At 61.4% G+C, this 230,686-nt stretch carries 188 protein-coding genes, 2 tRNA genes, 22 pseudogenes and 1 other annotated feature (1 of these 213 cut by a window edge); of the genes and pseudogenes, 124 read left to right on the plus strand and 88 right to left on the minus strand.

The genetic code is table 11. The annotated features are described in order from the left end of the window. A partial coding sequence (gene rdgC, locus E1956_RS42560) for a recombination-associated protein RdgC (RefSeq protein ID WP_232072563.1) occupies positions 1 to 471 on the plus strand: 471 nt, incomplete at its 5' end. A 373-nt stretch (positions 472 to 844) separates the two neighbouring features. On the opposite strand, the gene E1956_RS42565 is transcribed toward rdgC, so the two are convergent. From E1956_RS42565 to E1956_RS42600, 7 genes are all read right to left on the minus strand, one after another. Continuing rightward, positions 845 to 1,489 carry a hypothetical protein gene (locus tag E1956_RS42565; protein WP_134759786.1) on the minus strand — a complete coding sequence of 215 codons (645 nt, stop codon included), beginning with the start codon at positions 1,487 to 1,489 and terminating at the stop codon, positions 845 to 847. Positions 1,490 to 1,938: 449 nt separating this feature from the next. Continuing rightward, positions 1,939 to 2,151 (minus strand): 30S ribosomal protein S21, encoded by a 213-nt coding sequence (rpsU, locus tag E1956_RS42570; RefSeq protein WP_134760814.1) that lies wholly within the window; start codon positions 2,149 to 2,151, stop codon positions 1,939 to 1,941. Between the two features lie 464 nt (positions 2,152 to 2,615). Continuing rightward, entirely contained in the window at positions 2,616 to 2,840 is a 225-nt protein-coding gene (locus E1956_RS42575) for a hypothetical protein (protein WP_134759788.1), read from the minus strand. Between the two features lie 278 nt (positions 2,841 to 3,118). Next, positions 3,119 to 3,322 (minus strand): cold-shock protein, encoded by a 204-nt coding sequence (locus E1956_RS42580; RefSeq protein ID WP_017773014.1) that lies wholly within the window; start codon positions 3,320 to 3,322, stop codon positions 3,119 to 3,121. A 995-nt stretch (positions 3,323 to 4,317) separates the two neighbouring features. Continuing rightward, positions 4,318 to 4,893, minus strand: coding sequence for a class I SAM-dependent methyltransferase (locus E1956_RS42585; protein WP_134759790.1), 576 nt, complete (start codon positions 4,891 to 4,893; stop codon positions 4,318 to 4,320). Next, on the minus strand, positions 4,890 to 5,069 hold the full coding sequence (locus tag E1956_RS42590) for a hypothetical protein (RefSeq protein ID WP_134759793.1): 180 nt from the start codon (positions 5,067 to 5,069) through the stop codon (positions 4,890 to 4,892). The genes E1956_RS42585 and E1956_RS42590 overlap by 4 nt, the downstream gene beginning before the upstream one ends. Positions 5,070 to 6,078: 1,009 nt before the next feature. After that, positions 6,079 to 6,155 (minus strand) — tRNA-Met (locus E1956_RS42600). 602 nt (positions 6,156 to 6,757) lie between these two features. Continuing rightward, positions 6,758 to 7,468, plus strand: a sequence feature (16S ribosomal RNA rRNA prediction is too short). Here E1956_RS42600 and rpoD (E1956_RS42610) point away from each other — a divergent pair. Further along, the gene (rpoD, locus tag E1956_RS42610) at positions 7,462 to 8,562 is read left to right on the plus strand and encodes an RNA polymerase sigma factor RpoD (RefSeq protein WP_197733033.1); all 1,101 of its coding nucleotides are present in this window, start codon (positions 7,462 to 7,464) and stop codon (positions 8,560 to 8,562) included. Its footprint overlaps the feature before it by 7 nt. 312 nt (positions 8,563 to 8,874) lie before the next feature. Here the strand turns inward: rpoD (E1956_RS42610) and E1956_RS42615 are convergent, their stop codons facing one another. The 4 genes from E1956_RS42615 to E1956_RS42630 all read right to left on the minus strand — a co-directional run bounded on the left by E1956_RS42615 (position 8,875) and on the right by E1956_RS42630 (position 10,676). Continuing rightward, positions 8,875 to 9,177 carry a hypothetical protein gene (locus E1956_RS42615; protein WP_134759797.1) on the minus strand — a complete coding sequence of 101 codons (303 nt, stop codon included), beginning with the start codon at positions 9,175 to 9,177 and terminating at the stop codon, positions 8,875 to 8,877. Between the two features lie 108 nt (positions 9,178 to 9,285). Then, positions 9,286 to 9,720, minus strand: a complete 435-nt coding sequence (locus E1956_RS42620) for a hypothetical protein (protein WP_134759799.1) — start codon at positions 9,718 to 9,720, stop codon at positions 9,286 to 9,288. 125 nt (positions 9,721 to 9,845) lie between these two features. Then, positions 9,846 to 10,235, minus strand: a complete 390-nt coding sequence (locus E1956_RS42625) for a response regulator transcription factor (protein WP_232072565.1) — start codon at positions 10,233 to 10,235, stop codon at positions 9,846 to 9,848. Positions 10,236 to 10,466: 231 nt separating this feature from the next. Then, positions 10,467 to 10,676: a hypothetical protein gene (locus E1956_RS42630; RefSeq protein WP_134759801.1), complete on the minus strand. Its 210-nt coding sequence runs from the start codon at positions 10,674 to 10,676 to the stop codon at positions 10,467 to 10,469. A 481-nt stretch (positions 10,677 to 11,157) separates the two neighbouring features. Here E1956_RS42630 and E1956_RS42635 point away from each other — a divergent pair. Further along, a pseudogene (locus tag E1956_RS42635) lies at positions 11,158 to 11,466 on the plus strand (helix-turn-helix domain-containing protein); the annotation flags it as partial. Positions 11,467 to 11,584: 118 nt separating this feature from the next. Here the strand turns inward: E1956_RS42635 and E1956_RS42640 are convergent. From E1956_RS42640 to E1956_RS42665, 6 genes and pseudogenes are all read right to left on the minus strand, one after another. Next, a complete protein-coding gene (locus E1956_RS42640) occupies positions 11,585 to 12,709 on the minus strand; it encodes a branched-chain amino acid ABC transporter substrate-binding protein (RefSeq protein ID WP_134759803.1) in 1,125 nt (374 codons plus the stop codon). Between the two features lie 127 nt (positions 12,710 to 12,836). Then, the gene (locus E1956_RS42645; protein WP_134759804.1) at positions 12,837 to 13,187 is read right to left on the minus strand and encodes a cupin domain-containing protein; all 351 of its coding nucleotides are present in this window, start codon (positions 13,185 to 13,187) and stop codon (positions 12,837 to 12,839) included. Positions 13,188 to 13,201: 14 nt separating this feature from the next. Next, positions 13,202 to 14,584, minus strand: a complete 1,383-nt coding sequence (locus E1956_RS42650; RefSeq protein WP_134759806.1) for an NAD(P)/FAD-dependent oxidoreductase — start codon at positions 14,582 to 14,584, stop codon at positions 13,202 to 13,204. 109 nt (positions 14,585 to 14,693) lie between these two features. Further along, on the minus strand, positions 14,694 to 16,100 hold the full coding sequence (locus E1956_RS42655) for an amino acid permease (RefSeq protein WP_134759808.1): 1,407 nt from the start codon (positions 16,098 to 16,100) through the stop codon (positions 14,694 to 14,696). A gap of 116 nt (positions 16,101 to 16,216) precedes the next feature. Beyond that, complete coding sequence (locus tag E1956_RS42660) at positions 16,217 to 17,686, minus strand: PucR family transcriptional regulator (protein WP_134759810.1); 1,470 nt, start codon at positions 17,684 to 17,686, stop codon at positions 16,217 to 16,219. Positions 17,687 to 18,048: 362 nt separating this feature from the next. Beyond that, a pseudogene (locus tag E1956_RS42665) lies at positions 18,049 to 19,209 on the minus strand (IS3 family transposase). A 343-nt stretch (positions 19,210 to 19,552) separates the two neighbouring features. Here E1956_RS42665 and E1956_RS42680 point away from each other — a divergent pair. After that, positions 19,553 to 20,719, plus strand: a pseudogene (locus E1956_RS42680) (IS3 family transposase). A 1,378-nt stretch (positions 20,720 to 22,097) separates the two neighbouring features. Here E1956_RS42680 and E1956_RS42685 read toward each other — a convergent pair. Together E1956_RS42685 and E1956_RS42690 are read right to left on the minus strand one after the other, a co-directional pair. Continuing rightward, on the minus strand, positions 22,098 to 22,976 hold the full coding sequence (locus tag E1956_RS42685) for a hypothetical protein (RefSeq protein WP_134759812.1): 879 nt from the start codon (positions 22,974 to 22,976) through the stop codon (positions 22,098 to 22,100). Positions 22,977 to 23,481: 505 nt separating this feature from the next. Further along, a complete protein-coding gene (locus E1956_RS42690; RefSeq protein WP_134759814.1) occupies positions 23,482 to 25,224 on the minus strand; it encodes a site-specific integrase in 1,743 nt (580 codons plus the stop codon). Positions 25,225 to 25,495: 271 nt separating this feature from the next. Here E1956_RS42690 and E1956_RS42695 point away from each other — a divergent pair. The 8 genes and pseudogenes from E1956_RS42695 to E1956_RS42735 form a co-directional block, all read left to right on the plus strand. Then, positions 25,496 to 26,351: pseudogene (locus E1956_RS42695) on the plus strand (IS3 family transposase); the annotation flags it as partial. Positions 26,352 to 26,758: 407 nt separating this feature from the next. Continuing rightward, a complete protein-coding gene (locus tag E1956_RS42700) occupies positions 26,759 to 28,285 on the plus strand; it encodes a flavin-containing monooxygenase (protein WP_134759816.1) in 1,527 nt (508 codons plus the stop codon). A 2-nt stretch (positions 28,286 to 28,287) separates the two neighbouring features. Beyond that, positions 28,288 to 29,244: an alpha/beta fold hydrolase gene (locus E1956_RS42705; protein ID WP_232072567.1), complete on the plus strand. Its 957-nt coding sequence runs from the start codon at positions 28,288 to 28,290 to the stop codon at positions 29,242 to 29,244. Positions 29,245 to 29,361: 117 nt separating this feature from the next. Further along, positions 29,362 to 30,783 carry a coniferyl aldehyde dehydrogenase gene (locus E1956_RS42710; RefSeq protein WP_134760820.1) on the plus strand — a complete coding sequence of 474 codons (1,422 nt, stop codon included), beginning with the start codon at positions 29,362 to 29,364 and terminating at the stop codon, positions 30,781 to 30,783. Positions 30,784 to 30,812: 29 nt separating this feature from the next. Continuing rightward, positions 30,813 to 32,495 (plus strand): GMC family oxidoreductase, encoded by a 1,683-nt coding sequence (locus tag E1956_RS42715; RefSeq protein ID WP_134759818.1) that lies wholly within the window; start codon positions 30,813 to 30,815, stop codon positions 32,493 to 32,495. Positions 32,496 to 32,671: 176 nt separating this feature from the next. Beyond that, positions 32,672 to 34,354: a long-chain fatty acid--CoA ligase gene (locus E1956_RS42720; protein WP_134760822.1), complete on the plus strand. Its 1,683-nt coding sequence runs from the start codon at positions 32,672 to 32,674 to the stop codon at positions 34,352 to 34,354. 61 nt (positions 34,355 to 34,415) lie between these two features. Continuing rightward, positions 34,416 to 35,129: an NAD(P)H-dependent oxidoreductase gene (locus E1956_RS42725; RefSeq protein WP_134759820.1), complete on the plus strand. Its 714-nt coding sequence runs from the start codon at positions 34,416 to 34,418 to the stop codon at positions 35,127 to 35,129. A gap of 736 nt (positions 35,130 to 35,865) precedes the next feature. Then, positions 35,866 to 37,356, plus strand: a complete 1,491-nt coding sequence (locus tag E1956_RS42735) for an NAD(P)/FAD-dependent oxidoreductase (RefSeq protein ID WP_134759822.1) — start codon at positions 35,866 to 35,868, stop codon at positions 37,354 to 37,356. A gap of 416 nt (positions 37,357 to 37,772) precedes the next feature. Here E1956_RS42735 and E1956_RS46525 read toward each other — a convergent pair. Continuing rightward, a tRNA-Val gene (locus tag E1956_RS46525) sits at positions 37,773 to 37,848 on the minus strand. A gap of 99 nt (positions 37,849 to 37,947) precedes the next feature. On the opposite strand from E1956_RS46525, the gene E1956_RS42745 reads away from it, so the two are divergent. From E1956_RS42745 to E1956_RS42860, 24 genes and pseudogenes are all read left to right on the plus strand, one after another. After that, entirely contained in the window at positions 37,948 to 38,781 is an 834-nt protein-coding gene (locus E1956_RS42745; RefSeq protein WP_134759824.1) for a phytanoyl-CoA dioxygenase family protein, read from the plus strand. Positions 38,782 to 38,798: 17 nt separating this feature from the next. Further along, entirely contained in the window at positions 38,799 to 39,212 is a 414-nt protein-coding gene (locus E1956_RS42750; protein WP_134759826.1) for a RidA family protein, read from the plus strand. Positions 39,213 to 39,288: 76 nt separating this feature from the next. Further along, entirely contained in the window at positions 39,289 to 40,653 is a 1,365-nt protein-coding gene (locus tag E1956_RS42755) for a DUF1329 domain-containing protein (RefSeq protein ID WP_134759828.1), read from the plus strand. 77 nt (positions 40,654 to 40,730) lie between these two features. Continuing rightward, entirely contained in the window at positions 40,731 to 42,560 is a 1,830-nt protein-coding gene (locus E1956_RS42760; protein ID WP_134759830.1) for a DUF1302 domain-containing protein, read from the plus strand. A gap of 33 nt (positions 42,561 to 42,593) precedes the next feature. Next, a complete protein-coding gene (locus E1956_RS42765) occupies positions 42,594 to 44,954 on the plus strand; it encodes an efflux RND transporter permease subunit (RefSeq protein WP_134759832.1) in 2,361 nt (786 codons plus the stop codon). Positions 44,955 to 44,971: 17 nt separating this feature from the next. Beyond that, entirely contained in the window at positions 44,972 to 45,937 is a 966-nt protein-coding gene (locus E1956_RS42770) for a WD40/YVTN/BNR-like repeat-containing protein (protein WP_134759834.1), read from the plus strand. An 85-nt stretch (positions 45,938 to 46,022) separates the two neighbouring features. Then, positions 46,023 to 47,501, plus strand: coding sequence for a flavin monoamine oxidase family protein (locus E1956_RS42775; RefSeq protein ID WP_134759836.1), 1,479 nt, complete (start codon positions 46,023 to 46,025; stop codon positions 47,499 to 47,501). After that, complete coding sequence (locus tag E1956_RS42780) at positions 47,502 to 48,179, plus strand: c-type cytochrome (protein ID WP_134759838.1); 678 nt, start codon at positions 47,502 to 47,504, stop codon at positions 48,177 to 48,179. A 261-nt stretch (positions 48,180 to 48,440) separates the two neighbouring features. Further along, positions 48,441 to 48,788: an FAD-dependent oxidoreductase gene (locus E1956_RS47860; protein WP_418789389.1), complete on the plus strand. Its 348-nt coding sequence runs from the start codon at positions 48,441 to 48,443 to the stop codon at positions 48,786 to 48,788. A 147-nt stretch (positions 48,789 to 48,935) separates the two neighbouring features. After that, positions 48,936 to 49,145 (plus strand): hypothetical protein, encoded by a 210-nt coding sequence (locus E1956_RS42790; protein WP_134759842.1) that lies wholly within the window; start codon positions 48,936 to 48,938, stop codon positions 49,143 to 49,145. 259 nt (positions 49,146 to 49,404) lie between these two features. After that, positions 49,405 to 50,109: a TetR/AcrR family transcriptional regulator gene (locus E1956_RS42795; protein WP_134759844.1), complete on the plus strand. Its 705-nt coding sequence runs from the start codon at positions 49,405 to 49,407 to the stop codon at positions 50,107 to 50,109. A gap of 312 nt (positions 50,110 to 50,421) precedes the next feature. Continuing rightward, on the plus strand, positions 50,422 to 50,850 hold the full coding sequence (locus E1956_RS42800; RefSeq protein WP_134759846.1) for a DUF4148 domain-containing protein: 429 nt from the start codon (positions 50,422 to 50,424) through the stop codon (positions 50,848 to 50,850). A 54-nt stretch (positions 50,851 to 50,904) separates the two neighbouring features. Then, positions 50,905 to 51,038: pseudogene (locus tag E1956_RS42805) on the plus strand (electron transfer flavoprotein subunit alpha/FixB family protein); the annotation flags it as partial. Between the two features lie 396 nt (positions 51,039 to 51,434). After that, a complete protein-coding gene (locus tag E1956_RS42810) occupies positions 51,435 to 52,919 on the plus strand; it encodes a flavin monoamine oxidase family protein (protein WP_134759848.1) in 1,485 nt (494 codons plus the stop codon). Positions 52,920 to 52,929: 10 nt separating this feature from the next. Continuing rightward, positions 52,930 to 53,586: a c-type cytochrome gene (locus E1956_RS42815; RefSeq protein ID WP_134759850.1), complete on the plus strand. Its 657-nt coding sequence runs from the start codon at positions 52,930 to 52,932 to the stop codon at positions 53,584 to 53,586. Between the two features lie 34 nt (positions 53,587 to 53,620). Beyond that, a complete protein-coding gene (locus E1956_RS42820) occupies positions 53,621 to 54,298 on the plus strand; it encodes a hypothetical protein (RefSeq protein ID WP_134759852.1) in 678 nt (225 codons plus the stop codon). Between the two features lie 81 nt (positions 54,299 to 54,379). Beyond that, on the plus strand, positions 54,380 to 55,111 hold the full coding sequence (locus E1956_RS42825; protein WP_134759854.1) for a hypothetical protein: 732 nt from the start codon (positions 54,380 to 54,382) through the stop codon (positions 55,109 to 55,111). 89 nt (positions 55,112 to 55,200) lie between these two features. Further along, positions 55,201 to 56,799, plus strand: a complete 1,599-nt coding sequence (locus E1956_RS42830) for a Re/Si-specific NAD(P)(+) transhydrogenase subunit alpha (RefSeq protein ID WP_134759857.1) — start codon at positions 55,201 to 55,203, stop codon at positions 56,797 to 56,799. A 9-nt stretch (positions 56,800 to 56,808) separates the two neighbouring features. Continuing rightward, positions 56,809 to 58,221, plus strand: a complete 1,413-nt coding sequence (gene pntB / locus E1956_RS42835; RefSeq protein ID WP_134759858.1) for a Re/Si-specific NAD(P)(+) transhydrogenase subunit beta — start codon at positions 56,809 to 56,811, stop codon at positions 58,219 to 58,221. Positions 58,222 to 58,324: 103 nt separating this feature from the next. Further along, complete coding sequence (locus E1956_RS42840; RefSeq protein ID WP_134759860.1) at positions 58,325 to 58,636, plus strand: high-potential iron-sulfur protein; 312 nt, start codon at positions 58,325 to 58,327, stop codon at positions 58,634 to 58,636. A gap of 110 nt (positions 58,637 to 58,746) precedes the next feature. Continuing rightward, on the plus strand, positions 58,747 to 60,315 hold the full coding sequence (locus tag E1956_RS42845) for a methyl-accepting chemotaxis protein (RefSeq protein ID WP_256377834.1): 1,569 nt from the start codon (positions 58,747 to 58,749) through the stop codon (positions 60,313 to 60,315). Positions 60,316 to 60,375: 60 nt separating this feature from the next. Then, positions 60,376 to 61,761 carry a cytochrome c family protein gene (locus E1956_RS42850; protein ID WP_134759864.1) on the plus strand — a complete coding sequence of 462 codons (1,386 nt, stop codon included), beginning with the start codon at positions 60,376 to 60,378 and terminating at the stop codon, positions 61,759 to 61,761. 19 nt (positions 61,762 to 61,780) lie between these two features. Further along, a complete protein-coding gene (locus E1956_RS42855) occupies positions 61,781 to 63,001 on the plus strand; it encodes a hypothetical protein (protein ID WP_134759866.1) in 1,221 nt (406 codons plus the stop codon). Beyond that, positions 62,998 to 63,372: a c-type cytochrome gene (locus tag E1956_RS42860; RefSeq protein WP_232072570.1), complete on the plus strand. Its 375-nt coding sequence runs from the start codon at positions 62,998 to 63,000 to the stop codon at positions 63,370 to 63,372. The genes E1956_RS42855 and E1956_RS42860 overlap by 4 nt, the downstream gene beginning before the upstream one ends. Before the next feature lie 76 nt (positions 63,373 to 63,448). On the opposite strand, the gene E1956_RS42865 is transcribed toward E1956_RS42860, so the two are convergent. From E1956_RS42865 to E1956_RS42875, 3 genes and pseudogenes are all read right to left on the minus strand, one after another. Further along, on the minus strand, positions 63,449 to 63,655 hold the full coding sequence (locus E1956_RS42865) for a hypothetical protein (RefSeq protein WP_134759868.1): 207 nt from the start codon (positions 63,653 to 63,655) through the stop codon (positions 63,449 to 63,451). A gap of 599 nt (positions 63,656 to 64,254) precedes the next feature. Then, the gene (locus E1956_RS42870; RefSeq protein WP_134759870.1) at positions 64,255 to 64,527 is read right to left on the minus strand and encodes a hypothetical protein; all 273 of its coding nucleotides are present in this window, start codon (positions 64,525 to 64,527) and stop codon (positions 64,255 to 64,257) included. Positions 64,528 to 64,729: 202 nt separating this feature from the next. Next, positions 64,730 to 65,682 (minus strand): annotated as a pseudogene (locus E1956_RS42875) (AMP-binding protein); the annotation flags it as partial. 190 nt (positions 65,683 to 65,872) lie between these two features. Here E1956_RS42875 and E1956_RS42880 point away from each other — a divergent pair. The 4 genes from E1956_RS42880 (at position 65,873) to E1956_RS42895 (ending at position 72,156) form a co-directional block, all read left to right on the plus strand. Then, positions 65,873 to 67,123: a PucR family transcriptional regulator gene (locus E1956_RS42880; RefSeq protein WP_134759872.1), complete on the plus strand. Its 1,251-nt coding sequence runs from the start codon at positions 65,873 to 65,875 to the stop codon at positions 67,121 to 67,123. 378 nt (positions 67,124 to 67,501) lie between these two features. After that, the gene (locus E1956_RS42885; RefSeq protein WP_134759874.1) at positions 67,502 to 68,716 is read left to right on the plus strand and encodes an acyl-CoA dehydrogenase family protein; all 1,215 of its coding nucleotides are present in this window, start codon (positions 67,502 to 67,504) and stop codon (positions 68,714 to 68,716) included. A gap of 151 nt (positions 68,717 to 68,867) precedes the next feature. Further along, positions 68,868 to 70,964 carry a 3-hydroxyacyl-CoA dehydrogenase NAD-binding domain-containing protein gene (locus E1956_RS42890; RefSeq protein WP_134760826.1) on the plus strand — a complete coding sequence of 699 codons (2,097 nt, stop codon included), beginning with the start codon at positions 68,868 to 68,870 and terminating at the stop codon, positions 70,962 to 70,964. Positions 70,965 to 70,977: 13 nt separating this feature from the next. After that, positions 70,978 to 72,156 (plus strand): acetyl-CoA C-acyltransferase, encoded by a 1,179-nt coding sequence (locus E1956_RS42895; protein WP_134759876.1) that lies wholly within the window; start codon positions 70,978 to 70,980, stop codon positions 72,154 to 72,156. Between the two features lie 239 nt (positions 72,157 to 72,395). On the opposite strand, the gene E1956_RS42900 is transcribed toward E1956_RS42895, so the two are convergent. Beyond that, a complete protein-coding gene (locus tag E1956_RS42900) occupies positions 72,396 to 73,736 on the minus strand; it encodes a protoporphyrinogen/coproporphyrinogen oxidase (protein WP_134759878.1) in 1,341 nt (446 codons plus the stop codon). A 724-nt stretch (positions 73,737 to 74,460) separates the two neighbouring features. Next, positions 74,461 to 75,453, minus strand: coding sequence for a helix-turn-helix domain-containing protein (locus tag E1956_RS42905; RefSeq protein ID WP_232072572.1), 993 nt, complete (start codon positions 75,451 to 75,453; stop codon positions 74,461 to 74,463). 307 nt (positions 75,454 to 75,760) lie between these two features. On the opposite strand from E1956_RS42905, the gene E1956_RS42910 reads away from it, so the two are divergent. The 18 genes from E1956_RS42910 (at position 75,761) to E1956_RS42995 (ending at position 98,797) form a co-directional block, all read left to right on the plus strand. Next, on the plus strand, positions 75,761 to 77,728 hold the full coding sequence (locus E1956_RS42910) for a GMC family oxidoreductase (protein ID WP_134759882.1): 1,968 nt from the start codon (positions 75,761 to 75,763) through the stop codon (positions 77,726 to 77,728). A gap of 20 nt (positions 77,729 to 77,748) precedes the next feature. Beyond that, complete coding sequence (locus tag E1956_RS42915) at positions 77,749 to 79,197, plus strand: aldehyde dehydrogenase family protein (protein WP_134759884.1); 1,449 nt, start codon at positions 77,749 to 77,751, stop codon at positions 79,195 to 79,197. Between the two features lie 87 nt (positions 79,198 to 79,284). Continuing rightward, entirely contained in the window at positions 79,285 to 79,776 is a 492-nt protein-coding gene (locus E1956_RS42920; protein WP_134759886.1) for a 2,4'-dihydroxyacetophenone dioxygenase family protein, read from the plus strand. A gap of 553 nt (positions 79,777 to 80,329) precedes the next feature. Beyond that, positions 80,330 to 81,550 carry an MFS transporter gene (locus tag E1956_RS42925; protein WP_134759888.1) on the plus strand — a complete coding sequence of 407 codons (1,221 nt, stop codon included), beginning with the start codon at positions 80,330 to 80,332 and terminating at the stop codon, positions 81,548 to 81,550. Positions 81,551 to 81,800: 250 nt separating this feature from the next. Further along, positions 81,801 to 82,643 carry a phytanoyl-CoA dioxygenase family protein gene (locus E1956_RS42930; protein WP_134759890.1) on the plus strand — a complete coding sequence of 281 codons (843 nt, stop codon included), beginning with the start codon at positions 81,801 to 81,803 and terminating at the stop codon, positions 82,641 to 82,643. 17 nt (positions 82,644 to 82,660) lie between these two features. After that, a complete protein-coding gene (locus E1956_RS42935; protein ID WP_134760828.1) occupies positions 82,661 to 83,074 on the plus strand; it encodes a RidA family protein in 414 nt (137 codons plus the stop codon). Positions 83,075 to 83,192: 118 nt separating this feature from the next. Continuing rightward, the gene (locus E1956_RS42940) at positions 83,193 to 84,500 is read left to right on the plus strand and encodes a DUF1329 domain-containing protein (protein ID WP_418789390.1); all 1,308 of its coding nucleotides are present in this window, start codon (positions 83,193 to 83,195) and stop codon (positions 84,498 to 84,500) included. A 181-nt stretch (positions 84,501 to 84,681) separates the two neighbouring features. Next, the gene (locus E1956_RS42945; RefSeq protein WP_134759894.1) at positions 84,682 to 87,042 is read left to right on the plus strand and encodes an efflux RND transporter permease subunit; all 2,361 of its coding nucleotides are present in this window, start codon (positions 84,682 to 84,684) and stop codon (positions 87,040 to 87,042) included. A gap of 13 nt (positions 87,043 to 87,055) precedes the next feature. Next, positions 87,056 to 88,030, plus strand: coding sequence for a WD40/YVTN/BNR-like repeat-containing protein (locus tag E1956_RS42950; RefSeq protein ID WP_134759895.1), 975 nt, complete (start codon positions 87,056 to 87,058; stop codon positions 88,028 to 88,030). A gap of 39 nt (positions 88,031 to 88,069) precedes the next feature. After that, a complete protein-coding gene (locus E1956_RS42955; protein ID WP_134759897.1) occupies positions 88,070 to 89,440 on the plus strand; it encodes an NAD(P)/FAD-dependent oxidoreductase in 1,371 nt (456 codons plus the stop codon). A gap of 285 nt (positions 89,441 to 89,725) precedes the next feature. Then, positions 89,726 to 91,576, plus strand: coding sequence for an acyl-CoA dehydrogenase (locus E1956_RS42960; RefSeq protein WP_134759899.1), 1,851 nt, complete (start codon positions 89,726 to 89,728; stop codon positions 91,574 to 91,576). A 134-nt stretch (positions 91,577 to 91,710) separates the two neighbouring features. Further along, positions 91,711 to 93,345: an AMP-binding protein gene (locus E1956_RS42965; RefSeq protein WP_134759901.1), complete on the plus strand. Its 1,635-nt coding sequence runs from the start codon at positions 91,711 to 91,713 to the stop codon at positions 93,343 to 93,345. Positions 93,346 to 93,397: 52 nt separating this feature from the next. After that, positions 93,398 to 94,165 (plus strand): class II aldolase/adducin family protein, encoded by a 768-nt coding sequence (locus E1956_RS42970; RefSeq protein ID WP_134759903.1) that lies wholly within the window; start codon positions 93,398 to 93,400, stop codon positions 94,163 to 94,165. Positions 94,166 to 94,295: 130 nt separating this feature from the next. Next, positions 94,296 to 95,603, plus strand: coding sequence for a histidinol dehydrogenase (hisD, locus tag E1956_RS42975; RefSeq protein ID WP_134759905.1), 1,308 nt, complete (start codon positions 94,296 to 94,298; stop codon positions 95,601 to 95,603). 15 nt (positions 95,604 to 95,618) lie between these two features. Continuing rightward, positions 95,619 to 96,056 carry an acyl-CoA thioesterase gene (locus E1956_RS42980; RefSeq protein ID WP_134759907.1) on the plus strand — a complete coding sequence of 146 codons (438 nt, stop codon included), beginning with the start codon at positions 95,619 to 95,621 and terminating at the stop codon, positions 96,054 to 96,056. Positions 96,057 to 96,081: 25 nt separating this feature from the next. Next, positions 96,082 to 96,843 (plus strand): SDR family NAD(P)-dependent oxidoreductase, encoded by a 762-nt coding sequence (locus E1956_RS42985; RefSeq protein WP_134759909.1) that lies wholly within the window; start codon positions 96,082 to 96,084, stop codon positions 96,841 to 96,843. Between the two features lie 20 nt (positions 96,844 to 96,863). Continuing rightward, entirely contained in the window at positions 96,864 to 97,820 is a 957-nt protein-coding gene (locus tag E1956_RS42990) for a 3-hydroxyacyl-CoA dehydrogenase (RefSeq protein WP_134759911.1), read from the plus strand. 68 nt (positions 97,821 to 97,888) lie between these two features. Beyond that, positions 97,889 to 98,797, plus strand: coding sequence for a LysR family transcriptional regulator (locus E1956_RS42995; RefSeq protein WP_134759913.1), 909 nt, complete (start codon positions 97,889 to 97,891; stop codon positions 98,795 to 98,797). 114 nt (positions 98,798 to 98,911) lie between these two features. On the opposite strand, the gene E1956_RS43000 is transcribed toward E1956_RS42995, so the two are convergent. Both E1956_RS43000 and E1956_RS43005 read right to left on the minus strand, forming a co-directional pair. Beyond that, positions 98,912 to 99,631 carry a TetR/AcrR family transcriptional regulator gene (locus E1956_RS43000; RefSeq protein ID WP_134759915.1) on the minus strand — a complete coding sequence of 240 codons (720 nt, stop codon included), beginning with the start codon at positions 99,629 to 99,631 and terminating at the stop codon, positions 98,912 to 98,914. Positions 99,632 to 99,805: 174 nt separating this feature from the next. Continuing rightward, positions 99,806 to 100,642 carry a phytanoyl-CoA dioxygenase family protein gene (locus E1956_RS43005; protein WP_134759917.1) on the minus strand — a complete coding sequence of 279 codons (837 nt, stop codon included), beginning with the start codon at positions 100,640 to 100,642 and terminating at the stop codon, positions 99,806 to 99,808. Between the two features lie 715 nt (positions 100,643 to 101,357). Here E1956_RS43005 and E1956_RS43010 point away from each other — a divergent pair. The 7 genes from E1956_RS43010 to E1956_RS43040 all read left to right on the plus strand — a co-directional run bounded on the left by E1956_RS43010 (position 101,358) and on the right by E1956_RS43040 (position 110,448). Then, the gene (locus E1956_RS43010) at positions 101,358 to 101,771 is read left to right on the plus strand and encodes a RidA family protein (protein ID WP_134760830.1); all 414 of its coding nucleotides are present in this window, start codon (positions 101,358 to 101,360) and stop codon (positions 101,769 to 101,771) included. 155 nt (positions 101,772 to 101,926) lie between these two features. Then, the gene (locus tag E1956_RS43015; RefSeq protein WP_134759919.1) at positions 101,927 to 103,756 is read left to right on the plus strand and encodes a DUF1302 domain-containing protein; all 1,830 of its coding nucleotides are present in this window, start codon (positions 101,927 to 101,929) and stop codon (positions 103,754 to 103,756) included. A gap of 63 nt (positions 103,757 to 103,819) precedes the next feature. Further along, on the plus strand, positions 103,820 to 106,180 hold the full coding sequence (locus E1956_RS43020) for an efflux RND transporter permease subunit (RefSeq protein WP_134759921.1): 2,361 nt from the start codon (positions 103,820 to 103,822) through the stop codon (positions 106,178 to 106,180). Positions 106,181 to 106,207: 27 nt separating this feature from the next. Next, a complete protein-coding gene (locus E1956_RS43025; RefSeq protein WP_134759923.1) occupies positions 106,208 to 107,173 on the plus strand; it encodes a WD40/YVTN/BNR-like repeat-containing protein in 966 nt (321 codons plus the stop codon). A gap of 60 nt (positions 107,174 to 107,233) precedes the next feature. Then, positions 107,234 to 108,649 carry an NAD(P)/FAD-dependent oxidoreductase gene (locus E1956_RS43030; protein ID WP_197733034.1) on the plus strand — a complete coding sequence of 472 codons (1,416 nt, stop codon included), beginning with the start codon at positions 107,234 to 107,236 and terminating at the stop codon, positions 108,647 to 108,649. Positions 108,650 to 108,671: 22 nt separating this feature from the next. Further along, positions 108,672 to 109,436, plus strand: coding sequence for an SDR family oxidoreductase (locus E1956_RS43035; protein WP_134759927.1), 765 nt, complete (start codon positions 108,672 to 108,674; stop codon positions 109,434 to 109,436). Between the two features lie 82 nt (positions 109,437 to 109,518). Then, entirely contained in the window at positions 109,519 to 110,448 is a 930-nt protein-coding gene (locus E1956_RS43040) for an MBL fold metallo-hydrolase (RefSeq protein WP_134759929.1), read from the plus strand. Between the two features lie 69 nt (positions 110,449 to 110,517). Here the strand turns inward: E1956_RS43040 and E1956_RS43045 are convergent, their stop codons facing one another. Continuing rightward, complete coding sequence (locus tag E1956_RS43045) at positions 110,518 to 112,320, minus strand: acyl-CoA dehydrogenase (RefSeq protein WP_134759931.1); 1,803 nt, start codon at positions 112,318 to 112,320, stop codon at positions 110,518 to 110,520. 356 nt (positions 112,321 to 112,676) lie between these two features. Between E1956_RS43045 and E1956_RS43050 the strand changes: the two genes are divergently transcribed. The 7 genes from E1956_RS43050 to E1956_RS43080 all read left to right on the plus strand — a co-directional run bounded on the left by E1956_RS43050 (position 112,677) and on the right by E1956_RS43080 (position 119,868). Then, positions 112,677 to 112,898 (plus strand): Clp protease/crotonase-like domain-containing protein, encoded by a 222-nt coding sequence (locus E1956_RS43050; RefSeq protein WP_232072574.1) that lies wholly within the window; start codon positions 112,677 to 112,679, stop codon positions 112,896 to 112,898. 10 nt (positions 112,899 to 112,908) lie between these two features. After that, positions 112,909 to 114,087 carry an acetyl-CoA C-acyltransferase gene (locus tag E1956_RS43055; RefSeq protein WP_134759933.1) on the plus strand — a complete coding sequence of 393 codons (1,179 nt, stop codon included), beginning with the start codon at positions 112,909 to 112,911 and terminating at the stop codon, positions 114,085 to 114,087. 15 nt (positions 114,088 to 114,102) lie between these two features. Beyond that, positions 114,103 to 114,876: an SDR family oxidoreductase gene (locus E1956_RS43060; RefSeq protein WP_134759935.1), complete on the plus strand. Its 774-nt coding sequence runs from the start codon at positions 114,103 to 114,105 to the stop codon at positions 114,874 to 114,876. Further along, a complete protein-coding gene (locus tag E1956_RS43065) occupies positions 114,873 to 115,961 on the plus strand; it encodes a phosphotransferase (RefSeq protein WP_134759937.1) in 1,089 nt (362 codons plus the stop codon). Before E1956_RS43060 ends, E1956_RS43065 begins: the two co-directional genes overlap by 4 nt. Positions 115,962 to 116,149: 188 nt before the next feature. Then, complete coding sequence (locus tag E1956_RS43070; RefSeq protein WP_134759939.1) at positions 116,150 to 117,211, plus strand: 2-dehydropantoate 2-reductase; 1,062 nt, start codon at positions 116,150 to 116,152, stop codon at positions 117,209 to 117,211. A gap of 126 nt (positions 117,212 to 117,337) precedes the next feature. Beyond that, positions 117,338 to 117,919, plus strand: a complete 582-nt coding sequence (locus E1956_RS43075) for an HD domain-containing protein (RefSeq protein WP_134759941.1) — start codon at positions 117,338 to 117,340, stop codon at positions 117,917 to 117,919. 509 nt (positions 117,920 to 118,428) lie between these two features. Then, positions 118,429 to 119,868, plus strand: a complete 1,440-nt coding sequence (locus E1956_RS43080; protein WP_134759943.1) for an MFS transporter — start codon at positions 118,429 to 118,431, stop codon at positions 119,866 to 119,868. 20 nt (positions 119,869 to 119,888) lie between these two features. Here E1956_RS43080 and E1956_RS43085 read toward each other — a convergent pair whose 3' ends face one another. From E1956_RS43085 to E1956_RS43095, 3 genes are read right to left on the minus strand one after another with little or no spacing between them, the layout of a single operon-like run. Then, a complete protein-coding gene (locus E1956_RS43085) occupies positions 119,889 to 121,382 on the minus strand; it encodes an efflux transporter outer membrane subunit (protein WP_232072576.1) in 1,494 nt (497 codons plus the stop codon). Further along, complete coding sequence (locus tag E1956_RS43090) at positions 121,379 to 124,480, minus strand: efflux RND transporter permease subunit (RefSeq protein ID WP_134759945.1); 3,102 nt, start codon at positions 124,478 to 124,480, stop codon at positions 121,379 to 121,381. Before E1956_RS43090 ends, E1956_RS43085 begins: the two co-directional genes overlap by 4 nt. Before the next feature lie 8 nt (positions 124,481 to 124,488). Next, positions 124,489 to 125,631, minus strand: a complete 1,143-nt coding sequence (locus E1956_RS43095) for an efflux RND transporter periplasmic adaptor subunit (RefSeq protein WP_232072579.1) — start codon at positions 125,629 to 125,631, stop codon at positions 124,489 to 124,491. A 349-nt stretch (positions 125,632 to 125,980) separates the two neighbouring features. Between E1956_RS43095 and E1956_RS43100 the strand changes: the two genes are divergently transcribed. The 5 genes from E1956_RS43100 to E1956_RS43120 all read left to right on the plus strand — a co-directional run bounded on the left by E1956_RS43100 (position 125,981) and on the right by E1956_RS43120 (position 132,662). After that, entirely contained in the window at positions 125,981 to 126,709 is a 729-nt protein-coding gene (locus tag E1956_RS43100) for a response regulator (protein WP_134759949.1), read from the plus strand. 11 nt (positions 126,710 to 126,720) lie between these two features. Beyond that, positions 126,721 to 127,800 (plus strand): ATP-binding protein, encoded by a 1,080-nt coding sequence (locus tag E1956_RS43105; protein WP_134760836.1) that lies wholly within the window; start codon positions 126,721 to 126,723, stop codon positions 127,798 to 127,800. Between the two features lie 251 nt (positions 127,801 to 128,051). Further along, on the plus strand, positions 128,052 to 128,927 hold the full coding sequence (locus E1956_RS43110) for a DUF535 family protein (RefSeq protein WP_167760325.1): 876 nt from the start codon (positions 128,052 to 128,054) through the stop codon (positions 128,925 to 128,927). Positions 128,928 to 129,958: 1,031 nt separating this feature from the next. Next, the gene (locus E1956_RS43115) at positions 129,959 to 131,383 is read left to right on the plus strand and encodes an ISNCY family transposase (protein ID WP_134759953.1); all 1,425 of its coding nucleotides are present in this window, start codon (positions 129,959 to 129,961) and stop codon (positions 131,381 to 131,383) included. 481 nt (positions 131,384 to 131,864) lie between these two features. Next, complete coding sequence (locus E1956_RS43120; RefSeq protein ID WP_232072581.1) at positions 131,865 to 132,662, plus strand: TatD family hydrolase; 798 nt, start codon at positions 131,865 to 131,867, stop codon at positions 132,660 to 132,662. Between the two features lie 26 nt (positions 132,663 to 132,688). Here E1956_RS43120 and E1956_RS47200 read toward each other — a convergent pair whose 3' ends face one another. Then, the gene (locus E1956_RS47200; protein WP_232072583.1) at positions 132,689 to 133,684 is read right to left on the minus strand and encodes an ATP-binding protein; all 996 of its coding nucleotides are present in this window, start codon (positions 133,682 to 133,684) and stop codon (positions 132,689 to 132,691) included. Positions 133,685 to 133,696: 12 nt separating this feature from the next. Beyond that, on the minus strand, positions 133,697 to 134,203 hold the full coding sequence (locus E1956_RS43130; RefSeq protein ID WP_028223745.1) for a membrane protein: 507 nt from the start codon (positions 134,201 to 134,203) through the stop codon (positions 133,697 to 133,699). A gap of 226 nt (positions 134,204 to 134,429) precedes the next feature. On the opposite strand from E1956_RS43130, the gene E1956_RS43135 reads away from it, so the two are divergent. Further along, a complete protein-coding gene (locus E1956_RS43135) occupies positions 134,430 to 134,879 on the plus strand; it encodes a hypothetical protein (RefSeq protein WP_134759957.1) in 450 nt (149 codons plus the stop codon). 506 nt (positions 134,880 to 135,385) lie between these two features. Here the strand turns inward: E1956_RS43135 and E1956_RS43140 are convergent. Beyond that, positions 135,386 to 136,393, minus strand: coding sequence for a glycosyltransferase family 2 protein (locus E1956_RS43140; protein ID WP_134759959.1), 1,008 nt, complete (start codon positions 136,391 to 136,393; stop codon positions 135,386 to 135,388). Positions 136,394 to 136,796: 403 nt separating this feature from the next. Further along, positions 136,797 to 137,126, minus strand: coding sequence for a DUF3564 family protein (locus E1956_RS43145; RefSeq protein WP_134760840.1), 330 nt, complete (start codon positions 137,124 to 137,126; stop codon positions 136,797 to 136,799). A 73-nt stretch (positions 137,127 to 137,199) separates the two neighbouring features. Here E1956_RS43145 and E1956_RS43150 point away from each other — a divergent pair, with 73 nt between their 5' ends. Together E1956_RS43150 and E1956_RS43155 are read left to right on the plus strand one after the other, a co-directional pair. Next, a complete protein-coding gene (locus tag E1956_RS43150) occupies positions 137,200 to 137,454 on the plus strand; it encodes a type II toxin-antitoxin system HicA family toxin (protein ID WP_134759961.1) in 255 nt (84 codons plus the stop codon). Next, positions 137,451 to 137,810 (plus strand): type II toxin-antitoxin system HicB family antitoxin, encoded by a 360-nt coding sequence (locus tag E1956_RS43155; RefSeq protein ID WP_134759963.1) that lies wholly within the window; start codon positions 137,451 to 137,453, stop codon positions 137,808 to 137,810. Before E1956_RS43150 ends, E1956_RS43155 begins: the two co-directional genes overlap by 4 nt. Positions 137,811 to 137,949: 139 nt before the next feature. Here E1956_RS43155 and E1956_RS43160 read toward each other — a convergent pair. Continuing rightward, positions 137,950 to 139,164: pseudogene (locus E1956_RS43160) on the minus strand (DEAD/DEAH box helicase); the annotation flags it as partial. A gap of 131 nt (positions 139,165 to 139,295) precedes the next feature. On the opposite strand from E1956_RS43160, the gene E1956_RS43165 reads away from it, so the two are divergent. Continuing rightward, positions 139,296 to 142,292, plus strand: a complete 2,997-nt coding sequence (locus tag E1956_RS43165) for a Tn3 family transposase (RefSeq protein ID WP_134759965.1) — start codon at positions 139,296 to 139,298, stop codon at positions 142,290 to 142,292. Between the two features lie 6 nt (positions 142,293 to 142,298). Beyond that, entirely contained in the window at positions 142,299 to 142,670 is a 372-nt protein-coding gene (tnpC, locus tag E1956_RS43170; protein ID WP_134759967.1) for a Tn3 family transposase post-transcriptional regulator TnpC, read from the plus strand. Positions 142,671 to 142,736: 66 nt separating this feature from the next. Here the strand turns inward: tnpC (E1956_RS43170) and E1956_RS43175 are convergent, their stop codons facing one another. Beyond that, entirely contained in the window at positions 142,737 to 143,837 is a 1,101-nt protein-coding gene (locus E1956_RS43175; RefSeq protein ID WP_335930056.1) for a site-specific integrase, read from the minus strand. On the opposite strand from E1956_RS43175, the gene E1956_RS43180 reads away from it, so the two are divergent. Then, positions 143,824 to 146,262 (plus strand): TOTE conflict system archaeo-eukaryotic primase domain-containing protein, encoded by a 2,439-nt coding sequence (locus E1956_RS43180; protein ID WP_134759969.1) that lies wholly within the window; start codon positions 143,824 to 143,826, stop codon positions 146,260 to 146,262. The genes E1956_RS43175 and E1956_RS43180 overlap by 14 nt on opposite strands. Before the next feature lie 57 nt (positions 146,263 to 146,319). Here the strand turns inward: E1956_RS43180 and vapC are convergent, their stop codons facing one another. Both vapC and E1956_RS43190 read right to left on the minus strand, forming a co-directional pair. Further along, entirely contained in the window at positions 146,320 to 146,724 is a 405-nt protein-coding gene (vapC, locus tag E1956_RS43185; RefSeq protein WP_134759971.1) for a type II toxin-antitoxin system VapC family toxin, read from the minus strand. Then, a complete protein-coding gene (locus E1956_RS43190) occupies positions 146,721 to 146,915 on the minus strand; it encodes a type II toxin-antitoxin system VapB family antitoxin (protein WP_028215418.1) in 195 nt (64 codons plus the stop codon). The genes vapC and E1956_RS43190 overlap by 4 nt, the downstream gene beginning before the upstream one ends. A gap of 288 nt (positions 146,916 to 147,203) precedes the next feature. Here E1956_RS43190 and E1956_RS43195 point away from each other — a divergent pair, with 288 nt between their 5' ends. The 3 genes from E1956_RS43195 (at position 147,204) to E1956_RS43205 (ending at position 149,966) form a co-directional block, all read left to right on the plus strand. Continuing rightward, positions 147,204 to 148,196: a DNA-binding protein gene (locus tag E1956_RS43195; RefSeq protein ID WP_134759973.1), complete on the plus strand. Its 993-nt coding sequence runs from the start codon at positions 147,204 to 147,206 to the stop codon at positions 148,194 to 148,196. Between the two features lie 173 nt (positions 148,197 to 148,369). Then, positions 148,370 to 149,575 carry a hypothetical protein gene (locus E1956_RS43200; RefSeq protein ID WP_134759975.1) on the plus strand — a complete coding sequence of 402 codons (1,206 nt, stop codon included), beginning with the start codon at positions 148,370 to 148,372 and terminating at the stop codon, positions 149,573 to 149,575. A 109-nt stretch (positions 149,576 to 149,684) separates the two neighbouring features. Then, a complete protein-coding gene (locus E1956_RS43205) occupies positions 149,685 to 149,966 on the plus strand; it encodes a hypothetical protein (protein ID WP_232072586.1) in 282 nt (93 codons plus the stop codon). Positions 149,967 to 150,159: 193 nt separating this feature from the next. On the opposite strand, the gene E1956_RS43210 is transcribed toward E1956_RS43205, so the two are convergent. Continuing rightward, on the minus strand, positions 150,160 to 150,396 hold the full coding sequence (locus tag E1956_RS43210; protein WP_134759977.1) for a hypothetical protein: 237 nt from the start codon (positions 150,394 to 150,396) through the stop codon (positions 150,160 to 150,162). Between the two features lie 498 nt (positions 150,397 to 150,894). Between E1956_RS43210 and E1956_RS43215 the strand changes: the two are divergent. From E1956_RS43215 to E1956_RS43225, 3 genes and pseudogenes are all read left to right on the plus strand, one after another. After that, positions 150,895 to 151,209, plus strand: a pseudogene (locus tag E1956_RS43215) (cation diffusion facilitator family transporter); the annotation flags it as partial. A 223-nt stretch (positions 151,210 to 151,432) separates the two neighbouring features. Continuing rightward, positions 151,433 to 151,993 carry a phasin family protein gene (locus E1956_RS43220; protein ID WP_134759979.1) on the plus strand — a complete coding sequence of 187 codons (561 nt, stop codon included), beginning with the start codon at positions 151,433 to 151,435 and terminating at the stop codon, positions 151,991 to 151,993. Between the two features lie 141 nt (positions 151,994 to 152,134). Beyond that, on the plus strand, positions 152,135 to 152,350 hold the full coding sequence (locus E1956_RS43225; RefSeq protein WP_134759981.1) for a hypothetical protein: 216 nt from the start codon (positions 152,135 to 152,137) through the stop codon (positions 152,348 to 152,350). Between the two features lie 408 nt (positions 152,351 to 152,758). On the opposite strand, the gene E1956_RS43230 is transcribed toward E1956_RS43225, so the two are convergent. Next, positions 152,759 to 152,941, minus strand: coding sequence for a hypothetical protein (locus tag E1956_RS43230; RefSeq protein ID WP_134759983.1), 183 nt, complete (start codon positions 152,939 to 152,941; stop codon positions 152,759 to 152,761). Positions 152,942 to 153,114: 173 nt separating this feature from the next. Then, positions 153,115 to 157,572 carry a chemotaxis protein CheB gene (locus tag E1956_RS43235; RefSeq protein WP_167760326.1) on the minus strand — a complete coding sequence of 1,486 codons (4,458 nt, stop codon included), beginning with the start codon at positions 157,570 to 157,572 and terminating at the stop codon, positions 153,115 to 153,117. 1,166 nt (positions 157,573 to 158,738) lie between these two features. On the opposite strand from E1956_RS43235, the gene E1956_RS43240 reads away from it, so the two are divergent. From E1956_RS43240 to E1956_RS46530, 3 genes are all read left to right on the plus strand, one after another. After that, the gene (locus E1956_RS43240) at positions 158,739 to 158,936 is read left to right on the plus strand and encodes a hypothetical protein (protein WP_134759987.1); all 198 of its coding nucleotides are present in this window, start codon (positions 158,739 to 158,741) and stop codon (positions 158,934 to 158,936) included. A 205-nt stretch (positions 158,937 to 159,141) separates the two neighbouring features. Next, positions 159,142 to 159,399 carry a hypothetical protein gene (locus E1956_RS43245; RefSeq protein WP_134759989.1) on the plus strand — a complete coding sequence of 86 codons (258 nt, stop codon included), beginning with the start codon at positions 159,142 to 159,144 and terminating at the stop codon, positions 159,397 to 159,399. A 152-nt stretch (positions 159,400 to 159,551) separates the two neighbouring features. Then, positions 159,552 to 159,698: a hypothetical protein gene (locus E1956_RS46530; protein ID WP_167760327.1), complete on the plus strand. Its 147-nt coding sequence runs from the start codon at positions 159,552 to 159,554 to the stop codon at positions 159,696 to 159,698. A gap of 107 nt (positions 159,699 to 159,805) precedes the next feature. Here the strand turns inward: E1956_RS46530 and E1956_RS47205 are convergent. Then, positions 159,806 to 160,036 (minus strand): annotated as a pseudogene (locus E1956_RS47205) (MFS transporter); the annotation flags it as partial. Positions 160,037 to 160,887: 851 nt separating this feature from the next. Between E1956_RS47205 and E1956_RS47210 the strand changes: the two are divergent. The 3 genes from E1956_RS47210 to E1956_RS47865 all read left to right on the plus strand — a co-directional run bounded on the left by E1956_RS47210 (position 160,888) and on the right by E1956_RS47865 (position 163,033). Then, positions 160,888 to 161,184 carry a hypothetical protein gene (locus tag E1956_RS47210; protein ID WP_134760841.1) on the plus strand — a complete coding sequence of 99 codons (297 nt, stop codon included), beginning with the start codon at positions 160,888 to 160,890 and terminating at the stop codon, positions 161,182 to 161,184. 678 nt (positions 161,185 to 161,862) lie between these two features. Continuing rightward, positions 161,863 to 162,336: a DUF892 family protein gene (locus E1956_RS43260; RefSeq protein ID WP_167760328.1), complete on the plus strand. Its 474-nt coding sequence runs from the start codon at positions 161,863 to 161,865 to the stop codon at positions 162,334 to 162,336. A 589-nt stretch (positions 162,337 to 162,925) separates the two neighbouring features. After that, entirely contained in the window at positions 162,926 to 163,033 is a 108-nt protein-coding gene (locus tag E1956_RS47865) for a hypothetical protein (RefSeq protein WP_418789391.1), read from the plus strand. 7 nt (positions 163,034 to 163,040) lie between these two features. On the opposite strand, the pseudogene E1956_RS47215 reads toward E1956_RS47865, so the two are convergent. Then, a pseudogene (locus tag E1956_RS47215) lies at positions 163,041 to 163,465 on the minus strand (hypothetical protein); the annotation flags it as partial. A 271-nt stretch (positions 163,466 to 163,736) separates the two neighbouring features. On the opposite strand from E1956_RS47215, the gene E1956_RS43280 reads away from it, so the two are divergent. After that, positions 163,737 to 164,039 (plus strand): ElaB/YgaM/YqjD family protein, encoded by a 303-nt coding sequence (locus tag E1956_RS43280; RefSeq protein ID WP_134760843.1) that lies wholly within the window; start codon positions 163,737 to 163,739, stop codon positions 164,037 to 164,039. A gap of 271 nt (positions 164,040 to 164,310) precedes the next feature. Continuing rightward, positions 164,311 to 165,711 carry an alpha,alpha-trehalose-phosphate synthase (UDP-forming) gene (gene otsA, locus E1956_RS43285; RefSeq protein WP_134759997.1) on the plus strand — a complete coding sequence of 467 codons (1,401 nt, stop codon included), beginning with the start codon at positions 164,311 to 164,313 and terminating at the stop codon, positions 165,709 to 165,711. Positions 165,712 to 166,111: 400 nt separating this feature from the next. On the opposite strand, the gene E1956_RS43290 is transcribed toward otsA, so the two are convergent. The 12 genes and pseudogenes from E1956_RS43290 to E1956_RS43345 form a co-directional block, all read right to left on the minus strand. Beyond that, entirely contained in the window at positions 166,112 to 167,794 is a 1,683-nt protein-coding gene (locus E1956_RS43290) for a methyl-accepting chemotaxis protein (protein WP_134760846.1), read from the minus strand. Continuing rightward, positions 167,692 to 169,273 (minus strand): annotated as a pseudogene (tnpC, locus tag E1956_RS43295) (IS66 family transposase). Before tnpC (E1956_RS43295) ends, E1956_RS43290 begins: the two are co-directional and overlap by 103 nt. Positions 169,274 to 169,303: 30 nt before the next feature. Then, positions 169,304 to 169,593 (minus strand): annotated as a pseudogene (gene tnpB, locus E1956_RS47975) (IS66 family insertion sequence element accessory protein TnpB). Positions 169,594 to 169,634: 41 nt separating this feature from the next. Beyond that, a complete protein-coding gene (locus E1956_RS43305) occupies positions 169,635 to 170,132 on the minus strand; it encodes a transposase (RefSeq protein ID WP_134760004.1) in 498 nt (165 codons plus the stop codon). Between the two features lie 46 nt (positions 170,133 to 170,178). Next, positions 170,179 to 170,427: an MCP four helix bundle domain-containing protein gene (locus tag E1956_RS43310; RefSeq protein ID WP_134760006.1), complete on the minus strand. Its 249-nt coding sequence runs from the start codon at positions 170,425 to 170,427 to the stop codon at positions 170,179 to 170,181. Positions 170,428 to 170,794: 367 nt separating this feature from the next. After that, the gene (locus tag E1956_RS43315) at positions 170,795 to 171,019 is read right to left on the minus strand and encodes a DDE-type integrase/transposase/recombinase (protein WP_134760008.1); all 225 of its coding nucleotides are present in this window, start codon (positions 171,017 to 171,019) and stop codon (positions 170,795 to 170,797) included. 66 nt (positions 171,020 to 171,085) lie between these two features. Then, positions 171,086 to 172,024 carry a DNA-binding transcriptional regulator DsdC gene (dsdC, locus tag E1956_RS43320; RefSeq protein ID WP_134760010.1) on the minus strand — a complete coding sequence of 313 codons (939 nt, stop codon included), beginning with the start codon at positions 172,022 to 172,024 and terminating at the stop codon, positions 171,086 to 171,088. A 105-nt stretch (positions 172,025 to 172,129) separates the two neighbouring features. Beyond that, positions 172,130 to 173,482 carry a D-serine ammonia-lyase gene (dsdA, locus tag E1956_RS43325; protein WP_134760012.1) on the minus strand — a complete coding sequence of 451 codons (1,353 nt, stop codon included), beginning with the start codon at positions 173,480 to 173,482 and terminating at the stop codon, positions 172,130 to 172,132. A gap of 34 nt (positions 173,483 to 173,516) precedes the next feature. Then, positions 173,517 to 174,863: a GntT/GntP/DsdX family permease gene (locus E1956_RS43330; RefSeq protein WP_134760014.1), complete on the minus strand. Its 1,347-nt coding sequence runs from the start codon at positions 174,861 to 174,863 to the stop codon at positions 173,517 to 173,519. A 215-nt stretch (positions 174,864 to 175,078) separates the two neighbouring features. Then, a complete protein-coding gene (locus E1956_RS43335; protein ID WP_134760848.1) occupies positions 175,079 to 175,858 on the minus strand; it encodes an SDR family oxidoreductase in 780 nt (259 codons plus the stop codon). Between the two features lie 154 nt (positions 175,859 to 176,012). Beyond that, positions 176,013 to 177,338, minus strand: a complete 1,326-nt coding sequence (locus tag E1956_RS43340; protein WP_232072588.1) for an MFS transporter — start codon at positions 177,336 to 177,338, stop codon at positions 176,013 to 176,015. A gap of 10 nt (positions 177,339 to 177,348) precedes the next feature. After that, a complete protein-coding gene (locus tag E1956_RS43345; protein WP_134760017.1) occupies positions 177,349 to 178,386 on the minus strand; it encodes a universal stress protein in 1,038 nt (345 codons plus the stop codon). A gap of 258 nt (positions 178,387 to 178,644) precedes the next feature. Here E1956_RS43345 and E1956_RS43350 point away from each other — a divergent pair. From E1956_RS43350 to E1956_RS43360, 3 genes and pseudogenes are all read left to right on the plus strand, one after another. Beyond that, a pseudogene (locus E1956_RS43350) lies at positions 178,645 to 181,344 on the plus strand (helix-turn-helix transcriptional regulator). Positions 181,345 to 181,531: 187 nt separating this feature from the next. After that, positions 181,532 to 183,217 (plus strand): fatty acid--CoA ligase, encoded by a 1,686-nt coding sequence (locus E1956_RS43355; protein WP_134760019.1) that lies wholly within the window; start codon positions 181,532 to 181,534, stop codon positions 183,215 to 183,217. Further along, positions 183,214 to 183,972, plus strand: coding sequence for an SDR family NAD(P)-dependent oxidoreductase (locus tag E1956_RS43360; RefSeq protein WP_134760021.1), 759 nt, complete (start codon positions 183,214 to 183,216; stop codon positions 183,970 to 183,972). Before E1956_RS43355 ends, E1956_RS43360 begins: the two co-directional genes overlap by 4 nt. Positions 183,973 to 184,107: 135 nt before the next feature. Here the strand turns inward: E1956_RS43360 and E1956_RS43365 are convergent, their stop codons facing one another. From E1956_RS43365 to E1956_RS43395, 7 genes are all read right to left on the minus strand, one after another. Then, positions 184,108 to 184,719, minus strand: a complete 612-nt coding sequence (locus E1956_RS43365) for a GNAT family N-acetyltransferase (RefSeq protein ID WP_134760023.1) — start codon at positions 184,717 to 184,719, stop codon at positions 184,108 to 184,110. Beyond that, the gene (locus E1956_RS43370; protein WP_134760025.1) at positions 184,716 to 185,807 is read right to left on the minus strand and encodes a PHA/PHB synthase family protein; all 1,092 of its coding nucleotides are present in this window, start codon (positions 185,805 to 185,807) and stop codon (positions 184,716 to 184,718) included. The genes E1956_RS43365 and E1956_RS43370 overlap by 4 nt, the downstream gene beginning before the upstream one ends. 3 nt (positions 185,808 to 185,810) lie before the next feature. Then, on the minus strand, positions 185,811 to 186,218 hold the full coding sequence (locus E1956_RS43375; protein ID WP_134760027.1) for a hypothetical protein: 408 nt from the start codon (positions 186,216 to 186,218) through the stop codon (positions 185,811 to 185,813). Between the two features lie 75 nt (positions 186,219 to 186,293). Beyond that, positions 186,294 to 187,628, minus strand: a complete 1,335-nt coding sequence (locus E1956_RS43380; RefSeq protein WP_134760029.1) for an alpha/beta hydrolase — start codon at positions 187,626 to 187,628, stop codon at positions 186,294 to 186,296. Positions 187,629 to 187,736: 108 nt separating this feature from the next. Further along, complete coding sequence (locus tag E1956_RS43385) at positions 187,737 to 189,050, minus strand: MFS transporter (protein WP_134760031.1); 1,314 nt, start codon at positions 189,048 to 189,050, stop codon at positions 187,737 to 187,739. A gap of 30 nt (positions 189,051 to 189,080) precedes the next feature. Beyond that, entirely contained in the window at positions 189,081 to 190,250 is a 1,170-nt protein-coding gene (locus E1956_RS43390; RefSeq protein ID WP_134760033.1) for a porin, read from the minus strand. A gap of 94 nt (positions 190,251 to 190,344) precedes the next feature. Further along, the gene (locus tag E1956_RS43395; RefSeq protein WP_134760035.1) at positions 190,345 to 191,403 is read right to left on the minus strand and encodes a beta-keto acid cleavage family enzyme; all 1,059 of its coding nucleotides are present in this window, start codon (positions 191,401 to 191,403) and stop codon (positions 190,345 to 190,347) included. 174 nt (positions 191,404 to 191,577) lie between these two features. On the opposite strand from E1956_RS43395, the gene E1956_RS43400 reads away from it, so the two are divergent. Together E1956_RS43400 and E1956_RS43405 are read left to right on the plus strand one after the other, a co-directional pair. Continuing rightward, a complete protein-coding gene (locus tag E1956_RS43400; protein ID WP_232072590.1) occupies positions 191,578 to 192,570 on the plus strand; it encodes an AraC family transcriptional regulator in 993 nt (330 codons plus the stop codon). 238 nt (positions 192,571 to 192,808) lie between these two features. Next, the gene (locus E1956_RS43405) at positions 192,809 to 193,096 is read left to right on the plus strand and encodes a hypothetical protein (protein WP_134760039.1); all 288 of its coding nucleotides are present in this window, start codon (positions 192,809 to 192,811) and stop codon (positions 193,094 to 193,096) included. A gap of 210 nt (positions 193,097 to 193,306) precedes the next feature. Here E1956_RS43405 and E1956_RS43410 read toward each other — a convergent pair whose 3' ends face one another. From E1956_RS43410 to E1956_RS43430, 5 genes and pseudogenes are all read right to left on the minus strand, one after another. Further along, a complete protein-coding gene (locus E1956_RS43410; RefSeq protein ID WP_134760041.1) occupies positions 193,307 to 193,576 on the minus strand; it encodes a hypothetical protein in 270 nt (89 codons plus the stop codon). A 1,119-nt stretch (positions 193,577 to 194,695) separates the two neighbouring features. Further along, positions 194,696 to 194,911 carry a hypothetical protein gene (locus E1956_RS43415; protein WP_134760043.1) on the minus strand — a complete coding sequence of 72 codons (216 nt, stop codon included), beginning with the start codon at positions 194,909 to 194,911 and terminating at the stop codon, positions 194,696 to 194,698. A 57-nt stretch (positions 194,912 to 194,968) separates the two neighbouring features. After that, entirely contained in the window at positions 194,969 to 195,217 is a 249-nt protein-coding gene (locus tag E1956_RS43420) for a hypothetical protein (protein WP_134760045.1), read from the minus strand. A gap of 76 nt (positions 195,218 to 195,293) precedes the next feature. Continuing rightward, positions 195,294 to 195,593: a hypothetical protein gene (locus E1956_RS43425; protein WP_134760047.1), complete on the minus strand. Its 300-nt coding sequence runs from the start codon at positions 195,591 to 195,593 to the stop codon at positions 195,294 to 195,296. Between the two features lie 316 nt (positions 195,594 to 195,909). Further along, a pseudogene (locus E1956_RS43430) lies at positions 195,910 to 196,166 on the minus strand (translation initiation factor IF-1). 745 nt (positions 196,167 to 196,911) lie between these two features. On the opposite strand from E1956_RS43430, the gene E1956_RS43435 reads away from it, so the two are divergent. From E1956_RS43435 to E1956_RS47885, 3 genes and pseudogenes are all read left to right on the plus strand, one after another. After that, a complete protein-coding gene (locus tag E1956_RS43435) occupies positions 196,912 to 197,469 on the plus strand; it encodes a hypothetical protein (protein ID WP_134760049.1) in 558 nt (185 codons plus the stop codon). A gap of 728 nt (positions 197,470 to 198,197) precedes the next feature. Beyond that, positions 198,198 to 198,668, plus strand: coding sequence for a hypothetical protein (locus E1956_RS43445; RefSeq protein WP_134760053.1), 471 nt, complete (start codon positions 198,198 to 198,200; stop codon positions 198,666 to 198,668). A gap of 673 nt (positions 198,669 to 199,341) precedes the next feature. Continuing rightward, positions 199,342 to 199,527, plus strand: a pseudogene (locus tag E1956_RS47885) (cold shock domain-containing protein); the annotation flags it as partial. Positions 199,528 to 199,658: 131 nt separating this feature from the next. Here the strand turns inward: E1956_RS47885 and rpoD (E1956_RS43455) are convergent. Both rpoD (E1956_RS43455) and E1956_RS43460 read right to left on the minus strand, forming a co-directional pair. Further along, a complete protein-coding gene (gene rpoD / locus E1956_RS43455; RefSeq protein ID WP_134760055.1) occupies positions 199,659 to 201,689 on the minus strand; it encodes an RNA polymerase sigma factor RpoD in 2,031 nt (676 codons plus the stop codon). Positions 201,690 to 201,974: 285 nt separating this feature from the next. Then, entirely contained in the window at positions 201,975 to 202,781 is an 807-nt protein-coding gene (locus E1956_RS43460; protein ID WP_134750941.1) for an IS5 family transposase, read from the minus strand. 130 nt (positions 202,782 to 202,911) lie between these two features. Between E1956_RS43460 and E1956_RS43465 the strand changes: the two genes are divergently transcribed. The 5 genes and pseudogenes from E1956_RS43465 to rpsU (E1956_RS43485) all read left to right on the plus strand — a co-directional run bounded on the left by E1956_RS43465 (position 202,912) and on the right by rpsU (E1956_RS43485) (position 205,162). Continuing rightward, complete coding sequence (locus E1956_RS43465) at positions 202,912 to 203,217, plus strand: hypothetical protein (protein WP_134760057.1); 306 nt, start codon at positions 202,912 to 202,914, stop codon at positions 203,215 to 203,217. 162 nt (positions 203,218 to 203,379) lie between these two features. Then, positions 203,380 to 203,583 (plus strand): cold-shock protein, encoded by a 204-nt coding sequence (locus E1956_RS43470; protein WP_134760059.1) that lies wholly within the window; start codon positions 203,380 to 203,382, stop codon positions 203,581 to 203,583. Between the two features lie 261 nt (positions 203,584 to 203,844). Further along, positions 203,845 to 204,069, plus strand: a complete 225-nt coding sequence (locus tag E1956_RS43475) for a hypothetical protein (protein ID WP_134760852.1) — start codon at positions 203,845 to 203,847, stop codon at positions 204,067 to 204,069. 520 nt (positions 204,070 to 204,589) lie between these two features. Continuing rightward, positions 204,590 to 204,796: pseudogene (infA, locus tag E1956_RS43480) on the plus strand (translation initiation factor IF-1). A 153-nt stretch (positions 204,797 to 204,949) separates the two neighbouring features. Beyond that, a complete protein-coding gene (gene rpsU / locus E1956_RS43485) occupies positions 204,950 to 205,162 on the plus strand; it encodes a 30S ribosomal protein S21 (RefSeq protein WP_134760061.1) in 213 nt (70 codons plus the stop codon). 360 nt (positions 205,163 to 205,522) lie between these two features. On the opposite strand, the gene E1956_RS43490 is transcribed toward rpsU (E1956_RS43485), so the two are convergent. Then, on the minus strand, positions 205,523 to 205,936 hold the full coding sequence (locus E1956_RS43490; RefSeq protein WP_232072593.1) for a response regulator: 414 nt from the start codon (positions 205,934 to 205,936) through the stop codon (positions 205,523 to 205,525). A 412-nt stretch (positions 205,937 to 206,348) separates the two neighbouring features. On the opposite strand from E1956_RS43490, the gene E1956_RS43495 reads away from it, so the two are divergent. Continuing rightward, positions 206,349 to 207,995: a hybrid sensor histidine kinase/response regulator gene (locus E1956_RS43495; protein WP_232072595.1), complete on the plus strand. Its 1,647-nt coding sequence runs from the start codon at positions 206,349 to 206,351 to the stop codon at positions 207,993 to 207,995. 587 nt (positions 207,996 to 208,582) lie between these two features. Here the strand turns inward: E1956_RS43495 and E1956_RS43500 are convergent. Then, on the minus strand, positions 208,583 to 208,786 hold the full coding sequence (locus E1956_RS43500; RefSeq protein ID WP_059564277.1) for a cold-shock protein: 204 nt from the start codon (positions 208,784 to 208,786) through the stop codon (positions 208,583 to 208,585). 696 nt (positions 208,787 to 209,482) lie between these two features. On the opposite strand from E1956_RS43500, the gene E1956_RS43505 reads away from it, so the two are divergent. Both E1956_RS43505 and E1956_RS46535 read left to right on the plus strand, forming a co-directional pair. Next, positions 209,483 to 209,722: a hypothetical protein gene (locus E1956_RS43505; protein ID WP_134760065.1), complete on the plus strand. Its 240-nt coding sequence runs from the start codon at positions 209,483 to 209,485 to the stop codon at positions 209,720 to 209,722. A 306-nt stretch (positions 209,723 to 210,028) separates the two neighbouring features. Then, complete coding sequence (locus E1956_RS46535) at positions 210,029 to 210,220, plus strand: hypothetical protein (RefSeq protein ID WP_167760329.1); 192 nt, start codon at positions 210,029 to 210,031, stop codon at positions 210,218 to 210,220. 228 nt (positions 210,221 to 210,448) lie between these two features. On the opposite strand, the gene E1956_RS43515 is transcribed toward E1956_RS46535, so the two are convergent. The 4 genes from E1956_RS43515 to E1956_RS43530 form a co-directional block, all read right to left on the minus strand. Beyond that, positions 210,449 to 210,646, minus strand: a complete 198-nt coding sequence (locus E1956_RS43515) for a hypothetical protein (RefSeq protein WP_134760067.1) — start codon at positions 210,644 to 210,646, stop codon at positions 210,449 to 210,451. Positions 210,647 to 211,071: 425 nt separating this feature from the next. Then, the gene (locus tag E1956_RS43520) at positions 211,072 to 211,497 is read right to left on the minus strand and encodes a GIY-YIG nuclease family protein (protein ID WP_167760330.1); all 426 of its coding nucleotides are present in this window, start codon (positions 211,495 to 211,497) and stop codon (positions 211,072 to 211,074) included. Between the two features lie 16 nt (positions 211,498 to 211,513). Further along, a complete protein-coding gene (locus tag E1956_RS43525) occupies positions 211,514 to 211,780 on the minus strand; it encodes a Txe/YoeB family addiction module toxin (protein ID WP_134760071.1) in 267 nt (88 codons plus the stop codon). Then, positions 211,777 to 212,037 (minus strand): type II toxin-antitoxin system Phd/YefM family antitoxin, encoded by a 261-nt coding sequence (locus tag E1956_RS43530; RefSeq protein WP_134760073.1) that lies wholly within the window; start codon positions 212,035 to 212,037, stop codon positions 211,777 to 211,779. The genes E1956_RS43525 and E1956_RS43530 overlap by 4 nt, the downstream gene beginning before the upstream one ends. Positions 212,038 to 212,888: 851 nt before the next feature. Here E1956_RS43530 and E1956_RS43535 point away from each other — a divergent pair. From E1956_RS43535 to E1956_RS43545, 3 pseudogenes are all read left to right on the plus strand, one after another. Further along, positions 212,889 to 213,836 (plus strand): annotated as a pseudogene (locus E1956_RS43535) (sensor histidine kinase); the annotation flags it as partial. Beyond that, positions 213,833 to 214,861, plus strand: a pseudogene (locus E1956_RS43540) (MFS transporter); the annotation flags it as partial. The pseudogenes E1956_RS43535 and E1956_RS43540, both read left to right, overlap by 4 nt. Further along, positions 214,858 to 215,543 (plus strand): annotated as a pseudogene (locus E1956_RS43545) (SLC13 family permease); the annotation flags it as partial. The pseudogenes E1956_RS43540 and E1956_RS43545, both read left to right, overlap by 4 nt. 664 nt (positions 215,544 to 216,207) lie before the next feature. Here E1956_RS43545 and E1956_RS43550 read toward each other — a convergent pair. The 4 genes from E1956_RS43550 to E1956_RS43560 form a co-directional block, all read right to left on the minus strand. Beyond that, a complete protein-coding gene (locus E1956_RS43550; RefSeq protein ID WP_134760078.1) occupies positions 216,208 to 216,924 on the minus strand; it encodes a hypothetical protein in 717 nt (238 codons plus the stop codon). Between the two features lie 618 nt (positions 216,925 to 217,542). Next, the gene (locus E1956_RS43555) at positions 217,543 to 218,994 is read right to left on the minus strand and encodes an IS1182 family transposase (RefSeq protein WP_134760080.1); all 1,452 of its coding nucleotides are present in this window, start codon (positions 218,992 to 218,994) and stop codon (positions 217,543 to 217,545) included. A 215-nt stretch (positions 218,995 to 219,209) separates the two neighbouring features. After that, positions 219,210 to 219,386 carry a hypothetical protein gene (locus tag E1956_RS46540; RefSeq protein ID WP_167760331.1) on the minus strand — a complete coding sequence of 59 codons (177 nt, stop codon included), beginning with the start codon at positions 219,384 to 219,386 and terminating at the stop codon, positions 219,210 to 219,212. A 63-nt stretch (positions 219,387 to 219,449) separates the two neighbouring features. Continuing rightward, positions 219,450 to 220,031 carry a hypothetical protein gene (locus tag E1956_RS43560; RefSeq protein WP_134760082.1) on the minus strand — a complete coding sequence of 194 codons (582 nt, stop codon included), beginning with the start codon at positions 220,029 to 220,031 and terminating at the stop codon, positions 219,450 to 219,452. Positions 220,032 to 220,363: 332 nt separating this feature from the next. On the opposite strand from E1956_RS43560, the pseudogene E1956_RS43565 reads away from it, so the two are divergent. Beyond that, positions 220,364 to 220,668 (plus strand): annotated as a pseudogene (locus E1956_RS43565) (IS5/IS1182 family transposase); the annotation flags it as partial. A gap of 44 nt (positions 220,669 to 220,712) precedes the next feature. Here the strand turns inward: E1956_RS43565 and E1956_RS43570 are convergent. Continuing rightward, a complete protein-coding gene (locus E1956_RS43570) occupies positions 220,713 to 221,636 on the minus strand; it encodes a LysR family transcriptional regulator (protein ID WP_167760332.1) in 924 nt (307 codons plus the stop codon). 117 nt (positions 221,637 to 221,753) lie between these two features. Between E1956_RS43570 and E1956_RS46545 the strand changes: the two genes are divergently transcribed. The 3 genes from E1956_RS46545 (at position 221,754) to E1956_RS43580 (ending at position 223,858) form a co-directional block, all read left to right on the plus strand. Further along, positions 221,754 to 221,993: a dienelactone hydrolase family protein gene (locus E1956_RS46545; protein WP_167760333.1), complete on the plus strand. Its 240-nt coding sequence runs from the start codon at positions 221,754 to 221,756 to the stop codon at positions 221,991 to 221,993. 11 nt (positions 221,994 to 222,004) lie between these two features. Further along, complete coding sequence (locus E1956_RS43575; RefSeq protein WP_167760334.1) at positions 222,005 to 223,108, plus strand: dienelactone hydrolase family protein; 1,104 nt, start codon at positions 222,005 to 222,007, stop codon at positions 223,106 to 223,108. A gap of 156 nt (positions 223,109 to 223,264) precedes the next feature. After that, positions 223,265 to 223,858 (plus strand): LysE family translocator, encoded by a 594-nt coding sequence (locus E1956_RS43580; protein WP_134760088.1) that lies wholly within the window; start codon positions 223,265 to 223,267, stop codon positions 223,856 to 223,858. On the opposite strand, the gene E1956_RS47635 is transcribed toward E1956_RS43580, so the two are convergent. Further along, positions 223,789 to 224,160 (minus strand): hypothetical protein, encoded by a 372-nt coding sequence (locus E1956_RS47635; protein ID WP_167760335.1) that lies wholly within the window; start codon positions 224,158 to 224,160, stop codon positions 223,789 to 223,791. The two genes, E1956_RS43580 and E1956_RS47635, sit on opposite strands and share 70 nt — an antisense overlap. On the opposite strand from E1956_RS47635, the pseudogene E1956_RS47890 reads away from it, so the two are divergent. Both E1956_RS47890 and E1956_RS46555 read left to right on the plus strand, forming a co-directional pair. Further along, positions 224,116 to 224,205: pseudogene (locus E1956_RS47890) on the plus strand (cupin domain-containing protein); the annotation flags it as partial. The gene E1956_RS47635 and the pseudogene E1956_RS47890 overlap by 45 nt on opposite strands. A gap of 150 nt (positions 224,206 to 224,355) precedes the next feature. Then, positions 224,356 to 224,604 carry a hypothetical protein gene (locus E1956_RS46555; protein ID WP_167760336.1) on the plus strand — a complete coding sequence of 83 codons (249 nt, stop codon included), beginning with the start codon at positions 224,356 to 224,358 and terminating at the stop codon, positions 224,602 to 224,604. A gap of 91 nt (positions 224,605 to 224,695) precedes the next feature. Here the strand turns inward: E1956_RS46555 and E1956_RS43590 are convergent, their stop codons facing one another. Beyond that, a complete protein-coding gene (locus E1956_RS43590) occupies positions 224,696 to 225,025 on the minus strand; it encodes a hypothetical protein (protein ID WP_134760090.1) in 330 nt (109 codons plus the stop codon). Positions 225,026 to 225,213: 188 nt separating this feature from the next. On the opposite strand from E1956_RS43590, the gene E1956_RS43595 reads away from it, so the two are divergent. Together E1956_RS43595 and E1956_RS43600 are read left to right on the plus strand one after the other, a co-directional pair. Continuing rightward, entirely contained in the window at positions 225,214 to 226,326 is a 1,113-nt protein-coding gene (locus E1956_RS43595; protein ID WP_134760092.1) for a BMP family ABC transporter substrate-binding protein, read from the plus strand. Positions 226,327 to 226,468: 142 nt separating this feature from the next. Continuing rightward, positions 226,469 to 226,705: a hypothetical protein gene (locus tag E1956_RS43600; protein ID WP_335930061.1), complete on the plus strand. Its 237-nt coding sequence runs from the start codon at positions 226,469 to 226,471 to the stop codon at positions 226,703 to 226,705. A 62-nt stretch (positions 226,706 to 226,767) separates the two neighbouring features. Here the strand turns inward: E1956_RS43600 and E1956_RS43605 are convergent, their stop codons facing one another. The 5 genes and pseudogenes from E1956_RS43605 to biuH all read right to left on the minus strand — a co-directional run. Next, the gene (locus E1956_RS43605; protein ID WP_232072616.1) at positions 226,768 to 227,496 is read right to left on the minus strand and encodes a GntR family transcriptional regulator; all 729 of its coding nucleotides are present in this window, start codon (positions 227,494 to 227,496) and stop codon (positions 226,768 to 226,770) included. A gap of 75 nt (positions 227,497 to 227,571) precedes the next feature. Next, positions 227,572 to 227,970, minus strand: coding sequence for an oxalurate catabolism protein HpxZ (hpxZ, locus tag E1956_RS43610; RefSeq protein ID WP_197733037.1), 399 nt, complete (start codon positions 227,968 to 227,970; stop codon positions 227,572 to 227,574). A gap of 5 nt (positions 227,971 to 227,975) precedes the next feature. Continuing rightward, positions 227,976 to 228,638: a cysteine hydrolase family protein gene (locus E1956_RS43615; RefSeq protein ID WP_134760098.1), complete on the minus strand. Its 663-nt coding sequence runs from the start codon at positions 228,636 to 228,638 to the stop codon at positions 227,976 to 227,978. Positions 228,639 to 228,689: 51 nt separating this feature from the next. Further along, the gene (locus E1956_RS43620) at positions 228,690 to 230,285 is read right to left on the minus strand and encodes an ABC transporter ATP-binding protein (RefSeq protein ID WP_232072597.1); all 1,596 of its coding nucleotides are present in this window, start codon (positions 230,283 to 230,285) and stop codon (positions 228,690 to 228,692) included. A 2-nt stretch (positions 230,286 to 230,287) separates the two neighbouring features. Further along, positions 230,288 to 230,686, minus strand: a pseudogene (gene biuH, locus E1956_RS43625) (biuret amidohydrolase) (it continues 294 nt past the right edge of the window).

Raw genomic sequence — 230,686 nt, forward strand, 5'->3', positions numbered from 1 at the left:
GTGAAATCGATCGATCAGTTGCCGCTCGCCGGCGTTCGCGTGGCGCTTTCGCCGGTCGCCGCGATGACGGATTGGCTGATGTCCGGCGAGGCGCCGGGGGGATTCACCGTGGACCAGGACGCCGAGTTGCGCTCGAGTGGCGAAGGCGGCGCCACGGTGCGATACGTCGGCCACGCGCTCGAAGCGAACGACATGCGCCGGCACATCGAAGCCGGCAAACAATGCATGCGCCTCGCGATGACCTGGGACGACCGGATCTCCTTCGTACTGACGCCGTCGCTGACAATCAAGCGTGTCACACCGCTCGACGTGATCAAGGAGGCGGCGGATCCCACTGCGCAAAACGACGACGAACGCTTCGAGTCAGATGTCACGCTGATGACGGGTGAATTGGGGCGGATGTTGACCAATCTTGTCGATATTTTGGGCGGCGATCAACACGACGCGACGCATCAGGCGGCAGCAGCCTGAACTCAGTCGGCTGTCGAGGATCATCGCCCCGCGCCGGTGCGGGCGCTACGTCAGCTTCCAAATTGGAACGGCCATTCCAGCGGCCGTCTCGGCAGAAAATCCTCGGCCATTGCGGTTGTTCAGATATAGGCTACGGCGACGCCGCTACGATTGTTTTCCCGACATTCGCAACCCGGTGTCCGCGTATGTCACGTCAATCTCGGTTTGTCGAACGGAATCGGACAAGCGAAAGCACTCGCGCGATTGAGAGCATTAGCGCGCTCGCTTCGGCAGTAACCGAACCCGGAAGTCCAGTCAAACTGGTGAGCCCTGCTTTTGGGTCCGTCAAGCGGGGTTAAGTAGACGCGAAAGCAGAGCAGCCAAAAAAACCAGTTCATTTCTGGATGTTGCCCTCGCAATCCTCCCAGTACCGAAGCGGGTCGCGGTGTTCCGGATAGCGTAGGCTGAGCCACTTTGACAGCCTCGTCCAATCTGGATGATTGACACCTGTTTGAGCGGACCAGATCGACGACCTCTCAAGAATCTGACCGTTGCCGCGATCGCGGACCAGCAAGCTGCCCAGTCCGTTTGAACTGTTCGCCTGCGACTCAACCAGATACCTTGGCAGAATCCTGAGCTCAGCATCCTCGGCCCACCCGTATAAGGCGCGGACAACGCCGGAGGGATCCCGCAACTCGATGGGTCCGCTTTTCGGGCGAACGGCCGTCCATCCTTCAGGGAACTCGGTGACAACCTCGTTTTTACCTTCCCTCACCCATTTCACGTGCCACGCCTGCTCTATCGCCTCGCGCATGCGAGCCACCGACTCGTAACAAGCAGGCAATTCGATCGCCATCGGAAGAGTAATGAGGTTGTCTTTCCAGAGTTTGGTTTCGTCGTCGACGCGCTTGACCACGTCGAACACCCCTGCCTCAAATGGGTTCACGGGCCGGCTCGATACGCTCACTTTCCCTGCGGGCAATCCCTCGAAAAGGCGCTCAGCATCATGCCGGGTAAGTTTCGTCCTTCCTTTTTTCATTTTGTCTCTCTGCAGCAAGGTTGTCGCTAACGCCAGGGCCCTAACGACCGGAATCAGGCGCAACGTCCTTTCAGGCGCTTGAATGTGCTCGAGATTGTATTCTGCGCCATTCGCATGTTATTCGCTTGCGAGGCGACGTTGGCCGGCCGGTGCCGCCATCCCTGCCGCAGGCTCGCGGATTGATCGATCCAAACCATTGCCGACGATCTGTACGGCAACGTCGACTGCCCGCTAGTGGCCGACCTTTGCCCAATTCAGTTGGCGGCAGTCGATCCATAAGCGACCATTGCGCTGCCACTGAACTCGCGGCTCTCGCTCCGACAACAGCCGCTCATCCCTCATCGCCGTTACGCTTCTGCTACCTGATTGACTGCTTGCCAAAGGTCTACGCGAGAAACCCGGCTGGGCACTAGACGGCCGCTTCAGCATGGCCGCCCGGCAGCTCCCGGTCAGTACCGCTTTTTCGGCGGCAACGATCGTTTGATCTGCTTGCGCAGGCGTGCCACTGCGGCAGCCTTTTTGCGTTTGCGTTCTGCGGTAGGTTTTTCATAGGCTGTCCGGGTACGAAGCTCCGGAATCAAGCCGGTGCGCTCGATCGCGCGGCGGAACCGGCGTAATGCAACTTCCACGGGCTCGTCGGGTTTCAGAATTACGGTAGTCAAATTTTTCCTTTGTTGAGATCCGGCAGTGTGAATGGTGATGTGGATGCCATTATCGGCGTGGTCGATGCACGGACCATTTACAGGGGAAGTCATGGACGCCGCCCTGTCCGGGCGGCGAATACGCGAGGGGATTGGCCGGACGCGGCGACTGGCAATACCGGTCCGAGGCGAGACGGGGCGTGCGGTCCAGCGAGCACTGTCATCGCTGGCCTATCAATGAAACGGAGATTCGCGACTAACCAACACGCGTCTTTTCGGTGCTGTGCGAAGCGGACTAGTCCTGCATTCTAACCGAAGGCCGCCATCTGCCCCGCCACTATAGGCGGGGCCAGAAGGAAGGGGTGTTGTCAGCCATGCGTGCCTACGAAGCGCAGTTCGGGATCCCGCGTGATGTTTGGGCGCGCTTTGTTGCACCCGCCCTGGTGCCTCAGATGCGTTGGGTGTTTCGAACCGTGGCGTCGTCTTTAACCGCGCGTGTCGACCCAGTTGCGTGCCCAGTGGGTCGAGTGCTGCAACGCCTGCTCTTCACTCTTGAAGTAATCGAGCGAATAGAACCAGTAGCAGCCTTCGGCTCGCGCGCTATCGATGCGTTCGAGCAGCAGGTTGGATGAAAAGCTACCGTCGGGCAAACGATGCGTCGAGGGTTGGACGGCATAGCCGTTATATTGTTGAATTTGTTTGTTCTGCATTTTAATTTTAATGATATTTGAGTGCACACGTGTCGTGTGAATAGTGCACGGGCGCGCCAATTCAAAGCCATTCGAGCCGAATTCTGAAGCAGTCGAAAAGCGAAAAATGGTGTTGAAGCATGAAGGGAGAATGACGCGCAACGAGGCGTATGGCGCTTGGCAAGCTGCTCAATAAACAGATGCCAACCAGGAGCGATCGCGCCAACTGAGGGAGACAAAGCTCCGCGAGGGTGTCGCTGCAACCCGGCATCCGTCGCGGGAGGCCGGGCCCTTCAACTTTACATCGGCTTGATGTTAGCCGCTTGCAGCCCCTTCGGGCCTTGCTTCGTTTCGAAGCTCACCTTCTGATTTTCAGCCAGCGTCTTAAAGCCGTCGCCCCTGATTTCGGAGAAATGAGCGAACAGGTCGTCGCCGCCCTTGTCCGGGGTGATGAAGCCAAAGCCTTTGCTGTCGTTGAACCACTTGACGGTGCCGGTATCCATGAAGAATCCTTGAAGAAAAATACGAAGACTTGCTCTATTAAAGAGTGTGGGAAGCTTCAAGGAGGGAGAGGACAACGAATACCGCAGAGGAGCGAGCAATTGATGAACAGCAATGAACTTCTTGAACTTCGAACGGCACAGTACCCGCGGGGTGGACCAGCGTCAATACTTATCTTGTAACTGTTTCACCAGGCGGCATATTCTGCAGGCGAAGCGATGCGGCCGTGCCCCCTTGCCTGGCATGACGCGCAGGTTAGAGCGGTGGCAGCCAGGCACAAGCCTGGGGCGGCACCGCACCTTGTGCGACGGGATCGAACAGACGGAGCTGCGCACCGCCCCCCTAAATTTGTATCCGATCAGAGAATTGACTGGCCGTTTCCAAGGGCGCAGCCGACGCCGGATTGACTGGGCTGCGTTCCAGTTGAAGGGTGCCTCCTGGCCGAACCCGGGAATAGGAGGTCGATCATGCGAGTTTCGGAGGCGCCGCGACCTTGAACTTCGGTAGTCGACCCGCAACGGACCTTCAGATTCATGACATCGAGTGGCCGAAGCTGAAACTTGTGCGGGCTTTTGCCGTATCCACTGGCTCGGCGTAGCATCTCATTAGTCAAATCGATCCCTCCTCGCTCATGCGGACGCTTATTGTGGATGACGACCCCCCGATCATCGTTGCATCGAGGCATATATTGCGCGTGAAAGATTTCAGGGTCGCGACCGCTGGAGACGCTGAAGCGGGTCTGGCTACCGCGAACGATCTACTCCCGGCCCTGTGTCTGCACACTGGATCACTGCGCATTACAGCTCTGGTTCGGCTTCTCGACGCTCATGGCGTCGAGTATCGATCGGATTCTTGCCCCGATCAGTGTCTTGGCGTCGCCGGTAATATCGTCAATAAGCGTCTTCACGGTGGGAACATCATGAGTCAAGCCGGCAACCATGCCGCATGAATGCAAGCCGAACCGCCCATGCCGGCGAATAACCCACTTTATACTTGGTTACGGGCGTCTGCTGGCAATCACGATCCGCGCGGGCGGGAGGTTGGCCCAGACGAGGGATGTCCCCGAGGTAACGAGACCTGTGTGTCCGATCGCATTGGGACCTGGCGGACGGAGGTCGTAAGTGAACTGAATCATGACGCCTTGTATGCCTAGCAACTGGTGCCATTGATCGACGATGGCAATCACGTCTCGCTGTGGCAGCGAGCGCAACGGCAGGCACGAAACGATGGCGTCGACTCGGGCATCGGACGGCAACAGCCTCGCGAGCCGTGCCGCGTCGCCATGGACGATAGCGACACCCGGAAAACGCATCTGCAAATGTCGCACGAAAGCCGGTGAGCGCTCGATCACCACGAGGCGCTCCCGTGCAACGCCTTGATCGAGCAGGGCCTGCGTCACCGCGCCCGTTCCACCGGCGAGCTCGATCACCAATCCTTCGCCCGCCGGCACTGCGGTCGCCACTCGGCGCGCGAGGTGCGGTGAACTGGGGCAGAGTGCCCCGACTGTAGCGGGGCGGCCGAACCACTCCCGGAGAAATAGCGCAGGGGTGCGCCAGGTGCTTGGCCGGATCACGGAATGACCTTGATCAGTTTCACGTTCAAGTTCGACGATTCGAGCAGTTCCTTGTCGTACTCGCCAGTCAATGGGTTGAATATCTCGGGTTGTGCGGCCGTAATCGCACCGGAGCCCGTGGATTCAGCGAGCGCCGAATGAGCGGAAGCTGCGAGCGCGATGTTCGTCTCTTTCATGGAAATCTCCATTGATGAACAGGTCGTGCCGGGACTGCGTCTAGGGAAATGATTTAGGCATTGAAAGCTGAAGGGTGGGTGAAGGCTCTCGTGGGCCGGACATACAATTGCTCTGGGCTGGCCGGTCCAGCAATCTTCATTCCCGGTTCGTCGGGGAGCCGGCGAAGCACTGTGAACTGTGGCTCAAGAGCCGAGATAGATACTGCAGAAGCTGACAGGTCCGACGCAGTTCGACGCATCGGGGGCAGACATCTCCTGTTTGATGTCGCCGGCAACGCTTGATGTCTGCCGTAGACGAGCGCGTGCAAAATGTATGGTCCACCCCATTTTTGCAACCTTGATCTTCGATGGCGTTGGTTTGCCTAAATCTATTCGGCGTCTTTATGAGGGACTGCTTCCGGCGCCACGATGAAATTCGCGCCTGACGATCCTTAACAGTTGGTCGGCTCCGGAAAGCCTCTTTTGCACGCAGGTTCTTCGTCAGGCCGGTGTGCCGTTCACATCATCACACTTCAACGGTCGCAAAACCAGTGGGTGTACTTCGATAAAGCGTTGTTCAGGATCGAGGGCTATATTGTTCGTGAATCGGAATTGACATCCATACACCCTTGGTCCTCTCCATCCCGTACGTAGAGATCGGCTTGAAATGCTGCGTTCGGAAAACGATTGTAGCCGTGACAACGAAGGCTAGTAGCGCACTACGGAAAACAGAGAAAAAACCGGGGGCATTTAATTGGCACAACGGATTTCTATGGCGCAGCACGCAGACAAGAGTGAGGCTGAGGTGAGGGTCAGTGGATTTCCTCAGACTCGCTCCGCGGTTTCTTTCTGGCTGCGGAAAAGCTCCGGTGGCCAAGCGTCGGCGCTTGGTGGCTACTCCGCTTCCGCCTTGTTGCCGAGATATGCAGTGAGCAGCGGACCGACCTTTGTAGGCCAGCTCAGCCAGCGGTCACGCACCGCCGCTCCAAAGCAAAAAACCCGCTTGCTTTCGCTGAGCGGGTTTCGATATTGGTTGCGGGGGTAGGATTTGAACCTACGACCTTCGGGTTATGAGCCCGACGAGCTGCCAGACTGCTCCACCCCGCGGCGCGAATTGTACTTGCACGTCTGCATCACGTCAAACGAAGCCATCGGTCGATAACGCGCGACGCCTGATCGTTTGTCGCACACGTCAACGGGCGCCATGTCGTCGATGCTTCCGCCGCAAGAAAAAAGGCTCGGACCTTTCCGCGTTGGAGAGCTGCCCTTCAACGAGGCTGCAGCGCAGCAGGGCGCATGATGGCGGGCTGCACTTGTCCTGAATCAGCGTGGTGGTCTGTGCGGCTTTAGTCACTGGTCACCCGAACAGGAGCGTGCAGTAGCGCGGAAATAATTATTCTAAATACTCTTGACGGGAGGTTCGCGGGCTTGCATAATTCGCCTCCCTTCTGATGAGGGGCGCGAAAAAACAGCGAAATTAAGCGATGTTTTTAAGCGATCGATCTTTAAAAATTTACAGCCGATGAGTGTGGGCGCTTGATGAGTTTCAGCGGCCTGACTGGTTCTTCTGAGCCGGACAGGAGTAGCGAAAGTATCAAGAGTCTCACACTAAAGTAAGTCAGGTTTTTGAATTTATTCAAATTCCTGTCAGCTTTGAGTGAGCGACCGGTTCTTAACCGAACCGAAAACAGTAACAGGTTTAAACTGAAGAGTTTGATCCTGGCTCAGATTGAACGCTGGCGGCATGCCTTACACATGCAAGTCGAACGGCAGCACGGGTGCTTGCACCTGGTGGCGAGTGGCGAACGGGTGAGTAATACATCGGAACGTGTCCTGTAGTGGGGGATAGCCCGGCGAAAGCCGGATTAATACCGCATACGATCTACGGATGAAAGCGGGGGATCGAAAGACCTCGCGCTATAGGGGCGGCCGATGGCGGATTAGCTAGTTGGTGGGGTAAAGGCCTACCAAGGCGACGATCCGTAGCTGGTCTGAGAGGACGACCAGCCACACTGGGACTGAGACACGGCCCAGACTCCTACGGGAGGCAGCAGTGGGGAATTTTGGACAATGGGGGAAACCCTGATCCAGCAATGCCGCGTGTGTGAAGAAGGCCTTCGGGTTGTAAAGCACTTTTGTCCGGAAAGAAATCCTCTTCGTTAATACCGAGGGGGGATGACGGTACCGGAAGAATAAGCACCGGCTAACTACGTGCCAGCAGCCGCGGTAATACGTAGGGTGCGAGCGTTAATCGGAATTACTGGGCGTAAAGCGTGCGCAGGCGGTGATGTAAGCCCGTCTGGAGCAACTGACGACCGACAGTCTTGCGGTATTCGCGCGTGTGCGTGCGCTGTTCGAGCAGTTGACGGATATGCGTGCTACAGGCAAGGCACGTTCTGCGGCCGTTGCGCGAGTGCGCCCGGAGATCCGGCGTGAACTGGCGCGGATCCGGTTTACGGCCAGAACCATTGATCGCCTGTGTGTCAGTGTGCACGAACAGATCACGGAGGTTCGTTCGATCGAGCGCAGCATCCTGGAGATCGCCGTCGACCGTTGCGCCATGCCACGCGAGTCGTTTATCGAGTCGTTCCCGGGCCAGGAGACTGACCTTGAATGGACCCGCCGCGTGGTGGCGACTTCGCCGCAGATTGGCGCGGCGCTCGAGCGACACCTGCCGGCTATTCAGGCCGGACAGCAGAAACTCGCCAACATTGAGGCCCGGGTCTCGCTGCCGCTGCAGCAACTCAAGGAGATTAACCGCAAGATGAGTGCTGCGGAGTCGAGAATGCGGCAGGCCAAGCGGGAGCTGATCGAAGCGAATCTTCGTCTTGTTATCTCAATTGCCAAGAAATACGTGAACCGCGGCATGCCGTTCCTGGATCTGATCCAGGAAGGCAATATCGGCCTGATGAAGGCGGTGGACAAGTTCGAATACCGGCGCGGCTGGAAGTTTTCGACGTACGCCACCTGGTGGGTCCGGCAGGCTGTCACGCGTGCGCTTGCCGATCAGGCCCGAACCATTCGTGTGCCGGTGCACATGATCGAGGCGATCAATAAGCTGAACCGCGTTTCGCGTGAAATCCTGCAACAGACGGGACAGGAGGCGCACCCCGCCGTCCTCGCCGAGCGTATGGAGATATCAGAGGAAAAAGTGCGCAGTATGCTCAGAATTGCGAAGCAACCGGTGTCGCTCGAGACTCCTGTGGGCGACGATGCCGACGCGACGCTCGGCGACATGATTGAAGATGTCTCTGCGAGTTCACCGGCTGAGGCAGCCATTCACACGAACATGCGTGCCGCGATCGATGAGGCGCTCAACGGATTGTCGCCACGGGAGGCCAAGGTCCTGCGGTTGCGGTTCGGGCTCGATACGACCTCCGAGCACACGCTTGGAGAGGTCGGCGAGCAGTTTGGCGTGACTCGTGAGCGAATCCGTCAGATCGAGATCAAAGCGATGCGCACGCTGAAGGAGCCCATTCGCGCTGACAGGTTGAGGCCGTTTGTCGAGCGCTGAGCAAAAGCGTGGCACGCCCCTGTCGACGCCCGACTCCCGACCTTCCGGGCGGGTTATCCAAAGGACAGATGCCAGTCTGGCCTCAGCTGTAACGATCCCGACCACCACAAGGCCAAGAGGCCCCTCGCCAGGGAGGCTGGCGCCCGGATAGCCAGCGCACCGGAGAGACTCACTGCGCCCCGTTGACTGTTGTGGCGGCAAGTGAGTCCGCGAGTCCTGTTGCCAACGAGTCGGCGGCCCTTGGATAGACGCCCGGGCACATCGACAGCGGCCTCAGGATTGATCTTGGATTCCGCAAACAGGGGTGGGGCATTACGCTGGAGCGAAAACAACAGCGCCTCGATCTTCGAAATGGGTCACGCTGCGCACGAAACGATATACCTGCCCGGCGATTTCCATCTGGTTCCGCCCGGTTCGGGTAAGTTGAAGGATTTCTTCAGCGACCAATGCGGTGATTGTTCCTTGAAAAATCAGCGAGCTTTGGGACTTGGCCGCGTTACCGATATACATGGCGCACGAGCCATTGCATTCCTGCATCATGATCACACTCTCTCCCGCGTTCAGGGAGAGCTCAAGATATTCGGCCAGACTTAGCAGTGACTCATGCATCGCCATGGTGACACGCGGAGAAAGGGGGGGCGGGACCAGAGGGCAGACGGCGAATGTTCGGGAGTACCGCCAGAGCCTCAATCGTCTGACATCATGTGCTGTTCCGGGTTTGCCTCATAGCGAGGCGAGCAGGTCGAGTTGGCGCTGTGTTTCGTTTCCGGTAGTCAGCGAATACATGCACGGTCGTTTTCGTTCTTCGATCGAGAATTCATGCGTTCGCGCGAACACCGCCCATTCCTGGCTTGCACCCTCAAGTGGCTGTGGCATGCCGCGCCTGCGGGCAAATGACAGGAGCAGGCTGCTTGCGTCCCGACGAATCACATCGCGATCGCTGTCGAGCACGTAACATTCATGTCCGGCCCGCAATACGAGGAAACAGGGAGTCGGTCGCAGCACTTCCGCCGTGACCGGTATCGAGCCTGCAGGTGGCGTCACGGATACCTCTTTCAGAGTGCTGTCCCCGGCGGTAATCCCGGCGGACTGTCTGTCGTTCGCAGGGAGGGTTGCCGGTGTTTGGCTCGACACAAGCCGCAAAGTTTTTCCAGCCATGGCTCGGTCCAGTCAGTAGCATACCCGATCGCGTCTCCGCAAAGACCGAAAGCCGCAAGGTCGCCAATGAGGTGGATGAATTCGATGCCGTCCTGCGGAGTGCTGTTGTTGACAGACGAATCACTTCATTGCGAGTGCGGCTGGCGCGATGTGATTGACCGATGGGTCTCCAGCAGGTCACGAATCACGTCAACGAGACGCGCAATCGGCGTGGGCTTCCTTAAGAAGACGTCCCACAACCGTTCCCCCGGAGGAGGTGGCTGCGCAGCCGAGAGCATGACGACAGGAATGGCGGCTGTTGCCGAGGCGGCCTTCAACCACCGGCATAGCGCGACGCCATCCACCCCTGGCATCATCCAGTCGGTCACGATGAGGTCGGGGCGGTCGGCTGCCGTGACGGACTCGGCGGCTATCCCGTTGAGCACAGTCAGCACACGATAGCCTTCCGCTTCCAGAAGTATCTGAAGCGGGCGCAGGGTTTTCGCGTCATCGTCAACGAGCAGAATCGTAGCCACGGCGACCTCAGGTGGTGCCGGAGGTAACTAACTTTCTGGAGCAATGGACGTTCCCGCGTGACGCGGGCAATCGCGGCCAACCGCATGGGTTGGAGACTAGCCGCTGGTAACATTGCTGACCCGCGGCGTTCAAATTTCGGGTTGGCCGGAGCGGAAACGGCGCTGGGTGGCGATACGGCTCAATTCCTGAGAAACCTGCTTGCGACCGGGGCATCCCTTATCAAACCGTGACTAGCGACGTCCGCTGCGGCCCCAGACATAGCGCACCCATCGCTGCCACCGGCTTTGCGGCGGAGCGGGTGAGTTGTGCACAGTCTGCGCTTCGCGGTCGCGCTCGACGCTCTTCTGCACCTGTTCGTGGATCTGCCGCAGCGTCATACCGCCGGGGCCTATCAGTTTGTCGGGATCGGACCCCGGATCGCGATCGGGGTTGTTTGTCATGGGAGTCGCTCGCTCCTGATGAGGCGACTTGATCATGATACAGATGCCCAGTCGCAGCAAGCATGTGGAAGCAGGTCGCTGACCGGAGCGTAGTCCGCAGTGGTGTCGGCGAGCCATGAGCACCTCGATTTGCTGCTCGCCATTCATGATCGCCTGCTCTGAAGGGGCTCATGACATGATGCACCAGACGGGGCACTTCGCGCGATCGGCATAGTTCCGTCTTCGTGCTGCGAACACGGCGCGCAGGCCCGTTTTGCGTGGTGGCCGGCTGCTGATCCGCCGGAGACAGTCGAGCCGTAATGTCAAAATGCGAACGGCGAACATTCTGGTGGGCGAGCGGGATGTGAATCACGTTGGCGGGTGCAGTCAGTTGCGCAGGGGAGCGTCGCTCCGGCACAAAATTGAATGAGTCTTATCGACGGCGGATTCAACCGGTCGATGCAACACACTACAACCTGCGTGAGCAGCGGAGGTGTTGCGAATGAAACAGCGACCGAGGATCTATTACTCCGAGAGCCAGCGAAGACTGATGTGGGAGCGCTGGCGCAAAGGCGAAACGATCCATCAGATTGCAAAACTGTTTGATCGGGGCCACTCTTCGATACAGCGGATACTTTCGGAGACCGGCGGCATCCAGCCACCGCAGAGGCACCGTGCGCGACAAGCATTGACGCTCGCGGAGCGCGAGGAAATTTCCCGTTCTTTGGTCTCCGGATTATCGATCCGGGCGATAGCGGCAAGGCTGGGGCGGGCTCCTTCCACAGTAAGCCGCGAGTTACTGAGCAACGGAGTTCACCAATTGTTCTTGCACATCGCTTGCACAAAGCGCCCTTCGTCGGTCAGGAGTATCGACCGGGTACGCTTGACCAGGTACCCGGCCATATCAAAGAAGTCCGTGAAGTCTTCGCTTAATTGACGTAAGGAACGGGCAAGCCGTTTCGAATGACATACACGGTTGTCGGCGCGCCTTTTAGATTCCCTTCGGCATCAAAGGAGTACGTGCCGGCTATCCCCTTGTAGTGTTCGTTCGCCAGCTGTGCGATCAGTTTGCTTTTGTCACTCGTCGTCGCTGCCTTCGTCATGACGTCGGCCAACATTTTGACGCCGTCGTAGTAGTTGACCGCATAGACTTGCATGTCCGTATGGTAGGTGTCCTTGTACTTCTTGATGAATTGCCTGCCTTCCTCAGTCTGGTCTAGGGCGGTCCCGCCTTGGGAACAGTAAACAATCGAGGCCGCGTCACCTGCCACTTTCCCCATGTCGGCTGTACAGATGGCGTCTCCTCCAAGTAACTTCGCTTTCAGACCGCGCTGCCGCATCTGTTTAACCATCGGCGCAGCTTGAGAGGCGTAGCCGCCGAAGAAAATCACATCGGGGTTCTTCGCTTTGAGCGCCGTGAGGATGCCAAGGAAATCGGTTGCCTGGCCGTTGGTGAATTGCTTGTCGACGATTTTCAGGCCGTTTGCCTTGGCCGATTCCTCAAACTGTTCCGCGATACCCTGCCCATATGCAGAACGGTCGTCGATGATGGCAACCGTTTTGGCTTTCAACGCCCTGGCTGCAAAGTCCCCCATCGTCCCACCGAGTTGGGCGTCACTGGCGCCAATCCGGAAGATGTTCTTGAAGCCTTGCTGGGTAATCGCCGGGTTTGAGGCGACAGGCAGGAGAGGAATCCCAGCATTGTTGTAGACGCGTGACGCAGGAATCGCCACGCCCGAGTTGTATGGCCCCAGGACGGCGACGACGTTGCGGTCGACGAGGTTCTGCGCAACCTGAACGCCGGTTTTGGGGTCCGCCTGGTCGTCTTCCGACTCCAGCTTGAAAGTCACCTTCTTGCCGGCTATCAGCACCCCTTGTTTATTCAGTTCGTCGACAGCCATCTGCGCGCCATATTCATTGTCCTTGCCGTTTGCCGCTTGAGGTCCCGTTAGCGGGGCCGAATGTCCGATCACGACAACTTCCTGTGCCATTGCCGGCAGCGTTAGCGTCACCGCTGTGCAGGCTGTCGCGCCAAGAATAATGAATTTATGCATGCTTCGTCTCCAAACAATGGGTCGGTTTTATCAATACCCTGCCGTCTGTGCTTCTCAACTAAGTGAAACGTCACCTGGCCGTCGGCATCGCGAACTCGCCGCTTTTTTCGATGCTCGCGGCTCAGGTTCAATAAATCGCGTAGATCTTGCGAACGGGCTCCAGCACATCCCAGCGCCCTGTCCAACCGGGCGGCAAGATCACGAGGTCTCCACCGACGATCTCGGTCACTTCACCCGTCGAGTCATCGGTGAGCCTGGCACGGCCGGAAATGATGTACGTAAATTCGGTATCGGGGCGGTTGATCACTGGCCAGCCGCCTGGCTGACATTCCCATATCCCCAGATTGCCAACCGCCTCGGGCGCGACCGTCTTGACAGCAATTTGGGGATCGCCGCTATCGGCCCCGGAGCGCTGACCGGCTGAGGCGAGTCGGGCCGAAGCAATATCAGCGGCTTTGACAATGGTGAACTTCGTCATGTACCACTCCTTTTTCAATGGGCACCCGTCAACTTTTCGAGGACTCGTGCCGTACGCGATGGCTGGTTGGTTAAACGTTCTTCAAAATCGCTGAAGCCCGCCGCTGTGAGACCGCCGTTGACGCCAATCCAGCGAAAAGGCTCCGGCTCCCACACCGGTGAGCGATGGTTGACCACAGGCAACTGGTTGATCTCGTCATCGCGATCGAGTATCAGGTTGCGCAAGATTCGGCCGGCCAGGTTACTCGTTGCGACGCCATCGCCGACGTAATTTCCCGCCCAGGCCATGCGTGCGTCTTTGTCCATGCTCACAGTCGGGCACCAGTCCCGCGACACGCCGAGCGCGCCGCCCCAGCGATGCGTGATGCGGGCATCGGCCAGGTCGGGGAAGAACTCGAGCATCGCGGCGTGGATGTTGGCGTGCACTTTGTCGACCAGGTCATCCTCCTGCGAAATTCGTGAGCCGAAGCGGTACGGAGCGCCGCGACCCCCAAACACCAGTCGGCCTTCAGCTGTCACCTGTCCGTACACCCTCAGGTGGCGCATGTCATTGAACGCCAGGCGATGATCGAGCCTCAGCCGCTGGCGAAGCGCCTGGGGCAGGGGCTCTGTCGCCAGTACCAGGGAATACAGCGGAATGACAGAGCGGGCGTTCTCAGGCAGCTGGCAGGAAAACGCCTCCGTTGCGCGTACAACCGTTCTCGCCTTGACGCCACCGTGCGCGGTCGTCACCTGCCCAGGCGCGATATGGAGGGCGGCCGTCTTTTCGAAAATGCGCGCGCCCATTCCCTCCACGACGGCTGCCAGTCCACGCACCAGCTTGCCGGGATGGATCAGCGCGCAGTGCCCGGTATAAAGGCCGCCCAGCACACGCTCAGCGCCGATCCGCGTCGAAGCTTCCTTCGCATCGAGAGCGCGCCATTGATCCGGCAATCCAAAGCGAACCGACGCATCGACCGAGGCCTGAATCCGCTCGAACTGCGGCTGACTGCGTGCAAGGGAAAGAAAGCCTTGTTTTGCATAGTCGGCATCGATGCCTTCAAGATCGAGCACGCGCCCAATTTCGTTCACGGTCTCGTTCATCGCGATCTGCAAATGCAATGCCGCGGCGTGCGAATACATTTGCGCCACGCGTTCGAGCGAGATCGGAAATATCGCCGACGCCCACCCTCCGTTGCGGCCCGAAGCGCCGAAGCCGACTGCTTCCCGCTCCAGCAGGACGATCTTTAGCGATGGCTGTGCCTTCAGCAAATAGTACGCAGTCCATAGCGCTGTATAACCTGCGCCGACGATCACGACATCGGCGTGCTCTTCGCGGTCCAGCATGGCCCGCGCGCGCGAGGGTTCATGCCACAGCGGGCGGTTTGGAAGTTGCGTAAGTTCTTGTGCGGATGGCATCCGTCTCTCCTACCAATCCAGGTTCTTGTTCATGCAATTCGGGGGGCATTTCCCGCTGCGACGATTACCTTGCAGGCGCGAGGCGCAAGTTGATTCGTCGATTTCGACGTCAGGTGCGATTTGCCGCCGACGGTGTCGTTGTCTGCGTCTGCTTTCGCTTGCCCTTGCTCTTTACGCAGAATACCGGGTAGGAGACCAGGATGACGATCAATGCGATGATGCTTTGCAGAAGGCTGATCTGGGTCTTCGGATCCAGCGCCATGCTGACCAGTACGGCGACGATGGTGACAGTCACGAGGAGCGGCAGCCACGGATGGCCCCACATGCGCAGCTTCAGCACGCCGCGGCGTTCCCATTCGCCTCTGAGCTTGAGTTGTGACAGGCTGATCATCAGATAGACGAACAGAAACACCGCACCCGACGAGTTAATCAGGAACAGGAAGACCGTGTCGGGCCAGAGCGCCGCGATCACCACGCAGCCATATCCGACGAGTGTCGAAGCGATCACTCCCCGTGCAGGTACACCACGTCCATTGACACGTCCCACCCACTTCGGTGCTTCGTTGTTCGAACTGAGGACCAGCAGCAGACGCGACGATGTATAAAGTCCAGCATTGAGCACAGATAGCACGGCCACGAGGATGACGGCTGTCAATACGGTTGCGGCGCCCGGGATGCCGATCTTCTCGAGTGTCGCCACGAACGGGGATTTGCCTGGCACGATGTCGGTCCACGGCTGGGCAACGACAATGAAGAACGCTGAAAGAACGAAAAAGATCAGGATGCGGGCCATCACCGTGTTGACCGCACGGCGAACGTTGCGCTCGGGATGCTCGGATTCGGCAGCCGCAATGGTCGCGACTTCCACCCCTGTCATGGAGAAGATCACGACCACGACGCCCGTGAACAGTTTCCCCACTCCTTTGGGAAAGAAGCCACCGTGTGCGGTCAGATTGGAGAACGTGGCTGTCGATCCTGGCCAGACATGGAAGACGTAGGCGCCCGCGATGATCAGGAAAGCGGCAATGGCGACGATCTTGACGCCAGCGAACCAGTATTCCGCTTCGCCGAACGATTTGACGGACAACAGATTGAGCGCCGTCATCATCACCATCAGCGCTAGCGAGATGATCCAGACGGGCAGGGTGGGCAACCATGCATGGATGGTTTGCCCGCCTACGACGGCCTCGAACCCCACCACGATCACCCAGAAGTACCAGTACAGCCATCCCATCGCATAGCCGGCGACGTCGCCGTAGGCGAGCCGCGCGTAGTCGACAAAGGAACCCTTCATGGGGTGAGCCGCCGCCATTTCGCCCAACATGCGCATGATCAGGGCGACGATCAACCCGGTGATGGCGTAGGTGATGAACGCGCCGGGTCCGGTCGATGCAATAACTGCGCTAGAGCCTACGAACAAGCCTGCTCCGATCACACCTCCGAGCGCCAGCATACTGATGTGCCGGGTTTTCAGAGCGTGTTTCAGCCGCGGATCGAGCTCCGTCTGGATGGGCATCGGGTGTCTCCTGGAAAGGAAATTTGTCTGTTGTGACCTCCATTAAAGGCAAAACGCGCGGGCCGGGCTATGCGCAAAATGTCGTCTCGAGGGACGGCGCTTGTACAAATGTATGACTATCCATCTGATGATTTCAAAGGGGCATCAGGCAACAGATTGGCAGCCTTTCCAGCCTGAATGGCCAGCCACAACCGCGTGATTCCGTCGGTTGTGGTCGGTTTGACGCCGGTCAGCTGCTCGATTTGTTTCAGGCGGTAGACCAGGGTCTGGCGGTGGATCGTCAGGTCGAAGGCGGTGGATTTCCAGTTGCCGTCGTTCTCGAGAAACGTCATGAGCGTCGAGAGCAGGGCGGTATCGTGGACGCGGTCGTACTCGATCACGGGACCGAGATAGCGGCCAACCAATGCGCTCGCCTCGGCAAGCGACCTCGGTGTCGTGAGGTAGCCGGTTTTGACTTCTCCGTAGCGCACGAGATCCTTGCCGACTTCGTGTGCCTGTGCCAGCGCCAGGCGCGCCTGGCGCACGCTCTCGCGAAAGCCGGCTGCCTCCGTGACGGGCCCGCTGATTCCGGCCACGGTGCCTTCGCCCAAGCCGAACCGCAGGCATTGCAGCGTGTCGACGTGATCCTGAGCCAGCGCGAGCAGCACGTCATCTTCGAGCAGCAAGGGGGTGCGGGCGTGCAAAGGTGGCGCATGGTGGATCTCGGCTGCGCTCCATGGCCCTTGCTTTGCGGGAGAGATTGCGAGCACGACGAGTGTGCCCGTCAACCCGCGGCGCTCCAGCATGGGGCGAAAGGAAAACTCGGCCTCGCCCTTCAACAGGCTGCGCAAGAGTGCCGCGCCTTCTTCTCGCAGGTTGTCGCGGTCGATCATCATCCGCTCCAGCTCGATCTCGAGCAGGCCGAGAAGAGAGCGCACCAGCAGCGGATCCTGCAGCGCTTGCGCGTCTCGACGGCGAATGATCAGGTCGGCTTTCGCCCGGCCACCGATAGCGACGCGTTCTACAAAGACCGGCTTCGTCTCGACAGAAGTGGGCAGGGGATTCGAGGCAACGATGATCGAGCCGCTGCGGGCATCCTCGATTGCCAGCCCGAGTCGCAACCGATCGGATAGAACAGTCAGTCGTCCGGCCATGTCCGGCACTTCGCGCAGTGCGGTCGCATAGGTCTCGAACAGTTGTTCGCTGGCTCTGAAGCGGTCGCGCTGGGCTTGTAGCACACTCTCGATCACATGCTTCGACAACTGCACGAATTCAAGCTCGAAGCTCCCTTCCAGTACCGGAAACATAAGACGATCTGCCGCATCGAGCATCTCGCGTGACAGTTCCGGCGCATCGGCCTGGCGTGCGACGACTAATGCACTCGCATTGCTACGCGCCAACTTCTCCAGCCACGCAATCTGGTCCGAAGCGTTGCGCGGTACGCCTACACCCGTCGTCATGACCAGATTGCCGGCGGCAATCCATCTCCAGGGATCGGGAAGGTCAACGGCATGGGCCCAAGTGATTGTCCGCGTCAGTCCGGACAAGCCAGCAAGAGCCGTTAGTTTCAGGGATTGGGTATCGAGCAACTCCTGCACGGTAATCATCACTTGCACTTGATAGGTAGATAGAGGAGATGTTCTGAACGCCTTCAAGAATCCCGTCGACCGTCGTCGGCATCCGTTGTGTCAGGCCGTCACTTTGAAGCGTACCAAGCCAGAACCGGTTATGTTGGCATGACATGGCGGCTATGAGCCCATGGTCATCATCAAGCGACGTTGCGGTCTCCTTGCGAGCCGACTGGTCGGAATCGTCGGCGCTGCAGGCTAGACCACAACTACGCCGACCGACAACACTGTTCAACTACGGGCTGCCACGGGTCTACCGTGAAATCATGGCTTGTTAAGAATGTTTGTGGGGGAAGGTCTGACGTTGCCCGCGAATTTCGGATCCCTTAACTGGGTGCAGATTATGCCACCCGTTGATTCTGGGCGGCGTGCCAGTCCTGCTCGAATTGCATCGGGCTGACGTAGTCCAACGTCGAGTGCAAGCGCGAATGATTGTAGAAGCTCAACCAGTCAATTACCTCGTCCATCGCTTCGCGACGCGTTGCAAAGCGCTGACCGAGGATGCGTGCACGCTTGAGCGATCCCCACAGGCTCTCGGTCGGCGCGTTGTCCCAGCAGTTTCCTCGACGGCTCATCGAGCTGCGCATACCGTAGCCTTTGAGCAGGTCACGGAACTCCCGGCTGCAATACTGGCTACTGTCACTGTGAACGATCAGGCCCGCTTGCGGCGGCGGCGAAACCACGCCATACGCAGCGCTTCAGACACCAGTTCCGTGCGCATGTGCGGCTGCATCGACCAGCCTACTACCTGACGGCTGAACAGGTCGAGGATGACTGTCAGGTACAGCCAGCCCTCCTCAGTCAGAGGTAGGTGATGTCCGTACTCGGGCCTGATCAGGGCGGCCGGGCGAGTCGCGTTGCAGCAGGTTCGGCGCGACCGGCAGGCTGTGGTTGCTGTCAGTGGTGGCCTTAAAGCGGCGTTTGGTCTTCGCCCTGATGCCGTGCAGCTTCATGAGCTGCTGGACACGATCCTTGCTAACACGAATGCCACGGGCAAGCAGCTTCTTCCACACACGAGGCCAGCCGTACTCGCCTTTGGATTGCGCGTGCACGGCCTGATGTGGACCAGCGGGAGTCGTGGCTGATGCGCCGGCGCGGGCGCTCCGTATCGATATCCGGGCCTTGCGCGCGTGGTAACCACTGGGGCTGACGCCCAGCGCCTGACAGAGCAACGAAACCGGCCATTGTCGGCTGTGACGCTCAATCGGGCGTACTTCATGCCGACCCTTCGCGAAGTACGCCGCTGCTTTTTCCAATATGTCGCGCTCCATCTTCACGCGCGCCAACTCCGCGCGCAGCCGCGCAATCTCCATTTGCTCAGCAGAAACCTGTTTGCCCGCGCCGTTCAGCTTGCCAGCAGTATCGGCCTTGACCCAGTTGTGCAGCGTCTTAGGGCTGATACCCAATATCTTTGCCACCGCCGCCATGCTCTGGCCGCCCCGGACCATGCGCACGGCTTCTATCATGAATTCCTGCGTGTACCGTGCTCTCGGATTACCCATCTTTCCTTCCTCCTTGCGTGAGTCTTACACACTCAGCAAGGGATCCATTTTTTGCGGGCAAGCTCATGCAGATGCGCGGCCGTTGTCTGCTCAATTTGGTTATGCTCATCCTGGTGGGCCTCTTCGGCATGTCATGCGGGACGTCCCCGACGTCTCAATACATCGAGTCCCCCACTTCAGCGAAGCTCGTCGGGTCTCCCGTACAGCCTACTGTGCGGGATCGCGAGCAGGCGGTGCGTCGTCAACTGGGTAATACGACGGACGGCGAAGCGCGCTATGAGCTTGCCCGCAAAAAATGGATCCCTTGCTGAGTGTGTAAGACTCACGCAAGGAGGAAGGAAAGATGGGTAATCCGAGAGCACGGTACACGCAGGAATTCATGATAGAAGCCGTGCGCATGGTCCGGGGCGGCCAGAGCATGGCGGCGGTGGCAAAGATATTGGGTATCAGCCCTAAGACGCTGCACAACTGGGTCAAGGCCGATACTGCTGGCAAGCTGAACGGCGCGGGCAAACAGGTTTCTGCTGAGCAAATGGAGATTGCGCGGCTGCGCGCGGAGTTGGCGCGCGTGAAGATGGAGCGCGACATATTGGAAAAAGCAGCGGCGTACTTCGCGAAGGGTCGGCATGAAGTACGCCCGATTGAGCGTCACAGCCGACAATGGCCGGTTTCGTTGCTCTGTCAGGCGCTGGGCGTCAGCCCCAGTGGTTACCACGCGCGCAAGGCCCGGATATCGATACGGAGCGCCCGCGCCGGCGCATCAGCCACGACTCCCTGCTGGTCCACATCAAGGCCGTGCACGCGCAATCCAAAGGCGAGTACGGCTGGCCTCGTGTGTGAAGAAGCTGCTTGCCCGTGGCATTCGTGTTAGCAAGGATCGTGTCCAGCAGCTCATGAAGCTGCACGGCATCAGGGCGAAGACCAAACGCCGCTTTAAGGCCACCACTGACAGCAACCACAGCCTGCCGGTCGCGCCGAACCTGCTGCAACGCGACTTCGCCCGGCCGCCCTGATCAGGCCCGAGTACGGACATCACCTACCTCTGACTGAGGAGGGCTGGCTGTACCTGACAGTCATCCTCGACCTGTTCAGCCGTCAGGTAGTAGGCTGGTCGATGCAGCCGCACATGCGCACGGAACTGGTGTCTGAAGCGCTGCGTATGGCGTGGTTTCGCCGCCGGCCGCAAGCGGGCCTGATCGTTCACAGTGACAGGGGTAGCCAGTATTGCAGCCGGGAGTTCCAGGACCTGCTCAAAGGCTACGGTATGCGCAGCTCGATGAGCCGTCGAGGAAACTGCTGGGACAACGCGCCGACCGAGAGCCTGTGGGGATCGCTCAAGCGTGCACGCATCCTCGGTCAGCGCTTTGCAACGCGTCGCGAAGCGATGGACGAGGTAATTGACTGGTTGAGCTTCTACAATCATTCGCGCTTGCACTCGACGTTGGACTACGTCAGCCCGATGCAATTCGAGCAGGACTGGCACGCCGCCCAGAATCAACGGGTGGCATAATCTGCACCCAGTTAAGGGATCCGAAATTCGCGGGCAACGTCAGCATGATGCCTGGTTCCCTGCATTGGATTAGCTTTCGCGACAGGAGACGATCGTCGCCATTTTTCTTCGATTCCAGTTATTGAAGCAGGGGCGTGGCTGGAGTTCAAGGCGCGATGCGCGGCCCGTATGCGGTAACGCACGCAGCTCAACCTGTTAATTCGGCTCTACCTAGTCCCTCCAACACACCACCAAACCGATCGGAAACAGTGGCAATACCGGTCAAACAATGGAAGCGGCACCGTATCGCCATGACGCCTTCGCACCGAATCAACGGCGCAGCCTACTTCCACAGTCCATCCGACAAGTTTCGGAAGTGGAGCAGCCATTCGAATGACGGATTTGTGGGGGGAGCTAGCGGCTGCAATTGGCCGGTAGCGCCAGTTCGTAGTCGTTTGGGATAGCCCCGATCGACGATTCATCCTTTCGATTTGCTTTCGTTGCGCGATTCATCGATCGGTTATACCGCGTAACAGCTGTAATCGAATCCGAAACATTCTTCTCCACGACTCCCGCTAGACTGCCCAAGCCGTTCCGATCTTTTTCCTTGCAGCGCCTGGTGTTTTCTCCATCTGATCCGCGTGTCCCATTCCGCTCAGTTTTTCAGCCTTCGTGCTCAGCGATAAGTCAGCTCCGCGCCGCAGACGGATGCGAACCACACGTACCTATTAGACGAGACGCGAAATGAAAGCATGTCCGACAGAGCGAAGTGCCCGTCCGCTTATGCACGTTATTGCCTTATGTGCAGCCATGCTGTTTTTCGGAACGACGGCTTTCGCGCAGGCGAGTGCACCCGTTACTAGCAGCGTGTTCGTCCACCATTCGTTCGATACGGGCAATAGCGCGATCAACGAAAACTTTCAGTTCATCGCGCATCCACCAATGCGTCCGGTGGCCGCGAGCGCGCCGACTGCGGCACGCAGTCCGCATAGAGGCCGTCGAGGGCAAACGGGGACAACGGGCAGCGGAGCGAACGATACTGCAACGGCGGTTCCGCTTCCGCAGATGCCGGCAGACGGAACAACCAACGCCTCAATGTCGCAATAGCGACCTGTCGTCAGATCAAGCCACGCACTGGGCTTCGCGATCGGTAGGGGTTCGTCCGCTCAGCAGTCGCTCAACCTGAAGCATCAAAAGGCAGTTGGGTCCAAGTACGCCCTACTTCTTTGGAGAGCTGGCACTTGGTCACAGAGTCGAATGTTTTTAACGCTCCCGCTGCCCGGTGACACTTTTATTGTCGTAACGGCGACGGATTCAATGCGGTCTACGGCGGCCGCATAAAAATTCGGACACAGTCTCCCAATTACGAGTACGGGGAGAACATGTCTACTGTTCCCCATTAGCGCGCACGTTTCGCTGAGGATTCAGCCGTATTCGATGCAGGGGCTTCGAGAATTTTAAGTTGCGGATTAAGTTCCTTATGGATATCTGCTTCATACCTATCCAAACTTTCGACCATGACGGTGGGGTAGCACATCGTCCCAATAAGCTTCACTTCACGGTCGGAAACTTGACCGCTGGCCTGGAAGTCGAATTGCGGATCGGGCCGCATGACGTTAGAAATTTCCATAAAGCATTGCAACAACAGGAACATACGAGACTCCACGGATACGCCGTCAATCGTGGCGTCAGGAGTCCGGGCGTACTCTCTTTTGCAAGCCAGTAAGATTTCCGTAGGATCGCTACCTTGTTTACGGATGTTGTTAATCAGGCATTCATCCACAAAGTCTGTGTCTGCGTTGAGATCTCCCATCAAGAGACTGACGGATTCGTTGCCGGAGATCTGTCGGTAACGGCTGCCAATCTTGGGGCCGTCCGCAGCGATGTGCTCTTTCCATTTTTGCACCGCTTCATCATATTGCTTGCGCGCAGCCGCAATTGCGTCCGATGGAGCCTGAGTTTCTTCTAGTTTAATCAAGCGGCTGGCGCGAAATTGGAACTCACTGAACGCTTCTGACAAGTCGTCAAAGGACGCGCGTATCTCGTCCATGCTCTTAACCGTCGCGTCGTTTTGCCGCTGGCGTTCACTCTGTTGATAGGCTAGGTAGTTACCAATTAAACCGGTCAATACGAAGCCTAGAATGACCAAGGTCGCCGGATGCAAGAAAAGGCGATTCAACCGTGCTCCCAGTCCCCGAAGGCCGATGAACCGATAATCAACAACGAACCCGATACGGGTCAGCTTTCGCCATCGTAATGAGAGAATTCGGCCATTCATATGCGCTCCGCACCTTGCGGTCTTGAAACGATATTAGCGAATATAGAGTATGCCGCGGCGGACTTGCAATTTTCGTGCATCCGTCAATGCCGACGTCTGATTGACCCGCACGCCGGGGTCGCACGGAACCGTCGCTTCCGACCAGGTCCGCTCCGATAGCAAGAATTTGACATCCAGCACGGCGGATCACAGTAAGTTCGGCATGTGGTTCAAATCGACATCGGCGTCAACAGGCAGGAAGATTAACGCGCGTAGTGACGCGACGCTTCCCGCCAGGTGGTCAGCAGTCCTCGATATTCGAACACGCGCTCACCACGGGAAAGCGGACGAAGGGCGAACACGCCCTTGCCGTGGATCGGGGAGCGCCGGACGGAAACGCGTTTCATGCTGGGCAAATGGAAGGAGGGAGGCCTGGAGTCTAGCCGCGGAAAAGGCCACCCACACGTAGCGGGCGATACCTTGGCGCATCCTGCTCATGGGCGCCCGAATATGAGCGACCTCATGTTCATTTTGCTTTGCTGAAAGCCTCCGCAATCTGCCGCGCGCGCTTGACCTCGTCGCTGTGCAGGTAGATCGAGGTCGTCGACACCGACGCGTGCCGCAGGTTGTCGCGCACGGTGGTGAGCTCCGCGCCGCGTCCCAGTGCGTGCGTCGCGTGCGTGTGGCGCATCCAGTGCGGGCTTGCACGGCGCAGTTTTTCGGCGAGCGGTGCGTGGTCGGCCTCGATCGCGCCGGCGGCCAGCACAAAGAACCGCCGCATCACCATCCACAGGCGCACGCTGCTGATCGCCGCGTCGCTGCCCGCAGGGGTGCCCACGTCAAGGCTGCCGATCATGGGCGTGGCCGGATTCCAGCGCACGGGCAGCACGGGCAGGCCGCGTGCGGCGAGGTAGTGCGCAAGCGCGTCCCACGCGAGCGGCGGCAGTGCGACGCGCGCCAGCTTCTTTCCCTTGCCCGTCACGCGCAGCCAGTGGTCGCCACGCGGATCGGTTTCGACGTGTCCCAGCGTCGCGCCGATGAGCTCGCTCGCGCGCAGGCCGGTTGCGTAGCCGAAATCCAGCAGGAAGCGCAGCCGCTGCGCCGCGGGCGCCGACCAGCGCGGTGACCCCTTCGACGACCATTCGAGCCCGTCGGCGATCGTGCGCACCAGCGCCCATTCGCCCTCGCTGAACGCGTGCGAGGTATCGAGCACCCGGGTGCCGGTCGCGTCGCGCACCTTCACGCCCGCGAACGGATTCGCGAGTACGTAGCGCTGCTCGATGAGCCAGCGGAACAGGGCGCCGAGGATCGACAGCGCATGCGCGACCGAGCGCGCCGAGAGACTGCCGTTGAACGGCCGCCAGTCCGGCGAGGTGCGCGCCCGCACGGGGCCGACCCAGCGCCCACGCGGCGAAGGGTGGCGCAGGAAGGTGCGGTAGGCGATGGCGTCTTCGGTCGTGAGCGACGACAGTGCGCGGCCCCGTTCGACGATGGCCCACAGGATCAGCCGCTCCGCTTCCTTGCGGTACGTGCGCTGCGTGGCGGGCGATTCGTGCAGCGCGAGCCAGGTCTGCACGGCCTCGTAGTCGTTGGACGCGTCGAGCGTGCAGGTGGCGGGCGGCGCGCGGAAGGTCCCATCGGAGCCATCCACCTCGTGCGGCACCCGGATCGCTTCCCACGGCACGCACATCATGTCCATCGGGCCGCGCCGGTCCGCGACCACCAGCGCGCGGGCTTTCTCCGTGAGCACGGGCCACGCTGCGAAGAACGCCTCGATCGCGCGGGCGCTCGCGATGCCCAGTCCCGGCACGGCCTTCCACCACTGGCGGCGGCGGGGGATGCGCACGGTCAGATCCGCGAGCGTCGTGATGCCGTGCACGTGCAGCACCCGCACCGCGCGCGGCGCGAACCACTGCGCGATGGCATCGGCGATCTGGGGCTCCGGCGGGCGCGCCGTGCGCAGGGCGTCAATGGCCTGGGCGACGGCCTTCGCGTGCCGTTCGCGTTCGTCCGCGGGATGGTCTAACAGGGCCACCCAGTCGTCGCGGTGCGCCGCGCGCGCGAGGGCCTGCAGCCGGCGCCGGAGGGTACCCAGCACGCCGCGCGCGGATTTGCCGTCACCCAGGCGCGCGGGCAGGTAGCGCGCCACGGCCTGGCGCACGGACAGGCCGGAATGCCAGGCGCGCAGCATGGCGAGTTCATCGGCGTCGGGAAAGCCGGCGGGTTCGGGGGAAGGCGGGGCGGGCAGCCGGTCAGGACGATTTGTCATACACAGAGTTTACTGCATGAATCGGTGCATTGTGATAAGAATACTTATCTTAATAGTTGCATTTTGCGTCACATTTTCGGCGTGGTTCGTCGTGTGACCCGGTAGGGCTACACGACCGCTTTAATGCGACCCTGTTGAACAGCGCGGACTGCGGCGTTGACGCGAGTCGCTGGAAGGCCTTTGCGGTGCGAACCGTTTTACGCCAAAGTGAGGAGGTGACGGGGCACGGGCGGCAGCTTTTACAGTATCCCCGCTCAGCCTCGCACATCATTTCGAACTCGTGGCGCTGTGCGAGGTCCTTTGCGTGAGCGTCAACGGCTATCGTGCGTGGAAGCGCGGCGGTACACCCGAGCGTCAGCGGCTGACCGATGCGCAGTTGCTCACGTTGATTCGGACGAGTCACGCCGAGGTCAAAGGCGCCTACGGCTCGCCGTGCATGACCGAAGAGGTTCGCTCTCGCGGCTTCCCAGCGAACAAGGCGCGGGTAGAGCGGTTGATGAGCGCCAACGGCATTCGAAAGCCGCCACAAGCGCCGTTACTGCGTGACAACCGATTCCCGGCACAAGCTGCCGGTCGCGCCGAACCTGTTGAACCGCAACTTCACGCCGGACGAGCCCAATCAGGTGTTCACCTCGGACATTACGTACATCTGGACCGACGAAGGTTGGCTGTACCTGGCCGTCACGCTGGACCTGTTCAACCGGGAGGTCGTGGGCTGGTCCGTCAAGCCGCGCATGACGACGGAACTCGCGACCGACGCGCTGACGATGGCATGGTTCCGCCGCTGGCCCGCGCCCGGCGCGCTGCATCATTCGGATAGAGGCAGTCAATACGCCAGCCACGACTTCCAGCGCCGACTAAACTCGTACGGCATGCGATGCTCGATGAGCCGCAAAGGCAGTTGCTGGGATAACGCGCCGACGGAAAGCTTCTTCGACAGCCGGAAGAACGAGTGGGTGCATGGCACTAGGTATCGCACGCATCGCGAAGCCGTCGCGGACTTGTTCGAGTACGTCGAAGTGTTTTATAACCGCAGTCGTCGTCATCAATCGCTTGGCTTCAAGTCGCCAGCACAGTTCATGCAAAACTGGCTTGCGGCCCAGCGGACAAAGAATATGGCTGCATAACCCGGAGCCTCTGGAAGGCAAAAAACCGGGGGAACCTCAGCTGGGCGATCCCTTCGTGCTCCTCAGAATCCAGGGTGGCGACCTGCTCGCTGATCCCGCCGCGTGCCTGACGATTACGCGAACCATGAAAAGCGCCGTCGTTTTCCAGCATCGGTGCTGACACGCCGACAAGCATTTTCACAGCTCGCTTTGTCGTGCGAACGAACTCTGCAAAGTCCTTCTCCGGGTAACGGCCAGGTTTGCCGCCCGGATGGGATGGATTTCTGAGCCATGGTGAGACTTTCCGCAGACAAGAATAGCGGTGCATTTTGCACCACTATTACATAACTATGGAGCTTATTGCACCTTGTTTGGCAAGGTTTCGTCAATGAAAATATTTCCAACTTGACGCAACCTGGAGACACGCTGTGACCGTACATCACCTTCCGCCCCCAGAGCATGTGGATGTCCTGATCGCTGGCGCCGGCCTGTCCGGCATCGGGGTTGCTCGTTACCTGGAGACGGAGCGCCCAGGCACGTCCTATGTGATTCTTGAAGCGCGCGCGGTCACCGGCGGCACGTGGGACTTGTTCCGCTATCCTGGCATCCGTTCCGACTCGGACATGCACACCTACGGCTATGAGTTCAAGCCGTGGCCTCACAAGAAGTCGATTGCGGGTGCGGCAGATATCCTTTCCTACCTGCGGGAGACCGCTGCCGAATATGGGATCGATCGCCATATCCGCGTGAACCACAAGGTGATTCAGGCATCGTGGTCCAGCACGCAAGCGCTGTGGACGGTTGAAGTCGAGCGCCTGGATACGGGCGAACGCAGAACGATGCTGGCCAGATGGTTCTTCAGCGCCGCCGGCTACTATCACCACGATCAGGGCTACACCCCGAAGCTGGAAGGGATCGAACGCTTCCAGGGTCAAACGATCCATCCGCAGCATTGGCCTGAAGATCTCGACTACACCGGCAAGCGCGTCGTGGTGATCGGCAGTGGCGCCACCGCCGTCACGCTGTTGCCGTCCATGGCTGACAAGGCCCGGCACGTGACGATGCTCCAGCGCACGCCGACCTATGTCGTGAGCCTGCCCTCGGAAGACATCATTGCCAACACGCTGCGCAAGGTGATGCCGCACGCGTGGGCCTACGCCCTCGTTCGTCGCAAGAACATCGCCATTGCACGCGGCATATGGCATCTGTGCCGTACACGGCCGAAAACCGCACGCCGTCTCATCCGCTTCCTCAACAAGCGTCAACTGCCCAAGGACTATCCGATCGACGTCCACTTCAATCCGCCCTACGACCCGTGGGATCAACGCCTGTGCGCGGTGCCCGACGGCGATCTCTTCAAGTCCATCCGCGATGGCCGCGCCTCGGTGGTCACCGACCGCATCAAGACATTTACGGAAACGGGGATCCTGCTGGAATCCGGGCAAGAACTACCGGCCGACATTGTGGTGACGGCCACCGGGCTCAATGTCAGGCTGTTCGGTGGCATCAAGCTGACGGTCGACGGCGAGCCTGTCGACTTGCACCGCACCGTGACCTTCAAGGGCATGATGCTTAGCGGCGTTCCGAACTTCGCCTTCTCCGTTGGTTACACGAACTCGTCGTGGACGCTCAAAGTGGGGTTGCTGGCGCAGCATTTCTGCCGCGTGCTCGACTACATGGATCGCACGGGTTTCGCGATCTGTTCGCCGCAATTTCCCGACGCTGACATGCCCAAGCGTCCGTTGCTCGACTTCGGCGCCGGCTACGTGAAGCGTGCCATCAACAACCTGCCTTGCCAGGGCCCGGATACGCCCTGGGTCATGTCGCAGGACTACAACCTCGACGTCGCGAACCTGCGGGACGGTTCGGTCGAAGACCCGTTCCTGCGCTTCCAGCACGCACAGCAAGCGACTGGCGTTGATCGCCCCCAGGCCCGTCGCGCCGGTGGAGCCTGACCATGTCGATCCACGCAATGAATGAAGTTCGCGACGCGTTCTGCGATGTTCGCACCGGCGTGCGCATGTGCTATCGCACATATGGCCCCGACAGCGGAGAGCCCTTGCTGCTGATTGCGGGCCTGAGCCTGCAGTTGACTTCCTGGCCAGCGAGTCTGACCGACGGGCTGGTTCAACGCGGCTTTCGCGTCATCGTCTTCGACAACCGCGACGTGGGCCGTTCTTCCCGCATCTCGCAGCCGCCGCCGGGGATGATCCGGCAAATGCTGCGAAGGCCCATCCCATCCGCCTATGACCTGGAAGACATGGCTGCTGACACAATCGGCTTGCTCGATTATCTGCATGTGGCGCGCGCGCACATCGTGGGCATGTCCATGGGCGGCATGATCGGCCAGATTATGGCGGCCACGCATCCGCAGCGGACGGTGTCGCTGACGTCGATTTTTTCCACCACCGGTGCCCGAAAAGTCGGCCAGCCGGCTTTGTCCAGCCTGTCGATGCTGACCAGGCCGCCCGCGCATACGCGCGACGAAGCCGTGCAACGATACAGCGAAATCATGGCCCACATCGGTACGCAGACGTACCCCGTGAACGACGCGGCACGGCGCGCCTACGCCGCCGATGCCTGGGACAGAGGCCAGCAGGCGCGCGATCACGAAGGCATGGCGCGCCAGATCGGCGCGATCATCAAGTCTGGAGACAGGACAGCGGCAATCCGACGGATCCAGGTGCCGACGCTTGTCGTGCACGGCGATCGGGATCTGATGGTGGCGCCAAGTGGCGGCGTCGCGACCGCTGCCGCCATTGCCGGCGCAGAAATGGTCACCATCCGCGGCATGGGCCACGACATCCCCGATGGTGTCGTGCCGCTATTGACCGACCTGATTGACGGACATGCGAGACGCAGCGTGGCACGTTCCCCTGCGGAGCTGGCGAGCGTCGGCAGACACTCCGCCTGAGCGTATTTCGGCACGCGGTGGCCTGAGTTGGTCACCGCGTCGGTCCACAACTCACGGGCAAGCAAAACAAAAACAGCCGTTCCGCGATCTCTCAATCGAGAACGCATAGGAGACACCATGCAGCAAGGCTCCCCGACCGAGCTCGTCGCCAGCTTCGAACGCCAGCGCCATGCGTTTGCGCTGGACCCATACCCATCGCTGGCGACCCGACTGTCCCGCCTCGAGCGATTGGCGGCCTGGATCGACACACATGAGATGGACATCGTGCGCGCCATCGACGCCGATTTCCAGGGGCGCTCGGCGCACGAAACCCGGCTTGCCGAGGTGTTCATCGTGCGGGCGGGCATCCGCCATGCGCGGCGCCACCTGAAACAATGGATGCGCACGCAACGCGTGCCGACCGCGTTGCATTTTCGCCCTGGCTATAACCGGCTGATGCCGCAGCCGCTGGGCGTAGTGGGGATCATTGCGCCGTGGAACTATCCGCTGCAGCTCTCGCTTGGCCCCGCACTGGCATCTCTTGCGGCGGGCAACCGGGTATTGATCAAGCCGTCGGAACTCACGCCCCGGCTGTCGGCGTTGCTCGGCTCGATGGCGCGCGAGATGTTCAACCCGGACGAACTCGATGTCGCCATCGGCGATGTCGAACTCGGCAAGGCCTTTGCCAGGCTGCCGTTCGACCATCTGTTCTTCACCGGTTCGACGCAGGTCGGGCGCGATGTGGCGCAAGCGGCCGCGGCCAACCTGACGCCGGTGACGCTGGAACTCGGCGGCAAGTCGCCGGCCATTCTCGACGTGTCGTGCAATGTCGCGCTCGCGGCTCAACGCATCGCATTCGGCAAGCTGCTGAACGCTGGGCAGACCTGCGTCGCGCCGGACTACCTGCTCGTGCCGGCCGGCACCGCCGAGAACACCGCCGCGCATCTGGTGCAGGCCATCGCCAAGCTCTATCCGACACTCGTCTCCAACTCCGACTACACCGCCGTCATCAGCGAACGCCATCGCGCGCGCCTGGCGGAGATGGTCGACGAAGCGCGCGCTGCGGGCGCACGCGTGATCGAGGTCAACCCCGCCGGCGAGCCATTTAATGCGGCGTCACGCAAGTTCCCGCCAACGCTCGTGATGGGCGCGCCGGCCGACACGCGTCTGATGCGTGAAGAGATCTTTGGCCCCGTGTTGCCCATCGTCGAATACGCGAACGTCGACGAGGCTCTGGCGTACGTCCAGAGCAATCCGCGCCCGCTCGCGCTGTACTGGTTTGGCGACGATGCCTCGCGCTGCCATCGCACGCTGCGCGAAACCGTGTCGGGCGGCGTCACGATCAATGACTGCCTGTGGCATCTGACGCAAGAGAACCAGCCATTCGGCGGTGTGGGGCCCAGCGGCATGGGCGCCTACCACGGCAAGTGGGGCTTCGACACCTTCAGCAAGCTCAAGCCGATCTTCCATCAGACCCGCTGGAACGGCACCACGCTGTTCCATCCACCCTACGGTCATACCTTCAACTGGCTACTGCGCGTGCTGTCGCGCATTGCCTGACCCCGTATTTGCTTGTTGTGAGAAACATCATGAATCAACAGTTCGATTACATCATCGTCGGCGGCGGTTCGGGCGGCTGCGTGGTCGCGGGGCGTCTGTCCGAAGATCCGAACATCGAGGTCTGTGTACTCGAGGCGGGCGGCGATGGCAACAGCACGGTCGTGAAGGTGCCGGCAGGCGCGGTCGCCATGATGCCGACACGTCTGAACAACTGGGCATTCGATACCGTGCCCCAGGCTGGGCTTGGCGGGCGTATCGGCTACCAGCCGCGCGGCAAGACCCTGGGCGGTTCGTCCGCCATCAACGCGATGGTCTACATCCGCGGCCACCGCAGCGATTACGACCATTGGGCATCGCTCGGCAATAACGGTTGGTCGTACGACGATGTGCTGCCTTACTTCCGCCTGAGCGAACACAACGAGCGCTTCGACGACGCCTGGCACGGCCGCAGCGGCCCGCTCTGGGTCAGCGATCTGCGCACCGACAATCCGTTCCAGGCGCGCTATCTGGAAGCTGCCCGCCAGGCAGGCCTGCCGCTCACGGACGATTTCAACGGTGCTCAGCAGGAAGGCATTGGCATCTACCAGGTCACGCAAAAGCAGGGCGAACGATGGAGCGCAGCGCGTGCGTATTTGCACCCCCACATCGGTCAACGCGACAACCTCACCGTGGCAACACACACGCAAGTCCGGCGCATCCTCTTTGAAGGCAAGCGCGCCGTCGGCGTCGAGGTGCTGCAGCACGGCACGGTACGTACAATGCGTGCGCGGCGCGAAGTGGTGCTGGCCGCCGGTGCACTGCAGACGCCCCAGTTGCTGATGTTGTCGGGAATCGGGCCGATGCAGGAGCTTGCACGCGCCGGCATCCAAACCGTGCAGCATCTGCCGGGCGTGGGCCGCAATCTGCAGGACCATCCCGACTTCGTTTTCGGCTACAGCACTCGCAGTTTCGACACGATGGGCGTCTCGCTGGGCGGCAGTATGCGCATGCTGGGCGAGATCCTGCGCTTTCGCCGCGAGCGGCGCGGCATGTTGACGTCGAACTTTGCGGAAGGCGGAGGCTTCCTGAAGACGCAACCCGGGCTGGACGCACCCGACATCCAGCTGCATTTCGTGGTGGCGCTGGTCGACAACCACGCGCGTCGCATGCGCCTTGGCCACGGATTCTCGTGCCACGTGTGTCTGCTGCGCCCGCGCAGCCGCGGCTCGGTCACGCTGCGCAGCAACGATCCGCTCGCGGCTCCGCTGATCGACCCGGCCTTCTTCGATGACCCTCGCGATATCGAGGACATGGTGGCCGGCTTCAAGATCACGCGGGGGCTCATGCAGATGCCCGCACTCGCCAGGTGGGCCAGGCGCGATCTCTTCACCTCGCACGTGAAGACCGATGACGATATCCGCGCCGCGCTGCGGCAACGCACCGATACCGTCTACCACCCGGTCGGCACCTGCCGCATGGGGCAGGACGAAATGGCGGTCGTCGACCCGCAACTGCGCGTGCGTGGCATGGACGGGCTTCGCATCGTGGATGCATCGGTCATGCCGACGCTGATTGGCGGCAACACCAACGCGCCCACCATCATGATCGGGGAGAAGGCGGTCGATCTGATCCGCGGCATCAGCCGTATCACGTCCGGCGTGCGCGCGCAAGCCGAAGCCACCGCCGCACAAGCAACGCTCCATCACAAGAAAACCAGCCATGTAGGCATCTGACTCGCCCGCATGGGGAACAGCGCCCATGCATTCGTGCAACGTTGCCCGGTTCACGGCCTGGTGCTCCATCGTTGGAGGTCTGGTGGCGTACGCCACCATCCCTATTTCGAGCCGGACGCGACCGCGACGACACGGCTGGGTGCTTTTCATCACCACGTGAAGTTTGGAGTCGAAACATGCCCCCGGAAGCCTCACCCCATTGGCCGGCGCACCTCCCCCGTCATCTGGTTTTGCCCGCGACCCATCTGTACTACACCGCAGAGGTATCGGCGGCCCGCTTTCCAGACAAGCCGTTCATCGTCTTCTATGACACGCCCATCACGTTTGCCGAATTCAAGGAGGAAACCGAACGGATCGCCGGCTATCTGCAGCAATGCTGTGGCGTGCAAGCTGGAGACCGCGTGCTGCTGTACATGCAGAACAGTCCGCAATGGATGCTCGCCTACTACGGCATCCTGCGCGCCAACGCGGTCGTCGTGCCCATCAACCCGATGAACATGACCGACGAGCTCCGTCACTACATCGAGGACAGCGGTGCACGCACCGCTTTCGTCGCGCAGGATCTGTATGAGCGCGTCGTACCGCTCGTCGGAGACGCGCAAGCGCAGCTTGCGCAAGTCATCGTCGCGACGTACGGCGATTACCTGAAACAGCCCTCCAGCATCACGCCGCCGGAATTCGTCAGTGCGCCACGCCACATCGTCGGAGGTGACAGCGCTGGCGTCATGCCCTGGCGCGACGTGCTGGATGCGCGTCTTGCGCCAGGTCCCTTGACTGTGGGGCCGGACGATCTCTGCGTGATGCCGTACACGTCGGGCACGACCGGCAAGCCGAAGGGCTGCATGCACACGCATCGCAGCGTGATGTGCACCGCGCTTGGATTGGTCAACTGGTTGCGCGGCACGCAGAACTCGATTCTGCTGTCGGCACTGCCACTGTTTCACGTGACGGGCATGCAAAGCGGACTGAATGCACCGCTCTTCAGCGGTGCAACCGTCGTGGTGCTGCCGCGCTGGGACCGCGATGCGGCCGCCCGCGCGATCGTGCACCACGGTGTGACCGATTGGTGGTCCATTTCGACAATGGCCGTCGATTTCCTGTCGAACCCGAAGCTCGATGACTATGACCTCTCGAGCCTGCGTGTGATGGCCGGTGGCGGTGCGGCGATGCCGGACGCCGTCGCAAGGAAACTGCATGACAAGACCGGCATCCATTACATCGAAGGCTATGGACTGTCCGAGACCATCGCTCCGACGCACATCAACCCGCCGCAGCGGCCAAAGCCGAATTGCCTCGGCATTCCCATATTTGACGTCGACGCGCGGATCGTCGACCCGGAGACGCTCCGCGAGCTGCCGCAGGGGCAGACCGGTGAAATCGTGACCCACGGCCCGCAGCTGATGCAAGGGTACTGGCGCAATCCCGATGCGACGCGTGATGCATTCATCGAGATCGACGGCAAGCGCTTTCTGCGTACCGGCGATCTTGCGAGAAAGGACGAGGACGGCTATTTCTTCATGGCCGACCGCCTGAAGCGGATGATCAACGCGTCTGGCTACAAGGTATGGCCGGCTGAAGTCGAGACCATGATGTATGACCACCCCGCGATTCAGGAAGTCTGCGTGATTGCAGCACGCGACGCGCATCGCGGTGAAACGGTGAAGGCGTTCGTCGTACGCAATGCACGGCACGCGCAAGCCGTGACCGAGAACGACATCATCACGTGGGCACGGGAGAACATGGCAGCGTACAAGGCACCCCGCATCGTGGAATTCGTTGAGTCACTGCCGAAGTCGAGCACCGGCAAGATTATGTGGCGTCTGCTTCAGGATCAAGAGGCCGCAAAGGCAGCGCAATGAGCCCACAGCGCAATCAGAACCCGCGCTTCAGGAGAGCTTTTACTTATGGAGTCAGTTTGAAATGAACATCCTCATTGTTCACGCCCATCCGGAGTTGAAGTCGTTTACCTCTGCACTCAAGAGTGAAGCAGTGGAGGTGCTGCGTGGCTTGGGTCATCAGGTGGAGATCTCCGATCTCTACGCGAGCGATTTCGTGGCAACGGCCAGCGCGTCCGATTTCGCCGATCGGACCAATCCCGAGTACCTCGTGTATGCGCTCGAGCAGCGCAATGCGGTAGCCAGGCATACCTTGTCTGCTGATATCGAACGGGAGATCGAAAGGGTCAAGCAGTGTGATCTTCTGATCCTGACTTTTCCGCTGTTCTGGTTTTCCATGCCTGCCATCCTGAAGGGCTGGATCGACCGGGTCTTCGTGTCGGGTGTCTTCTATGGCGGACGTCGGATCTACGATCAAGGCGGCATGGTCGGCAAGAAGGCGCTGGTATGCACGACGCTGGGAGGCCGCGAGCACATGGTCACCGAGGGCGGCATACACGGCGACTTGAAAGGCATGTTGCGCCCGCTACTGCAAGGCACCCTGGGGTACGCGGGGTTTGAAGTCCTCGAACCGTTCTTTGCCTATCACGTTCCCTATGTCGAGCAGAGCGCACGCCAGAAAATGCTCGAGGATTGGAAGGCGCTGCTGCTGAATATCGATTCGCGGGCGACGCTCGCCATGCCATCGCTGGCGGACTACGACGAGACGCTTGCGCCGCGAGCGAAGCTCGTCGGATAAAGGTCAGTCGCCTTCGATCGAGTATAGGACTTCGAGCGCCGCCGCCAGATGCAAGCGCTGCTGCGAGAGTCGCCTCGGCAACCGGGTCCTGGCACGTTTCAGCTTGCGCAGCGGCGTGTTGCGGTGGATACGGGTGTGCTCTACCCACCAGCACACGCATGCCGTCGGCGCCCAGCCATTCGATGCCCGAGCCGGGTGCTGCCCGGCCGCGTCTGCGCGCAGCAGGTGCCGCCGTCGGCATACTCAGCGGGGATCACCAGCCTGGAGCGTGCGCTGACGATTGCGCGGCGCATGGCGCAGGTCATGAAGCAGAATCTGTGCGTCTCGGCGGCCTGCAATCTGCTCGCCACTCCGTTCGCGGTATCGAGTTGGGTGTCGCCAACGCTCGCGGCCGCGCTTATGGTTACGAGCTCCCTGGATTCCTCTCTTTTGTGATGCCAGCAGCGTGCGACATTGTGGGACGTATGCGTAGCGTTAGGCGTTTTCCCGAACCATTGCCTTCTTGATTTCGGGTTTTCTGAACGCTACTATCAAATTGGAATGCTGTAGTTTGCCGACGAACATTGGGCCGTAGTGTTCGAGTGAACTTGCCAAGCGGTTGACGGAGCAGAGCGATCAGGGAAGCTGATCGCTCTTGCTTTGGTTTTTATGTTTTGTAATATTGACTAATATTGTCAATATTTTCTAAATGGATTTGCCGTGAGTGTGCAGGGACGTTTTCCATATCGAGACTGAGATGAATAAAGAACCAGATTCACCCGAGACGCAAGCGGATCGGAGCGGTGTCACTCGACGCGGCTTTCTGAAGGGTGCGCTGGCGACGGCTGTCATCGCGCCTGCCATCGCCGCGGAACTCAGTACCGACACGGCTCCGATCGAGAACGCCAAGCTGGTTGCCGATCTCGAGAAATATCGTACGCTGGGCACCTGGGTGGAAAAGCCAGCCGATATCCAGCCGGAATTGGAGGGCGATCAAACGGCTGACGTGGTCATCGTCGGTGCTGGCTATGTCGGTTTGCACGCAGCCTTGGGGCTGGCCGCAGCCGGGAAAAAGGTCATCGTCCTTGAGCGGGAGTTCGCGGGTTTCGGTGCGAGTGGCCGTAACGCCGGCTATCTCGGTGGGCCCATGGCGCTCGAATACGATCTGTTCGTGAAGCGGGTGGGTAATGAACAGGCCGCCAGGATCCTCGGTTTTTATGCAGCAGGGGTCGACTTCGTCGAGAAAAAACTGCAAGAGCATGCCATCGAGTGTGACTACAACGCGACCGGCGTGATACGCGCGGGGGTCGATCCGTCTCAAGAGAAGAGAATCCGCGATGACATGGCAACCGCGGCTGGACTTGGCTTTTCATTTCAGTTTCTGGATCAGGCGGCGATGCGCGCGCGTGGAATTCCTCCCGCATTTCTGTTCGGCAGCTATGCAGAGCGTGGTGGCACGCTGCATCCTGGCAAGTACGTGATGGGGTTGCGGCGCGCGGCGCTCCAGGCCGGCGTCAAGCTGTACGAGAATACGGCCCTGCTGGCCTTTGCCGAGGGCGCTACGGTCAAGGTACAAACCGGTAAGGGATCCGCGAGCGCACCATTTCTGATTTTTGCCACCAATGCCTACACGCCCCAGATCGGCTTGCTTGCGGATAAAGTGGCTCCGCTGCGCGTTTCCGCCATCGAAACAGAACCTCTGTCGGCAGAGCAGCGTGCATCCTTGGGCTGGCCGAAGCGCGAAGGCATCATCACTGCGCACTGGACGATGGAGAGCCACCGTCTGACGGTAAACAACACACTGATCGTCACCACCAAGCGGTTGAACTACGTCTACGGTTCGAAAACGCCCAACGTACCCGATAGCGAGGCTTATCAAGCGCTGAGAGTGGCTTTGCACGAACGCTTCCCGACCCTGCCGGAGCTCGAGATTCGGGCCTGCTGGAGCGGCTATGTCAGCCTGGCTGGCGACGCATTGCCAGTGGTGGGGGCAATGGGCGCACAACAGAATATTTTCTACTCCGCTGGGTGTTCAGGGCATGGCGTCGGCACCCAATCACTGATGGGGCATTTGCTTGCGGAACGAATCTTGGGTACTGAAGATCCGTTGCTGTCGGCATTGAATCACGAGACGCCATGGCTTCCCCCAGAGCCGTTCCGCTGGTGTGGGATCAAGGGGGCAATGGGCATCACGAACACACTCGATGATCAAGTAGACCGGCGTGTCCGGGAAAGACGTACGTCGTGACGAGAGATACTCGTGTATTCATGCGCGCTTCCAGCTGATTAAATTAGCACTATTTAGTATTTGTCTTGCGAAATCAATTATTTGAAGCGATAGATAGATAAAAAGAGACCTCACACCGCAAGGTCAACCGACCGATCTGGCTGTGCGATTCGAACGCCTGCGCAGTGCTTTCGCACGCGAACCCTTGCCGGCACTTGTCGTGCGCTTGTCCCGTCTCGATCGGCTGGAGGCATGGATCGATGCTCATGAATCGGAGATCGCAGCAGCGATCAATGCCGAATTTCAGGGCCGCTCGACGCACGAAACACGCCTCACCGAAATATTCGAAGGCTCCAATGCACTGTGCAAAGAAACGTTCCGAAGCCGTGGACTCAACGTGGAAAGCCTTGTCCGTCCAGACGCTCCGGGACATAGGGTGGACGGTACCGGGATCGAACCAGCGACACCTGCCGTGTGAAGGCAGGGAATCCCCTCTCTTTTTATTTTTTCTAAGTTTTGTATCATGACCTACGTTTGGTAGTATTTTCTAGACAAGGCGCCGCGGGAAGCGTTTGCAACGACGTCGCCGATCAGCGATTCAGGAGTTCAGTCATGGATGCAGCCACGCGCAAGGCATTCGCAGAGGACGGTGCCGTTCTGGTCAAAGGCCTGCTCAGCGAGCAACAGTTGGCTCGGTGCCGGCAGGTTTTCGACTGGGGCATAGAGAACCCCGGCCCCATGGCCGGCAGCCTGTTCGAAGGCACGGTGCACAAGACGCACAACGACAACGCCAATCCGTTTGCGAAGGGCCGTCTGGACGAACTGGCCGGCGAACTGCCATTCGGCCGACTGTTCGCGGACCTGTGGGGCTCGGATCACGTCTGGTATTTCGCCGAGGAACTGTTCCTCAAGAGTGGCGGCACAAGCGGTCGCTCGCCGTGGCATCAGGACACGTCCTACCTGCCATGGGAAGGCATGCACTTCGGCAATGCCTGGATCAGTTTCGAGGCCGTACCCAGACAAAATGCGCTCGAGGTCGTGCGGGGATCGCATCGAGGCCCGCGTCACGACGGCACGACCTTTCAAAATGCTGAAGATCCGACTGATCCTCTGCATGGCGGCGATGTCTGGCCACGCTTGCCAGATATCGAAGCTGAGCGCCGAGTCAATCCGGCTGCCTACGACATTATTTCGTGGGCGACGGAGCCCGGCGACGTCCTGCTGCTGCATCCGGGCGTGTTACACGGCGGCGGCGCGGTGGACACCGCGTTTCCGGATCGCCACACGCTCGTGCTGCGCTTCTTCGGCGACGACGCGGTTTTCAGCCCGCTGCCGCAACCGAGCGTCTCGGGCTTCACGCCGGCGGGCGTTCTGTTCACGGAGGAACTGGCGTCGCTGAAGAAGGGCGAGGCCTTTCGCGCACCGTGCTTCCGTCAACTCGTCTGAGCAAAGGAACCCTGATCATGACAACGGCCAACAAGCGCCAATCGATCGTCCCGCCGCCGTTTCAGGCGTTCTACGATGCTTACCATTTTTCGCCTGCAACTCGCGTGGGCGACACGATCTGGGTCTCCGGCCAGGTCGGCATCGGCCCGGATATGAAAGCCGGCGAGGGCATCGAGGCGCAGGCCCGCATCGCCTTCGAGTCCCTCAAGGCCGTGCTCAAGGCAGCGGGCGCGAGCCTTTCTGATGTGGTGGAGCTGACGACTTTCCACACGGACCTGCGCGGTGAGATCGAGGCCTTTTCGGCGGTCAAGGATGCGTACTTCCCGGCGCGCTATCCGTCGTGGACGGCGGTTGGCGTAACACAACTGGCGCTGCCCGAGTTGTGCATCGAGATTCGGGCGGTGGCCGTGGCAGGGTGCGGGGAGGGTTGATCAGTTCGCACCCGACGCGTCAGGACAGAATTTAACAATACGTACTACGAATCAGAGTGGAGTCGGAAGGAGAGTCATGATGAGAAAGCACACCATCGGAGCCGTGTCGGCCATTGCGGCTGCCTTATTGCTTGTGGCCGGCGCGGCCGTTGCCGAGGACCTCACGCCGTCAGGCGCCGAGCGCGCGGCCAGCAAGGACGGGCTTGTGCCGGCGTTTGCTGGCAGGGAAGCCACGCCCGCAGGCTGGGCATGGGGCAAGGTCCGCGGCGACTTCTGGAAGCACAAGGGCGAGAAACCGCTGTACACGATCGATGCGTCCAACGTCGACAAATACGCCGACAAGCTGTCGCCGGGGCAGATCCAGCTCGTCAAGCAGTTGAAGGGCTACCGCATGGACGTCTATCCGTCCCACCGCGAGTGCCAGTTGCCGGAATTCGCTGAGCAGAATTCGACTGCGAATCTCACGACGGCGAAACTCGCTCCGGATGGCGAGACGATCCAGGCGGCGACGCTCCCGGGCGTGGCCTTCCCGCAGCCGAAGAGCGGCGCCGAAGCGATCCTCAACTACGAGACGCGCTATCGCGGCGAGGGTATCGAGTGGGCGCCGGTTGTCACGGCCATCTCTCCGCGCCCGGGCAGTACGGACTGGATCGACGGCGTCGGCCCGCAGGTGTTCTATTTCCCGGCAGGCAAGGAAGGCAAGACCACGCCGCAGGACGTCGACCAGTTCAACCTGGGCGCCTATTTCTCGGTCGACTCGCCCGCGGCGCTGGCTGGGCAGGCCTTCGTGCAGCGTCAGTATTTCGATAAAGACTCCGAAACGTACTACTATTTTCCGGGCCAACGGCGCGTAAGGCGCATGCCGGCCTATACGCACGATGCACCGCTGATCGGCTTCGAGAATCAGTATCTGATCGACGAAGCCAACATGTTCAATGGCCCCATCGATCGCTTCAACTGGAAGCTGGTGGGCAAGAAGGAAATGATCGTCCCCTACGACGATTTCGGCATGTACGCCTTCAAGGACAAGCTGCACGACGTCGCCACGCTCAATGGCATCGCGTCCGACCATCGTCGATATGAGGTGCACCGCGTCTGGGTCGTCGAGGCGACGCTCAAGCCCACGGCACGCCACGTTGCTTCGAAGAAGGTTTTCTACCTGGACGAGGACAGCTGGCTGGCGCTCATCGGCGAGGACTATGACGCGCAGGGCAAGCTCTGGAAGGTGCGCGAGAGCTATCCGATCCCGGTGTGGGAGCTGGGTGGCACCTGCGATAACGAGCCGATGGCGCAGTACGACCTCAACAACGGACGCTACGTGTTCGATGCTTCGTCGATTGGCCAGGGCAAGGATATTCGCTGGTACGAGCAGCTCAACGATCCCCGCTTCAAGACCGATTTCTTCACGGCCGAATCCTTGAGATCGGTGAGCGAGCGTTGAGGATTGGCGCAGGACCAGGGGGACCGACGCGTACCGGTGGTGTGCGTCGGCATCGAGGGAGACGGCAGGGGAGACTCATGAAAACGAAGAGCATCGGAAGATATGTTGCGGCGTCGCTGGCCATGTTCGGCACGGCTGCAACCAGTGCGTACGGCTACGAATTCACGACGGGTCTGGGCGACCTCACGGGTTCGTGGGTGACCAACCTCACGGCGGGTGCGGGTATCCGCACCCAAAACCCGAGCTGCTCGCTCACGGGCGACCCGAACGCATTCGGTTGCGGCGCTGCGGCCAATGTCAACCAGTGGGGCGTGGGCGACGACGGCGACCTGAATTACCGCAAGGGCCAGCCCTTCAGCACCTACATCAGCGCGACCAGCGAGCTGCTATTGAAGATGCCGAGCGAGGGCCTGAAGTTCATGATCCGCGGCACGGGCATGTATGACTTCCTCGCCGGCGATACGAACCGCACGCCGCTCTCGAGCACCGCCGCGGCGCAGGTCGTCTACAACGCGCAGTTGCTCGACCTGTGGGGCGAAAAGGACTTCACGATCAACGGGCAGAACGCGCACGTGCGGCTCGGCAACCAGGTGATCAACTGGGGCGAGAGCATGTTCGCGCAGGGCGGCATCAACGCCACCAATTCGCTCGACGTGCAGAAGCTGCTGATTCCCGGCTCGCAACTGAAGCAGGCGCTGCTGCCCGCGCCGATGATCAGCTTCGCCGCAGATCTATCTCATGGTTTCAGCACCGAGGATTATTATCAGTTTCAGTGGAACGGAAACCGCTATCCACCGGTCGGCTCGTTCTGGTCCGTGTCCAACAGCCTCGGCCGAGGCACGGACCCGTATACGGTGAACACAACGAATCTCAACGTGGCCGGTCCCAGTGCCGGCACCATCGCCGGGGCCAGCAGCGGCAACCAGAACGTGCTTAACGGCATCAACACCGGCCTCGTCAACGGTGCGTTTGCCGGGCCGCCCTTTAACGATATCGGCCTGCCCGTCAACTGGCAGGCGCCGTCGAAGTACCATCCGCAGTTCGGCATGAAGTTCAACTATTCGCCGCGCAGCTTCGACGCGAACTTCGCGGTCTATTACGAGAACTACACCGACAAGTCGCCGGTGCTCTCGTCGCTGGCCAACGGCACGCTGGACTGGTCGTATCTGCAGAACCGTCAGCTCTTCGGCGCCAGCGCGAACTTCGGCATCGGCAACTGGGCGATCGGCACTGAGCTCTCGTACCGACCGCATGATGCGGTGGCGCTCTCGAGCTGCTATGGTGCGGGCGGCCCGCTCGACCTGAACACTAATGGCGTGCAGGGGGTCAACTGCCAGCAGTGGGCCGACGAGAAGAAGTTCCAGTACGACATCAACGGTCTGCTTGCGCTCACGCGCAGCGAGTACCCGTTCCTCAAGCTGCTCGGCGCGGACGAAGCGACGCTGACCTGGGAGCTCACGTGGATCTACTACCCGGGCCTGAACACGAGCGGCATCACGCGTACGGTCGACGGCCAGACGGTCACACAAGTGCCCCAGGCAGGCTATCTGCCGTGGCTGAACAACAACTCGGGCCTGGGCTACCCGATCGGCATGGCGCAGGGCACCCCGAGTTCGGTGGGCGCGACCATCGACTTTAACTGGACCTATGATGGCTCGCTGATCCACGGCTGGCAGGTGACACCCGGCTTGACGTTCGCCGACGGACTCTACGGCTATACGCCGACGCTGACTGCGAACTACCTGCAGGGCGCGAAGTCGCTGAATCTCTATGTGCTGTTCAACCAGAACCCGACGGTCTGGCAGGCGGGCATCAACTACACGCTGTTCTGGGGCGGGCACAACACCGTGGGCAATCCGTACGCAGACCGTAATTTCGTCGGGATGTTCGTCACCCGCAACTTCTGACGATGCCATCGAATCACCTGAAGGGATAATGCCGTGTTAAATCGCCTGGTCAAAACGCTGGAACGATTCTTCTTCGGCCACCGTGCAGCGGTGCTCGTGAGCATCGGGCTGTTCACCGCACTCATGGCCTTTTTTGCCGTGCAACTGCGCATGGACGCGGGCTTCGAGAAGCAGATGCCGATCGGCCACGAATACATCCGGACCTTCCAGAAGTACCGTTCCGACCTGCTCGGCGCGAACCGGATCACCGTGGTGGTGCGCGCCCGCAAGGGACCGATCTGGACGAAGGAGGGGCTCACGCGGCTGTACAAGGTGACCCAGGCGGTCACGTATTTGCCGAACGTGGACCGCATCGGTGTGCAGTCGCTGTGGACGCCGAACGCCTACGTCAACGAGATCACCGATGAGGGCTTTCGCGCCGAGCCGATCATCTCCGGCACGATCACGCCCGACCAGCTCACGCCCGATGTTGTCGCGAAGATCCGCCGCGCGACCACGCTGGGCGGCTATATCGGCACGCTCGTTTCGCATAACGAAGACAGCGCCATGATTACGGCCGAGCTCAACGAGCGCGACCGTAACGGCAAGGTGCTCGATTACGTGGCGTTCAACCATCTGCTCGAAGCGCAGATCCGCAAGCCGTTCGAGGATGCGGGCTACGAAATCCAGATCATCGGCTTTGCCAAGCAGATTGGCGATATCGCCGATGGCGCGACCGCCGTGCTCGGCTTCTGCGGCATTGCACTGCTGCTCACGGCGCTCGCGGTCTACTGGTACTGCCATTCGGTGCGCTTCACGGTGCTGCTGATTTCGTGCTCGCTCACGTCGCTCGTCTGGCAGTTCGGCACGCTGAAGCTGCTGGGCTTCGGTCTGGACCCGCTCGCGGTGCTGGTGCCATTCCTCGTGTTCGCGATTGGTGTCTCGCACGGCGTGCAGCAGGTCAACTTCATCGTGCGCGAGATCGCGCACGGAAACAGTTCGTTCGATGCGGCGCGCCATAGCTTCAGCGGCCTGCTGATTCCGGGTGTGCTGGCGCTCGTAACGGCATTCGTATCGTTCATCACGCTGCTGCTGATTCCGATTCCGATGGTGCGGGAGCTGGCCATTACGGCATCGCTCGGGGTGGCCTACAAGATCGTGACGAACCTTGTGCTGCTGCCGGTTGCGGCTTCGTGCTTCAACTTCACGAAAAGCTATGCGGATAACGCGCTCAAGCGCAGCGAGCGGCGCTCGGCATGGCTGCGCGGCCTCGCGCGCATAGCGCAGCCGAAGTATGCAGGTGTCACCGTCGCGCTCACGCTGGTGGTGTTTGCACTGGCCGCGTGGCAAAGCCGGGACCGCGTGATCGGCACACTGCAGCCCGGTGCGCCGGAGCTGCGTGCGGACGCGCGTTTCAACCGTGATGCCACGTCAATCGCTTCGAGCTACGACATCGGCCTCGACTGGCTCACGGTCGCGATCGAGTCCACGGGAAAGGCGTGTGACAACCCGGCAGTCGGCCTCTATGAAGACGATCTCACGAGCGCGATGCGCACGGAGCCGGGTGTGGTGTCGGTCCAGTCGTACTCGGCGATGCTGCGCCGCTACAACCAGGGCTACAACGAGGACTATCCGAAGATGAATGTCGTGCCGATCGACCCCGAGAACTACGGTGCGGTGTCGGTGGACGTGGGCCGCGTGAAGGGCTTCATGAAGGCGGATTGCAGCATGACGGCCGTGCATCTGTTCCTGACCGACCACAAGGCCACGACGATCAACCGGATTCTGGACGACGTGAAGACATATCGCGCAACGCATCCGTTCCCGGGCATTACGGTGCGGCTCGCGGCGGGTAATGCGGGCGTGCTGGCTGCGACCAACGAGGAAGTGGCCGCAAGCGAACTGCCGATGATGCTCTATGTCTACGCGGCGATCCTGGTCCTCGTGTTCCTCGCCTACCGCGACTGGCGCGCGATGCTCGCGTGCTGCCTGCCGCTCTCGGTGGCGACCTTCATCGGCTACTGGTTCATGAAGGAGCTGCAGATCGGGCTCACGGTGGCCACGCTGCCCGTCATGGTGCTGGCCGTGGGCATCGGCGTGGATTACGCGTTCTACATCTACAACCGGTTGCAGGTGCATCTCGCGGGCGGCCAGAACATCGTGAAGGCGGTGCAGCACGCGATGCTCGAAGTGGGCGTGGCGACGATCTTTACGGCCATCACGCTGGCGATCGGCGTGGCGACGTGGAGCTTCTCGGCGCTGAAGTTCCAGGCGGATATGGGCAAGCTGCTGGCGTTCATGTTCCTCGTGAACCTGCTGATGGCGATGACGGCGCTGCCTGCACTGGCCTCGGTGCTCGAGCGCTGGTTTCCGCGACGCAAGCCGGCGCGTGCGCCCGGACTCTTCAGTCATTGAACATGGGAGACGCAGTCATGATCAAGATGTTTGTTGCCTGTGCCGCGCTGTGCGCGAGCGCGGCAGTCTGGGCTCTGCCGCCGGGCACCGTGGCGGACTGGGCGGCAAAGCCCGCCCATGCGTGGGCGGAACCGGCCCACATGATGTTGCTGGACGCCACGCGTGCGGGCAAGCGCATCGTCGCGGTGGGCGAGCACGGAATCGTCATCATTTCGGATGACGAAGGAAAGACCTGGCGCCAGGCGCGCGAGGTGCCGGTTTCGGCAACGCTTTCGGCTGTGACCTTTACCGACGCACAGCACGGCTGGGCGGTCGGTCAGTGGGGTGTGATTCTCGCGACGGGAGACGGCGGTGAGAGCTGGCAGAAGCAGCGCATGGACATTTCCGTGGACCAGCCATTGTTCTCGGTGCTCTTCACGAGCGAGAAAGACGGCATCGCGGTGGGTCTGTGGTCGCTGATGCTCGCGACGCACGACGGCGGCAGGACGTGGACGAAGGTGACGGTGCCCAAGCCGCCAAGCGGCACGAGGGCGGACCGCAACCTGTACCACATTTTTGCGGATCAAAAGGGTGCACTCTACATCGACTCGGAACAGGGCCTGGTGCTCAAATCCACGGACGGTGGCGCGAACTGGAGCTATCTGTCGACGGGCGGCAAGGGCACCTTGTGGACAGGCGTGGCGCTGCGCGACGGTCGGATCGTGGTGGGCGGGCTGCTGGGCAGCCTGTACCAGAGCAGCGACGGCGGGGCGACGTGGACACAACTCAACGCCGGCACCAGGAGTTCGATCACTGATCTCGTTGCAACCGGAAACGGCCTTTTTGGCGTCGGCCTCGATGGCCTCATATTGAAGCAGGGCGCGGGCGCCAAATGGTTCGAAGTCCAGCAGCGCGAGGATCGCGCGACGCTCACGGCCGCATTGATCGATGGCGCTGGAAAGCCGGTGTTGTTTTCGCAGGACGGAGTGCTGACGGACCGTTGAGAAACACCGGACGCTACCTTATTAGAAAGTTCTCCTTAGCAGGGGAGAAAGGGGAGAAGTAATGAAACTGAATTGGGCATCAAAGATGGATCGGAAACGCAAGCCGGATACACAGACCCGGCGCCAGCTGCTACGTTTTACGGCGATGGGCGCGGCGTCACTGGCAGCCGGCGGCATCTCGCTGGCACAGGCTGCCGTAACGAAGTCCATGAATGGCGACATTCTGGACGTCGCGATCATCGGTGCCGGTCTCGCTGGATTGACTGCGGGCCGCGACCTGAAGCTCGCCGGCTGCGACTCGTTCGTCGTGCTGGAGGCGCGCGATCGCGTCGGCGGACGCACCTATAACCACGATCTGGGGCATGGCGTGGTGGCCGAGGCGGGCGGCCAGTGGATCGGCCCGGGCCAGACGGCGATCGCCGATCTGGCCCGGGAACTCGGGATCGACACCTTCCCGACGTATTACGCCGGCAAGACCGTGGTGCTGGCGGGCGATGCCCGGGTGGCCCAGGATTTCCACGGCGGCGTAGGCGAGGACCAGACGATCGGCAACAAGCTGGGTGAGCTGTCGCGCGGCGTGCCGTCCGGTGCTCCGTGGAAGGCGCAGCATGGGGCGGAACTCGACAAGCTGTCGTATGGCGACTGGCTTCAAAAACAGGGCGTGAAATACGAGGACGGCTATTTTCTCGCGCTCGCGGCGAAACTCTCGCTCGGCGGCGCGCCGGCACAGTTAGGACTTCTGCACTATCTATCGGTCATCAATAGCGCGGGCTGCAGCTATACCCAGCTCGAATCGATCAAAGGAGGCGCACAGGAAACGCGCTTTGTCGGCGGCTCGCAGGTTCTCAGCTTCAAGATGGCGAACGAACTGGGCGACAAAGTCAGGCTGTCGTGCCCGGTGCGCAGGATCGTCGGCTGGGATCGCGAGGTGGTCGAGTTGCACACCGACCAGGGGATCATCCGCGCGCGCTACGTGATCGCCGCGTTGAACCCGGCGCTGTGCAACCAGATCGTCTTCGATCCGCCGCTTCCCGACGGCCGTTCGCAACTCCAGCAGCGCTGGCCCACGAATGCGCCCATGCGCAAGACCGTGCACGTCTACGAGAAGCCGTTCTGGCGCAACAACGGCTATAGCGGCCAGATCATGCAGGTGGGCGGCCCGGTTTTCCTGGCTTACGACAACTCGCCCCCTGACGCTTCGCTCGGCGTGATCAGCGCCTTCGTGGCGCCGGGGGCGCTGCCCGACAATCCCGGGACCGCGGAGCAGACGCTTTCCGCCGTCTATGCTCGCGCCTGGGGAGACAAGGCGCTGCATCCGCTGCAATTCCACGACTACGACTGGGGGAGGGTCGATCCGTGGACGCTGCAGTGCATCCATCCGATCCCGCCGGGTTTCTGGACCACATGGGGCAAGTTTCTCCATCCGGAGGTGGGCCGCCTGATCTGGTCGGGAACCGAAACCGCCGACATCTGGGCGGGCTCGATGGACGGTGCTGTGCGCTCGGGGCATCGGGCGGCTTTGCAGACACTGGGGAATCTGGCGAATCGCAGCGAGGTGGCGTAAATGAAGCGCGCATTGATGATCGGTGCGGTCGTGGCAATCGCCGCCATCGCGGGGGCGGGGGGGCTGTACGGACGCGATCTGCTGGACGGCATGCGGTTCGAAAAGGCCATGAGCCAGATCGGCGCGGCGAATGCGGCCGACGCCGGCCCTTGGCCACAGCCGCCGGAGACCTGCTTCTTTTGCCACGGCGCACACGGCCAGTCCCTCAATTCGTGGTATCCGGCGCTTTCGGGCCAGCCGAAGGCCTACGTAATCGCCCAGTTACATGCATTCGCCGGCGGCCAGCGACCCAACCCCTACATGGGTGCGATTGCGCGGGAACTGACAGACGAGCAGATCAAGTCGCTGGCTGCTTATTTCGCGCGGCAGACGCCGGCCCAAAGCGAAGCGGTGCGCGCCGAGGCGGCACTCGAAAAGCGCGGCATGGCACTCGTGGCGGCTAAAAGCTGCCAGGCCTGCCACGGGGCGTCGTTTATGGGCCGGGAGCAGGTGCCGCGTTTGTCGGGCCAGGGTGCAGCCTATCTCGCGAAGCAGCTTGCAGCCTTCAAGACCGGTGAGCGTCATGACCCGAGTGGCGCAATGAACGCGATGGCGGCCTCCCTGTCGGGCGCAGACATCCAGGCGGTGGCCAGTTATCTAGCGAGTCTGACGCCGGGTGGCAGCGGCGCAGGCACGTAATCGCGGCCATGCCGTAACGGGCAAAAGCAGTGGAGAGGCAGGGAAATACCCTGTCTTTTTTCAGCTTCACAAAATGTCCAATAATGACCACGTTTGGTATTGTGTTCTGCAAGCAAAGCGGCCATCGTCCGCTACTACGAGGACGCCGTCACCTTCGTGAAGAGAAGGCTCAACGAGTGTGAGATCGACTACGACTAGAACCACACCGGGATGAGTCGCGCGGGTATCGATCCGGCTCAGGAAGATAAAGCTCGCGAGGGCATGCGGACGGGCGCCAAGCTTGGCTTTCAATCCGTGTTTCTCGATAGGGCAAGATGCGCGCGCGGCATTCCGCCAGCACTTCTGTTTGGCAACTATGTGCCGCGCGGCGGCGCGCTCCACCCCGGCAAGTACGTGAGGTGGCTCAGGCGCGTGGCTCTGCGGCCAGGTGTGACGATCTACGAGAATACGTCGCTGCTGTCTTACACGGAGGGGCCACTTATCAAGGGGCAAACCCCGCGGCAGTGCGAGCGCCCCGACTCTGATGCTGGCCACCAACGCCTATATCTGTCAACTCGGCCTGCTTGCGGACGAGGTCGTGCCGTCGCGTATCTCGGCGATCGAGACTGAGCCGCTTTCCGATGCTTAGCGCAAGACGTTGGGGTGGCCGCGACGCGAAGGCCTCGTGACGGCACACTGGACCTGGAAGGTCATCGGCCCGTCAACAACGGGCACATCGAAACATCCTCTACATCACAGGGTGGCTCCGGGTATGGCGTGGCCGCCCAGTTCATGGCAGGGAACCTGATTACCGGGTGGATCCGCGGCGTCGAAAATCCGCTCCTTTCGGCGCCGGACCACAAGACGCCGGCGACGCTGCCCGAGCCGGTGCGATGGTACGGCATCAATGGTGCGCTGGGCCTGGCGAACGTACTCCACGACCGCGCGAACGACAAGGCGCGGGCAGCGCAAGCGCTACGGGCGTAACGCGCGCCAAATTACAGGAGGCATGCGGCGAACATGCCGCGTCCAGGCCCGATTGAGGCATTGGACGATCGGCTCGATGATTGCTTACTGCGAATGGGGGTGACAATGGGCGGCGACGAGCGCAGCGCCCCCCGCGCCATGCGGATGGTGTTTCAGCCCGGTGTAAGATATAGTCACGTTTACCTAGGAAGCGGTTCGTGTGGCCGCGTTGCCTCTCCTCTCCTCGGCGAGGCGTCTACCTCACTCAAGGCGGAAAGCGATGACAGAGCGAAAAGAGTCAAGCACCCGTAAGCGGCGCACGTCGAGCGCCACACCCTCCGCGGGAGCCGCATCCTCGACGGGAGCCGCACCCGACAGCCTGCGGGCTCAGGGCGTACGTACGCGTAATGCCATTATTCGTGTGGCAAGGAAGCTCTTGCTCGAGAACGGTCCCATGGACTTCTCGCTGCGTGCCGTCGCCCTGAAAGCGGGCATCAGTGTCAGCAACCTCCAGTACTACTTCCCCACGCGGCCTGCCGTCCTGCGGGCGGTCATGGCGCCCGTGATCGACGCTTATCTCGATGCGCTAAAACAGGCACTCCAGAGCGATGTCTCGCCGCGCGCGACGATCGAAGCCATGCTCGATATGGGGTTACAGGACGCGAAGGACTCGAAGAACATCCCGCTGTGGTGGCACTTCTTTTCGCTTGCGTCTACCGACCCCGAGTGCGCGCAGATGCGGGACGATTGGTACGACACCTTGACGAGCGAATTTGCCAAGGTCATTCGCGCCGCGAATCCGGAGCGTGGGGCGGCCGAGAGTGCACATATTGCCGTGCTGCTCATTTCGATGGCGGACGGCATGACACTTCATCTGGCCACCACGCGCAGCAAGCGCGCGTACATGCGAGGGTTCGAGGCGATGTACCTCGAGACCGCGCGTAGTCTGGTGTGGGGGAAAACGGTGGACGCCGAGACGGCCTAGCGCCGTCAGCGTCGTGCCCGCGAGGAAAAAGGACAGGGGAATACCCTGTCTTTTTTTTTCACCTCATGTTTTGTACTATTGCCTATGTTTTGTATGTCGATCTAAAAAATGGGCAGCTGGATTGCGGGGCAGCCCGCTCGACAAGGTTGATCAGAACGGGTGGACGAAGGAATAACCAGGCGGCCGGTGCCGATGGATTGGCCTCGCGTTGGCGCTCCATGGAACCCATATCGGGTTATCAGATAGCGGCTGGTGTTTGAGGTAACTGTCGTAGATTCAGATTCGAATTCACTTATTTATAAGGAGTACGACATGAATTCCGCTGCGATATTGAACCGTGCGGCGCTCGCGGTTGTGCTGACTTCCATCGCCGTTTCGGCTCATGCGAGTGGCGGCGGTGTTTGTCCCCCCGAGCAGTCGACTCCGCATTCCATGTCCGTCTCGAATGGAGCACCGGACGAGTCGAGTGCGCAGAGCGATGCGGCTTGTCCAGCCGTGCGGCCGGTCGCGGACGTCAGTCCGGCACTGGGGAAGACCCGGGCACAAGTCCGGGCCGAACTGCTGCAGGCCGGCGAGGAGGGGATGCTTCCGCCGCGCTGGGTGGATTATCCGCCCAGTGCCGCGACGAGGGCGCGCAACCGCGAAAACTTCCTGCGCGTGGAACAGGTATGGAAGGCAGAAGGGATCATTCCGGCGACGCGCTTGAGCAGCACGAATGGATTGAACGCGGAGGAGCAGTGAACTAGTTGCTGTCAGTGAAGCGCGTCGTGGATGCCGATCGCGCGCGATCCAGCACTGGCGGGCATGAAGGACGCAAAGTCATCGTGGCGATCAACAAGGACGAAGAAGCGCCGATGTTCCGCATGGCCTGCTACGGCCTCCCGGGCGATCTGTTCACGGTCTTGCCGGAGCTGGCTTCGTCAATTTGAGCGCGCAGTCTGGACTTGTGCCTGTGATATCCGGGCGGATGCCGGTCTGACACTGCTCACTTTCCCGGATCGTCAAGATCACTGGCGCGACGCTTTTGTGACCAGCGAGGCGTCCGAAATTAGAAGGTCGCGAGACGTATTTGAGATACAGGGGAATACCCTGTATTTTTTTCTTTTTCCATTTGTAGGTATCATTGCAAATCTTTTGTAACATATACAATAACAGAACCGATGGTGCAGCGGATCCCAGGTTCTGGACGAGCAGCGCGAAGGTATCGAAAAGGAATCCGAATAATTCGGGCGATTTGGTGTATCGATCAGTTATGAAATTTGTCGCCTGAGCAGTTTTGGTGACCCGCGCAGGGTAGGACCCGTTATCACGTAGACAGAGGCACTATGGCAAAAAAATCTTCTCCAGATGGCGCTGCTAACCTGCAGCGCAGGCAATGGCTCAAATATGCCGGTGCCTCGGCTGCCGTGGGCACGCTTGCTCTGGGCGCCCAACATTCGTATGCCGCAGTCGCGAGGAGCGCCCCGGGCGCGGACGATGTTCTCGACGTCGCCATCATAGGAGCGGGGCTGGCCGGACTGACCGCTGCGCGGGATCTGCGTCAGGCGGGTTGCGAGTCCTTTCTGGTGCTCGAAGCCCGGGATCGCGTGGGCGGGCGAACGTTCAACTACAACATTCCCGGCGGGTACGTTTCGGAAGTCGGCGGGCAATGGATCGGACCGGGCCAGACCGCCGTCGCCGATCTCGCGCGCGAGCTGGGCGTTGGGACCTTTCCGACCTACTACGACGGCGATACGGTCATTCTGGGCGGCGAGGGGCGCGTGACAGTCGATCTGAAGGGCACCTTCGGTACCGACGAGGCGATCGGCGCAAAGCTCAGCAGGCTGTCGCGCGACGTGCCTTGTGGCGCGCCGTGGACGTCCTCGAACGCCGGTGAACTGGACAAGCTCTCGGTTGGCGACTGGCTGGCGAAGCAGGATATCAAGCCTGAAGACCGGATGGGATGGAATGGCAGCATCACCCTTTCGGGCGGTGCGGCGCCAGCGAAGATGGGGTTGCTGCACTACCTTTCGATGATCAATTCGGCGGATTGCGATTTCTCCCAGCTCGACAGCATCAAGCACAGCGCCCAGGAAACCCGCTTCATCGGCGGCTCGCAGATCCTCAGCATCAAGATGGCCCAGCAACTGGGCAACAAGGTGCGCCTGTCTTCTCCGGTCCGCCGGATTTCCGGATGGGACGGCGACGTCGTCACCCTGCATACCGACCATGGCGAAGTGCGCGCGCGGACCGTCATCATGGCTATTCATCCGGCCTTGTGTCATCAGGTGGAGTTCGATCCGCCCTTGCCGGAAAAGCGTGCGGCCCTGCAGCGCGCCTGGCCGGCGCATTCCCCGGCACGAAAGACGGCCGTGGTCTATCGCCGCCCATTCTGGCGCGACAAGGGCATGAACGGCAGCATCTTCCAGGTCAATGGCCCCATCATCTGGGCCTACGACAACTCTCCGCCCGCCGGGGAGATCGGGGTCATTAACGCGTTCATCCAGAATGCGTTGATGCCGTCGGAGCGCGATGCAGCACTGGCCATGCATAAGCAGTTCTACGCGCAGGCATGGGGCGATGAAGCGCTGTCTCCCATCGCGTACCACGATCAGGACTGGGGCCGGGTCGATCCGTGGACCATTACCTGCGTTTCCGCCATTCCGCCGGGCTTCTGGAGCACCCACGGCGAGGCGTTGCGCCCGTCGTGCGGCAAGCTGATCTGGTCGGGCACGGAGACGGCGAATATCTGGGCCGGCTACATGGATGGCGCTGTTCGCTCCGGCCATCATGGCGCGCTTCAGGCGCTGAATTCGCTGCGTCGAGCATAAGAGGGAAAAGATGAAAAAAATTCCATTGATTGGCATTCCTCTTGTTATTGTTCTGCTGCTGGCCATCTTCGGTTCCGATCTGCTCGGTCTTTATCGGCTTCAGAGCTATCTCACGACGTTCGCCGAGGCTTACCAGGCTGACGGTGGCCCTTGGCCGCATGTGACCGACGTCTGCATGGGCTGCCACGGAGTCAAAGGCAATTCGCTCCATCAGGGGTATCCGAGCCTCGCGGGGCAGCCCGCGCCATATTTGGAAACGCAGCTACGCAATTTCGCGAGCGAAGCCCGGCGCAATCCGAACATGGGACCTCTCGCCCAGACGATGAGCGATTCGCAGATTAAATCGCTGGCCGAATATTTCGCTGGCGCAGTCCCTGTCGCGAATCGCTATTTCACGCCGGATGCGCAACTGCGCGAGAAAGGGCAGCGCCTCGTGGCCGCGGGCAACTGTGCCGCATGTCACGGTGCCAAATTGATGGGCCACGACCAGTTTCCGCGTCTCGCGGGTCAGGGGTACGACTATTTGCTCGCGCAGTTCGACGAGTTCGTTTCCGGCACCCGCAGCGAGCCTACAGGCGTCATGAAAAACCTTGCGACAGGTTTTTCGCCCGAAGACCGCAAGGCCATTGCCACTTATCTGGCAAGCCTTGACCCCAAGAGAAATTAACCAGTCAGTTGCAACCGGAGTCGGGAGTTTAGTCATGGACCTCAGATCTTTAGTTCTTATGCTCTCTGCCGCTTTGTTGGCCTTGAGTTGCTATTTCTACGGATGGAAGATGGTCAGGAAACGCAATTATCTTCTGGGCGGGGAGATGTGGATCGTTGGCATCTCCGCGACGAACGCCATCGGATTCTTTGCCACCGGGAATGCGATTTCCTATGAAGTAGCGCATTTCTTCGATGCGTTTTCCCGAGGGTTCGGTATGCCTGTCATTGCCGTTGCGGGTCTGATGGCAATCACGCACGGCTACAAGCCGTCGATTCTCCTGGATGTCGTGGCGTTCGTCGCCACGTTTGCGGGTGCATTCGTACTCGTGGGAGCGGGCTTTATCGCTGGGGTTTTGCCGTACTTCTATCTGGTGATGGCAATCTGGCTGTCGATCTATCTTGCTTACTTCACCAAGCGGTTGCTGAACATCGGGGCGACGCTCGAGGCGCTGGGCATGGTTGTGGCGTTGGTCACTACGTTCGCAATTGCCGCCATTTACGATTTCTACAAGATCCCTGGCGAGGAAACCAACGTCGTGTTCAATTTCTACACGCTTGCGCTGTCTACGTGGGCCTATCTGATGCCGGCGCTTTATTACGGCTATTGCGCGCTGGAGCGTGCACAAAGCGGAGTCCGGGTGCCGAACGGTACGGCTCCTTCCCGCGGTTGAGCGAACGACGTCGCTGGCGCCGCGTTTCCTGACGACCAGACTAACGCGGCCCGGCCGGAACACGTCTTCCTGGAGATCTTGATGAATCAGACCTCGCGCAAGGTAATGCGCTTCACGGCTTGGAGCGCCATCATTGGCGGCCTTCTCGCCTATGCGAATGTCGGGCTATCGGTGGCGGTAACAGGCCCGGATGCGGATATGGTGCTGCACGGCGCATCGATGCTGGCATTGCCACCGGAAACACGCGACTTGTTTCGCTGGTGCATGGTTGCCGACACGCTCGGGTTCTATTTGCCCTTCCTCGTCATCGGCGGGTACTTTGTGCACGAATTTCGTGACGAGTTGGGTGCGCTCGGCAACATGATTGTGATGGTCGTTGTGTTGTACGTGGTAGTGGGCGTGACCGGCGCTGTCTTGGAGTTCGCAATCCTTCACCCGCTGGCCCATCTTTACGCCGGCGGCGACGATGCCACGAGAAACGCCGCGGCGGCGGTATGGACGGCGATCGCCAATGGGACGCAAAACGGCCTCTGGTGGATCGAGGGTCCCCTTGTGCTGTTCTGGGCGCCGATTGCCGCTAACGTGCTCAAGAAGGCGGGATGGAAGGGGGGAATTTTGTTGAAGATCGTTGGGTGGGGTTTCGGGATCTTCTTCCTGTTCGGCTTTTTCCCGGATCTCAGCGCATTGTCGAATGCGAGCGAGATGGTCGTCGTGCTGGTTCTGCCGTTATGGATGTTATTGTTCGGCTGGCAGTTGCTGCGCCGCGCGCGAACGTTGCCGGCACGTTTGCAAGGCGCTGGCGCAACCACTTAAGGCAACGCTCGCTAGTCCGACTTCACCGTTTCCGCCAGGCCTGCACTCCTCGCGATGACCGATACCCATGTGAACAATCAACTTTCCCTATGACATTACTGATTGGCATTCCTCTGGAAGTGGCCACCGCGGAACGGCGCGTAGCGACCGTGCCCGAGGTGGTCGAGAAACTGATCAAGCTGGGTTTCGCGGTTGCTGTGCAAAGCGGTGCCGGCGCCGCCGCGAACTTTGACGATGACGCCTACCGTGCGGCCGGTGCCGAGGTTGTGGGATCGGCGGCCGAACTTTGGGCCCGCAGTGACATCGTTTTCAAGGTGCGCGCCCCGAGCAGCGACGAAGTGGCGCTGATGCGCGAGGGCGCCATGCTCATGGGTTTTGTCTGGCCCGCGCAGAATCCCGAGTTGATGCAGCAGTTGGCCGCCAAACGGACCACTGTGCTGGCCATCGATTCGCTGCCGCGCACGCTCTCGCGCGCGCAGAAGATGGACGCGCTCACGTCGATGGCCGGCATTAGCGGCTATCGCGCGGTGATCGAGGCCGCACATGCGTTTGGCCGATTTCTGAACGGGCAGATGACTGCCGCCGGCAAGGTTCCACCGGCCAAAGTCTTCATCGCTGGAGCCGGCGTGGCGGGGCTGGCTGCCATCGGCACCGCGGCCAATCTGGGCGCGATCGTGCGCGCCAACGACACGCGCGCCGAGGTGGCCGACCAGGTCAAGTCGCTGGGTGGCGAATTCGTCAAGGTGGACTACGACGAGGAAGGCTCGGGCGGCGGCGGCTACGCCAAAGTCATGAGCGAGGGCTTCCAGCAAGCGCAGCGCGCGATGTACGCGCAGCAGGCCGGAGACGCGGACATCATCATCACGACCGCGCTGATTCCCGGCAAGCCGGCTCCGAAGCTCATCACGGCCGAGATGGTGCAGTCGATGAAGCCGGGCAGCGTGATCGTGGACATGGCGGCCGAGCAAGGCGGCAACTGCGAGCTCACGGTGCCCGGCGAGGCCGTGGTGCGCCACGGTGTGACCATCATCGGCTACACGGATCTCGCGTCGCGCCTGTCGCGGCAGTCGTCCACGCTCTATGCGAACAACCTGCTGCGCGTGGTCGAGGAGCTGTGCAAGACGAAGGACGGCACGATCAACGTCGACTTCGACGACGATGCCATCCGCGGCCTCACGGTCATCAAGGAAGGCAACATCACCTGGCCGCCCCCGCCGATCAGGCAGTCGGCCGTTGCACCCAGGCCCCAACCGGCTGCTGCCGCGGCGGCAGCCGCGCCAAAGAAGGGCCACGGCCAGGGCGAGCCGATGTCGGCGAAGTCGCTGGCCATCGTGTTCGGCCTCGGCGCGCTGGCCTTCCTGATGGTGGGACTGTATGCGCCCACCACGTTCCTCTCGCACTTCACGGTGTTTGTGCTGGCCTGCTTTGTCGGCTACATGGTGATCTGGAACGTCACACCGTCGCTGCACACGCCGCTGATGAGCGTGACCAACGCGATCTCGTCGATTATCGCCATCGGTGCGCTGGTGCAGGTCGCGCCGCCGCTGGGCGGTCTGGCCGGAGGCAGCAGTGAACGGCCATCAAGCCTGATCCTGGGCCTCGCCGTGGCCGCGCTGACGCTCACGGCCGTCAACATGTTCGGCGGCTTCGCGGTCACGCGGCGCATGCTGGCGATGTTCCGTAAATGAGAAAGAAGCATGACTTCAAACCTGACTACCGTCTCCTACATCGGTGCGGCGATACTCTTCATCCTCAGCCTTGGCGGCCTCGCTAATCCCGAGACTGCGCGTCGCGGCAATCTGCTCGGCATGATCGGCATGACCGTGGCCGTGCTGGCCACCGTGCTCGGGCCGCGCGTGTCGGCGGCGGGCATACCGTACGTCGTCGGCGCGCTGGTCGTGGGAGGTGCCCTGGGAATCGTTGCTGCGAAGAAGGTGCAGATGACGCAGATGCCCGAGCTGGTGGCGCTGATGCACAGCCTGGTCGGCCTGGCGGCGTGCCTGGTGGGCTTCGCCAGCTACGTCGACACGTCCGTGCAGTTCAGCGGCGCGGAGAAGGCTATCCACGAAGTCGAGATTTACGTAGGCATCCTGATCGGTGCGGTGACGTTCGCGGGCTCGGTCATCGCATTTGGCAAGCTCTCGGGCAAGATCGGCGGCAAGCCGCTACTGTTGCCGGCGCGGCACTGGCTCAACCTGGCCGCGCTGCTGGTGGTGATCGTGTCCGACCGCGCGTTTCTTCACGCAGGCAGCATTCAGGACGGCATGACACCGCTTGTGCTGATGACAGCGATTGCACTGCTGTTCGGCGTGCATATGGTGATGGCCATCGGCGGCGCCGACATGCCCGTGGTGGTGTCGATGCTCAACAGCTACTCGGGCTGGGCGGCGGCGGCCACGGGCTTCATGCTCGGCAACGACCTGTTGATCGTGGTCGGCGCGCTGGTAGGCTCATCGGGCGCGATTCTCTCGTACATCATGTGCCGCGCGATGAACCGCAACTTCATCAGCGTGATCGCCGGCGGCTTTGGCACCGCCAGCGGCGCGCCTGCGGCAGCGGGCGGCGGTGCACAGCCCGCCGGCGAAGTGGTGGCGGTGAGTTCCGCCGAAACCGCCGAACTGCTGCGCGATGCGAAGAGCGTGATCATCGTGCCCGGCTACGGCATGGCCGTGGCGCAGGCCCAGCACACGGTATACGAACTCACCAAGGTGCTGCGCGAGAAGGGCGTCGATGTGCGTTTCGCGATCCACCCGGTGGCCGGTCGCATGCCGGGCCATATGAACGTGTTGCTGGCCGAAGCGAAGGTGCCGTACAACATCGTGATGGAGATGGACGAGATCAACGCGGATTTTCCCGAAGCGGACGTTTCGATGGTCATTGGCGCGAACGACATCGTGAACCCGGCGGCGCAGGAGGATCCGGCCAGTCCGATCGCCGGGATGCCGGTGCTCGAGGTCTGGAAGGCGAAGACCTCGATCGTGATGAAACGCAGCATGGCCTCCGGCTATGCCGGCGTGGACAACCCGCTCTTCTACAAGGACAACAACCGCATGTTGTTCGGCGATGCGAAGGCGATGTTGAGCGAGATTTTCGGCGCGCTGACAGCCTGAACACGGTGACGCGCACGCCATCCACGGTTAATTCGTGAGCCATTCATTTTTTGATATCACAGTGCCTTACCGGCACGCCCATTCCACAATAAGGAGTCCTTGCATGAGAAAGTCCCGCCGCACTTTTATGATCACGACCGCCGGTGTGGCTTCGAGTCTGGCGCTTACGCGTCTTGCGTTCGCCGATTCCCCAAAGGTATCCGACACCGAGCCGACGGCGCAGGCCCTCGGCTACAAATCCGACGCAACCAGGGTCGACAAGGCGAGGTACGCGAAGTATGCCGCAGGCCAGGTTTGCGGCAACTGCACGTTCTATCAGGGCAAGCCGAGCGACGCGTTCGCGCCGTGCCCGATGTTCGGGGGCAAGCAGGTTGCAGGTAAGGGCTGGTGCAGCGCGTATAGCAGGAAAGGCTGACGCATTGGTGCGTGTTGGCGATCTCTGAAGCATGAGTTGGCGACCGGTGGTAGCAAGCGGCCAGCGAAGAAACATTATATTTTGTAATGGAAAATAAAAAGACTGGCCGCATGAGCGCTTTTGTGGGGACGATCCGGTTCAAGGTCATGCTTACGCTTGGCGTCTGCGTGGCGCTGATGGTGGCGATCGGCATGATGGGCCTGCGCGGTCTGGCGAGGCTCAGTGCCGACATGGGCAGCATGTACTCGGCGAGTACCGTGCCGATCGAGGATCTCGCCGCGATGCAGGCGGCGGCGCTGAAGATCCGTCTGCAGATGCGCTACATCCAGGCACTGCATGAACAGGACAAGGCCGAGGAACTTGTGACCGATATCGGCAAGGAGCAAAAGAAGCTCGATGCGGCCTGGCACGACTATTATCCTGCGAAGATCGCGACGGCAGATGAGCGCCGACTGGCCGACCGGGTAGCGAAGGTATTGGCCACCTTCCGGACGCAATCGGACGATATCGCTGCGGTGCTTCGTTCCGGCAATCTGGACATGGCGGGCTACTCGATCGACGAGCTGACGGAAACCGGCGATGCGTTGTCCGACGCAATCGGCCGCGACGTCGCACTGAGCGCCATGCAGGCGTGGCAATTGGCGGAGCGCGGCGACGCGACGTTCGATGCGTTGCGATGGACCGTGCTAGGGGCAATCGGCCTTGGCATCCTCCTGGCCGCGGCTGCTTCGGCATGGTTGCTTTGGGCGATTTCGACGCCGCTGAAGGCGGCGCTCGGTGTTGCCCGGCAAATCGCCGAAGGCCGGCTGGGCAACGCCGAGGGCATGAGCCTGCATGGCGAGTTTGCTCAGTTGCTCGATGCGCTGCAAACGATGGACCGGCACCTCGCCGGGACAGTGCACACGATCAAGGGATCGAGCGATGCGATCCAGTGCGCGTCGATCCAGATAGCCGAAGGCAGCGCGGATTTGTCCTCCGGTGCAAGGCGACAAGCCGAGTCGCTCGAAGAAACTGCGGCGAGCCTGAGCGAGCTGATCATGTCGGTTCAACGCAATGCGGATCATGTCAGTCAGGCCGCGGAGTTTGCCAATGCGACGTCACTCGCGGCCGATACGAGCGTGGCTGCCGTCGAGCAGATGCGCGGCACGATGGGCGTGATTTCCGCCAGTTCGGCGAAGATCGTGGAAATCACGGCGTTGATCGAAGGGATCGCGTTTCAGACCAATATCCTCGCGTTGAATGCCGCTGTCGAGGCGGCGCGTGCCGGCGAGCACGGCCGCGGGTTTGCCGTCGTCGCCGGGGAGGTGCGCAGCCTCGCGCAGCGGGCGGCCAGCGCAGCGAAGGAAATCAAGGTGCTGGTGCGCAACTCGGTGGAGTCCATCTCGGGTGGCGCCGCACATGCGGACCAGGTGGCTCATGCCATGGGGGACGTGCGGCGTGCGATCCAGCGCGTGGTCGAAATCAACGACAGCATCTTCGAAGCTTCGCAAGCGCAGCGCAGCGGAATCGGGCAGGTCAACGAGGCGGTGAACCGCATGGATCTGGTGATCCGTAACAATGCCGCCGTCGTCGAGCAGGCAGCGCAAGCAGCGTTCTCGCTGGGGGAGCAGGTCGCCGCCCAGCGGCACGCGATTGCGGTTTTCGAGGTCCATTCGCCGGCAAGCGCGAGAACGAACTGAGCGGCGACGGTCACCGTCGGTCCGCTGGAACACAAAAATATTCGGGGAGAACACTTAGACATGCTCGGCATGTATCCGACGTTTTACGTCCCGGGCATCGGCACGGCCTGGGTGATGGGCATCATTGGCGTGATTCACGTTGTGGCATCACACACATCGGTTGGCGCGTCGTTCCTGTTTGCACTGCTCGAGACGCGGGCTTATCGCGAGAACAAGCCGGAGCTGATGGCATTCATCAAGCGCTACGGCGCGTTCCTGCTGGTGTTTTCGTACATCATCGGTTCCATCACGGGACCCGGCATCTGGTACGCCATCACCGTGGCCAGTCCACGCGGCGTGAGCGGCCTGATCCATAACTTCGTCTGGGTCTGGGCCAGCGAGTGGGTGTACTTCACGGTCGAAGTCATTGGCGTCTACGCGCTCGTCTACCTCATCGGCAAGGTGGACCGTCGCACGCACCTCATGCTCACATGGTCGTTCGCGCTCGCTTCGTGGGCCACGATGCTGCTGATCGTTGGCGTCCTGTCGTTCATGATGTGGCCGGGCCACGACGCCTGGTATCGGACGGGCTCGGCCAGCGATGCGTTCTTCAACGTCAACTTCTTCGCCCAGCTCGGTACGCGAACGGGCGGGATGCTGGTCATGGCGGCGCTCGTCGGTCTGATGGTGGCGAGCCGGGTGAAGGATCCGCTGCAGCGTCGCGGCGTGGTGGGCCTGATCGCACCGGTCGGGCTGGCAGGCGGCGCATTGGCCGTGGTGATGTTTCTCTATTATCTGCAGACGCTTCCGCCCAATGCACTCGTCATGCTCGACGCGCATCTGTTGCCCGTCTATGGCAAGAGCATGGTGGCGGTGTTCGCCGTGGCCACGCTTTGGCTGGTCTTTGCCTGGGTCTGCCCGCAGCGGCTGTACACGTCGCTGGCCGTCGCGCTGTTCGTGTTCATCGCCGTGGCGGGGGTGTGGCCCGAGGAGCGCATGCGCGAATCGATGCGCAAGCCCTATGTGGCGGGGCAGTACATCTACGGGAACCAGATCATCGCGCGCGACGTGCCCGGCAAGGGCGTGACCGGCGAGGTCGACAGGATCGCGGCCCACGGCCTGCTCGCGCTGCATCCTTTCATTCCGGACCGGCTGAGGAAACCCACCGACGCAAACCGGCTGGAAGTGGGGCGGCTGCTCACCAGGATCGCCTGCGCGAACTGCCATTCGCTCGAGCCGGGGGGCCCGCTGCGCAGCCTGCCCGACAAGCTGCACGAAGCCACCGACGAAGACCTGATCGCGGCGTTCCTGCGCGGTCCGCTGCGCCATGGAACGCAGCCATACATGCCTCGCATCGACCTTCCCGAAGACGAGATTGAGGCAATTGCCCATTACCTCGCGGTGGTCGACAGCGGGCAGAACGTGGAGCGGCTGATCGCCGCCCAACAGCATGGAGAGGGCCAATAGCCTTCCTGGGGATCAAGAGATGGACATTGGTGCAGTGATGAACACGATGCGCGATCCCGCGGGAATTCCCGCGCAGCCCGTGATTTTTCAGGTTTTGATGGTGTTGACGTGGGTGTTGCACATCGCCTTCGTGCATCTGGCGCTCGGCTCGGCGGGGCTGGCCATTTACGCGTTCCACAGGCGCGCGGCAGGAGGGGACTGGGCGCGGCTTTCGATGGCCATGACGAAGGTCGCGAAGGTCTGCGTTTCGCTGCTGATCGTGCTGGGCGTCGCGCCGCTCTTGTTTACGCAGGTGATCTACGACCCGCAGTGGTACACGTCGAACGTGTTGTCGGGGCGCTGGGCGATTGCGTTCATTTTCACGCTGATCGTCGGCTACTGCTGCTGGTTTGCGTTCTACCACGCGAATCGCGAGCAGACGAAACGGCAGGTGGGATGCTACGCCTGGGTCGCGCTGCTGCTCTTCTGCCTCGACGGACTGATCATGCACGCGCTGTCGTATCAGGCCTTGCTGCCCGCGAAGTGGATGAGCTGGTACGCGCCCGGTGGCGTGGTGGATACGCGTGGCGCCGCCCTGCACGCCATCCAGTGGCCGCGGTACGTATTCATCATGGGCCTGTCCGTGCCTGCGGTGGGGGTGTATCTGATTGCCTACGCGCATTACTTCGCGCCCCGCACGGATCGCGAAGCGGGCTACCTGGCCTTCGCGCGCAACCTCGGCAAGCGGATCGCCAGATGGGGATTTGCGCTCTCGATGCTGCCGATGCTGGCGTGGCAGCTCGACCTGCCGGCGGGCACGGGGCTCGTGGCGCAGCCGGTGGGATGGCTCATCCTGGCTGGCCTTGCTTTAATGGCGATATGGTCTGGCTTACTGAGCGACAGGACAAACGGTTATATGCCGGCCGCTGGGGGCCTGCTGCTGCTGTCGCTGCTCGCGCTGTGGCGGGAAATCGTCCGTATTCGTTACCTGCGGCCCTTCGGCTATGACATCCGCAGCTATCACGTCAATCCCGACTGGCCGTCCACCGTGCTGTTCTTTTTGACGCTCGCGGGCATTGGCGGCCTCGTCGGCGGGTTCTACCTGACGCTGCTTTACCAGGCCGGGCGGAACGAGCGTTGCTATGACGCGGACCGGTACGTTGCGCGTCTTGCCACGGGTGCGGTTTCGGTGCTGGGTGTCTGGATCGCGGCTTTTTTTGCGTACGGATTCGTTATCTCGGTACGCGACAGTTTCAATTGAGGCGGGAAATGAGCGTTAAAGCGAGCATCAAAGCGGGCAAAAAAATGACCATGATCAGTCGAGTTGGCCTTTTCGTGATCCTGAACTTGCATGCCGTGGCGCACGCCCAGTCGTCGGGGCCGGCGCCCGACGCGGGTGCGGGAAAGCGGCGTGCCGCCGTGTGTTTCGCTTGTCACAATGCAAATGGCGTGGCCGTTATTCCGGGCGTGCCGAACCTTGCCGGGCAGCGCAGCGAGTATCTGGAGAGCGCGCTCAGGGCCTACCGTGATGGCCAGGGGCGGCAGAACGTGATCATGAATTCGATGGCCAAACCTTTGAGCGACAGCGATATCGTGAACATCGCTGCGTATTTCAGCGTTCAGCAGCGCTGACTGCCGATCTCAAATCGCTACGCGCCGCGGTGCGCAATGGCTCCGTTTTCATTGATCACAGCTTCGCGTTGTGTAATCAGCCGATGCTCCTGATCCGGCCAGACATGATCGGCGGGCCGGGGCAGCGATCGAGGGCGCGATTCGTCAAGATGGTGCCGATGATATTGCACAGCTTGCCCCTGCCGAGATGATTGCCGCCACCGATCGCGACGTAGGAATGGATCGGATTGAGCGCATCTTGAACGAGTTTGTCCTGATCGCCACCGCGGTGCAGACCGGCCAATGTACGGCGCTGGGGGGCTCTCGCGCTTCGGTTCAGCTGCACGCGTACAACCGGTATACGATGGCGGTGTCCACATTGAGCGGCAATTCCGCACGTTTTGACTGATCGACTACGTAACCAATGCGGCATTGCGCGCCGAATTGCAGCAAGTAGCGGCGCGCCGTTGGGAATCACCGTGCTTCAAGCTAGCCGTCGCTGCTTCACACTCAGGTCGGCGGCGCTCGGCAACAAATGATGCGCAAAGCGTTCGATCGGGAAATCGAACGTTCCGCGCAGGTTGATACTTTCGAGATGCGTCGGCGCCGATGCGCCGCAAAAACGTCGGCGGATCGGATCAAAAAGGGAAGGGGCCGGACAGGGAGGCAGAAAGTGCCTGTTTTGGTGAGTTATTTTAACGGGGCCGCCTCTATAACCCGCATCTAGCCAAGACCAGCCTGCTGTCGAAAAATGCATTGAAGTCAAGCGTAGGCCTTTAACAGGCCGCGGAAATAGCTCTCGCGGTCGTTATCGGAGCGGGAGCGGTAAACGTTTAAGCAAGGAAACGGACAACACTGAGACCAAAACGATGCGCGGAGCGGACGGCTACATCGAGGCGATGTTCACCGCGGACGGCGGGCCGCCTCTGCCATCGGCTTCCAATGGAGGAAGCCGAACAGCAGAGTCAGTAGTACGCTATCGAATAGAGGCCCCTTGTGCAGGGCCACCTTCTTGAAGCATACGGCCACCTCGAGCAGATGCACGAACAGCAGCACCGCCGCTACGATGCGCACCCAGTGGATGACTTCCGGCGACATGGGCGGTGCTGTCAGGTAACTACCGGCTGCGATACCGTACAGCACGAGCAGCAGCAACTTGTTGAGAAGGTAGAGCATAATGGGTCTCCACGAATGGGGATGTTGAATGCAGTTGTTGGCTCAGAGCGCTGCCGACGCGGCACCGCAGTCGCCTGCATGGTTGTCACATTGCCGCGCATGCTTCAGACGTATGGTGTGGCGCCTGAAATGAAGGGGGACCCGGCGGGCCTCTGATACAGCCATCGCCCCGACTCTCGCTCGCCAGGTGTGGAACGACGCATCACTGAGTCAGTGCGTCAGCCTTCACGTCCTCCTTGTCCTGAAGATGACGCCACATGATCTTGCCGGTCCCCGATTTTGGCAGTGACTTAACGAATTCAACGATGCGCGGCGCCTTATGCGACGCCATGTTCTCGCGAGCCCACGTGATTATCTCTTCCTCGGTCACGGTGTTCACATGATTCGCATTACGAAGGATGATCGCTTTCACGGTTTCACCGCGATGTGGGTCACGTGCGGCGATCACGCAGATCTCCTGAATCGCGGGATGGGCTACATCATGGTCTCGACCGCGGCTGGTCATACTTTGTACCCCGACGCGTTGATCATTCGCTTCAGGCGATCCGTCATGAAAAAATAGCCATCCTCATCCTTTCTCGCAAGATCGCCGGTGCGCAGGAACCGCTTGCCGTCGATCTCGATGAACGCTTCGCGCGTCGCTTGGGGATTGCGGCAGTAACCCTGCATCAACTGGTGGCCGTGTATCACGACCTCACCGGCCTGACCTTGCGGCAGCTCGCCGAGCGTCTCCGGATCAATGATCCTGGCATCAACATCGAACACGGGAATGCCGAGGCAATTCGACTTTGGCCGTAGTGGCGGGTTAATGTGCGTAGCGGCGATCGTCTCGGACATTCCGTAGCCTTCGATGTACTCGATTCCGGTCTTGTCCTGTAGTTTCCTGGCGACGGCGTCCGGCATCGCCGCGCCACCACCGGCCATGACGCGTAGACTCGACAGGTCGTAGTCGTCTAGCTTCGGGTTCGAGAGAAAGTCGACTGCCATGGTTGAAATCGAGTGCCAGTCCTTCACACGGTGATGGGCGATCGTGCGAGCAGCCGCATCGCGTTCCCATCGCGGCAGCACCACCACGGTCGCGCCGCTGAGGAGTGGCGCGTTCAGGCCACTCTGCATGCCCGTCACATGGAACAGGGGCAGTGCAGACAACAGGATCCGGGTTGGTAATAGACAAAGCATCGAGCCGCACTGTTGGGACCGCGCGAGGATGTCGTGTCTCCACGCTGCGTCAAATTTCGCAAGTTGGAGGTATTTTCATTGGCGGAATCCCGTCAAGCAATATATAAATGGAACCATATTTATGTATATTTGGTGCAAAACGCACCACGATTTATAAGGTCTCGTCATGCCTCAGAATCTCATTCCATCCGGGCGGCACACGTGGCCGCTACCTTCGCCACGCATTCAGGAATTGATGCGTCAAGGCGCGGAAATCGCCCTGAAAGAGCAGGCGGTGTGGCTGCAGGAGCTGGATCAGGTGAACGTGGCCGCTGGTCAGGTGATGAGTGATCCCGTGATTGCGGCGGCGGTCCGAAGAATCAATCGCAATGGACTGATTCACTGGGCGACCGCCAACATTGAGAACCCCGGCGCGCCCGTGTCTCGCTATCTTTCAGTGGATATGCAGAGCAGTGCGCGAGAACTGGTGCGACGTGGTTTGACCGACCTGGCGTTCGCCTCAGCCCGTTCGTCGCAGAGCATCTTGTGGCAACGCTGGATGGAACTTGCTTTTACCTTGACCCAGGATCCCCAGGAACTGCAGGAATTTCTTTCAGTTTCGTCGCGCTCCATCGCCGCATCCATCGACGAAAATATGGAGGGCATGGGCGAGTTCCTGCGAGCCGAGCGCGAGGCATACCTGCGCGGCACCCATGCCGACCGGCGCGAACTGGTCACGTTCATCGTGGAAGGGACGACGATTGGGGCTCAAGAGGCGAGCAGGCGTCTAGGCTATTCGCTGGATCAGCCTCACCACGCGGCCGTCATCTGGAGCGAGGAGGCGCAGACCGAGTCGGGTCTTCTGGAACAAGCCGCCGAGGCCCTGTCCCGATGTGCGGACACCCGCAATTTACTGGTCGTCGTCGCCAACACGGCGACACTGTGGGTGTGGACGCATGGTGCCGAGCCGATCGACATGGAATCCCTGCGGCGCATGATCAAGTCACTGCCCGATGTGCATATGACCGTTGCGACGGCTGGCCGGGGCATCGAAGGATTCCGTCGCGGACACTTGGACGCGCTTGCGACGCAGCGCCTGTTGGGTCGGCTGCACACCGGTGCTGGGGTCGTGCACGCGGACAGCATGAGTCTGATCGCGCTGATGACACAGCACATGGAGTCCGTTCAGCAGTTCATCACGCACACCTTGGGTGATCTGGCCACGGCAGACAGGTCGCTGCGCCAGGCGCTTCGCCTGTTTCTCGCTGAAGGCTGCAATGCCACTGAAGCCGCAGAAAAGGGGCACGTTCATCGCAATACGCTGCTGCGGCGGCTGGAGCGTGCCGAATCGCTTCTGCCTCGTCCGCTGGCGCAGCAGCGTTTGCATGTTGCGGCCGCACTGGAGGTTCTCTATTGGACCGCTGGTGATTACGATTGAGTGCTCGGCGAGGTGGGCATGTTTTCCTCTCCGGCCTTCGCGGTGGTCGTTCATGGCCATCGCCCGGCCTGCGACGCTCGTCACGGCCCGGCGCGACAGCCAACCGTCTAGCCCGCTCGTGAGGTGTACGAACTCCCGAACGAGTGGCTATAAATTAAATAAGACAGATATCAAAGGCATCAGTCAATCGGACCGAAGCTGATGCCATTCACGGAGCTTATGCACGGATATAGGGAAAGTTGATTTCCGTAATCTCTGGGCGTCGCATATTCTGGGTCCGTCTACTGCCTGGAGTCATTGGTGTCAGTGCACCGTTGCGGCGCAGGTCTGATCCTCTGGCAGGGGGCATAACCACACCTACCATTCTGGAGGAGGCACGTGAATTTCGACTATTCGCCCACGGTCAAAGAGATGCAAGCGCGCTTGCTCGAGTTCTTCGACCGCCATATCTATCCGAACGAGCGCCGCTTCCATGAGGAGGTCGAAGCCAACCGGCGTGCCGGCAATGCATGGGTTCCGACCAGGCTGATAGAGGAGCTCAAGCCGCTCGCGCGCGAAGCCGGCTTGTGGAATTTGTTCTTGCCGCGCTCATCGCGCGCGCCGCAAGGCTTATCGAATCTGGAGTACGCGCCGCTCTGCGAGATCATGGGGCGCGTGCATTGGGCCGCGGAGGTGTTCAATTGCAGCGCTCCCGACACCGGCAACATGGAGACGCTCGAGCGCTATGCGTCCGAAGAACTGAAGACACGCTGGCTCGAGCCCTTGCTGCGAGGCGAAATTCGCTCTGCATTCTTGATGACGGAACCGGCAGTCGCCTCGTCCGACGCTACGAATATCGAATGCAGTATTGAGCGTCAGGGCGACGAGTACGTCATCAATGGCCGGAAGTGGTGGTCGTCTGGCGCAGGCGATCCGCGTTGCGCGGTCTATATCGTGATGGGAAAAACGAATCCCGAAGCGGAGCGCCACGTACAGCAATCCATGATTGTCGTGCCGGCCGACGCCCCGGGGATTACTGTGATTCGGCATTTGCCGGTTTTCGGCTATGACGACGCGCCGCACGGCCATATGGAAATCGAACTGAAAAACGTGCGCGTGCCGGCATCGAATATCTTGCTGGGCGAAGGGCGTGGCTTCGAGATCGCCCAAGGCCGCCTGGGCCCGGGCCGCATTCACCACTGTATGCGCAGTATCGGTGCCGCAGAGCGTGCGCTGCAGTTCATGTGCAAGCGCCTGAAATCTCGAGTCGCATTCGGCAAGCCCATCGCCACGCACAGTGTGTGGCACGAACGTATCGCCGAGGCGCGCTGCATGATCGAGCAGGCGCGGTTGCTGACCCTCAAGGCTGCCTACATGATGGATACCGTGGGTAACAAAGTGGCCAAGGCCGAGATCGCCATGATCAAGGTCGCTGCTCCGAACGTGGCCTGCCAGATACTCGACTGGGCGATTCAAGCACACGGCGGAGCCGGCGTGTCCGACGACTTTCCCCTGGCTATGGCGTACGCACATCAGCGCACGCTGCGATTGGCCGATGGTCCGGACGAAGTGCATCGGGCTGCCATCGCGAAGCTCGAGCTTTCCCACGCATAGACCGATGAACTGGGCAGGCCGCTTTTTCGGCATCGCCCCAGTTATCTTTTGTTGCTGACGCTTATTGAGTTCCGATGCGCATGGCGAAACCGCCAGGCGCGTCACGTTATCGATACGCGTTCAGATTCCGGATATTTTGGATGAGGTGTTCATGTCAGAGAATAGCGCAGCCGAGTACGAGCAATTCGGTCCGATTGCCGTCATTACGATGAACAATCCCCCCGTTAACGGCTTGGGACTGGCGCTGAGAAGCGCGATTGTCGCTCTGGTCGACCGTGCCCTCGCAGATCCGCAAGTTAGCGCGATCGTGTTGACGGGCGGGGAAAAGATTTTCAGCGCCGGCGCGGATATCCGCGAATTCGGCGAACAGAAGCAAGCGTCGGCGCCCACGCTGCACGACGTGATCGAGGTCGTTGAAGCGTGCAGCAAGCCGGTGGTTGCTGCGATCGCCGGTGCTTGTCTCGGCGGCGGCCTTGAACTCGCGATGGGATGCCATTTCCGTGTCGCGAGAAGCGACGCCTCGCTGGGGCTGCCCGAGGTCAAGCTTGGGTTGCTGCCGGGCGCAGGCGGCACGCAGCGCGCACCGCGTCTGCTCGGTGTCGAGCGTGCTCTGAACTTGATCGTTTCGGGTGAGCCGGAGCGCGCGAAGAATTTTGCGGGCACGGCCTTGCTTGACGAAGTGGTGGACGGTAGCGTGCTCGATGCGGCAGTCGCATTCGCACGCAGCGTCGTGGACGGCAAGCTGGCTCCTAAGCGTGCCCGTGACATCAAGATCGACGACCCGCACGCGGAGCCGCTTTTGCAGTTTGCGCGGACCACCGTCGCGGCTGCTTCGCGACAGTTCCCGGCGCCGCTGCAATGCGTCGAAGCGGTGGGGCATGCAGTGAGCAAGCGATTCGACGAGGGTTTGCGGCTCGAACGCGAAATCTTCATGGGATTGATGGCGACGCCGGAATCGAAAGCCTTGCGCCATATTTTCGCGGCCGAACGCGCGGTATCGAAGCTGCCGGACGTGCCCGCCGATACCCCGCTGCGCGACATCCGTCGTGTCGGTGTGATCGGCGCGGGGACGATGGGTGGCGGTATCACGATGACATTCGCCGATGCCGGCATTCCGGTCGTCCTGCTGGAGACGAAGCAGGAGGCGCTTGACCGCGGTATCGAAAACATCCGCCGCAACTATGCAGCGTCGATGAAGAAGGGGAAGCTTACCCAGGCGCAATACGACCAACGGCTCGCGCTGATCGAACCGACGCTCGATTACGCTGCGCTAGCGGATGTCGACCTGGTGATTGAAGCGGTCTTTGAAGAAATGAGCGTGAAACGCGAGGTTTTTGGGCGTCTCGACGCGATTGCCAAACCAGGCGCCATTTTGGCATCGAACACGTCGATGCTCGATTTGAATGAGATCGCTTCGTATACGAAGCGTCCTCAGGACGTGATCGGTCTGCATTTCTTCAGCCCCGCGAACGTCATGCGCTTGCTCGAAATCGTGCGCGGCGCGAAGACGGCCCCCGATGTGCTCGCCACGTGTATGAATCTTGCCCGGCGGATTCGCAAGACCGCCGTGGTGGCGGGCGTATGCGAAGGCTTCATCGGCAATCGAATGATCGAGCGCTACGGTGCAGCCTCGAATCTATTGATGGCACAGGGCGCGTCACCGCAGCAGGTCGACGGTGCCTTGCAGCGCTTTGGCCTTGCGATGGGGCCATTCCGTATGAACGATTTGGCCGGTCTGGATATCGCCTCGGCGGCGCGTAAGCGCAAGGCCGCCTCGGATCCTTCGTCGCAAGGGCGCGTAGTAGCCGACGTGCTGTGTGAAATGGGACGCCTCGGTCAAAAGACGGGTTCGGGCTGGTATCGCTACGAGGCTGGCAAGCGCGATGCGATTCAGGATCCTGTAGTGGACACAATCATTGAACAGTTCCGCCGCGAAAACGGAATCACGGTGCGGAAAATCAGTGATCAGGAGGTGATTGAACGCTGTATCTATGCGCTCGTCAACGAAGGTGCCCGCATCCTCGAGGACGGCATCGCGGCGCGGGCTTCTGATATCGATGTCGTCTACCTGTCTGGTTACGGTTTCCCCCGTCATCGCGGGGGCCCAATGCTGTATGCGGACACGGTGGGGCTCCCGAATGTGGTGCGCGCGCTGAGGCGCTTCGCTGCCGAGCCGGGCGCCGAAGCCTGGTGGGAACCGGCGCCGCTGCTGGTGAAGCTCGCCGAAGCGGGCCGTTCTTTCAATTGACAGAGACTTCGACATGACTGACGCAGTGATCGTATCCACGGCGCGCACTGGCCTCGCAAAGAGCTGGAAGGGCGCTTTCAACATGACTCATGGCGCGACGCTTGGCGCGCATGCGGTACAGCACGCTGTAGCGCGGGCGGGCATCGACCCCACCGAAATTGAAGACGTCATCATGGGCGGCACGTATGGCGAGGGGACGACAGGCGGCAATATCGCTCGCGCCATTGCACTGCGCGCCGGACTGCCGGTGACGACGGGCGGGGTGACGCTCAATCGCTTCTGCTCCTCGGGCCTTCAAACCATCGCCATGGCCGCGCAGCGCGTGATACTCGAAGGTGCGCCCGCCATCGTTGCCGGCGGCGTCGAAAGTATTTCTTGCGTGCAGAATGAATCGAATCAGCACATGCTGGTCGACCCGTGGCTCGCCGAGCGCAAGCCGGAACTGTATTGGAGCATGCTGCAGACCGCTGAGACGGTCGCGAAGCGCTATTCGATCTCGAAAGATGCACAAGACGAATATGGTGTGCGCAGCCAGCTGCGCGCCGCGGCAGGCCAGGCAGCCGGCAAGTTCAACGACGAGATCGTGCCGATGACCACGACCATGGCTGTCGTGGATAAAGCGACCGGACGTATCGCGACCAGGGAAGTGACTATTTCGGCCGACGAAGGTATCCGGCCAGACACGACGCTCGAGGGCGTGTCAAAAATTCGCTCCGCGCTGCCGGGCGGGGTCATCACCGCGGGTAACGCGAGTCAGTTCTCTGATGGCGCTTCGGCTTGTGTCGTGATGAACAGCAAGCTGGCCGAGCAGCGAGGATTGGAACCGCTCGGGATTTTCCGCGGGTTTGCGATTGCCGGTTGCGAGCCTGATGAAATGGGTATCGGGCCAGTATTCGCGGTCCCGCGCCTGCTCGAACGCGCCGGGGTCAAACTTGCTGACGTCGGCCTGTGGGAGTTGAACGAAGCATTCGCAGTACAGGTGCTGTATTGCCGCGATAAGCTTGGCATTCCCGACGATGCATTGAATGTCAACGGCGGCGCTATCGCGGTTGGGCACCCATATGGCGTCAGTGGCTCACGCCTGGTTGGACATGCGCTGATCGAGGGTAAGCGGCGCGGCGTCAAGTACGTCGTGGTCACCATGTGCATTGGCGGTGGGCAAGGCGCGGCAGGCTTGTTCGAAGTCTGCTGACGACGCTCCCCAGCGGTTTAGGATAGCTGATGAACCCCGCATTCTTCGGAGTGCGGGTTTTTTTGCAAAGTGAATCTTCGGCTGGCGTAAGCCGAATCGGCCCTAAGCGGGCGAGAAGCGGGCGATGGCGGGCACTTGACGAAATGAGCATCGCCGGAGCCGGCGTGCGATGCATGCGGCGCTGCGCTAGCTTCACAGCGCTAGCGCAGCATGGGGATGGAATCAGTTGAAAAGGCCCTTCAGGCCGGTTCGCGGAGGCTCTTGACAGCGCGTGCGGCTGCCTGCTTGCCCATGATGACTCCCGATTCCAGGGCCACGAGGTTGTAATCGGCGTTGGCGTAGGACAGACCCTTGTACGTTTCGGCGTCGGCTCGGAAATCCAGAAGGCGCCGAGCATCTCCCACCGCCGGGCGCGCATAACCCCAATTGTGCCGAACAACCTCCGAATGCTCCACCCAGTCCTTTGAAAGTCCGGGGTAAAAGAGCTTCATTTCCTCGAACGCCATCGCATGGATTTCGTCATCCGACTTTTCGAGCAAGCCCACGGCGTCGGGATAGGCAGACCATGCCGAGATGATCGCCTTGCCGCTGGGCACCTGGAACGGCCGCATCACCGTATGGTTGATCGACAGGTTGAAATAACGCTTTCCGGGGTAGGGGGTGCCGAAGCTGACTCCCGCGCTTTTCACCGGGCGGTCGAGGTAGAAGAAAACCAGCGCGAGACGCGTGTGATTGAAATTGGAAAGGAATGCCTTGGCGCGCCCGAACATGCTGGGCGTGAGACGCGCAGCCACATTGGGCGTGGTGCAAAGAATGACGTGCCCGGCTTCGATGGTCCGCCCATCCGCCAGCTTGACTCCCGTCACCGCGTCGCCCGCTGTCAGCAACTCGCTGACTTCAGCGTTCAACATGACGGGGACATACTCCGCCAGCTTTCGGGGTAGCGCCCTGTTCCCGCCGCGAAAGCCATAATGCGTGGCCCCATCCAGATTACCCCGAAACAGTCGAATGGTCTGGAAGAGGCTACTGTGCTCCAGCGATGTGCCTCCGTTGCCATAGACCATCGGCCGCACGACGTAGTTCATGAAATTCTCGCCGGCCCAGGACAAAGCCTCTTCCGCCACGGCATTGTCATAGGCCTCGACATAGGGCTCCAAGCCGTACTTCGCCAGCGGCTTCCCCAGCGTCGAATATTGAAGTGTCGCACGCGCCAGATCAATCACACCGCGTACGCCCAGAACGCGAAGCAGATCGGCTTTGCTCTCGACGAGGCGCGATCTTCCCTTTTTGTCGATATATTGGGTAGGACCGGGATTCTCCTCGACCAACTGGCTGGTCATCCCGATTTCCTCGAGCAATTTCAACGACTCGCTGTAGCTCGACAGGAAATATTGTTGACCGACCTCGACGAGGTCGCCGTTTCTTTCCCGCGTCATGATCCGGCCGCCGACATCGTTCGCGGCCTCTACCACGAGCACGCTGCATCCTGACTTTTGCACTGCATAAGCGGTGGAAAGGCCGGTGATACCCGCCCCGACCACGACCACATCGACTTCGTTCACATTGGAAACGATCGGCATCCTGATTCTCCTACGTTTGATATAGCGCACGTGGCAACGCGAGGCTGTCGTCTTGAGCGTGCGATGCGGCGAGCATGGCTGGACGTCGTTTTCGCGAATGTGCGAAAGCTCTGTTGATCAATCGACGTTCGATCACTATAGACAACAAATAAAATTAACGCAACACGTGTTATGTTAATGTGGGAGAAATTCGGATTGAGCGTCTATGAGGGTGTCGGTCGTGGATGCCTGGCAGGCGAGGATCGATTGAACTCAGGTGCGGCGATGCGCACCCGAATCTGAAAATAGCCTTGGTTGCGGTGCGATGCTCGTCCATGCCCCACTCAATCGCCAAGCAAAGAAGAAGCTGCCAATATTTCTCGGGGCTGCCGCTTCCCTCGTATGGAGTCCGCATGCTTCGGAGTGCTTCGAGATGAACGCAAGATCGCGTGATCATGCGGTGGCACGGGTGCGCCTGGTTGCAGGCGCTTTTTCCGCTTCGGGATGAGAGGTACTTATTGTGGTCAGAATCGCGTCGACCAACGGTATCCACAGTATGGCGATCCGGTGACGAAGCACGGGGCTCGCGGCCGGGCGTCAGCCAATATATATCATAACAATCATTTTGTAAAATTGACGCGCCCTGGCTTTACACAGTCCGAGCTTGGTGCCATCCACGAGGCGGGGGGGGGGGGGCAGGCTGCCTGCGTGTTATTTGACGCGATCTGGCCGAAGATCGACGCGGTTATTGAGCCGCTCCATCGGAGCGGCGATAGTCTGACGGGCTGACGCCATGAGCCCGGCGAAACGCGCGACTGAAATTGGCGACGTCGGTGAATCCCAACTGGTACGCGATTTGAGAAATAGGCAGCGTTTGTTCGAGCAGTAGTCTGCGCGCTTTTCCATTCCGTACGTCGACGGAGAGGTCGCGCAGGCTGCTGCCCTCCTTTTTCAGATTGCGATCGAGCGTGCGCGGCGAAACGCCCAGAAACCTCGCCAATTCATCGAGTGTCGGCTGATCTTCTTCCGCTTCGTTCAGCATCATAAGGACCCACTCGGTCCACCCAACTTGCTCGCCGGTCTGCCGCAGGAGCGCCTCGCAGCGCTCTTCTGCCATACGTACCGCATGTTCGTTGGCCATCGGAAGCCGGGCGTCGAGACTCCAGGTGTTTGCCACGAGCCGGGCCTCGGGCAGCGAGGAGGCGCGGAAATGTACGCGGGCCGGGGCGAGCTCCCGGTAGCGTTCGCTATGCGGCGGCTCCTCCATCGACAGGTAGATGTCATAGACCGACGAAGGGTTGTGCAGTAGAGGCGTGCACTGCACGTGTGTTGCCACGACCATGAGTTCCATGAGCATGTTCAGCGTTTGCGGTCCCATGGCTTGAGCTGGCCGATAGACGATTTCCATGTGATCGCCAGTCCGCTGGTACGTCATTCTGAACATGGGTGTCAGAAGCCGGAAATAGCGAGCGCATTGCCGCAATCCCTGGTCGAGCGTCGCGTAGGACAGCAGCGCATAGCCAAGGATGCCGTGGGAGTTCTGTCTGATGCGGCGTCCCCACTCGAAACCAAGGTCGCTGCGTCCCGTCGTGCGCATTGCCGCCGAAAGCAGGCGTTCGTACTGTTGGGTATCGAGCGCGAAATCCGTGTCCGCGAAATGTGCGGAATCGATGTCCGCCGCGTGCAGCAGGTCCTCCAGCGAAGTGCCGGCGCTACGCAGGTAATCGGCAAGGAGCAACCAGTATCGGGCTGGAATGAGGGGTCGAACAGCGTGTTTCATCGTAAATGCACGGGTGGTGAGCCATATCCGCACGCGATATCGGGGGCGTGACTGAAAAGGATAACGCGCTGTAAAAAAATGACAAGCCTGAGTCTGATCTGTCACCGCAGAATGGAAACCAACAAAAAGAGCGCCGTCAGCTTTGGATGGGAGCGCTCGAAAGGAGATCGCAGCTTTGCCTGCGCCTGAGCGAGAACCGTGTACTCGGCAGCAGTACAAAGAAAAACGTTTCTCGACATTGCATGACCAAGGAGGAATAGCCGACATGACTGAATGGATAAATGAGAGCCGGCGTGCCGGAATACGCGCTATTTGCGACGCAATCGTTCCGTCAATTCAACGCGCCGGGGATGCGGACGGATTTTGGGCGCGCTGCGCTACCGATGTCGGTACCGATCAGGCGTTTGCCGAGGTGCTCTCGGGGCTGCCTCCCGATGCGAGAGAGGGGCTATTGGGGTTGATCGACGGCCTTGTCGCGCAAGGCATCGTGAGTGCGTCGCAACTGTCTCGTGAGCAAATTCTGGCGCGTACGGCGCTGCTGGGCCCGGCGGCGGCGTTCGGTGTCAATTCGCTTACCTCGCTGGTCCGCTTTCTTGCCTACGGCCTGCCGGATGCCTCGGGACAGAATCCGTTCTGGCGGCATTGGGGCTACGCGCGCCCGGCTCATGCCTGTCCGGATATTCCCAAGCCAATCCGCCCGCTCGTCCCGAAGGGTGACGTGACGATGCACGCAGACGTGGTCGTGGTCGGCTCCGGTTCCGGCGGCGGCGTGATTGCCGGCAAGTTGACTCAGGCAGGGCTGAAAGTCGTCGTACTTGAAGCGGGGGGATATTTCAACGAGTCGGATTTCAATCAGATTGAACCCTGGGCATTCCAGAATCTTTACTGGCGCGGGGGCTCGCAGACGAGCGCCGATTTGAATATTTCGCTGATGGCGGGCGCTAACCTGGGCGGGGGGAGCACGGTCAACTGGAGTAACTGTCTGCGCACCCGGCCTTGGGTGCGTGACGAATGGGCGCGCGAATATGGTTTGGAGGGCGTCGACGGCCCGGACTTCGACCGTCACCTCGATGCCGTATCGGCGCGCATCGGTGTCAACGATCAGTGTTCGGATTTGAATGGTCCGAACCAGCGCGTCAAGGACGGTGCGGACAAGCTGGGATGGTCGTTCAAGGTGCTTTCGCGAAACGCGGACAAGCGCACCTACGCTCCGGAGAGCGCAGGCTTCATGGCCTTCGGCGACCAATCCGGCTCCAAGCTCGGGACGATGAAGACGTATTTGCAGGACGCGTTCGATGGCGGGGCAGATATCGTTGTCCGTTGCCGTGCCGAACGGGTCCTGGTCGAGCATGGGCGTGCGGCGGGCGTTCTCGCGACGTATCGGGACCCGGTGAGTGGAGCATCGACCAGGGTGACCGTCCGCGCGCCGCGCGTGGTGGTGGCCGGTGGGTCGCTGGAATCGCCCGCCTTGTTGCTGCGCTCCGGTATCGGCGGCCCGGCCGTCGGCAATTATCTGCGGCTGCATCCCGTGGCGATCGTGACGAGCGTTTACCCGACCCGCCAGGATCCGTGGTGGGGTGCGCCGATGACCGCCATGATCGACGAATTCGAGCGGCCCGAGCACGGGTACGGCTTTCTCATCCAGACACCGTTTTACGGATCCGGCACGTCGGCGGCTACGCTGCCGTTCACGACTGCGGCCGCCCATAAGCAGGTGATGAGTCAATTGGGCCATGCCGCCTCTACGATTGGTCTGACACGGGACCATGGACATGGCCGGATCACAGTCGATGCCAATGGCGAAGCCGTGCTGACCTACTCCGTCACAGATCCGATCGATATCGCCAATTTACGCCAAGGCGTGGAAGCACAGATCCGCATGGCCCACGCGGCTGGCGCGGTCAAAATTACCTCGCTGGCCGCCGGCGCGCCGGAGTGGCGCTGGGGGAGTGATCTCGAGGCGTATGTGGCGAAAGTGACCAATATCCCATTCCGTTTTGGCGGTTTCAATCTGTTTTCCGCTCACCAGATGGGCAGTTGCCGCATGGGCAAAGACCCGAAGACCAGTGTCGCAAATCCTTTCGGTGAGCTGCATGACACACCCGGCGTGTGGCTCGGCGATGCAAGCGCATTTCCCACGTCTTCTGGAACCAACCCGATGCTTTCTACCATGGCGCTCGCGCACCGTACTGCCGAAGCGATGATTGCCGCTAGCGCGCATGGCGCTGCATAAGACAGATGGAGACTCAAACGATGGATGCATCAACGATCAAGGTTCCCGTACACGATCGGTTCTACATCGGTGGAAAGTGGGTCGAACCTGCGGTTCCCGGTGAGACGCACCATGTGATCGATGCTTCGACGGAAGCGATCATCGCAACCGTTCCGCTCGGCGACGCGGCGGATGTCGATCGCGCGGTGGCGGCGGCGCGGCGCGGCTTCGATACATGGTCTCAATCCGATCTGAGGACGCGATCGGAAGCGCTCACCGAGATTCACGCCAAACTCGCCGAACGCAGCCAGGAAATCGCAGCATTGATCTCGAGCGAAATGGGCATGCCGCTGCCCGTGTCCGGGTTGCTTCAGGCCGGTCTTCCGCTCTGGTCGTTCGCGACGATGGCCAAACTGGTTCACGAGTTTGCATGGGAGGAGGAGGTCGGCAATTCCCTCATCGTGCGCGAGCCGGTCGGCGTAGTGGGGGCGATTACGCCATGGAATTACCCACTGCATCAGATTGCCGCCAAAGTCGCGCCGGCGATCGCCGCCGGTTGCGCGATCGTGCTGAAGCCGAGCGAAGTCGCGCCGCTTTCGTCGTTCGTACTGGCCGAGGTTATCGATTCGGTTGGCTTGCCGGCGGGTGTGTTCAACCTGGTGACCGGGACCGGGCCCGTGGTCGGCGAAGCGCTTGCGCGTCACACGGACGTGGACATGATTTCGTTGACCGGCTCGACGCGCGCAGGCAGACGAGTGAGCGAGCTTGCCGCCCAGACCATCAAGCGCGTGTCGCTCGAGCTGGGCGGTAAATCGGCAAATATCATCCTGGATGATGTCGGCGAGGACCTAACGGCTGCCGTCGTGGATGGCATACAAAAGTGCTTCGTCAATTCCGGTCAGACATGCACGGCGTTCACTCGCATGCTGGTTCCCCGTCATTTGCTGGCGCAGGTAGAGGGGATTGCCAGGTCGGTCGTGGAGGCTCTCAAGCTGGGTAGCCCGTTTGCGCCTGGCTCGGAGCTCGGCCCGATGGTCACCAAAGGGCATCTCGAGACCGTACGCCGGTACATCGCCAAGGGGATCGAGGAAGGCGCCAAGCTGATCTGCGGCGGACCCGAACCGGTGGCTGGGCTTGCCAAGGGATGGTTTGCCAGGCCGACTGTGTTCTCCGGCGTCGCGCCCGGCATGACGATCGAGCAGGAGGAGATTTTCGGGCCGGTGCTTTCGATCATTCCGTACGACGACGAAGGTGAGGCGATTCGTATCGCGAACGACACGATCTACGGACTATCGGGCGGCGTTTGGAGTCGCGATCCTGCGCGGGCCGAGCGCGTCGCACGCCGCATGCGTACCGGCATGGTGGATATCAATGGTGGCGCGTTCAATCCGATGCAGGCGTTCGGTGGGTACAAGCAGTCCGGCAATGGCCGTGAACTGGGTGTGCATGGCTTGGCCGAGTTTACGGAAATCAAGGCGATTCAGCGCTGATATTTTTCTGGGGAATTTCGGCGCTTCGTCGGCCCGGTCGAACCGGCGTCGAGATTCACCACACTTTTGTTCGATTCAGGAGTCGCTATGGCGCTCACCGCAGCCACGCACCAGCCATTTTTATTGACGTTCAATCGCCACCGCGAGGGGGAGATCAAGGATGTCGTTCCAGGGGTACATATCACGCCATGCTTCCTCGATGCGGAAAAGGGGATATGGGTGATATACGCACGCTTTGAGGCTGGCACCGTGCTGCCCAAGCATTTTCATACGGGGACGGTTCATTTCTACACGACCGCTGGCTCCTGGAACTATGTGGAATATCCCGACGACGTACAGACTGAAGGCTCGTATCTGTTCGAGCCGGGCGGATCTGTTCACACGTTTTCGTCAAAAGAGGGAGCCGAGGGTTTCATGGTCGTGGAAGGCTCAAACGTGAACTTCGATGAAAACGATAACTATCTCTACATCGAGGACGCGGGTTTGATCGAGCGCGTGCTGCATGAAGTGGCCAAGACTACAGGCCAGAGGATGCCGCGTTACATCCGCCCGGGTCGCGGCGCCGAATTCAGCGAGTGAAAGTACGGCCGATTTTGTCACACCAATCAATCGGCCGGAACTGCGGTCCCTTGCGCGCCTCAGCGCATTCAGTCGCCGCTCGGCGACCTGACCGCCCATGCCATCCCACATGACGTAACGTCATATGTTCCGCGCGGCTTCCAGGTTTTCGGCGATGACCTGGAAGGCGCGACCGTGCCTGAAGACGAGGCGTCGAGGCGCTTCGGGCAAGGGGCCGATCCGAGCCGGATTATTCGCGCTAACCCTAGCTTGCTCTTTATTATGACAATCGTTATCGTAAATCATCGAGATCGTGTTGCGCCGCATTGATAGTGCGGTCGGCAATCACCATGAATGCTGGCAAGTGGATGACAAACCTTTCAATGAGCATTCCACGAGTCATTCATGATGTGTCGCTGGAGGCACTCATCGGGAGAATGAGCCGATCGAGTCGCCGTAATCCCGGCCGGTTGAGTCGACACAAGTCGGCGGATTGAAACGAAGTTGGCCTGTGTCAGCCCAGACGATCTGGGCGACGGATAACGATCACCAGATGTGCTGTTTAGGAGTCTGTATGACCACGCGTTTGCTTTCGGCTCAGAAGTCCCGTAGCGCCACGTTTATCGCGGCCGGTCTGGTCTGGTCGCTGGGCATTCTGATCGTCAATATTTTGCCGGTGGTGTTTCAGGCGCTGCACGAGAGCCGTGGTTTGAGCGACGAGCAGCTTGGCGCGATAGGTACGGCTTTTGTCCTGGGATCGGGCATTACCTCCGCAGCGGGTCCGTTTTGGGTCTACCGCTTGAATCCGCGATGGGCAAGTGTCGCCGCACTTCTTGCGACGGCGGCGGGGTTTGCCGGGGTAGCGTTCCTGTCCGCTCCGTCGAATCAGGTCTATTGGTGGTTCGCAATTGGATTGGCCAACGGATGCGTTGCGACCCCGGCATTCACTGCGTTAGGTTACGGCAAGAATCCGCTCAGAGCTTACAGCCTGGCATTGTTTGTATCGACCGCGATTGCCTCCGTGGCATCATTTACGCTGCCACTTCTGGTCGCACGCTTCGGCGATCGAGGCTTGTTAACAGCGCTAGCCGTCCTCTTTGTACTGGCGTTGCCGTTGGCATTGATGTTGTCCAGTGTCTGGACCAATGCGAGCGCCTTGCCGGAAGCTTCCGCACATGCCCCCACGCTGCCCGAGTCGTCAATCACTCGTCGCGTTACGCTCGCGTCGCCTCTGCTCGCCGCGTTGGCGGGATCGATTTTTACTGGCGTCTTCATGGGCGGGATATACAACTTCGCGGACGCGATTGCCACGACAGTCGGCGTGCAAGCACACGCGGTCGGCCTGATTGTTGCTGTGTCTCTGGTGGGAGCACTCGCTGGCGCGTTGTTGCCCTCGATCTTGAGTGAGCGCGTGAATAGCACGATCGTGATAGGCGGGGCGAGCCTGGTCGTTATGAGTTGTTATCTGGGCATGATGAGTGGCTCGACGATTTTGTTCGGTGTGGCCTTCGTCATTCACGGTGGCTTTTCTACCCTGATCTATACCTATTACCTCGGCGTGGTTCGGCGCCTGGATTTCACTAATCGCATCTACGTCGCGTATCCGGCTTTGCAGTCGCTCGGTCTGGCCGCTGGAACTTCTTTTGCGGGCATGGTGTTGGCGCGATACTCGCCGACCGTGCTGTTCGTGGTGTCGGCTGCATTGGTGACGGCCACGTGGCTTTGCCTCGCAATTGCGCAATGGCTTGCCGCTCCCTCGCGCGTTCGTCGGGGTGCAATGGCGACGGGGTCGTGATGCGCAGATGGCGTGAACATGAAGGTCGGTAGTGTTCATCTCCACGCCAGGCCAGCGCGCTTCGGGCTCAACTAAAAGAGATCCGAAAATCAGGATAACCCGCGCCTCTACAAAATGTAATTTCTGTAGTCCTATATAGTTATACGTAGACTTATGAGCGAAATGCATAAATATTGATTAGGTGCGTGAGTTAATCAGAGGGAAGAAATTCCTTCAATAAACGTTGAATTGACGATTTGGGAAATCATCGATGGATGAGTCTACGCGTAAGGCATTCCTTGAGGACGGAGCAGTCCTCATCAAAAATTGCCTCGACAAGGAAATGTTGGGGCTGTGCGAGGAAGTTTTCGACTGGGGCATAGAAAATCCTGGACCCGGTGTTTCCAGCATTTTCGAAGGCACGGATCGCAGGTCCCATGTGGATAACGCTAATCCATTTGCAAAGCCGAGACTGGACGAGCTTGCCGGGAAACTACCGTTTGGCAAGCTGCTTGCCGATCTGTGGGGTTCGAAGCACGTCTGGTATTTTGCCGAAGAGCTTTTCCTCAAGAGTGGCGGCAAAGCGGCCCGTTCGAGCTGGCACCAGGACACGTCGTACTTGCCTTGGGCCGGCAATCACTGGGCCAATGCGTGGATCAGTTTCCAATCCGTTCCCAAGCGCAACGCGCTTGAAATTGTGCGTGGCTCGCATCATGGCACCCGCCATGACGGCACCACATTCCGTGATCCTGAGGATCCTACCGATCCGCTGCATGGTGACCAGGCCGTGCCGTTCTGGCCGCGGCTTCCGGATATTGAAGCCGAACGCCGTGTGAATCCCAATGCCTACGACTTTCTTTCCTGGGCAACGGAGCCGGGCGACGTGGTGCTGCTGCACCCTGGCACGTTGCATGGTGGCGCACCCGTCGATGCCGAAGCTCCGGAACGTCACACGCTTGTCCTGCGGTTCTTCGGCGATGACGCGACCTTTAGCCCATTGCCCGAAAACAGTCGCTCTGGTTATTCCCACGCAGGGGTCCTGTTTGCCAGTGATATTTCCCATTTGCAGCCTGGCGACCCGTTCCGGGCACCATGCTTCCGTCAAATCGTTTAAGTCGGGTAAGCGAAATCATGAGTTCGTCAGATACAAGGCAACCAATCGTGCCCGCCGCATTTAAGGCGTGGTACGACAACTATCACTTTGCGCCCGCTACGCGCGTGGGCAACACGATCTGGGTATCGGGCCAGGTAGGGATCGGCGCCGACGGAAAACCGGGCGACAACATGCAATCGCAGGCAAGAATCGCGTTCGAATCGTTGAAGATGATCCTCGAGGAGGCTGGGGCGAGCTTCGCGGATGTTGTCGAGCTCACGACATTTCATACGGATTTGCGCGGCGAAATGGCGGATTTCACGCCGGCTAAAGATGCATGTTTTCCCGAGAGATATCCATCCTGGACGGCGGTTGGTGTGACTCAACTTGCATCGCCGGAATTGCGCGTCGAGATTCGCGCGGTGGCGGTGATCGGGTCGGGACGAGGCTAATGGGGGCTGTGCGCCGCACATGCGGTTGACGGATCGCGACGGAATGAAAAGGAGAGTCACGATGAGCAAGCGAAATATCGGAGTGCTGACGGCTGTGGCGACGGCCGGGCTATTGGCGATGGTGGCGAGCGCGGTGGCGGCGGACCTCACGCCGGAAGGCGGGGACCGATCGGCGAGCGCGGACGGGCAGGTGCCGGCGTATGCCGGCAAGCAGGCGCCGGACGCGGGGTGGTCATACGGCAAGTACCGAGGCGACTACTGGAAGCACAAGAACGAGAAGCCGCTGTATTCGATCGACGCATCGAATGTGGCGAAGTACGCGAACATGCTGTCGCCGGGTCAGATCCAGCTGATCAAGCAGACGAAGGGCTATCGGATGGACGTGTATCCGTCGCATCGCGAATGCCAGCTGCCGGACGTTGCTGCGGAGAACTCAAAGGCGAACCTGACGGGAGCAAAGCTCGACGCGAGCGGCGAGAACGTCCAGACCGCGTTGTTTCCCGGCGTGCCGTTCCCGCAACCGAAGAACGGCGCGGAAGCGATCCAGAACTACCTGCAGCGCTATCGCGGCGAAGGTCTGGATTGGCCGCAAATGATTACGTTAGTGTCGCCGCGCTCGGGCGGGAGCGAGTGGATTGAGGCGGTGAGTCAGCAGAACGTGTACTTCCCGTGGGGCAAGCCGGGCAAGACGACGCCGCAGGATGTGGATCAGTTGACCCAGGGTGCCTTCTACGTAGTGCAGTCGCCGGCGGCCACCGCGGGTCAGGCCTATGTGGCGCGTAACTACTTCGACCATGACGCGGAGACGTACTACTACTTCCCGGGGCAGCGCCGCGTGCGCCGCATGCCTGCCTACACGCACGATGCGCCGGTCATCGGGATGGAAAACGAGTACCTGATCGATGAAGCGAACATGTTCTACGGCACGATCGACCGGTTCGACTGGAAGCTGGTGGGCAAGAAGGAAATGATCGTGCCGTATGACTCGTTCGGTATGTACAAATTCAACGACAAGCTGCACGACGTGTTCACGCCGAACGGCATTGCGCCGGAAGACCGTCGCTACGAAGTGCACCGCGTCTGGGAAGTGGAGGCGACGCTCAAGCCGACGAATCGTCACGTGGCGTCGAAGAAGGTGTTCTATCTGGACGAAGACAGCTGGCTGGCCTTGGTGGGCGAGGACTACGACGCCCAGGGCAAGCTGTGGAAGGTTCGGGAGAGCTATCCGATTCCGGTGTGGGAGCTGGGCGGGACGTGCGACAACGAGCCGTTCGTGCAGTACAACCTGATCGATGGGCGCTACCTGTCGGACCAGTCGTCGATTGGCCAGGGCAAGGATCTCCGCTGGTACGAGACGGTCAACAATCCGCGCTTCAAGACGGACTTCTTTACGGCGGAATCGCTGCGCTCAGTCAGCGAACGGTGATCGTTGATAGTTAACGATCGAGGAGTAGCGTGCGCGGGCAGCGCACGCTCTCATCCACGGCGGGCAGGGTGGGGCAGGGATCGTCATTTCGTCGGCTTCTTTGCTACCATAAACTTCTGCCGGTAGCGGATGAGGGACGGCGCACAGTATGCACAGTCGAATACATTGAAGGGGCGGTATTGTGTTGAATCGACTCGTTCGCGGTCTGGAGAATGTCTTCTTCAGGAATCGCTTAGTGGTCCTGATGGCGATTGGGCTGTTTACGGCGGTCATGGCGGTATTTGCCGTGCAGCTGCGCATGGATGCCGGCTTCGAGAAGCAGATGCCGATCGGCCATGAGTACATCCAGACGTTCCAGAAGTACAAGGACGATCTATTTGGGGCGAACCGCATCACGGTCGTGGTGCGCTCGCGCAACGGCTCGATCTGGAGCAAGGAAGGCCTGACGAGGCTGTACGCGGTGACGCAGGCGGTCACGTATCTGCCGAACGTCGACCGGCTGGGCGTGCGCTCGCTGTGGACGCCGAACGCGTTCGTCAACGAGATCACGGATGAGGGGTTTCGCGCGGAGCCGATCATCTCGGGCACGATCACGCCGGATCAACTGACGCCGGGGGTGGTGGCGCAGATCCGGCGCTCGACGACCCTGGGCGGTTACATCGGTACGCTCGTCTCGCATGACGGGGACAGCGCGATGATCACGGCCGAGCTCAACGAACGCGATGCGTCGGGAAAGGTGCTCGACTATATCGCCTTCAACCGTCTGCTCGAATCGAAGATCCGCAAGCCCTATGAGGACGCCCACTACCAGATCCAGATCATCGGCTTCGCCAAGCAGATCGGCGACATCGCCGACGGGGCGCGCGCGGTCCTGAGCTTCTGCGGCATTGCGTTGCTGCTGACGGCGCTGGCGGTCTACTGGTACTGCCATTCGATTCGCTTCACGGTGCTGCTGATCTGCTGCTCGCTGACCTCGCTCGTGTGGCAGTTCGGCTCGCTCCAGCTGCTCGGCTTCGGTCTGGATCCGCTGGGGGTGCTGGTGCCGTTCCTGGTCTTTGCGATCGGCGTGTCTCACGGGGTACAGCAGGTCAACTTCATTGTGCGCGAGATCGCGCATGGCCATAGCTCATACGACGCCGCGCGGCGCAGCTTCAGTGGTCTGCTGATTCCGGGCGTGCTGGCACTGGTGACGGCCTTCGTCTCGTTCATCACGTTGCTGCTGATCCCGATCCCGATGGTGCGCGAGCTGGCGATCACGGCAGCGCTGGGGGTGGCCTACAAGATCATCACGAACCTGATTCTGCTGCCGGTTGCGGCGTCGTGCTTCCACTTCTCGAAGCGCTACGCGGAGCAGGCGCTGGCGCGCGGCAAGCGGCGCGCTGGTGCGCTGCGTGTGCTGGCGCGGGTGGCCGAGCCGAAGTACGCGGCGCTCACGCTCGCCTTGACGGTGGTGGTGTTCGCGCTGGCCGCCTGGCAAAGCCGCGACCGCGTGATCGGCACACTGCAGCCGGGTGCGCCGGAACTGCGCGCGGACGCACGCTTCAATCAGGATGCGACCGCGATCGCGAGCAACTACGACGTGGGCCTGGACTGGCTGAGCGTCGTGTTCGAATCGCAGGGCAACGCGTGTGACAACCCAGCGGTTGGGCTGTACGAGGACGACTTCGCGAGCGCCATGCGTACCGAGCCGGGGGTGATCTCGGTGCAGTCGTACTCGACGATGCTGCGCGCGTACAACCAGGGGTACAACGAGGACTACCCGAAGATGAACGTGGTGCCGCTCGATGCGGGTAACTACGGTTCGGTCTCGGTCGATGTCGGCCGCGTGAAGGGGTATATGCGGGCCGACTGCAGCATGAGCGCGGTGCACCTGTTCCTCACGGATCACAAGGCGACGACGATCAACCGGATTCTGGACGATGTGAAGCAATACCGGGCGGCGCATTCGTTTCCGGGCGTGACGATCCGGCTTGCGGCGGGCAATGCCGGGGTGATCGCGGCCACCAACGAGGAGGTGGCGAGCAGTGAGCTGCCGATGATGCTGTACGTCTACGCGGCGATTCTGATCCTCGTGTTCCTCGCATACCGGGACTGGCGGGCGATGGTGGCGTGCTGCGCGCCACTGACGGTGGCGACCTTCATCGGGTACTGGTTCATGAAGGAGTTGCAGATCGGTCTGACCGTGGCGACATTGCCGGTGATGGTGCTGGCAGTGGGAATCGGTGTGGATTACGCGTTCTACATCTACAACCGTCTGCAGGTCCATCTGGCGGGCGGTCAGGATATCGTGAAGGCGGTGGAGCACGCGATGCTGGAGGTGGGCGTGGCGACGATCTTTACGGCGATCACGCTGGCAATCGGGGTGGCGACGTGGAGCTTCTCGGCGCTGAAATTCCAGGCGGACATGGGCAAGTTGCTGGCCTTCATGTTCCTGGTGAACCTGCTGATGGCGATGACGGCACTGCCGGCGCTTGCCTCGGCGCTGAACCGGTGGTTCCCGCGGCGCAAGCCGGCGCGTGTGCCGGGGCTGTTCAGTCATTGAAGGTGTGGCAGACATGAAGATCAAGTGCGTATGGATAGGATGCGTCGCGCTGTGCGTGAGCGCGACCGTGTGGGCGCAATCGCCGGGCACGGTGGCGGATTGGACGGCCAGGCCGGCGCATGCGTGGGCGGCGCCGACGCGGATGATGCTGATGGACGCGGCGCGCGCCGGCAGCCGGATGGTGGCGGTGGGGGAGCATGGCGTGATCGTGCTGTCCGACGACAACGGGCAGACGTGGCGGCAGGCACGGCAGGTGCCGGTTTCGGCGACGCTGTCGGCGGTGACGTTCGTGGATGCGCAGCACGGCTGGGCGGTGGGCCAGTGGGGCGTGATTCTGGCGACGGCCGACGCAGGGGAGACGTGGAGCAAGCAACGGATGGACGTGACGGTGGATCAGCCTCTGTTCTCCGTGCATTTTACGAACACCCGGGACGGTATTGCGGTGGGACTGTGGTCGCTGCTGCTGCAAACGCATGATGGCGGCCGGACGTGGGTCAAGACGCAGTTGCCGATTCCGCCGGGGGCCAAGCGGGCGGACCGGAACCTGTATCACGTTTTTGCGGACCGCTCGGGCGGGCTCTACATCGACTCGGAGCAGGGGCTGGTGCTGAAGTCGAGCGATGGCGGGACCAACTGGACGTATGAGTCGACGGGCGGCAAGGGGACGTTGTGGACGGGAGTGGCGCTGCCGGACGGACGGATCGTGGTGGGCGGGTTGCTGGGGAGCCTGTTCGAGACCAGGGACGGCGGGGCGACGTGGTCGGCGGTGACGTCGGGGACCAAGAGTTCAGTGACGGATCTGGTGGAGGCGCCGGGAGGCGGATTGCTGGGAGTGGGGCTGGATGGCCTGGTGCTGAAGCAGTCGGCGGATGGGGCGCCGGTGGAGGTGACGCAGCGTCCTGACCGCGCGACCTTGACGGCGGTGCTGCCTCGCGCAGACAGCAAACCGGCGTTCTTTGCGCAGGAAGGTGTGCTCCCGGCCCAGTGAGGCGATGCCTCACCCGAACCCCACTCAATGGAATTGAACATGGAAAAATGGAATAGGGAGGTCCAGATAGCGGCCGCTCTGGAGACATACCGCACGATCGGTGGCTGGGTAGAGCGCCCGACTGATATGCAAGCTGAGTTGACGGGGGACGTGAGTGCCGATGTCGTTATCGTCGGCGCGGGTTTTGCTGGTTTGAATGCCGCGCTCGAACTCGTCAAACGCGGCGTCAAGGTCGTCGTGCTCGAAAGAGAATTCGCGGGTTTCGGCGCGAGTGGGCGCAACGCCGGCTATCTCGCGGGCGGGTCGGGTGTCAAGTTCGATCTCTTTCTCAAGCGCATCGGGCATGAACAGACGCAAAAGATCGTCGACTACTTCAATGAAGGCGTTCGACACGCTGAAAGCAATTTTCGTCAATACGAAATCGATTGCGATTACAACGCGTCGGGATTGATAAGCGCAGGTGTTCACGCCTCGCAGGAAAAGAAAGTACTCGAGAACATTCGCAAGGCTTCACAGTTCGGAGTGGCGTCGGAGTTTCTCGACCAGGCCAAAATGCGCGAGCGCGGCATTCCGCCTGCGTTTCTGTTCGGCAGCTACGTGAATTGTGGCGGCACGCTCGACCCCGGAAAATACGTGATGGGGCTGCGCCGGGCAGCGCTTCAGGCGGGGGTTAAGCTCTATGAAAACACGGAAGTGTCGTCCTGGGAGATGGGGCCGGTCGTCAAAGTGCGTACCAGGCGAGGTACCGCGAGCGCACCGCATATGATACTCGCCAGCAACGCGTACACGCCTCAACTCGGCTTGCTGGCCGACAAGGTGATACCGCTGCGAGTCTCCGCGATCGAAACGGCGCCGCTTTCTCCGAATCAACTGGCTGAACTGGGTTGGTGGAAGCGAGAGGGTATCGTGACCGTGCACGAGACGATGGAAAGTCATCGGCTGACGGCGCGCAATTCGCTCGTGATCACGACCAAGCGCGTTCGCTATCCATTCGGCTCGCGTACGCCAAATGTCCCCGACACGGCTGCATATCGCGCGTTGATCACGGCGTTAGGTGACCGTTTTCCGCAACTAAAGAACCTCGCCATCCGCGCATGCTGGAGCGGGTACATCAGTTTCGCCAGTGATTCGTTGCCGGTGGTGGGTGCAGCCGGCGAAGAGGAAAACATTTTCTATACAGCCGGGTGTTCTGGCCACGGCGTTGGTGCTCAATCACTGATCGGTCGCTTGCTTGCCGAACGCCTTGGCGGCGTCGAGCCGCCATTGCTGGCCGGTTTGCATCATAAAGTCCCTGGAACCGCACCGGAACCCCTGCGTTGGTGCGGGATCAATGGGGTCATGTCGATCATGGACAGAATCGACGAGAGGGTCAACCGGAAGGTGCGTGCCGCCAACATCGGCGATGAGTAGCGTTTCGGCGCAGTTGCTGCAGATTGAAGTTGTCGACTTCTTCCGCTAGTCGAAACTTTGGATGCCATTGGAAAACCAGATACGTACGGTCGACTAATGCACTTAGAGCCGCCGGCGTGCGCCGGGTGCGCCCAGAGTGGCCTCCGGAATGCCAACACATTTAAGATAACATGTGTTATTATAAGCTGGTTGCTGGCAGGGCGTGATCCGAGTTTAAAGACTTTGTACCCGAGTTGGGCATATCTACAGAGTCTCATATGCAGATATTAATTAGAGGTACTTTTTATGTCGTTGATTCTTTCGCGTCGTGACTTGGCCTTCCTTCTCTACGAATGGTTGAACATCGAGCAGTTGACGGATATCCCGCGATACGTCGAGCATTCGCGCGAGACGTTCGACGCGGCGCTTGATATCAGCGAGAAGATGGCGACCAATCTCTTCGCGCCGCACAACAAAAAAGGTGACCAGAACGAGCCACGCTTCGATGGCGAAACGGTGACCCTGATCCCAGAAGTGAAAGTTGCGCTGAATGCGTTTTGCGATGCTGGATTGATGGCTGCCGAACATGACTACGAGCTGGGTGGCATGCAGTTTCCGGCCGTAGTCAAGAATGCATGCTTCGCGTGGTTTCAGGGTGCGAACGTGGGGACGAGCGCATACCCGTTTCTGACCGTCGGTAACGCAAATCTGCTGGTGGCTCACGGCTCGGCCGCACAGATTGATACGTTTGTCCGCCCTGAGCTCGAGGGTCGATTTTTCGGCACGATGTGCCTATCGGAACCGCAGGCGGGATCGTCCCTATCGGACATTTCCACACGTGCCGACTACGAATGCGAATCGCCGCTCGGAAAGCAATATAGATTGCGCGGCAACAAAATGTGGATTTCCGGCGGCGAGCACGAGCTGTCCGACAATATCGTCCATCTCGTGCTCGCCAAGATTCCGGATGCAGACGGAAAGCTGATTCCGGGCGTGAAGGGTATTTCGCTGTTCATCGTGCCGAAGTATCTGGTCAATGTCGATGGCGCACTCGGCGAGCACAATGATGTGGCGTTGGCCGGGCTCAACCACAAGATGGGATTCCGGGGCACGACGAACTGCCTGTTGAATTTCGGCGAGGGGACAAAATATGCCCCGGGTGGCCGGGCGGGAGCCATCGGTTATCTCGTGGGCGAGCCCAATCGCGGACTCGCCTATATGTTTCATATGATGAACGAGGCGCGCATCGGAGTGGGGCTCGGCGCCACGATGCTGGGCTACACGGGTTACCTGCATGCGCTTGACTACGCACGCAATCGGCCGCAAGGGCGCCCGGTCGGCGCCGCCGGAAAAAATCCGTCAGCGCCGCAAGTCCGCTTGATGGAGCACGCCGATATTCGTCGCATGCTGCTCGCGCAGAAAAGCTACGTGGAGGGGGCGCTCGCACTCAATCTCTACTGTTCGAAGCTGGTCGACGAAGTCCATGCCAGCGTTGATAGCTCGCATCGCGAAGCGTTGGCGTTGTTGCTTGACCTACTCACGCCGATTGCAAAAAGCTGGCCGTCGCAATGGTGTCTTGCTGCCAATGATCTTGCGATTCAGGTGCATGGTGGCTACGGCTATACGCGTGAATACAATGTCGAGCAGTTTTATCGTGACAACCGGCTCAATCCGATTCACGAGGGTACGCACGGCATCCAGGGGCTCGATCTGCTGGGCCGTAAAGTGGTGGTGCAAAACGGTCAAGCGTTGCGCATTCTCAATGAGCGCGTCCAAATCAGCGTTAGCCGTGCGCTAGACGCCGGCGATGTCTCTTTGCATCAACAAGGCACCACCCTTCGGGAGACCATGCAGCGGTTGACTGATGTCACACAACATCTTTGGTCGGCGGGCGATACATGCGTGACGCTAGCTAATGCGACGGTGTATCTCGAGGCGTTTGGCCATACCGTATTAGCGTGGATCTGGCTGGAGCAGGCGCTTGCTGCTCACACGGCGCTCAAGCAAGGGAATACGGTGGATACCGATTTTTACGAGGGCAAGCTCGCGGCAACCCGATATTTCTTCGTCTGGGAGTTGCCGAAGACTGGGCCTCAATTCGAACTTCTCGCGTCGCTTGATACAACGTCACTTGAAATGCGTGACGAATGGTTTTAACGCATCGTAAAGAGACGGCGCGTTTTGGACATTCGGCGGCTGTCTGCGATGGCTGCTATGAATACCGCTCGCAGATTACCCGTTGTTGAACCGCCGGTCCGGATAGGACGCGGAGGGGACACAGGAAATTCAATATGAACATGAAACCGTGGCTTAAATCGTACGGCGCGGTCTCGCACGAAATCGATGCGGACAGGTATCCGTCCCTGACTGTGGAACTGGACCGGGCGATGCTCGAGTATGCGGAGCTACCCGCATTTCACGCGTTCGGTCAAACGCTGACGTACGCGGAGGTAGACGCACGAAGCCGCGCTCTCGCTGGATATCTGCAGAAGAAGCTGGGTGTACGAAAGGGCGATCGTATTGCGGTCATGCTGCCGAACATCTTTGCGTTCCCGATCATCTGTATCGCAATTGCGCGAATCGGCGCCGTACAAGTCAACGTCAATCCGCTGTATACGCCGCGCGAGTTGGCGCATCAGCTCAATGATGCCGGCGCAGGAATCATCATCGCATACGCGGGGGCGACGCCGACCCTGGCGCAAATCGTCGATCAAACGGAAGTCAAAACGGTCATTACAGCGGGCCTCGGGGACGGCAGCGGCACGGCGGTTCCTGGCCCCGAAGTTGATCGGTCACTGCTTAGCGCGACGACCGTGAACGAAGCGATCGAGCAGGGATATGCATTGACCTATGAGTCTCCGGCTATTTCGGGGGACGATTTGCTGTTTCTGCAATACACGGGCGGCACGACTGGCTTATCGAAAGGCGCACAGCTTACGCATCGCAACATCATCGCCAATATTGAGCAAACGGGCGCTTTTTTTGCCGAAGCTCGCCGCCCGGGGCAGGAAGTGATCGTCACGGCGATCCCGCTTTACCATATCTTTGCCTTGGCGGTGAATTTCTTCGGCCATTTTCTGATCGGAGCTCAGAACTGGCTGATCGCCAATCCCAGAGACATGGACGCCTTCATTGAGACGCTAAAGGCGGCACGCCCAACCGTGTTGACCGGGGTAAACACGCTCTACGCCGCTCTGGCCGCCCATCCTCGCGCCGCCGAGGTTGACTGGACGCGGTTGCGCCTGGTGTGCGGTGGTGGGGCCGCCGTTATCGAGGCAGTTTCACAACGCTGGGAAGCCGTGACCGGAACCATCATTCGGGAGGGCTATGGTTTGTCGGAAACTTCACCCGTTGTATCGACCAATCCGATGTTCGTCGACAGGTTTACCGGAACTACGGGGTTGCCGGTGCCTTCTACGGATATCAAGCTTCTGGATGATGAAGACAAAATCGTAGATATCGGCAAGCCCGGCGAGATTTGCGTCAAAGGGCCTCAAGTGACCCGGGGATATTGGCGGAATCCGGAGGCTACGGAGAAGGCATTCACCGCGGATGGCTACTTTCGTACGGGCGACATTGGCATATTCGACGATAACGGCTTTCTGAAGATCGTCGATCGCAAGAAGGACATGGTGCTCGTTTCGGGATTCAATGTGTATCCGAACGACGTCGAAGCGGTCGTAACGGCGTTCCCTGGGGTGATCGAATGCGCATGCGTAGGTGTTCCAGACGATAAAACCGGCGAAGCGGTCAAGATCTTCGTCGTCGCGGCGCCCGGGGTCAGGCTGAGCGAGGAAGCGCTGATTGCTCACTGCCGAACTGAGATGGCGGCCTACAAAGTGCCGAAGATTGTTCGACTCGTTGAAGCGCTGCCCAAGTCGACCGTGGGCAAGATTCTGCGTCGCGAGTTACGCGATGCCGGGTGATCCACCACCGAAACAAAGCTTCTTGTTCCAACATCCAGGAAGGGATGGTGATATGGCTGCATCCAGTACGAGCGTGCGTAATATCGTGTCGGCCGAAGAATGGGAGGCGCGCGTGAATCTCGCGGCCGCTTACCGGTTGACCGCGCTGTTTGGTTGGGATGACCTGGTGTTCACCCATATCTCGGCTCGAGTGCCCGGCCCTGAACATCAATTTTTGATCAACCCTTACGGCATGATGTTCGACGAAATCACAGCGTCTTCGTTGGTGAAAGTCGATCTGGACGGCCGGAAGGTCATGGACTCGCCCTACGACATCAATCCCGCGGGGTTCACGATTCATAGCGCCGTGCATGCGGCGCGCGAAGACGCGCTGTGCGTCATGCATACACATTCCGTCAACGGCGTGGCGGTATCGGCGCAGAAAGACGGGTTGCTGCCGCTTTCTCAGCAATCGCTGGGAGTACTGGCCTCGCTCGGCTATCACGACTACGAGGGCATTGCGCTGAACGATGACGAGAGGCCTCGGCTGGTGCGAGATCTTGGCATGCATACCTTTCTCATGTTGCGCAACCATGGATTGCTGACGGTGGGGGCAACCGCCGCGGATGCCTTTGTCGCCATGTACTTCTTTGAGGCGGCTTGCATGATTCAAGTGCGCGCACAGGCCGGTGGCGGGGAGCTGACGCGCATTGCGCAGCCGATCCTCGATGGCATAAAAGAGCAGATTGCGACAGTTACCCGGGGCGTCACGGCAGGTGCGCTCGCATGGCCTGGACTGTTGCGTCGATTGGATCGGCGAAATCCTGGGTATGCCGACTAGCATGCGTCGGCTCTAAACCCCGCGTTCAGCGTACCGAAGTCGCGATCAACAAGCACATTCTCGCGATATGCATGGGTATGCAAATTGAATTGCATTCGCATGGATATCGACAACGTATCTGGAGATGTAAATGGCCAATTGGCTCAAACAAAGTGTGGAAGCGGACGTCATTAAATCTGCGGCCAAAGAGGTGCGCGAAACGGTCGAGGCAACGCTGGCCGACATTGAGGCACGTGGCGATGCAGCGGTGCGCGAGCTATCGATTCGCTTTGACAAGCTGGACCGTGCGGACTACCGCCTTTCTGATCAGGAAATCGAAGCTTGCCTTGCGCAGCTGTCATCTCGCGACATCGAAGACATCAAATTTGCGCAAGCTCAGGTCGAGAATTTCGCGAAGCATCAGCGAGAAGCGCTGCGCGATGTTGAAGTGGAAACGTTGCCGGGTGTCGTGCTCGGTCATAAAAATATTCCCGTCAATGCCGCGGGCTGCTATGTACCCGGCGGAAAATATCCGCTGCTGGCTTCAGCGCACATGTCTGTGATTACTGCGCGGGTGGCGGGCGTGAAGCGCATCGTGACGTGCGCACCGCCATTCGAAGGCAAGCCGGCCCCGGCTATCGTGGCCGCACAGCACATGGCTGGCGCCAGCGAAATCTATTGTCTCGGTGGTATCCAGGCAGTTGGGGCCATGGCGATTGGCACGGAACGCATCGCGCCCGTGGACATGCTGGTTGGCCCTGGAAATGCGTTCGTCGCAGAAGCCAAGCGGCAACTTTTCGGTAGGGTCGGTATCGATCTTTTCGCGGGCCCGACCGAAACGCTCGTCATAGCCGACGAAAGCGTGGATGGCGAAATGTGCGCGACTGATCTGTTGGGGCAGGCGGAGCACGGTCCAGATTCGCCGGCCATTCTGTTAACGACATCCGAAAAACTGGCACGTGAAACGATCGCCGAGGTCGAGCGCCTGCTGCAGATCTTGCCGACAGCCGCAATTGCTCGACAGTCGTGGGAGCGATTTGGCGAAGTCATCGTGGCGGACAGCGAAGAGGAAATGGTGCGGATTGCGGATCAGATTGCTTCGGAGCATGTTCAGATCATGACGAGGGATCCGGATTTCTTCCTGAAGAACATGACGAACTACGGCGCGTTGTTTCTGGGTCCGCGCACCAACGTGGCATTCGGCGATAAAGCTATCGGCACTAACCATACGCTCCCCACAAAGAAATCTGCACGCTATACCGGAGGTCTTTGGGTCGGAAAGTTTCTCAAGACGTGTACGTACCAGAAAGTATTGACTGATGAGGCGTCGTCGCTGATTGGCGCCTATACGTCACGTCTGTGTGCACTCGAAGGTTTTGCGGGGCACGGCGAGCAAGCGAATCTTCGTGTACGCCGTTATGGCCGGAAAGACGTGCCCTATGCGGGCATCGCCGAGTGATGCCGGGTAAAAGCCATGGCGGATAAACCACAAGCGCGTAAGCGCAATGCCTACCCACACTTCCTGCCGATTCCGACGAGGTGGATGGACAACGACGTGTATGGGCACGTGAACAACGTCGTCTACTACAGTTACTTCGACACGGTGGTCAACGGGTATCTGATAGACAGGGGCGTACTCGACGCCGAACGCAGCCAGACCATTGGCCTGGTAGTTCAGACGCAGTGCGATTATTTCGCGCCGCTCGCCTTTCCACAGCAGGTTGATGCCGGCTTGCGCGTAGCGAAGCTTGGATCGTCGAGCGTACGCTACGAAATCGGCTTGTTTGCTGCGGGCGCTGAAACACCGGCCGCACAGGGCCATTTCGTGCACGTGTATGTCGATCGGGATACACGGCGTCCGGCCGCATTGCCGGAGCCTCTCCGTGCAGCGCTGGCGTTATTGGTCGACTAGACGCACTCTACCTGGCGGGGTTGGCATGATTCCAAAAATGCCGGGATTTCGGCTCGACGGCAAAACGGCCTTGATTACCGGGGCAGGGAGAGGGATTGGACTGGCCGCTGCGGCAGCATTGGCGCAATCGGGCGCGCATGTCACCCTGGTAGCCCGGTCCGAAACGGAACTGCGGTCGGCGTGCACCTCTATCGAAGCATTAGGTGGCGTCAGCAACTATGCCGTCCTCGATGTGACCGATTCAGGCCGGGTGAGTGAATTCGTGGTGGCGAAAGGGCCGTTCAATATTCTCGTGAATAGCGCCGGGATGAATCGGCCGATGCCTTTGCTGGAGCTCGAGGATGAAGATCTCGATGCCATGATGGCACTCAACGTCAAGTCTGCGTTCTATGTCAGCCGGGCGGTCGCCCGCGGGCTGATCGAATCAGGGCAAGGTGGGTCATTCATCAACGTTTCATCGCAAATGGGACACGTGGGGAGTCCGTGCCGCACCGTCTACTGTGCCTCCAAGCACGCGATAGAAGGAATGACCAAAGCGCTGGCCTGGGAACTTGGTGCTCACGGCATACGCGTCAATACACTCTGCCCGACCTTTATCGAAACGGCGTTGACTCAAACGATGTTCGAAAACCCGGGGTTTCGCGAATGGGTCACGTCGAAAATCGCATTGGAACGCATCGGACATGTCGAAGAAGTGATGGGCCCTGTCGTGTTTCTCGCAAGCGATGCTTCCTCGTTGATGACGGGAAGCGCCTTGATGCTGGATGGAGGCTGGACCGCCGCTTAGGCGCCAGCAGGAAGTGACCTATGAAAATCGAAACCCCTTTCGAACGGCCGGTGGGTATTGTGGGTGCCGGCCTGGTGGGTGCCGGCTGGGCAATTGTTTTTGCGCGGGCAGGCTTTGCCGTACGGCTGTTTGACGACGATAGGCATGTCTGCGAAAGCGCTATACCGTGGGCGAGAAAGCAATTACAGGCGCTGTATGAGCGCGGCTTGCTCAAGGAGCCACCTGACAAGATAGCGGGGCGCCTGTCGCTGACCTCCTCTCTGGAGGAAGCAGTAGCCGGTGCGGCTTATGTTCAAGAGTCCGTGTTCGAGAAACTGGAAGTTAAACGCCGGTTGATGGAAGCGCTCGACGCTATCGCCGACGAAAGCGTCGTCATTGGCAGTTCCAGTTCGGGTATTCCAGCGTCGGATTTCGCGCTTGATTTGACCATCTCCCCGCGGGTATTGATCGCGCATCCCGTCAATCCTCCGTACCTGGTTCCGGTGGTCGAGTTGGTGCCATCAGCGCAAACATCTCCCGACACGGTTGCATTCGCCGAGCAACTCATGACTAACATCGGGCAAAGCGTTGTTCGAGTGAAAAAGGAAGTCGACGGGTTTGTGCTCAATCGCCTGCAGGCAGCCTTGCTTCGCGAGGCATGGGCGCTGCATCGAGACGGCATCGCGAGTTGCGAAGACATCGACAAGACTGTCCGGGACGGTTTGGGATGGCGTTGGTCGTTTATGGGGCCGTTCGAGACAATCGATCTCAATGCAGCCGGCGGCATCGCGGATTACGCGCATCGTCTGGGGCCGCTCTACTACAAGATTGCCCAGTCGCGAATTGATGAAGGCCCCTGGGATGTGGATCTCGTCGCTCAAGTCGAACGGGATCGGCGCGAGCGCTTGCCTGCAAGTGAATTGGCAAAACGACGTGATTGGCGGGATGCCCGGCTCATGGATTTTGCGGCGGCCCGGTTCGCGGCGGACGAGAGCTAGCGACGCATTTTCGTGCGCTGCGGGAAAGTCATTCGCCCCGCGTGGAGCAGCGATAGGGAGGCTCGATAGTGCGTTCATCCAGAATGGACCTGAACCTGTTCACGGTGTTCGACGCGGTCTACGGCCAGCGTAATTTGACGCGCGCCGCGGAGATTCTGTGTGTGACACAGCCCGCTGTCAGCAATGCTCTGGCGCGCATGCGCTCGATATTCGACGACCCACTGTTTGTGAGCACGGCGTCGGGGATGGTGCCGACCCCGGTAGCCCAAAACATCGCTGGCCGAGTGGGCGAAGCGCTGCGGCTGCTTGCCTCCAGCGCACAGGAAGCAGAGATATTTGTTCCGGCAGAGTCCGAGCGCATCTTCCGCCTGAGCATGACTGACCTGGCCGAGGCCATATTGTTGCCATCGCTTGGAGAAATACTTCAGCGTCATGCGCCACGCGTGCGTATCGAGAGCTATTTCACGCCGCGCGAAGACGTACCGGCGGCTCTGGCGACCGGAAAGATCAATCTCGCGATCGATGTGCCGCTGATCGATGATCCACAGTTGAATCGACTACCGTTTGCAAGTGGCGACTATGCTTGCATGTTGCGTCACGATCACCCGTTCAAGGGGAATGCGCTGACGCTCGACGACTATCTGGCGCTCGATCACATTCATGTATCGAGCCGTCCAAAAGGGCCTGGCCTCGTAGACACGGAACTCAATCGCCTGGGATACCGAAGACACATCCGGATGCGTGTCCAACACTATATGGTTGCGCCCTTGATCGCGTTGCAAGCCGATGTGGCATTGACGGCGCCCGAGTGGCTGCTGCAGGGTTACGACGCACGTATCCTGGCACTGCCTTTCCCGATCCCGAGCCTCTCGTGGCAGTGTTATTGGCACCGTAGCGACGATCAAGATCAGGGAAGTAGATGGTTGCGCGATCAACTTGTCAAGCTGTTGGGAACATCGTCAGATTGCCCGAGGTGACTTGCGCATCAGCGTGCCGCTCGAACGCGGACACGAGGTTTCGGGGAGGAAGTTGCCGCGAGTGCGGCGGACGCGTCGGTCGCATGGCGCGGCCGACGGTTTTCATGGATCAGGCTATTTCGTGCGACGTGCCGTGCGTGCCGGCTCGTTCGCTTCGGATTCTGCTTTTGCCTGAGGCGGGCTCAGCAACGTGAAGAATGCATCCACCAGCGCCTTGAGCCGGCGCGGCTTGAATCGCTCCGGTTCGACCGGAAACATGACAGACCAGCCGTCTCCGAGCGCACATAGCTGATCGGCGAGCAGCTCAGCAGGGATGTCACTACGGATGAGTCCGAGTTTCTGGTCGTTGGCGACGAGCTCCGCCAGCTTGAGGCGATACTGCGTATAGCGTCGCTGAATGACGGCCGCGACAACGGGCTCGTATTTAGCCTGTCCCAACAGTTGAAACTGCACGATCCGGGGATCGAGGGCCTTCGTGGTTTGCCAGCTCATCCAGCGCTCGAGCGTGGTTCTGACGTCGAGCGGCGTGTCGGACGGCTCGAGGATCGTGTCGAACAAATCGAACGAACTCTCGACCAGCGCCTTCACGATCTCGTCCTTGTCTTCGAAGTAGTAGCTCAAGGCACCCGTCGTGCAACCCGCCTCGACCGCGATCTTGCGTAACGAGGTCCCCGCGTAACCTTCGCGCGCGATCACGGCAGCCGCGGCGGCGAGCAGGTTGTCGCGCTTGATCTTGTGATCGCCGACCGGTCTGCCTCTGCGTGCCACAACGGGTGCCTGGCCGGCGGCAGCCTTGCGGTCTTGCCGAGGTTGGGAAGTGGAGGTTCGCGCCATAGAAAGGAAGTCGAGTGGTTTGAGCTGCCAGGGATGCCGTACGGCACCTCATTCAACCGCATTGTAATGCAGAAGGATGTGAAGGCGATTCGTAACGTGAAAAGGTCCGCACTTCGTCCTTTCAGAAGGCAAGCCGCGGACCGCCGTCCCGGTGCGAGGCATTACGCGCCGTGCTCAGACAAGTTGGCGGAACACGGGGGAGCGGAACGGATCGCCAGGATTGAGCTTCGCCATTTCCTCCTTGAAGAACGGGCCATTGCGCGCGTAGCGGGGGTGGGACTCAGGCAGCGTGCGGAACTGGGCGTCGTCTCCGAAGAAGCGCACAACCAGCGTATGGCGGGTCGGGCAGTTGGCGTCGACCGGCGCCCCGCCGTGAAGCGAATGCGGGTGAAGCACAACGACGTCGCCGGGGGTGATCGCCCAGGAGAGGACGTCCCACGAAGCGGGGTTTTCCGCGAGGTCGCGATCGATATGCGGCAGACGCGGATACGTGCCGTCTCCGTAGAGCGGATCGGTCGGGTCGTCTGCGCTCATGAAGCTGGCTCCGTCGTACTGGATGCCATGGTGCGAACCGCGAATGATCTCCAGCGAGTTCTGCTTCGGAATGGGCTGGAACGTGATCCATGCATTACCCCAATGCTCGCCGGCCCACGGCAGGTTCGCCGTGTCCTGGTGCCAGGGCCCGCGGCCGCTCTTTCCTCCCTCCTTGATGAAGATCTCCTCCGCGTAATACCAGACATGCTCAGAGCCCCAGAGCTCCTGGAACAGCTTGCCGAACGGAAGCCGCATCATCAGATCGTCCAGCTTGTCTTTCGCGAGCAGGTTGCAGTTGTCGATGTGCGTTTGCAGCGCCGTGCCGTCGAGGCCGCGAAACACTGACGGGCTCGGGTTGGCGACGGCCCACTTGAGCGCGTCATAGCACTCGCTCAAATGCGATTCGTTCAGACAATTTTCGATGAGCACGGCACCGTCGTGGTAGAGCGCGTCTCGTTGGGACTGACTGATGGGCATTGCGAGTCTCCTTGTGCGTTGGGGGTGAAAGCGCAACTTCCCGCCTGCAATTACTGTAGACGACAAGCTTTATTTGCACAACAAGTGTTTTCATAATAATTGTTTCGATAAATAGGGTGGAATGAAAAGCGGCCCGGTATCCAGGTGCACAAACGCCTGAATAACAAGCCGGAACCCCGGGGCTAGGGGAAAGTCCGGGGGAAGGGGAAACTCGAACACCGTGAGCGCCGGATTCCTGGTCACCCATCGTGCTACATGCAGTCAGAGAATCCGTAGGAGGGTGACGAACGGGGGCGCTCGCAGGCGTGCCGTACTGACGCTCCGGTGGCCAGATTTCCCGTCAATGTTTACAGAAACAGGCATTGTGATAACGATCATTGTGTAAATTAATTGTTTGTGAGATATTGCGTTCACACCACGGTGTCGGCTGCGTTCGCGGTTGTCCATGGCGCCGCCAGGAAGCCAGACAGAAGCGCTGCGACGGAGCCAGTTGGGTTTTTGCCTTGCGGCTGGATTCTGGGTGGCACGTTCCGCGTCTCTCGGCGCGGCCGCTAGCGCAAGCGGAACTACGGGCGAACCGCGTGATGGCGCAGGCAGGGGTTGTGTCAATATTTATTCGGATATCTAAATAAGTAGGTGCGGGAAGATTCGCTGTGTGGCGAACCAGTGGGCCACCAGGGTTTCCGTCAATCGTTTGAATAAGGCGACCTATCACATGAAATCGAATCAACAACGGCAATCGATCGTTCCGTCTGCGTTCCGCACGCGTTACGAGAATTTTCATTATTCGCCCGCAGTCCGGGTGGGTGACATCGTTTGGGTCTCGGGGCAGGTCGGCACGGACAGCGAAGGAAGAGTGGGAATCGACATGACGGAGCAAGCGCGGTTTGCTTTCGACGCGCTGAAGTGCGTGCTTGAGCAAGCCGGGGCAACGCTCGCGGATGTCGTTGAACTGAACACGTTTCATACGCAGATGCGCCAGGAGATTCAGGCCTTCGTGGCGGTGAAGGACGAGTATTTCCCGAGCGACTATCCGGCATGGACGGCGGTAGGCGTGACGGAACTCGCACGCGCCGAATTCCGCATCGAAATCCGCGCGGTGGCGGTAGTGGGTTCGGGCGGCCGCTGAACCGGAAGTTGACGCCCCTGAGAGCGTCTGCTCGTCGCGGCTAACGTCAGGTTCAACGGGTCAAGCAGAAGAAGGGCTATCGGATGGATGTCCACGGAGGGGCGGGCGCGCGGCGGTGACGCGCCCCGCATTGAGCGCAGGCAGGAGGAGACACGATGAGAAAGATCATTAAATTTAGATACTCTGCAATTTCGATCGCCGTTCTGGCGGCAGCAACGTCCAATGCCTACGGCTACGATTTCACGACGGGCTTCAACGACCTTACGGGATCGTGGGTGAGCAACCTCACGGCGGGCGCGGGGATTCGGACCAAGAGCCCGAGTTGCTCGCTGACCGGCGATCCGAATGCATTCGGCTGTGGAGCCGCCGCCAACACCAATCAATGGGGATTCGGCGACGACGGCGATCTGAACTACCGCAAGGGACAGCCGTTCAGCACGTACGTGAGCGCGACCAGCGAATTGCTGCTGACGATGCCGAGCGAAGGGCTGAAGTTCATGGTTCGCGGCACGGGCATGTACGACTTCCTCGCCGGCGACACGAACAGAACGCCGCTGTCGAGCACGGCGTCGGCGCAGGTCGTCTACGACGCGCAATTGCTCGATCTGTGGGGCGAGAAGGATTTCACGATCAACGGGCAGAACGCGCACGTGCGCCTGGGCAACCAGGTGATCAACTGGGGGGAGAGCATTTTTGCCAGCGGCGGCATCAATGCCACCAACTCGCTCGACATCCAGAAACTGCTGATCCCGGGCTCGCAACTTAAGCAGGCGTTGCTGCCCGCACCGATGTTGAGCTTCGCCGCGGATCTGGGGCATGGACTCAGTACTGAGGATTACTACCAGTTCCAGTGGAACGGCAACCGCTACCCACCGGTCGGCTCGTTCTGGTCGACCACGAACATGCTGGGGCGCGGGACGGATCCGGCTACGATAAGCACGAACAATTTCAACGTGGCCGGTCCCAGCGCGGGCACGATCGCGGGGCCGAACAGCGGCAACCAGAACGTGCTCAACGGCATCAACACCGGGCTCGTGAACGGTGAGTTTGCCGGGCCGCCCTTTAACGATATCGGCCTGCCTGTGAACTGGCAGGCGCCGTCGAAGTACCATCCGCAATTCGGTTTGAAGTTCAACTATGCGCCGCGGTCGTTCGAAGCGAACTTCGCCTTCTATTACGAAAACTATACCGACAAGTCGCCCGTGCTGTCGTCGCTGGCCAACGGCACGTTGGACTGGTCGTATTTGCAGAACCGGCAGCTCTTCGGCGCCAGCGCGAACTTCGGGATCGGCGACTGGGCGATCGGCACGGAGTTGTCGTATCGGCCCCACGATGCCGTCTCACTGTCGAGTTGCTACGGTGCGGGCGGTCCGCTCGACCTGAACACCAACGGCGTGTCGGGCGTCAACTGCCAGCAGTGGGCCGACATGAAGAAGCTTCAGTACGACGTCAACGGCATCCTCGCGCTGACGCGCAGCGCGTATCCGTTCCTGAAACTGATCGGCGCGGACGAGGCCACCCTCACCTGGGAACTCACGTGGATCTATTACCCGGGCCTGAGCTCGAGCGGCGTCACGCGCACGATCAACGGCCAGCAGGTCACGCAGGTGCCGCAGGCGGGCAATATGACGTGGTTGAACAATGGCTCCAGCCTCGGCTACCCGATAGCCATGGCGCAGGGCACGTCGAGCTCGGTGGGCGCGACGGTCGATTTCAACTGGACCTATGACGGCAGCGTGATTCCCGGTTGGCAGGTCACACCTGGCCTCACCTTTGCAGACGGCCTTTATGGCTACACGCCCACGCTGAGCGCGAACTACCTGCAGGGCGCGAAGTCGCTGAACCTCTACGTGCTGTTCAACCAGAACCCCACCGTTTGGCAGGCGGGCATCAATTACACCCTGTTCTGGGGCGGCCACAACACCGTAGGCAACCCCTACGCAGACCGCAATTTCGTCGGGATGTTCGTCACCAGGAACTTCTGACCGGTGAACCGGTGGAGGGCGGCGCACGGCGTGCGCCGTCGAAATACCTGAAGGGGTAACGTCGTGTTAAATCGTCTAGTCCGCGGTCTGGAAAGGCTTTTCTTCGCCCATCGTGCGATCGTGCTTGGCGTGATCGGACTGTTCACCATTGCGATGGCGGTGTTCGCCGTGCAGTTGCGCATGGACGCCGGCTTCGAAAAGCAGATGCCGATCGGCCACGAATACATCCAGACGTTCCAGAAGTACCGCAACGACTTGCTCGGCGCAAACCGGATCACGGTCGTCGTGCGCGCGCGCCACGGCTCGATCTGGACGAAGGAAGGGCTCATGCGGCTGTACGAGGTGACGCAGGCGGTCACGTATTTGCCGAATGTGGACCGCATCGGCGTGCAGTCGCTGTGGACGCCCAACGCCTATGTGAACGAGATTACCGACGAAGGGTTCCGCGCGGAGCCGATTATCTCGGGCAACGTCACGCCTGACTTGCTGACCCCGGAGATCGTGAAGAAGATCCGTCGTGCGACAACGCTCGGCGGTTATGTCGGCACACTCGTCTCGCACAACGAAGACAGCGCGATGATCACGGCCGAATTGAACGAGCGCGACCGCACGGGGAAGGTGCTCGATTACGTGACGTTCAATCACCTGCTCGAAGCGAAGATTCGCAAGCCGTTCGAGGACGCAGGCTATGAAGTGCAGATCATCGGTTTCGCCAAGCAGATCGGCGACATTGCAGACGGCGCGAAGGCCGTGCTTGGCTTCTGTGCAATCGCGCTGCTGTTGACCGCGCTTGCGGTCTACTGGTATTGCCATTCGGTCCGCTTCACGGTACTGCTGATTGCCTGCTCGCTGACCTCGCTCGTCTGGCAGTTCGGCACATTGAAGCTGCTGGGCTTCGGTCTCGATCCGCTCGCGGTACTGGTGCCGTTCCTCGTGTTCGCGATCGGCGTGTCACACGGCGTGCAGCAGGTCAACTTCATCGTGCGCGAGATTGCGCACGGCCGCAGCTCGTTCGACGCTGCGCGCCAAAGCTTCAGCGGTCTGCTGATACCGGGTGTGCTGGCGCTCATCACGGCCTTTGTATCGTTCATCACGCTGCTGCTGATTCCGATTCCGATGGTGCGTGAACTGGCGATCACGGCGTCGCTCGGCGTCGCATACAAGATCGTGACGAACCTGATCCTGTTGCCGGTCGCTGCTTCGTGCTTCAACTTCTCGAAGACCTACGCCGACGCTTCGCTCAAGCGCGCCCAGCAGCGCGCGAAGCCGTTGCGCGTGCTGGCGCGCGTTGCCGAGCCGAAGTACGCCGCGTTCACGCTCGCGTTGACAGTGGTGATTTTCGGGCTCGCCGCCTGGCAGAGCCGTGACCGCGTGATAGGCACGCTGCAACCGGGCGCGCCGGAACTGCGCGCGGATGCGCGCTTCAATCGAGACGCGACATCCATCACGCACAACTACGACATGGGACTGGACTGGCTCACGGTCGCGCTCGAGTCGAACGGCAAGGCGTGCGACAACCCGGCGGTCGGGTTGTATGAGGACGACTTTGCCGCCGCGATGCGCACGGAGCCCGGTGTGGTGTCGGTGCAGTCGTATGCCTCGATGCTGCGCGCGTACAACCAGGGCTACAACGAAGACTATCCGAAGATGAACGTCATTCCGATCGACCCGGAGAACTATGGAGCGATATCGGTCGACGTCGCACGCGTGAAGGGATTCATGAAGGGCGATTGCAGCATGACAGCGGTCCATCTGTTTCTTGCCGATCACAAGGCCACGACGATCAACCGGATTCTCGACGACGTGAAGCAATACCGCGCTTCACACATGTTCCCCGGCATCACCTTGCGTCTCGCCGCGGGCAACGCGGGTGTGCTGGCGGCCACGAACGACGAAGTGGCGAAGAGCGAGTTGCCCATGATGCTGTACGTCTACGCGGCGATCCTGATTCTCGTGTTCCTTGCGTATCGCGATTGGCGCGCGATGCTGGCGTGCTGCGTGCCGCTTTCCGTTGCGACCTTCATCGGCTACTGGTTCATGAAGGCGTTGCCGATCGGGCTCACCGTCGCCACGCTGCCGGTGATGGTGCTGGCGGTGGGCATCGGTGTCGACTACGCGTTCTACATCTACAACCGCTTGCAGGTGCATCTCGCGAGCGGCCAGCACATCGTGAAGGCGGTGCAGCATGCGATGCTGGAAGTGGGCGTGGCGACGATCTTCACCGCCATCACGCTGGCGATCGGCGTGGCGACATGGAGCTTCTCCGCGCTGAAATTCCAGGCCGATATGGGCAAGCTGCTCGCGTTCATGTTCCTCGTCAATCTGCTGATGGCGATGACGGCGTTGCCCGCACTGGCGTCGGTGCTCGAACGCTGGTTTCCGCGCAGCAAGCCCGCGCGTGCGCCGGGCCTCTTCAGCCACTGATGGCCGGACAATCATGGAGACTCCGTCATGATCAAGACACTGATTGCGAGCGCCGCGCTCTGCGTAGCAGCGGCCGCCTTTGCAGAGGCGCCAGGTACGGTGGACGAATGGAGCGCGATGCCAGCCCATGCATGGACCGACCCGACGCACAGGATGCTGCTGGACGCGACGCGGGCCTGCAAGCGCATCGTCGCAGTGGGAGAGCACGGGCTCGTACTGCTCTCGGACGACGATGGCAACACGTATCGGCAGGCGCGTCAGGTGCCGGTATCGGCAACGCTGTCCGCCGTGACCTTCAGCGACGCGCAGCATGGCTGGGCCGTCGGTCAATGGGGCGTGATTCTGGCGACGAGCGACGGTGGCGAAACGTGGAGCCGGCAGCGCATGGACAGCTCGGTCGACCAGCCGCTCTTTTCGGTGGTCTTCACGAGCCCGCAGGACGGGATTGCCGTGGGCCTGTGGTCGCTGATGCTCACGACGCACGACGGCGGCAAGACGTGGGCCAAAGCGACGTTGCCGAAGCCGCCAGGCGGAGGCAAGGCGGACCGCAATCTCTACCACATCTTTTCCGACCATCACGGCTCGCTCTATATGGTCTCCGAACAGGGGACGGTGCTGAAGTCCACTCACGACGGCGCGGACTGGACCTACCTGGCGACGGGCGGCAAGGGCTCGTTGTGGGCGGGCGTTGCGCTGCCCGACGGCCGGATCGTCGTTGGCGGCTTGCTCGGCAGCATGTACGAAAGCCGTGACGGTGGGGCGACCTGGTCGCCCGTGAGTTCGGGAACGAAGAGTTCGATCACCGACCTTGTCGCGGTCGGCGATCGACTGGTGGGCGTTGGACTCGATGGATTAGTTCTGAATCAGCGTGCCGCCGGCTCGGCGCCTGAAGTCTCGCAGCGCGCCGATCGGGCGACGTTGACCGCGGTCCTGCCGAGCGCTTTTGGAGCGCCAATCTTGTTCTCGCAGGATGGTGTCCTGCGGGCGCACTGAGACTCTTTTCACTCGAGCGTATCTATCATGGTTATAGAAGGGAATGCCGGCTATGCCGGAATGGACAATCCCACTGTCACCAAAGGTCCCGGTGGCGAATTCGCCTCGCGAGCGCAAACGGACGCAGCGCTTGGGAAATACCGCACGATTGGCGGCTGGGTGGAAAAGCCGCTGGACCTGCAGCGCGAACTCGAGGGCGAGGTCAGTGCGGATGTGATCGTCGTCGGCGCCGGATTTGCCGGGCTCAATGCGGCGATTGCGCTGGCGAAGCAGGGTGCCAGGGTCGTCGTGATCGAGCGCGAGTTTGCGGGGTTTGGCGCAAGTGGGCGGAATGCGGGCTACCTCGCCGGTGGATCGGGTGCGAAATTCGATCTCTTTCTCGACCGCATTGGCCGCGAACAAACGCAGAAGATCGTCGATTACTTTGAAGCCGGTGTCAGTCACGTCGAAAGTATGCTCGAGGAGCATGGCATCGACTGCGACTACATCGCATCGGGGATTATTCGTGCGGGCATTCATCCCATGCACGAGGCGAATATTCGAAACAGTATACGCACGGCCGCGGAATTCGGCATCAAAATGCAATTCCTCGATTGGGCGGCGATGCGCGCGCGAGGCATTCCGCCTGCGTTTCTGTTCGGCAGCTACATCAACCGCGGCGGCACCCTGGATCCCGGCAAATATGTCATGGGATTACGCCGTGCGGCGCTTGAAGCGGGAGTGATGCTTTGCGAGAACACAGCGCTGCTGTCGTGGACGGCGGGCCGCGCTGTCGAGGCACGAACTCCACGGGGCATCGCGCGTGCGCCGTTCATGGTGCTCGCCACCAATGCCTATACGCCCCGGCTCGGCCTGCTTGAAAACAAGGTGGTCCCGATGCGAGTCTCGGCCATCGAGACCGAGCCGCTCTCACCGGAGCAACTGGCGCAACTGGATTGGCCGAACCGCGAGGGCATCGTGACGGCGCACCGCAAGATGGAGAGTCATCGTCTAACGGCGCGCAACACGCTCGTGATCACGACCAAGCGGGTGCGCTATGCATTCGGCTCGCGCACACCGAATATTCCCGACAACGCGGCATATCTCGCACTGGTACGGGCATTTCACGAGCGCTTCCCGGCGCTCAATGACCTCGCGATTCGTGCTTGCTGGAGCGGCTATATCAGCGTTGCGGGAGACACCTTGCCCGTCGTCGGTACAACCGGCGAGCGGCAGAACGTGTTCTATACCGCAGGCTGTTCAGGGCATGGCGTGGGCGCGCAGTCGCTCGTGGGGCGCTTGCTGGCCGAGCATATTCGCGGCAGCGAGCCTGCGCTACTGGCTGGCCTGCGCCATCGAACCCCGTCGACGCTGCCGGAGCCGCTGCGCTGGTGCGCCGTCAACGGCGCGATGTCGATGCTGGGACGGCTGGACGAAAAGGTGGATCGCGCGGCACGTGCCGCTGCCGCCTGCGATGGCCGCCAAGTATTTCCGTAATGACACTACAAAGGCAAAGTCGATGACACAGGATTTGTTCAACCTGACGGGCAAGATTGCATTGGTAACCGGCGCGAGCCGCGGCATAGGCGAAGAGATTGCGCGATTGCTCGCGGCGCAGGGCGCACACGTGATCGTGTCGAGCCGCAGGATCGAAGATTGTAGGACGGTCGCCGACGAGATCGTGAAATCAGGGGGCAGTGCGGAGGCGCTGGCGTGCCATGTCGGCAAGATGGAAGACATTACGGCGACTTTCGAAACGATCCGTGCAAAGCACGGCCGCCTCGATATTCTCGTCAACAATGCAGCAGCGAATCCGTATTTCGGGCACATTCTCGAGACGGATATCGGCGCGTTCAACAAGACGGTCGAGGTCAACATTCGCGGCTACTTCTTCATGTCGATCGAGGCCGGCAAGCTGATGAGGGCGCAAGGCGGCGGCGCGATCGTCAATACCGCGTCGGTCAACGCGCTGCAGCCGGGCGACAGGCAGGGCATCTACTCGATCACGAAGGCGGCCGTTGTGAATATGACGAAAGCCTTCGCGAAGGAGTGCGGGCCGTTCGGCATTCGCGTGAATGCGTTGCTGCCCGGCTTCACGAAGACGAAATTTGCTGGGGCCCTGTTCGAAGACGCAGGGATCGTCGCGCGCCTTGTCGGCGGCATTCCGTTGCGCCGGCATGCCGAGCCGAAGGAGATGGCGGGCACGGTGCTGTATCTCGTATCGGACGCGTCGAGCTACACGAACGGCGAGTGCATCGTGGTCGACGGCGGTATGACGATCTAGCCACCGGCAAGCAGATGGATTGGGCCCGCAAGGCGGGTGGGGCGGGCGTGCGGCGCTCGCCCAAACAAAGGAATCGATCGACATGAACCCTGTTTCCGGCAACACGACCGCTCACGTACCGATCGCGCGCGTCGACTTTGGCCGCGTTTCGGTGCTGTTTGGCGAGAAGAACGGGAAATACCCGGATGGCAATCAGGTGCTGATACGCGGATCGGACATTCGCGCCGCCTTCGATACACCATTGGTATCGAACTACATCGGACCTGAATTCGACGCGACGGAACTGGTGGTCATGGGCCACGTGCACGAAGACCATATGACCGGTTTGCACCGCATTCCCCGCGCCGAGGTCTACGTGCACGAAGCGGATTTGGCCACGATCCGCAGTTGGGACGGCATGTTTGCCGCGTACGGCAATGCAACGAGGGACGCGTCGGCGATGCGGGCGATGCTTGAGCGAGACTTCTTTTATGCACCGCGGCCGGACGCGCGAGGCTATGCCGACGGCGCGACGTGGGACCTCGGCGAGTCGCGGATTCGCGCGTTCCATACCCCCGGCCACACAGCCGGCCACTGTGTTCTGGTGGTCGAACCGGAAGGCGTGGCATTCATCGGCGACATCGATCTGAGCGGATTCGGGCCGTACTATGGCGATGCGTGTTCGAGCCTGCACGACTTTCGCCGCAGTCTCGCGCGGCTGCCGGAGATTCCGGCGAAAATCTGGGTGACGTCACACCATCGCGGCGTCTATACGGACCGCGAGCACTTCCTGCGCGACCTCGCCGCCTTTACGGCGAAGATGGATGCGCGCGAACAGCGTTTGCTGGCGTATCTGAAGGCGTCGCCGAAGACGCTGGAGCAACTGGTCGAGCTGCGGGTGCTGTATCCGCAAGGCTATGAGAGCCCTTGGGCCGTATCGGCCGAAACGCGCACGATCGCCCAGCATCTGGCCGAGATGGTTGTGGATGGCAAGGTCAAGCGAGATGAGCGCGGCGTGTACAGCGCCGCATGACGGCGGGCGAGGAGGGGCGGCTTTTGGCCTGTCCTCGCGTTTGAAGAAGTGGCCGCTGCTGCGGAGAAGTCAGAACCAGTCGGGCGCCATGTTCAGCGTCGTGTCGTCGAGGCGGCGCAGCAGCGCATGATGCGGCTGCATCTTCGGCAATTCGCAGCGGAAGAACCATTGGCAGGTCTGGAGCTTGCCGCGATAGAACTTGATGTCGTCGTCCGTGGCATTCGGGAGCGCGCGACAGGCTGTGAGTCCCTGACGCAGCCACAGCCACGCGACCACGGTGTGCCCGAACGCTTCGAGAAATGCGTTCGCTTGTGCGAGCACCAGCGTTGCGCGTTCCGCGAGCGCCGGGCGCAAGACCGCAAGTGTTTCGCCCATTTCGTGCCAGGCCTGCGCGAGCGCGTGCGCTTCCTCCGCTAGCGCTGGCGTCTCGAGCGCCTCCCGAACCGTGCGATCGATTTCACGCGCGAGCAGACCGATGGCGCGCCCGTCGTGCAGGGTGACTTTGCGGCCGAGCAGGTCGAGCCCCTGAACCCCGTGCGTGCCTTCGTGAATCAGGTTCAGGCGGTTGTCACGATAGAACTGCTCGACCGGATATTCGCGTGTATAGCCATAGCCGCCGTGAATCTGAATCGCGAGACTGTTCGCCTCGAGGCACCACTGGGACGGCCACGACTTGACCACTGGCGTCAACAGATCGAGCATCAGCCCCGCTTCGGCACGCGCGGTCTCGTCGCCGGCGGTTCGCAGATCGTCGACGAGGCGTGCCGCATACAGGCACAGCGCGTAGCCGCCCTCGACGTACGCCTTCTGCGCAAGCAGCATCCGGCGCACATCCGTGTGCTCGATCAGCGGCACTTGGGGAACGTCCGGCCGCTTCTCCTCGGGCGGGCGCCCCTGGCGACGCTCGCGCGCGTATTGCAGCGACGCGAGATACCCGCGATACCCGAGCATCGTCGCGCCCATCCCGACGCCGATGCGTGCCTCGTTCATCATCTGGAACATGTAAGCGAGCCCGCGATGCGGTTCGCCGACGATCTCGCCGATGCATGCGCCGCGTTCGCCGAACGAGAGCATCGTCGAGGTGGTGCCGCGCCAGCCCATCTTGTGAATCAGCCCCGCGAGTGCGACGTCGTTGCGCTCGCCCAGCGTGCCGTCATCGTTCACGTGATACTTCGGCACAGTGAAGAGCGAAATGCCCTTCACGCCAGGTGGCGCGCCGGGAATGCGCGCGAGCACCAGGTGGACGATGTTATCGGAGAGTTCGTGGTCGCCGCCCGAGATAAAGATTTTGTTGCCGGTGATCGAGTACGTGCCGTCGGGATTCGGCACGGCGCGCGTGGTCAGGTCGGCGAGGCTCGACCCCGCTTGCGGCTCGGTCAGCGCCATCGTGCCAAAAAAGCGGCCTTCGAGCAGCGCCTGTAGATACTTGCGCTTCTGTGCGGGCGTGCCGAAGCGATCGATCACATTGGCATTGCCGATCGTGAGCCCGACATACGAACTCGTCGCGATGTTTGCGCTCTTGAACAGCGAATGGCACGCGTGGGAAACGAGTGCCGGCAACTGCATGCCGCCCACGTCGTAATCCTTGCCCGCAGCGATCAATCCCGCCTCGCTGTACGCACGCACGGCTTCGCGTATCTCCGGAAGCATCGACACACGTTCGCCGTCGAATTGCGGCTCGTGCTCGTCGCTGAGCCGGTTGTGCGGCGCGAATTTTTCCTCCGCAATCGCGTGCGCGATGTCGAGCGCAGCACTGAACGTCTCGCGATTGTGTTCGGCAAAGCGTGGCCGTTGGGTCAGCACCTCGGCTTCGAACAGCTCGAAGAGTTGAAATTCCAGATCGCGGCGGTGGATGATGGTCGAGTGGGACATGGCTACCAGAAAGGTTCAGTTGCAGCCGTGGAAGGTCTGCATCGCAGAGTCTTCGGGCCTTCGAGTCAAATATACATCACAATTGTGATCATATATTGAGGAATTATTTTCCGCCAATACAATGAGTTGCGTGGGCGTTAGGTGTTTACACCGATCGCTTCAGGCTATGCACGACCGTTCGCAAGCGTTAGCATTTTTCCCAGGCAGGCATAACGCATGTAATGTAAATTCCGGCTCGCCACGGTTGACTGAGATGGCAAGCGGCGCAATTCGCCTTTCGTTTTCCTGAAGAGGACTCCATGTTGACGAATAGCCCTGCTGGGCTGATGAAACGTGGCTCCATAGGTGTACTGACGATGAACGAGCCGCTGGTCAACGGCTTGGGGTTCGCCTTGCGTGCGGCCGTTGTCTCGCTGCTCGATCGCGCAGTCGCCGACCCGGAGATCGAAGCGATCGTGCTGGGCGGCGACGAGCAGATATTCAGCGCGGGCGCGGACGTGCGCGAGTTCGGCACGGCGTGTTGGCAGCCCGCGCCGCTGCTCGTGAAGCTCGCGGATGAAGGCCGCACTTTCAATTGAGGACATCGACATGACCGACGCAGTGATCGTTTCCACCGCACGCACCGGCCTCGCGAAGAGCTGGAAGGGCGCATTCAACATGACACATGGCGCGACGCTGGGCGCGCACGCGGTGCGGCACGCCGTGGCGCGCGCCGGCATCGATCCGGCCGAGATCGAAGACGTGATCATGGGCGGCACGTTCGGCGAAGGCACGACGGGCGGCAACATCGCGCGCGCAATCGCGCTGCGCGCCGGGCTGCCCGTCACGACGGGCGGCGTGAGTGTCAACCGCTTCTGCTCGTCAGGTTTGCAGACGATCGCGATGGCCGCGCAGCGCGTGATCCTCGAAGGCGCGCCCGCGATCGTCGCGGGCGGGGTCGAGAGCATCTCGTGCGTGCAGAACGAGTCGAACACGCACATGCGCTTCGATCCGTGGCTCGTCGAGCACAAGCCCGAGCTGTACTGGAGCATGCTGCAGACAGCCGAGACCGTCGCGAAGCGCTATGGCATTGCGCGCGAAGCGCAGGACGAATACGGCGTGCGCAGCCAGTTGCGTGCGGCGGCCGCGCAGGCGGCAGGCAAGTTCGACGACGAGATCGTGCCGATGACCACGACGATGGCCGTCGTCGACAAGGCGAGCGGGCATCTCGCGACGAAGGAAGTGACGATCGCATCCGACGAAGGGATTCGCGCGGACACGACGCTCGACGCGGTATCGAAGATCCGGCCCGCCCTGCCGGGCGGCGTGGTCACGGCGGGCAATGCAAGCCAGTTTTCGGACGGCGCTTCTGCGTGCGTCGTGATGAACGGCAAGCTTGCCGAGCAGCGCGGCTTGCAGCCGCTCGGCATCTTCCGCGGCTTCGCGATTGCCGGCTGCGAGCCGGACGAGATGGGCATCGGCCCGGTGTTCGCGGTGCCGCGCGTGCTCGAACGCGCGGGCGTGAGGATCGAGGACGTCGGGCTGTGGGAACTGAACGAGGCATTCGCGGTGCAGGTGCTCTATTGCCGCGATACGCTCGGGATTCCCGACGACAGGCTGAACGTGAACGGCGGCGCGATCGCGGTCGGTCATCCGTATGGCGTGTCCGGCTCGCGGCTCGTCGGCCATGCGCTGATTGAAGGCAAGCGGCGTGGCGTGAAGTACGTGATGGTCACGATGTGCATCGGCGGCGGCCAGGGTGCGGCCGGGCTGTTCGAAGTGTGCTGAGCGAAGGAGAACGTGGTGTCGGTGAAGGAACTGTTTCAGCTCGACGGGCGCATCGCGCTCGTCACGGGAGGCTCGCGGGGCCTCGGGCTGCAGATGGCCGAGGCGCTCGGCGAGCTGGGCTGCAAGGTCGTGATTTCGGCGCGCAAGGCCAATGAGCTGGCCGAGGCGGAGGCGCATCTGCGCGGGAGGGGCATTGAGGCGAAGGCGGTCGTCTGCGATCTGCAGAAGTTCGACCGCATTCCGGCACTCGTCGACGAGGTGCTGTCCGCGCACGGGCGCGTGGACATCCTCGTCAACAACGCGGGCGCGACGTGGGGGGCGCCAGCGGAGGACTATCCGGACGAAGCGTGGCACAAGGTCATGAATCTGAACGTGAACGCGCCGTTCTTCCTGACGCGCGAGATTGGCAAGCGCAGCATGATTCCGCGCAGGAGCGGGAAGATCGTCAACATTGCTTCGATCGCGGGGCTCAAAGGCATGTCGCGCGGCGTGAACACGATCGCGTACAACACCTCGAAGGCGGCGATGATCCACTTCACGCGCGCGCTCGCGACCGAGTGGGGCCATTACGGCATCCACGTTAATGCGATTTGCCCGGGCTTCTTCCCGTCGAAGATGACGGCGGACGTGCTCGACGCCGTGGGCGAGCAGGTGATCGCGCGCACGCCGCTGCAGCGGCTGGGCGGCGACGAGGACCTGAAGGGCGCGCTCGCGTACTTTGCAAGCGACGCGTCGCAACATGTGACCGGCCAGTATCTGGCCATTGACGGTGGGATGACGGCGACATGACGAACGACACGCAAACCAGCTTTAGCGGCACGCGGCCGGTCGCGCCGGCGCATGCGTTCGATACCGGGCGGCTAGGCGATTACATGCGCGAGCACGTAGACGGTTTTTCCGGCGCGCTGCACGTCGAGCAGTTCAAGGGCGGGCAGTCGAATCCGACGTTCCTGCTCGAGGCAGGGGGCTGTCGCTACGTGCTGCGCCGCAAGCCGCCGGGCACGCTGCTGCCTTCGGCGCACGCGATCGATCGCGAGTACCGGGTGATCTCCGCGCTGGCCGGTACCGACGTGCCGGTCGCGCGTGCGTATGCACTGTGCGAGGACACCGAGGTGATCGGAACCGCGTTCTACATCATGGAATACGTCGAAGGACGCATCTACTGGGACAGCGCGCTACCGGGACTCTCTAACGCGGAGCGCGGCGCGCTGTACGACGAAACGAATCGCGTGATCGCGGCGCTGCATTCGGTCGATCCGGTAGCGGTTGGCCTCGCCGACTACGGGAAGCCGGGCAACTACATCGAGCGCCAGGTCGCGCGCTGGACGAAGCAGTATCGCGCGGCGGAAACCGAGCGGATCGACGCCGCCGACTGTCTGATCGCCTGGTTGCCGCAGCACGTGCCTTCCGGGGACGAAAGCCGCATCGTGCATGGCGATTACCGGCTCGACAACGTGATCTTCCATCCGCACGAGCCGCGTATTCTCGCGGTGCTCGACTGGGAACTGTCGACGCTCGGCCATCCGCTCGCCGACTTCGCGTATCACTGCATGACGTGGCGTATGCCGATGCATCAGGGCCGCGGGCTCGCGGGCATCGATCTCGCCGCGCTCGGCATACCGGACGAGGCGGCGTATTTGCAGCGCTATCTGCAACGCGTGGCGCGGAGCTCGAACCAGATGGTATCGGAGGCGGACTGGGGCTACTACCTCGTATTCAACCTGTTCAGGCTCGTCGGCATTTTGCAGGGCGTGCATGCGCGTGCGCTGCAGGGCAACGCGTCGAGCGCGCAGGCGCTCGAAGTCGGCAAGCGCACGCGACCGCTCGCGGAGCTGGCCTGGGCGCTCGCACAGCAAGTCGACGCGGCGCGCTGAGCGACGCAATGACGGGCCGGCGTTCGATGCCCGCGGTGAGGCCGAAAGCAAGATTGCCACGAAGGCCAACGTCGGCCAGCAAGTCACCGGGACGCGGATATGCGCCCCCGCCCGTAGCGTTGCCAGGCGGCATGACGGCGGTCGCCGCAGATCGCGCGAATCCCTGTGCAAAAACGAGGGGTACAGAGATGCACGTTTCAAACCGTATCGTAGTGCACGGCGCGGGTTCGGTCGGGTGCTATATCGGTGGATGCCTGGCAGCGGCAGGCCTGTCGGTGACCTATCTGGGCCGCCCGCGCATTCAATCGGAAGTCGCTGCCAATGGCATGTTGGTGACCGACCAGGATGGAAGGCGACACGCATTCCAGCCTTGCGAGGTGGACTATCGGACGGAGCCCGAGACGCTATCCGAGGCCACCCTCATCCTGGTGACAGTCAAGAGCGAGGGGACGAAGGCTGCAGTTCAGGAAATTCAGCGCTACGCGCGCGTGGGCGTGCCGGTCGTCAGCCTGCAAAATGGGGTGCGCAATGCAGCAGAGCTGAGAGCCGGACTTGGCGATGAACGCGTTCTGGCAGGCATGGTGCCATTCAACGTCGTGCATCTCGGGCCGGGACATTGGCATTGTGGAACCAGCGGCAAGTTAGAGATCGAAGGCAGCGCGCTGCTCGCGGATTATTTGCCCTGGTTCGGGAAGGCCGATCTCCCGGTGGTCGAGATGACGGACGTCGCCGCGACACAGTGGGGCAAACTGCTGTTGAACCTGAATAACCCGATCAATGCGTTGAGTGGATTGCCACTGCGTGACGAGCTTGCGCAGGCCAGCTATCGGCAGTGCTTCGCCCTTTGCGTGGAGGAGGCCGTGCAATGCCTGATTGCCGCCGGAATCACACCGCGGAGTATCGGTTCAATGCCGCCTGCGGAAATGATCGAGTTGCTGCGCCTGCCGGATGCGGAGTATCACCGTGTGGTGGGGAAACATCATAAGATCGACGCAGCAGCCCGCTCGTCGATGTGGGAAGACCTCGAGCATGGGCGACCCACTGAGGTGGACTATTTGAGTGGTGAAGTCGTGGCACTGGCCGAGACACTTGGAAGAGCGTCACCGATCAACGCAAGAGCACGGGCCCTCGTGCGTGAAGCAGAGCGAGGAGGGCGTCGGGATTGGACTGCGAAGGAACTCTTGAAGCAATTTGAGGATGCCGTAACCATTGCGTGTCAGGAACCGAAGGCTGGCAAGGTGGTTCGCTAAAAAGGGTCTGGCTCATTCATAAAGCAATACCTGGAATGGGTGAATTAACGGAACGAGGAGACTTCATGATGATCGTTGATTTCGCGGAAGCCCGCGCTTGCGTCGGGCAGGTTCGGAGTGGCGCACATGACTAAGCGCGCCACTTTTTCTCACATCGCCGAAGGGACCGCCGAGGATTGGGCCGCGATTACCGAAGAATTCAAGCCGTACGCCGCAGCACTTGCCGAGCGCGTACTCTCCCATCTTGGCGTTCTGAAAGGCGACCACGGTGGCTTCCCGATCGACCGATTGGAGCATTGTCTGCAGACCGCGACGCTTGCGCATCGCGATGGCCGTGACGAGGAGTACGTGGTCTGCGCACTGCTGCACGACATTGGCGACACGCTTGGGAGCTACAATCACGCGGATATCGCCGCTGCCATACTCAAGCCCTTCGTCAGCCCGGAGAACTTGTGGATGGTGCAGCATCACGGTGTATTCCAGGGGTATTACTTTTTTCATCATCTTGGCCTGGATCGCAATCTTCGCGACCGGTTCGGCGATCAGCCGGAACTCTTCCAGCGCACGGCCGAATTTTGCGAAAAATATGACGCTCCTGCTTTCATGGAGGACTACGACGCATTGCCACTTTCATTCTTCGAACCGATGGTCAGGCGCGTGTTCGCCCGTCCGCGCCATTCGATGTATGTAAAGCAGTCGGAGCAATAGAAAAAATAGGTCAAAGCTCTCGTGTCCCGCGCTCGCCCAGAGCAGCGTGCGGTTCATGCTGAAGTGCTCGCCCGGCCCCATCTCGTGCGTGCGTCGTAGCCCGCAAAATAACAGAGCAGGGAATACCCTGTTTCCTTTCAAAATAACGGTTGTTATCATAAATATACGCAGCGATCCGCGGTCGACGTCCGATCCATACGGCGGTCTGAGGCGCGCTCGATCGTCTAGCCATCTGATTGACCATTGCAATACGCAGCCCGCTGTCTTTAAGCCAGCCAACAAGCGCGCCGCACCAGGATAGGTGCGACTCCTGAACTGGTATGCGCAGGTGATTCTTATAATAAATATTGCTAAGCATTCCGTATTGTCTTGACAGGCTGCGTCATCCATCGGGATGGAGTCAAGATAAGTTCAGAGATGTGAATGATTTTTGCACATGATGCGCGTTGTCGAATTCGTCGAGCCGCTGTGAAGAGCGGTAACAGCCAACATGCTGATGGAGACAGAACATGCATTGCACGCATACTTCGGCCAAGTTCAACTTGCTTGCAAGGTTGGATCGGCTGCCGGTAATGGCAACGCATTATCTTTGGGCCGCGCTGCTCGCGGCCAACCTGATGCTCGAGTACTACGACAATGCCATCTTCGCCTATGCAATTCCCACGATCAAAAAGCACACTAACCTGAGTCTGGAGCAAATCGGGTTCGTCACCCGTGCCTTCTTCGTGGGAAGTATCATTGGCGCTCTTATGGGAGGGGTGCTCTCGGACAAACGGGGGCGCCGCTCGGTTCTCGTCTGGGCTACCGTCCTGTACTCGCTCGGCGCCCTCGCGACGGCGTTCGCGCCCGGCTATGAGACGATGTTGGCGGCCCGGGCCATCACAGGCATCGGCGTGCAGGCGGCCACGTCCGTGTTGCTGGTGTATGTGGCCGAGATGTTTCCGCGCAGGGCGCGCGGCCGGTTCGCATCCGTCGTGTTGATGGGCTATGTGGTCGCCGGGATTGGCGCGGCGGCGCTGACCATGTTCGTTCTTCCACATGGGAGCCCCAACGCCTGGCGCCACCTGCTCGTCGCCGGGAGTGTTGGGCTGTTGATCGCACCTGTCGTACGTTTCGTCCTTCCGGAATCGGTCCGCTGGTATGCCGCCAAAGGACAGTTCGATCGCGCAGAAGCAATCGTCGGCGACCTGGAGGCGCGTGCCCTGCGCAAGGGTTCGCTCGATGAGCCCGAGCTTGCCGCCGTGCCGGGAAATGCGAAGGAGCCGACGCTTCGAGAACTGTTGAAACACAAAGCCGTGCGGCGCACCGTGGCTGTCCTCGCCATCAGCTATTTTGGAACGTACCTGGGATATTACTTGTACGCGACCTGGAGCGCCTACGCGCTCATCAATGGTCTCAAATATTCGGAGGAACAGGCCTATTATGTGGCGTTTCTCTGGAACGTGATCTATGGTGTCACCCCGTTTCTCACCATGCGGCTGCTCGACCGGAGCGAGCGCAAGTCCACGATCCTCGTGACATCCATTCTCAGCGCACTGTCACTGGTGGTGCTCGGCATCTCGACCAATAGCTGGGTGGTGATTGGTGCGGGCGGCTTCGCCGCTGTCATCACCGGAATGGTCATCAACGCCTACTTCACCTATATCCCGGAAACGATTCCGACACAGTTGCGCGCGCTGGGAAGCGGTATCGTTATCTCCGGCGGCCGATTCGGCGGGGCGGCCTCCGGTGTCCTGGGCGCAGCGCTTTTCTCCCGCGGCAGTATGGAGGGGGTGATGCTTGCAGCAGCGGCCTGCTACATCGTTTTTTCCATTCCCGTCCTCCTGTATGGACCTCGTACCACGAACCGTTCGCTCGAACTGGTCACCAGCGAAGAGCTCAATTCCGTAGAGGAAACTCGCCGATCCCCAAGTGCCGACAGGGCCGCCGAGGACGTACGCACGAGCTGAAATCATGCAACGTGCCGACCTCAATCCGGCGCTATCGGCCCATCCCATCCGCCGCCCAATGCCTTGTTCAACGCGATGTAGTCGGTGGCGATGCGAACACGGCTCTGGATCAGCGCGTCTTGTGCAGCGAACAGCGCGCGCTCGGCAATGAGCAGATCGAGATAGCTGGTCGAGCCGGAACGGTAGAGCGCGTTCGCGATCGTCGACGCTTCGCTGTAGGAGTCGGCGGCGTGCTGAAGGCCCTCGGCGCGTTCAGTCTCGCGCGAGAGCGTCACACTGGCGTTTTCGACATCCTGCAAGGCTGCCAGCACGGCCGCGTGATAAGCGATGAAGGATTGATCGCGTTGCGCATCGGCGATCTCGGCGGCGGCTTTCAGGCGGCCCGCGTCGAACAGGGGGATGGTCACCGAAGGCCCGATCGACCAGCCGATCGACGAATGCCGCGCGAGATCGCCGAACTGGGTGCCAGAGGTGCCGAGCGAGCCAACGAGGGTCACGCGCGGGTAGCGATTGGCCTGGGCCTCGCCCACGCGCGCCGTGCTCTGCGCATAACGCCGTTCGGCAGACCGAACGTCCGGGCGCGAGAGCAGTGCGTCGGCGGGCACACCCAGCGCAACGGGCAGCGGCGGAGTGGGCACATCCTGCGTCTGCTGCATGCGCGCAAGCAGCGCGCGTGGCGGCTTGCCGGTCAGTACGGACAGGCTGTGCACGGCCTGCGCATAAGCGGCTTCAAGCGCGGGAATTTCGGCGAGCGTCGCCTGAGCCTCGCCTGCCGAATTGGCAACGTCGAGCCCGGAGGTCGAGCCGGCGGTGTAGCGAACGCGGGCGAGACGCGCGGTTTCTTCCTGCGAGTGTGCCGTAGCGCGGGCGAGCGCGAGACGGGCCTGATAGCCGCGCGCTTCGACGTAGCGCGTGGTTACGTCGCCGATGAGCGTCAGCAGGGTGGAACGCAGGTCCCACTGAGCCGCATCGAGGCCTTCACGTGCTGCTTCGAATGCATGTTGTCTCGCGCCGAAGAGATCGATTTCCCAACTGGCGTCGAAGCCGGCCTGAAAGAGATGAGTTGGACTGCCAGGTGATGCAGTGCCGGACTCAGGTGTCGAAGACAGTCCGGCGATGGCATTCGGTCCGGCGCCCGCACGCGTATATGCCGCGGTGCCGTTGAGCGACGGATAGCGCGCGCTGTCGCTCTGGTTTGCGAAGGCGCGCGCCTCGCGGATACGCGCGGCAGCCGTGGCCACGTCGAGGTTGCCGCGCACGGCTTCGTCGACTAGCGCGTTGAGCAGGGGATCGTTCAGGCGCAGCCACCATTGGTGGAGATCCGGCTGTGCGGCCGTTGCTCCGGCTTGCGTGCTCCATTTGGCGGGCACGTCGGCGTGCGGGGCCTGGTAGCGCGGGCCAACGGCGCAGCCCGCGAGCAGCGCGCCGGCGCCGAGAGCCAGCAGCGCGGCCGCCCGTTGCACGTTCGGTACGAATTTGGGAAGATGCATGATCGTGAGCTGGATTGCGTTCATGAGCGTTTGCCCTTAACAGCCTTGCGTACGGCCACATAGAGCAGTGGTGCAAAGAAGACGCCGAGCACGGTTGCCGCGAGCATGCCGCCCATCACGCCGATACCGATCGCATTCTGCGCCCCGGAGCCGGCGCCTTTCGCGATTGCGAGCGGCAGCACGCCAAGGATGAAGGCGAACGACGTCATGAGAATCGGCCGCAGGCGCAGTCGCGCGGCATCGAGTGTCGCTTCGATGAGGCTGGCCCCCTGCGCTTCGCGCTCCAGCGCGAATTCGACGATCAGAATCGCGTTCTTGGCGGCGAGACCGATGGTCGTGAGCAGGCCCACCTTGAAGTAGATGTCGTTGGTCTGACCGCACAGCAGCGCCGCAAGCAGTGCCCCGGCCATGCCGACAGGCACGGTGAGCATCACCGCTAGCGGAATCGACCAGCTCTCGTAGAGCGCAGCGAGACAAAGGAACACGATCAGCACAGAGATCGCATAAAGGGCGCTTGCCTGGTCGCCCGAAAGGCGTTCTTCATACGAGAGCCCTGTCCACTCATGGCGGACGCCCGGCGGCAGTTGCTTCACCAGCCGGTCTATTTCGCTCATCGCCATGCCTGAACTCACGCCCGGCGCGGCCTCGCCCTGAATTTCGACAGCGGACACGCCGTTGTAACGCTCGAGACGCGCCGGACCCAGGGTCCATCGCCCCGTGGCGAACGAAGCGAACGGCACCATCGTGGCTTGCGCATTGCGGACGTGCCAGCCGTCGAGATCGGCCGGTTGCATGCGGAAGTCGGCGTCGGACTGCACATAGACGTGCTTGACGCGGCCTCGGTCGATGAAGTCGTTCACGTAGTCGCTGCCCCAGGCCACCGAGAGCGTGTTGTTGATGTCGGCGAGGTTCAGGCCGAGCGCGCTCGCCTTGGCCTGGTCGATGTCCACGGAAAATTGTGGCGCCGGTTCCTGCCCCGTGGGCCGCGTGTTGGCAAGCGCCGGGCTACGCGCCGCTGCGCCCAGCAACTGGTCGCGTAGTTGCGCGAGCCGTTCGCGTCCTGCTCCATGGGTGTCCTCCAGGTAGAAGTCGAAGCCGTTGGAGGTGCCCATGCCGTCAATGGCAGGGGGGAGAAGCGCATAGACCTGAGCATCGCCGATGGCGGCAAACGCGGCGCTCGCGCGCTGTGCGACTTCCTGCGCAGAGAGATTCGGTGCGTGCCGTGCGTCGAAGTCCTTCAGGCGCACGAACACCATGCCCGCGTTCTGCCCCGAGCCGCCGAAGCCATAGCCCTCGATCGCCATCACGCCTTCCACGGCGTCCTTCTCCTCGTGCAGGTAATAGTGCGTGACCTTGTCGAGCACGTCGCGCGTGCGAGCGGCCATCGCGCCGGGGGGCAACTGCACGGCGGTAAGCAGAATGCCCTGGTCCTCAACGGGCAGAAACGAAGTTGGCAGGCGCATGAACATCCAGCCCGTTGCGACGACGAGCGCCACGAAGATCGCGAGAAAGCGCTTGCTGCGCGCGAGCACGCCGCCCACGCCGTGGCGATACACCAGCGAGCCGCGATCGAAGCCGCGGTTGAACCAGGCGGCAAAGCCACGGCTTGCGCCGTGCGCTGAAGGGCGGCGCAGGAGGGTCGCGCACAGCGCAGGCGTGAGGATCAGCGCGACGGCCACCGAAAGGAGCATGGCCGTGACGAGCGTGACCGAGAACTGGCGGTAGATCGTGCCGGTGGAGCCGGACGAGAACGCCATCGGCACGAATACGGCGCAAAGCACGGTGGCGATGCCGATCAGCGCGCCGGTGATCTCCCGCATCGACTTGAGCGTCGCGTCGAGCGGCGAGAGATTGTCTTCGACCATTACGCGCTCGACGTTTTCGACCACCACGATGGCGTCGTCCACGAGCAGGCCGATCGCCAGCACCATCGCGAACATCGTCAGCGTGTTGATCGAGTAGCCGAACATGGCGAGCACGCCGAAGGTGCCGAGCAGCACCACGGGGATCGCGAGCGTCGGAATCAGCGTGGCCCGCACGTTCTGGAGGAACACCAGCATCACGATGAAGACGAGCACGACGGCTTCGAGCAGCGTCTTCACGACCTCGTGGATCGAGAGCTCGACGAACGGCGTGGTGTCATAGGGATAGACGACATCCACACCCGCGGGCAGCGTCGCTTTGAGCGAGCCGATCAACTGCTTCACGCCCTTCGCCGTCTCGAGCGCGTTCGCCCCGGTAGCGAGGCTGATGCCGAGCGAAGAGGCCGGCATGCCGTTGTACGTCGAGGCATACGTGTAGTTCTCGGCGCCGATCTCGACCCGGGCGACGTCCTTGAGGCGCACCACGGCGCCGTCCGCCGCGCTCTTGACGATCACGTCGGCGAACTGCGCGGCCGTCTGCAGCCGGCTTTGCGCGGTGACCGTGGCGGTGAGCTGCTGCCCGGGCCGCGCGGGCTGGGCACCGAGCTGACCCGCGGACACCTGGGCGTTCTGCGCGCGCAGCGCCGTTTCCACATCCGAGGGCATCAGGCTGTAGCGGGCGAGCCGGTAGGGATCGAGCCAGATGCGCATGGCGTAGCTCGATCCGAACAGCTGGGTGTTGCCGACGCCCGGCACGCGCCGGATCTGGTCTTGCAGCGTGCTGCCCATGTAGTCGTCGAGATCGATCGAGCTGAGCTTGCCGTCCTTCGAAACGAAGCCGGCCACCATCAGGAAACTGGCCGACGACTTGGTGACGGAGAGCCCGGTGCTTTGCACGACCTGCGGCAGTTGCGAGGTCACGAGCTGCAGCTTGTTTTGCACCTGCATTTGCGCGACGTCCGGATTGGCCGCGTTGCTGAAGGTCAGACGGATCTGCACTTCGCCCGATGCGTCCGAACTCGCGGACATATAGAGCAGATTGTCGAGACCGGTCATGCCTTGCTCGATCACGCGCGTGACCGAGTTCTCGATGGTCTGTGCGTCGGCGCCCGCGTACGTCGCCGAGATGGAGATGGTGGTGGGCGCGATTTCGGGGTACTGGGCAACCGGCAGTTGCTTGAGCGCGAGCAGGCCGCCCAGCATCACGACGACCGCGAGCACCCACGCGAAAACAGGGCGTTTGATGAAGAATGCCGACATGACTGTCCTCAGCTCCGCTGTGCCGACGGGGCGGAGGAGGGCGTGGGCGCGTTCGCGGCGGCGGCACCGGTCCCTGGGGACGGCTTCGCGGGCAGCGAGCGCAGCGCGCCGGTGGCGGCATCGACGAGCACTTCGGTGCTCTGTGCGGCGTCGCCCGATCTCACCTGCTGGCTGCCTTCGACGACCAGCGCATCGCCGTCGCGCAGGCCCTGGGTGACGAGCCAGAAGTTGCCATGCGCACGCGCACCATGCAGGGTGACTTCTTCGACCTTGCCGGCGCGGACGAACATCGCGCTGGCCTCGCCACGCGCGTTGCGGCTGACCGCGCGTTGCGGCAGCAGATAGCCTTGCGGCACGACGCCCTCTTCGACGATCGCGCGTACATACATGCCGGGCAGCAGCACGCGGCGCGGGTTGGGCACGGTGACGCGCAGCGTATAGGTGCCGGTGTCCGTCGCGACGCTCGATTCGCCGAATGCGAGCTCGCCGGCAAGCGGATAGAGCGCTCCGTTCTCCAGCCGGAGCCTGACCGGAACCCCACCGCTGGAACGCGTCATGTGGCCCGCGTCGATGGCTTCTCGCAGGTCGAGCAGGCTTGCGCTCGATTGGGTCAGATCGACGTTGACGCGATCGATCTGATGGATCGCCGTGAGCGGGGCGGCCTGATTTGCGCTCACGAGCGCGCCGGGCGTGAGGGCGCTGCGGTCGATGCGGCCCGAAATGGGGGCCCGGATCGTGGTGCGGTCGAGGTCGATGCGTGCCGTTTCGAGCGCGGCCTTCGCCGCTGCCACGTTCGCCCTGGCCTGGGCGAGTGCGTCCATGGATTCCTGGTATTCCTGCACGCTGATCGCGTTCTGCCTGACCAGATCCTGGTTGCGGTCGGCTTTGGCCTGGGCCGCCGGAATGGCCGCGCGGGCGCGAGAGAGGGCGGCGTCTGCGCTGTCGCGCGCCGCCTGGTAGCTGGCCGGATCGATCTGGTAGAGGGGCTGCCCCGCCTTGACCTCGGCGCCTTCCACGAACAGGCGCTGCTCGATGATGCCGCTCACCTGTGGGCGCACTTCGGCTTCGAGGAGGGAGACGATGCGTCCGGGCAGCTCCGTCGTGACCGGCACGGCGTGCGGATGCAACCTCACTACGCTTACGCTCGGCATCGGCACGTCCTGCGCAGTGGCGTCGCCGCTCCCGCCATGACATGCCGTGATTAGAAGCGTCAGGGCCACCGCGGTGGTGCCCCTGACCGCGGCCGTTTTGATCTGTTGTCCGTTCATGTTGTGGTGTGAACCCGTACCGGCGGTATGCCGAAGCGCGCATGGTCGCCCAGCGCTGTGCGCGGATGATGGGCGTTGTGTGGAGAGCGTGTGGAGGGGCAGCCGCCCCCCGCAACGCGCCGGGATGCGGGAAGTGTTGAGCTATGATGGAGATTCGATGGAGCGGGTTGCCGCGACGCCAGCGTGGGGGCACGATGCTGGGTCCGTCCGACTCACGCTAACGCGACGAACCATGAACGCGCTGATCCTGATCGCCGAAGACGAACCCGAAATCGCGGAAATACTCGACGCCTACCTGACCCGCGAGGGTTATCGCACCTATCAGGTCGGCAACGGGCAGTCCGCGCTCGACGTGCAACCGCTGCTCAAGCCCGACCTCGTGCTGCTCGACATCAAGATGCCGGGCAAGGACGGTTGGGAGGTGCTGGCGGAGCTGCGCCGCCGCGGCGATACGCCCGTGGTGGTGGTCACCGCGCTCGACCAGGATATCGACCGACTGCAGGGCCTGCGCATCGGCGCGGACGACTATATCGTGAAGCCCTTCAACCCAGTCGAAGTCGTGGCGCGCGTCGGCGCGGTATTGCGGCGCACGGGCGCCTCGCGGACCGAGCCGGTGCTGCGCGTGGGGCGACTCGAAGTGGATACGCAGAGCTATATTGCGAGCGTGCGCGTTGCCGCCAAAGCGGCCGATGCGGCCGATGCGGCCGATGCCGAGGGTAGATCAAATGTGCAACTGGCTTTGACGCTCACCGAGTTTCGCGTGCTTGCGCATATGGCCAAGTCACCCAATCGGGTGTTCACGCGCAGCGAGCTGATCGATGCCTGCCTGCCAGGCGGCGACGCGCTCGAGCGCACCGTGGACAGTCATGTGAGCAATCTGCGCAAGAAGCTCGACAAGGTTGGCGCGGCGGACATGATCACCGTCGTGCGCGGCGTGGGCTACCGATTGACGGAAATCTGATGAACGGGACGATGAGCCAGCGTGGGCGGCTGGGCCGCCAGATCGTGCTTTCGATGGGGCTCGTTTCGATCATCACGATGCTCATTGCGTTCGTGGGCTCGATCGTCATCTATGGCTTGCTGTTTGCGCTTGCGCCGCCATCAGCACCCATATCGCCGAAGGAACTGCTCATTCCCGATCCGGGCGATTATCTTGTCTTTGCGATTCTGTTGCTGATCGGCCTGGTCGTGGCGATCATCGTGGCGTCGCGGCTCGCGCGGCGCATTCTCGCACCGCTGAATTCGCTTGCTGAGGGCGCGCGCAGCATCGCGGCGGGGGACCTTGCGGCGCGTGCAATACCGGGCGATCGCTCGCTCGGGGAGACGGCATTGCTGGTCGACGACTTCAATGCCATGGCTGAGCGCCTGCAGCGCATGACCGCCGAGATGACCGCCTGGAACGCGGCGATCGCGCACGAGTTGCGCACGCCGCTCACGATCTTGCGGGGCCGCCTTCAGGGTATGAGAGACGGCGTGTTCGTGCCGAATGACACGCAAATTCGCGGCTTACTATTCCAGGTGGAAAGCCTCACCCGGCTCGTCGACGACCTGCACATCGTGACGCTGCAGGACATCGGCCGACTGGAGATGCATGTGGAGCCCACGCACATCGACGTCGAAATCCGTCGTGCGGTGGAGCCGATGAACGAGGCGCTGGACGAAGCGGGGCTGGCGGTCAACCTCGCGCTTGAAGATATTGTCGTGGAGTGCGATGCAACGCGTATGCGTCAGGCGTTTCTCGCGCTGCTCGACAATGCCCGGCGATATGCCGTTCCCGGTTCCCTTGTCATTCGCGCTCATGCCTCGGGCGACGAGGTATCGATCAGCGTAGAGGACGCTGGCCCCGGATTGAGCCCGGAATTCTCATCGCTGGTATTCGAGCCTTTTACGCGCGCCGATGCATCGCGCTCGCGAAAATTCGGCGGATCGGGCCTCGGCCTCTCGGTTGTTCGCGCCATTGCCAGCGCTCATGGCGGGTCTGCGCAATACCGCCCTGGAAGCCGAGGCGGATCGTGCTTCGAAATCACGGTGCCTCGCAGGCGTCGCCGCTGAGGGATCGCTTTCGCGAATCCACGCGACATCCATACCGCCTCCACCGTCGATCAGCTTTCGATAAATAAGCTGCAAGTGCACTGGCTGCTTTGATCAGTCTGCCCTTTGGCAATAGCCAGAAGCACGCCCTTGTTTATCGAATCCATGACGCGATGCAATCAGCTTCTACGACAGTATTATTTTCTGCCTCAATGCGCTCGTTCAGAGGCAGCCTGGCTTTTCTCTGGGCATATGCCTGCAAGGCGTATCCCTTGCCGAGCCGCTATCACCGCTGGAGGCGTATTCGCTTTCTGATGCGCGCGATGCTTTGGTCGCGCGCCACGCTTGGCTGGCTAAAGCGCTGCTCGCAGGAACCTTTCCGGACCGCCGTTGACCGGGTGCCGTTCAATATCGAGCGCATCCACCGTCCGTTTCTGCATGCGGGCCTTGATGCGCACACGCGTTTGCGAGTGAGTCTGGAGCACGATTATCTTACCGTGACGCGCGCGCCTCGCGTTGCACACGAGTTGATCGAATCAGGATCCTTTAGGCTTGCGACGCTCGACGCCGCCAATCAGACATGGGACGTGAACGCCGAATCGCTCGAGCGGTTTCAGAAGGAAGGTGACTGGACGATCTGCATTCGCGATAGCGATGGTGCACGCGTGGTGTCCTGCACGTTTTGCATAGCGTCGCTTGGCGGCCGGGCGGGGAGGCCACAGTTGCTGATTGGATGCATCCAGGGGCCGGATACGTCCGTTGACGGGCGAGCACTGTACCGTTCGTTGACGAGACAGTGGTCGGGCCTGCGTCCGAAGCCGTTAATCATCCATCTTGCGAATTCGCTCGCGCGCGAGATGGGGGCGAGGACGGCCTTGATCGTGTCGAACGAGGCACACGTTTACTCGAGCTGGCGTTATATGTTCCGCAAGCGGCGGGTCAAGGCGGACTATCGGTCGCTTGCGCGGGATTGTGGGGCAAAGCGTTTATGGCGCAGCTGGCATGTCCTGACGACGTTACAGCGAAGTGCATTGGGCGAGGCTGCCGACATGAATGCCGCACAGCGCAGGCGTCGTGCACTGCTCACTGCACTGGACGAGCAGATCCGGCATGCGGTACGTGGCAATGGAGCGGGCCCGAGTATGTGATGCGGTGCGCTTTAGGAGGCCGGCATACCGTTGCCTGCCTGGCGAAGCAGGTGCAGTTCGGGTCATGCATTGCATGAGCGGGAGTTTACGTCAGTGTCGACGAGACTTTTGGGCCGTGATGCGATCCGCGAACGCGAGAGCGATCCAGACGATTGGCGCGCTTGTGTGACGAACTCCGTCTTCGGCCGTAAATGCCGTAAATGCGTCAATGGATGGCCGGCAAAGGATGTCTCGAACGCGAGGCAGGGCGACCGGAACGCAGAACAGGCGATCTAGGGGCGGTCCGCTGAGTCAAGTCACCGGGCGATGCCGGGCGTGTATGTGCATACGAGTTGTCGGAGGTACTCCGACCGGCGCTCCTTGGGCATTGGCAACTTTGGCGTCTGTGGCGTGTCTGCGGTAATCATCCCGGAATCAACTATGCAACAAAGCTGGAACAGTTGAATGTGCCCGCTAGCATCCGTTGGTTTTCGTGATTTTGTTCCTGCCGCGACACCGCCAAATGGCGACGCAGAGCCATAACGGGAACAATTTCACTTCAAGAGATTTTGCATAAAATTGGCTATTCGACGGACTTTTGATGCAATTTTGTAGGCTTGCCGACACCCCGGCTCCGATTCCCGGCTTGCATTTCCCGAAAACGCACCATCGGCTATAGCCTTCCGCCCTGAATGTTCGCCGCTCACGAGTGCGGGGGAGTCCCTCTGGGTCATGGCGAAGCTCTCGACGGCGTCAACTGCTCGCACCGGATAGTGGGCGTCACCTGATGAAGCGCGCTAGCTAAAGGGGCGGGCAAAAGAGAAGCTCGGCAACGTGGTTTTCGCTCGGGAGGCAGGAAACAAAATTCCGCAAACCAACGGGAGCGCAGCGCCGCTCAGAAGGGCCGCAGGCAAGTTAACATAATACCAATTAGCGAAGTTTTTTATGTTACGGCTTTTTTGAAATGTCCGCTTTTAGCCAAGTTCAAATGTCCGCTTTTGAGTCGATCGTAAGCTTACCCATCGCTGGGAATCCAGTGTTTGGGAGCTTTGATGGCAGCAGCAGAACGGATAACGATGACGATGCGCGAGCTGGACAGACTCAAGGTCATTCAGGATGTGATGGACGGCAGGCTCAAGCCGTTACGTGCGGCACAGCGACTTGGCTTGACGACGCGGCAGATTCGTCGGCTGGTCGGCCGGCTGCGTGAACATGGGCCGCAGGGCCTCGTGTCGCGCCGGCGCTCGAAGCCCAGCAACAACCGGCTGGACCGCGTAACGGCAGACCGGGCGCTGTCGATTGTGCGCGAGCGCTATCCCGATTTCGGGCCCACGCTGGCCGCCGAGAAGCTCTGGGAGTGCCACGGCATCCGGCTGGCGAAGGAGACACTGCGCAAGCTCATGACGGACGCGGGACTCTGGATTCCACGCCGGCAGCGGCCGCCGAAGGTCTATCAGCCACGTGCACGTCGGTCGTGTCTGGGCGAACTGGTCCAGATCGACGGCAGCGACCACCGCTGGTTCGAGGACCGGGCACCGGCCTGCACGCTGCTGGTGTACGTGGACGACGCGACGAGCCGGCTGATGGAGTTGCACTTCACGCAGACGGAATCGACGTTCAGCTACTTCGAGGCGACGCGCGCGTATCTGGAGCGTCACGGCAAGCCGGTGGCGCTGTACAGCGACCGCGCCAGCGTCTTCCGCAGCGTGAGCGCGGGCAAGACCGGCCGCAGCGTGACGCACTTCGGACGCGCGATGTATGAGTTGAACATCGACACGTTCTGCGCGAACTCGAGCGCAGCCAAGGGTCGCGTGGAGCGGGCCCACCTGACGCTGCAGGACCGGCTGGTGAAGGAGCTGCGGCTGCGCGGCATCAACACGCTGGCTGAAGCCAATGCCTGGGCGCCCGCCTTCATGGCGGCCTACAACACGCGCTTCGCGAAGCCGCCGCGCAGTACGTTCGACGCCCACCGGTCACTGCGTGAGGATGAGGATCTGGACACCCTGCTCACCTGGCGCGAAACGCGGCGCGTGACGAAGTCGCTCACGGTGCAGTACGACCGCGTGATGTACCTGCTCGACGATACGGCGGAGAACCGGAAACTGATTCACCGCTATATCGAGGTCTGGGAGTACCCGGACGGGCGCATCGAGATTCGGGCGGAGGGCCGCGTGCTGCCGTACCGCGAGTATGACCGGCTCACCGAGGTGGACCAGGGGGCGGTGATCGAGCACAAGCGGCTCGCGCACGCGCTGCAGGTGGCGCAGGCCCTGCAGGCACAACGCGATGAGCGGCGTGCCTCGGGTTCGCCCTCGCGCACCAATCGGGGCATCGCAGTGCGCAAGGCCGAACGCGTGGCGGGCACGAAGAAACCACGCGAGATCACGCAGGCGGATATGGACGCCGTGATCGTGAAGCTGGCGCAGGCGCCCAAGCCAGATTCAAAACCTGGCCATCGGACTGCCAGGGCCCGCTGAATGAACGTAAGCGCCCTGCTGCTTCAACCCGTGTCCTTCAACAATGCAGGTACACAGAACCGGGAAAGAGATACGACATCTGTAAATGGCTGGCAGTACGACATCTGTATCTGGCCGGGACATTTATCATCATCATACGTAGTCCTTTCTATCGTCAATGCAAAGTACGATGCACAGGTTTTCGAACGCGTGGGTCTATCTCCTGCCGGCGTGGGTCAGCAACCCACGCCGTTAGTCGTCTTCGTGGACGTTGCCATCAGGATGGCGCCGTCCGGCGCCACGGTGGTGAGCACCCGGCCGCTAGCGTCCAGCACCTGGCCGAGCAGAAAGCCCGCCTCGTGCGAGAGCGCGGCCGCGCGACAAGGTCGAGTATCCTGTGGCTCTGAGCTTGGCGTGCCACTGGATGGCCATTGCCGCGAGTGAGGTAGCCACAGCAGTAGCACGGGGCGCGAACGCGCCCATTTCTTCACTTGAGGAAAGCGTGAAATTTATCGATATTGGTGTCAACTTCCACTCGAAACAGTTGCACGGCAAGACAGATGAGGTCGTCTCACGCGCGAAGGCCGCGGGCGTGGTGGCGATTCTCGCAACGGGCACCTCGCTTGAGTCCAGCCGCAGTGAACACTATCTGGCGAGACGGTTCCCGGGATACCTGTATTCAACGGCCGGGGTGCACCCGCACTCGGCGGACGCGTGGTCTGACGCCATGCGCGAGGCCCTCGAGTTGTTGTGGCATGACCCTGCTGTGGTCGCCATCGGTGAGACAGGCCTGGATTTCAACAGAAATTTCTCCACCCCTGCGAACCAGCGAAAGGCCTTTGAAGCCCAGCTCGATGCCGCCGCGCGCATCAGAAAACCGCTCTTCCTGCACTGTCGCGACGCGTTCGACGTGTTCTATCCGATGGTCAGGGAAGCCGTACAGGCGGGCGCGCATGGCGTGGTCCACTGCTTCACGGGCACGCTCGCTGAAGCAGAAGCCTTCGTCGACCTGGGGCTAGATATCGGCGTGACCGGGTGGGTGACGGACCTCAATCGCGGGCAGGACCTGCGCCAGGCAGTGACGTCCCTCTCCCTTGAACGGCTACACCTCGAAACGGACGCGCCCTATCTCGGTCCAAAGAACGCAGGCAAGCGCAAGCCGTACAACGAACCCGCCAACCTCGTGTGGGTCGCCCGCGCCATCGCCGAACTTCGCGGTATCGATGTCCAGACGGTAGCCGATACGTGCACCCGGAACAGCCAGGCGCTCTTCGGCCTCGCAGATCACTCATGCAAATAGTACGCCGCGTGGGCACAGGCCCCGCCCTACTTTCTGGGCTTCTTGCCTGATGTTCCGGCGAGCGATTCCCGCAGATGAGCCGCCGTGGCCTGCTGAATCCATTCGGCATAGGCCTCATCCTCGATTCGGTAGCGGCCACGCTCAAGCCGTGCCACCACATTTGCGTCCTGGAGCCTTCGCAAGGCGTGGCCCGCGGTGCTGCGGGTTGCCGGACCGCCGAGAACCGCACTGAGATGACGAAGCCCTGTGGCGGAATGCAGGTCCGAGTGCCCACTGGCGACCACGGCGAGCACCGCCGGGTCAGCAGCACTGGCGGCAGTCCACTGCTTCATGAAGTACTCATCGGAGAACACCGTCGTTTTCGTGTGCGTGATCGCGGCATCGACTCCTTCGAACTGATAGAGTATAAATCGCTCGATGAACCGCCTGAAGAACTCTGGTGTCCGGTGCAGTGCTTCAAACGCGTGCAGGCCGTCAGCGCGTGTCAAGGTGTTCCGTGCGAGGCTGTTGGCTAGCTCAACGGTGGACACAACAAACTCGTCACCGAGCAGCGGAAATGGCTCCAGGAGCGCCCAGTTATAGAAGGGTTCAGAAGACCGTGCAAAAATATCCCGCAGGTTTGTTTCCGAGCTACCGGCAAACAACACCTTGATCCGGTCTTTCCGGATGTCCAGGGATGCGCGCAAGGCGTGTGCGAAGACGCTGTGCTCTTCTTTCGCAAGCACCTGCACTTCGTCCAGGACGAGCAGCAACGACTTTTTCCGACGGTCGAGCTGGCGAAGCACCTCCTGCAGCGATGCTGCACTGTCGGCCTCGAGGTGCGTCAGTTCGGCTTCGATCGAGCGCCCGGCCCCGCCCGGCAGTTTCGCACTCGCCTTGCGCTTTTTGACTGGATTTCCAACCGCGGCCATCACGGCCCGGCCGCGTTCGCAGACGGGCTGCAGGAAGGCTGGACAGGCCTCTCGCGCGAGCCTTCGGCAACAAGGGCGCTTGTCCGGCAGTGGCTCGAGGCGGGCGAGCAACAGTGTCCTCGTTCAGAAGCGCTGGCTCGGCTCGTATTTCGGGTCCGGCTGCTTCTGCGTTTGCCTGAGTACACCCTGAGGGTCGAAATAAAAATTGAAGATCATGTGGTAGAAGTTGCTCTCCATGTATCGATACGACCACACCTCGCGAGCCGTCCGCTTGAAATACGCCGTCTCAAAAGGACGCCCGAACGCGACCAGCACGTCGTCGCGCGTCCACTTGTTGACCTCAGCGCGATAGAACGCGTTTTCCTGCAGCACTTGCCGCACACTGGTCGAATTGCCCGCCGCATCGAGATCGACAGCGGTGGTCGTCGCTCCAATGGGCTGCGTGGGCCACATGAGCCGCTTGCCGCCGTTGGGCAGATCGTACGTCTCCTTCGGCGGACCAAGCTTCGCGATAATCGCCTGCTCACCCATGCCGATCTGCACACGTTGCTCCGGCTGTGCGCAAGCGCCGAGCACGAGCGCCACGGCGCACGCACCATGGGTCAACGCGAATGCAATGCCTTTTCTCATTTGTCTCTCACGATTCTCCTGGCTTGCGGCTATTTCGTCGTGGAAGGTTCCGCGAAAATCGGGAACGTTTCGATATAAACCGCTTTCACCTGATCACCCTACTCTACTCGCTCCAGGTGTCCATGGATGATCCCGCATCGCGGTCGAAGCCCAAAAAGCGGCATCGCCCTTAGGGCGTATCTCACGCTACTACCGTCCGCGGCAGAAGATCTGTAAACTTTTGTCGATGAAAGCCCCGCTGCTGCTCACCTCCCTCGCGCTCGCCTCCGGCAATACCGCCGCATGGATACTCGGCCTGCGCGTCGAAGCGGCAACACGATGGCTACCCGCGTGGTATCGCACTGACCACTGGGGCGATAACACGCTAGTAGTGCTCGCAACGATTTCCCTCTACCTCATGAGTCGTGCGCCGTTGCGCGAATACCTCATCCACTGCATCGCGCTCTTTCTGCTCTGGGAGATCCCGACATGTCTGGATTTCGTTGCAAACGCAATTGGGCCACCGCTGCCCGACCAGGTGCACATGAGTGTGGCACCCTATCTCGGCGGCACCATGCTTGTGGTCACGGCCACATCCATCATGTTCGCAGCGCTGCGTGTTGAGCCATCCCGCCGCAAGCGTCGAGCGCCCACCACGCGGCCCCGTCAACGCGGGCGTTCCCGGCGCGCCACGTAGCTGGCGGTTCTTTTGGCGCTTCGAGGCGCTGCCCGAGCGAATTGCTTGTGGGAGCCTCACTCCAAAAAAAAGCCATAGACGCACACCCTTCACTTCGTCTAGGCGGCGAGCTCCAACACGAGACCTCACGATCGGTTCTTCCAGCCAACCGCGTCGAAATGCCGTGTGCATGCCGCTCTCAAGGTCGGCGGGAAAGGTCAACGTTTATGGGCAGCACGTCGACGCAGCAGAACAACCGAACGCCCGCCCCCAACGGCTCCCGTTGCGGCTCGTCCTATACCTCGTCATGGAATCCTTCCATAACCACGAAGGCCAAACCAACACGACGAGGAACACACACTATGACGAAGCAAATCAGTGAAGGGGTTCCTTTGCTTTTCGTGCATTTTCCCGGTTGCAGCAACTCAAGCATGGCGAGCCTTTGCCTTGCGGCCCTATAAAAACTCTTTTTGCAATCAATCACATGCTGACTACGTCGACGTGGCACCCACACGGGAATCGTTGTTCTAGCCTGCCGCGACGAGCAAGCCAATAACGCCAAGCAGGACCACGACGAGCACGCCGTATCCGGCGTGCAGATAGCGGGCCTGCCGCTTGTAGCGCGCGGCGTGCATGGGTGCGAAGTCTTTCATGCGCTTGTCGAATATGCTGATCGGGTTCGCATTGTGATCGGCATACCGCTCGCGGTTGCGCTCGTAAATGAGGCGTTGCGACGCCTCGACCTTGCCCTGTTCCACCAGTTCGCTCGAGCGCGAGCTTTTGTTGATGCGGTGGAGGTAAAGCGGCTCCCTGATGTACTGCACATGCGAATCCGGGCCGAGCAGGCGCACATAGAATTCCCAGTACTCGAACCCATGCACCATTTCCGGTGCATAGCCCCCCGCGCGCTGGAACGCCTCGCGGCGGTACATGGTCGTGTTGACGATCAGGTTTTGCCAGAGGAGCTTTTCGTAGCTGTACTCCGGCGACCGCCAGACCTTGCGGTTTTCACCGAAGCTCTGCGTACCGGTATGCACAAGCACGGTATTGGGGAACGCCTCGAAACACTCGACGGCGCGCTTGAGATAGTCAGGGTGGATTTTGTCGTTACCATCGAGCGGCACAAAGAGCGAGCCGCTCGCCTGGAAGAAACCGAAGTTGCGCGCCGCCGCGACGCCGCCGTTTTCCTTGGTCAATGACCGGATGCGGCTGTCTTTCTTCGCGTAGGCCTCGACGATGGCCTTGGATCCGTCGGTCGAGCCGTCATTCACGACGATGCACTCCCAGTCGTTGTATGACTGCGCGAGCAAGGAATCAAGGGCGTCAGCGATGAACGCCTCCTGATTGAAGCAGGGGACAACGGTGGAAACTGTAGGCATGGCGAAGTGTGGTGGGTTTGCAGGCCGCTTTGCTGCGGCCTTCGGAATGCCAACGGATTTTAACCGACTGGACGCGCCGGGATGGCCGGGCAATGGGTCGATGACCGGCCGGTGCGGAGAGCCGACGAAGCTTTTCGCCCTCACATGAAGGAACACGGATGCGCGATAGGAACACCGTGACCGAGCTATCTCGCATGAGGCTATGCAGGGAGACCGGTCATCGGGAAGCAGGCGAAGGATGCGTCAACATTTCGCCAGTCAGTCAACGCCGGGGGACGCGCCACAGACGGGACGAATCCAGACCCGCACCGCGCCTGCCTACTCGGCGAGCCTAAGTATTCCATTAAGAATCCTAAATTTAACATAAGTAAAGTTAGCGAATTTTTTAAAAGATTTGCTAACGTCATTATTGTTAGGCGGCCATGTGACCACACCGGCAACGCACCCGGTCCACGTGGCATATGGGCGCGCAGCTCGCTCAATCCGGCTTTCGCGGCCGCCGGCCACCAGTCGCATCACCATTGCACCGGAGACCTTCCGGCTCCGGCCGCCCGAGGGTTCAGTGCCTGCGTAAGCACAGCTCGCGGTGACCGGCAAACCGGGAATCAGCCGCATATATCCACTCGCGATCCACCGCCTGAAGGCGCCAGTGTCCCAGCCCCGGCGTCTGCAATTCGCTGGACGGCCAGATTGCCTGTCCCTGTGTTGCGCTGATCTCCAGCCGTCGCGTCACGATGAGGCCGCTGATCGTACATAACGGCCGATCGCTCCCCGGCGTGCACAGCACGGTCTGGTCATCGGATTCCAGGGTCTCGCCCCAGGTCGGCAGGTCGACCCCGTGATGCGATTCACGTAACCAGCGCTTTTCCCCGGTGTCGAGCCAGACCAGGGCAAAGTCAGGATTCCGCTTGTGCTATCATTTTTTGATAGCAATTAGATATCACTTTTTGCTATCATTGGGCATGAAGACGAAACACGCCCGCACCCTCGCCGCGATCTACACGAAACCGACTCCGGGTGGCATCGTGTTTTCGGACATTGAATCGCTCGTCGTCGCCCTGGGCGGCGAAATCCACGAAGGCGCGGGGTCGCGCATCGCCTTCGCGCTGAACGGCCAGCGCCGCTACCATCACCGCCCGCACCCGGGCAAAGAGGCGAAGCGGTATCAGGTGGAAGACTTGCGCGACTGGTTCAGCGAAATGGGAATCAAGCCATGAGCAATGCAATGACCTACAAGGGCTATTTCGCCCGCATCGACTTCGACGGGCGCGACAACATTTTCGTCGGGCATGTCCTCGGCGTTGACGACAGGATCAGTTTTCACGGCTCAACCGTTGACGAGCTCACCGTCGATTTTCATGCGGCGGTCGATCATTACCTGACGGACTGCGAGCAGGCCGGCCGCAAGCCGCAGAAACCCGCGTCGGGCAAACTCATGCTCCGCATTGATCCTGACGTGCATGCCCGCGTGGGTATTGCGGCGGCTGTCTCCGGTGAGAGCGTCAACCAGTGGTCAGAGGAAGTGCTTGGTCGTGCCGCGCGCGAAGTACTGGAGCGCGCCGCCCACGCCTGAAATCCGGTTCGTCCTGACGAAAAGGCTGCCGCCGCGCGCGCCCAGGCCGTTGGGCGCCGCCCCCGCGGAGCCCGCAGGAGCGATGCGGAGACCCGCCCCGGGCGCGCATGTCGCGATCCCCCTGGCGTACGCCGGAAACTCACCGGGCGCGCGTGGCAGATCTGGCCCGTGGGCGTGCCCTGGGCTGGGGCGCCACAGTGGCCGCAGCCGGGAGCGGCTCAAAAAGCGCCTCCAGGTCGTCTTCCGAGAACTTGACGGCACCCCCGGCATCCCCGGACAGGATCGCGTCGGCGAGCGCGGCCTTCCGTTCCTGCATGGCGACGATTTTTTCTTCCACGCTGCCGGCCGTGATCAGCTTGTAGACGAACACGGGCTTGTCCTGTCCAAGACGGTGTGCGCGGTCGGTGGCCTGGTTCTCGACGGCCGGATTCCACCACGGATCGTAGTGAATCACGGTGTCGGCCGCGGTCAGGTTCAGGCCAACGCCGCCCGCTTTGAGGCTGATCAGGAAAAGCCGGACTTCGCCTTGCTGGAAGCGCGTGACCGGGGTGACGCGATCTGTGGTGTCGCCCGTCAGCATCACGTAGGGAATTCCGGCCTCGTTGAGCGCGGTGGTGATCAGATCCAGCATGCCGGTGAACTGCGAAAACAGCAGGATGCGCCGGCCTTCCTCGATCAGCTCGGGCAACATCCCGAGCAGCAGTTCCAGTTTGGCCGATTCGCGGATCTGGCCTGCCTGGCTGAGCTTGACGAGCCGCGGGTCGCAGCAGACCTGGCGCAGCTTCAGGAGTGCCTCCAGCACGATGATATGGCTCCGGGCGAGGCCCTTTGCGGTGACGGCCGCGCGGACCTTTTCCTGCATCGCGGCGCGCACGGTTTCATAGAGGTCGCGCTGCGCGCCGCTGAGTTCGACGGTGCGCAGGATCGTGGTCTTGGGTGGCAGTTCGGTGGCCACCTCGTCCTTGCGACGGCGCAACATGAACGGGCGAATACGCCGCGCAAGCAGGTCGCGGCGCACGAGGTCGCCGCCTTTCTCGATCGGGGTACGCCAGCGGCGCGTAAAGTCCTGGCGGGTGCCCAGGAAACCGGGCAACAGGAAATCGAACTGGGCCCATAGCTCGCCAAGGTGATTTTCAAGCGGCGTACCGGTAAGGCACAGCCGGTGCCGGGCCTGCAGCGCGCGGATCGTGGTGGCGGACCGGGTCGCAGCGTTCTTCACGTACTGCGCTTCGTCGAGAATCAGCAGGTGCCAGGCGTGCTGCACGAGCATGGCCTGGTCGCGCCACAGCAGCGCGTAGGTGGTGAGGATCAGGTCGTGCCGGCCGATTTCGTCGAAGCGTTCATGAGGTAGCGGCAAGGTAAGCGTAAATTCCTATCATAAGCTTTGGAGTTATATAGACGCGCTGAATCATTTCGAACTGACCTGGTAACGGCCGGATTTTCTTCGGCTAATCTGAGCGGCCCGCTGCGATCAGGACGACTCGCATGGCCACCATCGAACGTACCGCCTATCCGCGCTTTCCCAAGGTCCTTGCCACGCGGGACCTGCAAGCCTGCTACACACCCCTGCCCGATGAACTGGAATGGGCGCGGCGGTCGTCCCGGGGCGAGCGCCCCCGGCTGGGTCTGCTGGTGCTCCTGAAAGTCTTCCAGCAGATGCATCATTTCCCGTCGCTCGACAGCATCCCGGCGGCCGTCGTCGAACACGTGCGCGCGGTGGCAAATATCGGACCCGCAGTACGCTTCGGATATGACACGCAGGCATCGCCGACGCTGTTCCGGCATTACGCCGCAGTGCGCGAGCATCTCGGTGTCAAGCCGTACTACGGCACCGACGCGGGCACGATTGCGACGCGCGCCGCACATACGGCTGCGCTGTCCATGGACCAGCCGGTCGACATCATCAATGCCACGATCGACGAACTGATCGCGCAGGACATCGAACTACCGGCTTTTTCGACGCTGGACCGGATTACCGAGCAGATCCATGCAAAGACCCAGGCGCGGCTTTTCCGGCGAGTCGCACGACGCCTGACCGATGAACAGAAGAACAATCTGGACCGTCTGCTGGCCCGCGACCTGTCTAGCCGGCAGACCGACTACAACCGCATCAAACGCCACGCGAGGCGGCCATCGCGGCAGCACCTGGACATGCTGATTGACCAGATTACCTGGCTCGACGAGATCGGCGACTTCACGATCGCACTCGCCGGCGTCCCGGCATCAAAGCTGCGCTCACTAGCCATGCAGGCGATGTCACTCGACGCGTCCGCTCTCCGGAAAGACACCCTTCCGGAGAAACGCTACACATTGATCGTGGCGCTGCTTAATCGCATGCGCGTGCGTGCCCGCGACGATCTCGCCGACATGTTCGTGCGACGTATGGGTGCGATCCACAAGCGCGCGGGCGCCGAACTGGAAATCGTCCAGCGCAGACAGCGTGACAAGGTCGAGGATCTCGTGGTCCTGCTCGATGGCGTCGTCGACATTCTTTCTGACGAGTCCGACGAGAGGACGATCGCGCAGTCCATACGAAAGTGGCTTGCACCGAAAGGCGACCTCGAACCGCTGCGTGAGAGCTGTGCCGAGATCCGCGCATTCAGCGGCCGCAATCACCTGCCGCTGCTCTGGAAGCATTTCCGGGCGCACCGTTCGGTCCTCATGCGTCTCGCCCGCACACTCGTATGGGATTCCACGAGCCAGGTACGCACGCTCCTCGATGCGCTCGGGGTTGTGCTGGAGAACGAAACGTTACACCGCGAATGGATCGATGCCGATGTGGACCTGAATTTCGCCGCGGCGCGCTGGCGCAAGCTTGTGCGGCGCTCCCACGGTGAAGGGGCGCCGACCAACCGGCGCTATCTTGAGCTGTGCGTGTTCTCGTACATGGCCGAGGAACTGCGCGTCGGCGATCTGTGCGTGTCCGGGTCCGATGCCTACGCCGACTATCGCGACCACCTTCTGCCGTGGCGACAGTGTGAGCAGCAGTTGCCCGACTACTGCGCGAAAGTCGGCTTGCCGGAAACGGGCAGCGAATTCGTTGCCCAACTGCGCCAATGGTTGACCGACGCGGCGCGCAAGCTTGACGACGAGTATCCGCGCAAGCGCGAACATGTCACGATCGACCAGAAAGGCGAGCCAATCCTGCGCAAGACCACCGCCAGGGAAATTCCAGCCAGTGCAATCGCGCTGCAGGAGCGGATCAATGCGCGCCTGCCGACCCGCAATCTGCTCGACATTCTCGCGAACATCGAGCACTGGACGCATTTTACCCGGCACTTCGGACCACTGTCCGGGATTGATCCACAGATACGCAAGGCGGCCGAGCGGTATTTGCTGACGATCTTCGCGATGGGCTGCAACCTGGGCCCGACCCAGGCGGCGCGCCATCTCGATACCGACGTGACGGCGCACATGCTGGCATTCGTGAACCGTCGGCATATGAATCTGGACAGGCTCGAGGCCGCGCAGCGCGAGTTGATCGAGCTATACCTGCGGCTCGATCTGCCAAAGCACTGGGGCGACGGCAAGACGGTAGCGGCCGACGGCACGCAGTACGACTTCTACGACAATAACCTGCTTGCTGGCTATCACTTCCGTTACCCGAAAATGGGTGCGGTCGCCTACCGCCATGTCGCCGACAACTATATCGCGGTATTCCGGCATTTCATCCCGCCGGGCGTCTGGGAAGCGATCTATGTAATCGAAGGGCTGCTCAAGGCCGGCCTGTCCGTCAAGGCCGACACCGTGCATGCGGATACGCAGGGACAATCGGCCGCCGTTTTTGCGTTCACCCATCTGCTCGGCATCAAGCTGATGCCCAGAATCCGCAACTGGAAAGATCTCGTGTTGTACCGCCCGCACAGCGACGCGAAGTACAGGCATATCGACAGCCTTTTCACGGCGACCATCGACTGGGTGCTGATCGAACGGCACTGGCAGGAGCTCATGCAGGTGGCGGTGTCGATCCAGGCGGGCACGATCTCTTCACCGTTGCTGCTGCGCCGCCTTGGGTCCGAGAGTCGCAAGAACCGCCTGTATCTCGCTGCACGTGAACTCGGCAACGTCGTGCGGACGGTCTTTCTGCTTGAATGGATCGGCAGCCGGGAACTGCGCCAGGACGTGACTGCAAGCACCAACAAGATAGAGTCGTACAACGGCTTCGCGAAATGGCTGTCGTTCGGCGGCGATGTGATCGCGGAGAATGAGCCGGAAGAGCAGCAAAAACGGCTACGCTACAATGACCTCATCGCATCGGCCGTGATCCTGCAGAACACGGTGGACATGATGCGGGCCCTGCGCGACATGGTGGCCGAGGGCGAGAAGGTCCGCACCGAGGACATTGAATTCGTGAGTCCATATGCGACACACAACATTCGCCGCTTCGGGCGCTACCGGCTGCATCTGGAACGTCCGCCCGAAAGCTGGATCAACGATGCCCTGTTTGGCCGGGCGGCCCGGCCTCACGACGAAATGAGGTAACGCTGGATGAGTGCGAGAGCCGCGGTGACCACCACCCCGTACGGTGAAGTTGATGCCGCCGCACTGGAGGGACTGCAGTCGCACTATGACACGACGCGGGTGCTCGATGCGGTCGATACGCTCGACGAACTGCGCACAGGCCTGAACGATCCGGAGGGCCTGCGGGACGATCTGTTGCACCTGCATGGCATCGTGCATGCACTCGTCAACGGCGCGAACTGCGCGGCAACAACCCGGGACGTGTCGATTGTCGAGCAGATCGAGGACGTGCTTGAGCAGATCGATCACTATGTCGCCGAACTTTTATCGATCCGTGATGTGCTGCGCCCGCTCGAAGCGCTCCGCCATGAAGATCTGGCTGGTCCGGATCGCGATTGAGCTTGCGGCGAATCTCCCCCGGCACGTATCCGTCACGGGATGTGGAGTGACGCCTCGATCCAGCGGTTATGGCGCAGGCAATGCGATGACTGGTCGTTCCTGCACGGCCATGCCTGGTGTAGCGAGTGCCGATTCGATGCGGTGTTGCGCGAACGGATCGGCCGCGTCGATGTAGCGCATCGCGGAACGCACGTCTTTCCAGCCAACGTACTGCATCAGCATCTTCAGATCCCAGCCGTTCGAGTTGGCCCACGTTGCGAAGCCCCGCCGCAGCGAATGGCTGCTGTAGCTGTCCGGCGCGGCCAGGCCTGCTGCGTGGAAAAGCGCACGCAACAGCGGCACGAAGCTGCCCGCATGCAGTCCCTCATCGCCGACGTTTCCCCAGCGGTCTATGCTCCGGAACACGGGTCCTTCCGTCAGGCCGGACGCCGCAATCCACGCCTCGTATGCGGCAACCGGGCACAGGCGTGAAAGTGCCGGGGCCTTGAAGGTCGTGCCCAGCTGCGCGCGGTCGCCTTTCGTGCGCGGCAGGTACAACGTCATGCCGCGGCCCGCCTCTACGGCTACATGCTCGATTCTCAGTCGGCTGAGTTCATCCGAGCGAAAGCCGCGCCAGAAACCCAGCAGCATCAGGGCACGGTTGCGAAGGCACGCGAGGCGCTCGCGCCCGTCGGCTTCCCTGGCGATCTGCTCATCGAGCCAGGCCGTGAGCTTTTCGAGCTGCGCGAGCTGCATGGGCTTCGCCCGCTTCTCGGTTGCGGGATGCAGCGCGACGATACCTCTGAGAACCTTGCGCACATGTGGGGCCTTCGTCGGATCCGGAAAACCCTGCGTCTGATGCCATTGCGCGAGCGCTGCAAGCCGCGAGCGCAGGGTATTGACCGACAAGGTTTCTGCGTGATCGGCAAGGTACCGCGCAATCATGTCAGCGCTCGCGGGCAGAAAGCCGCCCCATTCAACCTCGAAATGCCGAAGCGCCGACTGGTAACTGCGCCGGGTGTTTTCGCGCGTCGCGGCTTCGACGTAGCGATCGATGGCAGACATGGCTCGTGGGTAAAATCGGTGATCTGTATCGGAGACGATGATATGCAACAACGAACGTGTGCGCCAGCCGGCGTGCTCGATGGGAGCCAGGGTTTCGGCCGGTGAAGCGATGAACGAAGGCAAGCTGCTACAGGCAGACTGGGAAAATCTCACACGCGAGGAGCTGCTCGCGGAGCTCACCCGCCTGCAGGGCGAAATTGCGCGGCTCACCGCCTTGCTGCCGGCAACGCTGCAGGCGCAGGCAACGCCCGTGCGGGTGGCCCGGAACGAACCATCGCCAGCAGTGCGAAACACGGGCGCCCCCGTACTTTCGCCCGAGCAGAAGGTACAGCTCTTCCGGCGGCTGTTTCGCGGCCGCACGGATGTCTATCCGCTACGCTGGGAAAGCCGCAATTCCGGGAAATCCGGCTACGCGCCGGCGTGCGCCAACGAATGGCGCGCCGGGATCTGCGAAAAGCCCCGCATCCGGTGCGCCGACTGCGGGCATCGTGTACTGCTGACGCTGGACGACCAGGTCGTCTATACGCACCTGGCAGGCGATCGCACGGTGGGCCTCTATCCGTTGATGCCGGACGGCACCTGCTACCTGCTCGCTGTCGACTTCGACGAGGAAGGCTGGCGTGAAGATGCGCAGGCATTCCGGCAATCCTGCCTCGAGATGGACGTGCCCGTATCGCTCGAAATCTCGCGTTCAGGCAATGGCGCGCACGCTTGGATCTTCTTCTCGTCGGCCGTTGCTGCACGTGACGCGCGACGGATGGGCTCAGCCATCATCAGCCACACCTGTACCCGGACCCGTCAGCTCGAACTGACGTCCTATGACCGGCTCTTCCCGAACCAGGATGTGCTGCCCAAAGGCGGCTTCGGTAACCTCATTGCCCTGCCGCTGCAGAAGCACCCGCGCGAGCATGGCTGGAGCGTCTTTGTCGATGACGGCTTTCAGCCGTACGCTGATCAGTGGTCGTATCTCGCGTCCGTGCAAACCATGGACAGCCGCGACATCGAGGGGGTGATCTTTCGCGCCACGGGCGGTGCGCACCCGCTCGACGTTGCGTTCATCGCCGAGGAGGACCAGGCCGAACCGTGGAAGCCACCGCCCGCGCAGCCGAAGCGGCTGGCCGGAACGATGCCGGCGTCGCTCACACTGACGCTCGCGAACCAGCTCTATCTTGAAAAGGCGCAGCTTCCGCAGGCGCTGCTCAACCGGCTCATCCGGCTGGCCGCCTTCCAGAATCCGGAGTTCTACCGGGCCCAGGCGCGCGGCTTCAGCGTATGGGACAAGCCACGCATCATTGGGCGCGCCGAGAACTGCCCGCGCCACATTGCATTGCCGCGCGGATGCCTCGACGACGTCATGACGCTACTGCGCGATAACGGCATCGCCTGCGACATCTGCGACGAGCGCTGCACCGGCGAGCCGCTTGCCGTTCCGTTTGCCGGCACGTTGCGCGATGACCAGCAGGCGGCCGTTACCGACCTGCTGCGACACGACACCGGCATCCTGCATGCGCCGACGGCGTTCGGCAAGACCGTGACGGCAGCCGCGATGATCGCGCAGCGTGGCGTCAACACGCTCGTGCTCGTGCACCGCCGGGAACTGCTTGACCAGTGGCGCGAGCGCCTGCAGTCGTTTCTCGCACTCGACGCGCGCGAGATCGGCACGATCGGCGGCGGCAAGTCGAAGGCGACGGTCCGGATCGATGTCGCGATGCTGCAATCCGTGGCACCCGATGGTGCCCGCGGCGAGCTGTTGCGGCGTTACGGCCATGTCATCGTCGATGAATGTCACCACGTCTCCGCGGATTCCTTCGAGGCGGTGCTCAAGGCCGTTCATGCGCGCTATGTGCTGGGTCTGACCGCGACGCCGGTGCGGCGCGACAGCCAGCAGCCCGTCATGTTCATGCTGTGCGGACCGATCCGGCATGCGGCGAAATCCCCGGCCAGCGCGCCCCAGGTGCTCGAGGTGTTCCCGCAAAGGCTCACCTCCGCAGTGGACGTCGCGGCCGACGCGCCAATCCAGGCGGTGTTCGCTCAGCTCGCGCAGGACACCCCGCGCACGCAGATGATCGCGGCGGCTGTACGTGAACAGTACAGGCAGGGGCGGAACGTGCTGGTACTCACCGAACGGACGGACCATCTCGAAAGCCTGCAGCAGATGCTGCAAGACACGGTGCAGTCGCTGTTCGTGCTGCACGGACGGCTCGGCAGAAAAGCGCGCGCCACCCAGTTGGCGGCCCTTGACGCGCTGGCCGGTGACATGCCACGCGTGGTGCTGGCGACTGGCAGGCTCGTAGGCGAAGGCTTCGACCATCCGGCGCTGGACACCCTGGTGCTGGCCATGCCGGTTGCGTGGAGGGGCACGCTGCAGCAGTACGCCGGCCGGCTGCACCGTGAGCATGCGGGCAAGACCGGCGTACGGGTGATCGATTATGTGGATGGCGGCCATCCGGTGCTGCAGCGCATGTGGGAGAAACGCCAGCGCGGCTACCGGGCAATGGGCTATCAGGTCCGCACGCCCGGAGAAGATATCCAGCTCCAGTTGGCCTGAAACCGGTGGTGAATTCGTATTCCGTATCGTTCCTTGCTGTTTGATGTCACCGGCACGTTAGTCGTCGCGCATTGAAGACTGAAGACCGAGGTGCTCGACGAACGGATCGAAATCCCGGTCGCTGAAGAGCAGCGGCGCACCGTTTTCAATGCACCACGTCGCGATCAGCGTATCGATGGTTTTGCGGATCGTTACGCCCTGCGCTCGCAAGATGCGGTAATTCCGGGCCGCCTGAATGGCGTTATCCGGCCCCACCAGCGAGACGACATCGAATCGCGTCGTCATCAGCTGCCGGGCAGTATTGAACGCCGACTCGGCGGCAAATCCCTGTAGCACCTCGGCGACGATCAGGTCGCCGGTGACCAGCACCTCCCGGCCCAGCAGGGCATCCAGTCGGCTGGCTTGGGGTGAAGCCAGCCCCCGGAAGTAGTCGATCCACACGCTTGAATCGACGAGTATCACTGGTCGCGCCTCATGGCATCCAGGTCGCCTTCCCACGGTAATTTGCCGCGGAACTGGCGAATCTGCTCCTGCTGCTTGAGCCGGATGATCGTTTTCAGGCCAAGCTCGACCGCTTCACGTTTGGTCCGGATGCCCGTTGCGGCAAGCGCTTCGGCCATCAACCGGTCGTCGATCTCGATATTGGTACGCATGGAGCGCCTCGTAAATGTGTATAAAACAATTGAATTATACACATCAAACGCTTGTGGTCCACGCTCCGGGTTGCGACATCCCAATTTGACCAGCAATCCCCCGGAGATCGTCAATTTCCATATTTCGTACCGGTTGTGCGGCGGAACAAGCCGGATTCGGACCATCACACTGGATAATCCCCCTTTATCGCATGTGAGTAGCGCCTGCATCAGGTCGCCCTTGACCACGTGCGTTGATACGTATATACATGGTACGTAATACAGTACGATATTCGAGCGAGGAAGCAGATGGCCCGCACCGGTCTTACGCGCATGGACGTCAAGCGCGCCCGCGACGCGTTGCTCGCGCAGGGGCAGCACACATCGATCGACGCGATACGTATCGCGCTCGGCAATACGGGCTCGAAAACCACGATCCACCGGTACCTGAAGGAACTGGAGGAAGATGAGGGGGCGTCACTCACACGCGCCGGGGCGCTCTCGGACGCGATCCAGGATCTGGTGGCCCGGCTCGCGGCCCGCCTGCATGAAGAAGCACAAGCCCTCGTCGACCAGCAGGCCGCCGCTGCGGCCGCGCAGCGCCAGCAGGCGCAGTCCGAAATCGCAAGGCTCGGCGCTGAGCTGGCCACGGTGCGGGAGCAACTCTCGGGCGCGACCGCCGCCCTTTCCGCGGAGCAGGAGGCGCACGCCGGGACTCGCGTGGCGCTGCATCAGCGCGACCTGGACGTCGAGCGGCTCACCCAGCAGGTATGCGACCAGACCGAGCGCCTTGCCGAGCAGGAAGGCTTCCGCCTGTCGCTTGAGGCCAGGCTCGTGCATGCGCGCGATTCCCTTGAGCACTTCCGTACGGCCGCGCGCGAGCAGCGCGAACAGGAAGCGCACCGACATGAGCAGCAGGTCCAGCAGGTGCAGGCTGAGCTACGCCAGGCGAACCAGACGGCCATCGTCCGGCAGAACGAGATCACACAGCTGAACCGGGACAACGCGCGGCTCGTCGCAGAAGCGACGGCCACGACCCGGCTCGCACGCGATCAGCAGGCACATGGCGAGGCGCTGCAGTCCGCCCTCAATCGAGCGCTCACCGATCGGGCGCGCGCCGAGGCCGAGCGCGACGCAGTGCAGTCGGCAGCCGATGCGCGGGCAGCCGAGCTGCTCCAGTTACGCGAAGCTCGCGACTCGCTCCGCGCGGACCTCACGAAGCTGGCCGCGCAGCTCGAAGCACAGCAGCAGCTCCTGGTGGACTACCGGATGCGGCTGGGCGGCGCGGACGCGGCGGGCTGAAAGCGCCGCGTCGCGTGCCGAAAGGACATCACAATGGCCACGCGCACGCCTTCCGGCGCTGGTCATGAAGCATTCCGGCTTTCGCGTCGGCCCGGAGTCTCATGGCTCTGCCGGGTTGCGCGCCAGCACATTCACCTTCTTCTCTTCCATGCGCTTCGCTACGGGAATCTGGCATGAGCGAATACCAATACTACGAGTTTGCATGCGTCGACCAGCTGCTTACGGCGACCCAGCAGGCAGAGTTGCGCAGTTTCTCCACGCGGGCCACGATCACCGCCTCAAGCTTCGTCAACGAATATCACTGGGGAAACCTCAAGGGCGACCCGCTCGAGTGGGTACAGCAATATTTCGATGCCCACGTCTACTCCTCCAACTGGGGGAGCTGCCGCCTGCTTCTTCGCCTGCCGCGCGGGACGTTTGACGCGGCGACCATCCGCGATTACGTCAAGGCTGGACGAAGGAGGCGCTCCCGTTTCGAGAAAGCGTTCGAGGCCATGGACGTCGATGACTGGTGCCTCCTCGACTGGTCGTTCAACGATGACTCGGGCGAACACGTCCGCTTCTCGGAGGAGATGGATGGTGCGGGGTGGATGACGCGCCTGCTGCCAGTACGCGACGAGCTGCTCGGCGGCGATGCTCGCCCGCTTTATCTTGGGTGGCTTGCCCGCCTCGCGAATGATGAGCTACACGATGACGAAATCGAACCGCCGGTGCCTGCGGGATTACAGGCGTTGACGCCGGCACAGGTAGCACTGGCCGAGTTTCTGATGCTGGATGCGGATTGGCTCGCCGCCGCCGCAGAGGCCAGCCCGTCATTATTGGCCCCAGAATCCAGTGGGAGCGAAGACAGTCGCTTTGATCCCTGGTTACGTGAGTTGCCGGTTGAGGAAATGCGGGCGAAACTGCGCATGCTGCTACAGGGACGCAGCCGTGAAGCGGAGCGAACGCTTCGAAACGCTTTTCTCAAATGGGAGAATGGCAGGAATGCAAAGCAATTGAATTTGCCCGGGCGCCGTCGAATATCCGAAATCGGATCAAGGGTCGCCTCTCATCGTGCCATCCGTGAAAGAAGGGAGCAGGAAGCACGCCAGGCGGCTGAGGCCCGCCGTCGTGAGGAACGCACACGGTACCTCACATCACTTCTCGAACAGGAAGACACGGCGTGGTCAGGCATCGATGCACAACTGCGACGCACGACGGGCAGCGCCTACGATCAAGCATTCCAGAAGTTGCAGGATCTTGCCGAAGCGTATGAAAACGCCAGGCGGGATGCCGTATTCCGGCGTCGTCTGGCGCAATTGATGTCGAGTCATGGCAAGCGGGGAGCCTGGCTTGCCCGGCTGCAAAAAGCCGGGTATTTATGGCAACCCAAGTCTTAGCCTCCCTGGCCTGCTGAAGCATTTCCGCAAATCTGGGATGAACCCTGAGCTCAGATGGCACGCCCGGCATATATGCCAATTTTCGGCGATTTGACCAAGTCATAATAACTTGGACGCCTATGATAGGAAATTGTGCTTACCTTGTTCGCCCCCCTACCTCACATCACTTCTCGAACAGGAAGACACGGCGTGGTCAAGCATCGATGTACAACTGCGACGCACGACGGGCAGCGCCTACGATCAGGCATTCCAGAAGTTGCAGGATCTCGCCGAAGCGTATGAAAACGCCAGGCGGGATGCCGTATTCCGGCGTCGTCTGGCGCAATTGATGTCGAGTCATGGCAAGCGGGGAGCCTGGCTTGCCCGGCTGCAAAAAGCGGGGTATTTGTGAGTGACTGGAATACCGGACTTCCGGTGGTCCGTATGGCCGATCCGGCTTGATGAGGTGGGCGGCCGCCTTTCGCTGCGGAGGCCGAAGTGCTGATAAAGGGTGCGCTGATAAAGGGGGATACCGTACGGGACGCAAGGATGATCAACGATCTTCCGGACCAGCACGGTCACGATGGTTGCTTTCCATTCGGTTATCACGCCCCGGTTTGTTCAAGGCGAGCAATCGAATCGAGGATGAGCTGCCGGTGGCGGAGATAGAGCGCTATGGTTTCCTCAAACAGCCGCAGGAGTTCCAGCGCCAAAGCGTCGTCGCCGCCTGTGCAGCGCCATCGTTCTATCGTTGCCCGCAATGCCGCAGCCCGCAGTTCCGCTTCGCTGATGCGCCGGTCCGCCAGTGCGAGATGGTTCCGCTCCTGCGCCAGCTTGTCCATACCGGCTTCCCCGCACTGGACGTGGTCAGTGCAACACCGGGAGAGCCGCAGTGTCACCCCTGGCAGCGCCGACGGTCCCGTCCCAAAAGTATACGCCTTCTCTGACCCGGATTCTGTCGCCCGTTCCGGTAGCCGTTCGAACGGTCTCACTACAGTGCGGAGATGCGCACGATCCACGCCGCCGCAAAGGAGGCAGCTGGTATCCTGGCCGTTCGACTTCCGTCAGACGACCGCGGTGATCCGGCGAAAGGGTCGATGGGCCTTACGCCGTCGCACCCTGATCGACCAGCTCAATCCCAAACTGCCGCCCTTCGAAGGCCATCAACATCGCCCCAAAGCCGGTTCAGTCGACCCGCCTGCCATCCATGACCCCACAGGGCCGTTACTCATCAGCACTGCCGAGGCTCGTGCATCATCGGTCTGGCCACCACGCTCGTGCTGCACGCGCCATGTCCCCAGATGGCTGACAGGCAGGTTGACCGGCGCCCCTTGACATAGCGCAGGACCTGGATGGTGATTGCCCTGTGCAGCGCGATGATGGTGGCCGAGATTGTCGGCGGCAGCCTCTTTGGCTCCCTCGCGCTCGTCGCCGATGGTCTGCATATGTCAACGCACGCGGGTGCGATGCTGATTGCCGCTCTGGCCTGCACATACGCCCGCAGGCACGCAACGGATTCCCGTTTCGTCTTCGGGACCGGCAAGCTCGGCGGCCTCGCCGGCTTCACCAGTGCCATCGTGCTGGCCATGATTGCCCTGCTGATCGGGTATGTGGCCGTCTCGCGCTTCTTTTCACCGGTACCAATCCATAACGATATTAAATTCACTGCGACTTGATGCCACTCCGTGACGGCGATGCCGTCCTTCAGACCATCACCCGAATGCTGCGCAACATCCGTCCGGAGTGACGGCCTCAAACACGCCGGTGAGGTCCCTGCTCCCTTGAAGCGGACATCCCCACCGGTCCTGTCACGCGATCCCGGGGTATGCGCCTTGATGGCGCGGCCCCCCACTGGATCGCCTTTACTGGAGATTCATCGTGCAAATCCAGGAGCAGCTTGCAGCGAGCCAGAAGGCTAATCTCGACATGCTCTTCACCCTCACCAGCGGGATCGTCGAGGCCCTCGGGAAGCTCGCAGAACTGAACATGCAAACGATCCGGTCGACGTTGCAGGACGCGATCGATCAGACCCAGCGGGCACTGTCCGTGAAGGAGCCGCAGCAATGGCCGGCGCTGCAGGACAGCCTCGCGGCCCCTATGGCGGAGAAGGTGCAGACCTACAGCCGTCAGCTGTTCGAAATCGGCGCGGAAATCAAGGCCGAATCTGCACGGTATGCGCATGCCCAGTGGGAAGCGTACGGCAACCGGGCGAAGGTGCTGATGGAAGACGTCGCAAAGGGCACGCCGGCTGGCTCCGAGGCTGCCCTGGCCGCGCTGGATTCGGCATTCACCGCCGCCAGTACGCTGTACGGTACGCTGGAAAAAACGGGGAGACAGGCGGTCGAGGTCACCCGAAGCAATTTCGATGCGGCCGCGGCGGCTTCCTCGAAATCGGCCAGGCGCGGCGTCGCTTCCGAGGCACAGGCCGCGAAACGATAAGGGATGAAGCCGCCGGCCCGGGACCTGGCCGATGGCTTTGCTGGAGGTCACGGGCCACACCCCTGCTCGTCCTGTATGTCGTCCAGCCACGGGCCGTTGACCTGGCATAACCGCAACACGAATCTGGCTGGCAACGCACACATGACCACCTGCGACCATGCTGCCCTGGAGCTGGCGCACATCCGCGCCATGATTGCGGCGCTCGAGCGCCTGCCTTATGACGACGCTGTGAGGCCGGCGACGCGGGTGACGTCGCCGGACTTGCCGCCGCCCCTTGAGCGGGAGGCCCATGCACTGCTGCAGCGACTGGACGCGCTCCGTGCATCGCGCACCTGCCGCGCACGGGATCGGCCGTAGGCATCGGTGGCCGGTGAGAGCGCGACATCCACGGCCTGCGCAATTCACCGGGCGACCGTCGCTCGCCGACCTGACCTTCCCGTCCTGACACGGGTGGGACTGGCTGCTCACCCTTCGTGTCCACTGGGCGGCATTTTTCTCACCTGGTGATCTTCCGGGCGATCACCAGGGATGTGCGGGTGCGGCGCCTCAGCCCTCACAGCGAACACCATCGGTGGACGATGCGATGGCGAGACCCCTCATCGGATCGCTGCCCGGCGGTCCGGTTGGCCGGATCTGTTGGCGGCGACGTAAAACCGCGCTTTTTGGGCGGCGCAAGTCGGAATGATTCTCTCAAGTCCGAAGGGGCCGCGAGGGCCCTGTTGCTGCTAGAGTGGCACCATGCATCTGTTCGTAGTGCGAACAATTTCAAGCCGATGAAGAAGCGTCCAGGTTGCTGGCGCTCATCGCACGCTGGATGTCGGTCAGATAGCGCGCGCAGATGACTTCACGGAGGTCCTCATGCAGTTCGAAGACTGCAGGTGCCTGCTGCGGCGACCGGTCCCCGGGCACGACGAGCTTGACGCCGTGACGGCGGCCGGAGGGCATCATGGGCGGCCTGCTCATGCCTCGTCCCGCTTTCGTGTGACCGACTTCTTCGCGCCCCGGTGTCGGGCCCGCGCCCCGGTGCGTTCGCGTGCCTCCTTGAGCGGGTCCGCCTCGCCCTCGATCGGGATCATCCCGGCGCGTTGCACGGAGTCGCCTTGCCGGCTGGCGTCAACTGTCTAGTCTGACTCTTCGGATCCGGCAGCACCCTCGTCCGGCAACCGGCCAAGCAATCCTTCGATGTCATCGATCGCGACTGGCTTGACCAGGTGCGCATCGAAACCGGCTTCCCGGGAACGACGCCGGTCTTCGTCCTGCGACCACCCGGTGAGTGCCACCAGCAGAAAGCGACCGTCAGCGCGCTGCGCACGGATCCGCCGGGCGGCCTCGAAGCCATTCTGTCCGGGCAGACCGATGTCGAGCAGGATCATGTCAGGCAGCAGGGCGGCCGCCTCCTCGACCGCGCGAAGCCCGTCGTACGCAATGTGGACTTCGTGACCCCGCATGCGCAGCATCGCGGCGAGCGAGTCTGCCGAGTCATGGTTGTCGTCTACGACCAGGATGCACAGAGCCGGCGCCGTCCCCTGCTCGCGCCCGGGTCGCTCCGGCGGCGCTGGCTGCGCCTGTTGCGCTTGCGCCAGCGTGGGCAGCCGCACCACGAATTCGCTGCCCTGGCCTGCGCCGTCGCTGTGGACGCTCACCTCGCCGCCATGCATCCCCACCAGCGTCTTGACCAGTGTCAGGCCAATCCCCAGGCCGCTACGCGTGCGTTCCAGCGAATTGTCAGCCTGCGCAAACATGTCGAAAATCTGGGGCAGCTGCGCTTGCGTAATGCCGATGCCGTTGTCCCGGACACGGATGAGTGCACGGTCCCCTTCGCGTTCCAGGCGCAGTTCGATCCGGCCGCCGCCCTCGGTGAACTTGCTCGCGTTGCTCAGCAGATTGCCGATCACCTGGAGCAGCCGCACGGGGTCCCCGTCAACGTAGATCGGCCCGGGTGGCACGCTGACCACCAGTTCCTGCCGCATCGCATTGCATTCGCTGCGGGCCGCCTCGGCGGCGTGGTGGGCCAGCGAGTTCAGTTCGACCTCACCCCGGCGCAGTTCGATCTTGCCGCGACTGACACGGCTCACGTCAAGCAGCTCGTCGACAAGCCGAACCATCTGCGCCATCTGGCGTTGCATGATGTCGATCGCGGATCGATCGGCCGGCGTGCGGGTACCCGACTGCTGCAGGATTTGCAGGGCATTGCGGATCGGCGCAAGCGGGTTGCGCAGTTCGTGGGCGAGCATCGCCAGAAATTCGTTCTTGCGCCGGTCAGTTTCGGCCAGTCCCGCCGCGAAGGCTTTCAGCTCTTCCTGCATGCGCCGGCTCTCGCTGATGTCGCGCGCCACTCTCGATATGCCGATCACCCCGCCGTTTGCGTTGCGAAGCGGCGAGATCGCGATCGACAGGTGCACCCGACGCCCTTCCCGGTTCGCAATCGTCGTCTCGACATGCGCGATGCGCTCGCCCCGCCGCATCCGTGCCGGAACTCCGGCCTCCCCGTTGTCCTGTGCGGACGGCATCAGCCGTGCGAGCGGCGTGCCGATCGCCTCAATGGCGCGCAGCCCGAAAATCCGTTCCGCACCCGCGTTCCATGTCGTGATAATGCCGTCCAGGGTCGTGCTGATGATCCCGTCGTCGGAGCATTCGACAATCTCGGCCAGCCGCGCCTGGACTTCCCCCACGCGGGTGCGTTCGGTCACGTCCTCGAGCGCCAGCAGGATCAGTCCCGTCTCTTCCCCGTTGCGAACGATGCGGCGGGCATTGAGCAGCATGATCCTGCGGCCGATCGAATCGAAGCTGGCCCGGACCTCATAGTCCTCGAAAGGCTTGCTCTCGGCGAGCACCTGCGCGAGCAGGGTGTGCAGCTCCGGAATGTCCCACTGACCGTTGCCCAGTTCAAAGAGGCGGCGCCCCTGCGCGTCGGATGGCGTCTGCCTGAACGTGCGATAGAAGGCCCGGCTCGCCAGATGGACGCGCAGCTCGCTGTCCAGGACCAGCAGCGGGTCGCGCACGGTTTCGATGATGGCGTGGGCGTAGTCGCGGGCCTCGCGCAATGCCGTCTGGGCGAGCTTCGCGGTGTAAATGTCCTCGAGCGCGAGCACCGCGCCGTCGATCCGGTTGTCCGCGGTACGATAGGGCAGGACGCGGAACGCGTACCAGTGACCGGCTTCGTCCTGCACCTCGTGCTCGCGCATCTGCACGGAATCGATGACCTCGCCCAGCAGCGCTTCGAGGCCACCTGTCGGCACGGGAAGTCTCAGATGGCTGGCCGGGCGCCCGACGTCGCTGGCGCGCAGGTGCAGCAGTTTCGCTGCGGGCGAGGTGAACCGGCGTACGCACAGGTCATTGCCGAACACGATAACCGGCACATTGACGCTGCCGAGCAGGTTAGTCATGTCGTCGTTAAGCCGGATGAGCTCGGCGTTGCGGACCTGCAGCTGTTCATTGACCGTCGTCAGCTCCTCGTTGAGCGATTGCAGTTCCTCCTTGGCGGATTCGAGCTCCTCATTGGTGCTCTGGAGTTCCTCGTTCGACGACAGGATCTCCTCGTTGCCCGCCTTCAGCTCCTCATTGGCGGCATCCTGCTGCTCGATCACCGACTGCAGGTACTCGCGCGTGGAGGCCAGTTCCTGGCGCAGCGAGGCCAGGTCCTCGTCCGGCCGGCTCGCCGGCGCCGCGCTGGAGGGCGCCACCGGCATCGGAGCGGAGCGATGCGCGGGTTCGGCAAACGAAATCAGGTAGCAGCGCTCCGCCGCATTCGGCAGTTTGACCGGCATCACATGCAGGTCGGTCTCCCGCTCGGCCGCCTCGCCCCGTACGCGTACGCCCTGACGGTGCACCGGGACGCCCTGCTGCTGGCACTCGGCGAGCGCGGCGCGCAACCCGACGAACAGCCCCTCGCGCGCCATCTTCAGCAGGTTGTGGCTCGGCTCCCCGGGTGCCGGGGCAAGGAATGGACCGGTCTGGCCGCGAAACTGCAGGATGTCCAGATTTTCGTTGACGAGCACGCCAGGCGGCGCGTAGCGGGCCAGTGCGACGCGGTCGGCTTCACGCTGCCAGTCTGCGACCGACATGGCCGGTGCCGGGGCGACGCCCCGCCCGGGATCCACGACCGTTCGCCCGGCACTGAAGTGGGGATACGAGCGGGTTGCCGTGACCTTTTTCGCATAGACGCGGTTGGGCGGGTCAACGGCGGCGAAAAGCGCGTCGAATGAACCGACGGTTTCAGACGCACCGAGGACAAGAAAGCCGCCCGGATTGAGGGCGTAATGGAACGTTGGAATGACGCGTTTTTGCAGCGCCGGTGCGAGATAGATCAGCAGATTGCGGCAGCTGATCAGATCAACCCGGGAATAGGGTGGATCGGCTGCCACGTTCTGCCGCGCGAAGACGATCATGTCGCGCAGTGAAGGGGACACGCGATAGTGGCTGTCCTCCCGGCTGAAAAACCGGTTAAGCCGGCCGGCCGACACCTCCGCCTCGATGCTGCCCGGATACAGTCCCTGACGTGCCTGCTGCAGCGACATCGTGTCGCTCAGATCAGTGGCAAAAATCTGGACAGGCTGCGGTGCGCGATGCGTCTCCTCGAAAAATTCCGTGACGACGATGGCCAGCGAGTAGGCTTCCTGGCCGGTCGAGCAGCCCGGCACCCAGATGCGCAGCGGCATGCCGGGCTCCATGTTCTTCATGATCGCGGGCAGCACAAGCTTCTTGATTGCGTCGAACGCGCCGGGATCCCGGAAGAAGCTCGTGACGTTGATCAGGATGTCGTGGTAGAGCGCAGCGAGCTCGGTGCCGTCCTCCCGGAGCCTGGCGGCGTACGCGGCCAGGCTCGCGAGCGAGTGCAGCGCCATCCGGCGCGTCATGCGCCGCCTGATGGTCGTGTCGCGATAGTTGCTGAAGTCGACCTTGAATGCCATATGCAGCCGGCCCAGAATCTCCCGGTAGTTCCCATCTTCCTCGATGGTTTCGGGCTCGGATTTCGCTGCCGGGGCAGAGGCGACATAGGGATGACGGGCGATGCGCACCAGCGCGCGAGCCATGTCCGCAGGCGTCAGAACCATGTCGATGCAGCCCGAGCGGATCGCATTCAGGGGCATGCCCGCGTGGGCCGCGCTCTGTTCGTCCTGGGCGAGCGTGATGCCTCCAGCACCCTTGATCTCCTCCACGCCCAGCGTCCCGTCGGTGCCCGTGCCGGAGAGGATCACGCCGATCGCGCGAACCTGGCAGTCTTCGGCCAGTGACTTGAGAAAATGGTCAACCGGCAGGTGCATGCCGCGTGCCTCACTGCGCGGACTGACCCGGCATTTACCGCTGGCAATGGCCAGCGTCGTGTTGGGCGCAATCACATAGACGTGGTCCGGTTCGACCGGCAAACCATCGCGCGCCTCGAGCACCGGCATCGGCGTGACTTCGGCCAGCAGGTCACGCAACCGGCTTTCGTGCTGGGGATCGAGATGCTGCACGACGACAAAGGCCATGCCGGTATCGGCGGGCAACTGTCCGAGCAGTTTGCTCAGGGCGTCCCAGGCCGCCGGCCGACGCACCGATGCCGACCACCGGACCCGGGCTTTCGAGGGCACGGTCATCCCGCTTTTCATCAGGGGCCGCGGACCGTGATGGCGAGGCCACGGACGGTCGAGACGTTTTCCGGTTCAAATACCATGCTCCTTCACGGGAATCGTTGCGGCTTCCCGCCGCCCTTCACGACAGCGGCGCTCGAGAAGCCAGATGGGCGAGCGCGGCGCACAGGGACCTGCACGGGTAGCAGTGCGACGCATTCTCGCATTGACGGGGGGCGACGGGACCCGGCGCACGGCCCGCATGTTACCGGCAGTCCAACGTGATGCGCCGGACGGAATGCGTCCCTGCATTCGCTTTGCCGGAATCCGGCGTCCGCATTGCCTACTATAATGCGCCGGCATGCGAATGGAGTCCGGCCGGCGCGATGGGCAGGTCCACCGAACAACGCGGGGATTGTACAGGCAGCATCTGCAAAATCCGCTCAGTCAATGCGCGAGCGCCTGATCCGTGCGCGCCGTACGCCGCCCGCTCCCCCAACCGGTCGCCGCTGTGAACGCGTTCACGCCGCGGGCGGCCACAGCGCGCGCATCTCGACGCACAATTTCACACGACAGCTTGCATACAGCCACTGCGACCCAAAGCCAGCAAGCCCGTCCGTAAAGCCCAACTTACGGACATACTTTCTGGATGTATTTTTAATATTCCTCGACTTATCCTTCGGTACGGTCTTTTCCTGGCCGGGTTACAAAAAGGGGCACGAAAATGGTCATACAAAGACTCCTGATCCGCGCCGTAAAGAGCCGGCTTCAAGTTGTTCCGATATGGCAATGCCTCGCCAGCAACGGCGCAAAGGTCTGCCGCTGGAGTGTGAGTGTCGATCGCAAGTCGGGCCAGGAATCGATGACCGTCGATATCGCCACGTCCGGGCCTCATTGCACGGCCGGTATCATCGCTACGCTTGGCAAGGCGCCGCTGAACATGTCCGTCACCCCGCTTCCTTCCGCAGTGATCCCGGGTCACGAAGTCCTGGCATGAAGACACGCTCGAAGCGGCAGATTCACCCCCGAAGGTTCGCACAGGACCGAAGCTGAGCGCCGTCGACAACCTCGCCATCACGTCCCCCGTTCCGCACAAGACTGGTCGGGCATGGGACGCTTCGCGTTTTGGGCACATCGCAACTGGATAAACGGATAAAACAAATTAATTTATTTGCATTCCGAAGGAGACAACCATGCTGAGTCCACACGAATTCGCGGCGCTCAAGCTGGTCAAGGCATCGCCTGACCAGATCGACCTGAACCGCGAAGAGCTCGATACACTGCTCGAGCAACAGCTTGTCGCACTCGAAAAGCTCGCGTCCGGCGCGCACCGTCCGCGTGTGACCCATGATGGCGAATCACTGCTTCGGACCATGATGCGCAGACGTTGAACGACACGCGCCCGGCAACTGGCCGCGGCCGCAGCATCGAACGACGCCGGACGCGTGAGCGCACTGGAGCCGCAGACGGCCAGGCGATAGTCGCCGGTTGCGTGCGCCACGGCCTGTCTGGACGTGCTGTCCAAGGCGGGAAGGTGTTCAAGGATGGCATGCCGGCGCCCGCTTGAGGTAGAGGGGTAGCAGTTCGGGGGAAGCCATGCACTCGCACGACGAAGCGGTGCGCGAATTGGCGCACATCTGCACCATGGTTCTGCGGCTTGAGCAGCTCGTTCATAGCGAGCATATCGGCCGGGGAACGGTCGTCACGTCACCGGATTATTGGCGCGCACGCGTCAAGGCCACCGCCAAACTTGCGCCGCAGTTACAGCAACAGGCCGGCACGCTGCTGGCGCGGCTCGATGCGATCGACTCGGCCATCCAGCGCCTGCGCGGGAGGGCGCGGGTAGCAGACTGAGCATGGACATGGCGGCGACGGCAGCCTCGAAGTCCGCGAAGCGCGCCCTCGATCCGACGGAGCAGGCAGCGAAGCGATGAATGCAATCCGTGGCCCCGTCGTGAGACGCCGGGGCGGCCTGGAGCGATCACTGACATGCTGAGGGAACGACAATGGACGAAAGCTGGCTGAGTATGGTATTCGGCTTCGCAGTGCTGGTCTTTGCGGCGATGTTCGTGGTCGCCCACTATCGTCGCGAACATCGGCGTGCACGTCTGCTGCGCCGGATCGACGTTACACGGCACCATCTCTGGTTCTGACCCGTGGCGGGCGTTATTGGCCGCCCCCGCGTGAACGTCCCGCTGCGCGATTGCGACAGCCCGCCGCTTTGCGTGGCGTGCCATGCGGTTCATCACTCGTCCGGCGCCGCGGAAAGCGGCGCAGCGGCAAGCATCAGCGCGGAGCCCACGACGTAGCCGGTGAACACTGCGCTGCGCTGATCGTATAACCAGCCGGCCGCAAAAGGCTGGGCCGACTATCCTCCCAAGCCTTATCCCAAACGCGTACACACCGCGAGCGCGAGCGCGCGGATTTCGTGCGGAAGCGATTCTCTAACGATCAGATAAGCTGAGCTCGCCGCCGCCGACGCGAAGAAGAATCACCACGGCGGCCACGAACGACTCCTTCATTTTGGAACGCCTCCCAGTCCTCATTCCACATTGATGCGCAAGTATGGTGCCAGGAGGCGTACGCGCCTCGCACCGTAATTCGGGGTCGCGACGACGAAGAAGTGGCTAGACAGCCTGAGATGCAATTCAGACGGGGACGGGCATAATCGATGCCCCGATCGGCGCACCGCCGTCTATCAGGTATGAAAACGAGCGCCTCCAGCCGCGCCCGGACTATTCGCCCCACGGGTCTCGCCCAGTCGCGTTGCCGTCCAGGTCGGCGCTCAGTCGCACAGTGTCATCGATGACCATCACGATTTTCATGCTGCACCTCGCTATGCGCGCTTCGTCATCACGGGTGATGGCGAAGCGCGCATTTGACTCGGGACTCATCAGGAGACTGCGGCAAACCAACCGTACATCAACGCAGAGGCGATTCCCGGAATGTTCCAGGAATTGCCCTGGACAGTGTCAACCAGACAAGCGCAGTTGATTCACTGAGCTGGCCAACCGAATACTTTGCCGCTCGCCCATTCCATAATGCGGTCATTCGAACTGTTCCTGCGCGAAACCTGTCGGATAGTCGAATCCCTTGCGCGCGAGCGCAGCACGATGAACGCGCGGGACTGGAATGGTCTCCGGCAGGTGGGCGCTGTGCCTTGCCGGGCCCAACATACCGCGGAAGGCTTTCAGGAAATGCCCTGCCCCGCTTCCCGTTCCCGCGCGACAGGTGAATTTGCTGCGCAGGTCCGCTCTGCACAGACCGGTTCGCGAGCGATCAACTGTACGGATCGCCTGTACCGAAGTCTAAAGCACATGATCCCATGATCCTTTCCCACAGATATCGCCGCCGACGCAAAACGACCGCAATGCCATTCCGTACTACCTCGTGTTACGCGCGGGCTGTCCGCCTTATGTACTGAACGTCGACCGCCTTGTCCTCCGCCGCGAGGCGAGTTCACTCCTGATAGCGTTCGCCCGAGCCCGGGGAACGCGGACCTCAATTGCGGACGACGCGTGGAATGATTTTTCCGGCTCGGAATCCTTTTCGCTCATTGAGCGCATGGATGTGCAGGCCTGGGCGCTGGTTCGCGGGGCCGAAAGCGAACATCAACTGGGCTTGCTCGCCACGCTCTGACCGCGCCAACGTGCCCGCTCTTCACAGAGCCTGGTGTCGTGCACACGCGCGTGTGCAGGTGTCGCCCCCTCACGAGACACATCGATCCATTCTGCGGAGCGTCCTGTGTATCGGATACTCGCGTAATATGGATTCGAGATCCACGTCGAATTCCGCCAGTGCACAAGACCTCTATGACGTAACGAGGCGCCCATCATCTTCGCGTTGTGGGAGAGCGCGAAGGTCGAATACCCATTCCACAATGGCCACTGTACACGCCGATGGGCGTACCGTACCCCTCCTACCGTCGGCAGAGGGCGGCCGGTCTGGCCGCAGTCGACGTGCTCCCCGGACTGATCGTCACAGACTGCGATAGCTGACTGTGGGTCATAGCAGTCGATGGACAGCAGGATTTTCCGGATCGAAAAGTGTTACGACTAATGCCAACCGTTACCAGAAATGCCTTGATTGCGTCCCGCGCGGTGCCTAGTTTAAATTCAGTAGCCAGGGATTTCAGATTGCTGCCGATCTATCGCGCGCCGTAACTGCAGCATTCGCTGACTTCCTTTACTGCCTCCTTACCCGAATAGAGACTTTCAACAGTTTTCAGGGAATTATTATGAACCACTATCCTTTCGTGCCGTCTTGCAACGACTGGTATTCTGGTTTGCCAATTCAATTACGAAATGGAGTTTCATCGTGAGTACCCACCGAGAGGAATTACTTTGTCTGCTGCACGACGCCTATCGGTGGGAGCACGGCGTGGCAGGGTTGCTCATGGCGTTCCTCGAGCGTCACCCCGATTGCGGGCAATTATCGGCCGAGATTGAAGCTTTTCTGGCACAAACGCTTGAACATCAACGCCTGCTCGCCGAGTGCCTTGCACGGATAGAGGACAGGACCCAAATCCAGCAACCGCAGGGAGCCGATTTTTGGCCCTCGCAATACCAGGCAGATCCGTCAATGGAAGATGCGCATCGCGGATTAGCTCACGTGCACACATGCAAAATTCAGGAAATCGAACTTTATCCTTCCATGATCGTCGCCGCTGAATCTGGCGGCTTCTTCGAAACAAGGTTTGTTTGCGAGGGCATTCAGGCCGAAAATGCATCAATGGCAGCGTCGCTGGAGGCGCTGACATCTTCATGCGATCGACCAGCGCCAGCGGGATGACGATGCGCAGCAAGGGACCTTCCGGGCACCCGCTTGAGGTCAGTCCGACTTTGCGTTTGTCAATTTTCTGGTGCATGTTGGGTACAGCATCCGGTACGCGCACATTTGGCGTTGTCAGCAATCAAAATTGAGGGGGCAGGTCATGAATCAGCGAGCACGGGATTTTTATCAGAGTTCCAATGGCGACCGTTGGTCTCTCGTTCGCGACCTGGACTCAGGACGCGTGTTCGTCCGACATGAGCCCAACAGGTCATCCGGGGGGCAGACATCGGAAACAGCCGTGGGTGATTTTCTCGTGCGCGACGCACACGGCCCCGAGCACGCTGAATTGTTGCGGCTTATCGGAACGCTTGTCGATCCCGGCTAAGGCCGATGGCCGGCACGCGTCTGCGAGCAGAATGAGCGCAATGGACAGTATGGGTTATGAACAAGGTACGCGCTTGTGCGCCGTAGCACACGCTTACCTACTTCGCCCCCCCAACTAGCGGCTCGCGGTACCTGGCGGATGGAGGGCGAACCGGTGCGCCCGGACGCCACCCGCGGCTCAGCTCTTGTCACGGCCGTAATCGACGCAGCGCGCAAGCACTGCATGACGGCGGCGGAGCGCGCTCACTACGGCATCTTTTCAGGGCGTGTCTGGGGCACACAGATATCGCCGCAAATACGCGACCTGATTTATCGGTACCAGCCGGGGTAAAACATGCGGCCTCCTGCCGATGCTTCGCCTCCGTATCAACGGAGAACACGATCTCCTTGCAGTCGGGTATATCCGGTGCTGATGACACGGCTCACGGTTACGCGGGCATTGTCGTCCGCCTCAATGGGTACGCTGTGCTTCGTGAACCAGCGCGCGACCTGGCCGACCTCGAGCGGTCCCGCCGCCGCACTCTGATTCTGCGAGTAAGCGTGCATGACGCGTTGGGCGTACTGCACGCCGGCTCTGGCCGCGGCAAATGCCCGGGCCTATGCCGCTCGCGACGGCGGCGTTTCTGGTTCCCGTGCTGGCGACGGCCGCGCCAGCGACACCTGCCCCCGCAGCAGCGCTTTCGTAATACAGCGAACTGCAGCCCGTCAGACTCGAACCAGCGGCCGCGGTCCTGAGGACGACTGCCAGCGCTCCAACGTTCAGGTCAAGCCATGGAATTGCCTTCGGCCTGATCGCGTCCCCTCGCTCTGGATTGCCTCTCCCGGTCGATGCCGTCACCCATTGCGCGTGACCTCGCGGATGAGTCGGCGTAGCGCGGATTTCCGTATGCTGAAGCGAGTGGGCCGGTGGAAACAGCGAAATTCGCAAGCCTCGGTATGCTGCAGCCCTGTCGCTTCGCTCAATCCCGCGGCATACCGTTGGCGAGCGCCCGTTTTTTTGATTACGATTTACGCGTGGCGTGACGCAAAGGAAACTGTCGGAAGTCAACAGGGAGAGAGTGATGCAGGATATCAAAACCATCCTCACGGACGCTGAAGACCTGCTGAAACAGGCCGCCAGCGCCACGGGCGAACGCGCTTTGGAACTGCGCGACACGGCGCTCACGCGCCTTGCACAGGCGAAGGACAAGGTGGCCGACGTCCAGGTCATCGTGGTCGAGAAAGGCAAACGCGCCGCGCACGCCACTGACGACTACGTGCACGAGAACCCGTGGACAGCGATCGGAATTGCGGCTGGCGTCGGCGTGCTGGCTGGACTGCTGCTCGGTCGCAGGTAAAAGCAGCGGCTGTCGGCGCTCCCGGAGTTGCCGATGAGCCGAAGAGCGGGCAACCGTCGTTTCCTTGTACTGGGCGAGATTCTGCTGTTATCCAGATCATGGTCACGGTGGTCTCCGCCGGGCAGCGCCATCCGGCATTCAGCATCCCGCACGATCGTGATTGTTGGCCGATCGCGCTTTTCAATGGAATGGAGATGCGCCGATAATGGGTGGACGATCTGGTCGTCTTTCCGTCTGTTTGCCCCGCGTAGCGCGATAGCGCCGGAGTTTCATGAGCCGTCTCGTGGTCGTTTCCAACCGGACTGCCGATCCGCGCAAGCCTGCTGCGGGGGGGCTCGCGGTGGCCGTGAAAGAAAGTCTGCAGCAGACCGGTGGAGTGTGGTTCGGCTGGAGCGGCCGGCTCGCTGAAGATGCCGGAAGCGAAGCAGCCCATACGGCCGGAACCCACGTGCAGCCGGTCGGCAACGTCACACTGGCAACGCTGGATTTGAGCCGCGAAGACTACGAGACGTACTACCTGGGCTACGCCAACGATGTGCTGTGGCCCGTGTTCCACTATCGTCTGGATCTGGCGAACTTTGATACGCGGTTCGCGGCCGGTTACCGGCGCGTGAACCAGCTGTTCGCACAGAAACTGCTGCCCCTGCTCAAGCCTGATGACCTGATCTGGGTACACGACTACCATCTGATTCCGCTCGCGGCAGAGTTACGCGCGCTGGGAGTCGGGAACCGGATCGGCTTCTTCCTGCATATTCCGATGCCACCGCCCTTGATCATGGCGGCGATACCCGAACACGAATGGCTGATGCGCTCGTTATTCGCGTACGACCTGGCGGGGTTCCAGAGCCAGGCGGACGTGACGCATTTTTCCCACTACGCCGAAGCGGAAGCGCACGCCGAAGTTCCGAGTCCCGAACGTCTGCGGGCGTTCAATCGCACGCTGCGCGTTGGCGCGTACCCGATCGGCATCGACGTTGACGAATTCGTTCGACTCGCCCATGCGAAGGAAGGGCTCGACATGTTTGGCTGGATGCGCGAGGAATACGCGCGGCGCCAGCTATTGCTGGGGGTCGACCGGCTCGATTACTCCAAGGGACTTCCGCAGCGTCTTTACGCCTTCCGCGAGCTGCTCGCCAGGTATCCGGAAACCCGCAACAGCGCGACCCTGATCCAGATCGCCTCGCCAAGCCGCGAGGACGTCGGCGCGTACGACGAATTGCGCCGTCAGATGGACAGCCTGTGCGGCGCGATCAATGGCGACTATGGCGAGCTGGACTGGATGCCGGTGCGCTACATCCATCGCAATGTGGCCCGCAGGCGTCTGCCGGGACTTTATCGCGCGAGTCGCGTGGCGCTGGTGACGCCGTTGCGTGACGGCATGAATCTGGTTGCCAAGGAATTCATCGCCGCGCAGGATCCGGCCGACCCCGGGATGCTGGTGCTCTCGCGTTTCGCGGGCGCAGCGGAACAGCTCAAGGAAGCGCTGATGGTGAATCCGTACGACACGCAGGGCACGGCGCAGGCCATCCAGCGTGCGCTCACCATGCCCTTGGAAGAGCGGATCAGCCGCCACGAGGCGCTGCTCAGCCGGATCCGCAAGCTCGATGTTCACTGGTGGTGCTCGACATTTCTACAGGCATTGAAGCACGTTGAGCAGGACATGCCGCTTTGAACATCAGGCTGCATCATCAAGCGGCAGCGGTAAGTGCGGTACGCGGCACACGCACCCGGTCGCAGGGTGGATCGGATCACTGCGCGTGAGAATCGCGCGCCTCCCTTCCAACGCCCCCAGTCCTTGCTGATACGGCGCAAGGTTGTCTGCCCGACGACAGTCCGGGTCAGTTCGGCCCGTTTTCCTGTCGCCACAACAACGTTATTTGTCAGGCATAGCTCGAGCAGGGGAAAATGGACGCCTAGCGCGCAACACTCCCGTTGAACCGACTGAGGCACATACGGTGCCACGATGCGCCTCAAATGTTGACAACGTCGCGTGCGGCGGACAACTCTCCACCTCGAAGGAGCGCCCCGATGCTACGCGACGCGCCGGTCAGCAAGCAACGACGTACAGATGATCAGAACGTACGCCATGCGGCTTTTGATACTTCCTCGTCTGAACTGGATACACCTGGCTCCCTTGCGGTGGACACACGAGCGGCATGTAGCAATTTCTCGGGCTTTGTCGTCGTTCGTACGGCCATTGTGGACGAATCGGCAGTTGACCCGGCTCTGACAACCTTGAAGACCGCAACTGCTTCACGCAAAGACTGCGCCTGCTGGGCCATCGACTGCGCTGCGGCCGATGCCTCCTCAACGAGTGCTGCATTCTGCTGGGTCACCTGCTCCATCTGGGTAACAGCCTGGTTGACCTGCTCGATACCGGTGCTCTGCTCTTCGGATGCCGACGAGATTTCATTCATGATGTCGGTCACGCGTTTCACCGATTCGACAACATCGCTGATCGTACTACCCGCTTCTCCGACGAGCCTCGAGCCCGCATCGACACGGGCGACGGATTCGCCAATCAGATCTTTTATTTCCTTCGCCGCGGTGGCGCTGCGCTGGGCGAGCGCACGAACTTCGCCCGCCACGACGGCAAACCCGCGCCCTTGTTCGCCAGCGCGCGCTGCCTCTACGGCAGCGTTAAGCGCCAGGATATTGGTTTGAAACGCGATCCCCTCGATTACGTCGATGATCTCGGCCACCTTGTTCGAGCTGGCTGAAATGCCCTGCATTGTCTCGACCACGTGTCCGACCACCTCGCCACCGCGTCGCGCAATGCCCGACGCGGTCGTGGCCAGCACGGTCGCCTGTTGGGCGTTGTCGGCATTCTGGCGGACCGTGGCCGTCAGTTGCTCCATGCTCGACGCGGTTTCCTCGAGGGAGGCGGCCTGTTCCTCCGTGCGCTGCGACAGATCGGTGTTGCCCTGCGCAATTTCACCCGCGGCAAGCGCGATCGACTCGCTGGAGCGCTTGATACCCAGTACGATGGCGCTCAGTTGCTCTTTCATCGTTGCCAGCGAAAACATCAAACTGGAACGATCGTCCGATTTTAATGTAATCCCAACGCCGAGATTGCCAGCCGCAATGTGGCTGGCCACGGTCGCTGCCTCCCGTGGTTCGCCACCAAGCTGTCTTGCCAGACCGCGTGCAACGACAAGCGCAAGTCCGAGCGTGACCACCGCAGCCGCCACGATCACGCCAATAACGAGTGCAATGGTCCGGGAGTACGCCTGACTTGCCGCCTCGCCTTCGCGCGCCGCCCCCGCCACGTTGACGTCAACGATCGTCTTCATGTTCTTTTCCAGCGCGTCACGAACGGTAGACGACTGACCGGTCAGCATATCCATCGCTTCAGCCGCTTTCGAGTCTTTGGCCAAAGCGCGAACTTTTAAATCGAGATCCAGGTATTGCGGCATCAACGTCCGGATCTCGGTATAGGCGGCTTTCTCGTCCGGCTCGGTCATAAGCTTCTCGTACTCCGCGGCGGACTGGCGGTAGTCCGCAATGCCTGATTCAATACGTGCCTCTGCATCCTGGATAGCCGCTGGGGTCTGGCTGGCGACTACACGGTATTCGTTGATTGTATGCGGTCCACGAAGGACGCCCCTCAGAGCGAGGTGGCAGAGCGCGTGATGTGTGGTAGCGGTGTGGGTCAGCGGAAGTGGGCAGGCATTTTCCAGGGAAGCAGCGCGTCGTAGTCGTCGACAGTCTTCGCCAGAGGTAACCGCTGGAACAGCCAGGTGAGATATCGGTATGGGTCGATGCGATTCGCCTTGCACGACTCGACGAGGGAGTACAGGTTGGCGCTAGCGTTCGCACCGTCGACGGTGTCCGAGAACAGCCATCCGCGGCGCCCGACGCAGAAGGGGCGGATTGAGTTTTCGCACGGGTTGTTCGAGATAGGCCAGTCGCCATTCTCGATGTAGCGGACCAGCTTCGGCCACTGTTCGCGCAGGTAGGTTAGCGCTTTGCCGAGTAAGCTTTGCGGCACGACGCCAGGCGACTGCTCGAGCATCAGCTTTTCGATGACATCGAGCACGCGTGTACTGTACCGTCGTCGCAATCGCTGTCGACGTTCGGCCACCCACTCCGCGCTACGCGCCTCGGCAACGAACAACTTTCCGATCAGCTTGATGAAGCGCGTCGCGAGCAGATCGGGCGAGCGCGCTGCCTTGGGCACATTGTCTTCTGCCTTGACGAAGTAGCGTCGGCAACTGAACCCAGCATCCGAGGTGCACGAGCTGGTATCGCTCGGCGATACCGTTATAGGGCTCATAGCCATCGGTCATCAGGACCGCGCCCCTACGGATCCCCGTGAACAGTTTGTCAGCTAGCTTTGCACCTCTTCCGGGCGTGTAGGTGAAGCAGCAGATCGGCGTGCCCGAACCGGTCATCTGCGACCAGAGATAGCTCTTTGTTTGTGGCTTGCGCCCCTTCTCCTTCAGGACCTGGAATGTCGTCTCGTCGCAGTAGATCAGATCGGCATCGAGCAACGCATCGCGCATCAGGTTGATCACGGGTTGCGTCGCGAGCCCGACACGGACGATGCTCGCGGCGATGGTGTTCGACGAGGTATCGCCGCCGAAGCGTCGCAGCAGGCCGGCCTGACGGTAGAGTGGCATCCCGAACTGATACTTGCCGGCAGCGATCCACGCAAGCGCCGATTCGCTCAGGAGTCCACGCGGGATGATGCGCGGCGGCGCTGGCGTGACCTTGATGCCAAGATCGCAGCACGGGCAGGCATACTTGACGCGCTGGTGCTGGATGACCCGGAGCTGCTCCGGGATCACGTCGAGCTGTTCGCTGGTTTCGACTCCGATCTCCACAAGCGCGTGTCCGTCGTTGGCGCAGAAGCGATCGGCTTCGGGCAGTTCGTGCCGTACGACATCGCGCGGCAGACTGGGATCGAGCGGCTTGCGGTGACCACGCTTCTTGCGCGTGTGTGCGCCAACCTTCGTTTCCGGTGTGTCTTCCTGCGCGGGCGTGGAGTTTGCACCAAGCGCTTCAGCTTCGTTGAACAAGCCGTATTGATCAGAATCCCGCGCTTCGCTCTTTGCACCGAACAGCTCGCGGCGGTAAGCGCGTAAGCGCTCTTCGGCGAGGTCACGCTCTGCTGTCACGAGTCGCAGCGTGCTGCGCAGCTCGTCACGTTCCCGCTGAAGCGCAGCGTGCTCCTCGCGCATCGCCAGGAGTGCCTTGAGCTCGTCGGCAGAGAGGGTGACGTTGATCGGCATGTCGGTTAGACCGGCACGCCAATGTCGTGTTCAACTCACACGAGCATAATGTCGTTTTGGATGGTGCCGAAGCGCGGCAATGTCAGCACCCTTGAGCAGCCACTGCAACCGTTCGACGTCCAGCGCGACGACTCCGGTACTACTGTCGGGCCAGACGAAGCGGTCCTTCGCTTCGAGTCTCTTGAGCAATAGCCAGAACCCGTTGTTGTCCCAGCCGGGATCTTGATACGATCACATCGCCGGTTCGTGAACACGTAGAGCGACGAATCCATCGGGTTCAGGCCCATCGCCTGTTCCACGAGAATCGACAGGCTGTTCATTCCGTAGCGGAAATCAACCGGATCGCGGTGCAGATAGACGTTCAGACCTTCGTCGAACCGGAACACGCCAGCCTCCCGAGCACATGGATGATCGTCGTGATCTCTTCGACGCCCGCCTCGCCGAAGTCGAGTTCGACGCCGTTGGGCAACCGAACATGTAGCGCGAGCGCCATCGACCGAACCGGCGTAGACGGTGTCGACGGCGACACAGGCGCAGGGATGACGGGAACAAACGCCGGGAAGGCATTTGCGTTGCCGGCGCTTCTGACCGTCGGCGCAGAAATGTCGATCGAGACGCCATCGATAACCATTGAGTCTGGCTCTCGCGGATCGTGCAGGATCTGCGGCTGATAGCGCGCGATCCACCGACGTAACTGGTTCGGGTTGACGTCGTGATCCATGGCCGCGCGCGCGATCGACACGCCCGGCTTCAGGCACAGTGCGACCAGTTCCCGTACAGCGTCCTCATTGAATTCGCGCCGGCCATCCCGTTTCTGGCCAACGACCAGCCTGCTGCGAAGGTCTCGATTCTCGTTCATTGCGGTCTGAGTGCATGTGTCCACGCGGACACTTAGGTTCAGACCTTCAGCCACTCATTGGAAGGACGTTGTTCCTCGACCGCATACCGTTGATTCGTATCTGGCGCAGCGCCGCAAGCATCTGCTGGCTGCTGCGTACGCTTGGCAACCAGTTGTCCCGAAACTCGACTACATGAAGGTTCTCGCCGCTTATCTCGGACAGACAGAAGGCACCAAGAGCAATCATCAGGATTATGGCAACAGAAAACCCCAGAATGAGCTGGGTGACGACTTTCATATGCTTCACTGATTGCATGAGCGGTCCTTTTTATTTTTGAATCCATTATTGTCAGGCCTCGGCTCCGTTAACAAGCGAAAAATAGATCAGGCCCTCTATTCCCAATATCGGCGCAAAAGATGACAACTTTAGGAAAGTCGAAAAAATCTCCGGGATATATGGCGCTGCAAACTGAAAAAAAGGAAATCGGATCGGAATTCAACGATGATGGTAGACAGACCACGGGTCGATGGCAAAACTGGCCCTTGAGAATTTGATGCGTTATCTCAATGCCTGAAATCGTGATCGCGGTGCTCCTGAATCGTTTCGAACTGAGCATCGCATTCGTTCTGGATTTGATGTGGCGATAGCCCTGCTCGATCACGTTGGTCAGATATGTCGAGCGTCAGACCTTCGTATTTTCAGTCAGCGTGCTATCGGCCGTCATATGGTGCACCGCGCGGTGCGAGGCAGCATGCTCATCGAGTGTGAGGATCTCCGGCGACTGGCCCAAATGCCCGATAGTCTTGCCGAAGAAGGCTTCGGTCGCAGTCACGTTACGCCTCGCCCTCAGGATCAAGTTTGCTATCTGGCCAGCACCATCGGCCGCACGGTACAGATCGACCGACATGCCATGAATCTAAAGATAGGTCTCGCTGTCCGTCGACGCCCCGCGCCGCTTCAGTCGCAACGAGGTCTATCCACTGCTTCCTTTCTCGTGCAGCCATGCCACGAACACGGATGTTCGCAGTGGTATCGCAGGCATCGGGGGATGCACGAGGTAGTAACTGTACGCGCAACGCTGGGAAAAGTCGCCGAACGGCAAAACCAGTTCGCCTTGATCGATTCGCTTTTGCACCAGGCGCTGCCGCCCGATCGCAACGCCCACATGGTTCAAGGCTGCAACCACGCACAGATCCGATCGGTCAAACGTGAAGCTGCGCTCTGGTAATTCGATATCCGGAGTATTCTGACTTGCCCAGAGTACCCACTCCGCATCATGTGCCGCATGATGCCAGGCAAGGGAATCATGCAGCAGCGTACAGCCGACGATTTGCTCCGGATGGCCGTACAGTCCGTGACGCGTCGCATACTCCGGGCTGCATACGGGCGCCATGCGCTCGTCCATGAGCTTGTGGCTCACCAGCCCCGGAAACTCGCCATTTGCGTAGTCGATTGCTAGGTCGACATGCTGCGTCCGAAAATCGATATTGTCGTTGCCGACCCGCAGGTCGACCGACAGCCCTGGATACTTCGTCGAAAATTCAGCCAGTTGCGGGACCAGCCAGCATTGCGCCACCGAGGGACGTGCGTATACGGTAATTCGCCCCTCCACGTTCTCTTCGGTGGTCGGCTCGAGCGCCTCGGCCAGTTCGCTCATCGTCCGCTGCAGAATGCCGAACAGGCGCTCGCCTTCGGGCGTCAGGGAGATTTGCCGGGTCAGGCGCTCGAACAAGCGCATGTCCAGCGCGCCTTCGAGGCGCCGGATGCGGTGGCTGACCGCGCTGGCGGTCAGGCATAGCTCTTCCGCCGCCCGCAGAAAGCTCATGTGGCGTGCGACCGCGAGGAACGTGTGCAGGTTGGCAAACTGGCTGCTGTCGAGCCGATGCGCGATCCGTGGCGGCAGGTTGTACATGTTGTCAGCTCCCATTTTGGGGTCGGTCGTGAGCTTGACGCATCGCCACAGCCTGGTCAATGGCACCATGGGCGCCGGCCTTGGGCCGACTGACGCCCATGCCACTCAAGCCTGCAGGGCCTGCACGCCCTTGGACAGGTACGCGCTCATTTCCGCTTCCGGCACCATGCTGCCACCTGTTGCCCACGCCAGATGCGTCGCATTGGCGAGGACAGCGGGATCCATCTGCGTGCGCTGGCGGCAGGCTTCCAGATCGCGCGCCAGAACCCGAGCCATACCGGGCACGCCGGCCAGTGCCGAAGGTTCGAGACGAATGCCTTCTTCCCGCTCGAGCAACGCGAGCAACGCATAGAGTTCGTCGTCAGCGACGGTGTAGTACCCATCGATGAGCCGTTGCATTGCCCTGCCGACAAAACCGGACGGGCGTCCCACGGCGAGTCCATCGGCCGCCGTGACGTTATCGATGCCGAAATCCTGCACGGACACTTCGTCATGCAGTCCCGTATAGACACCGAGCAGCATGCATGGTGAATGTGTGGGCTCCGCGAACAAGCAGTGTACTGCGTCACCGAATGCCAGCTTCAATCCGAACGCCACGCCGCCGGGGCCACCGCCGACACCACAGGGCAGATAGACGAACAATGGATGCGCGGCATCCACGACGACACCGGCAGCGGCAAGTTGCGGCTTGAGCCGCTCGGCGGCCACGGCGTATCCGAGGAACAGATTCCGTGAATTCTCATCGTCGATGAAGTGACACGCGGGATCCGCAGCCGCCTGTCGTCGCCCTTCGGTCACTGCCGCGCTGTAATCCGACGCATGTTCGACCACCGTCACGCCGTGTGAGCGCAGCTTGTCCTTCTTCCACTGCCGTGCGTCCGACGACATGTGCACGCTCACCTGGAACCCGAGTGTGGCGCCCATGATGCCGATCGACAGCCCCAGATTGCCGGTGGAGCCGACGGCGATGCGGTAATCGCGAAAAAAGGCACGCGACGCTTCGCTGTCGAGCTTCGAATAGTCATCGTCCTTGTTGAGCAGCCCCTTCGCGAGCGCGAGGTCTTCCGCATGCTTGAGCACTTCGTAGATCCCGCCACGCGCCTTGATCGACCCGGAAATCGGCAGGTCGCTGTCAAGCTTGAGCCACAGTTGCCCCGGCAACGCCATGCCATAGCGCTTCACGAGCGCCTGTTGCAGCAAAGGCGCGGCCCGGATCGGCGACTCGATGATGCCACCCGCCTGCGCGGTCTGCGAGAACACGCGGGCGATGTAGGGCGCAAAGCGCGCGAGCCTGGCGCTGGCGTCGGCCACGTCTTCTCTCGTCAAGCCGACGTCCGGCAACGCTTGTGCAGCGGGCCGCACGGCCGGGTTGAGCCAGGTCGTCTCCTTCAGGGCAACCAGGTCTGCAATCAGAGGGTGGCTTTCCAGCCACTGCCCGACGGATTTTCCTGCAATCATGATTCTGCTTCCTCGTTTCGATTGGAATAGCGGGTCAGTGCACCAGGTGCGACAACAACAGGGTGAGCCCCAGCGCAATCACGGACGCCAGCATCGTTCCACCGCTGAATCGCTTGAGCGCCTCGGACAAGGAGACGCCCAGATATTCCTTGACGACCCAGAATGCGGAGTCGGTCACATGCGTCCCGCCAATGGCTCCGGCCCCCACAGCAACGACCATGATTGCCGGGCTCAGCGTCGGATGGCCGGCCAGCAGCGGCATCACCATGCCGGCGGCGCTCATCATCGCGACTGTGGCGGACCCGACGGCAAAGTGCATCAATGCAGCAATCAGCCACGCAAGAACGATGGGGTTGAGGTGGGAGTGGGCGAGCCCGCTGGCGAGTGCGTCGCCGATGCCACTGGCGATCAGCATCCCGTTGAATGCCCCGCCTGCACCGATGATCAACAGAATGCTGGCCAGCGGCGGAAAGCTCTTCTGCGTGCTCTGCAGCAACTCCGCCATGGTCGCGCCGCGGCGCATGCCCAGCGACCAGTACGCGAAGGCGACGGCGATCACGAGCGCCGTCAGCGGGTCGCCGAGGAAAGCGATGACATTGGCGGCGACGGAGGCGTTGGGCAGGCCAGCGGAAAGGGTCTTCACCACCATCAACAGCAGCGGCAGCGCAATGGTGAGCAGCGTGATGCCGAATCCCGGCAGCGCGTCACGCCGGTTGCGCAGTTCGCCATGCGCTTCGAGAAATGCGGCTTGTTCGGGCGGCGCCTCGCGCTTGCAGACCAGTCGGATCCAGACCGGGCCGGCAATCACGGCCGTCGGCACGCCAACGATCAGCCCATACAGAATGACTTTGCCGACATCGGCGCCAAGCATGCCGGTGACGGCCATGGCAGCCGGGTGCGGCGGCAACATGCAATGCACCGTCATCAGCGATATCGCCAGCGGCACACCCAGATAAAGCAGGTTGATGCGTGTATCCCGTGCGACCACATACACGAGCGGAATCAACAGCACGAAGCCCACTTCGAAGAACACCGGGATGCCGGCAATGAAACCTACGAGCATCATGACCCAGGTCGCGCGGCGCTCGCCCAGCGTGGCAAGCAGCGTTTGCGCCACGCGCTCCGCGCCGCCGGATTCCTCGAGCATCTTGCCAAGAATGCTGCCCAGCCCGATGATGGCCGCGAGGAAGCCCAAGGTGCCGCCGACGCCCTTTTCAAACGTGGACGCGATGCTCGATAGCGGCATGCCGGTACCCAGCCCGACCACGAAGGACGCGGCAAGCAAGGCCAGAAATGCATGAACCTGGACCTTGACGATCAGCACGACGATCAGTGCGATCGCCACAAATAAAACCAACAACAACCCAGCACTTCCACCCACGATGTCTCCTTTTATTCGATGGCAAAGCGTCACGCTTGCGTCTCTGCGAAGGTGCAACGCGCAGATTTAACAAGCGAAACGCGCCCATGACAAAAGATGAATCGTCAGCGGATGGGTGATGTGAGATCAGCCGTCGGTAGCGGCCGCGCCGCTGCAGAACAGGATGCCGCGCTTATCTCCCCTGTCACGCGCGGGCATCGAGACCTGGGCGGACATCACATCGCGGTCAGGCCACCGTCGACGGCAAGTATCTGTCCGGTGATGAAGGCACCGGCATCGGAGGCGAACAGCGCAGCGACGCCCTTGAGGTCTTCCGCGCCGCCAACCCGGTTCATTGGCGCCATCGCCGCGGTCTTGTCGCCACCGATCGCAGCGTCGATCGGCGCTGTCATCCGGGTCGGAAAGTAACCAGGCGCAATCGCATTGACGTTGATTCCGTACGGCGCCCATTCCACGGCCAGGGTGCGGGTCATGTTGACCACCGCGCCCTTGCTGGTGTTGTAGGCGAGCGTCGGCATGCCCTCGGGATACGTGCCCGTGAGGCCCTGGATCGAGGCGATGTTGATAACCTTGCCGCAGCGCCGTGGGACCATGCAGTGGCGGCCGACCTCCTGCGTGACGACAAACATCGCCGTGACGTTCAGCGTGAGCACTTTTTGCCAGCCCTCGAGCGAATGCTCGATCGTCGGCGCGCCCCAGGAGGTGCCGGCATTGTTGACGAGGATGTCGATTGGCCCCAGTTCGCCGATCGTCTGTTCGACCATTGGCGCAATCGCGGCCAGCTCGCCCATATCGCACACGAGCGGCACGGCTTCGATGCCGCGCGCCTTGAGATGCCCGGTGGCGGCTTCGAGTTCATGCTGCTTGCGAGCGGTGATCGCCACCTTTGCGCCCAGTTCGCCCAGCACCTCGGCCATCTGCAGGCCCAGGCCGCGCGAGCCGCCGGTGACGAGCGCAACACGCCCGCGAAGATCTTGAAGTGCAGTAAGGCTCATGAGGTTTCCTTGTTCGGATGCGGTTGCGACCGCGTAGTGGTTCGACAATGACGGCACGCGCGCCGCCGGGCAGTCTTGCGCGATTCGAGCACGTGCTCGGCCACACCGGTCACACTCGGCAGCGGCCATCAGCAAGGTTCCATGCTGGCCTCGATCAGTCCGCGGCTCGCACGCGTTGGGCTTCTAGCCGCTGCAGATCGTCCGCGTAACTGCGCTTGCCGAGCAGAAACACCAGCGCGGCAATGAAGGTGGCAAACGGAATGATTTGCAGCGCGCCGAGCAAACCGGTCCTGTCCGCGATGAACCCGGTGAGGATGGCGGCCGGCGCAAGGCCCAAGAAATTATTCGCGAGCGTCAGCGTGGCGAACGCGGACGAATGCATGCTCGCTGGCGTGAGGTTCGCGACCATCGCGCCCGAGGGCCCGCAGGCTCCCGCGCTGAAGAACATGCCGGCGCCGATCAGGGCGAATTGCACTGTGCCGACCGGCAGCCGAAAGGCGATACTCAGCGCTACGAAACACAGCAGGCAGTAGGTCACGGCGACGAGCCACTTGCGTTTCGGAACTGTCTTGCTGACGAGATCGGTGGCGATGCCGCAGCAGATCATGCCAACGCCCGTTGCCAGCACGAAGCCCGCGGCGCACACGGCGGCCTTGCCGGGCGCCATCGCGTAATAGCGGTTCAGATAGCTCGGCAGCCATGCGTACATCGCGCCGGGAACGAGCAGTTGCAGGCCGCTGCCGACGTACGCGCACTTCACCGAGCGGCAGGAGAACAGCTCTTTCATCAGCATCCGGAAGCTCGCACGCATGGCCGGCGTGCCGCGCACCGCCTGCACGCCGGACGGCTGCCCGGTGCTCAGCCGCTTCTCCGAAACGACGACGCTAAAGACGAGGACGAGCAGAACGCCGAATCCGGCCATCGCGCCGAACGACCAGCGCCAACCGAACTGTGCTGCCACCATGCCGCCGAACGCCATGCCCAGCACGGAGCCGAAAGAGCCGCCTGCCATGAAGGCGGCGGTCAAGGTCGAACGCAGACAGGCGGGAAAAATGCTCAGCACGAGCGCGATTCCCACGCTTCCATAAGCCGCTTCGCCGATGCCGACGAGCGCCCGCGCGGTGAGCATTTCATCGTAGTTGGTGGCAAGCGCGCAGCCGAGCGTGGCCAGGCTCCAGAGGGTCGCCATGAGCGCAATGCTCCTGACACGCCCCCAGCGGTCGGCCAGCACCGACAGGGGAAAAGTCAGGACTCCGACCATCATCGCAACCACGCTGCTCAACGAGCCGAGGCGTGTATCGGACAGGCCCCATGCGGCTTTGAGCAAGGGGAAGACGGCATTGAGCACCTGGCGCGACATGTAGTCGGAAATCAGCAGCCCCAGCGTCAAGGCAAAAACCACCCACGCGTATGCGCGCACCGGCGTTCTCGTGGCGCCGGCCCCGCCTCGCGCGGAGTCGTCAACATGATGTACGTGCAAGATCGTCTCCTCAAGTCCGTGGGTCTGTCGCGGCGGCAGACAGCCCGTCATGCGACGGCGCGCCATGTGCGCCTCCGCCCACGGCTTCCCTCTTCTCGTTGATAAGGGCAATCAGCCGCCCATATTCCACGTCGGCACGCGAGCGGGCCCGCTCACTGAGCATCGTGTCGATCGCCTGCCAGTCCGCGTCGCGCAGATAGCGTCGGGCCGCCAGATAGACCACGCCCTCCTCGCGCCCGTGGTACTCCCATGAAAAGGTTGCGTAGGCGCTCACCGCGTGTACGAGCTCCGACGCGACGGCGCGCCCCTGTGCATAGCGCTCGACCAGGTCGCTCAACGCACGCGTCATCCGCTTGTTGCGCTGGCGACGAAGTGCAAGCTCGCCCAGTTCCGCGTCGATCACATGGGTGCGGCCGCGCAGTCTTTCTTCCAGGCAAGCGGTGATGTTCCCGTCCTGTCGCCCAGCCGGGCAAGCGCGCAGATACTCGGCGCAAGCGCGTATCGGCGCAAGGTGGGGACGCACGTCCTGCAATCGCGCACCGCGCAGCACACGCAGCCACGCATGCAGAACCCCCGCGTGGGCGCGATGCTCGTCCAGCAGCGCGCCGGTGACGCGCTTGGGCGCCGGCCGTTGTTCCATGGCGCACACGAGCACCGGCTGCTCAGCCGCCGCAAGAACCTGGGTGGTCTGGCTTGCGGGCGCGCCGTCTTCGTCAGCCTTGCCGCGAGGCGCCATGACGATCAGGTCGCAGCCGCACTCGCGTGAGGCAGCGAAGATCGCGCGGTAAGGGGGCGAAACAGAGTGACCCACGGCATCGCAGCTTACGCCGTGTGCGCGAGCGGCGGCTTCGGCCTTGGCCAGCCGCTCCCACGCGAGTCCGCCCGGCTCCACAACCCGCGCACCCGCTCGAGCGGCCAGGTCGGAATCGCCCAGCACGTGAAGGAAGGTCACGCGCGCGCCAAGCACGCGGGCGAACTCCACCGCGTACCCGACGATCTCGCTGGATGCATCGGAGCCATCCACAGGTACCATCAGGTGGCGATACACGGCACGTCCTGGAGCGCGCAAAGTGCCCCGGAGCAATCCGGCAACTCAAATGCCATTTGCGCCTCCTCATATACAATGGGATTGAAGGCATGGTAGGGCGAAAGCCCATCACCGATCCCACTCGCGGCGAGGGGGGCGAGTCACCGCCTGCCAGGTCGTTTTTTTGTGGGGAATACACGGATCGAACCAGCCGGCAAGCCCATTTCCCCAACCCGACACCGCCCGCAGGAGCGCGCTCCAGGGTCACGGACGCACCGGATGCCCCCCGCCCCCGACGATGACGACAGGCACGCTTGCGAGCTTCTGCTGAAGACAGTTGCGCCACGCGTGCCTGCGCACTTTCTTGCGCGGCCGCGGCTCAGCTCGACCGAGCCGGCACTGAAATCCCGGCAAATCACCGTCGTTCAGGCGCCAGCAGGCTTCGGCAAGACCTGTCTGCTTGCGCAGTGGCGGCGCGAATGCCTGATGCGCGGAACGGCGGTCGCCTGGCTCTCGGCAGATGAGCGCGACGATCCGCGCCGGCTGCTGCTCGGACTCGTGCACGCGATCAGGGCGGGATGCGCGCGTCCGCAATTCGGCCGCACGGTGCTCGAAGGTGCGATGGCGCCGCCCCGTGACCTCGACGGCTTGACGGGCTGGCTAGCCGAAATCGCGCAGCTCTCGCTCGACATCGTGCTGATCGTCGACGAAATCGAGCGCTTGCCGGCAGCGAGTATCGAAGCCCTGAGCTATCTGTTCCACAATGCGCCGCCCAACCTGCAATTCATCGCGGCTGCACGGCAGGGGCTCGAATTCGCGGCAGCCGACCTGGAGGCCTACGGGCAAGGCGTGAAAGTCGGACCGGAGGCCCTGCGCTTCCGTTTCGACGAAACGATTTCGCTAATCCGGAGCCGATTCGGAACGCGAGTCAACGCCGACGATTGCGCCCGGGTTCATGAATGCACCGATGGCTGGCCGCTCGGTTTGCAGCTTGCGCTTGCCGCCATGGACCGCGCGGGCGATCCGTGCCGGGTAATCGACGCCATGTCCACCCATTCCGGCACGCTGCGCGATCATTTCGTCACCGGGTTGATGTCGGCGCTCTCCAGGGAGGACAGCGAGTTCCTGACGCGCATCAGCATCGCCAATGCGATCCACCCCGACTTGTGCTGCGTGCTGAGCGCCGACCCGCGTGCGGCGGAGCAACTGGCCCGCCTCGTGCGTGAGACGCCCTTCTTCACGACCGCGGAGAATGCCGCGTGGTGCCGGCTCCACCTGCTGGTCGGCGATGCGTTTCGCGTGCGCCTCGCCGGTTTGCCGGCGGCCGAGCAGGCGCAGTTGCACGCGCGCGCAGCGAATTGGCTGATGCAGCATGGAATGATCGAGGAGGCGGCGCGGCATGCCCATGCGGCCGGAGAGCATCAAATTGCCTACGAGCTGGCGGAGCGGTGCCTGCACGATGCCGTTACGCAAGGGCATTTGGGCGCGGTGCTTGAGTGGCTGAAACTGATTCCGCAGCAGGAGCTGGAGCGGCGCCCACGTCTACGGCTTGCAGCGGCCTGGGCGCTGGCGCTCGGCGAGCGGCACGGCGAAGCGCAACAGCAGGTTGAACGGATCCTCGCGTCTGCCGATACGGATGTCGCATTGCAATACGAATGCGCGCTGATCACGAGCGCCGCGGCGTTCTACTCGGATGAATTCGATCGCTTCATCGACATCTTCGAGCCCTGGGTCGAAGCGCCGCCGCAAGGCCCGGCGTGGTTGTTGCAGGCTCATGCGAACCGCCTTGCCACGCGTGCAATGCTCCACGCCGAGCCGGCGCAGGCGAGACGCGGCCTGCAGGCGATCCCGCGCGGCGAACTGGACAAGCGCACGGGCTATATCGCGCGCTGGGGCGATCCCTCCATCGGCCAGAGCTATTTCGTGGAAGGCAAGATGCATCAGGCCGAGCAGGTGCTTCGGCCGGCGCTGGAAAGCGCCGAGACGGATCTGGGCCGGCGCCATCCGCTCACGTGCATGTTCGCCGCAACGCTCGCCGCTGTGGTCTATGGCGCCGATCGCATCGACGAAGCTTCGACGCTGCTGGCAAACCGGCTCGACGTGCTCGAGCATGCGGGCACGCCGGACACGGTCATCTACGGTTATCGCACGGCGGCGTGCGTTGCAGCGGCGCAAGGCGTGGCGCATCGCGCGCTCGATCTGCTCGACACGCTGGACACGATTGGCAGCGAAAGGCGCTTGCCGAGGCTGTGCATCGCCAGCCTCGGCGAGCAAATCCGCATGCACGCCGGCCGATATCGCGCCGAGACCTGCGAGGCACTCGTGCGGCGCATGACTGAAATCGCGACGGGCCACGGTGCATCCCAGACGCGCTGAGCCCGCTCGGTCGCGTTGCCGCACACGCTATCCCAGGCCTATGCCGCGATGGCCGCCCGCCGCTGGCGCGAGGCGCTCGAGGTCCTCTCGCATGCGGGCGAGCTGGCCGAGACGATGAAGCTCGGTCGCGCGCGCATCGAAGTGATAGCGTTGCGCGCCTGGGTCATCGAGCAAACGCAAGGCCATGGCCGCACGCTGCTGCTCGAGGCAATCAATCTGGCGCAGACGTTCGACCTGATGCGCATCATCGTGGACGCGCATCCCGAGCTCGCGCACTGGGTCGCGCGGGTGAGCGACGAGGCGCTGGCAGCGGCGCGCGGCACGCCCGTGCTTGCGGCCCGGCACATCGTCCCCACACCGGCGCCACGCGCCATGGAGGGACCGCGCGCGTTGCCCAGCATGGTCTTCACGCCGAAGGAGCGAGAAATCCTCGAGCTGCTCGCACGCAATCTGTCGAACAAGGAAATTGCGCTGGCGCTGGCCATTGGCGAGGCGACCGTCAAATGGCATCTGAAGAATCTCTTTCGCAAGCTCGATGCCAGTACGCGCAAGCATGTGGTGCACCGCGCGACGGCACTCGGACTGCTGGAAAGCAGCGACTGAAACGCTCGCCGGAGCGGCACGCCGGCTGCGGCCGTGCGGGATCCGCGGCGGCAGGGCCGCGTGTGAGATATGGATACTCGATAACCCTCCCCCTCCACGATGGGGGGAAGTCGAACGCCTGCGTTCAGTATGCTTGGCACGATGACGCGGCACGTTGCTGCGCCGCTAGCCCTATGAGGTCGTCTTCGTGTCAGCGCCCCTTACACCCGATGCTTCCGGAAACCTGATCATCGCAACCCCGTCGGCCTACGCTTATCCATTGCTCATCAAGCAACTGCTGCTGAATGCCCAAAGCGTGAGCGCCGATCAGGAGATCAGCTACCGCGGCAAGCTGCGCTATGCGTTTGCCGATCTGCGCAAGCGTATCGGGCAACTTGCGTCCACGCTTGAAACCCTCGGCGTGAGGCACGGGTCCACCGTCGCCGTGCTCGATTGGGATAGTCACCGGTACCTCGAATGCTACTTCGCCATCCCGATGATGGGCGCCACGCTATTTACGGTCAACGTCCGCACCTCGGCCCAGCAGATCGCCTACGCGTTGAACGACTCGCGTGCCGAGCTGGTGCTCGCGCACGCGGACTTCCTGCCGGTTCTGGAACAGATCCAGGCGGAGCTGACGTTCGTGCGCCAGGTCGTGGTGCTCGCCGACGGCAATCCGCTGCCCTCGACCACGCTCCCCTTCGTCGGCGAGTATGAGGCGCTCCTCGCGCCGGCATCGCCGGATTTTGTTTTTCCCGAGTTCGACGAGAACACGCGCGCCGCGATGTTCTACACCACAGGCACCACGGGCGACCCGAAAGGCGTGTGCTACAGCCATCGTCAGATCGTGCTGCACGCGTTGACGATCGCGACGAGTTTTTGTTCGCCGCGCGAGGGCCAGCGGCTGCATCGCGAAGATGTCTACATGCCGATCACGCCGATGTTCCACGTGCTCGCCTGGGGCGTGCCCTATATCGCCGTGTTGCTCGGGCTGCGCATCGTGCTGCCCGGCCGCTATGTTCCCGAGCAGTTGCTGGCGCTGCAGCAGACCGAACGCGTCACGTTCTCGCATTGCGTGCCCACGATCCTGCAGATGCTGCTCGACGCAGCCCGCCGCGAAGGCCGCAAGCTCGATGGATGGAAGATCGTCATCGGGGGCTCGGCCCTGCCGCCCGCACTGTGCCGCGCCGCCGTCGAGCAGGGCATCGACGTGTTCGCAGGCTACGGAATGTCCGAGACGGGCCCCACGGTCGCGCTCGCCCAGTTCCCTCCGGGCGGCGTGCCCGCCGGGCAAGACGAGAACATACGAAAACGCGCCATGACTGGACGCCCGCTGCCGATGGTGGACCTGCGTGTGGTCGACGACGACATGCGCGACGTGCCGCGCGACGGCGTGACACCCGGCGAGATCGTGCTGCGCGCGCCGTTCCTCACGCTTGGGTATCACAACCAGCCCGAGGCGTCCGAAGCGCTATGGCGCGGCGGCTATCTGCATACCCAGGACGTTGCGGTCATGACGCCGGATGGCTATGTGCAGATCGTCGACCGCATCAAGGACGTGATCAAGACCGGCGGCGAATGGGTCTCGTCGATCGAGATCGAGGGGCTGATCGCCGAATTGCCGGATGTACAGGAGTGCGCAGTAGTCGGCGTCAAGGACGACAAGTGGGGAGAACGGCCCATGGCGCTCGTGGTGCCCATGCAGGGCAGCTCGCTCGACGTCGAAGCGGTGCGCCGGCATCTGCTCGGGCATGCCGACGCGAAGCGCATCAGCCGGTATGCGGTGCCGGAGGCGAGCCGGATCGCGTTCGTCGCTGAAATACCGAAGACGAGCGTGGGCAAGATCGACAAGAAGGCCATCCGCAACTTGATTGATCGACAGGAGACCGCATGAGACTGGAGAGCTATCGCGACCAGACCGTCATGATCACGGGGGCCGCTGGCGGCTTTGGCGCCCTGCTCGCGGCGGAGCTGGCGCAGACGGGCGCGCGTCTGGTCCTCGCGGACCGCGACGCAGAGGGGCTGGAACGGCTTGCCCGGACACTGCTCGATACGGGTGCTCAAGTGCTGGCGCAGCGTTGCGACGTGACATCCGAAGCCGAGGTCCAATCGGTGGTCGCAGCCGCCGTCCGGCGGTTCGGACGGCTCGATGTCGGCATCAACAATGCCGGTATTCTGCTGCCGATGAAATCGCTGGCCGAGACCACGGAAGCCGACCTAGACCGGAGCTTCGCGGTTAACGTCAAGGGCGTGTTCTTCGGTATGAAGCATCAGATTCTCCAGATGCTGGCGCAAGACGGCGGCGTGATTCTGAACGTGGCCTCGCTCGCAGGCCTCTCAGGCGCGCCGAAGCTCGCGGCGTATGCGGCCGCGAAACACGCCGTGGTGGGCCTGACGCGCACCGCGGCGGCCGAATATGCGCGCAACAACATTCGCGTCAACGCGGTTTGCCCGTTCTATAGCGCAACGCCGATGGTGACCGGGAGCGAGATCGGCGCGAAGCAGGACATGCTCGCGCAAGGTGCGCCGATGAAGCGGCTCGGGCGGCCAGACGAGATGGTCGCGGCGATGCTGATGCTGTGCGCAAAAGAGAATTCGTATATGACGGGCCAGGCGGTCGCCGTGGACGGTGGCGTTTCAGCCGTGTGAGCAAGGCCGGGAACGGCGAGGCGTGCCGGTAGCGCAGCGAGGGCGCGCGGGACACCTTCATGGCTTGCTCACACGCTCGAACAGCGCAGTGTCGCGCGCCGCCCACTGCGTCAGCGGGCGGCGACGCGTGGCGCCTTATCGTGGACTCGTGTCATCCAGCGCGTCGCCGTATCCATACAGCGCGTGGCGCATGGCCACCGCGTCGACATCGTGACTGAGCACCACCAGATCATGCAGCTTGCCATCCTGGTCGGCCACCTGGCGATGCAGCAGCGCTTCCGCCCGAAAGCTCAGTTCCTCGAACACCGCAATCGCGGCCCCTTGATCGGTCGTCATCTGCGCAACCAGCTTTTTCAATCCGCGCTCGAGCGCCTGCGCAAAACACGCCTGGATCAGCGCCCGCCCGAACCCCGTGCCGCGCGACGCGGGCGCAACCAAAACACGCAGCTGGCCGACATGCCTCGACCAGCTCAGATTGTCCGTGACGATAGCGGTGCAGCCGATCACCGTCCCATCGTGCTCGCGCGCGATCAGGCTGGTCACCTCGTCGCCGTCGAGCGCGCGCATCCACGCGTCGATGACCTCCGGGCGGCGGACGTCGCGCGGCACGAACAGCAGATCGTGCACCGGCAACGTGGCGATGAACGTGATCACCGCGACGCGGTCGTCGCTCGTCATCCGCGCGATCTCGATCTGCTTGCCTGCGCTTTCGATGCTCAGGGGATAGCTAGGTGATGCTTGGGTCATAAGGAACGTCCCTCCAGCCAGGAATCGAGTTTGGGCCACATGCGTTTGATCGCGTTTGCACCGGCGGCGATGCTCACATGGCCGCCCGGCAACACGACCTCCTCCTTGTCGGACGAGCCGACGCGCTCGACCAATGGGCGCGCGCAAGCCGGTGGCACGATATGGTCGTACTGCGCAACGATGTGCAAGAGCGGCACCGTGACCTTGCCGAGCTCGACGAGCCGCCCGCCGATGCGCAGCGTGCCTTCGTACAGGGCATTCTTTTGCAGCAGTTCCCGCGTCATCTGACGAAAGTAGCCACCCGGAACCGGCAACGTCTCGTTGCCCCAACGCTCCATCATGCGGTAGCCCTTGACGAACTGGTCGTTCCAAAGGTTGTCCCACAGCCTGACCTGCCCGGCAATGCGGCTGGCCGGGCGCAACGCGTCAAAACCCGCGAGCACGAAATCCGCCGGCACGACACCGACGCCATCGACGAAACGGTCGACATCGAAACTTCGCTCGTCCGCCAATGACCGGAACAGATCCATCTTCGAGAAGTCGACCGGCGTCGTCATGCAGACCAGGTTCTTGACCGGCCCGTCAACATGCAGCGACTGGTAGATCACCGACAGCATGCCGCCCGCGCAGTAGCCGAGCAGCGTGACATCCTGCTCGCCCGAATCCTGTTGCACACGGCGGATGCAATCGGGGATGAAATCGAGCACGTAGTCGTCGATCTTCAAATCGCGCTCGTCGTCCGTTGGCGCGTTCCAGTCGATCAGGTACAAGTCGTAGCCGCGCCCGAGCAGGAACTCGATCAGGCTCTGCCCCGGCGCGAGATCGAGGATATACCCCTTGTTCGTCGGCGCCATCACGACCAGCAATGGCAGGCGATAGACCTCGTCGACAACGGCGCGGTAGTGCACCAGTTCCAGCGTGCCGCGCCGGTGCAGCACGGTCTTCGGCGTGCGTCCGACCGACGGCGTGTTCAAGCCGAGCAGCTCCATGCTCTTGAGGCCACGCTGCACGGCGCGCTCGACCTCGAGCTGCAGGCGCTCGGCCAGCGCGGGATTCGCGCGCTTCTTTCCCGTGGACGGCGAGGCCATCGTTCAGCCCCGCCCGGCAGGCTTGCCGCGGCGCGCGGGTTTCCCGGCGGCCACGGCTTCGGTGGAGGACGCCGCGCCGGGAGGACGGCGGGTTCGCGCGGGACGCGGCGCGGACGTGGCAGACGCCGCTTGCGGCAACAAGCGGTCGAGCTTTTCCTCGATGCGCCGCAACGACACCGCGAGTTCATCGACCGCTTTGCGGCTTGGCAGATTGGCGCGCCGCAAGTATTCCTCGATGGTCTTCTCGAACCATTGCTGCATGCCGAGCGAGGCCGACGAAAACTGATGCAATGACTGGAGCACTTCCTGCGATTTCAAGCTGCCGGCCGCGACCGCGTTGGCGTCGTTCTCGAGTTTCGACAAGGCTTCGCGCCAGATCTGAAACGGATCGGGAAATAGAGAGGAAGCCATATCGTTTATACCGGTCGACAGAGCGGGATGGGGACGCGCAAATAGCGGGCACGCGCGCCGCGCAAACTCAACGGGTCAGGCGCGTGCATGTGCATTCCCCTGGTAGGTTTCAATTGCCTGAATCGGCGCGAAGTACTGCCCGAGCAGCTCGCGGCAGACGGATACCGGATTGAGCAGCGGGAAGGCGTTCAGGGCCTGGGTCCAGCCGAGGTCGGTCAGCGTGCTGTGGAGCATCGTCCAGCGCCAGCTCTCGAGCCGCTCACCGAGCATGAGCCACGCAATCGCCAGATTGCGGCTCATGGGAAGTCCCGCCCATGCACCATCGTCGCGGCATTGCGCCGATAGCTCCATGGTGCGGTCGGCCGGCGCCGCCGTTTCGCCGGCGGGCGCTGCCAGGCCGAGCCGAAGCGCCGCGCCAATGCGGTCGAGCGCATCGCGCGCCGCCCGCAGCACGCCGTCGAAATTCAGGAAGCCGTGGAACTGGCCCGCGTAGTGCAGCAATTCGACCGGCACGCCGGCTTCACGCAGACGCCCGGCGTAGGCCAGGCCGTCGTCGCGGATCGGGTCGAAGCCTGCCGTCACGATGAGCGCCGGCGGCAAATCTCGCAGTTCGCGGGCGAATGCAGGCGAGATCGTGGGATCCGCAAGATCGGTGCGCCCTTGCGTAATCAGCCGCCGAATCGCATCGATACCGTCCGATGTCAGGATATAGCCGCCCGCGTTTTCCGCCCTGGAAGCGAAATCGTCTAGCAGATTCGTGGCGGGATAGGCCAGCACCTGAAGCCGCAGCGCCGTGCCGCCTTGCTCGACATGACGCTGGGCCACCGAGGCGGCGAGATTGCCACCGGCCGAGTCGCCGCCCACAGCCAGGCGCGTGGTATCGATGCCGAGCAAGCGGCCCTCGCGGGCAACCCAGTCCACCGCGGCCATGCAATCGGCCCGGCCGGCATACAGGTCGTGCTCCGGCGCCAGACGGTAGCGCACCGCAACGACAATCACGCCGCTTGCCGCCGCGATATGCCGGCAAATGGCATCGGCGGTCGCGAGTCCGCCCATCATGAAACCGCCGCCGTGAAACCACAGGAATGCAGGCACGGCCTCGGCCGTCAGTGAGGGCCGATACACCTTCACCCGGATCGGCTCATACGGCCCGGGAATTGCGTGTGTCTCGACACGGGCCACCACATCCGCGCGGCCAAGCGCGAGCGCGGCCAAACGCCACGCCAGCCGATGCTGGCGCAGGTTGAAACGGTCAACCGGCTTGCGTTTCATGAGATTGAGCACATTCAAAAGCACTTCGGCCTCCGGATCGGGGCTGGCGGCACGCAGGCACTTCGGACGTCCGGGATCGCACCGCTCCGGCGTACCCGGTGGATTCGAAGTCCCTTCTTCGCTTGTCGTCGAATTCACGGGCCCTCCTCGCGCACGTTGTGAAATATCGCGGCATTGGCTGACAATCCAGGAATCCTCACGCTGGATGCGAGGAGCCGTTCCCTTCCGGAAAGCCCGGGCGATCCCTCAGGCATGCGCCCGTCGTGCACGCTCGAGGTCCCCAGCGTAATACCGCTTGCCTAGCGCAAACGCCAGCATCGAGACGAGCCCGACGCAGGGCAGGACTTGCAACGCACCGTGCAGGCCGATACGGTCCGCGACGAAGCCCGTCACGAACGGACCTGGCGCCATGCCAAGCAGGCTGTTCGCGAGCGTGAGCGTCGCGAAGACCGAGCCGTGGATGGCGGCGGGCGTGACGTTGGCCACCATCGCACCGGACGGCCCATTGGTGCCGGACACGACGAACATGGCGGCAGCAATCAGCACGAGTTGCAGGGTGCCGTCAGGAACGCGGAAGGCGACCGCGAGCAACAGGGCCGACATGGCGCAATAGGCGAGCGCGATGCCCCACTTCCGGGTGGGATCGCCCTTGCTCGCGCGATCCACCAGCATGCCGCACAGGACCATGCCGAGTCCGTTGATGAGGACGAATCCCGCCGCCATCACGCCGGCGCGTGCCGGCGGCATGCCGTAATAGCGGTTGAGATAGCTTGGCAGCCACGCATAGAGTGCGCCGCCGACGAAGACCTGCAAGCCGCTGCCCAGATAGGCAAAGCGTGCGGACACCGACGCGAACAACCCTTCAAATACGATCCGGGCGCTCTGTGCGAGGCGCATCCGGCCCGGCGCCGCGCGGCATGCAGTTTCGATGCGGTGCGGCGCGAGCCGCGCCTCGGTCACGACGGCGCGATAGAGCACGACGAGCACGATGCCGAAACCGGCCATGGTGCCGAACGCCCAGCGCCAACCCAGGTGGGCCATGATCACGCCGCCGAGCGCCATGCCGATGACCGAGCCTAGCGCGGCACCCGCCATGAAGCTCGCGGTCAGCGACGAGCGCAGGTGCGCCGGAAAGATGCCCATGATCAAGGCGGGCCCGACTGCGCCATACGACGCCTCGCCCAGCCCAACCAGCGCGCGCGCCAGCAGCATGTTGCCGTAGCTCGTCGAGAGCGCGCAGCCGAGCGTCGCGAGGCTCCAGAGCGCCGCCATCAATACGATGCTGCGGACCCGTCCCCAGCGGTCCGCCAGTATCGAGAGCGGCAGCGTGAGCACGCCGACCATCAGTGCCACCACGCTGTTGAACGACCCGAGCTGCGCATCGGAGAGGTGCCAGACGGCCTTGAGCGCCGGGAAGACGGCGTTGAGCACCTGCCTCGACATATAGTCGGATAGCATCAGGCCGATGGTGAGCACGAGCACGACCCATGTATAGGGATGAGGCGTGGTGCGCATGGCCCGATCATGCTTCGCCAGGGCATCGGCGCGCGGGATATGCATGCTTGTCTCCTTCGATTGCATTTCGCGCCTTCAGAACCGATGGCCCATGCCGAGGATCGCCACGATCTGGTGGTTGTTCGATGACGGAGTCACGGGGCCGATTTCCGCGACTGCGGGCGAGCCCAGCGAATTCGTTCCCGCCGCGTGCTGGTAGATCGTCCCCCCGTAGAAGTCGGTTCGCTTCGACACGAAGTAGTCAAAGCCGAGATCGACTTGCTGGTAGCGAGCGGCGTTCACGCCGGAAGAATGGGTATAGGCATACGATGCGCCGAGCAGGAGTGCCGGAGTCAACATGAATTTGAAATTCAGCTCGCCGATGTTGAACGTCTCGCCTCCCCGGTAGCCCGCTTCGGTCACCGTCAAGCCGGCGACCGTCGTCGCGCCGAGGTCCGTATAGCGCGTGTTGCTATAGACGGCGGCAATCGTCGCGCTGCCGAGCGTGTACGCGGCCCCTGCGGCGAATATCTTTTGTGCGCCTGCCGATGCGTAACCCGCGTTCACCGGACTCCACATGTTGTTGCCGGTTGCACTCGACGACGGGTTATTGCCGTAGAACGAGAAGTTGGGCTGGTTGGCCACCTGATAGCCGATGCCCAGCGTGACGGCGCCGTTCGCGTACCCCGCGCCGAGTGCCCAGATCTGATGCTCGGGCGTCGAGCCCGGCACGCCACCGAAGCTGTACATGGCCGAGCCCGTGAACCCGTAGAGCTTGGGCGTCGTGTAGATCACGGCATTGTTCACGCGATTGAAGCTGTCGAGATTGTCGACGTCGCCAGGATGCGCGCCATAGCCCGAGCCGCTGAAGGCCCAGCCTCCGCCCGACGTCAGTGGCCCCCCGACATACCAGTAGCCACTCGAGTATTGGCGGCCGAGTGTCAGCGTGCCGGCATTGCTGGAAAGACCCACGTAGGCCTGTCGGCCAAAAACGGCACCGCCCTGCAGCGATGCGCCAGTGTTATTGGTAAATCCGCTTTCGATGGAGAAGATCGCTTTGAGGCCGCCGCCCAGTTCTTCGGTGCCGGTCAAGCCCCAGCGATTCGCGGTCTTCGCTCCACTGGTCAGGAAATATTGGCGTTGTCCGCCCGCGTTCGAGTTGAAAGTCAACGCATCGTCAACCACGCCGTACAGCGCAACACTGCTCTGCGCATGGGCCGCAGAAAGCGAAAGCAATATCGAAATCCCGCCTGCATATTTTTTCAACTTGTCTCCTCCGACTTTATTTAATTAGGTAACCATACTTGATTGGCAGGCCCACGACGCGGCGCGCGTGTGCACCGTCGTTCATCATTGCTGGTCAGGCGATCTTGCGCAGATAGCCTTGTTGCCCGCCGTTGCGGTTGGGCGCGAAGCCGTTGGCCGCCAGGGTTTCTTCCACCGTGTCGTAGAACACACCGATCTTGCAGATCTCACGCGCCTGTTTGGCCGTGGCAATCGGCCGGCCGAAGATGCGCGCGATGTCCACGAGTTGCTCGATCTGCGCGACCGTGCCGATCCTGGCCGTGCGCGACTGGTTCCATAAATTGTCCTCAGTACCTGTGCGCACGTGGAGGCCCATCGCGATACCCATCATGTTCACCGGCAACACGTTGAGCACGGAGCTTTCCACCGTCAGCACCGCGCCATCGGGCACCGCGCGCACGAAGTTGGCCAGGCTGTAAATATTCGGCGCGTCCATGCCCCCGCCGATGGCCACCCAGTTCAGCACCAGCGGCCCCCTGTAGATGCCGCGGCGCATTAGCCGCTCCACCGATTCGAAGCTGTTGATGTTGTAGCACTGGAACTCGCTCTGAATGCCCGCGGCCGTGAGGCGCCGGATATGCTCCTCGGCCCAGCCGGGCTGTGCCGGCACCGTCATCTCCTTGTAGGCGTTGAACACCACCGGGTCTTCCATCGAGGTGCCCTTGATGTCGCGCGCATCGAACTGCTCGAGGAAATTCATTTGCGATGTGTTGATCGTCACCGTCACCTGGTCGGGCTTGGGGTCCAGCTCGGCCAGCATGTGGCGCGTGTCGTCCGATAGCCATTTGGCTGCTGCGCCCTCGGTTTCCGGCGCGAAACTGATGGAGCCGCCCACCTGGATGATCATCTCCGGCACGCGCGCACGGACCCCGGCAATCAGCTCGTTGAACTTCGACAGGCGCTTGCTGCCCTTGCCGTCCAGCTCGCGCACGTGCAGATGCAGCACCGTCGCGCCGGCGTTGTAGCAGTCCACCGCCTTCTGTATCTGCTCCTCCATCGTGACGGGAATGTCCTCGGGAAAGTCCGACGGCACCCACGACGGCGCATAGGGGGCGGCCGTGATGATCAACGGCTGCTGGTTTTCGGGGAACAGGTGTCCGTCGAGGAAATTCATGGCGTGTCTCCTGGGAAAACTAATAATGCGGTGGCGATGATTGGAACTTGGCGCGTAGCGTCCTGGCGCCGGCAACATCAGATTCACACCAGAAGAATATCGCTGCGAAATCGACCGTAATGTATTATTTGGGACATCAGATGTCTAAATTGGGACACCGACATGCAGCGATCCATGCTCACGATCCGAAGCGCGAGCCTTACTGGCTATAGCGATCTCGCACGCCATGTCGGACTGGATCCCGCGCGGATGCTGCGCAGGGTCGGGTTGAGTGCACGCGATCTGGTCGATCCGGATGCGCCCATCAGCAGCAATGCGGTCCGCGAACTGCTGGAGAGCAGCGCTGCAGCGGCCAACGTGGAAGATTTCGGCTTGCGGCTGGCGATGAGCCGGCGGCTGTCCAACCTGGGTCCGATCAGCGCGGTCATGAGCGAAGCGCCCACGGCTCGAGAGGCCCTCGAGAGCCTGTGCCGGTACATACGCCTGATCAATGCCTCACTGCTGACCCGCATCGAGGACTATGGCGACGCGGTATTGATTCGTGAGCACATTCTCGTGGACGACAAGAACTCCGTGCGGCAGTCCATCGAGATGGCCGTCGGCGTGCTCTATCGCAGCATCGCGGAGCTGCTGGGGCCGAACTGGCGGCCGCGCAGCGTCTGCTTCGAGCACCGCCCGCCGGATGGCGCGACATGCCACAAGACCTTCTTCGGCTCGGCAGTCGAATTCAATGCGGATTTCAATGGCATCGTGTGCCACGCGAGGGACATGGCGGCGTGCCGGCCTGCCACTGGCTCCCAGATGGCGCTCTATGCGCGCCGCTTTCTGGATCAGGCGTTGACAAGCGCGAATGACAGCGACACGCATTCGATTCGTCAGGTCATTGTCGCGATGTTGCCCAATGGCCGATGCACGGCCGACCGTGTCGCGAGACATCTCGGCGTGGACCGCCGGACTTTGCATCGACGCCTGACCACCGAGAGCACCACCTTTTCATCGCTGCTTCGGGAAGTGCGGTGCGAACTCGCCGCGCGGCAAATCCGCGATAGTGACCGCTCGCTCGCCGAGCTGGCGGATCTGCTCGGCTTTTCCAGTTCAAGCGCTTTTGCTTTCTGGTTCAGGAAGCAATTTGGGACGACGGTTTCGAAATGGAGGGAAACTCAATAATCAGGGCGGTTTCTCGAGGACCAAGTGCAACACATCATTCAGGATATGTTGCACTTGGACCTCGAAGCCGCCTGTAAAAACTCGGATTTATCTGGCGCCGGATCTTGACCCTTGCGAACCTTGTGATTCAAGGTACCGCGAGGGCACCTTCGGCCAATTCAATTTTGGTGAAATTCTCTGCGCAGTCCTACGCTGCCGTTCCAGGGTATAGTGGGCCATCCCCTGTGGAGTGACCAGCATGTCGACACACCCGCTTCTTCTCTACAAGGGGTACGAACTTCACCCCCTCGTCTTCTCCCGCGCATTCAGTCGCTTTGACGGACATTCCCGCTACGCCGAAGGGTATGACATTGCGGTGCGGATATGTCGCCCGGGCGCGATCGCGACCTCTACCGCAAGCCGTGTTTTCAGGCTGAACCAGCCGCACGCCTTCTCCGACTTCGGTATGGCAAGGCGTGCCGCCTGGCAGCAGGGAAAGGACATCATCGACGGAAAGGTGAACGGAGTTTCGGTCGTTGACATGTGAAAGGGCAACTGGTGTGCGGCATCAGCTAGTTTTCTCAAGCGGCAAGTGCTTCCACACTGATACTGCTTATACGCAACGCGATCATTTCGGGCGATCGTAGCACGACCGCCTCTAAGTCACGGACACCGAGATTAACCCCAGTCGCGGCAGCCCATTCATTCGGCGGGCGGGAGCCGCCCTATTTTGAGGCCCGTAGAGAAAGGAGCCGCTCTAGCTGAAGCTTTGCAGATTGCGCAATTTGATCGCATTCATGACGGCGCGCCTGCAAACCCCGAACGCTGCTTGAAACGCATCATCCAGATTATCGAACGGGGCGCTGATATGACTGCTTGTCGCCGGATGCATAGCTTCAGACATCGAAAATTCCTTGTATGCAAGGGGCAGCACGATGTAGTAGCGCGAGTTCCCTGTCATCGCAGGCCTACTTTCGACAGTTGCCATCATTTGCCAGCCATTAAAGGTGTCGAGACGCGTTTCCATAGATCCCCCCATCGAGAGGTGGGAAGACCATCGCGAGACCGAAAGTACGATTCCCAAGCCCATGGTGCGCCTAGTGCTGCATGTTCACAAGGCATAAATAGCAGCGGGAAGGCAGAGATCTCGCCATGCCAATGAGAACGATGCCGGGGTTACTCGCGGTCGCGGCTACCGTGACTGCAGCGTTCCTCTCCGTCCATTCAGGTCCGCAGCGTGGCGGCCTCCCGGCTGAACGTGCCCTGTGGATCACGGTCGGCGTCGTGCTGGTCGTGGGCACTCACCTGTTGCCCCCTCTGCCGTCCGCATGGATCACGCGTGCGCGCCGCCGGCGCCCTGCTCTGGACTCTATTCGGAAATGGTTGCGCTTGACCTGATCGGCCCGCTGAACGTCTTCACGGTGGCATGTTTCGATACGATGCTCGTGGGCAAGACGATCGCACCGGCGCACACGCCAGAAGGGCTATCGGTAAGCGCCATACGTTCGCTCTCCCAATGCCCGGAAAGCGTCGATATCCTCTCCGTTCCCGGCTGCACCATGGGTCCGATTCACGCAATGAACGATCCCGGGATCCTGCAGTTTCTGGCCCATCGCGGAACGCTTGCTGGCTGTGTCACAAGCGTCTATACCCGGAGACTCGTGCTCCGTGCACCGAGACTGGTCGAATGCTATCCGGCGACGTCCCATTGGGCCGTCGTCGACCTCCTCCCCAACGGGTACGCGCCACGTCGACGTGCGCGTCCTGACCGACCGGAACCGCATGACGGGCGGGCCATAGTGCAGCACCCTCTCGCCACGCCCTACCGCGGTTACGCGGTCAGGCCCTCGGCTCATCCTTTTCCCGGAGGTCACGTTTCTTCAAACCGCTCACTCAGCCGCGCCAGCATTGCCGATGCCCCCGCGTGTGACGACTTCTTTTCGCTCGGTTATTTCGCCACAGAAACAGAGGCGTCAAGATTTTCGGCCCGGTGGGGACCGGAACGGACCAACAGTAAAGACTGATCTCCTACGCGCCGCCGGGGTCAACGGCGAATCGGTCCGTTCCCTGGCTGGTCCGACGCATTTCCCCGGCTGCCAACTGCGTGGATCGTCAGACGGCCCGCAGGTTGGTCACCCGACGCGTTCTAACCAAAACGCGCATGCAGCCACTGTTGTGCCCAGCCTTTCGCATAGTCAATCGCGTCTTCACGCAATTCGAATCCTGCGAGATCGCCACTCATGTGGACGTCGTATTCGCTCCCATCCGCGCGGTTCGCACTGATGCGTGCGTGTGCCATGTATTCACCGTCTGCCCGGCGCGGTGTCGGGTCAATCCGGAATCGTGTCGAATCGGAACGCATATTACCTCAGCCAATACGCGCGGCATCCATTTGCCGCTGATTACCTCTTCACCTGGTTCAAACTGCGCCTGCATTCAGCAGGGCCATGATCTGCCCCGCCTCACAGTCCGACTCGCAACTCGGCATACCACTTCCACGCAATAACGCACGGACTGATACGAACATCAGGAACGCTTCTGCGTTGACCTCATGGCGACGGTCAACTATCAGACCCTCCAACTCCGTGTTGGCGTCTGAAGGAAGGAATTCGTCGACAACCTCACGCCCGTCGACCCTGATTCGCCTCAGCAGGTCGTTTCTGTCCATGCCACACCTCCAATGATGCCGTCAGCCACTGGTCCAAAATGTATCGTCAGCCCGGATACGGTAGTGGAATGAATAATCAGGATTCAAAATCAAGTACCGTCTTGCCAGGCAAACACGTGTCGATCAAATGTTCGGCGTAGGCAATCGATGCACGACGCGCATCACCCGCATTCCTGAACGGCTTGCCGACCGCGATTCCGAATACACGGCTGCGCGGCTGGCCGGTCGGCTCCTGCGTGTCCTGACTTTCCCGGATTCGAACAGCTGCATCAAATCCTTCGTCGTAGTTGTGGCCGAATCCGGGCCTGGTCGGCTGGTGCGGATAAACCAGTGGATGGATCTCCAGACCACGGTAGAGCCGGAAAGAGACCGTCATGAAATTACCTCCTGGCGCCGCACGCTTCGCGGCAGTATGGGATAGGAACGTGCGCGAGCGCCGGCACTGCGCCGCGCGGTCGGCACCGTCAGTTGTTCTGCGCTGGGGGGGAGGCAGCTCGATCCCTGTAGAAAAGACTGCAGGAGAGGCGCTAGGATCGGCCGCAGGTTGACTGATGTTTTCATGCTACGCCCAATCCGCCATTTGTACAGCGAAAGTTTCGACCCGTATTCCCTGCTCGATCTGCATTCGCTGGGCGTCGCTGGCTGCGCATGGTTCCTGAACGGCAGGCGTGTGAGGCCCCGCCCGCGCCACGTCAACGTTGGCGGAACGCGGCCAGGCGTGTCGAGCCGGAACTGAGTTCGCCCTTATGACGAAAGTTGATGCGTCCTTTCGTGAGATCGTAGACCGACAGTTCAAACGTGACGCGGTCTCCTGCACGGACGTGGATGCGATGCGTCCGTATGCGTATGCACCAACGACCACACCGTTGTCCAGTGTGACGCAGTAACGGCTGTCAGGCCACACCTCATTAACAACGCCATCGCGTTCGAGCAGGTCTTCCTTCGCCAATCAATTCTCCTGGGCGGTTAGACATGGAGCGTCGCTATGGCGACTCAACGCAAAAGATATACAGGCATCGCAACTGTGTTTGCCTGTGCAAGTCCGGTAACGACGGCTTTACTGGACAGGCGCGCTGCGATTCAATACGCACCAGCGCCCACGCGGGCATAGCGGGCACCATGAACGGCAGGTAAATGCGGGGATCTGGCACACGCAGCCAGGTCAAACCGATCGCGACAGAGAACACACGGACGGAGGTGAAGGGAATCTGCGGCACGCGTACAGCGCGCACGGAAAGAGTATCGTGGCTGTGACGAGTCGAGTTCAGAATTATGCATGCATTTCACTGCGTTTGCCAGCGTACACCATTGCGCCTGGTCCCGGCCGGTCGGATGGATACCAGGTCCACCGGCGAGCCAACTCGCGCCGCACTCCAGCATTCGCGGAAACAGCTTGACGGTCCGGCATCTGGCGCGTACCGTGGATTAGGTTGATGTCTGATAGCGGTTCGTTTTTAATTGCGTGCGTCAGTGCCGGCTTCCGCCATGCTTCAGCTTTTCATTTTCACAGGGGCAGGGTCATGGGGCGTTGCACGGCTACATTCTCTTACTTCCCGCCTGATCGCGACTACACGATTGTCGCCGTTCTCGACGTCTCTCAATACCTGTGCGCCATGACGTAGTCTGCGCACGGACTGCCTGCGGCAACTTTTCGGGCAACGCGCAGTGGCTTGCGCTCACTGTGCGAGACTTTCATGGAAAGCTGCTTCTCGACGTATAACGGTTGGCAGATGAGCGTAACCGTAGAGCAACGGCCAGATGACACTGGAAAAGTCTGGTACTACATCCTTCCTCCAGTCACGTACAGGGAATTCGCGACAGACGCCCCGCGACAGCACGAGATGGGGACACACACCGTGGGCCGCTTTCGCGACATCGACAGAGCTTTCAGCGCAGCATTCAGCGATTGCGCCCGTGAGATCGATCGGGAAATTGACGCCAGGGCGCGCAGGGGCGATCGATGGAGCCTGCAGCCGAGCCGGCATCATCAGGATACCGCAATGAACAAGCCGTATATCAATATGGAGGCGATTCTCGACATGTTCCACGAGATCGCCAGGAACGCGGGCAACGCGTCAAGCACGGCTGATTCTCTGAACTGGCTGGCGGAATTCCTCGCGCGGGAGCACACCACGATGAATACGCCAGACTGGAATGGACTGGTGCATGTCGGTGCTGTGCTCTATCTCGCGCAACACTCCGCAAAAGGCATTCAGCAGACAGGCTCCGAGCCGGCCGCGAGCGAGAGCTGATGCTGCCAGGCGTGCACGCTTCACGCAGAACGGCTTGTGAGCGCTCATCTTTACGCATCGCCTGACCTTGTTCTTTCACATAGGTATCGTCCCTTGCAAAATGAACGCGATGCGACTCCTTACTACCTGGTGTTTCGCACCGGCTGTGCGCCGTATGTTCTGGACGTCGACCGCCGCGTCCTGCGCCGCGAAGCAAGCCAGCTCCTGCGAGCGTTCGCGAGAGCCCGTATAGCGCCAACCTCGATCGCGGATGACGCATGGAATGATTTTTCCGGCGCCGAGGCCATTTCGCTTCCTGAGCGGACAGATGTGCGGGCCTACACACTGGTTTGCGGGGCCGAGAGTGAGCATCAACTCCGGTTACTGGCGTCTCTCTGAGCACGACAGCGAGCGCAGTTCTTGCCGACGACGGGCTCACGAGGCGCATCGAATCATCCAGCCGGTGAAGCATACCGTGTCTCGGATGATCAGGTACCGCGGATTCGAGATTCACGTCGAACTCGGCCAGTTCGCAGATCTGCGATTTGACGTTCTGGATCAAGGCCGACCAGGACCTTCACGTTGTGGGAAAGCACGGAGGTCGAATTCCGCTCCACAATGGCCCCTATACCCGCCGTCGGGCCACGAGAAGCTCAATGGTCATCAAGGAGCGTCCATGAGCTGCTTCGTTATCCTTGAGTCCGATGGTGAGGCAGCGTTGCTCTCCGATCGGGTGACGGCGAGCCATCGTGAACAATAGTCGACAGGAGTTGCTCTGTCTGCTGCATGACGCCTGCATGTATGGGCAAGGCGCAGCACAGTTACTCACCGTGTTCCTCGAGCGTCACCGCGATTGCGGACAGGATTGCGCTGAAATTGAAATCTCCCTGGCGAAAACGGTTGAAAATCAACGCCTGCTCGCCGAGTGTCTTGCCCGGATCGCAGAAAAGACTGAGGTTCCGCTGCCACAGGCGATGGATTGTTCGACCGCACTGCGTCTCGAAGACCCGTCCGCGGAAAATGTGCTACGCGAACTATCGCATCTGCGCACAGGCATACTTCAGGAAATCGAGCGCTATTCTTGCGTGATCGCCACAGCCGAGGTCAGCGGCTTCTTTCACACAAGATTGGTTTGCGAGGGCGTTCTATCTGACAAATTGTCGATGGCCGCGTGGCTGGAGCAGCGTGCATCGTTGAACGATCAGCCCGGGCCAGCGTGATGGTGAGGAAGTCGTTCCGTTGCTGGATCAAGCGGCGCTTTCTGCCAGAGATATCTAATGGCTGCTGATTTGTGCCGCAATTGTTTCGCGTCAGCACTCCGAAAGCGGCCCCTTTCCCAGTCAATGCGAGCTACACATGTTCAAGTGCAAAGTACCGGCATCCACGCTACCAGGTCGGCCTGCTGAGGCGAAACAAGGACCCACATACAGGGCTCGCGCCGGCCAGCGGATCCTGCATACGGAACTCAACAAGGCACACAATGACAACGGGAAAGGCTGTTTCTAGAGCGCAACGAATGCTCGGATACCAGCGGCAGTATATGGCCGAAATTGCGCGAGCAGGTTCGCATATTGCCAGTACGCTGTCAGGCGTCAGCGAGCACACCGCCATCACTGACGTTGTAAGCGAATTTCGAAATCGACACGGAAGCGATAACCTCGCTGTATTCCTGGAGCTATTAGCACAAACACTCGAAAAACGTCTCCGCCCAGGGGCGGCAACTATCGTCCGTCGTTTCAACGCAGATGCGAAACGGCAGACTGAACGGAAGAAGTAAGACCTTTCTGCTCAGGATCACTTTGGGTACAAGTCAGCATGGCATGCCTGCACGAGTTCTTTCGCAGTAAGCGCTGGACGATGGAATTCCAGCGATACCACGACGTCGGCGAGTGAATTGATGAAGAGGCTGAATTCGGCGGCGGCGAACTTGCTGAAACGCTTGCACTATCCGCTGGAAGTGATTCTGGGGCGGCAAATGACCTGTGCGCACATTTCTCCGATGTTCAGGGAGATGGCTCCAAACCCCTTCAGGAAAGCCGGAAGGTGAGTTTTGAAGTCAAGCAGGGCCCCCAGAGAAAACCTGGCTGCGAACATCAGAAGTTGCAAGTTTCCAGGCCGAAACGGCGTTCGTTCAGGGCAGCGATCAGGCCGACACATGATCGCTGCCGGTCTGGAGTCGGACGTCGACAGGGGGCGTGCCACGCTTTTGCTCAGCGCTCGAGAAACGCCTTCAACCTGTCAGCGCGACGGGGGTCCCTCAGTGTGCGCAGCGCCTTGCTCTCAATCTGGCGGATTCGCTCGCGAGTCACGCCAAACTGCTCGCCGACCTCTCCAAGCGTGTGATCAGAGGTTGTATCGAGTCCGAATCGCATCCGCAGGACTTTGGCCTCGCGGGGCGACAACCCATTGAGCGCCTCATCAATCGCGGCACGCATGTTCGCGTGAATCGCGGCCTCGGCCGGTGAACTTGCAGAGACATCCTCGATCATGTCGCCGAGCGTCGCATCGGCGTCGTCGCCCGCCGGGGTTTCAAGCGACACGGGTTGCCTCGCAATCCGGAGGATACCGCGCACTTTTTCCTCGGACATCTCCATGCGTTCGGCGAGGACGGCGGGGTGCGCCTCCTGTCCCGTCTGTTGCAGGAATGCGCGAGAAAGCCGGTTCAGTCTGTTGATCGCCTCGATCATGTGCACCGGCACACGAATGGTTCGGGCCTGATCGGCAAGCGCACGCGTGACAGCCTGCCGTACCCACCAGGTGGCGTACGTCGAAAACTTCCAGCCGCGCCGGTATTCGAACTTGTCGACCGCCTTCATCAGGCCGATATTGCCTTCTTGGATCAGATCCAGGAACGGCATGCCGCGGTTCACGTATTTCTTGGCAATTGAGATAACAAGACGCAGATTCGCCTCAATCATCTCCCCCTTGGCCAGCCGCATTTTCGACTCCGCGGCACTCATCCTGCGGTTGACGTCCTTGAGCGGCTGGAGCGGCAGCGAGACCCTGACCTCGATGTCGGCGAGTTTCTGCTGCCCGGCCTGAATGGCTGGCAGATGTCGTTCGAGCGCCGCGCCAAACTGGCTTGAAGCCGCCGCGGCGCGGGTGGTCCAATCAAGATCGGTCTCGTGGCCCGGGAACGACTCGACAAACGACTCGCGTGGCATGCCGCAACGGTCGACGACGATCTCGAGGATGCTGCGCTCGATCGCACGAACCTCCGTTACCTGTTCGTGCACACTGGCACACAGGCGGTCAATGGTTCTGGCCGTAAAGCGGATCGGCGCCAGTTCACGCTGGATCTCCGCGCGCAGGCGCGCAACCGCCGCGGAACGTGCCTTGCCAGTCGCGGGCATACCCTGCAACTGCCCGGACAGCGCACGCACACGCGCGAAAACCGCAAGACTGTCGTTCGTGAGTTGCTCGAGGCGGGCTGCGTTCACGGCCTCCGGATCCCCGACGTCCGCTTCAACGTCGTCAGCGTCCAGGCCATCGCCGCAGGTGGAGGCTCCCACCTCGTCTTCTTCGGATTCGAGCGTCATTTCGCTTTCGCTCGCGTCGTCGCTGATACCGGCGACCAGTTCGTCGATACGCAGTTCGCCGGCAACAACGCGATCCACCTCGGCAAGAATGGCGACCACAACCGACGGACATGCGGCGATCGCCTGAATCATGTCCTGCTGGCCGTGCTCGATGCGTTTCGCGATCTCGATTTCGCCAGCGCGGGTCAGCAGTTCCTTTGCGCCCATTTCGCGCATGTACATCCGGACCGGATCCGTCGTGCGGCCGAATTCGGAATCGACGGTCGACAGGGCAGCTTCCGCTTCCTCGTCCGTCTGATCGTCGGACAACGCGGCGGGCGCGGCACCGCTTAACAGGAGCATCTCCGCGTCCGGCGCCTGCTCATACACTGCGACCCCCATGTCGCTGAACGTGCTGACGATCGTTTCCATTGCGGCAGTGTGCGCAAAGTCGTCTGCCAGATGATCGTTGATGTCCGTATGCGTGAGATAACCGCGCTCACGGCCAAGCGCGATCAGCGCGCGCATCTGGCGTTGACGCTCCTCCTCCTGTCGTTCCATCGACTCGATTTCCAGAGAGGTTTCGCCGCCCCGGGGCTTTCCCTTGAGCGCGCGGCGGCCGGCCTTTGGCGCAACTGCGGCCATGCGGGACGCTGAATCGTCACGAACGGGATTTGCCAATAGATTCTCCTCGACAGGTTGGCCGACGATCGTCGCAGGCATGACGGAAATCAATCTGACCGTCGGGGCGCGAACGGAATCGTGGAAGAAAGGATGGACGCACGGACAATCGAGGGCGGAATGCCTCCGCCGCAATCCGGTGCGCGCAGATTGGGGAATCCTAAATGATACCAGACTGCATTGTGCGACGCAACATGCGACGGGTACGGCTTAAGTCACGTTGCCGGACGGGGCAAACGAGGGGCGAGACGGGGTCACCTGGCAGGGCACGCCTCATTTCGGCAATCGGACCACCGGAAACCAACCAGCGATCCGGTCTAGAAGGTGTTATGCACTTTTGCTAAGGGCTGCAAAGTGGACGAGCATAAGCACGGAGAACACGACGAAATGCAGACCAGCCAACGTTTCGGGCAATCGCTCGTAGTCTCTGGCCAGTCGGCGGAAGCGGTTGAGCCAGCCGAAGCTGCGCTCCACCACCCAGCGACGCGGCAACAGTACAAAGCCCTTTTTCGCCTCCGGCAACCTGACCACCTGAAGCTCGATGCCTTCATCGCGCGCGGCCTCTGCAGGCTCTTCGCCGGTGTAGCCCTGGTCAGCGAACGCGATTCTCACTGTCTGCCCCGTCGCCTGCTGGACCTGTCGCGCGAGCTCTCCGACCTGTGCACGCTCCTGTTCGTTGGCCGGCGTCACATGAACCGCAAGCAGTTGCCCCAACGTATCCACCGCCATGTGCACCTTGCTGCCTTTCTTGCGCTTGTACCCGTCATAGCCTGCGCGTGGGCCGCTCTCGCACGTCGACTGCAGCGTGCGGCCGTCGAGGATGACTGCACTGGGTTGACCCCGGCGATCCTGCGCCACCCGGATAAGCGAACGCAGGTCATTTACCATGGCCTCGAAACAGCCTGCCTGAATCCAGCGCTGCGTTTGCTGGTAGACCGTCTCCCACGGCGGAAAGTCATTGGGCAGCAGACGCCACGGTGCACCCGCGCGGACAATCCAGCGCAAGGCGTTGAACATCTCGCGCAATTCGTAGCGACGCTGAGGCGCGTCCTGGTTCATCAATGTCAGGTACGGAGCGGCGAAGTACCACTCTTCATCCGATACATCCGTTGGGTAGGGCCTGCGTTTCTTCATCCCGCCAGGGTACCAGGTCTGGCCGAAAGTTCATAACACCTTCTAGGGTGCGTCCGTTTAAAACCCGGAACAACGTGGCGTATAAACGCCGCGAACAACGCCGGCGACTTTTTACCAAGACAAAATAACCATGGAGATTCGCATCTACTACGAACACAGTCTTGGCATCGCGCCGGAGGAATTCATCGTCATCGCGTCGTCGCAGATCATCGCCGCCGTGCCCGCGAATGCACCTCGCACTCTGCTGCCGGGGCGATGCGGTGGGGGGCAACGTAGCGCGCTGTGCCGATGGCGCCTGGTAGCTCCATCCATTTTTGTGCAGCGGCTCGAGCTAACCTGTGCGCCATACCAGGCAAGGTGGCGCAGCCAGGCAGGACCACATCGCTTTGTCTGCAGAACTGACCGCCTCGTGAAACAGTTACAAGATAAGTATTGACGCTGATCCATTCAGCGGGTAGTGTGCCCTTCGAAGTTCAAGAAGTTCGATTGCTGTTCATCAATTGCTCGCTCCTCAGCGGTATTCGTTGTCCTCTCCCTCCTTGAAGCTTCACACACTCTTCAATAGAGCAAATTTCCGTATTTTCCTCAAGGATTCTTCATGGATACCGGCACCGTTAAGTGGTTCAACGACAGCAAAGGCTTTGGCTTCATCGCCCCGGACAAGGGCGGCGACGACCTGTTCGCACATTTCTCCGAAATCAGAGGCGACGGTTTCAAGACGCTGGCTGAAAATCAGAAGGTAAGCTTCGAAACGAAGCAAGGCCCGAAGGGGCTGCAAGCGGCTAACATCAAGCCGATGTAAAGTTGAAGGGTCCGGCCTCCCGCGACGGATGCCGGGTTGCAGCGACACCCTCGCGGAGCTTTGCCTCCCTCAGTTAGCGCGATCGCTCCTGATTGGCATCTGTTTATTGAGCAGCTAGCCATGCGCCTCATTCCCCCCTCAGGCTTCAACGCCATTTTTCGCTTTTCGACTGCTTCAGAATTCGGTTCGAATTGCTTTGAATCGGCGCACCCCTGCACTTTTCGCGCGGCACGGGCGCGCTCAAATATCATTAAAATTAAAATGCAGAACAAACAAATTCAACAATACAACGGCTATGCCCTCCAACCCTCGGCGCATCGCTTGCCCGACGGTAGCTTTTCATCCAACCTGCTGCTCGAACGCATCGACAGCGCGCGGGTCGAAGGCCGCTACTGGTTCTATTCGCTCGATTACTTCAAGAGTGAAGAGCAGGCATTGCAGCACTCGACCCACTGGGCACGCAATTGGGTCGACACGCGCGGTTAAAGACGACGCCGCGGTTCGAAAAACGCAACGCATCTGAGGCACCATGGCGAGCGCAACAAAACGCGCCTCAACATCACACGGGATCCCGAACTGGCATCGCAGGCACGCGTGGCTGACAACACCCCCTTCCCGCTGACCCCGCCGATAGTGGGAAGCAGATGGCGGCCTTCGGTTACAATGCAGGACCAGTTCGCTTCGCACAGCACCGAAAAGACGCGTGTTGGTGAGCCGCGAATCTTCCTTTGATTGATAGTCCAGTGAGGCAAACGATAGCAGTGCTCTCTCTGGACTGCACGCCCCGACGCGTATCGGACCGGTATTGCGATGTCGCCGCGTCTGACCAGTCCCTCGCGTACCTGATTCGCCACCCGGCCAGGGCGGTGTTCATGACTTCCAGGACGCAAGGGCTGCCCAGCAAATTTCATGCTTCCCACCACCGCACGAGCGCGTGTCGATCAACGCTCGCGGCTTCTCCCTCAATGCGGCATCCGAGCCCGATCCCGCCAATTGATCAGGAACCGTGAATGGCCAAAGAAGCACTGCTGGAACTCGCGTTGACGAAGTGCTGCCAGACAGCCACTACCGCGTCAGGCTCGACAATGGTGTGGTGGTAGTGGCGTACGCGTCCCGGTCGTATTCGCAAGGATCACATTCGCATCCTTGCTAACGATCGGGCAACACTGGAACTCCGGTGTACGACCTGCCGAAAGGCCGAATCAATTTTTGACATCAGGATCAACAGCCCGGCGGCGCCACCCACAGAGGCGCATTTCCCCGCCGTTGATGGCGCGATGCACGACCATCGGCTTGCGCCACGACGCTGCGTGCACATCCACATCACTATTCGGCATCGCTGCCGGATCTCAACCAAGGAAGAGAATTGACTACCGTAACTCTGAAACCCGACGAGCCCGTGGAAGTTGCATTACGCCGTTTCCGTCGCGCGATCGAGCGCACCGGCTTGATTCCGGAGCTTCGTGGCCGGACAGCCTATGAAAAACCTACCGCAGAACGCAAACGCAAAAAGGCTGCGGCAGTGGCACGCCTGCGCAAGCAGATCAAACGGTCGCTGCCGCCGAAAAAGCGGTACTAACCGGGAACTGCCATGCAACCATGCTGAAGCGGCCGTCTGGTGCCCAGCCGGATGTCGCGCGTAACCTTCACAGGGGGAACCGGTTCTGATCTGGGCCGAGTGGCCAGTGCCCACTCAGCCGGCCGCGGCGTTACGAGGTGGACGTCGACCCATGCAAATTACATGGATCGACATGCCAGCCAGGAAGCGTCGTCGGTCTCGGATGTTGGAGTGACATCCGGACGGCCTCTTCACTCCCGGGAGGTGCGCGCAGTTGGAGCATGGGTTTTCTGGCCCCCGGACAGACAGGGTTGCCGGCTGATGTCAGCGTTGCGACTCTATGCGTAGTGGCCAAAGCTACCCCCAATGCCACTGTCGTGCTCAATCGGGCCGTCTGCTCCTTGAGACCGCCAGGAGGTCATGAATCACCTCAATAAGACATGCTACCGGCGCCGGTTTCCGTAGCAGCGCGTTCCAGAGCGGCTCTGCCGGCGCAGGCGGCACTGCAGCAGTGAGCATTACGACGGGAATGCGGGCCGTGGCCCGGCTTGTCTTGAGACGCCGACAAAAGGCAACGCCGTCAACCACCGGCATCATCCAATCGGTAACAATCAGATCCGGATGTTCAAGATCCGTCACGCTGGCGGCTGCCTCCCCATCCAGGGCAAGGAGGATACGGTATCCCTCTGCCTCCAGCAGTACCTGCAGGGGAGCAAGAAGTCTTGCGTCGTCGTCAACCAGCAGGATCGTTTCCACAGTTGTGGCCAGATCGGGGATAACTTCACGACGGCGCAAGTACCGCTCCCGGCAGCCAAGGCATGTTCCGCGAACGCTCCGGCCAGATCATGCTAAACCCCATTTGCACAGCGAACAACCGCGTTTATCATGTACTGAGTGGTTTGGTTACGCGGAACACGCGTTAACCGTGCATAAGCCCGCGCCGGTCCTTTCAGGTCGCTGCGCTAGAGTCTTTAAAGATAGTCGGCACGGCTTATGCTTCGTGCACGCCTGTCATGGTGCCTTGTTGCCGTCATGACGACCGCTTCATCGTATGCCAACATCTACTGATCGCAGTGTCCGGGACGCACGGCGCGAATCGCTCATCACAGACCAGCTGTCGATACGGGCGTGCCGGAACCCTGACTACCAGGCCGAGGCCAACGCCTTGCGCGGTCTGGCGCGCGCTCTGGCAAGTTCGGACGTGGTTATGCTTGATCTGCTGGCGCGCGAAGCCGCTCGGCTTTGCAATGCCGGCAGTGCCGGCATCAGCGTGCTGGAGTCCCCCGTCGGCAGCCCGGCGAGCTTCAGGTGGGCAGCACTTACAGGGCACTGCGTCCCGCTGGCGAACACACACCGCCCCTTTGACGACAGCCTCTGCGGCGTCACCCTCGAAAGGGGGCAGCCGGAATTATTCCGCACGCCACAGAAGTATTTTTCTTCGATAGCGCGGGTAGAACCGCCCGTGGTGGAGGCGCTGCTCGTCCCGATCCCTGTCAGGAACGGCCCCTGGGGCGCCATCTGGGTGATGTCGCATGACAGTTCCGTGCGCTTCGATGCGGAGGATCTTCGTCTGCTGACCAGTCTGGCTGACTTCACCGGCGCGGCGATGGAAGTGGCACGGCTGAAGGACATCGCGGAACGACGCGCAGCCGAATCGGAAGCCGCGCAGTCGGCACTTCGGAACGTGGAGGAACGCAAGGACGCGTTCATTGCCACGCTCAGCCATGAGTTGCGCAGCCCGCTGGCACCCGTGAGCGCTGCACTGCAAACGATCAGACGGCTCGCGCCTGGTCCACAGGTCGCCCAGCCACTTGATATTGCGGCGCGTCAACTGGCACGCCTGCAGCGGCTCATCGGCGACCTCTTTGATGCATCGCGGCTGCGTAGCGGCAAGATCTCGGTAGCGCCCGCCAGGTGTCTGCTAGAAGACATCATTAGTGATGCAGTTACAGCCGTGACGCCCGTGGTCAAAGCCCGGCGACATAGCCTGTCGGTAAGTGCCCCGGAAGCTCCGGTCCATGTCATTGCAGATGCCGTCCGTCTTACGCAGGTGCTGGAAAACGTCCTGAGCAACGCGGCGAAGTATTCACCGGACGGCGGCTGCATTCACCTGGATGTATCGCTTGAATCCGAAGCCGGGCAGAGGCTTGAGAGCGACGCCCGTGCCGTCCGGTTCACCGTTCGCGACACAGGCTACGGCATTCCTGCGGCCGACCTCCCGGGGGTATTTGATATGTACGCCCAGGCCGGAGCGCATGCCAGGCGCGAAGGGGGGCTGGGAATTGGCCTCGCACTCGTAAAGTATCTTGTAGAAGCACATAAAGGCTCGGTATCCATCCGCAATAATGAACAGGTGGCCGGTACCACGGTATCGATTCTGCTGCCCATCGTCGCCGAGAATCTCGATAATCCGGGGCTGTTCGCTGCGTCGTGCAAGTCCGTCACACCATGCCGCATCATGCTGGTTGATGATGACGTTGACACTGTTGAGGCGCTGGCCGCCCTGCTTGCGCTCGAGGGTCATATTACCCAGACCGCGACAACAGCGCGCGATGCGCTCGAAAATTTCTCCGAATTTGCTCCTGATGTAGCTCTCATCGATCTGCACATGCCAGTGGTCGACGGGTTCACCCTGGCGCGTCGGCTTCGGGGGATCCCCGAGCTGTCGAACGCGATACTTGTCGCAGTCACTGGCAGCGTATCACCCGAAGAACGCGATGCCGCGATCGATGCCGGTTTCGACTATCATCTGCCAAAACCGGTTGACATCAGGGAGTTGATGCGCGTTGTCGAAGATCATTGCCGGCTCGACGTTCGCGAGGGAACCGAACGACGTCACGACTGCGGCGTTTGACGCTCACTTTCCGTGCGTTCTTACCCGGACAGTCATCAACGGCCCGCGGTCATCTCATCCGGGCCCGCCGGCCGACAGAGCACGCTGGCGTCGAGTTAGCTCGTAAGGGCGTAAAGTCTTGATGCACGATGCCACCTGGCCGCTGTCCGGGATGCGCACGTGCTCAATCTGGATGTGCCGGCACGAGACATTGTCGCCAAGATACCCGGTGATGCCCGGAAGGTGCCATGATGGGCATGTACACACCACCGTCATCATGGGCGGAGCCGCTGCGGCGGCCGCGCTTGCCGCGCCGCTTGTGCAAGTCTGCGGCTGGTCCGGTTCACTGGCGCTCTGGATACTGCCCGGTTCGTTCGCGTTTCTGCTCTGGCTCGGACCAGCGAGGCCGTCACCTGCATCACCGAGGTTGTGCATGCGCTCCACCCCACTTTCTTCCTTGGGGTGTCCGTCCGCACATATCCGCGCGGGTCGTCTTGAGGCGAAACGGAAGCCGTATCAGGACCGAGGGTGCCTGCGATAGATGCGAAAGATCCCCGACCGATGACTGAGTGACCAATCCCACACGCAGGGCCGGCGAATGATGTGGATTACTGAGGAATGATGTTCGATGCCTGTAGCCCTTTGGGCCCGCGCTTCGTCTCGTAGCTGACCTTTTGACCTTCGGCCAGCGTCTTGAAGCCATCGCCGCGAATCTCCGAGAAGTGCGCGAACAGATCATCGCCGCCGCTGTCAGGCGTGATGAAGCCAAAACCCTTGTTGTCGTTGAACCACTTGACGGTACCGGTATCCATGGAAATTCTCCTGATATTGGACAAATGTATGCGCCCCGATAGGGGTGCATGAAAAAGGATCAAGGAGGGAGAGGACAACGAATACCGCATTCCGCGGTCAGTGATGAGCAGCAATCGCGCTTCTTGAAGGCTTCAGACACTGACCCTACGCTGGGCCAGACACCCTGTCAAGCTGTTTCGGTCAGAGCATTTCGGACGGCAGCGCAAGAACACGCCACGATCGGCAACGCGCGTCACGGTTGTACACCCTTGGCTCCTTGATTTTGATTTTCTTCGAATTTCTAATTGATATTCGACGATTCCATCAGCCGCCCCCGCGTATCGGCGATTGTTCACAGGTGGCTGAGCCGGTTCGTCCCGCGCCCAATCGGCACGTGGTGCCATGCGGAAGTTCGCGCACGCCAATGGGAGTAAGTTGCACTTGTTGACTGACTCGCCACCGATTCCCGCGCCACTCAAGGCCCCCTCCTCCGAACGTGATCGGGCCTCTCATCGAAACCACGCAATGCGGACGGGCGCGACGCGTATCGACTGCGTATGCGAAGCGCCTGATCGATGCGTGTCTACAGGACATGAGTGTGTTGGATAACGCGTCCTGATCTCCTCCTCGGTCCATCCTGCTTCTGCGTCCGCGGTGCCGTCACAGACTCAAACACGCCTGGCGCATGGCGCGCCGGCAATGGCGGAAGGCTGGATATGGACAGGAAAGACCTATTGAAATGGATTCGACAGAATGATTCTGGTGTCATCGAGCACTTCCCGCCGTTTGACGCTCGTACCGAGCTCGACGGCATAATTCGCGATCGTCGTCATGAAATCGATGAGGACGCTTACCTGATGTTTGTCTCGATCCGCGCGTTGTTGCGCAAAGACGGGATGGCGAGCTGCGAATCGGACCTGGAAGCAGGCCAGATCATGGCACTCCTCAAGCCTTGATGGCTTTGGTCGCAACAAAATGCTTTGCGGTGGCCACTGGTCCCGCAGCGCCTGAAGGAGGAAGGCAAATGCAGCTCGATTCAATCCGATTCCATATCGACCCGACTCCGCATCAGCAACGATGGTCTCTGGATCGTTGTTGCCATGGTGCTTCGATCCGTTGCGCGCCACGTTCAAGAAAGTGCCGACTTCCTTTTCGGTACGGAATTGTCCCCGCCCTTTGAGGATCTCGGTGACGGCTGCGATCGCTTTCTCCCGTGCCGTTTAATCCTGCGGGAAAACGCGCGATGACCTCGAACGCCGTTGTTGCAACAAGCCAGCAATTACTTCTTCGGCGGCCGGCGCAAGGTGGAGTACCGAAAACCTGTCACCGCCGTCGAGATAGATCTTTATCGCGATATCAAGCATCGAACACGCGATTTAGATTTTGGCGTACTCCCTGATCGCTCGATCAATGCCGTTTCTCTGTTTTTCCTACGCGCTAAGGCGCAGCGCTAGGGCCAGCTCTCGAATTCGCCGGGCCGCATCGCGTGGCGTGTCGGATGCCCGTGTCCAGTCGTGATGGCACCATTGGACCACTGCAGCGGCGTCGCTCAACGTTCGCGCAGAGATCACGTCGCAAACCTCGTCTGCAACCTCACCCCACCATTCTGCTCCTTCGCCGTCACTTGCGCGGGTCGATCGCCTTGCGATAGCTCATCCTAGCAGTGTCGAGCTTCCCTTGCGTTAGCTCGACATGACGCCGAGGATTTTTACGTCAGTCAAGCGCACGCGCAGACGACGTGCCACTGCGCATTGAGCCCGCGTAACCAGATCGAGTCCTTTGGATGGGTCTGCTACGCGAGCGACAAAATCGATGCTGCCGGCGACGGGTTCGCCATGCTTCACAGCCTCGTAGGTAGCCGACACTGCAATACGTTCCATCGCGATTTTCCGGTGTCCTTTACTTTCGACCGCGACCGCGATCGAACGCTTCGTCCGCGATCGCCTTCGGGGTCTCGAACGTCACACCGCCGTCCCATTCCAGCGTCACGGCAGCACCACACGAGGCACAGGTAGATGCCTCGCCGTCGTGCGAGTCGTCATCGAGGTGCTGTTCACCGCGATGCCGGCAATCTGCACAGTTGTACACATACAGAACCTTGCCTGACCGAGTCACTTCGACCTCCCTGTTTTCCGACTCGTTAGCGGGTCATTGCCTGCGAGGCAAGGAACAGGCAGTTCCGCGTGCCAATCGCAACCAACGCGACATCACCTCGTGGACGCCAACCGGCCGCGACTTCCCTATTCACTTTCTCCTAGAGGTCAGCAACCGCATCATGCTCTTCCCCGCTTTCCTTTGTCCCGGATTATGAGCGGTCGCGACCAATCACGTTGAGACCAGGATCCAGCCGCCGGATAAGATACGCCTCGATTGCGGCAGCTTCGAAAGAGCTCTCTCCAGGGAGTCCTATCGTACGTACCGCATGTGCTCCGTCCAGATTCGCGCTCTTTACGCGGCCCGCTGTCCGATCGGCGTTCCAGCCAAAGTGGGCGCCCAGGCGAGCACCTAGACCGTCTGCTTTTCCGATGTACAGCAGATTGTCGTCGCGGTCGAAGACGAAATAAACCCCAGCAGCGGCAGCATTGGGGAAGCTGGCAAAAGCAAAGTCGTCAACGATGAAAAACGGCGAACTCAGTGTGACCACTCCCACCTTCGGCCTCGGGAACTCTCGGTTAAATTCCAATTTCGCTAGCTCGACGTCGTTGAGCGAGACGGCTCTGATTGATGTCATCGTGTTTTCCGTTGTATCAGTAGTGGTAGCGACACGAAATGATGTTGATCTGATTGCCGTCGACCTCGTAGACCAGGCGATTCGTCTCATCGATACGGCGCGACCAAAAACCCGCCAAGTTTTCTTTCAATGGCTCGGGTTTGCCAATGCCCTCAAACGGCGCGCGCTGCGTCTCCTTGATAAGTTGATTGATGCGTTTCAGCGTCTTTTTGTCTTGTCCCTGCCAGTAGACATAGTCGTCCCATGCCTCAGCCGTCCACATGACGTTCAAAGCGCCGCTCATTCGCCGTCTTCAACCAGCTTGCGGGGCTTGACCTTGCCAGACCTTGCCTGCGCAATTGAGCGCTCCAGATGAGCCACGTTGGCCGGAGAGCGCAGCAGATGAACCGTTTCCATCAGGCTGTCGTAATGCTCTTGAGACATGACAATCGCGTTAGGCGCGTCGCGCCGGGTGATGAGTGTAACGTCTACGTCATCGACCACCTGGTCGATGACGCGCTTGAGATTCGCGCGGGCGTCTGAAAAGGGGATTGTGCGCATGCGCCCTCCTTCCTGGGGAACTTGTACCGAAATGAGTACAAGTTTATCACGCGCCACGAACACGTACAACTAACGGTACATGTTGTGCCTCAAGTACCGCCGGTTTCGTGTCGTGTTGCGAGGCGACTGGGCCGCGCGAAGTGCGAAATCAACCGGCAACACGGGCCGCCTGTGCTTTCCCCGGAAAAATCCGCTGACTCGCCCTGCTCAAGGCCTGCGCCGCACCGACCCGCTCCTCGGACCGCGGTCGTGGGGCCGACCGCCCTGCCAGCGATTTGGATGCGCCGGGAACCGGCGTTGCGAATATGACCAAGGCCTAGACGGTTAGTTGCATTGCACAGCCCGGAGCGCAACCTCGTCAATGATGTGGACGTCCTTTGAGGCACGGGCGCTGGATCTCGACTGATCGCGACGCAAAGCCACGAGGATCATCGTCGCGTTGCGAAACCAGACCGTGCCGAAGGGCGATGCGCGGCCTTCCCCGCAGACGTTCCACGGCGCCAAGGAATCCATCACCGCACAAACGCAGTCCTCGGCCGAGGACAACCTACCTACGCAACACCAATACGGGGCGTTGACAGCGTGCAAGGTCTCGACCGGCAAAAGATGCCCAAACGGGACAAATGACGTTCGGTCCAGCAATAACCCTTCAGCAGAGCCCGATACGTTCGCGGGTAAGCGTGATACGTCCCATTTTCCTCTCGGGGATGTGCATATTGCAACGCAACGCCGATCGCTATATGGCCGCTGAGCTCGTAGCGATTTGCAGTAGTAGAAAGCTGCGTATTCCATTGGTGCTGGCAGTATATTTGCTGCGGATTGTCCAAGCTCAGCACCCTTTCAGACTTTTCATGCCGAGACCGTCGTTTTCCACCCAGCTCTACGTGCTCTGGATCCTCGTCGTCATCCTGTGCAGCCTGCTAACCGGTGTCGTGTGGCTGATGCTGTCATCGGCACTCGGGGAGCGCGTCACTGTCGCGAAACAGCAGGCGGCCACGACCTGCATGGCGGTCGCGTCGCGTTACGACCTGTCGATGCAGCGGCCGGGTGAAACCAACGTCGATCTCATGCATGCCGTGCTCGACCTGGTGCTGGTCCGCACAGAGGGCATCGAAGGCGGTTTCTGGACTTCTGCGTCCGCGCATGGCGCACCGAATGGCTTTCTCGCCTACGCTTTTCCTACCTACGAAGGGAGCGGCCTTAAGCGCGACGTCCCCGAAGCCGAGATACCACTCATCCTTCGCACGCTTCGAGACGTTGCCGAGACCGGCCAGACGCGTGCTGACGTCGTGGCCAGCGGCGCGGATGCGGTTATCGCCGTCGCCTGCCCGGTCCCGCACCACGCAGGCCTCCTCGCCTGGATGCTCACGCGCGCGCGGCCGCCGCTCGGACCGTACGGGGAGCGCGCTGCGACGTTTCTGGCAGGCGTGCTCGCGATCATCGTGGCGCTGGCCCTGTTGCTCGCGTTGACGCTCAGGCGCTGGAAGCACAACCTCACGCGACTCGAACAGGCGCTCGCGCCGAACGGCAAACCCGAGTAGGCCAGGCGGCTCGAGCGACTCGGCGAACGCGATCTCGATTACATCATCGATGCGCTCAACCGCTATGTCGAACGCGCAGACCGCCTGCAGCGCGAGGCGAGCGAACTGGGCACGAAGCTCGGGCTGGCGGAACGCTTCGGCGCGCTGGGCAAGATGGCCACCCAGATGGCACACGAGATCCGCAATCCGGTTGGCGCCATGCGGCTCAAGGCTGAAAACGCGCTCGCGGCCGACGACGCGCGGCGCAAATCTGCGTTGACGCGACCCGTCGCAAGCGCGGCATCATCGTAGCAGCATGCGTAATGACGACGCTCGCCTCGCTCGCGCTCCGGGTGGCGCATAGCGGGTGGATAGTCGCAGCGTCGCAGATCCTCACGGCACTTACGGGCGCCGCGCTCGGGCCGGCTGTGGCGGGTGTGACGCTTGGCATCGTCCATGCACGCGGTTTCGACCGGCAGTTCGGCCGCAACCAGGTGGCCAATCACGCTGGCAATGTCGCGGGTGCGGCGCTGTCGGGCTGGCTCGGCTGGCGCTATGGCTTCGGCGCGGTGTTCGCGCTCACGGTCATCTCGACGCTGCTGATCCGTCGCGATTCGATCGATCACGACAGCGCACGAGGCGTCGCGGCGGCGTCCGCGCGAGAGCACGAACACGCTAGCGGCTTTCGCGTCTTGCTGACCTGCCGCCCGCTGCAGCTGTCCGCCGCGCTCGCGATGTTTCACCTCGGCAATGCCGCGATGCTGCCGCTCTATGGCCTTGCGGTCGTCGCCGCGCACAAGGGCGATCCAAGCGCGTTCACCGCGCAGACGATCGTGGTCGCGCAACTGGTGATGGTTATCGCCGCGCGCTTCGCTAACCGGTTGATCCTGCGACTCGTGTACTGGGGTGTGATTCTGATCACCTTTCTCGCGCTGCCGCTGCGTTGCCTGGTCGCGGCACTGTTCATTACGGCGTGGGGCGTGTGGCCCGTGCAGACGCTCGACGGCATCGGCGCGGGGCTGCAAAGCGTGGCTGTTCCCGCGCTCGTCGTGCGGCTTCTTCAGGGCACCGGGCGCGTCAACGTCGGGCAGGGCGTGGTGATGACGGTGCAAGGCGTCGGGGCGGCGCTAAGCCCTACTCTGGGCGGCGTGCTCGCCCAGCACTTTGGCTATGCCGCGGCATTCCTCGTGCTGGGCGCGGTGTCGACCGGTTCGCTCGCGCTATGGCTGCTGTTCGGCACCTCCCTGAAGAAAGCCTGCGGCAGTTGCCGCGAACTCGCCAACCCGGGGTCTATCGCAACATGAATCCGACTTTCCTCTCCTGGGGTATCGCGCTTGCCTCCACCGCTGGCGTCATGCTGCGACCGTTTCGCTGGCCCGAAGCGATCTGGGCCGTGGCAGGCGCCGTGCTGCTCGTCGCGCTCCGACTGCTTCCTGTCGGCCTCGCGTTGGAGGCGGTCGGCAAAGGCACCGACGTCTACCTGTTTCTCATCGGCATGATGCTGCTGTCCGAGCTGGGGCGCCGCGAAGGGGGGTGTTCGACTGGATCGCGGTGCTCGCCGTGAACCATGCGAAAGGCTCGCCGCGCAAGCTGTTTCTGCTGGTGTATCTGGTTGGCGTCGTAGTGACGACGTTCCTCTCGAACGATGCCGCCGCTGTCGTGCTGACGCCCGCCGTGTTCGCGACCGCGAAGAAGGCGAATACGAAGCCGCTGCCGCTGCTGTACATCTGCGCGTTCATCGCCAATGCGGCGAGTCTCGTGCTGCCGATCTCGAATCCTGCCAATCTTGTTCTGTACGCGAATCACCCGCCGGCGCTGGGCTTGTGGCTGGCGCGCTTCGCTGTGCCGTCGATGCTGTCGACCGTCGCGACGTTCTTCGTGCTGCGCTGGACGCAGCGTCGGGATCTCGAAGGGTTGTGCGACTCTGGCCTGCCCGTCGAGACGCTCAGCACGAACGGCAAGGTAGCGCTGACTGGCATTTCCGTCCATTAGCGACCGGAAGCAGCGTGGCGTATTCGCCAGGTACCCTGCCTCATGCAACTGACCTTCTTCCGCCGGTACAGTGCGGCTTCCAGAGGCGGACGCTTCTCGTCAACCTGAACGGGCGTCATCCCCGCGATGTCAGCGGCCCCCGTACCGCGGCGAGCGATGAATTGCTGCAGTGAATCTGAGGGGACGGCCGACAATGTGCCAAGAAATATTCCATTCGAAATCTCGATTTACTCCTTTACGCTGATGCCCCGGAAGAGACAGACCTCGACGCACCGCGAGTAATCTTGCTCGAAAAACCGGTAAAGGTCCGCGATGGCGTCCTCCGCGCTCGTTTGAATCGCCCTGTCCACCACCCCCTGCGCGATCGTCTCAGAGTGAAGGGAAGCCGCCATCGCGCCGTGATTTAGCATGCGCCCGTCACTCTCTTTCACCTGCGGTATGGCCGACACTGCGTCTCGAAGCTCGTCTGAAACGTAGAAATGCACATGACCTGACGAGTCTCCCGGGAGCGAGAACTTTAAAAACGTGGGGTCTTTCGTGCGCAATAGTTCGCTAAGGACGCGGACTAGACTTTCTCTGGGCATATGTGAACTCACGATCGGAATGGATTGCAACTTTCACCCGCAACGGCAAACCTCGGCGCCCGGCCTGGCGTCATTTACATGGCCGCTTGCGGCGCTTCGACAACTTGCCCAAATTGCGGCTTGTAAATCAGGATGCGTTCGAAGGGCGATTTTGCGAGCGCAGCCCCATCAGGCCATTCGATGAACTGGTCCTGCGCAGGGTCCATATACTCGACCACCAGTAGAAGCCAGAAAGCCTCGCAGCCCTTGTCATACCCCACAGCTTTCGCGGTCTTGCCGGCTACGAGTTCACGTACGCGATCTACCGAAAGCAGAGGCACTGTGTAGCCTTGATTGGGCCGCCATTTTGCGTCCTCGTACTCTTCCCCGTTGTGGAAGAGAGAGTGCAACTCAGGGACATGGACAAAGGTAAGAGGATTTACTCGGCCGGCCGAGTTCTCGACACGCATTGCGATCTCGGCAAGTTTGCGCGCGAGGGACTCGATATCGCTGACAGGCTGACAAGGATCGAACGTCGCCCAAAGCTCGATGTCTCGCCCACCCGACTCACGGTGTAGAGATTGAGCTCGCCCCATGACTTGGTCCCTGCGGTGCCCTTGAACCTGCTCGCTTGTCCGATCGCTGCCATCAACGAGGTACAGATTCGCGATCTCGATGCCGAGGCGGCGTTCGCCGTGCAGGATGACGTCCGGCTTGTCCGCGTATTCAATCCGTCCGGCCGGCAATGCGTAGTGCGAGCTGAACAAGCCGAAGTAGTACTGCTCGATCGCGCTGTTGGTAGGACGACGCATTGCGCAGCACCAGGACGGGTTGGAGCGGACAACTATAGCGCAGCGCACATTTTCGGTTTTGCGAGGCCGGAATTCTTTTTTGGGGGGGGGAAGGTAGGGGAGCCCCAATTTTCGATGGCGCCGTCCCATCAGGAGCCCAGCGCGACGGGGTCGGAACGACATTCGCTGGCCTGCTGGACCGGTATATGCGGGACGTCTCCCCAGCTCAACGATCTCATTCCAGCGATAAGGGCCGCGCTCGCACCCTGCGCAAGCACCTTGGCCCTTATAAGCTGACAGAGTAGTCGCGGCCAATGCTTTTGTGGCGCGATGAACGCTATCACCACACGGACCCGCATTTGGCCTACAGGCCATGAGGCTTCAACTCCGCTCACCGCCGCTTCGACGCTTGGGAGATCGTTCCGGACCGGGAAGCGGCCATACACCCTTCGTCAGCGGCGAGGACTGCTTCGGGGTCGACTACGGCCAACCGCATCGGACAGCCGTCGGCCGAGGCCGTGTAAAAACGTGCAGAACGGCTGACCGGCGACACGCAGTTGGGCGCTCGATTGCTTTCGACCGAGGCGCAGGCAGATGAAGTGATCGTGTTTTACGGGCAAACAGCGTCGGCGCACGTGTTCACGCGCCTGCCAGCTTCATCGCTCGCAGCGTCTGTGCGAATCCGAGGATCCTGATGACTCGCTTGAGGTTGTATGCCAGCACATGCAAACTCATTTCGGCCGCAACATGGCCCAAACCGCGGGTCTGGAAGTGGGTTGAGCCCATCCAGTGTTTGAGTGTGCCGAACACGTGCTCAACTGTCCGGCGTCGTATCGTCATGGCGTCAAGCTGACGATCCAGTCTTGACTGCATTGCCTCAAGCACTGCCTCGTGTTCCCATCGTCGGATACGACGGTAATCAGCAGGCGTGCACTGGCTTTTCATCGGGCACTTCGGGCAAGCGCTACTCCAGTACGTTCGCAGCTCCAGCAGATTGGCGCCTTCGAAGGAGGTGTATCGGTATATCGCACGTTGACCCGCTGGACACAGGTAGTGATCGTCCCTGGCGATATAGATGAAGTCGGCCCGGTCGAACCGCCCGTCAGCCCTGGCGCTCGATGTTTGTGTTTTCGGCACCAGCGCCGCAATTCCCGCGTCGTCGCAAGCCTTGATTTCCGTTGCATTGAAGTATCCGCGATCAGCCAGTGCCTTGAGCTTTTTCTTGCCCATTGCTTCGCGCGCGGCTTTGGCCATCGGACTTAGCTGTGCGCGGTCACTACCGACGTTCGTCACTTCGTGTGTCACGATGAGGTGATGCTTCGTATCAACAGCCACCTGAACGTTGTAACCAACCACGCCCGTGCCTTTTGCTTGCGACATCATCGAGCGCGAGTCAGGATCAGTCAGCGAGACCTGTTTTCCCGGTAAATCATTCAACAGCTCTGCGGCTCGATCCAGATCCCGCATCTGCTCGCGCAGCGTCTCGATCTTGTCCCGTAGCCGTTCGGTTTTGGCTTCTACCTCGACTGGTTGCGTGCGATCAGCCGTTTCCAGAGCATCCAGATAACGCTGAATGCTTTGCTCGATCTGTTCCTGACGCCTCGCAATCTTGTTGGGCGTGAAGTTGTTATCGCGGCTGTTGACGGCCTTGAACTTGCTGCCGTCGATGGCGACGGCAGCTTGCGTGAAGAGCTTCAGGTCTCGGCATATCACCACGAAGCGCCGACATACATTGCGAATGCCGACGCCGTTGTTGCGTCTGAACTCGGCAATCGTCTTGAAGTCCGGCGCGAGGCGCCCGGTCAACCACATCAGTTCGACATTACGCTGGCACTCGCGCTCCAGACGTCGGCTCGACTGCACGCGGTTGAGATAGCCGTAGATGTAGAGTTTGAGCAGAACGGATGGATGGTAAGACGGTCGGCCCGTATTCGCAGGCGTGGTGCCCTCGAACCCCATTGAAGCCAGATCGAGCTCGTCGACGAATGCATCAACTATCCGCACGGGATTGTCTTCGGCGATAAAGTCTTCGAGACATTCCGGCAGCAGCGTCGCCTGATTGCGGTTTGCACCTTCGACAAATCGCCCCATCTTCGCCTCTCGCGCTAACAGGTTGATTCAGTCTAGGTGATCGCGCGGGCTTTGACACACCCTCGGCCAACTGCGGCCCTTCGACAGGGCCATACATATCCGAGATAATCAATCGCGTAGTAGCCGCGCCATGGAATCGCTAACCGGAAGATACGGTAAATCTTCGCCTTGCATCCAGATTTGCCATTCAGGGTAATTTGAAGTTGATAAAAATGCTAATTGGTCAGTGAATCCTTGAGTTTTTTGAAAAGCTCAAAATAGCCCGGATCATCGGCTTTGAATTTCTTCGCGTACTTCGCAATTTTTTCCGGTGATGAAAGGCGAAATTTGTCAATGCGTTGTTCTTGTTCGCGAGATTCAGCCGTAATCTTGTTACATGGAGATTTGGTCATCGACTCCATTTGTTTGCCGTCGGCAAAAAATAAGCAGACAGACACTGCAGATGCCCCCGTTAATTACTCGCAGACGAAAAGCAAGTGAGCCATTTTGGCTTCTTCTTTATTTGATTTGCTGCGGCATTCACCATTCAAAGCGCTCAAAATGTCTTTACCAATCCGCATGGCCGACGGCGATTTGTCAACTCCTGGAAGAAGCTGCGACAAAATTTGTGTGTCAACCGAAACGGCTATTGACTTGATCGACATGCGTTTTTGAACTTTGCTGACTTCAATGAAAAAGCCGGACTTCCGAATCATTTTTCTCCATTCATCGAATTCTACGAGGCTCTTATTCTCGTCGGTCATCGCTTTCTTCATGGCAGCACAAAGCACCAAGACGCCGTTAAAGAGGACTTTTGTATCTTCTTGGCGTGATTCATCTTTAGTGGTTATGCCGTACCAAACATTGCCGGTTACGTTGAGTCTGCATTTCACCACCAGCTCATCATCACCCTCTGGTGCATCATTAGCAACCTCAGCCGAAGTCGCATTTTTTATTCTCTTTATAATTACAGCACTCAATTCATTCGATGAAATTTCGTAAGCGTCTAGCTTTTCATGACCCGCGTCAATTGGCGATTTTACGAAATATTCAAACATATGACATCCATAGCAAAAGACCGAATTACGCGGCCAGCTGCCATTTGGCGACACCAATGTATACGCAACACTTCTTCACAGCAAATACAATTTGACTCGCGCAGCATGCGATTTTCATATTCTCCAAATCCTCAATATCGGCTGGACTCCCACGTCAAATACGACGATATCGTTATTAGCGGCTAACACATCCTGGACATCGAGCTATAGGTTTCGTAGTCGCCCCTGCAAATGCCCGCAGAGCGGTGCAGGCATTGGGTTACTCCCGGTGTTGAGTCAAGCGGAATCGCCGGAGAATAGGTAATCAGAGGTGGATTTCTGGGGGATTGTCGATGTCCGAGTTGAGCGAAGGCGGCGATTTGTTCCGTCAGCCGCTGGCACAGATGATCGATCTGCGGCATCCGTCGGCGGTGCTGGCGAGCCGGTGCCGTGGACGCAGATCGAGGCGGCCCAGGCACCGCACTTTGCCCGCTAGGTGCGTGAAGGCCGGGCCATCGCGCAAGAGGATCTGTTTGGTCCGTCCGTGCAGGTTGTAGGTGCCGGCGTTGCCGCAGCCGGTCGTCCCCGTCTCCCGCTGCGCCTGATGGCGAGCCTGCGGTATCTGAAACATGCCTACAAGCGTTCAAGACAGGACCTGAACGGCGCTCATTGCTTTACCTCCCTCGCGGTGCGACTGCAGGGTCACTCTGAGGCGTGACCGAAACCACAGAAGCCGGAGGCGAAGATGGGCTGCATCGCGCGAGGCAGAAGTTCGCGCAGCCAGGTTGCGGCCATGTCATCGTGCAACCGCTCATGCCACAGCATCTCAATGGTCGGCTTCGGCAGTCGGATCGGCGCCGGAAAAATCTTCACCGGCGCGACACGGAGCATCACCTCAGCCAGAGGTCGCGGGATGGTCGCGATCATGTCGCTCGAGGTAATGATGAACGGCAGTGCCAGGAAATGCGGCACCCTGGCGCCGATCTGACGGACTAGCCCGAGACGCTGCAGCGTCGATTCGACCACGTAGTGACCGGTTCCCTGCGCCTGTGCCACCGCATGACGCTCTCGCATGAAGTCAACACGCGAAAGCCGGCGTCCAATGCGCGGATGCTCCGAGCTGACGATGCACACATATTCACTCCGGAATAACGGCTTGTGAAGCAGGCTCGTATGAAGCGCTGGATTGAACTCAACGGCGAGATCTGCCGTGCCTTCGCGTAGCGTTGACAGTACAGATTCCGTTGGTAACTCGATCGTCTTGAAGCTGATGAAAGGGGCCTCGTTGCGGCAGATGTCGATGATCCGGGGCAGGATGATCGCAACGGCGATGTCGGTCATGACGATCGTGAACTCCTTGCGGCTCGTGCGGGGATCAAACTGATCGCGCATCTCGAGGCCCTGTTCGAGCGCGATCAGGGCGTGGGCGATCCGGTCGGCGAGAGACTGGGCCAACGGCGTCGGCATCACGCCACCGGCACATCGCACGAACAGCCGGTCATTGAAATGCTCTCGCAACGCGCGCAAAGCATGACTGACGGTCGGCTGTGAGACGCCGAGCGCCTCGGCGGCCCGGGAGACATTCCGATGATCCCATATCGCACGGAACACGACGAGCCGCTTCAAGTCGAGAGTCGGAGCAGTATTATTCATTTCACGAATAGTGATAACTAAATTATCGGCATTGTGCCATGAGACCGTTCCCGCAACACTTGAGGCCAATGACCGAGGAGCAACATCCCCATGAACAGCGGCGGTATAGAACGAATTTCGTTTCCCGGTGGCGCGTCATGCCACCTTCTGCGGCCAGTCCAGGACGCGCAGGGCGTACCGGCCCTCGTTGTGATGCTGGCAGCAATCGCTGGCGTCAACGACTACGTCGTCACGCGAGCGAAAGACCTGTGCGCGGAGGGCTACACCGTTGCGGTGCTCGACTACTTTGGTCGGGAAGGCACGGTCCCAGACCTCTCTACGCTGTACTGATTGGTGAGGCGGTGGCTGCGCTGGATGACCGGCGTGTGCTCGGGGATCTCGGAGAAATTCTGGAGTGGGCGCGGACCGAAGGCTTCCCGCTTTCGAAAGTGGGCCTGCTCGGTTTCTGTATCGGTGGAACCTATGCTGCGTTGGCGAGCGCCCATCATGCGGTCGGTTGCGCGGTCGATTACTACGGACAGCTTAACTATTCGTCACGCACCGAGCGCAAACCCGTAGCACCGGTCGATGTCGCCGATTTGATCAAAGCGCCGTTGCTGTGCCACTACGGCGACTGGGACCGTCTCGTGAGCCGCGAGGAGATTGACGGATTTACGAGCCGACTACGCACGGCCCAGAAGCCGTACGAGCTTTTCATCTACAACGGCGCGCCACACGCGTTCGACGAATGGTTCCGGCCCGCAATTTTCAGGCCGGCTGCGTCGAGCGCCGCCTGGCAACGCACGCGAATTTTCCTGAACTGGCACCTGCGCGGCCACCTCGGCGCGCACTGGCCAAACCCGCTCATTTCATTCAAGGAGACACAAATGAGTCAAGAAAACGCAGTCAAACTCGAAACGTCGCCGGTAACGGAAGTCGTCGACCGAACCGAGTGGGCCCAGATGATGACGGACGACGAGTACTATCCGTTCCTCGTCAAGAAGAACTTGCGTCCTGCCATCTGGCGCTGGGAGGATGTGGTGGAGCGGCTCAATGTTGTGCTGAAAGACCCGCTGCGCAACGCGGATCGCCGCTTTATCTCGCTGGTCCATGGCGATACGGGCGAAGCGGCCGGGGTATTCCCGTCGATCTTTCTGGGCATTCAGGGGTTCAACCCGGGCGAGCACATCATCGCGCACCGTCATAGCTCGTACGCGCTGTACCACATTATTCAGGGCGATGGTTACTCGATCCTGGACGGCAAGCGGTTTGACTGGAAGCGTGGCGATACATTCGCCTGTCCGCCGATGGCCAGCCACGAGCATATCAACACCGGCACTGAGCCCGCTATCCAATACGTGATTCAGGACATGCCCGCACGTGCGATGGAGCGCAACCTGATCTGGGAAGAACCCATGGGCCACGTCTTCCACATGGTGGAGGGAAATCGTCCGCACCAACCGTGACGGGCCGGCACCTCTTCGGAGGTGCCGTTTTCATTGTGCCGAGGTTTCGGGTCATTGACGCATCAGGCTGTGTAATGACTAGCGTCAGTAATGTTGGCTCTGATGATGCGTCGGCGATTCATACAGTGCCAGTCTCCATCATCCGGATGCGCGCCAATGACTTCCTCCATCCTTCCGCTTTTTCTGTTCGTCGCCGTTGCGACTGTGACGCCCGGCGGCGCAACCACGCTCGCCACGGCGTCGGGAGCCCGCTTTGGCTTTGTGCGCTCGATTCCGCTGATGCTCGGTATCGCGACGGGTCTCGCGTTGCTCGCCGCCGTTGCCGCGCTCGGGCTTGGCAGTCTGTTGCTGTCGATGCCTGCGCTGCAAACGGTCGTGAAAGCGCTCGGTTCCGCGTATCTGCTTTGGCTCGCGTGGCGGATCGCGCGAAGCGGGCCGCCGAACGCGGGCCACGGCCCCGCGCGGCCGGCCACGCTGGTCAACGGCTTCCTGCTGCTGTGGCTCAATCCGAAAAGCTGGGCGATGACGGTTGGCGCGGCCGCATCTTTCGCACTGCTTTCTAACAGTCCCACCCGGCTCGCGACGCTGCTCGGCGCTACATTCGGCCTCGCCGCATGTGGGTCGCTAGCGCTGTGGTGCGCACTCGGTGCACTGTTTGCACGGCTGTTTCGAGCGTCGTTTCACTGGCGCATTTTCAATCTAGCGATGGGCGTGCTGCTCGCCGTATCCGTCATCCCCACCTGGAAATAGCCATGCCGGTCCCTCCGCTTGCCGAGTCGTTCGGCCACGAAACCGCGTTCGGCAGTGTGTCGGAAGACTGATGGTCGAATATCGTCGCGCAGGTCAACGATCAATACGTGAGGATCGCGAAAGTACGCGACCAACTCGTCCGGCACGACCATGCGCATTGAACCCGCCAGCAGGTCGTCGACGCGGCCGCCTTCATATTCGATCTTGAGCGTCGGCGACCGGATTGTGCGGCGTGCCGCGCGGCAGCACGTACGACGGACGAATGCTGGATTCTGCTGATCGAGCCCGTGCAGACGAAGCACACCGGCGACGTCGCGTCGCGGCTAACAAGGACGATCGATGAGTAGCTGCGTCAATTGGGCTGAGTCCATGTTTCAGCTTTGACAGGTCGTTTACGGGCCAACTTGGGACATTGGTGAAATTAACTGTACTGGCCGTAACGGCTCCGGAACCGGTCGTTGCAGCGGCGCTAGTCTGAACGGCGCCTGAGGATCGATATGACCCATTCGGCTTTGCGCCGCAGCGATGCTCCCCTGCGCAACCGACTGCACCTGCCAGCGCGATTCACGTCCTGCCCGCACACCGGGATGTTCATCATGCGAATTTTGACACCCATTACAAGAGATATTTCTGGCTTCCAATCGCCTCCAGACTATTCCGGCATCAACAGACTGCGCGGCCGCTGCTCCGACGCTGACGTTCTTCGTATGGAGAGCGCAATCGTCGAACTTGCCGACGCAACATGACTCGCACCGTAACTTGAAGATGAAGAAATTCACATGTCGAGGAGCAGCCCGTTGAGTGCTTCACACGGTACGCCTGACTGAAAATAGACCTTCAGGGCAAGCGGTCACGAATAGCGAGCAGCAGATCGAGGTGCCTTTCAACGAGCAGCGGAACGTTTGTTTCGCCGCGGATCCATCGACCAATGGTGCGGCGGTCGTAGCCCGAATATGCAGCGAACATCATCACCTGGGTCCAGCCAAGGCGCGCCAGTGCGCATGAGAGGTCAGCAGGTGTCACGCCTATCCAGGACGCCACGATCCAGGGCTCACGCCCTGCGGCGCCACCGCCTGTTAGGTCTGAAGGCTCGTCGCGCCGATCTTGTCTCACCAACAACCAATCGTTTCGTATGTAATCTGCTTTATCGGTCTGCTCTACCGCCACCACCCTCCTGAGAGCCGTCTAATTTGCTGTAATCGGCGCACCATCATTTATATCCGTTCAGTTATACATCCTATAACAGGATGCAATTTCGGCCACAATATTGACTGACCACCATCTCCGGCGACGCGACGCAGCGGCCGTCTGCCGAATGTGTCGCGCCCTCCCCTTTTCCCGTCTTCGGAGACTCCATGAGAACAAAATACGCTCGCGCAGCGGTACGCTCGCTGCGCCATGCGGCAGCGCTTTTGGTCACGCTTGGCACCTATGTCGTATTGAGCCCTACTGCCACCGCCGCACAGCCGATGGGCGTCGCGTTCGTCTATCTCGGCAACCCGGGTGACGCAGGCTGGACCTACGCGCACGAACAGGGCGTGAAGGCGATCGAAGCCAAGTTCGGTGACCAGATCAAGGTCACGCGCGTCGAAAACGTACCCGAATCCGCGGACTCGGAGCGTGTGTTTCGCGACCTCGCGAGCAAGGGCAACAAGATTATCGTTGGCTCGAGCTTCGGATTCCAGGATTTCGAACTGAAAACCGCGAAAGATTATCCCGACGTCGTCTTCGAGCATGCGACCGGCTACAAGAAGTCCGCGAACTTCGCGACCTACGACGTGCGCACCTACCAGAGCGCCTATCTGGCGGGGCTCGTCGGAGGCTATACGACGAAGACGAATACGCTTGGCTTCGTCGCCTCGGTGCCAGTGCCGGAAGTGGTACGCAACATCAACTCCTTCACGATGGGCGCGCGTTCGGTCAATCCGGATGCGAGGGTGAAGGTCATATGGATCAACAGCTGGTTCGATCCGGGCAAGGAGAAACAGGCGGCCGAAACGCTGATTGGCCAGGGTGCGGACGTGCTAATCCAGAATACCGATTCGACGGCGACGATGCAGACGGCCGAGCAGAAGAAGGTTCACGCGTTCGGCTGGGACTCTGACATGAAGAAGTTCGGCCCGGATGCGCAACTCGGCGCATGCGTGAGTTACTGGGGCGTCTACTACTCGCACCTGATCGAGCAGGTGCAGTCCGGCACGTGGACCAACGCGCCGACGTGGTGGGGCCTCAAGGAAAAAGCAATCGACCTCGCCGACATCAACACCGCGGCCGTGTCACCTGCCGCGCAAAAGGCCCTAGCGCAAAAGCGCAACGACATCATCGCCGGCAGATTCAATCCGTTCGCCGGACCGATCAGGGATCAGAGCGGCGCGATCAAGGTGGCCGCCGGCACATCGCTGCCGGATGCCGAGTTGCTGCGGCTGAACTGGTTCGTGCAGGGCGTCGACGGCTCATTGCCGAGGTAACACGACCAACATGGAGGAGACACGGTTTGAGCCGTACTAATCCCCGAAACAGAACGCGTCGGACTTCGCTGAGCAAGGGCTCGCGGCGACACGCGATCAGATCGTCCGCCATTTTCGCCATGCTGGCGTTGTCGCGCAACGCGTGATGCTGATGGGCCACCACCTGTTTGGGGCGATTCTCGCCGGACCTGATCAGGAGACTGTTCTCATAGAACAGGGCAATGTCGATTCCGTCAATCATTCGGAGAATCCGACAATGAGTGTGTCATCGCAGTCTGTCTTCGACCAGTGTCTGAAGCGTGTTGACCTGGTCGGGCCCGTGGCCGTGGTCGAGGAAGAAGTACTGCAGGTGCAGCGCGGGTTTTGGGTACGCGTATGAGCTGGGCTTGAATCGTACAGGTCTTCGTCGCGGCCCACGCCCTTACGCGCAAGGCGCAGCGTTCAGCTCACGAAAGGCAACTTGCTGTCGCGCGCGGCGGCGAGCATCGACAGCGTGATCTTGCGAACCTCGAGCTTGCTTTGCGTGATATGGGCGCGCAGCAGGATACCCGCCTCCGCGAATTTACCGCGATCGATGAGCTTGAGCATCGTCGAATGCTCGTCGTAGGTCGCGCTCGTACGATGCGCCTTGAGAAAATCGAGCCGACGCACGATACGAATCCGTTCGGTCACCTCGTTATGCACGCGCAGCATTTCGTCGTTTCCAGCAGCGCCGACAAGCCCACGATGAAAGGCCTCGTCAAGCACGAACATCGTAGCCGCATCGCCCTCGCGGTCTTCTTCATCGATACACCACACGGCGCGCAGCGCGTTCAGCGAGTCATGCGGCGCCGCCGGGAGCCGGTCGATCGCCGCTAGCTCGAGTACGATGCGCAGGTCATACAACTGGTCCAGCTGATTGAAGTTGATGTCACAGACCTTCCAGCCACGCCGAAAGCCCACTTCGAGATACCCTTCGCGCGCCAGACGGAAAAGCGCATCGCGCATCGGCGTGCGCGACACGCCGTAGTGCTGGGCAATGTCGTTCTCGGAAAAGCGGTCGCCCGGAAACAGGCGGAAGTTGAAGATGTCCTGCTTGAGCAGCTGATACACCTGCTCCGCAAGCGGGTTCGCGCTATAGACCACCTTCGCTGCATTGGCCGCGGAGGCTTCTGCTGCCACTTCGTGCATGTCGTCCATGAGTCGGGTGTAGTTGACGTCGAAAGTCCGCGCGCACATTCGCGCTTGCGCTGCATTATCTGCCTTTCAGACGGGTTCAATAAGGCTTACGTGTGCCGCCACAATCGTCCAGCCACCGAAAGCGTCATGGACGTCGCCAAGACGCACCCATGTCTGCATCTGGCGTCCGATGAGCGGCGTGGCGTCGCTCGTGAACTCGGTGCTCACGGTAGCGCAATCGAGGCCGAACGTCGTCACGACCGTGCGATGGAGCCGGCGCGAGCTCGGCACCGGCACGCAGGTCTCGCGCCAGCGGCGGATCGCCTCGCCACCGTGCTGGATCTCGGCAATGCCATAGCGTACCGTCTCCGGCCTGTCCCAGAACAGCCGGTTCATCGTCTCGATGTCATTGTCCACGAGCGCGCGCTCATAGGCCTCGAACGCCGCCGCCACCTCGGCGACGATCTCGGGCCGGTTCACGTCCATCGTCATCAAACTGCCTCCAGCAGGGCGTCGAGCGTGGCGGTCCAGCCGACGATACCGCCCTGCGAATGAATCATTGACAGGGTCGCGTCGCGAAACGCAGGGATGTAGCTCGCCGTTGCCTCCTCGACCAGCAAGCACTCGAAGCCGCGGTCGTTCGCTTCGCGCATCGAAGTCTGCACGCAAACCTCAGTCGTCACGCCCGCGAAAACAAGGTGCGTGACACCTCGCTGCGCCAGCTCTTCGCCAAGCCGTGTCGCGTAGAACGCTCCTTTGCCGGGTTTGTCGATGACGAGTTCGCCTTCGAGCGGCGCGAGCGCCTCGACGATATCGTTGCCGGGTTCGCCACGTATCAGGATGCGCCCCATCGGCCCCGCATCGCCAATGCGTGCATTCGGCGTGCCACGCAGGCGCTTGGCCGGCGGGCAATCGGAAAGATCCGGCGCATGCGATTCGCGCGTATGCACGACCTGCCAGCCCGCCGCGCGCGCATGGGCAAGCAGCCGCGCCACCGTCGGCACGATGCCGGCGAGCAGCGAAACGTCGTTGCCGAGCGCCTCGCCGAAGCCTCCGGGCTCGATGAAATCACGCTGCATGTCGATCAGGACGAGCGCGGTAGTGCGCGCGTCAAATGTGAACGGAGCAGGTTTTGCACAGGCGATGCTTGTCATCGCGATGTTTCTCCTTTGGATGCCTTCGGTTTCATTGCACCGCCCGTTCCTTCAGGCGTTCGCATGCGCGACGGCGGTCCCAGCCACGTAGTGCACGACCTCGTCCTCGTGGCCGGCCATGTGGCGCCCGAGCACCACACGATCGGCCTCGCTGGCGGCCGTCACGACGATGCGGTCGGCGAGCTCCAGCAGCTCATCAAGGTCTTCGCTCACCAGCAATACCGCCGCGCCAGCGTCGCGTGCGGCGAGTATGCGGGCATGGATATCGGCCACGGACGCGAAGTCGAGGCCGAACACCGGATTCGCGACGATCAGCACGTTGACTGGCTGCCCAAGCTCGCGTGCCAGCACGGCACGCTGAACGTTGCCGCCGGAGAGTGTTCCAATGGCGCGCTCAGGCAGCGGCGGTTGTACATTGAATTCCGCAATCAACCGTTCGGCCCGGGCGCGCATTGCGCGACGGTCGAGCCACCAGCCAGCGCGGCGCAGCGGTGCACGGTCGAAATCCCGAAGCGCCATGTTCTCGGCAACGCTCATGCCACCCACGCAGGCATTGCGCAGCGGCTCTTCGGGGAGGGCAAACACGCGCAGACGCGTCATCTGTTCGCGCGTCGCAGCATAAGGCGCACCCTCGACGCTCATCTCACCCGAATGGACCCGGCGCTGGCCGACCAGCGCCTCGATCAGTTCTTTCTGTCCGTTGCCCGATACACCCGCGAGCCCCAGGATTTCTCCGGCCCGCAATTTGAGCGACGCTTCGCGCACGACAGCATGGCCGCGATCATCGACCACCGAGAGTTTCGAGAGCGCGAGCCGCACGGGCGCATCGCTCGCGCATGCACGGCGCGCAAGCCGTGCCGCGCCTGTGTCGCCGGCATCTTCGACCAGCCCTTCGCGCGCCTGCTCGCTCGCGTCCGTGCCCATCATCCATGCCGCGAGCTGCTCGCGGTTCGTGTCGGCCACCGCGCAGGTACCCACGAGACGGCCCTTGCGCAGCACGGTCACGTCGTCGGCATAGGCCATGACTTCGCGGAACTTGTGCGTGATCATCAGCACCGAGAGGTCGCCGCGTGAAGCCAGCGTTCGCATGAGGCCCAGCACCTCGTCGGCTTCCTGCGGGGTCAGCACCGAGGTCGGTTCATCGAGAATCAGGAACTTCTGCTCCAGATAGAGCTGTTTGAGGATCTCCAGCTTCTGCTTTTCCCCTGCCGCCAGCGACGACACCGGCGCGTCGAGCGCGAGGCGAAACGGCATGCGGCGCATGAACGCGTCGAGCGCGGCACGTTCTGCGGCCCAGTCGATCTTCCAGGGCAGGCTGCCGCGCGCGAGCAGCAGGTTCTCCTCAACGGAGAGCCCCTGCGCCAGCGTGAAATGCTGATAGACCATGCCGATGCCAAGCGCCTGGGCATCACGCGGCGACGCGATATGGACCTCGCGGCCGTTGGCGAGAATCGCACCATGATCGAGCACGCCGTAACCCACGAGCCCCTTCACAAGCGTGCTCTTGCCCGCGCCATTTTCACCGAGCAACGCGTGAACGGTGCCCGGCATGACCTTGAGCGTTACGTCGTCAAGCGCGCGGAACGCGCCGAACGACTTGGTTGCACCGATCACCTCGACGCCGAGGGCGCGCATGGCGGTCGCCATGATCAGCGCTCCAGCGCGGCGACCAGCGCCGTCGAATCCGAGACCGTGCCGAATACCCCGCCCTGCATGAGGACCATGTTGAGGGCGGCTTCGTGGTTGCCCGTGTCGGTCGCGCCGCAGCAGTCCGCCAGCAACGTGCACTCGAAGCCGCGGTCGTTGGCCTCGCGCATCGTCGTGTGGACGCACACGTCGGTCGTGATGCCCGTGAGCACGAGATTGGCAATGCCGCGCGTGCGCAGGATCAGTTCGAGGTCGGTCGCACAGAACGAGCCCTTGCCGGGCTTGTCGATGACGATCTCGCCGGGCAGCGGCGCTAGCTCCTCGATAATCTCCCAGCCAGGCTCGCCACGCACGAGAATGCGCCCGCACGGCCCGGCGTCACCGATGCCGATGCCGTTGGT

The organism is Paraburkholderia pallida, assembly GCF_004524855.1.
Lineage (GTDB): Bacteria > Pseudomonadota > Gammaproteobacteria > Burkholderiales > Burkholderiaceae > Paraburkholderia > Paraburkholderia oxyphila.

Bases quoted from the DNA above. Each gene is read 5' to 3' on its own strand.
- E1956_RS42565 (WP_134759786.1), bottom strand. From the start codon at position 1,489: ATGAAAAAAGGAAGGACGAAACTTACCCGGCATGATGCTGAGCGCCTT.
- E1956_RS42575 (WP_134759788.1), bottom strand. From the start codon at position 2,840: ATGCAGAACAAACAAATTCAACAATATAACGGCTATGCCGTCCAACCC.
- E1956_RS42580 (WP_017773014.1), bottom strand. From the start codon at position 3,322: ATGGATACCGGCACCGTCAAGTGGTTCAACGACAGCAAAGGCTTTGGC.
- E1956_RS42590 (WP_134759793.1), bottom strand. From the start codon at position 5,069: ATGAAAGAGACGAACATCGCGCTCGCAGCTTCCGCTCATTCGGCGCTC.
- E1956_RS42615 (WP_134759797.1), bottom strand. From the start codon at position 9,177: ATGGCGATGCATGAGTCACTGCTAAGTCTGGCCGAATATCTTGAGCTC.
- E1956_RS42620 (WP_134759799.1), bottom strand. From the start codon at position 9,720: ATGGCTGGAAAAACTTTGCGGCTTGTGTCGAGCCAAACACCGGCAACC.
- E1956_RS42630 (WP_134759801.1), bottom strand. From the start codon at position 10,676: ATGACAAACAACCCCGATCGCGATCCGGGGTCCGATCCCGACAAACTG.
- E1956_RS42640 (WP_134759803.1), bottom strand. From the start codon at position 12,709: ATGCATAAATTCATTATTCTTGGCGCGACAGCCTGCACAGCGGTGACG.
- E1956_RS42645 (WP_134759804.1), bottom strand. From the start codon at position 13,187: ATGACGAAGTTCACCATTGTCAAAGCCGCTGATATTGCTTCGGCCCGA.
- E1956_RS42650 (WP_134759806.1), bottom strand. From the start codon at position 14,584: ATGCCATCCGCACAAGAACTTACGCAACTTCCAAACCGCCCGCTGTGG.
- E1956_RS42655 (WP_134759808.1), bottom strand. From the start codon at position 16,100: ATGCCCATCCAGACGGAGCTCGATCCGCGGCTGAAACACGCTCTGAAA.
- E1956_RS42660 (WP_134759810.1), bottom strand. From the start codon at position 17,686: ATGATTACCGTGCAGGAGTTGCTCGATACCCAATCCCTGAAACTAACG.
- E1956_RS42685 (WP_134759812.1), bottom strand. From the start codon at position 22,976: ATGAATGGCCGAATTCTCTCATTACGATGGCGAAAGCTGACCCGTATC.
- E1956_RS42690 (WP_134759814.1), bottom strand. From the start codon at position 25,224: ATGACAAATCGTCCTGACCGGCTGCCCGCCCCGCCTTCCCCCGAACCC.
- E1956_RS42705 (WP_232072567.1), top strand. From the start codon at position 28,288: ATGTCGATCCACGCAATGAATGAAGTTCGCGACGCGTTCTGCGATGTT.
- E1956_RS42710 (WP_134760820.1), top strand. From the start codon at position 29,362: ATGCAGCAAGGCTCCCCGACCGAGCTCGTCGCCAGCTTCGAACGCCAG.
- E1956_RS42715 (WP_134759818.1), top strand. From the start codon at position 30,813: ATGAATCAACAGTTCGATTACATCATCGTCGGCGGCGGTTCGGGCGGC.
- E1956_RS42720 (WP_134760822.1), top strand. From the start codon at position 32,672: ATGCCCCCGGAAGCCTCACCCCATTGGCCGGCGCACCTCCCCCGTCAT.
- E1956_RS42725 (WP_134759820.1), top strand. From the start codon at position 34,416: ATGAACATCCTCATTGTTCACGCCCATCCGGAGTTGAAGTCGTTTACC.
- E1956_RS42735 (WP_134759822.1), top strand. From the start codon at position 35,866: ATGAATAAAGAACCAGATTCACCCGAGACGCAAGCGGATCGGAGCGGT.
- E1956_RS42745 (WP_134759824.1), top strand. From the start codon at position 37,948: ATGGATGCAGCCACGCGCAAGGCATTCGCAGAGGACGGTGCCGTTCTG.
- E1956_RS42750 (WP_134759826.1), top strand. From the start codon at position 38,799: ATGACAACGGCCAACAAGCGCCAATCGATCGTCCCGCCGCCGTTTCAG.
- E1956_RS42755 (WP_134759828.1), top strand. From the start codon at position 39,289: ATGATGAGAAAGCACACCATCGGAGCCGTGTCGGCCATTGCGGCTGCC.
- E1956_RS42760 (WP_134759830.1), top strand. From the start codon at position 40,731: ATGAAAACGAAGAGCATCGGAAGATATGTTGCGGCGTCGCTGGCCATG.
- E1956_RS42770 (WP_134759834.1), top strand. From the start codon at position 44,972: ATGATCAAGATGTTTGTTGCCTGTGCCGCGCTGTGCGCGAGCGCGGCA.
- E1956_RS42775 (WP_134759836.1), top strand. From the start codon at position 46,023: ATGGATCGGAAACGCAAGCCGGATACACAGACCCGGCGCCAGCTGCTA.
- E1956_RS42780 (WP_134759838.1), top strand. From the start codon at position 47,502: ATGAAGCGCGCATTGATGATCGGTGCGGTCGTGGCAATCGCCGCCATC.
- E1956_RS47860 (WP_418789389.1), top strand. From the start codon at position 48,441: ATGCGGACGGGCGCCAAGCTTGGCTTTCAATCCGTGTTTCTCGATAGG.
- E1956_RS42795 (WP_134759844.1), top strand. From the start codon at position 49,405: ATGACAGAGCGAAAAGAGTCAAGCACCCGTAAGCGGCGCACGTCGAGC.
- E1956_RS42800 (WP_134759846.1), top strand. From the start codon at position 50,422: ATGAATTCCGCTGCGATATTGAACCGTGCGGCGCTCGCGGTTGTGCTG.
- E1956_RS42810 (WP_134759848.1), top strand. From the start codon at position 51,435: ATGGCAAAAAAATCTTCTCCAGATGGCGCTGCTAACCTGCAGCGCAGG.
- E1956_RS42815 (WP_134759850.1), top strand. From the start codon at position 52,930: ATGAAAAAAATTCCATTGATTGGCATTCCTCTTGTTATTGTTCTGCTG.
- E1956_RS42820 (WP_134759852.1), top strand. From the start codon at position 53,621: ATGGACCTCAGATCTTTAGTTCTTATGCTCTCTGCCGCTTTGTTGGCC.
- E1956_RS42825 (WP_134759854.1), top strand. From the start codon at position 54,380: ATGAATCAGACCTCGCGCAAGGTAATGCGCTTCACGGCTTGGAGCGCC.
- E1956_RS42830 (WP_134759857.1), top strand. From the start codon at position 55,201: ATGACATTACTGATTGGCATTCCTCTGGAAGTGGCCACCGCGGAACGG.
- pntB (WP_134759858.1), top strand. From the start codon at position 56,809: ATGACTTCAAACCTGACTACCGTCTCCTACATCGGTGCGGCGATACTC.
- E1956_RS42840 (WP_134759860.1), top strand. From the start codon at position 58,325: ATGAGAAAGTCCCGCCGCACTTTTATGATCACGACCGCCGGTGTGGCT.
- E1956_RS42845 (WP_256377834.1), top strand. From the start codon at position 58,747: ATGAGCGCTTTTGTGGGGACGATCCGGTTCAAGGTCATGCTTACGCTT.
- E1956_RS42850 (WP_134759864.1), top strand. From the start codon at position 60,376: ATGCTCGGCATGTATCCGACGTTTTACGTCCCGGGCATCGGCACGGCC.
- E1956_RS42855 (WP_134759866.1), top strand. From the start codon at position 61,781: ATGGACATTGGTGCAGTGATGAACACGATGCGCGATCCCGCGGGAATT.
- E1956_RS42870 (WP_134759870.1), bottom strand. From the start codon at position 64,527: ATGCTCTACCTTCTCAACAAGTTGCTGCTGCTCGTGCTGTACGGTATC.
- E1956_RS42880 (WP_134759872.1), top strand. From the start codon at position 65,873: ATGCCTCAGAATCTCATTCCATCCGGGCGGCACACGTGGCCGCTACCT.
- E1956_RS42890 (WP_134760826.1), top strand. From the start codon at position 68,868: ATGTCAGAGAATAGCGCAGCCGAGTACGAGCAATTCGGTCCGATTGCC.
- E1956_RS42895 (WP_134759876.1), top strand. From the start codon at position 70,978: ATGACTGACGCAGTGATCGTATCCACGGCGCGCACTGGCCTCGCAAAG.
- E1956_RS42900 (WP_134759878.1), bottom strand. From the start codon at position 73,736: ATGCCGATCGTTTCCAATGTGAACGAAGTCGATGTGGTCGTGGTCGGG.
- E1956_RS42910 (WP_134759882.1), top strand. From the start codon at position 75,761: ATGACTGAATGGATAAATGAGAGCCGGCGTGCCGGAATACGCGCTATT.
- E1956_RS42915 (WP_134759884.1), top strand. From the start codon at position 77,749: ATGGATGCATCAACGATCAAGGTTCCCGTACACGATCGGTTCTACATC.
- E1956_RS42920 (WP_134759886.1), top strand. From the start codon at position 79,285: ATGGCGCTCACCGCAGCCACGCACCAGCCATTTTTATTGACGTTCAAT.
- E1956_RS42925 (WP_134759888.1), top strand. From the start codon at position 80,330: ATGACCACGCGTTTGCTTTCGGCTCAGAAGTCCCGTAGCGCCACGTTT.
- E1956_RS42930 (WP_134759890.1), top strand. From the start codon at position 81,801: ATGGATGAGTCTACGCGTAAGGCATTCCTTGAGGACGGAGCAGTCCTC.
- E1956_RS42935 (WP_134760828.1), top strand. From the start codon at position 82,661: ATGAGTTCGTCAGATACAAGGCAACCAATCGTGCCCGCCGCATTTAAG.
- E1956_RS42940 (WP_418789390.1), top strand. From the start codon at position 83,193: ATGGTGGCGAGCGCGGTGGCGGCGGACCTCACGCCGGAAGGCGGGGAC.
- E1956_RS42950 (WP_134759895.1), top strand. From the start codon at position 87,056: ATGAAGATCAAGTGCGTATGGATAGGATGCGTCGCGCTGTGCGTGAGC.
- E1956_RS42955 (WP_134759897.1), top strand. From the start codon at position 88,070: ATGGAAAAATGGAATAGGGAGGTCCAGATAGCGGCCGCTCTGGAGACA.
- E1956_RS42960 (WP_134759899.1), top strand. From the start codon at position 89,726: ATGTCGTTGATTCTTTCGCGTCGTGACTTGGCCTTCCTTCTCTACGAA.
- E1956_RS42965 (WP_134759901.1), top strand. From the start codon at position 91,711: ATGAACATGAAACCGTGGCTTAAATCGTACGGCGCGGTCTCGCACGAA.
- E1956_RS42970 (WP_134759903.1), top strand. From the start codon at position 93,398: ATGGCTGCATCCAGTACGAGCGTGCGTAATATCGTGTCGGCCGAAGAA.
- hisD (WP_134759905.1), top strand. From the start codon at position 94,296: ATGGCCAATTGGCTCAAACAAAGTGTGGAAGCGGACGTCATTAAATCT.
- E1956_RS42980 (WP_134759907.1), top strand. From the start codon at position 95,619: ATGGCGGATAAACCACAAGCGCGTAAGCGCAATGCCTACCCACACTTC.
- E1956_RS42985 (WP_134759909.1), top strand. From the start codon at position 96,082: ATGATTCCAAAAATGCCGGGATTTCGGCTCGACGGCAAAACGGCCTTG.
- E1956_RS42990 (WP_134759911.1), top strand. From the start codon at position 96,864: ATGAAAATCGAAACCCCTTTCGAACGGCCGGTGGGTATTGTGGGTGCC.
- E1956_RS43000 (WP_134759915.1), bottom strand. From the start codon at position 99,631: ATGGCGCGAACCTCCACTTCCCAACCTCGGCAAGACCGCAAGGCTGCC.
- E1956_RS43005 (WP_134759917.1), bottom strand. From the start codon at position 100,642: ATGCCCATCAGTCAGTCCCAACGAGACGCGCTCTACCACGACGGTGCC.
- E1956_RS43010 (WP_134760830.1), top strand. From the start codon at position 101,358: ATGAAATCGAATCAACAACGGCAATCGATCGTTCCGTCTGCGTTCCGC.
- E1956_RS43015 (WP_134759919.1), top strand. From the start codon at position 101,927: ATGAGAAAGATCATTAAATTTAGATACTCTGCAATTTCGATCGCCGTT.
- E1956_RS43025 (WP_134759923.1), top strand. From the start codon at position 106,208: ATGATCAAGACACTGATTGCGAGCGCCGCGCTCTGCGTAGCAGCGGCC.
- E1956_RS43030 (WP_197733034.1), top strand. From the start codon at position 107,234: ATGGACAATCCCACTGTCACCAAAGGTCCCGGTGGCGAATTCGCCTCG.
- E1956_RS43035 (WP_134759927.1), top strand. From the start codon at position 108,672: ATGACACAGGATTTGTTCAACCTGACGGGCAAGATTGCATTGGTAACC.
- E1956_RS43040 (WP_134759929.1), top strand. From the start codon at position 109,519: ATGAACCCTGTTTCCGGCAACACGACCGCTCACGTACCGATCGCGCGC.
- E1956_RS43045 (WP_134759931.1), bottom strand. From the start codon at position 112,320: ATGTCCCACTCGACCATCATCCACCGCCGCGATCTGGAATTTCAACTC.
- E1956_RS43050 (WP_232072574.1), top strand. From the start codon at position 112,677: ATGAACGAGCCGCTGGTCAACGGCTTGGGGTTCGCCTTGCGTGCGGCC.
- E1956_RS43055 (WP_134759933.1), top strand. From the start codon at position 112,909: ATGACCGACGCAGTGATCGTTTCCACCGCACGCACCGGCCTCGCGAAG.
- E1956_RS43065 (WP_134759937.1), top strand. From the start codon at position 114,873: ATGACGAACGACACGCAAACCAGCTTTAGCGGCACGCGGCCGGTCGCG.
- E1956_RS43070 (WP_134759939.1), top strand. From the start codon at position 116,150: ATGCACGTTTCAAACCGTATCGTAGTGCACGGCGCGGGTTCGGTCGGG.
- E1956_RS43075 (WP_134759941.1), top strand. From the start codon at position 117,338: ATGACTAAGCGCGCCACTTTTTCTCACATCGCCGAAGGGACCGCCGAG.
- E1956_RS43080 (WP_134759943.1), top strand. From the start codon at position 118,429: ATGCATTGCACGCATACTTCGGCCAAGTTCAACTTGCTTGCAAGGTTG.
- E1956_RS43085 (WP_232072576.1), bottom strand. From the start codon at position 121,382: ATGAACGCAATCCAGCTCACGATCATGCATCTTCCCAAATTCGTACCG.
- E1956_RS43090 (WP_134759945.1), bottom strand. From the start codon at position 124,480: ATGTCGGCATTCTTCATCAAACGCCCTGTTTTCGCGTGGGTGCTCGCG.
- E1956_RS43095 (WP_232072579.1), bottom strand. From the start codon at position 125,631: ATGCCGAGCGTAAGCGTAGTGAGGTTGCATCCGCACGCCGTGCCGGTC.
- E1956_RS43100 (WP_134759949.1), top strand. From the start codon at position 125,981: ATGAACGCGCTGATCCTGATCGCCGAAGACGAACCCGAAATCGCGGAA.
- E1956_RS43105 (WP_134760836.1), top strand. From the start codon at position 126,721: ATGAGCCAGCGTGGGCGGCTGGGCCGCCAGATCGTGCTTTCGATGGGG.
- E1956_RS43115 (WP_134759953.1), top strand. From the start codon at position 129,959: ATGGCAGCAGCAGAACGGATAACGATGACGATGCGCGAGCTGGACAGA.
- E1956_RS43130 (WP_028223745.1), bottom strand. From the start codon at position 134,203: ATGAGAAAAGGCATTGCATTCGCGTTGACCCATGGTGCGTGCGCCGTG.
- E1956_RS43135 (WP_134759957.1), top strand. From the start codon at position 134,430: ATGAAAGCCCCGCTGCTGCTCACCTCCCTCGCGCTCGCCTCCGGCAAT.
- E1956_RS43150 (WP_134759961.1), top strand. From the start codon at position 137,200: ATGAAGACGAAACACGCCCGCACCCTCGCCGCGATCTACACGAAACCG.
- E1956_RS43155 (WP_134759963.1), top strand. From the start codon at position 137,451: ATGAGCAATGCAATGACCTACAAGGGCTATTTCGCCCGCATCGACTTC.
- E1956_RS43165 (WP_134759965.1), top strand. From the start codon at position 139,296: ATGGCCACCATCGAACGTACCGCCTATCCGCGCTTTCCCAAGGTCCTT.
- tnpC (WP_134759967.1), top strand. From the start codon at position 142,299: ATGAGTGCGAGAGCCGCGGTGACCACCACCCCGTACGGTGAAGTTGAT.
- E1956_RS43180 (WP_134759969.1), top strand. From the start codon at position 143,824: ATGAACGAAGGCAAGCTGCTACAGGCAGACTGGGAAAATCTCACACGC.
- E1956_RS43190 (WP_028215418.1), bottom strand. From the start codon at position 146,915: ATGCGTACCAATATCGAGATCGACGACCGGTTGATGGCCGAAGCGCTT.
- E1956_RS43195 (WP_134759973.1), top strand. From the start codon at position 147,204: ATGGCCCGCACCGGTCTTACGCGCATGGACGTCAAGCGCGCCCGCGAC.
- E1956_RS43200 (WP_134759975.1), top strand. From the start codon at position 148,370: ATGAGCGAATACCAATACTACGAGTTTGCATGCGTCGACCAGCTGCTT.
- E1956_RS43210 (WP_134759977.1), bottom strand. From the start codon at position 150,396: ATGGACAAGCTGGCGCAGGAGCGGAACCATCTCGCACTGGCGGACCGG.
- E1956_RS43225 (WP_134759981.1), top strand. From the start codon at position 152,135: ATGACCACCTGCGACCATGCTGCCCTGGAGCTGGCGCACATCCGCGCC.
- E1956_RS43230 (WP_134759983.1), bottom strand. From the start codon at position 152,941: ATGATGCCCTCCGGCCGCCGTCACGGCGTCAAGCTCGTCGTGCCCGGG.
- E1956_RS43235 (WP_167760326.1), bottom strand. From the start codon at position 157,572: ATGACCGTGCCCTCGAAAGCCCGGGTCCGGTGGTCGGCATCGGTGCGT.
- E1956_RS43240 (WP_134759987.1), top strand. From the start codon at position 158,739: ATGCTGAGTCCACACGAATTCGCGGCGCTCAAGCTGGTCAAGGCATCG.
- E1956_RS43245 (WP_134759989.1), top strand. From the start codon at position 159,142: ATGCACTCGCACGACGAAGCGGTGCGCGAATTGGCGCACATCTGCACC.
- E1956_RS46530 (WP_167760327.1), top strand. From the start codon at position 159,552: ATGGACGAAAGCTGGCTGAGTATGGTATTCGGCTTCGCAGTGCTGGTC.
- E1956_RS47865 (WP_418789391.1), top strand. From the start codon at position 162,926: ATGACGGCGGCGGAGCGCGCTCACTACGGCATCTTTTCAGGGCGTGTC.
- otsA (WP_134759997.1), top strand. From the start codon at position 164,311: ATGAGCCGTCTCGTGGTCGTTTCCAACCGGACTGCCGATCCGCGCAAG.
- E1956_RS43305 (WP_134760004.1), bottom strand. From the start codon at position 170,132: ATGAACGAGAATCGAGACCTTCGCAGCAGGCTGGTCGTTGGCCAGAAA.
- E1956_RS43310 (WP_134760006.1), bottom strand. From the start codon at position 170,427: ATGCAATCAGTGAAGCATATGAAAGTCGTCACCCAGCTCATTCTGGGG.
- E1956_RS43315 (WP_134760008.1), bottom strand. From the start codon at position 171,019: ATGTCGGTCGATCTGTACCGTGCGGCCGATGGTGCTGGCCAGATAGCA.
- dsdC (WP_134760010.1), bottom strand. From the start codon at position 172,024: ATGTACAACCTGCCGCCACGGATCGCGCATCGGCTCGACAGCAGCCAG.
- dsdA (WP_134760012.1), bottom strand. From the start codon at position 173,482: ATGATTGCAGGAAAATCCGTCGGGCAGTGGCTGGAAAGCCACCCTCTG.
- E1956_RS43335 (WP_134760848.1), bottom strand. From the start codon at position 175,858: ATGAGCCTTACTGCACTTCAAGATCTTCGCGGGCGTGTTGCGCTCGTC.
- E1956_RS43360 (WP_134760021.1), top strand. From the start codon at position 183,214: ATGAGACTGGAGAGCTATCGCGACCAGACCGTCATGATCACGGGGGCC.
- E1956_RS43365 (WP_134760023.1), bottom strand. From the start codon at position 184,719: ATGACCCAAGCATCACCTAGCTATCCCCTGAGCATCGAAAGCGCAGGC.
- E1956_RS43370 (WP_134760025.1), bottom strand. From the start codon at position 185,807: ATGGCCTCGCCGTCCACGGGAAAGAAGCGCGCGAATCCCGCGCTGGCC.
- E1956_RS43375 (WP_134760027.1), bottom strand. From the start codon at position 186,218: ATGGCTTCCTCTCTATTTCCCGATCCGTTTCAGATCTGGCGCGAAGCC.
- E1956_RS43385 (WP_134760031.1), bottom strand. From the start codon at position 189,050: ATGCATATCCCGCGCGCCGATGCCCTGGCGAAGCATGATCGGGCCATG.
- E1956_RS43395 (WP_134760035.1), bottom strand. From the start codon at position 191,403: ATGAATTTCCTCGACGGACACCTGTTCCCCGAAAACCAGCAGCCGTTG.
- E1956_RS43400 (WP_232072590.1), top strand. From the start codon at position 191,578: ATGCTCACGATCCGAAGCGCGAGCCTTACTGGCTATAGCGATCTCGCA.
- E1956_RS43405 (WP_134760039.1), top strand. From the start codon at position 192,809: ATGTCGACACACCCGCTTCTTCTCTACAAGGGGTACGAACTTCACCCC.
- E1956_RS43410 (WP_134760041.1), bottom strand. From the start codon at position 193,576: ATGGAAACGCGTCTCGACACCTTTAATGGCTGGCAAATGATGGCAACT.
- E1956_RS43415 (WP_134760043.1), bottom strand. From the start codon at position 194,911: ATGCGTTCCGATTCGACACGATTCCGGATTGACCCGACACCGCGCCGG.
- E1956_RS43420 (WP_134760045.1), bottom strand. From the start codon at position 195,217: ATGGACAGAAACGACCTGCTGAGGCGAATCAGGGTCGACGGGCGTGAG.
- E1956_RS43425 (WP_134760047.1), bottom strand. From the start codon at position 195,593: ATGACGGTCTCTTTCCGGCTCTACCGTGGTCTGGAGATCCATCCACTG.
- E1956_RS43435 (WP_134760049.1), top strand. From the start codon at position 196,912: ATGGAAAGCTGCTTCTCGACGTATAACGGTTGGCAGATGAGCGTAACC.
- rpoD (WP_134760055.1), bottom strand. From the start codon at position 201,689: ATGCCTGCGACGATCGTCGGCCAACCTGTCGAGGAGAATCTATTGGCA.
- E1956_RS43460 (WP_134750941.1), bottom strand. From the start codon at position 202,781: ATGAAGAAACGCAGGCCCTACCCAACGGATGTATCGGATGAAGAGTGG.
- E1956_RS43465 (WP_134760057.1), top strand. From the start codon at position 202,912: ATGGAGATTCGCATCTACTACGAACACAGTCTTGGCATCGCGCCGGAG.
- E1956_RS43470 (WP_134760059.1), top strand. From the start codon at position 203,380: ATGGATACCGGCACCGTTAAGTGGTTCAACGACAGCAAAGGCTTTGGC.
- E1956_RS43475 (WP_134760852.1), top strand. From the start codon at position 203,845: ATGCAGAACAAACAAATTCAACAATACAACGGCTATGCCCTCCAACCC.
- E1956_RS43495 (WP_232072595.1), top strand. From the start codon at position 206,349: ATGCTTGATCTGCTGGCGCGCGAAGCCGCTCGGCTTTGCAATGCCGGC.
- E1956_RS43500 (WP_059564277.1), bottom strand. From the start codon at position 208,786: ATGGATACCGGTACCGTCAAGTGGTTCAACGACAACAAGGGTTTTGGC.
- E1956_RS43505 (WP_134760065.1), top strand. From the start codon at position 209,483: ATGGACAGGAAAGACCTATTGAAATGGATTCGACAGAATGATTCTGGT.
- E1956_RS43515 (WP_134760067.1), bottom strand. From the start codon at position 210,646: ATGGAACGTATTGCAGTGTCGGCTACCTACGAGGCTGTGAAGCATGGC.
- E1956_RS43520 (WP_167760330.1), bottom strand. From the start codon at position 211,497: ATGACATCAATCAGAGCCGTCTCGCTCAACGACGTCGAGCTAGCGAAA.
- E1956_RS43525 (WP_134760071.1), bottom strand. From the start codon at position 211,780: ATGAGCGGCGCTTTGAACGTCATGTGGACGGCTGAGGCATGGGACGAC.
- E1956_RS43530 (WP_134760073.1), bottom strand. From the start codon at position 212,037: ATGCGCACAATCCCCTTTTCAGACGCCCGCGCGAATCTCAAGCGCGTC.
- E1956_RS43550 (WP_134760078.1), bottom strand. From the start codon at position 216,924: ATGCGTCGTCCTACCAACAGCGCGATCGAGCAGTACTACTTCGGCTTG.
- E1956_RS43555 (WP_134760080.1), bottom strand. From the start codon at position 218,994: ATGGGGCGATTTGTCGAAGGTGCAAACCGCAATCAGGCGACGCTGCTG.
- E1956_RS46540 (WP_167760331.1), bottom strand. From the start codon at position 219,386: ATGACCAAATCTCCATGTAACAAGATTACGGCTGAATCTCGCGAACAA.
- E1956_RS43560 (WP_134760082.1), bottom strand. From the start codon at position 220,031: ATGTTTGAATATTTCGTAAAATCGCCAATTGACGCGGGTCATGAAAAG.
- E1956_RS46545 (WP_167760333.1), top strand. From the start codon at position 221,754: ATGAACAGCGGCGGTATAGAACGAATTTCGTTTCCCGGTGGCGCGTCA.
- E1956_RS43580 (WP_134760088.1), top strand. From the start codon at position 223,265: ATGACTTCCTCCATCCTTCCGCTTTTTCTGTTCGTCGCCGTTGCGACT.
- E1956_RS46555 (WP_167760336.1), top strand. From the start codon at position 224,356: ATGACCCATTCGGCTTTGCGCCGCAGCGATGCTCCCCTGCGCAACCGA.
- E1956_RS43595 (WP_134760092.1), top strand. From the start codon at position 225,214: ATGAGAACAAAATACGCTCGCGCAGCGGTACGCTCGCTGCGCCATGCG.
- E1956_RS43605 (WP_232072616.1), bottom strand. From the start codon at position 227,496: ATGCACGAAGTGGCAGCAGAAGCCTCCGCGGCCAATGCAGCGAAGGTG.
- hpxZ (WP_197733037.1), bottom strand. From the start codon at position 227,970: ATGGACGTGAACCGGCCCGAGATCGTCGCCGAGGTGGCGGCGGCGTTC.
- E1956_RS43615 (WP_134760098.1), bottom strand. From the start codon at position 228,638: ATGACAAGCATCGCCTGTGCAAAACCTGCTCCGTTCACATTTGACGCG.
- E1956_RS43620 (WP_232072597.1), bottom strand. From the start codon at position 230,285: ATGGCGACCGCCATGCGCGCCCTCGGCGTCGAGGTGATCGGTGCAACC.